The sequence below is a fragment of the Labrys sp. WJW genome, from assembly GCF_001676615.1.
Lineage (GTDB): Bacteria > Pseudomonadota > Alphaproteobacteria > Rhizobiales > Labraceae > Labrys > Labrys sedimenti.
Genome location: NZ_LYXZ01000018.1, coordinates 56,256 through 284,122 on the forward strand (window position 1 = coordinate 56,256; position 227,867 = coordinate 284,122).

The 227,867-nt window shown below is 63.9% G+C and carries 201 protein-coding genes, 4 tRNA genes and 1 riboswitch (2 of these 206 cut by a window edge); of the genes, 125 read left to right on the forward strand and 80 right to left on the reverse strand.

Features of this window, described 5'->3' with window-relative positions:
* The 7 genes from BA190_RS12290 to BA190_RS12320 form a co-directional block, all read left to right on the forward strand.
* Window positions 1-283, forward strand: partial view of an ADP-ribosylglycohydrolase family protein gene (locus BA190_RS12290; RefSeq protein WP_068287018.1) — the final stretch only. 764 nt of this gene lie to the left of the window's left edge; the window shows 283 of its 1,047 coding nt (coding positions 765-1,047); its start codon lies off the left edge, out of view; the stop codon is at window positions 281-283.
* A complete protein-coding gene (locus tag BA190_RS12295; RefSeq protein WP_068287021.1) occupies window positions 280-1,251 on the forward strand; it encodes a PfkB family carbohydrate kinase in 972 nt (323 codons plus the stop codon). The genes BA190_RS12290 and BA190_RS12295 overlap by 4 nt, the downstream gene beginning before the upstream one ends.
* Window positions 1,252-1,337: 86 nt before the next feature.
* Window positions 1,338-2,402 (forward strand): PotD/PotF family extracellular solute-binding protein, encoded by a 1,065-nt coding sequence (locus BA190_RS12300; RefSeq protein WP_068287025.1) that lies wholly within the window; start codon window positions 1,338-1,340, stop codon window positions 2,400-2,402.
* Between the two features lie 223 nt (window positions 2,403-2,625).
* Window positions 2,626-3,519, forward strand: coding sequence for an ABC transporter permease (locus BA190_RS12305; protein ID WP_371260315.1), 894 nt, complete (start codon window positions 2,626-2,628; stop codon window positions 3,517-3,519).
* Window positions 3,520-3,528: 9 nt separating this feature from the next.
* Window positions 3,529-4,308 carry an ABC transporter permease gene (locus BA190_RS12310; protein ID WP_068287027.1) on the forward strand — a complete coding sequence of 260 codons (780 nt, stop codon included), beginning with the start codon at window positions 3,529-3,531 and terminating at the stop codon, window positions 4,306-4,308.
* Window positions 4,295-5,350 carry an ABC transporter ATP-binding protein gene (locus BA190_RS12315; RefSeq protein WP_068287030.1) on the forward strand — a complete coding sequence of 352 codons (1,056 nt, stop codon included), beginning with the start codon at window positions 4,295-4,297 and terminating at the stop codon, window positions 5,348-5,350. Before BA190_RS12310 ends, BA190_RS12315 begins: the two co-directional genes overlap by 14 nt.
* A gap of 1 nt (window position 5,351) precedes the next feature.
* A complete protein-coding gene (locus tag BA190_RS12320) occupies window positions 5,352-7,589 on the forward strand; it encodes a trehalase family glycosidase (protein WP_068287032.1) in 2,238 nt (745 codons plus the stop codon).
* Window positions 7,590-7,752: 163 nt separating this feature from the next.
* On the opposite strand, the gene BA190_RS12325 is transcribed toward BA190_RS12320, so the two are convergent.
* The 3 genes from BA190_RS12325 to BA190_RS12335 all read right to left on the reverse strand — a co-directional run bounded on the left by BA190_RS12325 (window position 7,753) and on the right by BA190_RS12335 (window position 11,983).
* Window positions 7,753-9,612 (reverse strand): ABC transporter ATP-binding protein, encoded by a 1,860-nt coding sequence (locus tag BA190_RS12325; RefSeq protein ID WP_068287035.1) that lies wholly within the window; start codon window positions 9,610-9,612, stop codon window positions 7,753-7,755.
* Between the two features lie 262 nt (window positions 9,613-9,874).
* Window positions 9,875-11,164 (reverse strand): glycerate kinase, encoded by a 1,290-nt coding sequence (locus BA190_RS12330; protein ID WP_068287038.1) that lies wholly within the window; start codon window positions 11,162-11,164, stop codon window positions 9,875-9,877.
* 195 nt (window positions 11,165-11,359) lie between these two features.
* Window positions 11,360-11,983 carry an ABATE domain-containing protein gene (locus BA190_RS12335; protein WP_068287041.1) on the reverse strand — a complete coding sequence of 208 codons (624 nt, stop codon included), beginning with the start codon at window positions 11,981-11,983 and terminating at the stop codon, window positions 11,360-11,362.
* 97 nt (window positions 11,984-12,080) lie between these two features.
* Between BA190_RS12335 and BA190_RS12340 the strand changes: the two genes are divergently transcribed.
* Window positions 12,081-13,013: a DMT family transporter gene (locus tag BA190_RS12340; protein ID WP_068287044.1), complete on the forward strand. Its 933-nt coding sequence runs from the start codon at window positions 12,081-12,083 to the stop codon at window positions 13,011-13,013.
* A gap of 121 nt (window positions 13,014-13,134) precedes the next feature.
* Here the strand turns inward: BA190_RS12340 and BA190_RS35900 are convergent, their stop codons facing one another.
* From BA190_RS35900 to BA190_RS12350, 3 genes are all read right to left on the reverse strand, one after another.
* On the reverse strand, window positions 13,135-13,410 hold the full coding sequence (locus BA190_RS35900; protein ID WP_156771493.1) for a hypothetical protein: 276 nt from the start codon (window positions 13,408-13,410) through the stop codon (window positions 13,135-13,137).
* 194 nt (window positions 13,411-13,604) lie between these two features.
* Window positions 13,605-13,679: transfer RNA gene (locus BA190_RS12345), tRNA-Val, on the reverse strand.
* 14 nt (window positions 13,680-13,693) lie between these two features.
* Entirely contained in the window at window positions 13,694-14,392 is a 699-nt protein-coding gene (locus tag BA190_RS12350) for an HAD family hydrolase (RefSeq protein WP_068287049.1), read from the reverse strand.
* Window positions 14,393-14,584: 192 nt separating this feature from the next.
* On the opposite strand from BA190_RS12350, the gene BA190_RS12355 reads away from it, so the two are divergent.
* From BA190_RS12355 to BA190_RS12455, 21 genes are all read left to right on the forward strand, one after another.
* Window positions 14,585-14,938 (forward strand): hypothetical protein, encoded by a 354-nt coding sequence (locus tag BA190_RS12355; RefSeq protein ID WP_068287053.1) that lies wholly within the window; start codon window positions 14,585-14,587, stop codon window positions 14,936-14,938.
* Between the two features lie 179 nt (window positions 14,939-15,117).
* Window positions 15,118-15,816: a ribose-5-phosphate isomerase RpiA gene (rpiA, locus tag BA190_RS12360; protein ID WP_068287057.1), complete on the forward strand. Its 699-nt coding sequence runs from the start codon at window positions 15,118-15,120 to the stop codon at window positions 15,814-15,816.
* Between the two features lie 17 nt (window positions 15,817-15,833).
* Window positions 15,834-16,478 (forward strand): DUF2059 domain-containing protein, encoded by a 645-nt coding sequence (locus tag BA190_RS12365; RefSeq protein WP_082979684.1) that lies wholly within the window; start codon window positions 15,834-15,836, stop codon window positions 16,476-16,478.
* Window positions 16,479-16,706: 228 nt separating this feature from the next.
* A complete protein-coding gene (gene gor / locus BA190_RS12370) occupies window positions 16,707-18,068 on the forward strand; it encodes a glutathione-disulfide reductase (RefSeq protein WP_068287063.1) in 1,362 nt (453 codons plus the stop codon).
* A gap of 117 nt (window positions 18,069-18,185) precedes the next feature.
* A complete protein-coding gene (locus BA190_RS12375; RefSeq protein ID WP_068287066.1) occupies window positions 18,186-19,388 on the forward strand; it encodes a tetratricopeptide repeat protein in 1,203 nt (400 codons plus the stop codon).
* A gap of 330 nt (window positions 19,389-19,718) precedes the next feature.
* Entirely contained in the window at window positions 19,719-21,104 is a 1,386-nt protein-coding gene (locus tag BA190_RS12380) for a class II 3-deoxy-7-phosphoheptulonate synthase (RefSeq protein ID WP_068287068.1), read from the forward strand.
* 198 nt (window positions 21,105-21,302) lie between these two features.
* A complete protein-coding gene (locus BA190_RS12385; protein WP_068287071.1) occupies window positions 21,303-22,187 on the forward strand; it encodes a metallophosphoesterase in 885 nt (294 codons plus the stop codon).
* 88 nt (window positions 22,188-22,275) lie between these two features.
* Window positions 22,276-22,830 carry a hypothetical protein gene (locus BA190_RS12390; protein WP_156771494.1) on the forward strand — a complete coding sequence of 185 codons (555 nt, stop codon included), beginning with the start codon at window positions 22,276-22,278 and terminating at the stop codon, window positions 22,828-22,830.
* Between the two features lie 127 nt (window positions 22,831-22,957).
* Window positions 22,958-23,818, forward strand: coding sequence for a metallophosphoesterase (locus BA190_RS12395; RefSeq protein WP_068287077.1), 861 nt, complete (start codon window positions 22,958-22,960; stop codon window positions 23,816-23,818).
* A gap of 66 nt (window positions 23,819-23,884) precedes the next feature.
* Window positions 23,885-25,489, forward strand: a complete 1,605-nt coding sequence (locus tag BA190_RS12400) for a GMC family oxidoreductase (protein ID WP_068287079.1) — start codon at window positions 23,885-23,887, stop codon at window positions 25,487-25,489.
* Window positions 25,490-25,628: 139 nt separating this feature from the next.
* Window positions 25,629-26,549 carry a polyphosphate kinase 2 gene (ppk2, locus tag BA190_RS12405; RefSeq protein ID WP_068287082.1) on the forward strand — a complete coding sequence of 307 codons (921 nt, stop codon included), beginning with the start codon at window positions 25,629-25,631 and terminating at the stop codon, window positions 26,547-26,549.
* Window positions 26,550-26,733: 184 nt separating this feature from the next.
* A complete protein-coding gene (locus tag BA190_RS12410) occupies window positions 26,734-27,930 on the forward strand; it encodes a glycine C-acetyltransferase (RefSeq protein ID WP_068287086.1) in 1,197 nt (398 codons plus the stop codon).
* Window positions 27,931-27,994: 64 nt separating this feature from the next.
* Window positions 27,995-28,249, forward strand: a complete 255-nt coding sequence (locus BA190_RS12415) for a type II toxin-antitoxin system Phd/YefM family antitoxin (RefSeq protein ID WP_068287089.1) — start codon at window positions 27,995-27,997, stop codon at window positions 28,247-28,249.
* Complete coding sequence (locus BA190_RS12420) at window positions 28,249-28,662, forward strand: type II toxin-antitoxin system VapC family toxin (RefSeq protein ID WP_068287092.1); 414 nt, start codon at window positions 28,249-28,251, stop codon at window positions 28,660-28,662. Before BA190_RS12415 ends, BA190_RS12420 begins: the two co-directional genes overlap by 1 nt.
* Before the next feature lie 25 nt (window positions 28,663-28,687).
* On the forward strand, window positions 28,688-29,719 hold the full coding sequence (gene tdh, locus BA190_RS12425) for an L-threonine 3-dehydrogenase (protein ID WP_068287095.1): 1,032 nt from the start codon (window positions 28,688-28,690) through the stop codon (window positions 29,717-29,719).
* A 169-nt stretch (window positions 29,720-29,888) separates the two neighbouring features.
* Window positions 29,889-30,953, forward strand: a complete 1,065-nt coding sequence (gene chvE, locus BA190_RS12430; RefSeq protein ID WP_068287098.1) for a multiple monosaccharide ABC transporter substrate-binding protein — start codon at window positions 29,889-29,891, stop codon at window positions 30,951-30,953.
* 345 nt (window positions 30,954-31,298) lie between these two features.
* Entirely contained in the window at window positions 31,299-32,363 is a 1,065-nt protein-coding gene (chvE, locus tag BA190_RS12435) for a multiple monosaccharide ABC transporter substrate-binding protein (RefSeq protein WP_068287101.1), read from the forward strand.
* 79 nt (window positions 32,364-32,442) lie between these two features.
* The gene (mmsA, locus tag BA190_RS12440) at window positions 32,443-33,972 is read left to right on the forward strand and encodes a multiple monosaccharide ABC transporter ATP-binding protein (RefSeq protein ID WP_068287104.1); all 1,530 of its coding nucleotides are present in this window, start codon (window positions 32,443-32,445) and stop codon (window positions 33,970-33,972) included.
* Window positions 33,973-33,974: 2 nt separating this feature from the next.
* On the forward strand, window positions 33,975-35,177 hold the full coding sequence (mmsB, locus tag BA190_RS12445; RefSeq protein ID WP_068287107.1) for a multiple monosaccharide ABC transporter permease: 1,203 nt from the start codon (window positions 33,975-33,977) through the stop codon (window positions 35,175-35,177).
* 136 nt (window positions 35,178-35,313) lie between these two features.
* Complete coding sequence (locus tag BA190_RS12450) at window positions 35,314-35,661, forward strand: diacylglycerol kinase (RefSeq protein ID WP_068287111.1); 348 nt, start codon at window positions 35,314-35,316, stop codon at window positions 35,659-35,661.
* A 34-nt stretch (window positions 35,662-35,695) separates the two neighbouring features.
* Window positions 35,696-37,432, forward strand: a complete 1,737-nt coding sequence (locus BA190_RS12455) for an NAD+ synthase (protein ID WP_068287114.1) — start codon at window positions 35,696-35,698, stop codon at window positions 37,430-37,432.
* Here BA190_RS12455 and gcvA read toward each other — a convergent pair.
* Window positions 37,429-38,346 (reverse strand): transcriptional regulator GcvA, encoded by a 918-nt coding sequence (gcvA, locus tag BA190_RS12460; protein ID WP_068287117.1) that lies wholly within the window; start codon window positions 38,344-38,346, stop codon window positions 37,429-37,431. The two genes, BA190_RS12455 and gcvA, sit on opposite strands and share 4 nt — an antisense overlap.
* Before the next feature lie 128 nt (window positions 38,347-38,474).
* Between gcvA and BA190_RS12465 the strand changes: the two genes are divergently transcribed.
* Window positions 38,475-39,179, forward strand: a complete 705-nt coding sequence (locus BA190_RS12465) for an SDR family oxidoreductase (protein ID WP_068287120.1) — start codon at window positions 38,475-38,477, stop codon at window positions 39,177-39,179.
* Window positions 39,180-39,252: 73 nt separating this feature from the next.
* Here the strand turns inward: BA190_RS12465 and BA190_RS12470 are convergent, their stop codons facing one another.
* Window positions 39,253-41,214, reverse strand: a complete 1,962-nt coding sequence (locus BA190_RS12470; protein WP_068287123.1) for an FAD-dependent oxidoreductase — start codon at window positions 41,212-41,214, stop codon at window positions 39,253-39,255.
* A gap of 174 nt (window positions 41,215-41,388) precedes the next feature.
* Window positions 41,389-42,222, reverse strand: coding sequence for a MipA/OmpV family protein (locus BA190_RS12475; protein WP_068287126.1), 834 nt, complete (start codon window positions 42,220-42,222; stop codon window positions 41,389-41,391).
* A gap of 361 nt (window positions 42,223-42,583) precedes the next feature.
* Between BA190_RS12475 and gltX the strand changes: the two genes are divergently transcribed.
* Both gltX and BA190_RS12485 read left to right on the forward strand, forming a co-directional pair.
* Window positions 42,584-43,912, forward strand: coding sequence for a glutamate--tRNA ligase (gene gltX, locus BA190_RS12480; protein WP_068287129.1), 1,329 nt, complete (start codon window positions 42,584-42,586; stop codon window positions 43,910-43,912).
* A gap of 119 nt (window positions 43,913-44,031) precedes the next feature.
* Window positions 44,032-44,547, forward strand: coding sequence for a CreA family protein (locus BA190_RS12485; protein ID WP_068287132.1), 516 nt, complete (start codon window positions 44,032-44,034; stop codon window positions 44,545-44,547).
* Window positions 44,548-44,598: 51 nt separating this feature from the next.
* On the opposite strand, the gene BA190_RS12490 is transcribed toward BA190_RS12485, so the two are convergent.
* Window positions 44,599-44,901 (reverse strand): hypothetical protein, encoded by a 303-nt coding sequence (locus BA190_RS12490; RefSeq protein WP_068287134.1) that lies wholly within the window; start codon window positions 44,899-44,901, stop codon window positions 44,599-44,601.
* Window positions 44,902-45,233: 332 nt separating this feature from the next.
* Here BA190_RS12490 and cysS point away from each other — a divergent pair, with 332 nt between their 5' ends.
* Genes cysS through cimA form a run of 3 tightly spaced genes read left to right on the forward strand, consistent with a single transcriptional unit; the run spans window position 45,234 to window position 48,777 of the window.
* Entirely contained in the window at window positions 45,234-46,676 is a 1,443-nt protein-coding gene (gene cysS, locus BA190_RS12495) for a cysteine--tRNA ligase (protein WP_068287137.1), read from the forward strand.
* Window positions 46,676-47,185: a GNAT family N-acetyltransferase gene (locus tag BA190_RS12500; protein WP_068287141.1), complete on the forward strand. Its 510-nt coding sequence runs from the start codon at window positions 46,676-46,678 to the stop codon at window positions 47,183-47,185. Before cysS ends, BA190_RS12500 begins: the two co-directional genes overlap by 1 nt.
* Window positions 47,182-48,777: a citramalate synthase gene (cimA, locus tag BA190_RS12505; protein WP_068287144.1), complete on the forward strand. Its 1,596-nt coding sequence runs from the start codon at window positions 47,182-47,184 to the stop codon at window positions 48,775-48,777. The genes BA190_RS12500 and cimA overlap by 4 nt, the downstream gene beginning before the upstream one ends.
* A gap of 69 nt (window positions 48,778-48,846) precedes the next feature.
* Here cimA and BA190_RS12510 read toward each other — a convergent pair whose 3' ends face one another.
* The 3 genes from BA190_RS12510 to BA190_RS12520 all read right to left on the reverse strand — a co-directional run bounded on the left by BA190_RS12510 (window position 48,847) and on the right by BA190_RS12520 (window position 51,443).
* On the reverse strand, window positions 48,847-49,431 hold the full coding sequence (locus BA190_RS12510; RefSeq protein ID WP_162275099.1) for a YceI family protein: 585 nt from the start codon (window positions 49,429-49,431) through the stop codon (window positions 48,847-48,849).
* Window positions 49,432-49,520: 89 nt separating this feature from the next.
* Complete coding sequence (locus BA190_RS12515; RefSeq protein ID WP_068287149.1) at window positions 49,521-50,123, reverse strand: TIGR00730 family Rossman fold protein; 603 nt, start codon at window positions 50,121-50,123, stop codon at window positions 49,521-49,523.
* Window positions 50,124-50,195: 72 nt separating this feature from the next.
* Window positions 50,196-51,443 (reverse strand): hypothetical protein, encoded by a 1,248-nt coding sequence (locus BA190_RS12520; protein WP_156771495.1) that lies wholly within the window; start codon window positions 51,441-51,443, stop codon window positions 50,196-50,198.
* Window positions 51,444-51,690: 247 nt separating this feature from the next.
* On the opposite strand from BA190_RS12520, the gene BA190_RS12525 reads away from it, so the two are divergent.
* The 6 genes from BA190_RS12525 (at window position 51,691) to BA190_RS12550 (ending at window position 64,521) form a co-directional block, all read left to right on the forward strand.
* Complete coding sequence (locus tag BA190_RS12525; RefSeq protein WP_082979688.1) at window positions 51,691-53,436, forward strand: LysM peptidoglycan-binding domain-containing protein; 1,746 nt, start codon at window positions 51,691-51,693, stop codon at window positions 53,434-53,436.
* A 252-nt stretch (window positions 53,437-53,688) separates the two neighbouring features.
* Entirely contained in the window at window positions 53,689-55,605 is a 1,917-nt protein-coding gene (locus BA190_RS12530; RefSeq protein ID WP_068287159.1) for an ABC transporter ATP-binding protein/permease, read from the forward strand.
* Between the two features lie 60 nt (window positions 55,606-55,665).
* Window positions 55,666-56,562, forward strand: a complete 897-nt coding sequence (locus BA190_RS12535) for a glycosyltransferase (protein WP_068287162.1) — start codon at window positions 55,666-55,668, stop codon at window positions 56,560-56,562.
* 98 nt (window positions 56,563-56,660) lie between these two features.
* Window positions 56,661-57,758, forward strand: a complete 1,098-nt coding sequence (locus tag BA190_RS12540) for a TRAP transporter substrate-binding protein (RefSeq protein ID WP_068287165.1) — start codon at window positions 56,661-56,663, stop codon at window positions 57,756-57,758.
* 473 nt (window positions 57,759-58,231) lie between these two features.
* Window positions 58,232-60,217, forward strand: a complete 1,986-nt coding sequence (locus BA190_RS12545) for an autotransporter assembly complex family protein (protein WP_162275101.1) — start codon at window positions 58,232-58,234, stop codon at window positions 60,215-60,217.
* The gene (locus tag BA190_RS12550; RefSeq protein ID WP_068287168.1) at window positions 60,217-64,521 is read left to right on the forward strand and encodes a translocation/assembly module TamB domain-containing protein; all 4,305 of its coding nucleotides are present in this window, start codon (window positions 60,217-60,219) and stop codon (window positions 64,519-64,521) included. The genes BA190_RS12545 and BA190_RS12550 overlap by 1 nt, the downstream gene beginning before the upstream one ends.
* A 182-nt stretch (window positions 64,522-64,703) precedes the next feature.
* Here the strand turns inward: BA190_RS12550 and BA190_RS12555 are convergent, their stop codons facing one another.
* The 3 genes from BA190_RS12555 to BA190_RS12565 form a co-directional block, all read right to left on the reverse strand.
* Entirely contained in the window at window positions 64,704-65,456 is a 753-nt protein-coding gene (locus tag BA190_RS12555) for an SDR family oxidoreductase (protein WP_068287171.1), read from the reverse strand.
* A 62-nt stretch (window positions 65,457-65,518) separates the two neighbouring features.
* Window positions 65,519-66,037 carry a molybdopterin-guanine dinucleotide biosynthesis protein B gene (mobB, locus tag BA190_RS12560; RefSeq protein ID WP_068287692.1) on the reverse strand — a complete coding sequence of 173 codons (519 nt, stop codon included), beginning with the start codon at window positions 66,035-66,037 and terminating at the stop codon, window positions 65,519-65,521.
* Window positions 66,037-66,303, reverse strand: a complete 267-nt coding sequence (locus BA190_RS12565) for a sulfurtransferase TusA family protein (protein WP_068287174.1) — start codon at window positions 66,301-66,303, stop codon at window positions 66,037-66,039. Before BA190_RS12565 ends, mobB begins: the two co-directional genes overlap by 1 nt.
* A 232-nt stretch (window positions 66,304-66,535) precedes the next feature.
* On the opposite strand from BA190_RS12565, the gene mobA reads away from it, so the two are divergent.
* The 20 genes from mobA to gmk all read left to right on the forward strand — a co-directional run bounded on the left by mobA (window position 66,536) and on the right by gmk (window position 91,217).
* On the forward strand, window positions 66,536-67,132 hold the full coding sequence (gene mobA / locus BA190_RS12570) for a molybdenum cofactor guanylyltransferase MobA (RefSeq protein WP_068287697.1): 597 nt from the start codon (window positions 66,536-66,538) through the stop codon (window positions 67,130-67,132).
* Window positions 67,133-67,357: 225 nt separating this feature from the next.
* Complete coding sequence (locus BA190_RS12575; RefSeq protein ID WP_068287177.1) at window positions 67,358-69,103, forward strand: ABC transporter ATP-binding protein; 1,746 nt, start codon at window positions 67,358-67,360, stop codon at window positions 69,101-69,103.
* Between the two features lie 14 nt (window positions 69,104-69,117).
* A complete protein-coding gene (locus tag BA190_RS12580) occupies window positions 69,118-69,780 on the forward strand; it encodes an HAD family phosphatase (protein ID WP_068287180.1) in 663 nt (220 codons plus the stop codon).
* 98 nt (window positions 69,781-69,878) lie between these two features.
* Window positions 69,879-71,291 (forward strand): SWIM zinc finger family protein, encoded by a 1,413-nt coding sequence (locus BA190_RS12585; protein WP_068287182.1) that lies wholly within the window; start codon window positions 69,879-69,881, stop codon window positions 71,289-71,291.
* A 4-nt stretch (window positions 71,292-71,295) separates the two neighbouring features.
* Window positions 71,296-72,738: a DUF5691 domain-containing protein gene (locus BA190_RS12590; RefSeq protein WP_068287189.1), complete on the forward strand. Its 1,443-nt coding sequence runs from the start codon at window positions 71,296-71,298 to the stop codon at window positions 72,736-72,738.
* 19 nt (window positions 72,739-72,757) lie between these two features.
* A complete protein-coding gene (locus BA190_RS12595) occupies window positions 72,758-73,837 on the forward strand; it encodes an AAA family ATPase (RefSeq protein ID WP_068287192.1) in 1,080 nt (359 codons plus the stop codon).
* A gap of 9 nt (window positions 73,838-73,846) precedes the next feature.
* On the forward strand, window positions 73,847-76,150 hold the full coding sequence (locus BA190_RS12600; protein ID WP_068287703.1) for a DUF5682 family protein: 2,304 nt from the start codon (window positions 73,847-73,849) through the stop codon (window positions 76,148-76,150).
* Window positions 76,151-76,169: 19 nt separating this feature from the next.
* Window positions 76,170-77,354 (forward strand): VWA domain-containing protein, encoded by a 1,185-nt coding sequence (locus BA190_RS12605; RefSeq protein ID WP_068287702.1) that lies wholly within the window; start codon window positions 76,170-76,172, stop codon window positions 77,352-77,354.
* Between the two features lie 104 nt (window positions 77,355-77,458).
* A riboswitch (TPP riboswitch) is annotated at window positions 77,459-77,571 on the forward strand.
* A 53-nt stretch (window positions 77,572-77,624) separates the two neighbouring features.
* Window positions 77,625-78,638 (forward strand): thiamine ABC transporter substrate binding subunit, encoded by a 1,014-nt coding sequence (gene thiB / locus BA190_RS12610; protein ID WP_156771496.1) that lies wholly within the window; start codon window positions 77,625-77,627, stop codon window positions 78,636-78,638.
* Between the two features lie 37 nt (window positions 78,639-78,675).
* On the forward strand, window positions 78,676-80,232 hold the full coding sequence (locus BA190_RS12615) for an ABC transporter permease subunit (protein ID WP_068287199.1): 1,557 nt from the start codon (window positions 78,676-78,678) through the stop codon (window positions 80,230-80,232).
* Complete coding sequence (locus BA190_RS12620; protein ID WP_082979690.1) at window positions 80,216-80,848, forward strand: ATP-binding cassette domain-containing protein; 633 nt, start codon at window positions 80,216-80,218, stop codon at window positions 80,846-80,848. Before BA190_RS12615 ends, BA190_RS12620 begins: the two co-directional genes overlap by 17 nt.
* 162 nt (window positions 80,849-81,010) lie before the next feature.
* Entirely contained in the window at window positions 81,011-82,714 is a 1,704-nt protein-coding gene (ade, locus tag BA190_RS12625; RefSeq protein WP_068287203.1) for an adenine deaminase, read from the forward strand.
* 187 nt (window positions 82,715-82,901) lie between these two features.
* Complete coding sequence (locus tag BA190_RS12630) at window positions 82,902-83,498, forward strand: NAD(P)H-dependent oxidoreductase (protein WP_068287205.1); 597 nt, start codon at window positions 82,902-82,904, stop codon at window positions 83,496-83,498.
* Between the two features lie 237 nt (window positions 83,499-83,735).
* Window positions 83,736-84,680, forward strand: coding sequence for an ACP S-malonyltransferase (gene fabD / locus BA190_RS12635; RefSeq protein ID WP_068287209.1), 945 nt, complete (start codon window positions 83,736-83,738; stop codon window positions 84,678-84,680).
* 104 nt (window positions 84,681-84,784) lie between these two features.
* Window positions 84,785-85,522, forward strand: a complete 738-nt coding sequence (gene fabG, locus BA190_RS12640) for a 3-oxoacyl-[acyl-carrier-protein] reductase (RefSeq protein ID WP_068287706.1) — start codon at window positions 84,785-84,787, stop codon at window positions 85,520-85,522.
* Window positions 85,523-85,766: 244 nt separating this feature from the next.
* On the forward strand, window positions 85,767-86,003 hold the full coding sequence (locus BA190_RS12645; RefSeq protein WP_068287214.1) for an acyl carrier protein: 237 nt from the start codon (window positions 85,767-85,769) through the stop codon (window positions 86,001-86,003).
* Window positions 86,004-86,258: 255 nt separating this feature from the next.
* A complete protein-coding gene (fabF, locus tag BA190_RS12650; RefSeq protein ID WP_068287217.1) occupies window positions 86,259-87,518 on the forward strand; it encodes a beta-ketoacyl-ACP synthase II in 1,260 nt (419 codons plus the stop codon).
* Between the two features lie 563 nt (window positions 87,519-88,081).
* Window positions 88,082-89,506 carry an endolytic transglycosylase MltG gene (gene mltG, locus BA190_RS12655; protein ID WP_068287220.1) on the forward strand — a complete coding sequence of 475 codons (1,425 nt, stop codon included), beginning with the start codon at window positions 88,082-88,084 and terminating at the stop codon, window positions 89,504-89,506.
* Window positions 89,507-89,667: 161 nt separating this feature from the next.
* A complete protein-coding gene (locus BA190_RS12660; protein ID WP_068287717.1) occupies window positions 89,668-90,555 on the forward strand; it encodes a YicC/YloC family endoribonuclease in 888 nt (295 codons plus the stop codon).
* On the forward strand, window positions 90,552-91,217 hold the full coding sequence (gene gmk / locus BA190_RS12665; RefSeq protein WP_068287223.1) for a guanylate kinase: 666 nt from the start codon (window positions 90,552-90,554) through the stop codon (window positions 91,215-91,217). The genes BA190_RS12660 and gmk overlap by 4 nt, the downstream gene beginning before the upstream one ends.
* Before the next feature lie 2 nt (window positions 91,218-91,219).
* On the opposite strand, the gene rsmA is transcribed toward gmk, so the two are convergent.
* From rsmA to lptF, 5 genes are all read right to left on the reverse strand, one after another.
* On the reverse strand, window positions 91,220-92,062 hold the full coding sequence (rsmA, locus tag BA190_RS12670; protein ID WP_068287225.1) for a 16S rRNA (adenine(1518)-N(6)/adenine(1519)-N(6))-dimethyltransferase RsmA: 843 nt from the start codon (window positions 92,060-92,062) through the stop codon (window positions 91,220-91,222).
* Between the two features lie 2 nt (window positions 92,063-92,064).
* Window positions 92,065-93,069: a 4-hydroxythreonine-4-phosphate dehydrogenase PdxA gene (gene pdxA / locus BA190_RS12675; RefSeq protein WP_068287229.1), complete on the reverse strand. Its 1,005-nt coding sequence runs from the start codon at window positions 93,067-93,069 to the stop codon at window positions 92,065-92,067.
* Window positions 93,070-93,139: 70 nt separating this feature from the next.
* The gene (locus BA190_RS12680) at window positions 93,140-95,584 is read right to left on the reverse strand and encodes an LPS-assembly protein LptD (protein ID WP_068287232.1); all 2,445 of its coding nucleotides are present in this window, start codon (window positions 95,582-95,584) and stop codon (window positions 93,140-93,142) included.
* Window positions 95,584-96,663, reverse strand: a complete 1,080-nt coding sequence (gene lptG / locus BA190_RS12685) for an LPS export ABC transporter permease LptG (RefSeq protein WP_068287235.1) — start codon at window positions 96,661-96,663, stop codon at window positions 95,584-95,586. The genes BA190_RS12680 and lptG overlap by 1 nt, the downstream gene beginning before the upstream one ends.
* Window positions 96,660-97,826, reverse strand: coding sequence for an LPS export ABC transporter permease LptF (gene lptF / locus BA190_RS12690; RefSeq protein WP_068287238.1), 1,167 nt, complete (start codon window positions 97,824-97,826; stop codon window positions 96,660-96,662). The genes lptG and lptF overlap by 4 nt, the downstream gene beginning before the upstream one ends.
* Window positions 97,827-98,002: 176 nt before the next feature.
* Here lptF and BA190_RS12695 point away from each other — a divergent pair, with 176 nt between their 5' ends.
* A complete protein-coding gene (locus BA190_RS12695; RefSeq protein ID WP_068287241.1) occupies window positions 98,003-99,499 on the forward strand; it encodes a leucyl aminopeptidase in 1,497 nt (498 codons plus the stop codon).
* 175 nt (window positions 99,500-99,674) lie between these two features.
* The gene (locus BA190_RS12700; RefSeq protein WP_068287244.1) at window positions 99,675-100,121 is read left to right on the forward strand and encodes a DNA polymerase III subunit chi; all 447 of its coding nucleotides are present in this window, start codon (window positions 99,675-99,677) and stop codon (window positions 100,119-100,121) included.
* A 28-nt stretch (window positions 100,122-100,149) separates the two neighbouring features.
* Here BA190_RS12700 and BA190_RS12705 read toward each other — a convergent pair whose 3' ends face one another.
* On the reverse strand, window positions 100,150-101,079 hold the full coding sequence (locus BA190_RS12705; protein ID WP_068287247.1) for a LysR family transcriptional regulator: 930 nt from the start codon (window positions 101,077-101,079) through the stop codon (window positions 100,150-100,152).
* 90 nt (window positions 101,080-101,169) lie between these two features.
* On the opposite strand from BA190_RS12705, the gene BA190_RS12710 reads away from it, so the two are divergent.
* The 6 genes from BA190_RS12710 (at window position 101,170) to BA190_RS12735 (ending at window position 106,743) form a co-directional block, all read left to right on the forward strand.
* The gene (locus BA190_RS12710; protein ID WP_068287250.1) at window positions 101,170-102,318 is read left to right on the forward strand and encodes a CaiB/BaiF CoA-transferase family protein; all 1,149 of its coding nucleotides are present in this window, start codon (window positions 101,170-101,172) and stop codon (window positions 102,316-102,318) included.
* Window positions 102,315-103,448, forward strand: coding sequence for an acyl-CoA dehydrogenase family protein (locus BA190_RS12715; protein ID WP_068287253.1), 1,134 nt, complete (start codon window positions 102,315-102,317; stop codon window positions 103,446-103,448). Before BA190_RS12710 ends, BA190_RS12715 begins: the two co-directional genes overlap by 4 nt.
* Before the next feature lie 237 nt (window positions 103,449-103,685).
* Window positions 103,686-104,507, forward strand: coding sequence for a transporter substrate-binding domain-containing protein (locus tag BA190_RS12720; protein ID WP_068287256.1), 822 nt, complete (start codon window positions 103,686-103,688; stop codon window positions 104,505-104,507).
* Between the two features lie 154 nt (window positions 104,508-104,661).
* Window positions 104,662-105,309, forward strand: a complete 648-nt coding sequence (locus tag BA190_RS12725) for an amino acid ABC transporter permease (protein WP_068287259.1) — start codon at window positions 104,662-104,664, stop codon at window positions 105,307-105,309.
* Window positions 105,309-105,965 carry an amino acid ABC transporter permease gene (locus tag BA190_RS12730; protein WP_068287262.1) on the forward strand — a complete coding sequence of 219 codons (657 nt, stop codon included), beginning with the start codon at window positions 105,309-105,311 and terminating at the stop codon, window positions 105,963-105,965. The genes BA190_RS12725 and BA190_RS12730 overlap by 1 nt, the downstream gene beginning before the upstream one ends.
* Window position 105,966: 1 nt before the next feature.
* Window positions 105,967-106,743 carry an amino acid ABC transporter ATP-binding protein gene (locus tag BA190_RS12735; protein WP_068287265.1) on the forward strand — a complete coding sequence of 259 codons (777 nt, stop codon included), beginning with the start codon at window positions 105,967-105,969 and terminating at the stop codon, window positions 106,741-106,743.
* Between the two features lie 32 nt (window positions 106,744-106,775).
* On the opposite strand, the gene BA190_RS12740 is transcribed toward BA190_RS12735, so the two are convergent.
* A complete protein-coding gene (locus BA190_RS12740) occupies window positions 106,776-107,258 on the reverse strand; it encodes an ester cyclase (RefSeq protein WP_068287269.1) in 483 nt (160 codons plus the stop codon).
* A gap of 124 nt (window positions 107,259-107,382) precedes the next feature.
* Entirely contained in the window at window positions 107,383-109,242 is a 1,860-nt protein-coding gene (locus BA190_RS12745) for an ABC-F family ATP-binding cassette domain-containing protein (protein WP_068287270.1), read from the reverse strand.
* A 252-nt stretch (window positions 109,243-109,494) separates the two neighbouring features.
* Here BA190_RS12745 and BA190_RS12750 point away from each other — a divergent pair, with 252 nt between their 5' ends.
* The 6 genes from BA190_RS12750 (at window position 109,495) to BA190_RS12775 (ending at window position 114,865) form a co-directional block, all read left to right on the forward strand.
* A complete protein-coding gene (locus BA190_RS12750) occupies window positions 109,495-109,917 on the forward strand; it encodes a VOC family protein (RefSeq protein WP_068287273.1) in 423 nt (140 codons plus the stop codon).
* Between the two features lie 366 nt (window positions 109,918-110,283).
* Window positions 110,284-110,976 (forward strand): aquaporin Z, encoded by a 693-nt coding sequence (gene aqpZ / locus BA190_RS12755; RefSeq protein ID WP_068287276.1) that lies wholly within the window; start codon window positions 110,284-110,286, stop codon window positions 110,974-110,976.
* A 152-nt stretch (window positions 110,977-111,128) separates the two neighbouring features.
* Complete coding sequence (ndk, locus tag BA190_RS12760) at window positions 111,129-111,551, forward strand: nucleoside-diphosphate kinase (RefSeq protein ID WP_068287279.1); 423 nt, start codon at window positions 111,129-111,131, stop codon at window positions 111,549-111,551.
* Window positions 111,552-112,044: 493 nt separating this feature from the next.
* On the forward strand, window positions 112,045-113,058 hold the full coding sequence (tauA, locus tag BA190_RS12765) for a taurine ABC transporter substrate-binding protein (RefSeq protein WP_068287282.1): 1,014 nt from the start codon (window positions 112,045-112,047) through the stop codon (window positions 113,056-113,058).
* A gap of 152 nt (window positions 113,059-113,210) precedes the next feature.
* The gene (locus BA190_RS12770) at window positions 113,211-114,023 is read left to right on the forward strand and encodes an ATP-binding cassette domain-containing protein (protein ID WP_202908461.1); all 813 of its coding nucleotides are present in this window, start codon (window positions 113,211-113,213) and stop codon (window positions 114,021-114,023) included.
* A complete protein-coding gene (locus tag BA190_RS12775; RefSeq protein WP_068287285.1) occupies window positions 114,020-114,865 on the forward strand; it encodes an ABC transporter permease subunit in 846 nt (281 codons plus the stop codon). Before BA190_RS12770 ends, BA190_RS12775 begins: the two co-directional genes overlap by 4 nt.
* 80 nt (window positions 114,866-114,945) lie before the next feature.
* Here BA190_RS12775 and BA190_RS12780 read toward each other — a convergent pair whose 3' ends face one another.
* The 17 genes from BA190_RS12780 to BA190_RS12860 all read right to left on the reverse strand — a co-directional run bounded on the left by BA190_RS12780 (window position 114,946) and on the right by BA190_RS12860 (window position 132,207).
* Window positions 114,946-115,329: a DUF427 domain-containing protein gene (locus BA190_RS12780; RefSeq protein WP_068287288.1), complete on the reverse strand. Its 384-nt coding sequence runs from the start codon at window positions 115,327-115,329 to the stop codon at window positions 114,946-114,948.
* Between the two features lie 14 nt (window positions 115,330-115,343).
* Complete coding sequence (locus BA190_RS12785) at window positions 115,344-116,828, reverse strand: MFS transporter (protein ID WP_068287291.1); 1,485 nt, start codon at window positions 116,826-116,828, stop codon at window positions 115,344-115,346.
* An 81-nt stretch (window positions 116,829-116,909) separates the two neighbouring features.
* Complete coding sequence (locus tag BA190_RS12790) at window positions 116,910-117,491, reverse strand: TetR/AcrR family transcriptional regulator (RefSeq protein WP_068287293.1); 582 nt, start codon at window positions 117,489-117,491, stop codon at window positions 116,910-116,912.
* Between the two features lie 607 nt (window positions 117,492-118,098).
* Window positions 118,099-119,199 (reverse strand): amino acid ABC transporter permease, encoded by a 1,101-nt coding sequence (locus BA190_RS12795; RefSeq protein ID WP_068287295.1) that lies wholly within the window; start codon window positions 119,197-119,199, stop codon window positions 118,099-118,101.
* Entirely contained in the window at window positions 119,196-120,386 is a 1,191-nt protein-coding gene (locus tag BA190_RS12800) for an amino acid ABC transporter permease (protein ID WP_245314695.1), read from the reverse strand. The genes BA190_RS12795 and BA190_RS12800 overlap by 4 nt, the downstream gene beginning before the upstream one ends.
* A 47-nt stretch (window positions 120,387-120,433) precedes the next feature.
* The gene (locus tag BA190_RS12805) at window positions 120,434-121,477 is read right to left on the reverse strand and encodes an amino acid ABC transporter substrate-binding protein (protein ID WP_068287298.1); all 1,044 of its coding nucleotides are present in this window, start codon (window positions 121,475-121,477) and stop codon (window positions 120,434-120,436) included.
* A gap of 292 nt (window positions 121,478-121,769) precedes the next feature.
* Window positions 121,770-122,609 (reverse strand): serine O-acetyltransferase, encoded by an 840-nt coding sequence (cysE, locus tag BA190_RS12810; RefSeq protein WP_068287300.1) that lies wholly within the window; start codon window positions 122,607-122,609, stop codon window positions 121,770-121,772.
* A 14-nt stretch (window positions 122,610-122,623) separates the two neighbouring features.
* Window positions 122,624-123,388 (reverse strand): ABC transporter permease, encoded by a 765-nt coding sequence (locus BA190_RS12815; protein WP_068287303.1) that lies wholly within the window; start codon window positions 123,386-123,388, stop codon window positions 122,624-122,626.
* Window positions 123,385-124,347 carry an ABC transporter ATP-binding protein gene (locus tag BA190_RS12820; RefSeq protein ID WP_068287306.1) on the reverse strand — a complete coding sequence of 321 codons (963 nt, stop codon included), beginning with the start codon at window positions 124,345-124,347 and terminating at the stop codon, window positions 123,385-123,387. Before BA190_RS12820 ends, BA190_RS12815 begins: the two co-directional genes overlap by 4 nt.
* The gene (locus BA190_RS12825) at window positions 124,344-125,570 is read right to left on the reverse strand and encodes an ABC transporter permease (protein ID WP_371260316.1); all 1,227 of its coding nucleotides are present in this window, start codon (window positions 125,568-125,570) and stop codon (window positions 124,344-124,346) included. Before BA190_RS12825 ends, BA190_RS12820 begins: the two co-directional genes overlap by 4 nt.
* Window positions 125,567-126,520, reverse strand: coding sequence for an ABC transporter substrate-binding protein (locus tag BA190_RS12830; RefSeq protein ID WP_068287309.1), 954 nt, complete (start codon window positions 126,518-126,520; stop codon window positions 125,567-125,569). The genes BA190_RS12825 and BA190_RS12830 overlap by 4 nt, the downstream gene beginning before the upstream one ends.
* A 139-nt stretch (window positions 126,521-126,659) precedes the next feature.
* Complete coding sequence (locus BA190_RS12835; protein WP_068287312.1) at window positions 126,660-126,953, reverse strand: hypothetical protein; 294 nt, start codon at window positions 126,951-126,953, stop codon at window positions 126,660-126,662.
* The gene (locus BA190_RS12840) at window positions 126,950-127,717 is read right to left on the reverse strand and encodes an ABC transporter ATP-binding protein (protein ID WP_068287315.1); all 768 of its coding nucleotides are present in this window, start codon (window positions 127,715-127,717) and stop codon (window positions 126,950-126,952) included. The genes BA190_RS12835 and BA190_RS12840 overlap by 4 nt, the downstream gene beginning before the upstream one ends.
* Window positions 127,717-128,736, reverse strand: coding sequence for an ABC transporter permease (locus BA190_RS12845; protein ID WP_082979692.1), 1,020 nt, complete (start codon window positions 128,734-128,736; stop codon window positions 127,717-127,719). Before BA190_RS12845 ends, BA190_RS12840 begins: the two co-directional genes overlap by 1 nt.
* Window positions 128,737-128,745: 9 nt before the next feature.
* On the reverse strand, window positions 128,746-129,765 hold the full coding sequence (locus BA190_RS12850) for an ABC transporter substrate-binding protein (RefSeq protein WP_245314696.1): 1,020 nt from the start codon (window positions 129,763-129,765) through the stop codon (window positions 128,746-128,748).
* A 23-nt stretch (window positions 129,766-129,788) separates the two neighbouring features.
* The gene (locus tag BA190_RS12855; RefSeq protein ID WP_068287322.1) at window positions 129,789-131,120 is read right to left on the reverse strand and encodes an O-acetylhomoserine aminocarboxypropyltransferase/cysteine synthase family protein; all 1,332 of its coding nucleotides are present in this window, start codon (window positions 131,118-131,120) and stop codon (window positions 129,789-129,791) included.
* A gap of 43 nt (window positions 131,121-131,163) precedes the next feature.
* The gene (locus tag BA190_RS12860) at window positions 131,164-132,207 is read right to left on the reverse strand and encodes an isopenicillin N synthase family oxygenase (protein ID WP_068287340.1); all 1,044 of its coding nucleotides are present in this window, start codon (window positions 132,205-132,207) and stop codon (window positions 131,164-131,166) included.
* A 283-nt stretch (window positions 132,208-132,490) separates the two neighbouring features.
* Between BA190_RS12860 and BA190_RS12865 the strand changes: the two genes are divergently transcribed.
* The 3 genes from BA190_RS12865 to BA190_RS12875 are packed head-to-tail and all read left to right on the forward strand — an operon-like array spanning window position 132,491 to window position 135,062.
* The gene (locus BA190_RS12865; RefSeq protein WP_068287732.1) at window positions 132,491-133,447 is read left to right on the forward strand and encodes a sulfonate ABC transporter substrate-binding protein; all 957 of its coding nucleotides are present in this window, start codon (window positions 132,491-132,493) and stop codon (window positions 133,445-133,447) included.
* 14 nt (window positions 133,448-133,461) lie between these two features.
* Entirely contained in the window at window positions 133,462-134,262 is an 801-nt protein-coding gene (locus BA190_RS12870; RefSeq protein WP_068287342.1) for an ABC transporter permease subunit, read from the forward strand.
* The gene (locus BA190_RS12875; protein WP_082979693.1) at window positions 134,259-135,062 is read left to right on the forward strand and encodes an ATP-binding cassette domain-containing protein; all 804 of its coding nucleotides are present in this window, start codon (window positions 134,259-134,261) and stop codon (window positions 135,060-135,062) included. The genes BA190_RS12870 and BA190_RS12875 overlap by 4 nt, the downstream gene beginning before the upstream one ends.
* Before the next feature lie 81 nt (window positions 135,063-135,143).
* Here the strand turns inward: BA190_RS12875 and BA190_RS12880 are convergent, their stop codons facing one another.
* On the reverse strand, window positions 135,144-136,439 hold the full coding sequence (locus tag BA190_RS12880; RefSeq protein WP_068287350.1) for an NCS2 family permease: 1,296 nt from the start codon (window positions 136,437-136,439) through the stop codon (window positions 135,144-135,146).
* Window positions 136,440-137,436: 997 nt separating this feature from the next.
* Here BA190_RS12880 and BA190_RS12885 point away from each other — a divergent pair.
* The 11 genes from BA190_RS12885 (at window position 137,437) to BA190_RS12935 (ending at window position 148,762) form a co-directional block, all read left to right on the forward strand.
* On the forward strand, window positions 137,437-137,664 hold the full coding sequence (locus BA190_RS12885) for a hypothetical protein (protein WP_068287353.1): 228 nt from the start codon (window positions 137,437-137,439) through the stop codon (window positions 137,662-137,664).
* The gene (locus BA190_RS12890) at window positions 137,661-138,764 is read left to right on the forward strand and encodes a methionine ABC transporter ATP-binding protein (protein WP_082979694.1); all 1,104 of its coding nucleotides are present in this window, start codon (window positions 137,661-137,663) and stop codon (window positions 138,762-138,764) included. The genes BA190_RS12885 and BA190_RS12890 overlap by 4 nt, the downstream gene beginning before the upstream one ends.
* Window positions 138,754-139,419 (forward strand): methionine ABC transporter permease, encoded by a 666-nt coding sequence (locus BA190_RS12895; RefSeq protein WP_068287355.1) that lies wholly within the window; start codon window positions 138,754-138,756, stop codon window positions 139,417-139,419. The genes BA190_RS12890 and BA190_RS12895 overlap by 11 nt, the downstream gene beginning before the upstream one ends.
* A gap of 151 nt (window positions 139,420-139,570) precedes the next feature.
* Complete coding sequence (locus BA190_RS12900; RefSeq protein ID WP_068287357.1) at window positions 139,571-140,383, forward strand: MetQ/NlpA family ABC transporter substrate-binding protein; 813 nt, start codon at window positions 139,571-139,573, stop codon at window positions 140,381-140,383.
* A gap of 380 nt (window positions 140,384-140,763) precedes the next feature.
* Window positions 140,764-141,273: a flavin reductase family protein gene (locus tag BA190_RS12905; protein WP_082979713.1), complete on the forward strand. Its 510-nt coding sequence runs from the start codon at window positions 140,764-140,766 to the stop codon at window positions 141,271-141,273.
* A 21-nt stretch (window positions 141,274-141,294) separates the two neighbouring features.
* A complete protein-coding gene (locus BA190_RS12910) occupies window positions 141,295-142,533 on the forward strand; it encodes an SfnB family sulfur acquisition oxidoreductase (protein WP_068287363.1) in 1,239 nt (412 codons plus the stop codon).
* A gap of 103 nt (window positions 142,534-142,636) precedes the next feature.
* Window positions 142,637-143,896: an SfnB family sulfur acquisition oxidoreductase gene (locus BA190_RS12915; protein ID WP_068287366.1), complete on the forward strand. Its 1,260-nt coding sequence runs from the start codon at window positions 142,637-142,639 to the stop codon at window positions 143,894-143,896.
* Window positions 143,897-143,922: 26 nt separating this feature from the next.
* A complete protein-coding gene (gene ssuD / locus BA190_RS12920) occupies window positions 143,923-145,116 on the forward strand; it encodes an FMNH2-dependent alkanesulfonate monooxygenase (protein WP_068287369.1) in 1,194 nt (397 codons plus the stop codon).
* Between the two features lie 165 nt (window positions 145,117-145,281).
* Window positions 145,282-146,724: an LLM class flavin-dependent oxidoreductase gene (locus tag BA190_RS12925; protein ID WP_082979696.1), complete on the forward strand. Its 1,443-nt coding sequence runs from the start codon at window positions 145,282-145,284 to the stop codon at window positions 146,722-146,724.
* A 113-nt stretch (window positions 146,725-146,837) separates the two neighbouring features.
* Window positions 146,838-147,287, forward strand: coding sequence for an Rrf2 family transcriptional regulator (locus tag BA190_RS12930; protein WP_068287374.1), 450 nt, complete (start codon window positions 146,838-146,840; stop codon window positions 147,285-147,287).
* A gap of 107 nt (window positions 147,288-147,394) precedes the next feature.
* Window positions 147,395-148,762, forward strand: a complete 1,368-nt coding sequence (locus BA190_RS12935; RefSeq protein WP_068287377.1) for an FAD/NAD(P)-binding protein — start codon at window positions 147,395-147,397, stop codon at window positions 148,760-148,762.
* 72 nt (window positions 148,763-148,834) lie between these two features.
* Here BA190_RS12935 and BA190_RS12940 read toward each other — a convergent pair whose 3' ends face one another.
* The 3 genes from BA190_RS12940 to BA190_RS12950 are packed head-to-tail and all read right to left on the reverse strand — an operon-like array spanning window position 148,835 to window position 152,041.
* A complete protein-coding gene (locus BA190_RS12940; protein ID WP_068287379.1) occupies window positions 148,835-149,845 on the reverse strand; it encodes a zinc-binding alcohol dehydrogenase family protein in 1,011 nt (336 codons plus the stop codon).
* Window positions 149,842-151,311 (reverse strand): mannitol dehydrogenase family protein, encoded by a 1,470-nt coding sequence (locus tag BA190_RS12945; RefSeq protein ID WP_068287381.1) that lies wholly within the window; start codon window positions 151,309-151,311, stop codon window positions 149,842-149,844. Before BA190_RS12945 ends, BA190_RS12940 begins: the two co-directional genes overlap by 4 nt.
* A 4-nt stretch (window positions 151,312-151,315) precedes the next feature.
* Complete coding sequence (locus BA190_RS12950) at window positions 151,316-152,041, reverse strand: GntR family transcriptional regulator (RefSeq protein ID WP_068287384.1); 726 nt, start codon at window positions 152,039-152,041, stop codon at window positions 151,316-151,318.
* 211 nt (window positions 152,042-152,252) lie between these two features.
* Here BA190_RS12950 and BA190_RS12955 point away from each other — a divergent pair, with 211 nt between their 5' ends.
* The 5 genes from BA190_RS12955 to BA190_RS12975 all read left to right on the forward strand — a co-directional run bounded on the left by BA190_RS12955 (window position 152,253) and on the right by BA190_RS12975 (window position 158,106).
* Window positions 152,253-153,278 carry a sugar ABC transporter substrate-binding protein gene (locus tag BA190_RS12955; RefSeq protein WP_082979697.1) on the forward strand — a complete coding sequence of 342 codons (1,026 nt, stop codon included), beginning with the start codon at window positions 152,253-152,255 and terminating at the stop codon, window positions 153,276-153,278.
* Between the two features lie 94 nt (window positions 153,279-153,372).
* Complete coding sequence (locus tag BA190_RS12960; protein WP_082979698.1) at window positions 153,373-154,407, forward strand: ABC transporter permease; 1,035 nt, start codon at window positions 153,373-153,375, stop codon at window positions 154,405-154,407.
* A complete protein-coding gene (locus BA190_RS12965; protein WP_068287392.1) occupies window positions 154,407-155,366 on the forward strand; it encodes an ABC transporter permease in 960 nt (319 codons plus the stop codon). The genes BA190_RS12960 and BA190_RS12965 overlap by 1 nt, the downstream gene beginning before the upstream one ends.
* 2 nt (window positions 155,367-155,368) lie before the next feature.
* Window positions 155,369-156,898 (forward strand): sugar ABC transporter ATP-binding protein, encoded by a 1,530-nt coding sequence (locus BA190_RS12970; RefSeq protein WP_068287394.1) that lies wholly within the window; start codon window positions 155,369-155,371, stop codon window positions 156,896-156,898.
* A gap of 170 nt (window positions 156,899-157,068) precedes the next feature.
* A complete protein-coding gene (locus BA190_RS12975; protein WP_068287743.1) occupies window positions 157,069-158,106 on the forward strand; it encodes an NAD(P)-dependent alcohol dehydrogenase in 1,038 nt (345 codons plus the stop codon).
* Between the two features lie 342 nt (window positions 158,107-158,448).
* Here BA190_RS12975 and BA190_RS12980 read toward each other — a convergent pair whose 3' ends face one another.
* The 6 genes from BA190_RS12980 to BA190_RS13010 all read right to left on the reverse strand — a co-directional run bounded on the left by BA190_RS12980 (window position 158,449) and on the right by BA190_RS13010 (window position 164,439).
* A complete protein-coding gene (locus BA190_RS12980; protein ID WP_068287397.1) occupies window positions 158,449-158,733 on the reverse strand; it encodes a copper-binding protein in 285 nt (94 codons plus the stop codon).
* Complete coding sequence (locus BA190_RS12985) at window positions 158,733-159,215, reverse strand: plastocyanin/azurin family copper-binding protein (RefSeq protein ID WP_068287400.1); 483 nt, start codon at window positions 159,213-159,215, stop codon at window positions 158,733-158,735. Before BA190_RS12985 ends, BA190_RS12980 begins: the two co-directional genes overlap by 1 nt.
* 22 nt (window positions 159,216-159,237) lie before the next feature.
* Window positions 159,238-160,626 carry a multicopper oxidase family protein gene (locus BA190_RS12990; protein ID WP_068287402.1) on the reverse strand — a complete coding sequence of 463 codons (1,389 nt, stop codon included), beginning with the start codon at window positions 160,624-160,626 and terminating at the stop codon, window positions 159,238-159,240.
* A 17-nt stretch (window positions 160,627-160,643) separates the two neighbouring features.
* The gene (locus BA190_RS12995; protein WP_371260317.1) at window positions 160,644-162,101 is read right to left on the reverse strand and encodes a TolC family protein; all 1,458 of its coding nucleotides are present in this window, start codon (window positions 162,099-162,101) and stop codon (window positions 160,644-160,646) included.
* 399 nt (window positions 162,102-162,500) lie between these two features.
* A complete protein-coding gene (locus tag BA190_RS13005) occupies window positions 162,501-162,905 on the reverse strand; it encodes a hypothetical protein (protein WP_068287410.1) in 405 nt (134 codons plus the stop codon).
* A 100-nt stretch (window positions 162,906-163,005) separates the two neighbouring features.
* Window positions 163,006-164,439: an MFS transporter gene (locus tag BA190_RS13010; protein WP_068287416.1), complete on the reverse strand. Its 1,434-nt coding sequence runs from the start codon at window positions 164,437-164,439 to the stop codon at window positions 163,006-163,008.
* A gap of 153 nt (window positions 164,440-164,592) precedes the next feature.
* Here BA190_RS13010 and soxR point away from each other — a divergent pair, with 153 nt between their 5' ends.
* A complete protein-coding gene (gene soxR, locus BA190_RS13015) occupies window positions 164,593-165,036 on the forward strand; it encodes a redox-sensitive transcriptional activator SoxR (RefSeq protein WP_068287422.1) in 444 nt (147 codons plus the stop codon).
* A gap of 6 nt (window positions 165,037-165,042) precedes the next feature.
* On the opposite strand, the gene BA190_RS13020 is transcribed toward soxR, so the two are convergent.
* Entirely contained in the window at window positions 165,043-165,459 is a 417-nt protein-coding gene (locus BA190_RS13020) for a VOC family protein (RefSeq protein ID WP_068287423.1), read from the reverse strand.
* A gap of 203 nt (window positions 165,460-165,662) precedes the next feature.
* Between BA190_RS13020 and BA190_RS13025 the strand changes: the two genes are divergently transcribed.
* Entirely contained in the window at window positions 165,663-166,130 is a 468-nt protein-coding gene (locus BA190_RS13025) for a GNAT family N-acetyltransferase (protein ID WP_068287751.1), read from the forward strand.
* Here BA190_RS13025 and BA190_RS13030 read toward each other — a convergent pair.
* The 4 genes from BA190_RS13030 to BA190_RS13045 are packed head-to-tail and all read right to left on the reverse strand — an operon-like array spanning window position 166,120 to window position 168,639.
* A complete protein-coding gene (locus BA190_RS13030; protein ID WP_068287424.1) occupies window positions 166,120-166,806 on the reverse strand; it encodes an amino acid ABC transporter permease in 687 nt (228 codons plus the stop codon). The genes BA190_RS13025 and BA190_RS13030 overlap by 11 nt on opposite strands.
* A 20-nt stretch (window positions 166,807-166,826) precedes the next feature.
* Window positions 166,827-167,636, reverse strand: coding sequence for a transporter substrate-binding domain-containing protein (locus BA190_RS13035; RefSeq protein ID WP_068287429.1), 810 nt, complete (start codon window positions 167,634-167,636; stop codon window positions 166,827-166,829).
* Between the two features lie 2 nt (window positions 167,637-167,638).
* Window positions 167,639-167,968 (reverse strand): GYD domain-containing protein, encoded by a 330-nt coding sequence (locus BA190_RS13040; RefSeq protein WP_245314697.1) that lies wholly within the window; start codon window positions 167,966-167,968, stop codon window positions 167,639-167,641.
* Window positions 167,965-168,639 (reverse strand): cysteine hydrolase family protein, encoded by a 675-nt coding sequence (locus BA190_RS13045; protein WP_068287431.1) that lies wholly within the window; start codon window positions 168,637-168,639, stop codon window positions 167,965-167,967. Before BA190_RS13045 ends, BA190_RS13040 begins: the two co-directional genes overlap by 4 nt.
* Before the next feature lie 110 nt (window positions 168,640-168,749).
* Between BA190_RS13045 and BA190_RS13050 the strand changes: the two genes are divergently transcribed.
* Window positions 168,750-169,640 carry a LysR family transcriptional regulator gene (locus BA190_RS13050; RefSeq protein WP_068287435.1) on the forward strand — a complete coding sequence of 297 codons (891 nt, stop codon included), beginning with the start codon at window positions 168,750-168,752 and terminating at the stop codon, window positions 169,638-169,640.
* 10 nt (window positions 169,641-169,650) lie between these two features.
* On the opposite strand, the gene BA190_RS13055 is transcribed toward BA190_RS13050, so the two are convergent.
* The 5 genes from BA190_RS13055 to BA190_RS37205 all read right to left on the reverse strand — a co-directional run bounded on the left by BA190_RS13055 (window position 169,651) and on the right by BA190_RS37205 (window position 173,777).
* On the reverse strand, window positions 169,651-170,409 hold the full coding sequence (locus BA190_RS13055; protein WP_068287437.1) for a YbaY family lipoprotein: 759 nt from the start codon (window positions 170,407-170,409) through the stop codon (window positions 169,651-169,653).
* Window positions 170,410-170,686: 277 nt separating this feature from the next.
* On the reverse strand, window positions 170,687-172,309 hold the full coding sequence (locus BA190_RS13060; RefSeq protein WP_068287439.1) for an ABC-F family ATP-binding cassette domain-containing protein: 1,623 nt from the start codon (window positions 172,307-172,309) through the stop codon (window positions 170,687-170,689).
* An 81-nt stretch (window positions 172,310-172,390) separates the two neighbouring features.
* Complete coding sequence (locus BA190_RS13065) at window positions 172,391-173,101, reverse strand: phytanoyl-CoA dioxygenase family protein (protein ID WP_245314698.1); 711 nt, start codon at window positions 173,099-173,101, stop codon at window positions 172,391-172,393.
* A gap of 69 nt (window positions 173,102-173,170) precedes the next feature.
* Window positions 173,171-173,247 (reverse strand) — tRNA-Arg (locus BA190_RS13070).
* Window positions 173,248-173,333: 86 nt separating this feature from the next.
* Window positions 173,334-173,777: an HlyU family transcriptional regulator gene (locus tag BA190_RS37205; RefSeq protein WP_322431343.1), complete on the reverse strand. Its 444-nt coding sequence runs from the start codon at window positions 173,775-173,777 to the stop codon at window positions 173,334-173,336.
* A gap of 51 nt (window positions 173,778-173,828) precedes the next feature.
* On the opposite strand from BA190_RS37205, the gene BA190_RS36825 reads away from it, so the two are divergent.
* From BA190_RS36825 to BA190_RS13090, 3 genes are all read left to right on the forward strand, one after another.
* Window positions 173,829-174,071 (forward strand): hypothetical protein, encoded by a 243-nt coding sequence (locus tag BA190_RS36825; RefSeq protein ID WP_068287442.1) that lies wholly within the window; start codon window positions 173,829-173,831, stop codon window positions 174,069-174,071.
* 364 nt (window positions 174,072-174,435) lie between these two features.
* Window positions 174,436-175,587, forward strand: a complete 1,152-nt coding sequence (locus tag BA190_RS13085) for an efflux RND transporter periplasmic adaptor subunit (RefSeq protein WP_082979701.1) — start codon at window positions 174,436-174,438, stop codon at window positions 175,585-175,587.
* A gap of 11 nt (window positions 175,588-175,598) precedes the next feature.
* Window positions 175,599-178,772 (forward strand): efflux RND transporter permease subunit, encoded by a 3,174-nt coding sequence (locus BA190_RS13090; RefSeq protein ID WP_068287449.1) that lies wholly within the window; start codon window positions 175,599-175,601, stop codon window positions 178,770-178,772.
* A gap of 291 nt (window positions 178,773-179,063) precedes the next feature.
* On the opposite strand, the gene rpoD is transcribed toward BA190_RS13090, so the two are convergent.
* The gene (rpoD, locus tag BA190_RS13095) at window positions 179,064-181,067 is read right to left on the reverse strand and encodes an RNA polymerase sigma factor RpoD (protein ID WP_068287452.1); all 2,004 of its coding nucleotides are present in this window, start codon (window positions 181,065-181,067) and stop codon (window positions 179,064-179,066) included.
* 513 nt (window positions 181,068-181,580) lie between these two features.
* The gene (dnaG, locus tag BA190_RS13100) at window positions 181,581-183,488 is read right to left on the reverse strand and encodes a DNA primase (protein ID WP_068287455.1); all 1,908 of its coding nucleotides are present in this window, start codon (window positions 183,486-183,488) and stop codon (window positions 181,581-181,583) included.
* 213 nt (window positions 183,489-183,701) lie between these two features.
* Here dnaG and BA190_RS13105 point away from each other — a divergent pair, with 213 nt between their 5' ends.
* On the forward strand, window positions 183,702-183,848 hold the full coding sequence (locus tag BA190_RS13105; protein WP_156771497.1) for a hypothetical protein: 147 nt from the start codon (window positions 183,702-183,704) through the stop codon (window positions 183,846-183,848).
* 27 nt (window positions 183,849-183,875) lie between these two features.
* Here the strand turns inward: BA190_RS13105 and BA190_RS13110 are convergent, their stop codons facing one another.
* From BA190_RS13110 to BA190_RS13120, 3 genes are all read right to left on the reverse strand, one after another.
* Window positions 183,876-184,598, reverse strand: coding sequence for a hypothetical protein (locus BA190_RS13110; RefSeq protein WP_156771498.1), 723 nt, complete (start codon window positions 184,596-184,598; stop codon window positions 183,876-183,878).
* A gap of 195 nt (window positions 184,599-184,793) precedes the next feature.
* A complete protein-coding gene (locus BA190_RS13115) occupies window positions 184,794-186,110 on the reverse strand; it encodes a porin (protein WP_068287463.1) in 1,317 nt (438 codons plus the stop codon).
* 501 nt (window positions 186,111-186,611) lie between these two features.
* Window positions 186,612-187,523 (reverse strand): LysR family transcriptional regulator, encoded by a 912-nt coding sequence (locus BA190_RS13120; RefSeq protein WP_245314699.1) that lies wholly within the window; start codon window positions 187,521-187,523, stop codon window positions 186,612-186,614.
* Between the two features lie 83 nt (window positions 187,524-187,606).
* Here BA190_RS13120 and BA190_RS13125 point away from each other — a divergent pair, with 83 nt between their 5' ends.
* Entirely contained in the window at window positions 187,607-188,533 is a 927-nt protein-coding gene (locus BA190_RS13125; protein ID WP_068287466.1) for an NAD-dependent epimerase/dehydratase family protein, read from the forward strand.
* Window positions 188,534-188,536: 3 nt separating this feature from the next.
* Here BA190_RS13125 and BA190_RS13130 read toward each other — a convergent pair whose 3' ends face one another.
* Both BA190_RS13130 and BA190_RS13135 read right to left on the reverse strand, forming a co-directional pair.
* Entirely contained in the window at window positions 188,537-189,676 is a 1,140-nt protein-coding gene (locus BA190_RS13130) for an alpha/beta hydrolase (RefSeq protein WP_068287469.1), read from the reverse strand.
* A 75-nt stretch (window positions 189,677-189,751) separates the two neighbouring features.
* Window positions 189,752-190,213 (reverse strand): GatB/YqeY domain-containing protein, encoded by a 462-nt coding sequence (locus BA190_RS13135; protein WP_068287472.1) that lies wholly within the window; start codon window positions 190,211-190,213, stop codon window positions 189,752-189,754.
* Between the two features lie 245 nt (window positions 190,214-190,458).
* On the opposite strand from BA190_RS13135, the gene carA reads away from it, so the two are divergent.
* Both carA and BA190_RS13145 read left to right on the forward strand, forming a co-directional pair.
* A complete protein-coding gene (gene carA / locus BA190_RS13140) occupies window positions 190,459-191,658 on the forward strand; it encodes a glutamine-hydrolyzing carbamoyl-phosphate synthase small subunit (RefSeq protein WP_068287477.1) in 1,200 nt (399 codons plus the stop codon).
* Window positions 191,659-191,678: 20 nt separating this feature from the next.
* Window positions 191,679-192,743 (forward strand): extensin family protein, encoded by a 1,065-nt coding sequence (locus BA190_RS13145; RefSeq protein ID WP_068287479.1) that lies wholly within the window; start codon window positions 191,679-191,681, stop codon window positions 192,741-192,743.
* Window positions 192,744-192,798: 55 nt separating this feature from the next.
* On the opposite strand, the gene BA190_RS13150 is transcribed toward BA190_RS13145, so the two are convergent.
* A complete protein-coding gene (locus tag BA190_RS13150; RefSeq protein WP_068287481.1) occupies window positions 192,799-193,098 on the reverse strand; it encodes a hypothetical protein in 300 nt (99 codons plus the stop codon).
* 64 nt (window positions 193,099-193,162) lie between these two features.
* On the opposite strand from BA190_RS13150, the gene BA190_RS13155 reads away from it, so the two are divergent.
* Window positions 193,163-194,032 (forward strand): LysR substrate-binding domain-containing protein, encoded by an 870-nt coding sequence (locus BA190_RS13155; RefSeq protein WP_068287483.1) that lies wholly within the window; start codon window positions 193,163-193,165, stop codon window positions 194,030-194,032.
* A gap of 85 nt (window positions 194,033-194,117) precedes the next feature.
* Here BA190_RS13155 and BA190_RS35905 read toward each other — a convergent pair whose 3' ends face one another.
* Entirely contained in the window at window positions 194,118-194,564 is a 447-nt protein-coding gene (locus BA190_RS35905; protein WP_156771499.1) for a carboxypeptidase-like regulatory domain-containing protein, read from the reverse strand.
* Between the two features lie 137 nt (window positions 194,565-194,701).
* Between BA190_RS35905 and BA190_RS13165 the strand changes: the two genes are divergently transcribed.
* The 4 genes from BA190_RS13165 to BA190_RS13180 all read left to right on the forward strand — a co-directional run bounded on the left by BA190_RS13165 (window position 194,702) and on the right by BA190_RS13180 (window position 199,710).
* Window positions 194,702-194,920: a hypothetical protein gene (locus tag BA190_RS13165; protein ID WP_068287487.1), complete on the forward strand. Its 219-nt coding sequence runs from the start codon at window positions 194,702-194,704 to the stop codon at window positions 194,918-194,920.
* Window positions 194,921-195,154: 234 nt separating this feature from the next.
* On the forward strand, window positions 195,155-198,460 hold the full coding sequence (gene carB, locus BA190_RS13170; RefSeq protein WP_068287488.1) for a carbamoyl-phosphate synthase large subunit: 3,306 nt from the start codon (window positions 195,155-195,157) through the stop codon (window positions 198,458-198,460).
* Between the two features lie 122 nt (window positions 198,461-198,582).
* Window positions 198,583-199,056, forward strand: coding sequence for a transcription elongation factor GreA (gene greA, locus BA190_RS13175; RefSeq protein WP_068287490.1), 474 nt, complete (start codon window positions 198,583-198,585; stop codon window positions 199,054-199,056).
* A gap of 171 nt (window positions 199,057-199,227) precedes the next feature.
* Window positions 199,228-199,710, forward strand: coding sequence for a hypothetical protein (locus BA190_RS13180; protein WP_068287493.1), 483 nt, complete (start codon window positions 199,228-199,230; stop codon window positions 199,708-199,710).
* Window positions 199,711-199,809: 99 nt separating this feature from the next.
* Here BA190_RS13180 and BA190_RS13185 read toward each other — a convergent pair whose 3' ends face one another.
* Both BA190_RS13185 and BA190_RS13190 read right to left on the reverse strand, forming a co-directional pair.
* The gene (locus tag BA190_RS13185) at window positions 199,810-200,295 is read right to left on the reverse strand and encodes an Lrp/AsnC family transcriptional regulator (RefSeq protein ID WP_082979703.1); all 486 of its coding nucleotides are present in this window, start codon (window positions 200,293-200,295) and stop codon (window positions 199,810-199,812) included.
* Between the two features lie 193 nt (window positions 200,296-200,488).
* A complete protein-coding gene (locus BA190_RS13190) occupies window positions 200,489-201,202 on the reverse strand; it encodes an SIMPL domain-containing protein (RefSeq protein WP_068287499.1) in 714 nt (237 codons plus the stop codon).
* Between the two features lie 147 nt (window positions 201,203-201,349).
* Here BA190_RS13190 and BA190_RS13195 point away from each other — a divergent pair.
* Window positions 201,350-201,425 (forward strand) — tRNA-Ile (locus BA190_RS13195).
* A gap of 38 nt (window positions 201,426-201,463) precedes the next feature.
* Here BA190_RS13195 and BA190_RS13200 read toward each other — a convergent pair.
* Complete coding sequence (locus BA190_RS13200; protein WP_068287502.1) at window positions 201,464-202,024, reverse strand: tyrosine-protein phosphatase; 561 nt, start codon at window positions 202,022-202,024, stop codon at window positions 201,464-201,466.
* 769 nt (window positions 202,025-202,793) lie between these two features.
* Here BA190_RS13200 and BA190_RS13205 point away from each other — a divergent pair.
* Both BA190_RS13205 and BA190_RS13210 read left to right on the forward strand, forming a co-directional pair.
* Window positions 202,794-203,441, forward strand: coding sequence for a cyclic nucleotide-binding domain-containing protein (locus BA190_RS13205; protein ID WP_068287504.1), 648 nt, complete (start codon window positions 202,794-202,796; stop codon window positions 203,439-203,441).
* A gap of 250 nt (window positions 203,442-203,691) precedes the next feature.
* Complete coding sequence (locus BA190_RS13210) at window positions 203,692-204,585, forward strand: DMT family transporter (protein WP_068287507.1); 894 nt, start codon at window positions 203,692-203,694, stop codon at window positions 204,583-204,585.
* Here BA190_RS13210 and BA190_RS13215 read toward each other — a convergent pair whose 3' ends face one another.
* Window positions 204,586-205,602 (reverse strand): substrate-binding domain-containing protein, encoded by a 1,017-nt coding sequence (locus tag BA190_RS13215; protein WP_068287510.1) that lies wholly within the window; start codon window positions 205,600-205,602, stop codon window positions 204,586-204,588. It lies immediately after the preceding gene.
* 563 nt (window positions 205,603-206,165) lie between these two features.
* Here BA190_RS13215 and BA190_RS13220 point away from each other — a divergent pair.
* From BA190_RS13220 to BA190_RS13245, 6 genes are all read left to right on the forward strand, one after another.
* Entirely contained in the window at window positions 206,166-207,425 is a 1,260-nt protein-coding gene (locus BA190_RS13220; RefSeq protein WP_202908462.1) for an ABC transporter substrate-binding protein, read from the forward strand.
* Between the two features lie 332 nt (window positions 207,426-207,757).
* Window positions 207,758-208,684, forward strand: a complete 927-nt coding sequence (locus BA190_RS13225) for a carbohydrate ABC transporter permease (protein ID WP_068287514.1) — start codon at window positions 207,758-207,760, stop codon at window positions 208,682-208,684.
* A complete protein-coding gene (locus BA190_RS13230) occupies window positions 208,681-209,502 on the forward strand; it encodes a carbohydrate ABC transporter permease (RefSeq protein ID WP_068287516.1) in 822 nt (273 codons plus the stop codon). Before BA190_RS13225 ends, BA190_RS13230 begins: the two co-directional genes overlap by 4 nt.
* Before the next feature lie 269 nt (window positions 209,503-209,771).
* Window positions 209,772-210,863 carry an ABC transporter ATP-binding protein gene (locus BA190_RS13235; protein ID WP_068287518.1) on the forward strand — a complete coding sequence of 364 codons (1,092 nt, stop codon included), beginning with the start codon at window positions 209,772-209,774 and terminating at the stop codon, window positions 210,861-210,863.
* 202 nt (window positions 210,864-211,065) lie between these two features.
* Window positions 211,066-211,851: a ThuA domain-containing protein gene (locus BA190_RS13240; RefSeq protein ID WP_068287521.1), complete on the forward strand. Its 786-nt coding sequence runs from the start codon at window positions 211,066-211,068 to the stop codon at window positions 211,849-211,851.
* A gap of 92 nt (window positions 211,852-211,943) precedes the next feature.
* Window positions 211,944-212,993, forward strand: coding sequence for a Gfo/Idh/MocA family oxidoreductase (locus BA190_RS13245; RefSeq protein WP_322435168.1), 1,050 nt, complete (start codon window positions 211,944-211,946; stop codon window positions 212,991-212,993).
* Window positions 212,994-213,086: 93 nt separating this feature from the next.
* On the opposite strand, the gene BA190_RS13250 is transcribed toward BA190_RS13245, so the two are convergent.
* The 4 genes from BA190_RS13250 to BA190_RS13265 form a co-directional block, all read right to left on the reverse strand.
* Complete coding sequence (locus BA190_RS13250; RefSeq protein WP_068287526.1) at window positions 213,087-213,887, reverse strand: 3-methyl-2-oxobutanoate hydroxymethyltransferase; 801 nt, start codon at window positions 213,885-213,887, stop codon at window positions 213,087-213,089.
* A 146-nt stretch (window positions 213,888-214,033) separates the two neighbouring features.
* Window positions 214,034-215,269: an NAD(P)/FAD-dependent oxidoreductase gene (locus BA190_RS13255; RefSeq protein WP_068287529.1), complete on the reverse strand. Its 1,236-nt coding sequence runs from the start codon at window positions 215,267-215,269 to the stop codon at window positions 214,034-214,036.
* A 4-nt stretch (window positions 215,270-215,273) separates the two neighbouring features.
* Window positions 215,274-215,588 (reverse strand): MocE family 2Fe-2S type ferredoxin, encoded by a 315-nt coding sequence (locus tag BA190_RS13260; protein WP_068287531.1) that lies wholly within the window; start codon window positions 215,586-215,588, stop codon window positions 215,274-215,276.
* Between the two features lie 36 nt (window positions 215,589-215,624).
* Window positions 215,625-216,740 (reverse strand): fatty acid desaturase family protein, encoded by a 1,116-nt coding sequence (locus tag BA190_RS13265; RefSeq protein ID WP_068287535.1) that lies wholly within the window; start codon window positions 216,738-216,740, stop codon window positions 215,625-215,627.
* Between the two features lie 150 nt (window positions 216,741-216,890).
* Between BA190_RS13265 and BA190_RS13270 the strand changes: the two genes are divergently transcribed.
* From BA190_RS13270 to BA190_RS13295, 6 genes are all read left to right on the forward strand, one after another.
* Complete coding sequence (locus tag BA190_RS13270; protein ID WP_156771500.1) at window positions 216,891-217,919, forward strand: LacI family DNA-binding transcriptional regulator; 1,029 nt, start codon at window positions 216,891-216,893, stop codon at window positions 217,917-217,919.
* A gap of 283 nt (window positions 217,920-218,202) precedes the next feature.
* Complete coding sequence (locus BA190_RS13275) at window positions 218,203-219,033, forward strand: TIM barrel protein (protein WP_068287540.1); 831 nt, start codon at window positions 218,203-218,205, stop codon at window positions 219,031-219,033.
* A 176-nt stretch (window positions 219,034-219,209) separates the two neighbouring features.
* Window positions 219,210-220,136 (forward strand): sugar ABC transporter substrate-binding protein, encoded by a 927-nt coding sequence (locus BA190_RS13280; RefSeq protein WP_068287544.1) that lies wholly within the window; start codon window positions 219,210-219,212, stop codon window positions 220,134-220,136.
* Window positions 220,137-220,275: 139 nt separating this feature from the next.
* Window positions 220,276-221,805: a sugar ABC transporter ATP-binding protein gene (locus tag BA190_RS13285; RefSeq protein WP_068287547.1), complete on the forward strand. Its 1,530-nt coding sequence runs from the start codon at window positions 220,276-220,278 to the stop codon at window positions 221,803-221,805.
* A 76-nt stretch (window positions 221,806-221,881) separates the two neighbouring features.
* Entirely contained in the window at window positions 221,882-222,928 is a 1,047-nt protein-coding gene (locus tag BA190_RS13290; protein ID WP_068287550.1) for an ABC transporter permease, read from the forward strand.
* Window positions 222,929-223,265: 337 nt separating this feature from the next.
* The gene (locus BA190_RS13295; protein WP_068287554.1) at window positions 223,266-224,024 is read left to right on the forward strand and encodes a hypothetical protein; all 759 of its coding nucleotides are present in this window, start codon (window positions 223,266-223,268) and stop codon (window positions 224,022-224,024) included.
* Window positions 224,025-224,591: 567 nt separating this feature from the next.
* On the opposite strand, the gene BA190_RS13305 is transcribed toward BA190_RS13295, so the two are convergent.
* Together BA190_RS13305 and BA190_RS13310 are read right to left on the reverse strand one after the other, a co-directional pair.
* On the reverse strand, window positions 224,592-224,804 hold the full coding sequence (locus tag BA190_RS13305) for a hypothetical protein (RefSeq protein ID WP_068287560.1): 213 nt from the start codon (window positions 224,802-224,804) through the stop codon (window positions 224,592-224,594).
* Between the two features lie 263 nt (window positions 224,805-225,067).
* Window positions 225,068-225,143: transfer RNA gene (locus BA190_RS13310), tRNA-Phe, on the reverse strand.
* 356 nt (window positions 225,144-225,499) lie between these two features.
* Here BA190_RS13310 and BA190_RS13315 point away from each other — a divergent pair.
* A protein-coding gene (locus tag BA190_RS13315) for an alpha-2-macroglobulin (protein ID WP_068287563.1) crosses the window boundary here: on the forward strand, window positions 225,500-227,867 show its 5' end (the start). 2,858 nt of this gene lie beyond the right edge of the window; 2,368 of the gene's 5,226 nt are visible here — the first part of the coding sequence; it begins with the start codon at window positions 225,500-225,502; its stop codon lies beyond the right edge, outside the window.

The following is a 227,867-nucleotide window of genomic DNA, read 5'->3' on the forward strand; positions in this document are numbered from 1 at the left end:
CGTGCCCGCCGCGATGGCCATCATCTCGCTGGCGCCCGACGATCCCTGGCGCATCTGCCGCCTGTCGGCGAGCCTGGGGGGCGATTGTGATACCGTTGCCGCCATTGCCGGCGCGGTGGCGGGTGCCTGCCATGGCGTCGAAGCTTTTCCCGCGCCGGTGATCGCAGCCCTCGAGGCCGCCAATCCGGGCCTCGATCTTATCGGCCTGGCTGATCGCCTGCTGGCGCTGCGGGGCAGGGCGTCGATCCTGCCTCCCGCCGCGAAGGGAACTTCCTCGGCATGAGCAAGAGGCCGCCTCCCACCCGGCTCCTGTCCGTCGGCAGCGTCCTGGCCGATGTCCGCCTCGACGTGCCCTGTCTGCCGCAGCGCGGCGGCGACGTACTGGGGTCCGAGGCGACGATCAGTGCGGGAGGCGGCTTCAACATTCTCACGGCGGCTGCCCGCAACGGCCTCAAGGCCGCCTTTGCCGGCCAGCACGGCAAGGGGCCTTATGGCGAGCGTATCCGCGCCGAACTGGCGGCCGAAGGCATCGAAGCGCTGATGCCGGCGAGCACGGACGGCGACAGCGGCTTTTGTATCGTGATGGTCGAGCCGGACGGCGAGCGCACCTTCGTCACCAGCCCGGGCGTCGAGGCGCGGCCGGGGCAAGAACCGCTCTCCGCCCTGCAACTGGGGCCGGCGGATGCGCTGTTCGCCTCGGGCTATGACCTTTGCTACCCGCAGCTTGGTCCAGCGATTGCCGCTTGGATCACCGGCCTGCCGGCGAGCGTCACCGTGATGATCGATCCCGGTCCCCTGGTCGCCGATATCCCAGCCGACATCATGGCCGCGGTGCTGGAACGGGCCGACATCTTGACCCTGAACCGGCGCGAGGCCGGCCTGCTCACCGGAGCCGACGACAGGACGGAGGCGGCGAGGCGGGTGCGCGATCGCCTGTCGCCGGGCGCACTGGCGATCCTGAGGGATGGCCCCGCCGGGTGTTTCCTGCTCGGCGGCGACATCGGGGAGACCGGCCTGCAGGTTCCGGCGCCTCCCGTGCGCATGGTCGACGCCACCGGAGCGGGAGATGCCCATACGGGCGTGTTCCTGGCCGCGCTCGCCGCCGGTTATCCCGCGGCCGAGGCTGCGAAGCGGGCCAACGCCGCCGCCGCCCTTGCCGTCACCCGCAAGGGACCGGCGACCGCGCCCGGCACGGAGGAACTCAACGCCTTCCTTGCTGATCAGGAGGCCGGCAGGACAACAAAAGGATAGGGTGGAGGCTCAAAAGGCACGAACGCCCAGCCAATGATAAGAAAATCGAGAGCAGAATGTCGCCATCGACGAAGGGAATTGGAAAGATGACATATCGGATCACGCGCCGCCATTTCACCGCCTTGGGAGCCGCGGCCGTCGCCGGGCTGTGGGCACGCCCGGGCTCTGCCCAGGCCAAGGAAATCACCGTGCTCAACTGGAAGGGCTACGGCACCGACGAGGCCTTCGCGCTCAAGGCCTTCGCCGAGCAGACCGGCATCACGGTCAAGCACGACTATTTCAACTCCGAACCGGAGATGCTGACCAAGCTGCGCACCAATCCGGGTGCCTATGACGTGGTGCTGATCAACAGCGCCCGCACCCAGCAGGCCCAGGCCGAGGGCCTGATCGACCCGGTCGACCTTGCCACCATCGCCAATGCCAAGGATCTGGCTCCGGCCCTGAAGGACCACGCCAACCTCAAGGCCGACGGCAAGACCTATGGCCTTGCGTGGCTCTGGGGCATGAATTCCCTCGCCGTGCGCCAGGGCATCAGCGCCGACAGCTGGACGATTTTCTCCGACCCCAAATATGCGGGCAAGCTGGCCCTGTTCGACGACGCCGTGACCTCTGTCGGTATTGGCGCTTTGCTCACGGGCCAGGATGCCAACGATCCCAAGGACCTCGCCAAGATCACCGAGGTGCTGAAGGCGATGAAGCCGAACGTCAAGCTGATGTGGTCGAGCGAAGACGAATGGAACAAGGCGTTTGCCGCCAATTCCTTCGACATCTCCGTCTACTGGTCGGGCGCGGCGGTGCGCTCCATCCGCCAGCACAAGCTGCCGGTGGAGTTCATCGTGCCCAAGGAAGGCGCCATCGGCTGGCTCGACAGCCTGGCGGTGCCGACCTCCAGCACCAAGAAGGAGGATGCGCTCAAATTCCTCAACTACATGATCGATCCCACCTTCTACCTCACCTGGGCCAAGGAGGCAGGCGCCCCGGCCTCCGCCAATGAGGGAGCGATGAACAAGCTGCCGGCCGACGATCTCAACCGGCAGATCCACAAGGCCGACTACCTGCCGAAGCTGACCTTCATGGCCGCCTTGCCGGATGATCGCCGCCAGTCCTTCAACGATCTGTGGGAAGAAGTGAAGGCCTTCTACGCCAAGTGAGGTTGGTAACGCCGAGCTTTGTCATGCCCGGGCTTGACCCGGGCATCCAGCTCTTCGGTCCTTCCACCCTGGGAAGGCAGGCTGGATTGCCGGGTCAAGCCCGGCAATGACAAGGGTCGTGCTGAAACAAGCATCAATCTGCTCGCGATCCCGGATCTGCGCCACGGCACTGCGTGCTGTAGCGCGTCCTGGATGACCGAAAGGGAAAGCACAGGTGGAGATCGTGTCGAAAGCCGATGGCGGCAAGTCAGGCCCCCGCAGGCGCCTGGGGCAAGGCTGGACCACGGCGGCCTTGTTGACGCCGGCCTATGGCTGGCTGCTGCTGGCCGTCTTCCTGCCGCTCTGCGCCATGCTGTTCTTCAGCTTCCTGAAGAGCTCGCCGGTTCCGGGGCGGGCTCTGGTCTACACCGTCGACAACTACCTCGCCTTCATCAAGCGGCCCTATCTGTTCAACGTCGCCTGGACCTCGATCCAGATCGGGCTGTGGACCACGGGCCTGTGCGCGCTGATCGGCCTTCCCGCCGCGCTCGCTTTGGCGCGGGCGACGGCCGGGCGCTCCAGGCACATCCTGTTTCTCCTCATCATCCTGCCGTTCTGGACCAACGGGCTGGTGCGCGTGTTCTCCTGGACCATGGTGCTGAGGGAAGGGGGCATTCTCGACTATGCCCTGCACTGGCTCGTGCCGGCGGCGCCCTCGGTGTCGCTGCTCTACAGCTTTCCGGCCATCATCATCGGCTTGGTCCATGCCTATCTGCCCTATATGATCCTGACCTGCTACCTCTCAGCCACGGCGATCGAGGACTCGACCATCGAGGCCGCCCGCAGTCTCGGCGCCCGCACCCCGGTGGTGTTCTGGAAGATCCTGCTGCCGCTCTGCATGCCCGGCCTGATTTCCGGATCGATCCTGATCTTCGTGCCGGTGATCGGCAGCTTCATGGAGCCTCGTATCCTGGGGGGGCGCATCGGCGTCACCATGGGCACCGTGATCGAGGACCAGTTCACCGCGGCTTTCAACTGGCCGCTGGGCGCGGCCCTCTCCTTCACCATGCTGGCGGTGGTGCTACTGATCTTCGCCGTCTCCTCGCGCGTGCTGTCCGGCCGCGCTGCGACACCGTAGGAGGGGATCATGATCGCACTCGGGCGCACCTTCCTCGCCGCCACCCTGGTCTTCCTCTATCTGCCCATCGCGGTGATGGTGGCGATGGCTTTCAACGCGTCACCCCTCTACACCCTGCCGATCGAACCGACCTTCCACTGGTTCGGCGTCCTCGCGGAGAACGGGCCTCTGCTGTCGGCCACCTACAACAGCCTGATGATCGCCCTGGCGACCTCGATCATCGCGACATCAGTGGGTACGCTGGCCTCGCTCGCCCTCAACCGCCGCACCTTCCGGGGACAATCGCTGCTCAAGGTGCTGCTGCTGCCGCCGATCGCCATTCCCTGGCTGATCACCGGCACGGCCATGCTGGTGTTCTTCTTCTGGACGGGCATCGGGCGCGGCCTGCATGCCATGCTGATCGGCCATGTCGCCCTGGCCATCCCCTATGTCGTCCTGATCGTCGGCACCGGCATGCAGACATTGCGGGCCGATCTCGAGGAGGCGGCGATGAGCCTGGGATCGACGCCGATCCACGCCTTCTTTGCGGTGACGCTGCCTTTGCTGGCGCCGAGCATCATCGCGGCGCTGCTCTTTGCCTTCGCGGTTTCGCTCGACCAGTTCGTGGTCTCCTACTTCCTGGCGACGCCGGGCGTCTCCACCCTGCCGGTCGAGATCTACACCTCGATCCGCAAGGGCTTCACGCCGGAGATCAATGCGATCTCCGCCATCTTCCTCGGCGTCTCGGCCGTTCTCGTGCTGATCTTCGCCCAATTGTCCAATCTGGGAGGCAGTCGTGATCGGCGTTGAAGTCGCTTCGATCAGCAAGGGCTACGGATCCTTGCGGGTGCTCGACAAGGTGAGCACCGCCTTCAAGGCGGGCGAGTTCACCAGCCTGCTCGGCCCTTCGGGCTCCGGCAAGACCACGTTGCTGCGCATCATCGGCGGTTTCGTCGATCCGGACGAGGGACGCATCCTGTTCGGGGGAGAGGACGTCACCGGGGTTGCGCTGTGGCAGCGCAAGGTCGGCATGGTGTTCCAGTCCTATGCGCTGTTTCCACATATGAGCGTGTTCGACAACGTCATCTTCGGGCTCAACCGCCAGGGCATCCGGGGCGAGGCCGCGCGCAAGGAAGTGGCGCGGGTGCTGGAGATGGTTCATCTCACCGGCTTCGAGCAGCGCAAGCCAAAGCAGCTTTCGGGCGGCCAGCAGCAGCGCGTGGCACTCGCCCGTGCCATCGTCACAAAGCCCAGGGTTCTCCTGCTGGACGAGCCCCTGTCCGCGCTCGACCGGCGCCTGCGCCAGGACATGCAGATCGAACTGCGCCGCATCCAGCGCGAGAGCGGGCTCACCACCATCTTCGTCACCCATGACCAGGAGGAGGCGCTGACACTATCGGACACGGTCGCCATCCTCGACGGTGGGCGCATCGTGCAGGAGGGCGCGCCGCTCGACATCTATGAGCGCCCGCGCACCCGTTTTGCCGCCTCCTTCCTGGGAGACGCCAATTTCTTCGAGGGCACGGTAACGGGCGCGGGGATCGAGATCGGGGGCGGCGTCATCCGCACCGCCGATGGGCTTCGCAGCCCCGGCGGCAAGGTCACGGCGGCGGTGCGGCCCGAGAAAATGCGGCTTCTGGCACCGGGAGAAAGCCCCGGGGACGACAATGTCTTCGCCACGAGGATACGCGAGATCATCTATGCCGGCGCAGTCTCGACCTTCATCGCCGAAGGGCCCGGAGGCGGCGACATCAAGGTGCTGTCGCAGAACCGGGAGATCTCGTCGGCCACGCCCGGGCAGGCCGTCACGCTGGCCTGGTCGCCCGCCAACACCGTCCTGTTGCAGGCCTGATATGCCGGTCAGCGTCAATATTCCGCTCGAAAGCGCTTGGAACAGCTGGTCGTCGCGGCCGGCGGAAATGGTGTTCCTGCCGCTTGGCCTCAGGCTTACCCCGCTTGCCTTCGCGGCCAGTACCGGCAAGGCCTGCCTGTTCGAGCCGGGCGATGCCGTCACGCTGGGGCGGCACGCCCTCGACGGCTCGCTGGTGGAGCTTCAGCTTTCCCACGCTGGCACCACCCTCGATTGGCGCTATACCAAGGCCGATCCCTTCAGCCTCATCGGCAGTTGGCAGATGGCCAAGGCCGGCGAATGGGGTTTGCGTTTCTGGGTCAATCTCTGCCTTTCGGCGGACGGTGGCGAGGAGGTTCGTTTCGAGGAGGCCGACGGAGCTCTGATCATCCGTGTCGGGCATCGCTTCGCTGTGCTCGCCAGCGAGGAACCCCCCGTGCAGGTGACCGGACATGCCTCGCTCGACGATGCGGTGCAGGATTACGAGACCCACGGCTATTTCCATACCGGTTCCCGGGCCGAGGCCGCGCCCGTTCTCGTGCTGCGCTTCAACCTGGAAATGATGCGCGACAATCGCTTTGCGCTCGCGATTGCCGACCGGCAGGACCTTGCCGTCGCCCAGGCGCGGGCCCTGCTGGCGCGGCGTGAGACGATGCCGCCCCAACCGGATGGCGAGCCCGCCATTGCCCTGGCGGCGCTGCGCGACGTCGTCGCCTGGAACACGGTATGGGACGGCATCAACCAGCGGCCTTACACCGCCATCAGCCGCAACTGGGACCTTGGGAAATTCGGCGGCTACGGCGTCTGGCTGAACGACCAGTTCTATGCCGCCCTGATGGCCGGCGAGCTCGACGCGGGCCTCGCCCGCGACAATCTTTCCGCCGTGTTTTCGGGGGCGACGCCACAGGGCAATCTGCCCTGCCTGCTCACCGCCAGCGATGCCTGGGTCGACCGCAGCCAGAGCCCCATCGGCGGTTTCGTGGTCTGGCAGCTTTATCTGCGCCATCGCGCCCGCGACCTGATCGAAAATGCCTATGCCGCACTGGCGCGCAACCATGCCTGGTGGTGGCGGGAGCGCGATCCGGGCGGGACGGGGCTCGCCTCCTTCGGCACTTCCGACGTGGGCGACGGGCTCTACAAGGGCACCCATTTCGGCGCACGCAATGAGTCGGCGATGGACAATTCGCCGGTTCACGACGAGGCGCGCTACGACAAGGCCACACGCACGCTCGATCTTTGGGATGTCGGGCTCAACAGCCTGCTGGCGCTCGACGCCGAAATGCTCGCCTTGATGGCGGCGGAGCTGGGGCGCGAGGAGGAGGCAGCCGCCCATGCCGCCCGAGCCGAAGCCACGAAAGCCCTTATTCGCGAGACTTTATGGGACGGCGAGCGTGGCATCTTCGCCAATCGCCGGCGCGGCGGCGGCTTCGTGAAGAGCCTCGCACCGACCAGTTTCTATCCGCTGCTGGCTGGTGCCGCGACGCCCGAGCAGGCCGACCGGCTCTGCGAGCATCTCGACGATCCCTCGACCTTCGGCGGCGATCCGGTCATTCCCGGTGTCAGCCGTGCGGATCCCGCCTTCGGCGACAATTCCTATTGGCGCGGCCGGATCTGGCCACCCTTCAACTATCTCGTCTATCACGGCCTGCGCCGCTACGGACTGGACAAGAGGGCTTTGGTCTTGGCCCAGCGCAGCTTTGCGCTGTTTCGTTCCGCCTGGGAGAGCCGGCGTATCTGCCCGGAAAACTACAATGCCGAGACGGGCGAACCGCTCGACCAGCCCGACACCGAGCGCTTCTACAGCTGGGGCGCGCTGATGGCCAAGCTCGGCATTGCTGCCTTGACCGATGTCACGCCCTGGCATGGCTGGGAAATTGCCAATCCGGGTGGGGAGGGCGAGCTGGGACCCTTCGCAAGCCCGCTGGGGCAGGTTCGCCTCGCCATTTCACAGGGCCGCCTGAGCTTGATCCGGGGCGAGCGCACTTTGCTGGACACCGATATCGCCGGCCGGATCTCCCAGCTTTCGATGGCGGACGGCATGCTGTCATTGCGGCTGCCTCCGATCGAGCGAGCATGCTTCCTGCGCTTCCCGCACCTCCATGCCGGCATGAAGCCCCAGGCGAGCCTCGACGGCGAGGTGGTCGCAACCACGGAGGAGGGCGGTATCCTGGTTCGCCTTCCCGCGAGCGCCAAGGCGGCCGATTTCGAGCTGCGGTGGCGTGCGCCAATCACCGGCCATTGAAACGAACGGATTGTCATCCCCGGCTGAGCCACTCGCGAGCGTAGCGAAAGAGGGCGAAGGGAAGGGGATCCAGGGGCTGAGGGGAACAGCTTTTCGCCCCTGGATCCCCTTCCCGGGGTCTCCGACCCCGCCGGGGATGACGGTGCATGTATCTCGGTGCGCCTCAAGCAGCCGAACTGTCCTCCAAAGCCAGGAAGCCGCCGGACTGGCGGCGCCACAGCCTGGCATAGAGGCCGTCGCGTGCGATCAGGTCCTCGTGCCGCCCCTGCTCGACGATGCGGCCGCCGTCAAGCACGATGAGGCGGTCGAGTTCGGCGATCGTCGAGAGGCGGTGGGCAATGGCCAGCACCGTCTTGTCGTGCATCAGGCGGCGGAGCTGGCCCTGGATCGTCGCCTCCACTTCTGAATCGAGGGCGGAGGTCGCTTCGTCGAGCACCAGGATCGGGGCGTTCTTGAGCAACACGCGGGCGATGGTGATGCGCTGGCGCTGTCCGCCGGAGAGTTTCACGCCGCGTTCGCCCACACGCGATTCGTAGCCGGCGCGGCCGTCCTGATCGCCCAGCGTGACGATGAAGTCGTGCGCGGCGGCCTGCCTCGCCGCATCCTCGACGGCATCCTTGTCCGCTTCCGTACGGCCATAGGCGATGTTGTCCTGGATGGAGCGGTGCAGCAGGGAATTGTCCTGCGTCACCACGCCGATCTGCCGGCGCAGGCTGTCCTGGCTGACGCCGGCAATGTCCTGCCCATCGATCAGGATCCGGCCCGACTGGATCGCGTAGAGGCGGAGCAGCAGATTGACCAGCGTCGACTTGCCGGCGCCGGACGGACCGACGATGCCGACCTTTTCGCCGGGGCGGATGGTGAGCGAGAGATCCGAAAAGACCGGATGCGTTCCGCCATAGCCGAAACGGACATGCTCGAAGACGATTTCTCCACGCGGCACCGAGAGCGTGGCGGCATCGGGAGCGTCGACGAGGTCATGCGGCTTGGCGATGGTCAGCATGCTCTCCTGCACGGCGCCGATATTCTCGAAGACGTCGCGGATCAGATACATCAGCCAGCCCGAGAGCTGGATCAACCGCAGCACCAGGGTGAGGGCTGCCGCACCGGCGCCGGCCGTCATGTTGCCCTGGCTCCACAGCACCAGGATCATGCCGGCGATCACCACCAGCAGCAGGCTGTTCAGCACCTGCAGGGCGAAGCTGGCGCCGAGGATCAGGCGCATCAGGTCGAGGAAGCTCTCGTTCCAGCGCTTGAGCGCGTCCCTGACCGCCGAGCGTTCGAGATCGGAGCGCGCGAACAGCTTCACGGTGAGGATGTTGGTGTAGGAATCGACGATGCGCCCTGTCGTGGTGGAACGGCCGAGGGAATTGGCTTCCGAGCGCTTCAGGGCTCGCGGCACGAAAAAGGAGAGCAGCGCGGCATAGGCCGCCAGCCAGAGGAGGACGGGCAGCACCAGCCAGATGTCGACCGAGCCGAAGAAGCCGATGGTGACCCCGGCGAAGACCAGCGCATACCAGAGGTCGCCGATGACAGCGATGATGGCCGAGCGGATCGACTGCCCGGCCTGGATCACGCGCGCCGACAGGCGCCCGGCGAAGTCGTTCTGGAAATAGGTGAGCGAATGGCCGAGCGTATAGATGTGGTTGCGCCAGCGGATCTGGTTGGTGAGCGGCGGTACCACGATCAGATTGGTGACGGCCTGGGTCACGAAGAACAGGACCGGCCGCAGGAACAGCACCACGAACAGGGCGCCGGCGAGAAGCAGGCCGTGGTCGCGCAAGAGGGTCTGCGGCGAGCCCTTGTTGAGCAGGTCCACGAACCAGCCGACCATCAGATAGATGCCGGCCTCCACGCCGCTGAAGGCCAGCTCGATCGCCATGATGGCGGCGAGCCAGCCCTTCACGGGCTTGAGGTGGTGCCACATGAAACGCCATACCCCGGTGGGCGGCGTGTCGTGCTCGTCGAAAGCGGCGAATATGTCTATGCGGCTTTCGAGAAATCGGAATAAGCGCGCAAACATCGAAAATATGACCTTGAAACAATGCCGGAATCGCTTGTGGCGACACCAAAGCAGGAGTTTCGGGTCAAATTACGAGTCGCGCCAGCCTTCTTGCCGGCCGGCAGGTGTTTCAAAAATGCGGACGAGACGTCCGCGATCCCAGCCGTAGCGTTTCCCGCGTGACTTGGGCAAGGCTTGCATCGGAGCCGCTGCGGTTGAGACCGCGGACATCAGCGACATGCCTGCATGTCGCGATGTCCGCATCTTCCTGTCCGTATGCGCCTCAGTCCACCAGGATGACCCGGAGGTCGTTGACATTGGTGAAGGTCGGGCCGGGCGCGACGAGATCGCCGATGGCCTCGAAGAAGCCGGTCGAGTCGTTGTCGGCGAGATAGGCGGCCGGATCGATCCCCGCCGCACGAGCCCTTGCAAGCGTGGTCTCGTCGACGATGGCGCCGGCCGGATCGGTGGCGAGGCCGCCGCCGCCATCGGTGCCATCCGTATCGGCGGCAAGCGCGCTGATGCCCGTCTCGCCATCAAGGGCGAGGGCCAAGGCAAGGCTGAATTCCTGGTTGGGACCACCGCGTCCCTTGCCGGTGATGGTCACCGTCAGTTCTCCGCCGGAGATCAGGGCGGCGCGGCGGCCGGCGGCCTTCAGCGCGCGGGCCTGCCTGGCCTGGTCGGCGGCGACTTGTCGGGCCTCGCCCTCGACATTGGCGCCGAGCACGACCGGTTCATAACCATGCTGCTCGGCGAGGCGGGTGGCTGCGGCGATCATGTCGGAGGGGGTGACAACGATGCGGAACTCGCTGTTGGCAAAGACCGCATCGCCCGGCTTTGGCGTCTCGTTGCCAGCATCCTCGAAGAGGGCCTTGGCTGCACCGAGAGGCGTGTTGAAGCGTTCGGCAATGGCAAGAGCCTGGGCATTGTCGACGGGGTCGGGCACGGTGGGGCCGGAACCGATCACGGCGGGATCATCGCCCGGCACGTCCGAAACGGCGAGAGTGAGCAGACGCGCGGGATAGGCGGCCTGGGCGAGGCGCCCGCCCTTGATGCGCGACAGGCGTTTGCGCAGGACATTGATCTCGCCGATGGCAGCACCCGAGCGCAGCAAGTGACGGGTGATAGCGCGCTTGTCGTCCAGGGTCAGCGCGCCGGCCGGCGCCACCCAATTGGCGGAAGCGCCGCCGGAGAGCAGGGCCAGGACGAGGTCGTCCTCGCCGGCCGCGGCCGCAAGCGCGAGCGCACGCTCGGCGCCATCGATACTGCCCTGGTCCGGCACCGGGTGTCCGGCCTCGATCATCGGCAGGGTCTTGAGCGGGCGGCCATAGCCGTGGCGGGCCACGGCGACGCCGTCGATGCGGTCGGCCGGGATACCGAGGGCGGTGTAGTGGGCTTCGGCGATCTCGGCCATGCTGCCGGCCGCCTTGCCGGCGGCAAGCAGGATCAGCCGTCCCGAGGCAGGGGGAGGCGGCAGATGCTGCGGCAGGAAGGTTGCCGGATGGGACGCGGCGACCGCCCCCGTGAAAATGGCGTCGAGAGTCTGGCGGCGGGCATCGACACGGTCAGGCATTGCGTCTTCGGGCTCCCTCGCGGCAGGACGCGGATGAGAAAAACGCGTCGTGCTCCATGCTTGTTCTTTGCACCGGCCCCTGCGGTGCCTGGCGGTAAGGCCAGACGGCAGGCAGCGATGGCTTGCCATGTCCCTTAACCCATGGAGGCGCAGTGAGGCCAGCCCATTGGCGGTAATTTTGGAAAGCGCCGGCGGTCAGGTGCCCGGGCTACCTTTCTCGCGGAAGCGGCGCACACGCATATGGATGCCGCAGGCCTCTTCCGAGCACCATTGGCGGCGTCCCCCGCGCGAGGTGTCGAGGAACAGCCAGCCGCAATTGATGCCATGGCATTCCCGTACATCCCGGCGCTCGTTGCGGCTGGTGAGCAGCTCGGCCGCTGCGAAGGCAATGCGATGAAGGACGGTGTCGAGATCGTTGTCGTCGCGCCAGCCCCATTCGAAAGTGCCGGCGATGAGGCGCAGCTCGCGCCGGCGGTTGGCGTCCTGCAATACGGCATCGAGGCGAGCGGCATTTTCTTCGCTGCCCGTTTCGCCCATGGTTTCTGCCAGGAAGAGATCTCTCAATGTCGTACGCAGGGATCGGGCTCGCAACAGGGCCGCTTCCGCCTCGGCCGGTTCGGTGTCGGCCCGGTGCAGCAGGCGGACCGAAAGGGCCGAATCGATCAGATCCACGCGCAGGGCCCAGGTGACGAGATCGCCATAGGAGACGAGCAGGTCCGGCCCCCAACGATCACGCCAGGCATCGACCGTGTTGACGAAATCCAAGGCCGGATGTCCGCCGACGAGGCGGGCGGCAGCAATGGTCTTGACCTGGTTCATCCCGGTACTTTCCAGCGCTGGCGTTCGAAACTCAAGCGTGCAATGTAACGATTATAATGATATATAACCGTTACACAAGGTTTGCCGAGGTCCCGATATGCCCAGCCGCACCACTTTGCTGTTCCTGGCTCTCTGCGTGATCTGGGGAACCACTTGGATCGGCATCAAGGTCGGCGTGGAGGCGGTGCCGCCCCTTCTGTTCGCCGGCACGCGCTTTACCGCGGCGGGCGTACTGCTGCTCGGGTTCGCCGCTTGGCGCGAGGGGCTGCCGCGGCTGGCATGGCGGGACCTGCCGCGTCTCGCGGCCACCAGCCTGCTGATGATCACGCTATGCTACGCGGCGCTGTTCTGGGGTGTGGCGCATGTCGATTCGGGCACGGCCGCCGTGCTCGAGATGTCACTGACGCCGATAGCCCTGATGGCTTTTGCGCTCTGGCTGCGGGAAGAGAGTTTCGACCGGCGGCGTTTCGGTGCCCTGCTTCTCGGCATGGCAGGGCTAGCCATCCTGTTCGGGCCGGCTGCGGTTCGAAACTGGTCTGTAGCGGCGGGCGAGGGCGCGGCATTGCGCCTGGCGGGAGCGGCTGCCGTGTCCTGGGCGGCCGTGGCCTATGGCTGGGGCTCCGTGGTCGCCCGTCCCTTGCTGCGGCTCTACTCGTCGACCGTCGTGGCCGGCACGACCACTCTCTTGGGTGGCGTGCTGCTGCTGGCCCTGTCGCTTGCCGGTGAGCCCGGGGCAATTCCCGCCTTGGCAGGCCAATGGGGTTCGGCAGCCTGGGCGGGATGGCTGTTCCTCGTGCTGTTCGGCTCGCTGATCGGCTACACCATCTATATGAGGCTTCTCCGGGAGATCGGCGCCACCCGTGCCGGGACCTATGCTTTCGTGTCTCCCATCATCGCCGTGCTGCTCGGCATGGTCTGCTTCGGCGAACGGGTCCACCTGCTCGACCTGCTGGGCATGGCGGTGATGCTGGCCGGAGCCGGCCTGGCGATGGCAGAGCCCAAGCCGCGGTTGAAGCCCGCCACCAATTGAGGGCGGAGGCGTCGGTCCCGAGGAAAGAAACGCCTCAAAAACAAGACGTCGGGGCAAGGTGCGATTCGGACCAATCGCACCTTGCCCCGATCAAAAGCCTCGCCGGCATTCTCAGGAAAAATCAGGTGCGCCGATGGTGGCGATAGTGCCTGCGGTGATGATGGCGATGCCGGTAGCCTTCACCACCGTGTTGACGCAGCCAGCGCGGCCCGCGGTGGACGCCGGGCATACCATACCATTTGCAGCGGGCGGTCCGGGACGGTGCGTTGCAGGTCCGGTCCCTCACGGTCTGTACGAGCGAGGGATTGTCCGGCTGAGACACCGGCATGGCCGATGAGGGGGCGGCGAGGGCGAAGGTGGCGCCCAAGGCGATAGCGGCGGCAATAAGAAATCTCATGGGCCTCTCCTGTCGAAATGAAACGAAAACACGCATTTGATCGAAAACGCTCGATCAAACGCATGGGCAGGGAGAAAGTTCCGTATGGGATGACGATGTATATCGCGGCGGGTCCGCAAATTGATCCATCCGTACCGCGTCTCAACACTGAGCGACGAATACGGTCATCAGAAGATGAATTTGCGGAATATGAATGGTGGGCGCGACAGGGATTGAACCTGTGACCCCTCCCGTGTGAAGGGAGTGCTCTCCCGCTGAGCTACGCGCCCCCGAAGGGAAGCGCCTATTTGGATAAAGCCGGCTGCGCTGTCAAGCCGGTAATCGCATCGATCGCAGAAATCAGTTGATCGAAATGTGAAATGACGCGCGTCGCTCCCAACTGGGTGGCCGGAATGTCGGTGTAGCCGAAATCCACGCAGACCGACGGCAGCCCGGCGCGCAGGGCCGTATCGATATCGGTCTTGCTGTCACCCACCATGATGGCGTGGGCGGGATCGCCGCCGGCGGCCTCGATGGAAAGGGTGAGGTGACGGGGGTCCGGCTTGAACCAGGCGAAGGCGTCGCGCCCGCAGATCGCGTTGAAATAGGGGGTCAGTTTCAGGGCTTCGATCAGGCGCACCGAATGTTCGGTCACCTTGTTGGTGCACACGCCGAGTACCCAGCCCCGCGCCTTCAGCGTCTTCAAGGCCTCTTCGACACCGTCGAAGGCGACCGTCTCATCGGCCAGATGCTCGCCGTAATAATCGAGGAAATCGCGATAGAGCACGTCCATGCGGGCCGGTTCCACCGTCTGGCCGCATTCGGCAAAACCGCGCTCCAGCAGTGCGCGGGCACCGGCGCCCAGCAGGCTCTGCGCTCTCTCGACGGGCAGGGCGGGCAGCCCTTCGCGAGCCAGGATGAAGTTCAGCGTCCCCATCAGATCGCGGGCACTGTCCACCAGCGTTCCGTCAAGGTCGAAGATCGCTGTCCGCGGCTGCATCATGCTGTTCTTTCCGGCTTGGTCTGGAAAATGCCATGTCTGGGTGGCAAGCGGAGATTCGAAAATTCACGATTCGAGCTAGGATCGTATCGTCCACGCGAATGTAACCGGGTTCGATCACGCCAGGGCGTGTGACACGACGCCCCAGGCATTCGGGACAATGCGCTCCGCCGAGGAAACGACGAGCCAGTCATCATGAAGCGTTCGCTAAGCCTTGCAGCCCTCCTTCTTATCGCCGGTCCGGCGCTTGCCGCCGACTATGTCTTCGTGGCGGCCCCGCAAAAGGACCTCAACCGGATCTATCGGGTCGACAGGCTGACCGGCGAGGTGGGGGCCTGCCAATATGGCGTCAAGGAGGACAATACCGGCGTCACCCTTTGTTTTCCGGCCGGTGAAGGGGCTGGTAAGCAGGAGCCCGGAGACTACACGCTGATCGCCTCCAGCCACGAGCGCGAGAGTTCGGTGTTCCGGGTGGAACAGCGTACCGGTACGATGAGCGTGTGCTATGTCTGGAAGGATCAGGTCATCTGCACGCCGCCGGGGAAATAAGCAGAATTCGCAATGAGCGCATGGGCAGGCCCACCGGGCAAAAGGGGGAGGCCGATTTTCCTTGTGTCTAGCCCCTTGCTTCTCAAACTTAACTGATGCAATCGGCAGCAAAGCCGTTATAACCGCCGCACTCCGCTTGGGACGCATCGTCCGAATAACCCGAACAGCATAAGGTTGCCATGACCCCTGACGACATGAAGCGCGAAGCAGCCCGAGCCGCGCTCGCCCATGTCGAAAGTGGCATGAGGCTGGGCCTGGGCCATGGCTCGACGGCCAAGCACTTCGTCGACCTGCTGGGCGAGAAGGTGCGTAGCGGGCTCGATGTCATTTGCGTGCCGGCCTCCGAATTCACCCACGACCAGGCCAAGGATCTCGGCATTCCCCTGACCACCCTCGACGAGACCCCCGAACTCGATCTGGCCGTTGACGGCGCCGACGAGATCGGCCCGGCTCTCGGGTTGATCAAGGGTGGCGGCGGTGCGTTGCTGCGCGAGAAGATCGTCGCAGCGGCGGCGGCTTCGATGCTGGTGATCGCCGACGAATCCAAGGTCGTGCCGATGCTCGGTCGCTTCCCGTTGCCGGTGGAAGTCATCCCCTTCGGCTTCGGTGCGACCCGGGCAGCGGTGGAACATATTGCCGCGAAACTCGGACTTTCCGGTGAATTGCGCCTGCGTCATCAGCCTGACGGCCTTGTTTTCGTCACGGATGGCGGGCACCACATCCTTGATTGCCACTTTCAACAGATCCCCGATCCCGCTGCCCTGGCGGCGGGCCTGTCCACCATTCCCGGTGTCGTCGAACACGGACTGTTTCTCGGATATGCCAAGGGCGCTTACGTCGCCGGCTCTTCGGGAGTCCGCTTCATCGGGCCAGCCTGATTTGTGATGGGAGTTCCATGATGCTTCGTCAACGCCATGTTTGTGGGCAGGTTCGCGTCTTGGCCGCCGCCATGGTCGCCGGACTGCTCGCAAGCGCCGCAGCGCTGCCGGCTTCGGCGCAGAATGCCACGCCGGCGCCAACGGCCGAGGTGCCGACGGGCAATGCCGCCCAGCCTACGCCCGAGCAGCTGGCGACGGCCGTGCAGTTCCTCAAGGCTTCCGGCCTCACCGTCGGTTTCGACGACATCATTCCGCAATATCTGCAGCAGGCCACCACCATCTATACGGGCCAGCGTCCCGAGCTCAGCCAGTTGATCAACGAGGCCGCGATCTCGCTGGTACCCGAATTCATGAAGAAGCGGGTCGAGCTCGATAACAGCCTCGCCAAGTTCTACACCACGCGTTTCAGCGAGGATGAACTCAAGCAGCTGATCACCTTCTACGAGAGCCCGGTCGGCAAGAAGCTGGCCACCCAGCAGCAGATCATCCTGCGCGATTCGATGCCGGTGGTGCAGGGCTGGACGCGCGAGCTGCAGGACGGTGTGATGAAGCGGGTACGCGAAGAGGTGGAGAAGAAGGGCGGCAAGCTCGGTCCCTCGCCGACCGACGCCCCCGGGGATGCGCCGGCCGCAGCAGACAAGCCCGCTGCACCGGCCCAATAAAATCGAATATCAGCCTTGTTCGGAAGCGGGATTGATCACATCAGTCCCGCTTCTTACGTTCAGACGGGCCGAAGCAAGGTGCATTCGAGCATGAACGCTTCTTTGCTCCGGCTCTTCATTTCGACATATCTTTGCGATTCCAGATGTGTCCGTCTCGTCGCAAGATGCTTTCGCAATCCTCCCGGGTGAACGCTTCCGCAGGCCGGGCAATGGCAGTCAGGCTGTACCATGTCGCAATTCGACTATGATCTGTTCGTGATCGGCGCGGGATCTGGCGGGGTGCGCGCCGCCCGTATCGCAGCTTCCCATGGCGCGCGGGTAGCCATCGCCGAGGAATTCCGGGTCGGCGGCACCTGCGTCATTCGTGGCTGCGTGCCCAAGAAGCTCTATGTGCTGGCCAGCCGCTTCGCCGATGAGTTCCGTGAGGCGGCCGGCTTCGGTTGGACGGTACCCGAGGCCGAATTTTCCTGGCCCAAACTCGTGGCCGCGAAAGAGGCCGAGATTAGCCGGCTGGAACGGGCTTATTCGGCCAATCTGGAAAAATCATCGGTAGCGACTTTTCCGAGCCGGGCTGTGATCACCGCTCCGCACACCGTGCAACTCGATGGCGGTCGCAGCTTCACCGCCGGCCGGATCCTGATCGCGACCGGGGGAGCGCCGGTCAAGCCGAACGTGCCGGGCGCCGAGCATGCCATCACCTCCAACGAGGTCTTCGACCTGCCGGCCCTGCCGGAGACGATGATCATCGTCGGCGGGGGCTACATCGCAGTCGAGTTCGCCTGCCTCCTGCAAAGACTCGGCGTGAAGGTGACCCTGGTCTATCGCGGCGAGGCGATCCTGCGCGGTTTCGACGACGACGTCCGCCGGGTGTTGACGGAGGCGATGGGCGCGGCCGGCATCGAGATCCTGATCCGCACGGATCTCAAGCGCATCGAGGCGGACAAGGCCGGCGGGCGGCAAGTGACCCTCACCAACGGCCAGACGCGCCATGTCGGCGAGATCATGGTGGCGACCGGGCGCAAGCCCAATACGGCGGGTCTCGGTCTGGAAACGGTCGGGGTGGAGACCAACACTGCCGGTGCTATCGCGGTCGACGACCAGTCGCGCACCACGGCGCCCGGGATCTGGGCGGTGGGCGATGTCACCAATCGCATCAATCTCACTCCCGTTGCCATTCGCGAAGGCCATGCCTTTGCCGATACCGTTTTCGGCAACAAGCCTTGGCTCGCCGATCATCGCCTCGTGCCGACGGCCGTGTTCTCGACCCCGGAGATCGGCACCGTCGGATTGAGCGAGGAAGAAGCGCGCGCCAAATGCGGCGGCGGCGTCACCATCTTCCAGACCTCGTTCCGCGCCATGAAGGCCACTCTGTCGGGCAGCGGCGATCGTGTGTTCATGAAGCTGGTCGTCGACAAGGTGACCGACAAGATTCTCGGCGTGCATATCATCGGCGAAGGGGCGGCCGAAATGGCGCAATTGCTGGCGATCAGCGTCAAGATGGGCGCGACAAAGGCCGATTTCGATGCCACCATGCCGTTGCATCCAAGCGCGGCCGAGGAATTGGTGACGATGCGCACCCCCGTCCGCTAAGCCGGCCTTTACCAACCCGGTTGCAGAGTGCGCGCCGTGCGATAGCGGCGATTCCCCCGCTTGGATTTTCAGCCGCTACGCATCAGAGGGCGGCAGGGCAGGCGGTTCGGGGAGGGCATGATGCGGGCTCCTGTGGTGATTTTCGGCGCGATGGCCGCCGGCATGATCGTGCTGGCGAACGCGGCTTGGGCGCTCAATCTCACCCCGCCGCATGGGCGGCATGTCCCCCCCTTGCGGGCTGTGCCGGCCCAGCCCCAGGCGGAGGAGGCCGTCACCGATTGCGATCGCCTGGCGGCCAGTCCCGAGGACAGTCAGAAAGTCGTGGATGGCGTTGCCATGGAGGCGCTCGACGGCACACTGGCTCTGGCACGCTGCCAGGAAGCCGCCGGCCGCTATCCTGCCGTTGCTCGCTTTCAGTTCCAGCTCGGGCGGGCCGAGGAAAAGCTCGGCAATGACGTGGCTGCGCTCGATGCCTATCGCAAGGCAGCCGATCTCGGCAGCCTGATCGCGGCCTTCTCGGCCGGGGTGCGGGAACGCGACGGTGTCGGCATTCCGAGCAATGACGCTGAGGCGAATCGCCTGTTCAAGCTATGCGCGGACAAGGGTGACGCCGATTGCCTCAACTCCCTGGCCTATCAATATCAAGTCGGGCGCGGCGTAAAGGTCGATCCGGCCGAGGCGCTGGCGCTCTACAAGAAGGCGGCGGAGGCGGGGCTGGCCGCCGCCAACGTCAATCTCGGCTTTCTCTATCGGGATGGCGAGGGCGTTACCCAGGATTTCGCGGAAGCAGCCCGGCAGTTTCAGGAGGCGGCCGACAAGGGCGATCCGGCGGGAGCCCGCAACCTCGCTTTGGCCTATCAGAGCGGGCAGGGTGTACCGAAAGATGGCGCCAAGGCGGTCGCCCTGTTCCAGGCTGCCGCCGACCAGGGCGACGACGATGCGCTGGTGAAGATCGCCTATGCTTATCTCAGCGGCGACGGCGTGCCCAAGGATGAAGCGAAGTCGGTCACCTATTATCGCCTGGCTGCCGATCGCGGCAACACCGACGGCATGGCGGGGCTCGCCTTTGCCTATGCCAATGGCACCGGCATTCCGGCCGACGGCAAGGCGGCGGCCCTGTGGCTGATGCGGGCGCTCGCGGCCGGCAACGAATACAGCTTCAACCAGCTCACCGACCATTGGGGGGCCTGGAGCCTGGATACCCGCATGGAGGTACAGTCGATCCTGGTCGACCGTGGCCTCTACAGCGGCAAGACCAAGGGTACCCTCAATCGGGAGACCTTGAAGGCACTCAAGATCCTCGCCGGACGGGAGAATTGAGGGCGCGGCTGTCGGGGGAGAGCCGGGATTCCGCCGACCCTTCCTTTCTGTTCGCTGGCGCGTATCCAAGTACAGTGGAAAGCCAGCTCTCGCGGGAAAAGTCGATCTCGACGCGGCCTCCTGTCGGACTCGCCCAGCGATTCGATGGGAACTGCCTGAATTTGCCCGAAGATTTCGCAAATGGGACTGAAAACCGCGGCTTTACGCTGGTTTTCTATTTGCCGGGCGCGTATAGAACCGGCCTTCGCCGGAAAACGCCGGCCTCGTGAAAGTATCGTAGTCGTGCAGGGCGGCTATAGCCGGTTCGCCCTGAGAACAGGAAGTATACTCATGTCCGAGCGTTGGACACCGCAGAGCTGGCGTTCCAGACCGATCCAGCAGTCGCCCGTCTATCCCGACGAAAAGGCTCTCAACGACGTCGAGGCGGCGCTCGCGACTTTCCCCCCGCTCGTTTTTGCCGGCGAAGCACGCAAGCTCAAGCGCCAGCTCGCCAAGGTGGCGGCCGGTGAAGCCTTCCTGCTCCAGGGCGGCGACTGTGCCGAGAGCTTCGCCGAGCACGGCGCCGACAACATCCGTGACTTCTTCCGCGTCTTCCTGCAGATGGCCGTGGTGCTCACCTTCGCCGGCTCCTCGCCTGTGGTGAAGGTGGGCCGCATCGCCGGCCAGTTCGCCAAGCCGCGTTCGGCGCCCACCGAGAAGGTCGGCGAGATCGAGCTGCCGGTCTATCGCGGCGACATCGTCAACGGCACTGAGTTCACTGCAGACGCCCGCATTCCCGATCCGCGCCGCCAGCTCGAAGCCTATCGCCAATCGGCGGCGACGCTGAACCTGCTGCGCGCCTTCGCCACCGGCGGCTATGCCAATCTGGCCCATGTGCACCAGTGGATGCTCGGCTTCGTCAAGGACTCGCCGCAGAGCTCGAAGTACCAGGCGCTGGCCGAGCGTATCACCGAGACGCTCGACTTCATGCGGGCCTGCGGCATCGATCCGGAGCTGCATCCGGAGATGCGCATCACCGATTTCTACACCAGCCACGAAGCCCTGCTGCTCGGCTATGAGCAGGCGATGACCCGCATCGACTCCACCTCGGGCGATCCCTATGCCACCTCGGGCCACTTCGTCTGGATCGGTGACCGCACGCGCCAGCTCGACCATGCCCATGTCGAGTTCTTCCGCGGCGTCAAGAACCCGATCGGCCTGAAATGCGGCCCCTCGCTCAAGCCCGACGAACTGATCAAGCTGATCGACATCCTCAACCCCGAGAACGAGCCGGGCCGCCTCACCCTGATCGCACGCTTCGGCCATGACAAGGTCGAGCAGCATCTGCCCGAACTCATCCGCGCCGTGAAGCGTGAGGGTCGTTCGGTGGTGTGGTCGTGCGATCCCATGCACGGCAACACCGTGAAGGCGACGAACGGCTACAAGACCCGGCCGTTCGACCAGATCACCGGCGAGATCAAGAGCTTCTTCGCCGTGCACCAGGCCGAGGGCACCTATGCCGGCGGCCTGCATCTGGAGATGACCGGCAAGAACGTCACCGAATGCACGGGTGGCGCCCGCGCCGTGAGCGAGGCCGATCTCGCCGACCGCTACCACACCCATTGCGATCCGCGCCTCAATGCCGAGCAGGCCATCGAGGTCGCCTTCATGGTAGCGGATCTGGTCAAGAAGGAACGCTCCGGCCAAGTCAGGCCGAGTATCATCGCGGCGGAGTGACGCGCGCACCGTCATTCCATCCCGACCGGAAGATCAAGATGTGAAGAGGCGGGTCCGTTGGCCCGCCTCTTGGCTTTTCTGCCCTTCACAGCCGAGATTGCGCCGACTTTCCTTCGATCCTGCATCCATCGCCGATTTGCGCATCACATCCACGCGGCAGGGTTGCTTTGCCAAGCAACGCCAGCCCCGTGGATCCCGATGCTATCCAGACGCCGTTTCCTGCTCAAAGCCGGCCTCGCCACGCCTTTCCTGTCCGGCGGCTACGCCTTCGGCGTCGAGCCGCAGCGTCTTGTGACGACACGCTACCGAATCTCGTCCGGCACTTGGCCTTCCGGACTGGTCCTCAGGATCGCCGTGCTCGCCGACATCCACGCCATCAATCCTTGGATGAGCCCTGCCCACATCGAGCGGATTGCGCGCGCCACCAACGCCCTCGACCCCGACGTCGTGCTGCTGGCCGGCGACTACGAGGCCAGCATGCCGCTCTATGGTGTTGGCTCCTATGTCTCGATGGAGGATTGCGCCAGAGCGCTCTCGCTGCTTCGCGCCCCCCTGGGCGTGCATGCCGTGCTCGGCAATCACGATCTGGGACGGCGTGGCAAGGGTGGCGACAACGTCCGGCGCGCCTTCGCCGCGCATGGCATTCCCGTCATGGAGAATGTGGCGGTCCGGCTGGAGAAGGCAGGGAGAGGCCTCTGGTTGCTCGGCTTGGGAGATCAGTGGGGAGGGATCCATCGCAGAAGGCTCGACGACCTGCCGGGCACGCTAGCCCAAATGAGTGATGGCTCGCCAGCGATCCTGCTCGCCCATGAACCGGACATCTTTGCCGAGCTGCCGCATCTGGATCGCGAACGCCGCATTGCCCTGACGGTGTGCGGACACACGCATGGCGGGCAGGTCAGTTTCCCGTTCTATGGCCCGAGAGGCGTGCCCTCCCGCTATGGCAGGCGTTTCGCCTATGGCCACATCGTCGAAGACAACCGCCACCTTGTCGTCTCCGGTGGCCTCGGCATGACCGGTCTTCCGGTACGCTTTGGCGTGCCGCCGGAGATCGTGATGATCACGTTGGGAGGGGCGACCTAGTCTCGAGCAAATGGCTATGGATTCCCGAGCGATGATGAAAACGCGAAAAACGAGAGCCAAAACAAGACTGTCTCTAAAGGCGAGGATCATGATCGTTGTCATGCTGTGCTGCGGTGGTGTCTATATGTGTCGCGATCCAACGCCCGCCGACGTACGCGCACTGGTTCCGGCCATGTTCAAATTAGGTCGCCCAATAACCTTCATCGCCGGCACCGGGTGCTTCTTCGCCGAGTTCGAGGTTCTGGAGGAGCCGTCCGTTAATCCCGATGACAGACGCAAAACTGAGGACAGGATAAGCAGGCTCGTGCCCTTCAGGCAGCGATCTCCAGACTATCAAGGGCTACGTCCGCGACAGGGAGAAAACCTGATTTTCACTCAAGCATCCTTGTTCGATGTAATGGACAGGTTGAACGATCTCGACGTGATGTCGGAGGTCCTAGTCGAAATGTTTTGGAGTGTGAAGAGCTGCCTGTCACGATACGACGATCGAAATAGGACAAATAAAGCCAGTGAATTCAGAGATTTGTTTCAGGATGACGACGTTATACTTTTGCTCCTCCGCCCTCGCAGTTGGCGTGGCTGGTATGTCGCGCCCGCCCTCTACAAGGATCACAGATTGATGGTGTTCGGATCCGGCGTTTAGCGATTTATGTCTGGCTCGCGCATGGCGATTGCGACTTCTTTCCATGGCTTCTGCATATCACTGCTGCCGCAGCGCCACAAAGAGGCGTCAATATGTGCCCATTCGTTGAAATACCCCACGGTTCCGCATGCTCTCCAGACGCAATTTCCTTCTCAAGGCCGGCCTTGCCACGCCCCTCCTGTTCGGCGGCTACGCCTTCGGGGTGGAGCCACGACGGTTGCTGGCGACGCAGTACCAAGTCACACCGCCCCAATGGAGAAGCGGCCCGACGCTGCGCATCGCCGTGCTTGCCGACATCCATGCCATCAATCCCTGGATGACGCCTGCCCATATCGAGCAGATCGCCCACACCACCAATGCCCTCAAACCCGACATCGTGCTGCTGGCGGGCGACTATGAGGCCGGCATGGGACGTTTCGGCGTCGGTTCCTATGTGCCGATGTCGGAATGCGGCAGGGCACTTTCCATCCTGCGCGCGCCGCTCGGCGTGCATGCCGTGCTCGGCAATCACGATATCGGCTGGCATGACGGCGACAATGTCCGCCGTGCCTTCAAGGCCCATGGCATCCATGTGATGGAGAATGCGGCACTGCGGCTCGAGAAGGACGGTCGACCCTTCTGGCTGCTAGGCCTCGGCGACGGCAATTACGGCCTCGACGACCTGCCGGGCACGCTCGCCAAGGTGGGCGACACCGCTCCGGCGATCCTGCTGGCGCATGAGCCGGACATCTTCGTCGACGTGCCCGATCGGATCGCCCTGACGGTCTGCGGCCATACGCATGGCGGGCAGGTGGTGCTGCCCGGCATCGGGGTGATTCATGTGCCCTCGCGTTACGGCAACCGCTTTGCCTATGGCCATATCGTCGAGGGAGATCGCCACCTCGTCGTCTCGGGCGGCCTTGGCATGACGGGGCTGCCGGTGCGCTTCGGTGTGCCGCCCGAGATCGTGCTGATCACCCTGGGGGCAGGGGCGCCGCCGACGGTCTAATCCGTTTGCACTTCGGTGAAAGTTGTGAAACACAACGAACTCGTCAGACAAATGGGACGGGTTCGAATGGCCATGACTTACGACACCATCATCGTTGGCGGCGGCTCGTCGGGCTGTGTCACCGCCATGCGGCTCGTGCGCGACCTCGGCCAGCGCGTATTGATGCTGGAAGCCGGCCCGGCGCGCATGAATCCGATCATGCATATGCCGGCCGGCTACATGAAATATCTGGCCAAGGACACCTATCTCACCATGCACAGGATGGAGCGCCAGCCCCAGCTCGACGGGCGCGCGACCATCGTGCCGCAAGGACGGGTGCTCGGGGGCGGTTCCTCGGTCAACGCCATGGTCTATATGCGCGGCCAGCCGGCCGACTACGACAATTGGGCGGAGAACTACGGGGCGGAGGGCTGGCGCTATGCCGATATCCTCCCGCATTTCATCGCGATGGAAGGCAATGCCGACCTCGACACCCCGGTGCATGGCACCACCGGCCCGCTCAAGGTCACGAGGCCGCTCCATACCTGCGAGATGACGAGAGCCTTCCTTCAGGCGCTGCCGTCCCTGGGTGAGCCGCTCAATCCCGACTTCAATTCCGGACGCCAGCGCGGCGTCGGCCTGATGCAGGGCACCATGGATCCGGTGACGAAGCGCCGCTGCTCGGCCGTGGATGCCTTTCTGCCGCTGGTGCGCGACGACGAACGCTTGACCATCACCACCGAAGCGATCGTGACGCGCCTCGTCATCGAAGGTATCCGCTGCACGGGTGTCGAGTATGTGGAAGGCGGCCGGACCCACAGGGCATCCGCCGCAACGGTGATCCTCGCCGCCGGGACCTACGTCACGCCCAAGCTCCTGATGCTGTCGGGCATCGGCCCGGCCGACCATCTCCTGCGCCATGGCATCAAGCCCCGGGTGGATCTGCCGGGTGTGGGCGAGAACCTGCAGGATCATTGCGAGGTGCCCGTGATTGCCGCCTCCAACGGTCGCTATGGCTATTTCGGCCAGGACAAGGGCTGGAACATGATCCGCAATGGGCTCGATTATCTCCTGCGCAAGCAGGGGCCGGTCACCACCACGGGTGTGGAAGCCTGCGTCTTCACCAATCCCGACGACCGCGAGGCCGACGCCTCGCTGAAGATCTATTGTGTACCGACCGTCTATCTCGACCGCGACATCACAGACGTCACCGCCTGTGACGGCGTCACCTTCACCACCTGCCTGCTCCGGCCGAAATCGCGGGGAACGGTCAGGCTCCGCTCGGCCGATCCGCTCGAGCCGCCGGTTGTCGATGGCGGCTTCCTCAAGCATTCCGAGGATATCAGGCTGATGATTGCGGGCCTGCGTTTTGCCCGTTCCTTCCTTGACGCCTCGCCGATCAGGGAGAAGATCTCCCACGAGATGCTGCCGGGTGCCGACAAAGTTTCCGATGCCGATCTGCACGCCCATTGCAAGCGCATGGTCAAGACCAACTATCACCCGGTCGGTACGGCGCGCATGGGACGGGACGATGATCCGATGGCGGTGCTCGATTCCCAGCTGCGCGTGCGCGGCATCGAGGGCCTGCGCGTGTTCGACTGTTCGGTGATGCCCGAGATCGTCAGCGCCAACACCAATGCCCCGGTGATGGCCATAGCCCATCGCGCCGTGGAGTGGCTGAAGATGGGCTGAGCAACTCGGCAAGGGGTGCTTGCCGGGGCTGTCACATAACTGAAATATTCCTGCACTACGGGCTTCATCAAAGCATGGGCCTATGGCGCCCGAAACGGGTTCGGTTGATCGAGCCACCCTTCGCGCAAGGAGTATTCGCATGACCACGCCAGCCGATAGCAGGCCCAATCTCGACCGCATCCGGCAGGAGATCGCCGATGGCTATGACGAGGAACTGGAACTGGAGCTGGAGGAGGCGCGCCTCGACCGCATCCTCGGGGACGCGCCCGAGCTGGAGGAGCGCGACACGCTCGATCGCAAGATCTATTTCCGCGAGCTCTTCCGCCTGCAGCACGAACTGGTCGAGCTGCAGGACTGGATCCAGCATCACAAGCTGCGGGTCGTCGTGCTGTTCGAGGGGCGCGATTCCGCCGGCAAGGGTGGCGTGATCAAGCGCATCACTCAGCGCCTCAACCCGCGCATCTGCCGTGTCGCCGCCTTGCCGGCGCCCAATGAGCGCGAGCGCACGCAATGGTATTTCCAGCGCTATGTCGCCCATCTGCCGGCCGGCGGCGAAATGGTGCTGTTCGACCGCAGCTGGTACAACCGGGCAGGCGTCGAGCATGTCATGGGCTTCTGCAACGATGCCGAATATGAGGAGTTCTTCCGCTCCGCGCCCGAATTCGAGCGCATGCTGGTGCGCTCGGGCATCATCCTGTTGAAATACTGGTTCTCGATCACCGATGAGGAGCAGGAATTCCGCTTCAACATGCGTATCCAGGATCCGCTCAAGCAGTGGAAGCTGAGCCCGATGGACGTCGAATCCCGGCGGCGCTGGGAAGACTATACAAGGGCCAAGGAAGTGATGCTTGAGCGCACCCACATTCCCGAAGCGCCCTGGTGGGTGGTCGAGGCGGTGGACAAGAAGCGCGCGCGCCTCAACTGCATCAGCCATCTGCTCGGCCAGATCCCCTATGGCCAGGTCGAGCATCCGTCGGTGATCCTGCCCGATCGCGAGCGCCACGAGGACTATGTGCGCCATCCCGTGCCGTCGGAAATGTATGTGCCGAAAACGTACTGAGAAGTCGGGAGGCGGGTCTTCGGACCCGCTTTTTCCTTTCGCCGAGGATGCCTGCTTTCCTGACCTGTCTGGAGATCGGTGCGCTCGCCTGTTCTCATCTCTTTTCGGCATGATCTCATCATTTGAAGCGCGGCTGGTTTTGGCTTAGGCCTGTGAACCCAAACAGGTGCAAGGGAGCCGCCCGATGTCGCTCGTCGATCATGTCAAATCCACCCTGACGGAAATCGCCAAGGACGGTTTGTGGAAGAGCGAACGCGAGATCGCCGGCCCGCAACGTGCCCGCATCGAAGTCGCTGATAAGGCCGGACGGCGGCCGATGCTCAATCTGTGTGCCAACAATTATCTGGGCCTGGCCGATAACCCCGAGATCATCGCCACCGCCAAGCAGGCCATGGATGGCTATGGCTTCGGCATGGCTTCGGTACGTTTCATCTGCGGCACGCAGACCCTGCATCGCGAACTCGAGCGCACCATCGCCCGCTACCTCAACAAGGACGACGCGATTCTCTTCGCCGCCTGCTTCGACGCCAATGGCGGGGTGTTCGAGCCCTTGCTCGGTGCCGAGGATGCCATCGTTTCCGACAGCCTGAACCATGCCTCGATCATCGACGGCGTGCGCCTGTGCAAGGCCAAGCGCTATCGCTTCGCCAATGGCGACATGAACGATCTCGAAGTGCAGTTGCAGGCGGCCAAGGCCGACAATGCCCGCCACATCGTCATCGCCACCGATGGCGTGTTTTCCATGGACGGCTATCTCGCCGACCTGAAGACGCTTACGGACCTTGCCGGGCGCTACGGCGCCAATGTGATGGTGGATGATTGCCACGCCACCGGCTTCATCGGGCCGGAGGGGCGCGGCACGCCCGCTCGCGCCGGGGTGGAGGACAAGGTCGATATCCTCACCGGCACGCTGGGCAAGGCCTTGGGTGGCGCCATGGGTGGCTATGTCGCCGCCAGCCAGCCGATCATCGATCTTCTGCGTCAGCGTGCACGTCCCTATCTTTTCTCCAATTCTTTGGCCCCGCCGGTCGCGGCCGGCTCGATGAAGGCGATCGAGTTGGCTCAGGCGGGCGATGGACTGCGCGAAAAACTGTTCGCCAACACCAGGCGTTTCCGCGCCGGGCTGGAGAAGGCCGGCTTCGAGCTCCTGCAGGGCGAGACGCCGATCATCCCGGTGATGCTGCATGATGCCCGCCGCGCGCAGGACATGGCTCGTGCCCTCGACGAACGCGGCGTCTATGTCGCCGGCTTCTTCTTCCCGGTGGTGCCGAAGGGCAGGGCACGCATCCGCACCCAGATGTCGGCCGGTCTGACGGAGGCCGATATCGATTTTGCCATCGATGCCTTCACCGACGCAGGCAAAGCTTTGGGCGTGATCTGATCTTTTTGCGTGATTGGCTTTGCAGGATGTAGTATCGTAACTACATACCCTGCGGAGGTCTCCGATGAAGCACATGAGCAGCCGGGAGTTCAATCACGATATCGGCAAAGCCAAGCGCGCCGCAGAGGAAGGCCCGCTCGTGATCACCGATCGCGGCAAGCCGGCCTTCGTGTTGCTGAAGCATGAGGAATATCAGCGCCTTGTCGGGGAAGAGCCAAGCATCGTGGATTTGCTCCGCCAGGACGAACCGGAAGCGGATTTCGATTTCGAGCCGCCGCGCTTGCGTGAGATCGTGCGCAGGGAGACGGTATTCGACTGATGTTCCTGCTGGATACCAATGTCCTCTCCGAGCTGCGTCGTCCTCGTCTTGCCGCGCCAAAGCTTCTCGAATGGGCTTACGCCACCGCCAGATCGAGACAATTCATCTCTGCAGTCACCTTGATGGAACTCGAAATTGGCGTGTTGTCGATCGAGCGGCGTGATCCCACGCAAGGCGGAATTCTTCGTAACTGGTTGGTTGGCAAAGTCGAGCCCAGTTATGATGGCCGGATTTTACAGTTTGGATCTCGGACCGCGCAGATATGTGCGCGGCTGCATGTCCCGGACCGGCGGCCCGAACGGGATGCGATGATTGCGGCTACGGCCTTGGAGCATGGCCTGACCATGGTCACCCGAAATGTCGCCGATTTTAGCCCCCTCGGCGTTCCTGTCTTCAACCCCTGGCAAGCCTGAAGGCCTCCCAAGAAAGCCCTGACAGATGAAAGCCCTCGTCAAATCCAAGCCCGAACCCGGCCTTTGGTTTTCGGACAATGAGCCGATGCCTGAACTCGGTCCCAACGATGTCCTGGTGAAGGTGCGGAAAACCGGCATCTGCGGCACCGACATCCACATCTACAAATGGGACGCCTGGGCCCAGAAGACGGTGCCGGTGCCGATGATCGTCGGCCATGAATATGCCGGTGAGATCGTCGAGATCGGCTCGGCCGTGCACAGCCTCAAGATCGGCGAGCGCGTGTCGGGCGAGGGGCACGTCATCGGCATGAAGAGCCGGGCGACGCGGGCAGGGCGCTTCCATCTCGATCCCGACACGCGCGGCATTGGCGTCAACATGCCCGGCGCCTTCGCCGAATATGTGAAGGTGCCGGCCTTCAACATCGTGCCGCTGCCCGAGGAGGTGGACGACGAGCTCGGCGCCATCCTCGATCCGCTCGGCAATGCGGTGCACACGGCGCTGTCCTTCGATCTCGTCGGCGAGGACGTGCTGATCACCGGCGCCGGCCCGATCGGCATCATGGCCGGGGCCGTGGCCCGCCATGCCGGTGCCCGCCATGTCGTGATCACCGACATCAATCCGGTCCGCCTCGATCTCGCCGCCAAGGTGGCCGACGTCGTGCCGGTCAACGTCGCCAAGGAAGATCTGCGCGATGTGATGACCCGCCTGAAGATGAAGGAAGGCTTCGATGTCGGCCTGGAGATGAGCGGTGCGCCGGCGGCCTTCCAGCAGATGCTCGACGTCATGCTGATGGGCTCCAAGATCGCTATGCTGGGCATTCCTGCCACGCCCTTCGCCGTCGACTGGAACAAGATCGTCTTCAAGATGCTGACCATCAAGGGCATCTACGGTCGTGAGATGTTCGAGACCTGGCACAAGATGCTGGCCATGTTGCAGAGCGGGCTCAACATCCGTCCTGTGATCACCCATCGGCTGGCCGTCGCCGACTATCTCGAGGGCTTCGAGACGATGGCGCGCGGCGAATGCGGGAAGATCGTGCTCGACTGGAATGCCTGAAGGGCAGGGGCCGATTGCGTCTCGGCGAGGACGATCCATGAGGTCCGTGCATCATGGGTCGTTGACAGGTTGAGGCACTAATCTATCATTCGTCGTACCATTGCAGCGAAAGATCGGCCGCTGCAGTGACGAAAATTGAGGTACGTAACTCATGAAATCGGGAGGCACTATGGGATTGTTTCAAAAACTGTGTCTGGCGAGCGCCTTGGTCGCGGGTGTTCTGGTGACGCCGGCCTTGGCGCAGGACAAGGGGACCGTCGGCATCGCCATGCCGGACAAGACGGTCGAGCGCTGGATCGACGACGGCAAGAATGTCGTCAAGCAGCTTGAGGCCAAGGGCTATGGCGCCGATCTGCAATATGCCAATGGCGATATTCCCGGCCAGCTCGCGCAGATTGAGAACATGCTCACCAAGGGCGACAAGGTGCTGGTGATCGCGGCAATCGACGGCACCACGCTGGCCGATGCTCTCAAGGCCGCCGCCGCCAAGGGCGTGAAGGTCATCGCCTATGACCGCCTGATCCGCAATTCGGAGAATGTCGACTATTACGCGACCTTCGACAATTTCCAGGTCGGTGTGCTGCAGGCCCAGTCTCTGGAGACGGCTCTCGGTCTCAAGGAGGGCAAGGGCCCATTCAACATCGAGCTGTTCGGCGGTTCGCCGGACGATAACAACGCCTTCTTCTTCTACAACGGCGCCCTGTCCGTCCTGCAACCTTATCTCGACAGCGGCAAGCTGGTGGTGCAGTCCAAGCAGATGGGCATGGACAAGGTCGGCACGCTGAACTGGGACGGCTCGCTCGCCCAGTCGCGCATGGACAACCTTCTCTCCGCCTTCTACACCGACAAGAAGGTCGACGCGGTGCTGTCGCCGAACGACACCCTCGCCCACGGCATCGTCGCCTCGCTGAAGGCGGCCGGTTATGGCTCGGGCGACAAGCCGATCCCCTTCATCTCCGGCCAGGACGCCGAAGTCGCGTCCGTCAAGGCGATCATCGCCGGTGACCAATATTCCACCGTCTTCAAGGATACCCGCGAACTGGCCAAGGTGTCGGTCGGTATGGTCGATGCCGTGCTCTCCGGCGGCAAGCCCGAGATCAACGACACCAAGAGCTACGACAACGGCAAGAAGGTGGTGCCCACCTATCTGCTCAAGCCCGTCCTGGTCACCAAGGACAACTGGAAGCAGGTGCTCGTCGACAGCGGCTACTATAAGGAAGATCAGTTGAAATAGGGGCTCGGGACATCGAACGGTAACCCGCGACCGCAACGCCGGCCGTTCCCCCTGACCGATTGACATGCGATGACGAGAAGCGCCACCGTCGCTCTTGGGGGACGGTGGCGCATCATCTGTTTGCTAATTGTAATACCAATTGACAAGCATCGGAAAGCTCTTATGAATTCTGAGCCTCGCTGGAAGAAACACCCCTTGGCGGCACGGTTCTGGACGCATTCGGCTGTGCTCCGGGGGTGAGAAGAGGCTCCATTGGGGCCGCTTCGATTCCCGATGTCGGCTGAGGGGCAATTTTCTAGACCCGGTTCGTCCCGGACCGGGAAAACGTCAACTTGGGAGAGAGACGTGAAACTATTCAAATCCTTGCTTTTGGCTGCTGCCTTCGGCGCGATCACGCTCGCATCGCCGGCCCTTGCCCAGGATAAGGGGCCTGTCGGCATCGCCATGCCGACCAAGACTTCGGAGCGCTGGATCGACGACGGCAACAATGTCGTCAAGCAGCTCCAGGCCAAGGGCTATGCCACCGATCTGCAATATGCCGACGACGACATCCCCAACCAGCTCGCCCAGATCGAGAACATGCTCACCAAGGGCGACAAGGTCCTGGTGATCGCCTCGATCGACGGCACCACGCTGGCCGACGTGCTCAAGGAGGCTGCGGCCAAGGGCGTGAAGGTCATCGCCTATGACCGCCTGATCCGCAATTCGGAGAATGTCGACTATTACGCGACCTTCGACAATTTCCAGGTCGGCGTGCTGCAGGCCCAGTCGCTGGAAGCCGGCCTCGGCCTCAAGGACGGCAAGGGACCCTTCAACATCGAGCTGTTCGGCGGCTCGCCCGACGACAACAACGCCTTCTTCTTCTACAACGGCGCCATGTCGGTGTTGCAGCCCTACATCGACAGCGGCAAGCTGGTGGTGCAGTCCAAGCAGGCAGGCATGGACAAGGTCGGTACGCTGCGCTGGGACGGTTCGCTCGCCCAGTCGCGCATGGATAACCTCCTCTCCGCTTTCTACACCGACAAGAAGGTCGACGCGGTACTGTCGCCCTATGACGGCCTGTCGCGTGGTATCATCGCTTCGCTGAAGGCCGCCGGCTACGGCTCGGGCGACAAGCCCATGCCCTTCATCTCCGGCCAGGACGCGGAAGTTGCGTCCGTCAAGGCGATCATCGCCGGCGACCAGTACTCGACGATCTACAAGGATACGCGCCAGCTCGCCAAGGTCTCGGTCGACATGGTCGACGCCGTGCTCTCCGGCGGCAAGCCTGAGATCAACGACACCAAGAGCTACGACAACGGCAAGAAGGTGGTGCCGACCTATCTGCTCAAGCCCGTCCTGGTCACCAAGGATAATTGGAAGCAGGTGCTGGTCGATGGCGGTTACTACAAGGAAGACCAGCTGAAATAAGTGGTCGTCCTCAAACCATGTTAGGGTATCGGGCGGCTGGCACCACGGTGCCGGCCGCCCTTTTCACAGGTCATCCACTATGACAGCCATCCTGGAAATGCGGGGCATCACCAAGACCTTTCCGGGGGTCAAGGCGCTCAGCAACGTCAACCTCACGGTCAACGAGGGCGAAATTCACGGCGTGGTCGGCGAGAATGGCGCCGGCAAATCAACCCTGATGAAGGTGCTGAGCGGGGTCTATCCCCACGGCTCCTACGAAGGGGAGATTCGCTTCCGCGGCAAGGAATGCCACTTCAAGGATATCCGCCAGTCTGAAGAGCTCGGCATCATCATCATCCACCAGGAACTTGCCCTGGTGCCGCTGCTCTCCATCGCCGAGAACATCTTCCTCGGCAACGAGCAGGCCACCGGTGGCCTGATCGATTGGCCCCTGACCTATGGCAAGACTCGCAAGGTGCTGGATAAGGTCGGGTTGAGGGAATCGCCGGACACGCTCATCACCAATATCGGCGTCGGCAAGCAGCAACTCGTCGAAATCGCCAAGGCCTTGTCGAAGGACGTCAAGCTGCTGATCCTCGACGAGCCGACGGCCAGTCTCAACGAAAGCGACAGCGATGCCCTGCTCGACCTCCTTCTGGAGTTCAAGCGACAGGGCATTTCCTCGATCCTGATCTCGCACAAGCTCAACGAGATTTCCAAGGTCTGCGACGAGATCACGGTGATCCGCGACGGTGCCTCGATCGAGACCCTCGACTGCCGTAACGAGGCGATCAGCGAAGACCGCATCATCAAGGGCATGGTCGGGCGCGAAATGGCGGATCGTTATCCCAGCCGCGAGCCCAAGATCGGCGAGCCTGTCCTGGAGATCAAGGACTGGGTGGTGCACCACCACGAGCATTCCGATCGCCAGGTGGTCAAGGGCGTGAACTTCACCGTGCGCAAGGGCGAGGTCGTCGGCATCTCCGGCCTGATGGGCGCTGGGCGGACGGAGCTTGCCATGAGCATCTTCGGCCAGTCCTACGGCCAGCGCATCAGCGGCCAGGCCCTGATGCACGGCAAGCCGGTCGATCTCACGACCATCCACAAGGCGCTGGCCAACGGCCTCGCTTACGTTACGGAGGACCGCAAGCAACTCGGCCTCGTCCTCGAAGAGGACATCATCAAGAACATCACGCTCAGCAACCTGGAAGGTGTGTCGAAGAATTCCGTCATCGACGACATCAAGGAATTGCGGGTGGCCAACGACTACAGGCGCAAGCTGAATATCCGCTCTCCCAACGTTTTTCAGAAGACGGTGAACCTGTCGGGCGGCAATCAGCAGAAGGTGGTGCTCTCCAAATGGCTGTTCTCCAATCCTGAACTGCTGATGCTCGACGAGCCGACGCGCGGTATCGATGTCGGTGCGAAGTACGAAATCTACAGCATCATCAACGAGATGGTGAATGAAGGTAAAGCCGTGCTGATGATTTCCTCCGAGATGCCGGAACTGCTCGGCATGTGCGATCGCATCTATGTGATGAATGCGGGCCGCTTCGTAGGCGAATTCCCCGGTGCCGAGGCCACCCAAGAAAAGATCATGCGCGCCATCATGCGTGCGGAAGGACATTGACGATGACGACAAACACCGTGGAAGCTCAAGGCTCTTCGCCCAAGAAATCGATCCTTGAATATATCAGCGGCAACATCCGCGACTATGGCCTGCTGATCTCTCTGATCGTCATCGTCGGCTTCTTCCAATACATGACGGAAGGGCGGATGCTGGCACCGTCCAACATCAACAACATTCCCAACCAGAACGGCTATGTCATCGTCATGGCACTCGGCATGCTGCTGGTGATCGTGGCCGGCCATATCGACCTGTCGGTCGGCTCGGTCTGCGCCTTCACCGGCGCCGTCGCCGCGACGCTGATGGTGAAGCTCGGCTGGCATTGGGCACCGGCGGCGGTCGCCACCCTGGTGGTCGGGGCGCTGATCGGCGGCATCCAGGGCTATTTCATCGCCTATCTGCGCATTCCCTCCTTCATCGTCACCCTGGCGGGCATGCTGGTGTTTCGAGGGCTGACCTATCGCCTGCTCGGCAATACCAATGTCGGCCCGCTGCCGGCCGAGTTCAACCAGCTCAGCGCCGGCTGGATTCCCGATCCCTTCGCCGCTCAGAACTTCTTCACCACCACCTTCGCCCTTGGCCTGATCGCCGCGGCGCTGTTCATCCTGGTGAACATCAAGGGCCGGATGACGCGGCTCAAGCACGGCGTGGAGGAAGAGCCGATGGCGATCTTCATCGGCCGCAACATCCTGATGGCGGTCGCCACCGTCTATGTCAGCTATCTCCTCGCCATGTATCGTGGCCTGCCGATGGTGCTGATCATCCTGCTGGCGCTGACGCTGCTCTATGTCTTCGTCACCACCCGCACCGTGGTCGGCCGGCGCATCTATGCCCTCGGCGGCAACGAGAAGGCGGCCAAGCTCTCCGGCATCAACACTGACCGCCTCATCCTGTTGACCTTCGTCAATATGGGCGCGCTGGCAGCCTTGGCCGGGCTGATCGTCACCTCGCGCTTCGGCGGCATGGCGACCCCGAAAGCGGGCGACGGCTATGAACTCGACGTCATCGCGGCTTGCTTCATCGGCGGCGCTTCGGCCTCGGGCGGCGTCGGCAAGATCACCGGCGCGGTGATCGGCGCCTTGCTGATGGGCGTGATGAATGTCGGCATGTCGATTCTCGGCCTCGGCATCGACGACCAGAAATGGATCAAGGGCCTGGTGCTGCTCTTCGCCGTCTGTCTCGACGTCTACTACAAGAAGAAGCGCTGAGAGAGACCATAACGATGGCAGTATGCCGGCCTTCGGGCCGGCATTTGCTTGATACCGTCTCGATTGCAATGCCCCGATTCTACTTGGCGATTGCCGCGGCGTGGCCTTAAAACGCCTGCCGTTCTCGGGAGTGGTCATGGAGCGAATCGTCAAGGCATTCTTCAACTCGGCAGCGGGCCTTGCCCATGCCGTCCGCTACGAACTGGCGGTACGCCAGGAGGTCGTCGTGCTGCTCGTCGCGGTGCCGGCGAGCTTCTTCGTGACCGAAAGCTGGTGGAAGCGCCTTGCCCTGATCGGCGTCATCCTGCTGGTGCTGATGGTGGAGTTGCTCAACACCGCCATCGAGGCGCTGTCGGACCATGTTACGCCCGACCGCCACCCCCATATCCGCATCGTCAAGGATCTCGGATCGGCAGCGGTGTTCACGGCGCTTACCTTGGCGGGCCTGACCTGGATTCTCGCGCTGGCCGAAAGGCTGGTGTAAGGATGGCGGATCCTTATCCGCCTTTGAAGAGACCATGAGCACCGATATTCTGCGCATTGCCATCGCCCAGCTCAAGCCGACGCTCGGCGATATCGTCGGCAACCTCGCCAAGGCGCGCGCTGCCAGGGCGAGTGCGCGCGAGCAGGGCGCCGATCTCGTGCTGTTCACCGAACTCTTCCTCTGCGGCTACCTGCCCGAGGATCTGGTGCTCAAGCCCGCTTTTCAGGACGCCTGCCGTGCCGCGCTGGAGGATTTCGCCCGCGATACGGCCGACGGCGGGCCGGCTGCCCTGGTGGGTCTGCCCTGGCGAGAGAAAGACAAGCTGCACAATGCGGTAGCGCTGGTGGACAAGGGGATCGTCGCCGCCGTCCGCTTCAAGAACGATCTGCCCAATTACGGCGTGTTCGACGAGAAGCGCGTGTTCCAGCCGGGGCCCCTGCCGGGTCCGATCGCCTTTCGCGGCGTGCGTCTGGGCGTACCGATCTGCGAGGATATCTGGGGCCATGACGTAGTCGAGTGCCTCGCCGAGACGGGCGCCGAAATCCTGCTGGTGCCCAATGGTTCACCCTATCATCGCGACAAGTCCGACATCCGGCTCAACGTGGCGGTGGCGCGCGTCACCGAATCCGGTCTTCCGCTGCTCTATGCCAATGAGGTTGGCGGCCAGGACGAGGTGATTTTCGACGGCGCCTCCTTCGCCCTCAATGCCGATCATCGCCTGGCGGTGCAATTGCCGGCTTTCCGGGAAGCCGTTGTTACCACCATTTGGCGGCGCGGGGCACAAGGCTGGGCGTGCGAGCCGGGCATGGTCGAACTGGTGGAGGAGGGCGAGGAAGCCGATTACCAGGCCTGTGTCCTGGGTCTGCGCGACTATGTCGACAAGAACGGCTTTCCAGGTGTGGTGCTCGGCCTGTCCGGCGGTGTCGATTCCGCCCTGGTAGCGGCCATGGCGGTGGACGCGCTCGGGCCGGAGCGGGTGCATTGCGTGATGCTGCCCTATCGTTACACCTCGCCCGAATCCCTGAAGGATGCCTTCGAATGCGCCGCGGCGCTGGGCGTGCGCTATGACGTCGTGCCGATCGAAGCGCCGGTGAGCGGGCTGGAGAGCGTGCTCGAACCGTTGTTCAAGGGCCAGCCACGTGGCATTGCCGAGGAGAACATGCAGAGCCGCGCCCGTGGCACCATCCTGATGTCGATCTCCAACAAGTTCGGCGCCATGGTGGTGACCACCGGCAACAAGTCGGAGATGTCGGTCGGCTATTGCACGCTCTATGGCGACATGAATGGCGGCTTCAACCCGATCAAGGACCTCTACAAGACCGAGGTCTATCGCCTGTGCGAGCTGCGCAATCGCTGGAAACCGGTGGATGCCAAGGGGCCGGCGGGCGTGGTGATTCCGCGAAACATCCTGACCAAGGCGCCATCCGCCGAATTGCGCGAGAACCAGAAGGACCAGGATTCGCTGCCGCCCTATGACGTGCTCGACGACATCCTGCGCTGCCTGGTCGAAAGCGAGATGCGGGTCAGCGAGATCGTGGCGCGCGGCTATGACGAGGAGACCGTGCGCAAGGTCGAGCGCCTGCTCTATCTGGCCGAATACAAGCGCCGCCAGGCCGCGCCCGGCGTGAAGGTGACGGAGAAGAATTTCGGCCGTGATCGCCGTTATCCGATCACCAACCGGTTCCGGGACGGCAACAAGGCCGCCTTCGTGCCGGATGCCGCACTCTATCGGGTCTCCACCACCGCGAGCGCGGATGCGGTGGATTTCTAAGCTTCGGGGTCGTCTGCTCGCGCTTCCGCCTGGGCCGTCGCGATGAGCCAGCGCCGGACCGCGTCCGTCGGTTCGGGATGGCGCTGCCGGCGTGGCAGCACGACGTAAAAATCATGGCTGCCGGACAGTTCGGCAGCCACCGGCTGGACCAGCCTGCCGCTGGCGAGGTCGCCGGCGACAAGGAAGCGGCTGGCGAGCGCGATGCCCTGGCCGGCGGCGGCCGCCTCGATCGCCAGTCCCGTCTGGTTGAAGCGCATCCGCCGCGGCTCGACGAGCGGCTTCAGCCCCAGCGCCTGTTCGAGAAACTCGGGCCACAGATTGTGGGTATCGTGCAGGAGGGTATGGCTCGGAATCTCGGCTGGTTCGAGGCCGTTGGTGCCGGCCGGCAGCAGGCCGGGCGCGCAGACGGCGATCACCTGCTGCGCAAACAGGCGCTCGACCACCAGTCCCGGCCCGAAGGGCAACCGCCCTTGCCGCACCGCGATGTCGACGCCGTCGCTCTGGAAATTCGACAGGCTCTCATTGGCCAGAATGCGCAACTCGACGAGCGGATGCTCGGCCACGAATTGCGGCAGCCTGGGGATCAGCCATTTGGTCGCGAAGCTCGGCGTGACGCTGATCGTCAGCCTGGCAGGCTCGGGGCGCAGTCCCTGCGTCGCATCGGCGATGAGTTCGAAAGCCCGGCGGATATTGGGCAGATAGCCCTGCCCGGCATGGGTAAGGGTAAGCCCACGAGGCAGCCGTTCGAACAGTTTCACGCCGAGATCGGCCTCCAGCCCTCGGATATGCTGGGCGACGGCGCCCTGGGTTACGTTCAGCTCCTCGGCGGCAAGGCGGAAGTTCAGATGGCGTGCGGCAGCTTCGAAGGCGCGCAGGGCCTTGAGCGGAGGAAGGTGAGGCAGGACATCCGGCATGCAGTAGTTTTTCTACAGGATCGGAATAGCTATTCTGGCTCGAATGAAGCCTGATTTGGCAGTATATCAGGAAGACAGGCGCTTTGTCGCGGCCTTGCGCCGCTCCGGAATATGGAAGGATGACTTCAATGGCAGCAGAAAAAGTAGCGATCGTTACGGCCGGCGGCAGTGGCATGGGAGCAGCTGCCGCAAGGCGCCTGGCCAAGGATGGCTACAAGGTTGCCATTCTCTCCTCCTCCGGCAAGGGGGAAGCCATCGCGCAGGAATTGGGCGGTCTCGGTGTCACCGGCTCCAACCAGTCCAACGAGGATTTGCAGCGCCTCACCGATCGCACGCTCGAGCGTTGGGGACGTGTCGACGTGCTGGTCAACAGCGCTGGCCATGGTCCGCGTGCGCCGCTTCTGGAGATCACCGATGAGCAATGGCACACGGGGCTCGACGTCTATCTGATGAACGTGATCCGAGCGACCCGCCTGGTGGCCCCCACGATGATTCGCCAGAAGAGCGGCGCCATCATCAACATCTCGACGGCCTGGGCCTTCGAGCCGACGGCGATGTTCCCGACCTCGGCCGTGTTCCGCGCTGGGCTTGCCGCCTACACCAAGCTCTTCGCCGATCAGCATGCCGCCGACAATGTGCGCATGAACAATGTGCTGCCGGGCTGGATCGACAGCCTGCCGGCCACCGAGGAACGCCGCGACAGCGTGCCGATGGGCCGCTACGGCACCAGCGAGGAGATCGCGGCTACGGTCGCCTTTCTCGCCTCGGAGGGCGCCGGCTACATCACTGGCCAGAATATCCGCGTCGATGGCGGGCTGATGCGCTCGCTCTGAAGGAACGCGTTTGGAGCGCCATTTCCCGGATGCGCGGGTGTCTCGTCCGCGCACCCGGAAAGATGTCGCGTTCTCAGATGGCCCAGCCGGCCTTCAGGCCTTCCAGCACCGCTTCCTCGGCCGTGCGGGGCGTCAGGCAATCACCGATGAGATGGATCTCGGCGGGAAGGCCTTCCAGCTCGGCTTCCAGGGCATTGGCGGCCTCATGGCCGAGCGACGTCACCAGCGTGTCGATGCCGTCGACGATGATCGGCTCGCGCCCGGTGACATGGGCGAGATAGACGGTCTGCCCGTCGACGCCGTAGAGATCGGCATAGGGGATGACTTCGATGCCGAGATCGTGCAGCACGCCGGCCCAGTGGTCGCGGACATAGGCCTGGATGCGCTGGCCTGGCATGTAGCCATTGACGGCAAGGCGGACCTTGCAGCCGGCCCGCGCCAGCTTCTCGGCGACGCCCATGCCGATCCAGTCGCAGCGCCAGTCCGCCACCAGTACGGAGCTGCCGACATTGGCCTCGTCGCGCAGCACCTGCCAGGCGTCGACGACATGGGCGGTTTCCGCACCGGGCAGTTCGGGATGGCGCGGCGTGGCGCCGGTGGCGATGATGACCACGTCGGGGCGCTCGTGCTCGACCAAGGCGCGGTCGACTCTGGTGTTCTTCACCATGGTGACGCCGGCAAGCTCGGCTTCGCGGGTGAGATTGGTGACGATGCCGCCAAACTCCATGCGCCGTGGCAGCAATTGCGCCAGCAGGGCCTGGCCACCGAGCCGGCCCGACGCCTCGTAGAGCGTGACGTCATGGCCGCGCGAGGCGGCGATGCTGGCGGCTTTCATGCCGGCCGGACCGCCGCCGGCGACCAGTACCTTCTTCACGGCGCCGGCACGCAGTACCTTGCCGTAGCGCAATTCGCGCCCGGTCTCCGGATGCTGGATGCAGGAAATCGGCACGCCGAGCTGGAAATGGCCGATGCAGGCCTGGTTGCAGGCGATGCAGGCGCGAATGTCGTCGAAGCGGCCCTGCTCGGCCTTGGCGGGCATGTCGGGGTCGCAGATCAGCGCCCGCGTCATGCCGACCATGTCGGCCGAGCCGTTGGCGATCAGCTGCTCGGCATCCTGGGGCTGGTTCACCCGTCCGGCATAGAAGACCGGCGTCTTCACCTTGCGCTTCACCGCCGCTGCCGACGGTGCACCATAGCCGCTGGCGAAGGCCATGGCGGGGGCGATATGCACGGCACCACCGAAGCTGGCCGAGGAACCGACCGTCAGGTTGAAATAGTCGAAGCTGCCGTCGAGGGCGGTGAGCACTTCCGCCACTTCCTCGGCGGTGAGGCCGTTGAGATCGCTGTCCTCGGATGAAAAGCGCAGCCCGACCACGAAGTCCGGTCCTGTCCTGGCGCGGATGGCGGCCAGGCTCTCGCGGATGAAGCGCAGGCGATTGTCGAGAGAACCGCCATAGGCGTCCTCGCGCAGATTGACGCGCGGATTGACGAATTGGGAGGGCAGGTAGCCATGGCTGCCGACGATCTCCACGCCGTCGATCCCGGCCTGTTCGAGCCGGCGTGCGGCCTCGCCATAGCCCTCGACGATTTCGCCGATCATTGCCGTGCTCATGGCCCGCGGCATGACATGGAAGCGCTGGTTGGGCACGGCAGAGGGCGCGTAGGCGACGGGGGCGGTGCCTTCGGCCGTCTCCATGATCTCGCGCCCGGGATGGAAGAGCTGGCCGAATACCGCGGCTCCCTCGGCATGGCAGACTTCCGCGAGGCGCCGGTAGCCGGGAATGCAGTCGTCGCTGGTCGCCATCAAGAGATGGGAGGTATAGCGCGCCGTCTCATGCACGCCGGCGACCTGCAGCACGATCAGCCCGACGCCGCCCTGGGCACGCGCCTGCTGATAGGCGATCAGCGCGTCATTGGGCACGAAGGCCGTGGGCAGGGTGGTGTCATGCCCGGTGGACATGATGCGGTTCTTGATGCGCAGATTGCGGATCGTGAACGGCGAGTAGAGGTGGGGAAGGGCGGCGGACTGGCTCACGGGGCCTCGCAGAAACTGGACCCGTACTGGGTGCACGGGAGCGATCGTGCAATCAACATGGCCGATTGTCGCGACAGGCGAGCAAGTATTCGGCTCGTGCCTCGTGTTCCGCAAGTCAGACATTTACAGGCGCGGGCGGGATGCCCGCGCCTGTGAGAAGGGGGCTCGAACGTCTCAGAGATTGAAGTCGAAGCGATAGCTTGCCGAAACGCCGATCAGGAACTGGTTGGGGGAGCCGCGCTCCTTGACCAGGCTCGATTTGGAGGCGGGGCCGGTGAGGCGGCTATATTCTGCAAAGGCGCTGGTGGTGATCTTGTCGGTGGTCTTCCAGGTAAGCGCGCCGCCGACGCCGACCGATTTCAGGCCACCGCCGGGCGAATAGGGGCTGAGGCCGGAAGCGAGCGATTCCTGCAGGTTCACGCCGTAATAGGCATCGAAATAGCTGCGCGTGGCCAAGGAGAGGCGGGGGCCGCCGGAAATCCGCCAATCCGGCGCGATGTCATAGAAGGCATCAGCGGCGAGATCGGCGACGAGGCCGTGATGCGAACGGATGCCGTGCCGCAATTCGGCGCGCAAACGCAGCCATTCGGTCGGATAGATATCGGCGAAGATACCGAGTTCACCGCCCCAGCGTACCGGCTTGAGGCCCTTGAGATCATCGTCGGTGGAGCCGTCGCGCTCGAACAGGATCTTGCCGACCGGGCCGATGCGCAGGAAGCCGTTGTCGAGGAGGCCCAGACCCGGATTGTCGTTGCGCGAGGTGAAGGCCGGGCCCTTGCCCTGGCGGGACAGCGAGACGATCGGCGAGGGCAGGAAGCTGAAATCCTTGGCGCCTTCATATTTGGGGCCCATGGCGGCGGTGGCGCCGAGCTCCAGCGACCAGCCACCGGCGATGTAGTTGTCCCAGAATCCCGTTGGCGTGTAGGAAGAGGACTGGGCCAGCGCCGGCGTTGCCAGAACGGCAAGAACTCCTGCCGCAGCGGCAGTCTTCAGGGAGGTACGCAACATCACTCTATTCCCATTTCCGGTCGCGGCAGGAACGGCCGCCAACCTGGCCGCACAATGCCTTCGAGGTGACAACAAACAATGAAGGATGCCATGAATAATCAACGAATTCCCTAACGTCATGTTTTGGATGCCGAGGGCATCGTCAGTTTCGTGATGCCTATTTTGGCGGCATTCACTGAGTGGCGATGATCAGCCGGGAAAGGAGTCTATGAGCCGGCTGCAATTGATTATCGTGTCCCTTATAAACACGATGGCGATTTTGTGGCCAGCAAAAATGGCATGAGCCTGTTCATAATCTCTCCTTCAAAAGGGAGGGTTCGCGGTATAGGACAGGCCATATTTCTAATTTTGAAAGCCCATCATGCCGCCCGTCGTCCGTTTTGCGCCATCTCCCACCGGCTATATCCATATCGGCAATATCCGTACCGCCTTGCTGAACTGGTGTGTGGCCAAGCGCGATGGTGGGCGCTTCATCCTGCGCTATGACGATACCGACACCGCCCGTTCGCGCCAGGAATATGCCGACGCCATTGCGGTGGACCTTGCCTGGCTTGGCATGGTGCCGGACGTGCAGGCCCGCCAGTCGGAACGCATGGCCCTCTATGATGCCGCGGCCGCCAGCCTGCGCGGGGCCGGCCGGCTCTATCCCTGCTACGAGACCGAGGAGGAGCTGGAGCGCCGGCGCACCTTGCAGAAGGCTCGCGGCCTGCCGCCGGTCTATGACCGGGCGGCCCTGCGCCTGACGGCCGAGCAGAGGGTGGCAATGGAGGCCGAGGGGCGCCGGCCGCATTGGCGCTTCCTGCTCAACCACCGCATCGTCGAATGGCAGGATGGCGTGCGTGGCCACGCCCATGTCGATACCGCCTCGCTCTCCGATCCGGTGCTGATCCGCGCCGATGGCGGCTATCTCTACACGCTCCCCTCGGTGGTCGACGACATCGATCTCGGCGTCACCCATATCATCCGCGGCGAGGACCATGTCACCAACACCGCCGTGCAGATTGAGATCTTCGAGGCGCTGGGAGGCACCGTGCCGGCTTTTGCGCACCACAACCTGCTCACTACGGTGAGCGGCGAGGGGCTATCCAAGCGCAGTGGCGCGCTGTCGATCGGTTCGCTGCGCGAGGACGGCTTGGAGCCGATGGCGGTGGCGAGCCTGGCGGTGCTGACCGGCACGGCCGAGGCTGTCAGGCCGATCGCAACTTTGCCGGAACTGGCGGCGCTGGTCGACCTCTCGCGCATCTCGCGGGCGCCGGCACGGTTCGATCCGGCCGAGATCGAGACTCTCAACGCCAAGCTGCTGCACGAGACGGATTATGCGGATGTCTCGCAGCGACTCGCGGCTCTCGGTATCGAAGGCGGCGAGGCATTCTGGCTTGCCGTGCGCAGCAATCTCGTCAGGCTGGCGGATGCGAAGACCTGGTGGGACGTAGTCACCGGACCTGTCGCCGCCGGCGAACGGGATCGGGAGTTCCTCGGCCGCGCCGCCGCACTGCTGCCGAGCGAACCCTGGGACGAGAACACCTGGAGCGCCTGGACACAGGCCGTGAAAGACGCCACCGGTGCCAAGGGCAAGGCCTTGTTCATGCCGCTGCGCCAAGCGCTGACCGGGCTCGATCATGGTCCCGAACTCAAGGCGCTGTTGCCCTTGATCGGCCGCGAACAGGCGTTGGCACGGCTGGCAGGCTGAGGCTGGAGTGCCGACATCCTGACATTGGATTTATGAGGGATCTCGACCGGGAGGTCGACACTCCACTCTAGCGCCCGGCCAGGGGCCTTCCCATATGGGGCCCGATAAGGAGACCCCGCATGTTGCGTAGAATATGCTTCGGCCTTGCCGTAATCGGACTTGCCCTGGCGGCTCCCGCCGCTGCCCAGGCGCAGGAGCCGGACCTGATCTTCCGCAAGTCGACGGTATGGAAATTCCTGACCCCCGATGACAAGCTTGCGGTCTACGGCATCGACGATCCCGATGTCGAAGGGGTTGCCTGCCACTTCACCGTGCCGGAGAAGGGCGGTCTCAAGGGCATGTTCGGGGTGGCCGAGGAGGTGTCGGACGTCTCCCTGGCCTGCCGCCAGGTCGGGCCGATCAAGTTCAAGGAAAAATTCGAGCAGGGCGCCCTGGTCTACCGCCAGTCCCGCTCGCTGTTCTTCAAGAAGATGCAGGTGGTGCGCGGCTGCGACGCCAAGCGCAATGTGCTGGTCTATCTGGTCTACACCGACAAGCTGATCGAGGGATCTCCGAAGAACTCGACCTCGTCGGTACCGGTGATGCCCTGGGCTGGCGAGCCGCCGCAGAAATGCGGCGATTTCGTCACCGACTGAGGGCGGAGCCCGGCAGAGCTGCCGCCCGCATTCCCACTTCCCGTGAAGTTTTTACTTCTCGCAGGTGATCACGACGGCGTGCGGCTGCGCGGCAGCGGCCACCTGCGTGGGCGCGTTGATGGCGCCGGTGATGTCGGTTTCAGTCTGGCGGCGGAAGGCGACGGCCTTGGCATAACCATTGGCGACGCACCATTCGCTGGCAATCGGCTGGCCGCAAGGCGAGCCGCTTTCCAGGCAGGTGTCGACGCCGTAGCCGTCATCGCTGCTGACGACGAAGGAAGCCACGTTCTGGGCGGAGGCGGGGCTGGCGAAGGCCAGGCAAGCCGCGATGAAGGAGAGGGTACGCAGGTTCATCGAAATCACACATGTGAACGGGGTCTGCCCCGTTCGGATAGCGGAGCTTGCCTATCATCGCTGTGCGTTTTTAAACATACGTAAATCTGCGTGTTTAATTTTTGGCGAAACTCTGTTGCCTGGGTGCATCACTCTGGCACTGGAGAAAGCGGATGCCGTCCTTGTCTCGTGTGGCTTGACAACGTCGCCCGCATGGCACATTGCTCCCGGCCATGACAAAGACGGCCATCCTTTCGCGGATTATTTGCAGCTAGCAGCAACGCTGGCTGGCGCCGTCATTCGCCCAAAATCTTGAGCGCAGGACGCCCCCGGCCAGCCGAGGTGGGGAACTCATGGTTTTACGGCTCTACGATACCCGTACGCGCGCCAAGGTCGATTTCACGCCGATCGATCCCGATCGGGTGCGTATGTATGTCTGCGGCCCGACCGTCTACGACTTTGCCCATATCGGCAATGCACGGCCGATCATCGTCTTCGACCTGCTGTTCCGCCTGCTGCGCCATGTCTACGGCGCCGCGCATGTCTCTTACGCGCGCAACATCACCGACGTCGACGACAAGATCAACGAGCGCGCGGCCGAGCGCGGCATCACCATCCGCGAACTGACCAATGGTACCCTGGCCCAGTTCCACCAGGACATAAGGGAACTCGGCGTGCTGATGCCCGATCAGGTTAATCAGCCCGGCCAGCCGCCGCAGATGGTCGAGCCGCGCGCGACCGATCATATCGAGGAGATGAAGGCCATCATCGAGCGCCTGGTGGCGCGCGGGGTCGCCTATGTCGCCGAGGAGCATGTGCTGTTCTCCGTGCATGCCATGGAGAAGCTCGCGACAGTACCGCGCTATGGAGCGCTCGCCCGCCGCTCGCTCGACGAGATGCTGGCTGGTGCCCGTGTCGATGTTGCGCCCTATAAACGCGACGCCATGGATTTCGTGCTGTGGAAGCCCTCGCATGGCAATCAGCCCGGCTGGCCGAGCCCCTTGGGCATCGCCACGCCCGGCCGTCCGGGCTGGCATATCGAGTGCTCGGCCATGTCGATGGCGACGCTGCTCACCCCTTATGGCGGTGGCATTGCCTGCGACGATCCGGCCCGCAACGTCTTCGATATCCATGGCGGTGGCATCGATCTCGTCTTCCCGCACCACGAGAACGAGATCGCCCAGAGCTGCTGCGCCTTCGACACGCCGGTGATGGCCAATGTCTGGATGCATAATGGCTTCCTGCAGGTCGAGAGCGAGAAGATGTCGAAGAGCCTCGGCAACTTCATCACCATTCGCGAGCTGCTCGGCAGCGACAGGTTCGGCGGGCGCGCCTGGCATGGCGACGTGCTGAGGCTCGCCATGTTGCGCACCCATTATCGCCAGCCGATCGACTGGACCTTGCAGGCCTTGAACGAGGCCCAGCAGACCCTGCTGCGCTGGTATGAGGAGTTGCCTGCGGGCGGAAATGTCGATGCCGGCGTGATCGAGGCTCTGTCGGACGATCTCAACACTCCAGCCATGCTGGCGCGCCTGCACCAGATCGCCGATCCGGCCGACCGGGCGGCGACGCTCGCCTTTCTGGGCTTCAGCAACGATGCGGCAGCCCTGAAGGGCGACACGCATGTCAGCGATGGCCTGAGGCAGGAGGTCGAGGCGCTTCTGGCGGCCCGCAAGGTGGCACGTGCCGAGAAGAACTGGCCGGAGTCCGATCGCATCCGCGACGAGCTCACCCGGCTGAACATCGCCGTCAAGGACAACAAGGACGGCACCACCAGCTGGGAGGTCAAGCTCTGATGGCCCAATCCATGCCCAAGCCGGGGCTACGCCCCTTCCTGCCCGCCGATGCGCCGATCCTGGCCGAGATCTTCAGGGCCAGTATCCACGAATTGACGGGCGAGGACTATTCCGAAACCCAGCAGGAAGCCTGGGCCGAAGCCGCCGAGGACGAGGAAGCCTGGGGCAAGCGCCTTGCCGGCTGTCTCACCTTGGTTGCGACGGTCGGGGGCTCGCCGGTCGGCTTCATCGCCTTGAAGGGCAAGGAACTGGTCGACCTGCTCTACGTCCATCCCGCGGTTGCCAGGCAGGGCGTGGCCTCGACGCTCTATGGCGCCATCGAGCAACTCGCCAAGGCGCGCGGCGCCACCCAGCTCACCGTCGATGCCAGCGACACTGCCCGTGACTTTTTCCAAAGGCAGGGTTTCGTGCCCCAGCAGCGCAACACCGTGTCGCTCGGCGACGAATGGCTCGGTAACACCACCATGAAGAAGGCGCTCGTGGCCCCGCCCGATGCGAGCCGGCAATGACGCGCGATCGTCTCTATCTGTTCGACACCACCCTGCGCGACGGCGCCCAGACCACGGGCGTCGACTTCTCGCTCGCCGACAAGCAGGCGATCGCGCGCCTGCTCGACGATCTCGGCGTCGACTATGTCGAGGGTGGCTATCCCGGCGCCAATCCGCTCGACACGCAGTTCTTCAGCCAGCGGAGCGGTCTCAAGGCGAAGTTCACCGCCTTCGGCATGACCAAGCGGGCCGGGCGCTCGGCCGCCAACGACCCTGGCGTCGCCGGCCTCCTGGATGCGCAGGCCGACGCGATCTGCTTCGTGGCCAAGAGCTGGGACCACCAGGTGCGCATGGCCCTCGGCATCAGCCTGGAAGAGAATCTCGATTCGATCCGCGACAGCGTCGCCACCGCCAAGGCGCGCGGGCGCGAGGTGCTGCTCGACTGCGAGCATTTCTTCGATGGCTACAAGGCCAATCCCGACTATGCGCTCGCCTGCGCCCGCACGGCCCATGAAGCCGGTGCGCGCTGGGTGGTGCTATGCGATACCAATGGCGGCACCCTGCCGCATGAGGTCGAGCGCATCGTCGGCGAGGTGACCAAGGCGATTCCGGGCAGCCATCTCGGTATCCATGCCCACAACGATACCGAGCAGGCCGTCGCCAATTCGCTGGCGGCTGTCCGGGCGGGGGTGCGCCAGATCCAGGGTACGCTGAACGGGCTTGGCGAGCGCTGCGGCAACGCCAATCTCACCTCGCTGATCCCGACGCTGCTGCTCAAGCCCGCTTATGCCGAGCGCTTCGAGATCGGCGTGGATGCGGCCAGGCTCGAAAGCCTCACGCGCGTCTCGCGCAAGCTCGACGAACTGCTCAACCGCATGCCCGACCATCATGCGCCCTATGTCGGTTCCTCGGCCTTCGCCACCAAGGCCGGCATCCATGCCTCGGCCGTGATGAAGGATCCTTCGACCTATGAGCACGTGCCGCCCGAGAGCGTGGGCAACCGGCGCAAGCTGCTGGTTTCGGACCAGGCCGGCAAGTCGAACATCCTGGCCGAACTGGAGCGCCTGGGCCTCGCGATCGACAAGGACGATCCGCGCCTCTCGCGCCTGCTCGGCGCGCTGAAGGACAAGGAAGCGCAGGGCTATGCCTATGAGGGCGCCGATGCTTCCTTCTTCCTCCTGGCCAAGCGCATTCTCGGCAGCGTGCCGGAGTTCTTCTTCGTCGAGCGTTTCAGCGTCAATGTCGAGCGGCGCTGGAACGAGCGCGGGGAGCTCGGCGTGTTCTCCGAGGCCATCGTCAAGGTCAGGGTCGGTGCCGAGGAACTGATCTCCGCGGCCGAGGGACATGGCCCGGTGAACGCCCTCGACACGGCGCTCCGCAAGGATTTGGGCAAATACCAGTCGGTCATCGAGGACCTGAAGCTGATCGACTACAAGGTCCGCGTCTTCCAGGGCGGTACGGATGCCGTGACGCGGGTGCTGATCGAATTCCAGGACGCCGCCGGCGACCGCTGGGCCACCGTAGGCGTCTCCGACAACATCATCGACGCTTCCTTCCAGGCCCTGGTGGATTCGATGACCTACAAGCTGCTCAAGGCCGGCGCGGAGGTGTGAAAAGGGAGTGTCGACCTCCAGGTCGACATCTTCAGGCACATGTCGACCTGGAGGTCGACACTCCATCGCTCAGCGCCGGATCGCTTCGGCGTTGATATCGATGCGCACGACGTCGCCGATCAGGGGGATGAAGGCCTTCATGCCGAAATCCGAACGCCGGATCGTCGTGGTGGCCGTGAAGCCGGCGACCATGCGGTTGCCGCGCAATGGATCCGGTGCGACGCGGTTGAAGGTGGTTCGCAGCGTCACGGGCCTGGAGATCCCCAGCAGTGTCAGGTCACCGCTGAGATCGGCGCTGCGCGGGCCACGGCGCTTCACCTTCGTGGTCCGGAAGGTGATCGTCTGATGGCGAGCGACGTCGAAGAACTCGCTCGACGTCAGATCTCCGTCGCGCGCAGCTACTCCCGTATCGACGCTGGACGCCTCGATCGCCACCTCGACCAGGCTTTGCTCGGGATGTACCTCGTCGAGTGTCAGCACGCCCTTCAATTGGCGGAAGCTGCCGGAGACGGTGGAATAGCCGAGATGGTCGATGTGGAAGATCGTCTGGGTATGCTCGGGATCGAGATCGTAGAGATCGCCTGCCAGGACAGGGGACGTAAGGCAGGTACTGAAAAACAGCGCCGCCGCGCTCGCCTGGAAAAACTGCCTCATCGCATTGTCCATGCCGCCCGATCGCAAAACACCGTGGCATGAACACCCGAGGCCGCGATCCTATTCGACCGCAACCCCTGGAGGCGGCTTCAGAGCGTCTCGGGTGCGACGCTCATTGCCATTTCGGCGCGCGAGATCTTTTCGATCGCTGCCGTGACCATCGGCACGACCTCTTCGGGTGTGTTGGCCACCAGCACGTCCACGGCGGTTTCGGGCCGAATGAAGCCCTCCTCGCGCATATGGTCGAGAATGTCGAGGAACCGTGTCCAGAAGCCGTCGATATTGACCAGCACGATCGGCTTCTTGTGCTGGCCGAGCTGGGCCCAGGTGAGCTGCTCGACCAGTTCCTCCAGGGTGCCGACGCCACCGGGAAGGGCGACAAAGGCATCGGCCCGCTCGAACATCAGGCGCTTGCGCTCATGCATGTCCTTGGTGACGATGAGTTCCTCGACCTCGGTGAGCATGCGCTCGCGCCGCTGCAGGAAGGTCGGGATGATGCCGGTGACCTGGCCGCCATTCTCGATGACGGCGCGGGCGACCGTGCCCATCAGGCCGACATTGCCGCCGCCATAGACGAGGCGGATGCCGCCGGCCGCCATGTCCCGGCCGAGGCGCTCGGCGCCGGCGACATAGTCGGGACGGGTGCCATTGCTGGAGCCGCAATAGACGCAAATCGAACGAAGCTTTGTCATGCCCCCGGTTTCGCATCGCAGCAGGGGCGGGGTCAAGCCGCTTTGCCGGAAGCATGTGCCGTGGGCGGCGCGCTATTTGCGGCAGACCCTGTCGAGGAGGGCATCCAGATCGCGGAAGCGGCCCGTCGAGACCATGACGGTTTCGGGCGTGGCGGAACTGCCTGCTTTCGGGCCGATGGTAAAGCGCAGGGAGCGACTCGAGCCGAGCGAGCAGAAGGCGGTGGGGGCAAGGGCGATTGTCAGGGCCGGGGCAGGTGGCAGGATATTCCCGGGCGTATCCGAGAGAGCAAGCGTATCGTCGATCTGGAAGATTGCGACGAGGTCGGCGACGGGCAAGGCGACGTCGCCGATCGACGGCGTTATGCTGGCCTGTACGCCGTTGCCCTCTGCGGCCTGCCGCAGCTCGATATGCGAGATCATGGCCTTGCCCTCGAACAGTCCCGCCGGCACATCGGCGGTAGATGTGGCGGAGGCGATGACGGGCGGGGGTGTCTTCGGAACCTCCAGTGCCGCCTGGAGCTTGAGAATCTGCCCTCTCGCATCCTGGCCGTCCGTGATGATCTTCGTCGCCAGGAGTTCACTGCGGTCCATGACGTGGATGTCGTTGTTGCCCGCAAGCTGAACCAGCTCGTTGATACCGGGATCGATGCCCATTTCGTCGAAAAATCGGGCAGCCTGGTCATATTGCGCCTGTGTCGTCTTTACCTTGATCCGGCTGACCGACACAATGTCCCGCCGGATGACGCGTCCGTTGAGCGTGGTCTGGCGCCAGCGTGTCAGAGTCCGGGAAGTGGCGAATTGATGCACACCGACCGGGCTGACCCAAAAGACGTGGCGCGCGACGCCGCCGGCCAGCACGAACACACAGGCCGAATTGCAAAAGGCTCCCACATTGTTGGCGAAGCCGCGACGGCCCTTCATCAGGGTGTCGGTGCATTTCGTCTCCCCTGGCGCGCAGGGAGCCAACACTGTCCGACCGACAGTGACCTCCAGGCCCGCCCGGCGAATCAGGCGTCCCATGGCGTAGCCTGCGGCGACGTCTCCGCCGGGTGAGGTGAGGATGAAGGGCAGCTTCCTGCCCCCGGTGGCTTTGAGGACCTTGCGCAGCAGCGCCGGCGTCGCGGCGGTGATGTCACCCTCTGCGGAAATCCATTCGGCGCAGCTGGGTTCGCAATCCGCTGCTGCACTGCGCACGATGAGAATGCGCATCGCCGCGCTTTTCGAACGTGTTCCAGCCGCTGTTTGGCCAGCTTGCGATGATAGGATTCCAAAAAGAATTGTCAGGCAAAGAGCAGATACAAACAGCGCCGTTCGTTTCATGGAACCTTCCGATCAAGCCCATGCGATGAAGAATATCGTGCGTTCCTCGAATTTCATCACAATTCTGCGGCAATGGCGCTGCAGTCGGTCGATACCGGCACGCGCCGGATATGATACGGTTGCAGGTGAAGTAAACCGGCGCGATACTTTGTTTGCCCGACATCTCGGCGGCGTGGCCTTTCGTCTTGCAGGCGGAGCGGGTAAGTAGAATTCGATGAAACGATGCGCGTTCTTGCATCGGGAGTAGATGATGGCAGTGGGCTGGAAGAGTCTGGCTGGAATAGTGGGAGCAGCGAGCGTTGTCAGCGTCGGTACGCTTTATAGCGTGCTGGTGCGCGAGCCTGCACGGTCGCCGTCGCCGCTTGGCGGCGATACCAAGCCGGCGGTCACCGCCAATCCTCCTGCCGGCACGGCACAAAAGCCGATGCCGACCGACGGCCAGGTAGCCGGCAAGCCGGGATCGAGCGCTTCGGAGGCCGCCAAGACTGCCGGAGGCAATGTCGAGGCGGCCAAGACCGACGCCGCGAAAGCTCCGACGGCCGCTGCCGAAGCGCCCAAGCCCGATTCCGGAAAGCCCGACACTGGCAAGACACAGGCGGCTCCGTCGAACATTGCCAAAACTGAAGCAGCCCAACCCCAGCCTCCCAAGCCCGAGACGCCGAAGCCGGATGCGGCCAAGGGGCAGATTGCCCCGACCTTCGACATTGCCCGCATCGAGCCGGCCGGCAGCGCGGTGATCGCCGGGCGGGCCGCTTCCGGCGCCACGGTGGAATTGCTGCGCAACGGCAATCCCTATGCCCGCGTGGTCGCCGACATCAATGGAACCTGGGCGATCACGCCGCCGGCCTTGCCGAAAGGCCCCTGCGAGCTGACCCTGCGCACCACCTCGCCGGACGGCAAGGTGACCTTGTCCGAACAGACCCTCTCCGTGCGCGTTCCCGAAAAGCCGGGCGAAGAGGTGGTGGTCGTCCTCAACACGCCCGACCAGCCCTCCAAGGTCCTGACCGATGCGGCGCAGCCGGCAGGCAAGGCACCCGAGCAGCCGGCAACGCCGGCTCCGGCAAGCGTATCTGCCAATGCGGACAAGGCATCTTCGCGGGCCAATGTCTCGATCCGGACCGTCGAAGCGGACGAGATGGGCCGCTTCTTCGTGACGGGCCGGGCCGAACCGGGGGCTGCCCTGCGCATCTATCTCAACGATACGCTGGTAACGGGCGTGACCGCGGCCAAGGACGGCACCTTCGGCATGACCATCGAGAAGGGCATGCAGCCGGGTAATTATCGGGTGCGTGTCGACGATGTCGCCGCTGCCAACGGGCAGGTGATGACACGGGCCGAGGTACCCTTCACCATGGTCGACAAGGCACCTACGGCCTCGGCTCCGGCCGTGGTGGCGGCGATCGCCACACCGTCGCGTTCGGGGGCGAGCCGCAGCGGAGAGCCGGCTGCAACACCGTCCCAGCCGGCGACCAGGCCGTCGACCGCCATGCCCGGCGCTGCCACCCCGATACCAGGTAAACCGCTTCCTGGCGAAACGGCTCCTGGCAGCAAGACGCAGCCGGCCGCGGCTTCCGTACCGGCCCAGGGGGCCTCTCCGGCAACGGAGTCCGGCAGCCCGGGAGCAGGCGCTACGGGAGCTGCCTTGTCTCCGACTCAGGCGGAAGCCGCACCGCCGGCCTCCGGCAATGCCGTGGTGCCGAAGTCTGCTACGACGCCATCCGCCTCCAACCCTGCGACGCCCGCCACGGAGCCGGTGCAGACGAGCGAGGCCAAACCGGCCCAGCCTTCGCCGCCGCCCTCGGTAGCGGTCATCCCGGAGATCCGCACCACGACGATCGTGCAGGGCGACAATCTTTGGCGGATTTCACGTAAGGTCTATGGCCAGGGCATCCGCTATACCTGGATTTACGACGCCAATACCGATCAGATCCGCAACCCCAACCTGATCTATCCAGGGCAGATCTTCGTCATGCCGGATAAGAAAGCCCCCTGAGTCGAACGGGCTGCGGGCCTGGCCCAAGGCCCGGCATAACGAGATTTCGTCGCAAGACGCTTGCGGTCACGGCGTTCCAGACCTAACTACGCAGCGTCATCGAGAGCAAAGCGCATTCATGCCTGAACGCTTTTTGCTCCGATTCTTTGTTTCGACGCGTCTTTGCGATTCGAGGCGATTCAGTCAAATCGCAAAACGCTTTGGAAAACTCCTGATGCCGGCGCTCTCCGCTCTCCGGCCGAAAGATCGTTGATGCCGTCCGCCGACCCTTCCGCCGCTCCCAAGCGCGTCAGCGCAGACCAGGGTGCCTTTCTCCAGACCATGAAGCATTTGTGGCCCTATATGTGGCCACAGGACCGTGCGGACCTGCGCATGCGGGTGGTATGGGCCTTCGTGCTCCTGCTGCTGACCAAGCTCATCACCCTGGTCGTGCCCTACACGCTCAAATGGGCGACCGACGGCCTGGCAGCCGTCGGCGGCGGGCGCGAGCTCACGGGCCATACGCTCGCGGTGATGCTGGCCGGTGTGCCCCTCACCATGCTGGTGGCCTATGGCGCAGCACGCATCCTGATGACGGCAATCTCGCAATGGAAGGACGGGCTGTTCGCCGCCGTGTTCATGTATGCCGTGCGGCGGCTGGCGATCGAGACGTTCGAGCATATCCATAATCTCAGCCTGCGCTATCATCTCGAGCGCAAGACCGGTGGCCTGTCGCGGGTGATCGATCGCGGGCGCACCGGCATCGAGAACATCGTCCGCTTCGCCACCATCAACATCCTGCCGACCATCGTGGAGCTGGCGCTCTATCTGGTCATGCTGGTGCTGCAATTCGACTGGCGCTATGCGCTGATCGTGCTCGTCACCACGGCGGTCTATGTCTGGTTCACCGTCAAGGCGACGGAATGGCGGATCAGCATCCGCCGCGAGATGAACGATTCCGACACCGACGCCAACCAGAAGGCGATCGACAGCCTGCTCAACTACGAGACTGTCAAGTATTTCTCCAACGAGGACCGCGAGCTCGCCCGCTACGACCGCGCCATGGCGTCCTACGAGAAGTCGGCGATCCGGACCTATATCACCCTGACCTGGCTCAATATCGGCCAGGGCATCATCTTCATGGCGGGCATGCTGGCTTCGCTGCTGCTGGCGGGCCTGGGCGTCTATCACGGCGTCAACACCGTCGGCGACATCGCCTTGCTCAACGTGATGTGGCTGCAGCTCTCCACGCCCTTGAACTTCCTCGGCTTTGCCTATCGCGAGATCAAGCAGGGCATCACCGATATCGAGACCATGTTCGAACTGCTCGACAAGGACGCCGAGGTGAAGGACCGGCCGGGCGCCCAGCCGCTCGAGGTGCGCGAGGGCCGCGTAACCTTCGAGAACGTGGTGTTCAATTACGACCCCGACCGGCCGATCCTGCAGGGGCTTTCCTTCGACGTGCCGGCGGGCCGCACGGTGGCGATCGTCGGCCCCTCGGGTGCCGGCAAATCGACCATCTCGCGCCTGCTCTTCCGCTTCTACGACGTCAATGGCGGGCGCGTCATGATTGATGGGCAGGATGTGCGCGAGGTCACCCAGAAATCACTGCGCGCCGCCATCGGCATGGTGCCGCAGGATACGGTGCTGTTCAACGACACCATCCGCTACAACATCCGCTATGGCCGGTGGGATGCCACCGACGCGGAAGTGGAGGAGGCGGCTCGCCTCGCCCAGATCGACACCTTCATCCGCCGCATGCCCAAGGGCTATGAAACGGAAGTCGGCGAGCGTGGCCTTAAATTGTCGGGCGGCGAGAAGCAGCGTGTCGCCATCGCACGCACCATCCTCAAGGGGCCTCCGGTGCTGGTGCTGGACGAGGCGACCTCCGCGCTCGACAGCTACACCGAGATGGAGATCCAGGCGGCGCTCGAGCGCATTTCGGAAAACCGCACCACGCTGGTGATTGCCCACCGACTCTCGACGGTGGTGAATGCCGACGAGATCATCGTGCTCGACAAGGGGGTGATCGTCGAGCGGGGCAATCATGAGGAATTGCTGGCTTTCGGCGGCGTCTATGCCGGCATGTGGAACCGCCAGCGCGAGGCCGACGAGGCTCGCGAGAAGCTCCAGCGCACCCAGGACGATGCCTCGCCGGCAGCCGATTATCGCGACGCACTGGCCGGATAGGCGGTACGGAAGTCCCGTTTTCGTGCTAAGGGCGAACGGCTTGGTCGGTGCGGAGGCTCCATGACGGGCTGGAAGCTTCAGCCACCTTTTCCGCAGTCTGCCCGTCGGCATTCCTTCCTGACGTCCGGGGCCATGGCGCCGACCTTGGGCGCGCACCCCCTGGTCAGCATCGTCATGCCGGTCCACAACCGGGTGCGCTACTGCGCCGAGGCGATCGACAGCATATTGAGCCAGACGCTGGCCGATTTCGAGCTCGTCATCGTCGATGACGGCTCCACGGACGGCACCTCCGCCTTCCTCGAATGGTATCGCGGCCTGGATGCGCGCATCCGGCTATTCCGCAACGAGGTCAATCGGGGTGTCTCCACCAGCCTGAACCACGGTATCGCGCAGGCACGCTGCGATCTCGTCGCCCGCATGGATTCCGACGATATCGCCCTGCCCGAAAGGCTCGAGCGCCAGGTCGCGTTCATGGCCGATCATCCCAAGATTTTGGCGGCTGGCACTGCTCTTAGGATGATCGATGCGGGAGGAAACATCGTCGGTCCGCCGTCGGAGGTCGAAACCGATCCGCAGATCCTGCACTCCCGTCCGAGCCTGGCCCATCCGACCACCATATTGCGGCGCGAGGCCGTGCTGAGCGTCGGGGGCTATCGACCTGCCTTCGATCATGCGGAGGATGTCGATTTGTGGTTCCGTATCGGCGAGATCGGCATGCTGGGCAACCACCCCGAGGTTCTGCTGCACTATCGCGCTCACGCCGGCAACGTCCATCAGACCCAGCGCCGTCGCCAGTCATTCCTGGCTGAAATGGCGGCGTTGGCCGCCTATCGGCGGCGGAATGGCTGGGGTGATCCGGTGGATGCCGAAACCCGCTATGAGGAGGCCGAATTGGCAGAACTTCTGGGTTGGAGCGAGAAGGCGCGACAGGCCTTCCTTCGGCGCATGGAGGCGTAGGGGAGGGCGATCCCGGCCTCAGTTCAGCCCCGGTTCATCTTGTAGGCTGCTTATTCACCCGGCTGGGTGCATAGTCTTGCGTTACAGGATCCCTCTTCATGTCGACCCGACGTCGTTTTCTCGCTGGAGCTGCCGCCGCCGGCGCCACCATGCTTGCCGCTCCTGCACTGGCGCAGAACCTGATCGAATGGCGGATGGCGACGGCCTGGCCGAAAGGCCTGCCGGGAGCGGGCACCGGCGCTCAGCGCCTGGCCGATCGGATCGGCGTGCTCACCCAGGGCCAACTCACCATCAAGCTCTATGCGGCCGGCGAACTGGTGCCGGGAGACCAGAACATGGCCGCCGTGATGTCGGGCGAGGTGGAGATGTCGCATGACATGTCGGCCTATTATCTTGCCAAATCGCCGGCCTTCGCCTTCTTTTCAGCCATTCCCTTCGGCCTGATCGCCCAGGAGTTCGATGCCTGGATCTATGCCGGCGGGGGCAGGGCGCTATGGGACGAACTGGGCGGACAGTTCGGCATCAAGGCCTTTGCGGCCGGCAATACCGGGGCGCGCCTGGGTGGCTGGTTCCGTCGGGAAATCAACAATGTCGCCGATCTCAAGGGCCTGCGTTTCCGCATCGGCGGCCTGGCCGGCCAGGCCCTCGCCAGGCTCGGCGTTCAGCAGGTGCTGATGCCTGGTTCCCAGATCCTTCCCAAACTCCAGGCCGAGGAACTGGATGCGGCGGAGTTCATGGGACCGGTCAACGATCTCAGCTTCGGTTTCCAGAATGCCGCCAAGTTCTGCTACTGGCCCGGATTCCAGGAACCTTGCGCGGCGCTGCAGCTCCAGGTCAACCGTGCCAAGTTCGACGACTTGCCGGCCACCCACAAAGTGGCGATCGAGGTCGCCTGCGCCGAGGAAAATGCCCGCTCCCTGGCCGAATACGGCGCCCGGGCGCCCGCGGCGATCGCCCAGGCGGTGACTCAGCAGGGCGTTGTTCTCAAGCAGTTCCCCGACGAGGTGTTTCAGGCCTTCGGTACGGCCAGCGGGCAGGTTCTGAGCGAAATCATCGAAAATGGCGACGAGTTCATGCGTCGCCTCGCTGCCTCTTATTTCGGCTTCCGCCAGCAGACCCTGCTGTGGACCCGTATTGGTGACCAGGGTTACGCCAATATGCGCCTGCTCTCCTATGACTATCCCAAAGGCAGCTGATTGCTTCCTTGGCCTGCCGGCGGGTGCCGATCCTGCCAATTCTTGTCTGTGTTTTGGGTCCGAGCTTGGCGCTCGAGAGGCAGGGTTACCGTGTAGCGTTGTTTTTACCATTTGTATACGATTGGTATGACGTAAAGTTATTTTCTTATCTCTTGGCAAGACAACTTCGAAGTTTTCGATCGTTTGCCTGTAGAAAACCATCTATCGATTACCTTTGAATGCAAATATGCGTCGCTTCATGGGAATTCCCTATCTAAGCATACGAGGAATGTTCAAACTTTATCGAATGTTTCGGTGGATCAGTTTATTGAGGTGGTGGGATTGATTACGTGGTTAACCGTTTATTCATGATGATATACGGTGATGGGTTGATTGGCGGAGGTTGTTTGGCGTAAGGTTCGGCTCCGGGGCGGCGCCCTCGTATAGGGGTTCAGTGGGGGCGCTGGTCTATGGCGTGGGGCGATCGACAAGCGATGAGGGGGCTCAGCAGGCTGGAACGCCTGATGCCGGCGCGGCGGCGCCTGGCCAGGGGGCTCGCCCTGTCGGTGGCTGTCGCGGCGCTCATTGCCGGAGCCAAGCCTCAGCCTGCCGCAGCCTTCAAGCTCTTCGGCTATAATTTCTTCGGATCGGACGAGAAGCCGGTCTCACCCGACGCCCAGACCTACAAGATCGAAGTGGTGATCGCAGGCGGGGACAAGACGATCAAGTCGGCGGTCGAGGGTGCATCCTCCCTCTATAGCGGCAAGGACGAGACGCCGCCGCCGAGCACGCCCGCCTTCCTCTCCAAGGCGCGAACCGAATATGATCGCATTCTCGGCACGCTCTATGCCAATGCGCGCTATGGCGCCTCCATCTCGATCATGGTCAATGGGCGCAAGCTCGAGGATATTCCCATCGACGCCACCTTGCCGCATCCGGTTCCGGTGGTGATCAACGTCAATCCCGGTCCCGTCTTCACCTTCGGCCGGATCAGGATGGAGAACCGGGCGCCGCATAGCCCGATCGACGACATTCCCAAGACCAAGACGCCCGAGCGTCTCGGCCTGGAACCGGGGCATCAGGCCAATTCGGACATCGTCCTGTCGGCGGAACAGGCGATGATCGATGCCTGGCGGCGCCAGGGCTATCCCAAGGCCAAGGCCCTGCCGCGCGTCATCACAGCCGACCACGTCAACAACAGGCTCGATGTCACGCTGGCGGTCGAGCCGGGGCGCCTAGCCCATTATGGGCGCATGACCGTCGACGGCACCAAGGACATGAATCCGGCTTTCGTGGCGCGCCAGACCGGGCTCCGGCCCGGCGATCAGTACGATCCGGCCGAGATCGAACTCGCCAAGCGGCGCCTGCAGCGCCTGCAGGTGTTCTCCACCACCAGCATCGTGGAGGGCGATGCGATTGCAGCTGACAGCACCATGCCGCTGATGGTCACCGTGTCTGAACGCCCACTGCATGTTTTCGGTGCGGGCGCCGAATATTCCACCACCGACGGCATCGGCCTCAATGGGTATTGGGAGCACCGCAACCTGTTCGGCGAGGCCGAGCGCCTGCGTTTCGATGCAACGGTCGCGGGGGTCGATTCGGCCGATCCGACCAAGTTCACCTATTCCGGCGGCGTTACCTTCGTGAAGCCGGGGATCTTCGACCCCTTCACCGACCTCACTGCGCAGTTGCTGGCCAAGCGCGAGGTCTATGATCCCTATTCCCAGAATACGTTCCGCGCCCGCGTTGGGCTTGCCCACGAGTTCTCCGAACGGTTGACCGGCAAGATTGCCATCAATGGCGAATACGACCAGGTCGAGGATTTCTACGGCAAGCGCAATCTCGTACTGTTCAGCCTGCCCGGCGAGCTCGCCTATGACACCACCGACGACAAGCTGGAGCCGACGCGCGGCTATCGCCTGAAGGGCACGCTCGAGCCATTCTACGAGGCCAAGTTCGGCAATTTCGGCGCGGTGACGCGTATCGACGGTTCGGCCTATTTCTCCTTCGATGCGATGGGGCGCTACGTCTTGGCCGGCCGGGTTGCGGTCGGCTCCATCGTCGGTGCGCCTGCCAGCGAATTGCCCGGTGATCGCATGTTCTATGCGGGCGGCGGCGGCTCGGTGCGCGGCTATGATTTCCGCAGCCTCGGTCCCAAGCTCGACAGTGGCTTCGTCGTGGGCGGCCGCTCCTTGCTGGAGGGCTCGCTCGAAATGCGCATCAAGGTCACCGACAGCATCGGCATCGTGCCCTTCGTCGATGCTGGCAGCGCCTTCTCCAGCGCCTATCCCTCCTTCGACGAGGACATGAAGATCGGTGCCGGTATTGGTTTGCGCTATTATACCAGCCTCGGGGCGATCCGCGTGGACATCGCCAGGGGCCTCACGCCCGTCAAGGGCTTCGTCATCGAGGATGGCAAGGTCAAGAAGAAGAATACACCGCCTTTCGCCCTTTATATCGGATTGGGAGAAAGCTTCTGATGCGGCGCCGGATCGTTCTCTTCACTGCCGTCGCGGTGGTGGCTGTTCCCCTCGGACTCAAGGCGCTCGCGCCGGCGCGCGCCGATGACGCCAGCGAGAAGTCCTGGTTCATCACTTATGTCGAGGACACCATCTCGACACCGGACCAGAAGATTTCGCTCGGCCAGATCGATGGCGCCCTTTCGTCTGATGTGAAGATCTCTTCCATCACCATCGCCGACCGGCAAGGCGTGTGGCTGACCATCAAGGACGCCCATCTGGTCTGGAGCCGGCTTGCCCTGATGAGCAAGAAGCTCGATGTCGACCTCCTGGAAGCCGGTTCGATCGAGATCACGCGCAAGCCCAATCCGCCCCAGGGCGTGCAGCCGGCCGCCAGCGAGGGCGGCTTCTCCCTGCCCGAACTGCCGGTTTCGGTGAAACTCGGCAAGCTTGCCGTGCCTGTGGTCAAGCTCTCTGCGGCACTGGCCGGAGAGGATACGGTGTTCGACGTCGGCGGCAATGCCCTGCTGGCGGACGGCAAGCTGCATTCGGAATTGCTGATCAAGCGTACGCAACCGGCCGGCGGCGATCTCACCTTCACCGCTGATTTCGACAATGCTACCAAGCAATTGGGCCTCAATCTTTCGCTGCAGGAACCGCATGGCGGCTTCCTGAGCAGCATGCTGAAGGTGCCCGGCTCGCCGCCGCTCGGCTTCACCATCGTCGGTTCCGGGCCCCTCGACAATTTCGCCGCCGATATCGCCCTTTCGGCCGATGGCAACAAGCTGTTCGGCGGCAAGACGACGCTTGCCCAGGGCGCCAATGGCGTCACCTTCAAGGCCGATCTCGGGGGCAATCTGGAACGGCTGGTCGATCCGGCCTATGCCGATTTCGTCCGGGGCCAGTCGGCCCTCTCGATCGAGGGCGGCCAGGTTGCGGGCGGTGGCTATGAACTCAAGCATGCGACCGTTAAATCCGGCGTGCTGGACCTGGCCCTCGCGGGTACGCTATCGCCCGATGCCTTTCCGACCAAGCTCAAGCTGGACGGCAAATTCGGAGCCGAGGATGGCCACGACATCCTGTTGCCGGGAGGCAATGCCCGCATCAGGGGAATGACCCTGGCCGCCCAGTTCGGCGATGGTGGCTGGACCGCGAATTTCGATCTGCAGAAGCTGGTTGCCGGGACTGTCGCCGCCGAGAGCGCCACCATCAAGGCCGGCGGTGATGCCCAGAACCTCGCCGATCCGCAAAAACGCAGTCTCACCTTCAAGGTGGACGGGCGGGGCGACAAGCTCAGTTCGTCCGATGCCGGGCTTGCCAAGGCGCTCGGCAGCAGCCTCGGCCTCACCGCAGCCGGCAAGTGGCAGGCGGGGCAGCCTGTGGTCGTCGACGGCGTGCGTCTCGCGGCAAACGCCTTCCAGGCCGGCTTCACCGGTATCGTTGGTACCAAGATGAGCGGCATCTACTCGCTGGCCACGCCCGATATCTCGGTATTCTCCGGCCTTGCGGGACGCGAATTGCGCGGCAAGGCCGATCTGACCGCCAAGGGCGACGTCGCCCTGGCCGGCGGCGGTCTCGCTTTGACCTTCGAAGGCAAGGCCAGCGACATCGTGCTCGGCGATCCGCGCCTCGATGCCGTCCTCAAGGGAGCGACCGATCTCAAGGGCGGTGTCCGGCGTGATGCCGAGGGCCTGCATTTCGACAAGATCACCCTGGGCAACCAGCAGTTCAATGCCTCGGCCGATGGCCTCTATGGCGCCAAGGCGATGGATTTCAAGGCGACTGCCAGCCTCGCCGACATCAAGCTGGTGACGGGTAACGCTTCCGGCGCCGTTGAGGTCAATGCCAGCCTGAAGGGGAGTGCCGAAAAGCCCGACGTCGTCGCCGATCTCGTCGCGCCCAAGCTGATGCTGCAGGGCAAGCCGTTCACCGACGGCAAGGCCAATTTCACCGGCAGTGTCGCCGGCCCCGCCGTCAACGGCGTATTTTCGCTGTCCGGCCAGCTCGACCGCATGCCGGTGAAGGCGGGCGCGACCATCGCCACGCTGGCAGATGGTACCCACCAGATCAACGGCCTCAATGCCAGCGCGGGAGCCGCCCAGCTTGCCGGCGACCTTGCCGTCAACCCGAACGGGCGTGCCAGTGGCCAGCTCAATGCGGCGATCCCGGACATGGCCGCGATTGCGCCGCTGCTGCTGATGAAGGCTTCCGGTTCGCTGACCGCCAATATCGGCCTGTCCGTCGAGGGTAACAAGCAGAACGCCGCGATCAAGGCGCAGGCCAAGGCGCTCAAGATCGAGGCCAACAGCATCGGCTCCGCCACCATCGATCTGACCGGGCGGGATCTCACGGGTGTTCCGGCACTCGCCGGCACAGCCAATGCCGCCAATGTCCAGGCCGGCTCCTTCATCCTCAGCCAGCTGCAGGCCAGCGCCAGGCCGGAGGGCGAGAACGCCACCGCCTTCCAGCTTCAGGGCACCATGCCGAAGGGCAGGCTCGCGCTCGCAGGCGCGGTGAAGCCGGCGGGCGATGGGCTCGACGCCCGGCTCGACAAGCTCGACGTTTCGCAGCAGGGCATCTCCGCCTCCCTTCAGTCACCCGTCACCATCGCCAGCCGCAAGAGCGGGGTCACCATCCCCAAGGCCGTGCTCAGGATCGGGCAGGGCGGCGTCGTGTCCGTCGACGGTAAGGTCGGCGAGACGCTGGCGATGAATATCGTCGTCGGCCAGCTGCCACTGTCTCTGGCCAATATCGCTTCGCCCGGCCTCGGCGCCACGGGCACGCTGTCGGCCAATGTGAAGCTTTCCGGCAAGCCCGCCGATCCGGTGGCGGAGTTCGACGTGAAGGGCAGCGGCCTCGGTGTCGCCGCCGCGAAGGGCTTCGGCATTCCGGCCCTGCAGCTCGCCGCCAATGGCCGCTATGCGGGCAAGGCCGTCACCATCGGCAGCGCCAGCCTGACGGGAGCGGGGGGCCTGTCGGTCACCGCGCGCGGTCACGTGCCCTTGCAGGGGGCGGGCCTTTCCGTCGACGTGCAGGCGTCGGCGCCGCTCGCTCTGGCCAATGGCGCCCTGCGTGATCGCGGCGGCCGCGCCACCGGCACGCTCACCCTCAACGCCAAGGCCGGCGGCTCGATCGCCGCGCCGGCCGTATCCGGCCAGGCCGTGATATCAGGCGGCACGGTGACCGATCCCGAAACGGGCATGAAGCTGACGGGGATCGGCAGCACCATCCGCTTCGATCGCGACCGGGCAACCATTACCCAGTTCAGCGCGACCACCCAGGGCGGCGGTTCGATCGGTGTCAGCGGTTCGGTCGGCTTGAAGCCCGATTTCGCTGCCGACCTGAAGATCACCACGCGCAACGCCAAGCTCACAGACGGCAATCTGGCGACGGCGATCGTCTCCAGCGACATCACGATACGCGGCCCGCTGATGGTCAAGCCGGTCATCGGTGGTCGTATCGAGATCCAGCGTGCCGAGATCACCATTCCCGAGCGCTTTGCCGCCAATGCCGCCATGCTCGGCGTCAAGCATCTCAAGCCGCCGCGTGAGGTGAGCCGGACCCTGGCAAAGGCGAAGGATACCGCCGCGGCCGGCAAGCCCAAGAAGGGCAAGGCCAGTTCCGGCCCCAATGTGGTGCTCGACCTGACCATCGATGCGCCCGCCCGCATCTTCGTGCGTGGCCGTGGCATCGATGCCGAACTCGGCGGCCAGATGGCCCTGAAGGGGTCGGTCGCCAACATATCCCCGGTGGGCTTCCTGGAGATGCGGCGCGGCTCGCTCGACGTCATCGGCCAGCACATCGTGTTCGACTCGGGCAAGGTGACCCTGGTCGGCGATCTCGATCCCAACATCGATTTCGTCGCCTCTACCCGCAACAGCTCGATCACGGTGACGGTGCGCGTGACGGGGCGGGCCTCCGATCCGCAGATCGTGCTCTCCTCGGTGCCCCAGTTGCCGCAGGACGAGGTGATGGCGCGCTTCCTGTTCGGTCGCAGCATCCAGGACCTGTCGCCGCTGCAGCTCGCCCAGCTTGCCACGGCCGTGGCCCAGCTCGCCGGCGGTCCCTCCGGTCCCGGCCTGCTCGACAGTATCCGCAAGTCGACAGGCCTCGACAATCTCGGCGTGGTCACCGATTCCAGCGGCAATGCCGCCGTGCAGGCCGGCACCTATATCGGCGACAAGATCTATCTGGGCGTGACCTCCGGCGTCGGCGGCCAGACCGACGCCACCATCAATCTCGACGTCACCAGGAACCTCAAGCTGCGCGGCCAGGCCGGCACCGACGGCTCGAAGGGCGGCATCTACTACGAACGCGAATATTGAGGAGCGGCGTTCGCGTCAGGATTCGTCAGCAAACGAATCGAACTGGCTCGACCTTTGTCGTTGCCGGGCTCGACCCGGCAATCCAGTTCCCCTTCGCAGATGTCCAAAAACAGGAACGCTGGGTGCCCGGATCAAGCCCGGGCATGACAAAGGCGGCGTTCCAGTTGTTGCCAGCCCATGTCTTAGCGGCCGCCTGCAACGCGCAGGATCGAGCCGGTGACGTAGCTCGCAGCCTCCGACAACAGATAGAGCGTTGCATCGGCAATTTCATCGGCGGCGCCGATACGCTGCATCGGAATGCTCGGCCTGATGCGTTCCACGCGTCCGGCGTCGCCTGTGCTGCGGGCATGGATCTCGGTGTCGACCATGCCGGGCTGGATGGCATTGACACGCACGCCCTCGGTGGCGAGCTCGCGGGCGAGGCCGTAGGTCAATCCGTCGATTGCGGCCTTGGATGCGGCATACCAGACATATTCGCCCGGCGAGCCCAAGGTCGCCGCGGCGGACGACATGTTGACGATCGCCCCGCCCAGGCCGCCCAGCCGGGTCGAAAGCCGTTTGACCGCTTCGCGAGCCACCAGGATGGCGCCGGTGACGTTGACGTCGATCGTCTCGCGTATGACGGCGGGATCGGTGTCGGCGAGCCGTCCGGACTTGCCGGTGATGCCGGCATTGTTGACCAGATGCGTCAGCCTGCCGAAATCGTCGACGGCCGCGAACAGGGCCGCGATGTCGTCTTCCTTGGCCATGTCGCCGGCACGGAGCAGTACCCGCGCACCCGCATGCCGGGCAGCTTCCGCCACGGCCTCGGCCGCGGCATGGTCGCTGCGGTAGTTGATGACGAGGTCGTAGCCGGCTTGGGCAGCCTTGAGCGAGACGGCGGCTCCGATGCCGCGGCTTCCGCCGGTAACGAGAAGGAGAGGGCGCTGCGACATGGAAAACTCCCGGCTTGTGATCGGCCTTGGCTGGCTCAAGGGGATGGACGTGATCTGATCGTTCAGAGAGGGGAGACATCTCCCGGTTCGATGGGAACTGCCTCGCGGATCACCCATTCGGCAATCCCGTCGATGTCGTCGAGCTCGAAGCGCGGCATCGGGAAGGGGCCGGGTGCGTCCGTGGCGATGGCGCGAATATAGGGATCGCCGGGATAGATGTAATCCTTGTCGGTCGCGGTGCGATGCACCTCGATCTTGGGATGCGGATCGCTCTTGAACCCTTCGACGATGACGAGGTCGACCGGCGACAATCGCCGGAGGAGCTCGGTAAGAGGCGGCTCGGGAGCGCCGCGCAGCTCATGCATCAGCGCGAAACGATGGGCCGAGGCGACCAGCACTTCCCGGGCGCCCGATTCACGGTGGATGTAGGAGTCCTTGCCCGGCTTGTCGACATCGAAGGCGTGATGGGCGTGCTTGATGGTCGACACCGTCAGGCCGCGCTGGAGCAAAGCCGGAATCAACGCGGCAATCAGGGTTGTCTTGCCGGCGCCGCTCCAGCCCGACAGGCCCATAAGCCGCATCATGGCGTCGGCCCCTTGCGGATGTGATGCGCCGTGAAGCCCTGCTCCTCGCTGCGTCCTTCGTAGATGTCGCCGGTTTCGCGCGCCAGGTTGGGCAGGTCGATCGCGGCCATCGGATCGGTGCATTCGAGGATGAGGCGATCGCCGGGCGAAAGACGGGCCAGCTCCTTTTGTGCGCGCAGCACGGGCAGCGGGCATTTGAGGCCGCGCAGATCGATGCGCAGGGCCGGGGCGGTCGCCGACGGGGAGGACGGATGAGCGGACATATCACCGCTCTAGCGAGCCGGAGGCCGCCATACAACCATTGTGCGTCGTCGCGACGCATCTCCGCCCTGTCGGGGTTGAAGAAATCCCGGAAAAGTCCCTCTGGGCTTGCTCGACATGCCGTTGGCATGGAACATCTCGAGCGGCGGCAAGGCGACCTTCAGCCGCCATCGATCTCGGAAAGGCGAGGCAGTGTCGTTGAACCAGGACGAGCGGAAGACAGGCAGCGCCATCATGGGCGTGATCCTCGCGGGCGGCTTGTCGCGCCGCATGGGTGGCGGCGATAAGGGACTGTCCCTGCTGGGCGGGCGGACGATACTCGAACGCATCGCCGCGCGCCTGCGTCCGCAGGTCCGCGCACTCTTTCTCAACGCCAATGGGGATTCCGCGCGCTTCGAGACACTGTCTCTTCCGATCCTGCCGGACGGCGTGCCGGATTTTCCGGGACCGCTGGCCGGTGTGCTCGCCGGTCTCGATCATGCGGCGCAGGCCGGTTTTGACGAGGTCGCCGTGGTGCCTTGTGACGCTCCCTTCCTGCCGGCGGATCTGGTGGCAAGGTTGCGGGCGGGGACACAGGCGGGAAGGGGTGCCGTCGCAGTCTCGGCCGGCCGGCGCCATCCGACGGCGTCGCTCTGGCCCGTCGATCTGCGCACCGCTCTGCGCAAGGCCTTGGTCGAGGAGGATCAGCGCCGGGTCGAGACCATCCTGCGGCAGCACGATTTCGCGGAAGTGGCGTGGGTGGCCGAACCCTTCGATCCCTTTGTCAACGTCAACGATCCCGACGGCATGGCGGAGGCGGAGGCGCTTCTCGCCCGTTTCCCCGCGGCCTGACCGCGGAAGCTGTCTCATCGCGCAGCAGTGCGGCCATCTGGCCTTAATTCCGCGCCGGTGATAGAAGCGCGGCGATTGCTAGAGCTTTTTGCGATCTACGGGGCTTCCCGGTAAACGCAGAGGCGCGTTGAAACCAAAGTCGGAGTGCAGCGGGATTTGGCAAAAACCTGCGCTGCTCCAGGAGTTGCCACCATTTCCACAGAGGCTCAGAACACAGTCCGCGCCATGCCGTTGCTGCGGCGCCTGTTCTCCGACGAAGGAAGCAAGCATACCCGCTCCTATGGCGTGGCGATTGCTGCCGGCGCCATCGAAGCATCCATGGGTGGTCTGGTGGCTTGGCTGATCGGCCCGGTCATTGGTGCCATGGCAGAAAAGCAGAACATGGGGCAGATTGTTGGCCTTGCGCTGATAGTCGTCGCGGTCTTCCTGGTTCGTGGCGCGGCTGCCTACACCAAGGACACCGTGCTCGCCCGTATCGGTAACTCCATCATCGCCAGCGTGCAGCAACGGTTGTTCAACCACGTCGTCCAGCAGGACATGGCCTATTTCAGCGCGCGCCATTCCACGGAAATGGTTGCCTCGAATACGTTTGTGGCCAATTCCTCGCGCATCGCTTCCAATCTTCTGGTCACCTCGATTTCCAACGTCCTGCAGGTTGGAGCGTTGATCGCCGTGATGATCATGCGCGATCCACTGCTGGCCCTATCAGCCATTATCGTGATGCCGCCGGCGGTACTCGGTATCCGCTACATCACCAAGCGGATCCGGCGCGTGGTGAAGCGGCAATATCAGAGCACTGCGCAGATCACCGGCATCATCCAGGAAACCTCGCAGGGGATCCGGGTGGTCAAGTCCTTCGGCATGGAAGAAGCGATGCGAGGGCGCATGGCGGGTGGCGTTGCCGAAGCGCAGTCGGCCGCCAACAAGATGGCCGGGCTCGGCAACCGGACCGGCCCGATCATGGAGACCATGGCCGGCTTTGCCATCGCGGCCGTGATCATCTATGGCGGCTGGCGCATCACCGAGGGCCAGCTCACCGTCGGGCAGTTGACTTCTTTCCTAGCCGCTTTCCTGATCGCTTATGCTCCGTCCAAGGCCTTGGCTCGTGTGAATGTCGATCTGAATGCGGCCGTCACCGGGGTGAGCATGTTCTATGACGTCCTCGACGAGCCGGCGCGCGAAGGGCCGATCGAGGAGGCCAAGCCAGCTTTCGTCAACAAGGGCGGCCATATCGTCTTCGACCATGTGAATTTCGGCTATAAGCCGGACGAACCGGTCCTGCAGGACCTCTCCCTGATCGCTGAAGTTGGCAAGACCACGGCTCTGGTCGGTCCGTCAGGCAGCGGCAAGTCGACCGTGCTCAACCTGATCCTGCGCTTTTATGAGCCAGGCTCCGGCGCAATCCGCATCGACGGGCAGGACATCGCGTCGGTTTCCGTCGCCAGCCTGCGCAGTGCCATGGCCTATGTCGGCCAGGACGTCTTCCTGTTCGCCGGCACCATCCGGGAGAATATCGCCTTCGGCCGGCCGGGTGCCTCGCAAGAGGCGATCGAGGCGGCGGCCAAGGCCGCCTATGCCCATGATTTCATCGTGGATTTCGACCGGGAATACGACACCGAGGTCGGAGAGCGCGGCCTGCAGCTTTCCGGCGGGCAGCGTGCCCGCATCGCGATCGCGCGTGCCATCCTGCGCGATGCCGCAATCATCCTCCTCGACGAGGCTACGGCCGCTCTCGACTCGCAATCCGAACAGGCCGTCCAGAATGCCCTCGACGATCTCTGTGCTGGCCGCACCGTCGTGGTGATCGCCCACCGGTTGCAGACCATCCAGGAAGCCGACAAGATCTGCGTGATCGACGGCGGCCGGCTGGTCGAGGAGGGTAGCCATGAGGAACTGCTCGCCAGGGCAGGGCGCTATGCCGCCCTCCACGCGGTGCAGTTCCGCGACGAGCCCCAACTCCTGACTCTCTGAAAAGGTTTTGTTTCGTGAAATCCGTTGCTCTCTTCGATCTCGATGGCACTTTGGTCGATGCCGATCACCTGCATTACGAGGCCTGGCGCGAGATGGTGGCGCCGCACGGGATCGAGCTCTCCCTCGACACCTATGTCTCCGAGATCATGGGCCAGCCCAACAGCCTGCTCGCCAGGAACTTCCTGAAGGATCTCGACGAGGACGTCGCCCTCAAGCTCGTCGACGACAAGGAGGCGATGTTCCGCAGCCTCTTTGTCGGGCTGAAGCCGGCGAAGGGGCTGACGGATTTTCTCGACTGGCTGGAACGGAACGGCGTGCCGATCGGTGTGGTCACCAACGCGCCCCGGGACAATGCGGAGCATCAGCTGGTCAATCTGGGCCTGGTGGAACGCTTTCCGACCGTGGTGATCGGCGCCGAGGTTGCCCATCCCAAGCCCCATCCCGATCCCTACCTCGTCGGCCTGGAACGCCTGCAGGGGCGCGCCGCTTCCAGCCTGGCTTTCGAGGATTCGCGCTCCGGCATCACGGCCGGCAAGGCGGCGGGCCTTGCCGTGATCGGTCTTGCCACCAGCATGACTGAGGAAGCGCTGCTGGCGGCAGGCGTGGAACTGGCAATCCCCGACTACACCGACCCACGGCTCAGGCCCTTCGCGGCGACCCGGCTCGGCATCGCCTGATGGCACCGGTGACCTGGATTCCACTTGCCTGCCCGATTCCTCTGCGTAAGCTTTTCTCGATTCGAGAGCGTTGATCGCGGTGCTGAAGCGGAAGCTGCATGACTCTGACACTGGCAAAAGTTGAGGAGCTTGCACCCGATCAAGGCTCGATCGACGCTGCCCGCAAATTGCTGAAACCCTCGCTCTGGCCGACCATCGCCCAGGACGAACAGGGTTTGATCTGGGGGGAGTGCCAGGGGTCGGGCTCGCTGCCCTATCGCGTCGTCGTCGCGGAAGCCGACCTCGGCTACAAATGCAGCTGTCCCAGCCGCAAATTTCCTTGCAAGCACACGCTTGCCTTGATGTGGATGCGAGCCGACGGCAAGTCCTTCGGCCCGGCCGAGCGGCCTGACTGGGTCGCGGAATGGCTGTCGCGTCGTCGTCCATCCAGCGGTGCTCGCCCGGCGGCTACGGCTGGAGACGACAAGCCCAGGGCGTCCCTCGATGCCGCGCCTGTTGAGGAGGAGGCTGCGCCCGATCCCAAGGCGTTGGCCCGCGCCGCCGCTCAGCGCGAGCGCGTGCGCCAGGAGCGTGAAGCCTCGGTCCTGGCCGGGCTCGATGACCTCGATCGCTGGCTGCAGGACCAGATCGAGCGCGGTCTTGCCGGCTTTCAGGCGATGGCCGTCGATCAATGCCGCATGTTGGCGCGGCGCCTCGTCGACGCCAAGGCTCATGGCCTCGCCGCCCGCGTCGAACAATTGCCGGCGGCGCTTTTCGCCATGCCGGACGAAGAACGCGGCGACTTTCTGGTGCAGCGCCTCGGCGAGCTCTTCCTCATCGCCGAGGGCTACCGCCGGCAGGCCAGCCTGCCGGCGGCGCTCGCCGCCGATGTCCGCCTCGCGGTCGGCTGGACGATGACCAAGGAGGCCCTGTTCGCCGATCCCGACGCGCTCCGACAACGCGGCCGCTGGATGGTGCTGGCAAGCGTGAATGAAGTGCAGCCCGACAAGCTCCGGCGCCTGGAGACCTGGCTTGGCCGGCTCGATGGCGGGGAGGGCCCGCGCTTTGCCCAGATGATCGACTTCATTCCCGTCTCGGTCGGCAATGCCGGTACCCTCTACGCGCCCGGTGAGTGCCTGGACGCGGAGATGCTGTTCTATCCTTCCTCCGTTCCCCTGCGCGCCATCATCGCCGAGCAGGTGGGCGGCATGGAAAGGATCGAGGCCTGGCAGCCTCCGGCCGAAGACCTGCCGGCTGCGATCGAGGATTATGAAGCCCGTCTGGCCGGCAAACCCTGGCTCGGCGATTGGCCGATCGCGGCGCGCGACGCCATCGTCGTGCAGACGCCGCAGGGCGCGGTGCTTGCCGCGCAGCAGGGCGAGATCGCTCTCCCGCTTCGGGCCAGGCCCGGCGACGACAGCCTCGAGGCCCTGGCCGGTATCGCCTGCAATGCTGTCTTCGGCATCTGGGATGGGCATCGTCTCGAACTGAAGCTCGCCGAGACGCCGCTCGGACGCTGGATCGCAGGGTAGGACGATGCTCGACGCCACCTCAGCCGAAGCCTTGATGCGCGGTTTCCTGCTCGGCACCGGGCGGCAGGCCGTGCCCATTGCCAGGGCGTTCGATGGCATCCTCGACGCGAAGGCAGAGAAAGTACAGTTGCAGGCACTCGCTTTGTTGGGACAGCACCAGCGCTTCCTCCGGCGCTGGTCGCGGCGGGTGGAAGCAAAAAGACCCGCCTTCGAAGACAGCCGAGCCCTGCCGCCGCCCGCTGCCCGGCCGCTCATGGTCTCGCTCCTGTCGGGCAAGAATGGCAGCGCCGATGATGGCCTCGCTTATGCCATTGCCGATACGCTCGATCGCCGCAGGATGAAGATCCATCCCTTCGATCTGCCCCGCCTCGAAGGTTTCGCGCGTCTTCATGCCGAACGCCTCGGCACCAGCGCCCTGGCCTGGGTCAACCGGAATGCGGTTCCCGAAGAGGGGGACGAGGAAAATCCCTATTTCTTCGTCGAAAGGATTGATGCTTCGAATTGGCAGCAAGGCTGGCCGAGCCAGAAGGCGGGCTTCATCCGCGAGCAGCGGCGCGTCGACGCTGCCAGGGCACGGGACCTGGTCGCCGCCGCCTTGGCCTCCGAACGGGCGCCGGTGCGCGCCACCCTGGTCAAGGCCCTGGCGGTTGGCCTTTCGACGGCGGATGCGCCATTCCTGGAATCGCTCGCCACCGACAGGGCACCCAGCGTACGGGATGTGGCGGAGGTCCTGCTCGGCCGGTTACCGGGATCGGTCGCCTCCACCAGGAAGCTGCAGGAATGCATCGGCCGCATCAAGGTCGCCAAGACCGGCCTTCTGCGCCGAGGCCGTACGCTGTCGCTCGATTATCCCGCCACGATCCGGCCCTATCAGCAGCAGCAATGGGCGTTCCAGGCTTTTGCCGGCGTCGGGCTCGATCAATTGGCGCAAGGGCTCGCCATGTCGGTCGAGGAGATTGGCAAGGCCGCGGCCGATGCAATCCTCGGTCTCGTCCTTGCCGCGCTGGCGGTGCGAGAAGGCCGCTGGTCCCTGCTTGCCGGGCTTAGCGAGGGGCGCAGCGATCTGTGGCCCATTCTTGATCAGGTCGAGGAAGCTGATCTCGGCGAGGCGGCTGTGCCGGCCTTGCAGGCGGCGCTGGTTCGGCCGGCGCTTTGGAGCGAATTGCCCACAGCCGAGCAATGGACGAAGCTCTACATGGTGCTGCGCTCGCCGCTCAGCTCCACCATGTTCAAGTCCATCGTGGCCTCGAAGGCCTGGCGCAGCCTTCCCGCCGGGACGGACGATACGCCCACCGCCTCCACCGCCGCGATTCTTTCGGCCATTGCCGCCCTGTCTCCCGCCGCAGAACGAGGCGGGTTGCGGGCCGAACTGCGCTCATTCGGCCCGGCGCTCACCAGCCGCGCCAGCCAGGGCCTGAACCTTCTCGATTTGCTTGATTCCGCTTGATTCCAGGGAGAATTCGTCCATGTCCGATATGCTGCGCCGTTCGGCCGAGGAGATTTTTGCCGAGGAGCTTGCGGCTCTCACCAAGGGTGACGATCGCGTCAGGCCCGCCAATTGGAAGATGTCTCCGCAGGCCGTCGTGACCTATCTGCTCGGCGGCAAGGCCACCGACGGCACGCCGATCCAGCCCAAATATGTCGGCAATCGCCGGCTGATCGAAACGGCCGTTGCGACGCTGGCGACCGACAGGGCCTTGCTGCTGCTCGGCGTGCCCGGTACCGCGAAATCTTGGGTGTCGGAACACCTTGCCGCGGCGATCTCGGGCTCGTCGAAACGCCTGATCCAGTGCACGGCCGGCACGGACGAGAACCAGGTCCGCTATGGCTGGAACTACGCCCAGCTCCTGGCCAAGGGACCGTCCCGGGATGCATTGGTGCCGACTCCTCTGATGCGAGCCATGGAGGAGGGCACCATTGTGCGCCTGGAGGAACTCACCCGCATGGGTTCCGATGTCCAGGACACGCTGATCACCGTGCTGTCGGAAAAGACCCTGCCGATTCCCGAACTCGACACGGCTGTCGACGCGCAGCGCGGTTTCAACGTCATCGCGACTGCCAATAATCGCGACAAGGGTGTCAACGAACTGTCCTCGGCGCTCAAGCGGCGCTTCAACGTGGTGGTGCTACCGCTGCCGACCTCGCTCGACGAGGAGGCGGGGATCGTGGTCAAGCGCGTGCGCGACATCGGAACCAGCCTGGCCTTGCCGCCCATCGAGCCGGCCGACAAGGAAATCGCCCGCATCGTCACCCTCTTCCGCGAATTGCGTGATGGCCAGACCCTGAACGGCAAGATGAAGCTCAAGACGGTGACCGGTTCGCTATCGACGGCGGAAGCGATCTCGGTGGGCGTCAGCGCCTGGGCCGAAGCCGGCCATTTCGGCAATGGCATCATCGACGCCAACGCCATGGCGGCCAATATCGTGGGGGCGGTGGTGAAGGACCCGGTGCAGGATACCGTTGCGCTGCAGGAATATCTCGAAAACGTCGTGCGCACGCGGGAAGGCTGGTCGGATCTCTACGTCGCCATCCGCGACGTGCTGTAGGTGTCGGCCATGGACGAGCGCGTCCATCTCTTCGGTATTCGCCATCACGGCCCGGGCTCGACCGCCAGCCTGCTAGTAGCACTCGAGGCTCTGCAGCCCGCCGTCGTGCTGATCGAGGGGCCGCCGGAGGCGGACGGTCTCATCACCTATGCCAGCCTTCCCGGCATGAAACCGCCCGTGGCGCTGCTCGCCTATGCGGCCGAGGATCCGGCACAGTCGAGTTTCTTTCCCTTCGCATCCTTCTCGCCGGAATGGCAGGCCATGCGCTGGGCTGGACGCCACGACCGGCCTGTGCGCTTCATCGATCTGCCGATCGGCGCCTCCTTGGCCGGGCGTATGCAGCCGGAGTCACCGGACACGTCTGACGATGGCGAGGCGGAGGCAACCGAGGACGGCTTGCTCCAGGAGAGCCTGTTTCAGGGCGATCCGCTCGACCGTCTCGCCGAGATTTCAGGCCATGCCGATGGCGAGGCCTTCTGGAATGCGCTGGTCGAAAGCCGCGGGGCAGCCAGGGAGGTCTTCGCCGTCATCGCGGAGGCCATGACGGCGCTGCGTGCCGGCTTTCCCGAGGATCCCGCCCGCTCGCCGGCGGCTCTGCGCGAGGCCCGACGCGAAGCCCATATGCGCCTTCGCATCCGTGACGCTCTCAAGGAGATCGAAGGACCCATCGCGGTGGTCTGCGGTGCCTGGCACGTGCCGGCCCTCGCCCGCAAGATCGCGATCTCCGACGACAAGGCACTGTTGAAGGATCTGCCGAAAACAAAAGTCGAGGTGACCTGGATCCCCTGGACCGAGACCCGTCTCGCTGCTGCCTCCGGTTATGGCGCCGGCGTGTCCTCGCCGGGGTGGTATGCCCATCTGTGGAGCCTCTACGAGGACCAGGCGGCCGTCATGGAGCCGGATGTGTTCGCCTCGACCTGGCAGACCCGCGTTGCTACTTTGCTGCGCGAGGAGGGCCTCGGCGCCTCCACTGCTTCGGTGATCGAGGCTTCGCGCCTGGCCACCGGGCTTGCGGCCTTGCGCGATCTTGCCGTGCCGGGCCTTGCGGAAATGCGGGACGCTACGCTGGCCGCGCTTTGCCATGGCGATGAAGCGCCGTTCCGTGTGGTGGAAAGGCGCCTGATCATTGGCGAAGCTGTCGGCGAGCTCGACGAGAACGTGCCGCAAATGCCGCTCGCCGCGGATCTCGCCCTCTGGCAGAAACGTCTTCGCCTGAAGCCCGAAGCCGTGGCGCAGGAGGTTTCGCTCGATCTGCGCAGCGAGGCCGGCCTTGCCAAGTCGACCCTGCTGCATCGTCTCGACCTCCTCGGCGTCACCTGGGGGCGGCTCAGCGGTAGCGGCAGCGGGCGCGGTACCTTCCGGGAAATCTGGGTGCTGGCCTGGACCCCGGAGCTGTCGGTGAAGCTTGCCGAGGCGCTGATCCACGGCGTGACCGTCGAGCAGGCTGCCGGCGGGGCGGCCGTGGCGCGTGCCTCCACGACAAGGGATGTTCGGCTGCTTGCCGATCTGGTGCGATTGTGCCTGATGTCCGATCTGCCCCAGGCAGCCGAGCGTTGCATCGGCTTGCTGCAGGCGGCGGCGGTGGATGCGGCCGATGTGGTCAGCCTGATGCAGGCCGTGCCGCCTCTGGTCGCCGTTCTGCGTTATGGCACGGCCCGCAAGATGCCGACCGAGGCGCTTGCTTCGCTCGCCAAGGCGATGGCCGTCGAGGTCAATGCCGGCCTGGGACTGGCGGCGGCCAACCTCGATGACGATGCCGCGGCGGCCATGCGCAAGGCAATGGTGGAGTTCGACGACGCCCTCAATCTGCTGGATGACTCCTATCTCAGCCAGGAATGGCTGCGGCGCCTGCGCCATCTCAGCGGTGACGCATCCGTTACCCCTCTTATCGCAGGCCTTGGCCTGAGGCGGCTTTACGATCGATCCGCGCTGGGAGAGGGCGAGGCTGCGGTCGCCTTCTCGCGGGCGTTGTCGCCGGGCAATGCCCCCAAGGCGGCCGGGCAATGGCTGGAGGGTTTTCTCGGCCATAGCGCGGAGGTCATCCTGCAGGATCCGGCCTTGTTCGCACTCGTCGACGGTTGGCTCAACGAGCAGGAACCCACCGACTTCACCGAAGTGCTGCCGATGCTGCGCCGGGCCTTTTCCGGATTCGGCATTAGCGAGCGCCGGCGCCTGATGGCGGAGGTGGCGAAAGTGACTTCAGGACGGCAGGCACTGCCGAAACACTCCGGCGACGATCTCGCCGCTCCGGGTTTTGCCGCCGCCTTGCCGCTACTCACCACGATTCTGGGGCTCGACGCGCATGTCCGATGAGACAAACGACGACATCGGCATGGAAGCGGCAGGGACTGCAGGCTCTCCGGGCGAGCGGCGCCGGCGCTGGCGCCTGGCTCTGGGCGGGGACGACGATACCGATCTGTCGCCGGACGATGTCCGCATGGATCGCGCGCTTTCGGCGCTTTATGGCGATGGCGAGGGCGGCAAGGGAGCTCCAGGCCGGCGCGGCGGCCTGGGCGGCTCGGCGCCGCGCGTGGCGCGCTGGCTCGGCGATATCCGCGAGTTCTTTCCCACGCCCGTGGTGCAGGTGATCCAGCGCGACGCCTTCGAGCGCCTCAACCTCAAGGCGATGATGCTGGAGCCCGAATTTCTAGCCAGCCTCGAGGCCGACGTTCATCTGATCGCAGATCTCATCAGCCTGCGCTCGGCCATGCCGGACAAGACCAAGGACACTGCCCGCATGGTGGTGAAGAAGGTGGTCGACGAATTGATGAAGCGTCTTGCCCAGGCCACGGCCGAAACCATTCGGGGCGCGGTGTTGCGCGGCAGGCGGACCAGCCGGCCGCGTTACAACGACATCGACTGGCCGCGCACCATCACGGCCAATCTGCGCCATTGGCAGGAGCAGTACCGGACCGTGGTGCCCGAAAGGCTGGTCGGCCATGCCCGGCAGACGCGGACGAAGGCCGAGCTCGATCAGGTCATTCTCTGCGTGGACCAGTCGGGCTCGATGGCGACGTCCGTGGTCTACTCCTCGATCTTTGCGGCGGTGATGGCATCCCTGCCGGTGATCGAGACCAAGCTCGTCTGTTTCGATACCCAGATCATCGATCTGTCAGAGGAACTCGCCGACCCTGTCGAGGTGCTGTTCGGCGTGCAACTCGGCGGCGGTACGGACATCAATGCGGCGCTGGCCTATTGCCAGGGTCTGGTCTCCCAACCGGCCAAGACTCATCTCGTGCTGATTACCGATCTCTACGAAGGCGGCAATGCCGCGGAGATGCTCGGGCGGGCCGCGGCACTGGTGGCCAGTGGCGTCAATCTCATCGTCCTGCTCGCCTTGTCCGATGATGGACGACCGGGCTTCGATGCCAATCACGCCCAGAAATTCGCGGCGCTGGGCTGCCCGGTCTTCGCCTGCACGCCCGACCAGTTCCCGGACATGATGGCGCATGCGCTCAAGCGCTCCGACCTGCAGGAATGGGCAGCCGGGCAGGATATCGCGACGGTCCGGGCCTGAGGGAACCGCCGGTCGGATCGGCACATCTTTAGCGTGCGCTCTTTGGGAGCAGCCGGCTCCCGCAAAACAGGCTTTCCCTCGTCCCGGGAAAACGCTAACACGGGAATCGTCTCATGGGGTGCCCGCAAGGGCTGAGAAGACGGCGGCCGCAAGCGACGTCTAACCCATCGAACCTGATCCGGGTTGTGCCGGCGGAGGGATGAGCTTCGAAGCTTTCAGCTTCACCTCGATTTTCTTCACCGCCGTCATCCGTATCGAACCGTTTTCGACATGGAGGACGCTATGCTGAGGAAATTGCTCGCCGCTCTTGCACTGGCCACCGTCGCCACGACGGCCTCGGCGCAGGACAAGCCGGTGCTCACCGTCTACACCTATGAGAGCTTCTCCGGCGAATATGGCCCCGGCAAGCCGCTGCAGACCGCCTTCGAGGCCAAGTGCAACTGCAAGCTGACCTATGTCACTGCAGATGATGGTGGCGCCCTCTTTGCCAAGCTCAAGCTCGAAGGGGCCTCGACCAAAGCCGACGTCGTGGTCGGGCTCGACGACAATCTGATGGGGGAAGCTGAGAAGTCCGGCCTGTTCGCGCCGCATGGGGTGGCGGCCGAGAAGCTCTCTCTGCCCGAGCCTTGGACCAACAAGACCTTCATTCCCTATGATTGGGGTTATTTCGCCTTCGTCTATGACAGCGACAAGCTCAAGAACCCGCCGGCCAGCCTGAAGGATCTGGTCGACGACAAGAACGGCCCCAAGCTGGTGATCGAGGATCCGCGCACCTCGACGCCGGGTCTCGGCCTGCTCGCCTGGATGAAGGCCGTCTATGGCGACAAGGCCTCCGATGCCTGGAAATCGCTGAAGCCCCGCATCGTCACGGTCACCTCGGGTTGGTCGGAAGCCTATGGCCTCTTCCTGAAGGGCGAGGCCGACATGGTGCTCTCCTATTCGACCTCGCCCGCCTATCATATCGGTGCCGAGAAGAAGACCAACTACAAGGCCGCGATGTTCCCCGAGGGGCACCAGACCCAGGTCGAGGTCGCCGGATTGATCCAGACCTCCAAGCAGCAGGATCTCGGGCGGCAATTCCTTACCTTCCTCATCTCCGATGAGGCCCAGGCCGTCCTGCCTGAGACCAACTGGATGTATCCGGCGAGGACGCCGGCTGCCGGCCTGCCGGAGAGCTTCAAGGCCGTTGCCGTTCCGGCCAAGGCCCTGATGGCGGATCCGGCCAAGCTCGCCGAGAACCGCAAGGCCTGGATCGACGAATGGCTGGCCGCCATGGCGAAGTGAGCAGGGATGTGAGAAGGCGCTTGCTGCCTCATCCTCTATGCCCGGCCTGATCCTCCTTGGCGGCCTCGCCGCACTCGTGCTCACCGCGCTCGCCAGCCTGTTTCTCGCGGCCGGCGGCGACGCCTGGCAGGGTAATGTCGGCTATCTCGTCTCGATTGCCGGGTTCACCGTCTATCAGGCGCTGCTGTCCACCTTGCTGTCGCTCTCGTTCGGGGCGTGCGTCGCCCTGGCGTTGGCGCGGCGGCAATTTCCGGGACGCCGGCTGCTGCTGGCCCTGTTCGGGGTCGCGGCGGCGTTGCCCTCGATCGTGGCCGTGTTCGCTTTTGCCGGCATCTATGGCCGGGCGGGCATTGCCAACACCGTGCTGGGCGCCATCGGCCTGCCGGCCATCTCGCTCTATGGGCTGACCGGCATCCTGCTGGTACATGTCTTCTTCAACGGCGCCTTTGCCAGCCGGGTGTTCCTCGCGGCGCTGGAGACCGTGCCTGGAGAGCATTGGCGGCTGGCAACCTCACTCGGCATGCCCCCTGCCACGATCTTTCGCCGCATAGATTGGCCGGTGCTGAAGCGAGACCTGCCGGCGCTGGGGCTCCTGATCTTCATCGCCTGTGCGACGTCCTTCGCCATCCCCCTTACGCTCGGAGGCGGGCCGGGCAGCGCCACGTTCGAGGTCGCGATCTACCAGGCCATCCATTCCGATGCCGACTTCGCCAGGGCCGCAGTGCTGGCCCTGTTGCAGATCGCCGCCATGGCGCTGCTGGTGACGCTCGCCGCGCCCTTGCTGGTGCGCCCTCCGGAGGCAGCGAGCGTGGGACGCAGGCTGGAGAGGCCCGATCGGGAAACTGGCTGGCTGCGCCTGGTGGACGCGCTGGTCATCGGCCTTGCCCTGCTTCTCCTGCTGCCGCCCTTGCTCGCGGTCATTCATGCCGGCCGCACGCTGGCGGCTGGCGTCGATCCACAGGTGCCCCGGGCCCTCGCGACCAGTCTGGTGGTTGCATTGGCGGCCGCCTTGCTGGCGCTGGCCGCCGCCCTCCTGCTGTCGCGTTCGCGCTTGTCGCTGGCAGGGCAGGGCTGGCCGCGCCTTGCGCGGCTGATGGCTGCAGCCCCTTTGCTCACCCTGGCCGCTCCGCCATTGGCCTTCGCCGCGGGCCTCTACGTGATCGCCCGGGCGCTGGGCGTGACCGATTTCGTGGCGATGCCGGCCCTCATCCTGGTCAACGCCATGATGGCGCTGCCCTTCGTGCACCGGCTCGTCGATCCGCCCATGGCACTGGCGCAGGAGCGCTATGGCCGGCTCGCCGACAATCTCGGCCTGACCGGTTGGACCCGGCTGCGTCTGGTCGAATGGCCCTTGCTGGCTCCCTCGGCCACGGCGGGTTTCGCCCTCGCCATGGCGCTGTCACTCGGGGATCTCGGAGTGGTGGCCCTGTTCGGCTCGCAGAGCCTGGTGACACTGCCGGCGTTGCTCTATGCCAAGCTCGGCTCCTATCGTGTCGCCGAGGCGGACGGTATCGCCGCGCTGCTTGCCGGTCTGGTGCTCGTGCTGTTCCTGGTGGCTGGGCGGTTTGGAGGCCGGCATGCTCGTCGTGGATAATCTCACCATCACCATCGACGACTGGACCGGACGCTACGGCCTCGCCGTTCCGCGCGGTGCGCTGGCGGCCATGGTCGGCCCCTCCGGCGGCGGTAAATCTACCTTGCTGCATGCCATTGCCGGTTTCGAAAAGCCGGAGAGCGGCAGGCTCAGCTTCGACGGGATCGATCTCCTGCCGCTGAAACCGGCCGACAGGCCGGTGGCCATCGTCTTCCAGGACCACAATCTCCTGCCCAATCTCACGGCTCTGCAGAACGCCGGTCTCGCCTTGTCGCCCTCTCTGCGGCTCTCGACCGCCGATCGCCAGGCCATTTCGGCGATGCTCGAGCATGTCGATCTAGCCGGCATGGAAACGCGCCTGCCTTCAGAGCTCTCCGGTGGCCAGCGCCAGCGGGTCGCGCTCGCGCGCGCCATGTTGACCACGCGCCCTCTGTTGCTGCTCGACGAGCCGCTGACGGGACTCGATCCCATCATGCGTGCCGACATGATCGACCTCATCGATACGCTGCGTCGTGAGAAGAACCTGACCGTGCTGATGACCACGCATACGCCCGAGGATGTCGAGGGCAGGGCCGATCAGGTCATCACGGTTGCAGATGGGCGGGTGGTCGCCTGACAAGGCTTCGAACTCGGGGTAAAAGCTATTGAGTCGCTCGCTGTGGCGTCTTTTATCTGGGAGCGCGGACGTCCTCGTCCGCTCTTGGAAGCACTACGCTTGCGGATAGGAAGAGCGGACGAGGACGTCCGCGCTCCCAGGACATTGGAAGGAATCGCCCGGATGGACGCCCGTGAACTCGCCCGATTGATCGCCCAGGGGCGGGGCACCGAGCCGGCGGATCTGGTGATCAAGAATGTGCGCCTGCTCGACCTTGTCAGCGGCGATCTCACCGAGACCGATATCGCCGTCGGCGGGGACCGTATCGTGGGGACCTATGCCAGCTATCGCGGCCGGCGCGAGATCGACGGGCGCGGGCTCGTGGCGGTGCCCGGTTTCATCGACACGCATCTTCACGTCGAATCCTCGTTGGTCACCCCTCCCGAATTCGACCGCTGCGTCCTCCGGCATGGCGTGACTACGGCCATCTGCGATCCACACGAGATTTCCAACGTGGTGGGCGCTGATGGCATCCGCTATTTTCTGGAAGCGGCCGGTGAGACGGCACTGGACCTGCGCGTCCAGCTCTCGAGCTGCGTGCCCTCGACCCATCTGGAGACTGCCGGCGCGAGGCTCGAGGCTGCGGATCTCGCACCCTTCAAGAACCATCCCCGCGTGATCGGCCTTGCGGAGTTCATGAATTTTCCGGGCGTGATCAATGCCGATCCTGCCTGCCTCGCCAAGCTTCTGCCGTTCCAGGACGGCCATATCGACGGCCATGCCCCGCTACTCATCGGCACGGATCTGAATGCCTATCTCACCGCCCGCATCCGTACCGACCATGAGACGACGACGGCCAAAGAGGGCCGGGAAAAGCTTGCCAAGGGCATGACGCTGCTGATCCGGGAAGGCTCCGTTTCCAAGGACCTGCACGCCCTTGCCGAACTGATCACGGTGAGGAACTCGCCCTATCTCGCCTTCTGCACCGACGACCGCAATCCCCTCGACATTGCCGAGGAGGGGCATCTCGATTTCATGATCCGCACCGCCATCGCCCTCGGTGCCGAGCCGCTGGCGGCCTATCGCACCGCGACTCTGTCGGCGGCCATGGCCTTCGGGCTCAGGGATCGCGGCGTGATCGCGCCCGGCAAGCGGGCCGACATCGTGCTCATCGAGGATCTCGACCATTGCGCCGTGCGCCAGGTGATCAGCGCTGGCCGGCTGGTGGAGGACGGCTTGTTCGAGGGGCGGACCCGCATTGCGCCGGTGGGGCTTGGCTCGATGAAAGCTTCTCGCGTTGCGGCGGCCGATTTCCGCGTGACGGCAGGCGGGCCGACCGGGCCGGTGATGGGCGTGGTGCCTGGCAAGATCATCACCGAGCATCTGCGGTTGAGCCTGCCCTACGAGACTGGTTATCGGAATATCGATCTCGACCAGGATGTCGTGAAGGTGGCCGTGGTCGAACGGCACGGTGTCAACGGCAATATCGGGCGGGGCTTCGTCAAGGGCTTCGGGTTGAAGCGGGGGGCGATCGCCTCCTCGGTAGGGCATGATTCGCACAATATCTGCGTGGTCGGCGCCGATGACGCCGACATGGCGCTGGCGGTCAACCGCCTCGGCGAGATCGGCGGTGGCTTCGTGGTGGCCCGAGATGGCGTCATCCTGGCCGAATTGGCACTGCCGGTGGCGGGGCTGATGAGCCTGCTGACTTTTGAGGAAGTGCGAGACCGCCTGATTCCGCTGCGCGCGGCAGCCAAATCCCTTGGTGTCACCCTGGCCGAACCCTTCCTGCAGGTCGCATTCCTGCCCTTGCCGGTCATCCCCCATCTCAAGATCACCGACAGGGGCATGGTCGACGTCGATCGCTTCGAATTGATAACCGCTTGAGTCATGGTCTCGACGGTGCTGCATCTGCGTTCTACACCTGTCGCTCATGCAGTATTCCGGAATCAGTTTCCGGCTAAAAACTTTTGTGATTTGAATAGAAGAATTCAACGCACAACGGTGCACCAAGCCAATTTTAGAATAAAAGTGCATTTCTAATCGAAACGCACTTCGCTTTAGAGTACCCGCGATGAAAATCCTCGTCGTTTATTGCCATCCTTGTTCGGAGAGCTTTGGCGCCTCGATCCGGGATACCGCCCTGCGCGCTCTCGGCAAGGCGGGGCATGAGGTCCGCCTGATCGACCTCTATGCGCAAGGTTTCAATCCGGTGATGAGCGCAGAGGAAAGGCGCGGCTATCATGAGCCGGGCAGCAATGAGGCGCCCGTGGCCGAGCATCTGGCGCAGCTGCGCTGGTGCGAGGGACTCATCTTCATTCATCCCACCTGGTGGTATGGACCGCCGGCCATGCTCAAGGGCTGGCTCGAACGGGTCTGGGTGCCGCACGCCACCTTCACCATGCCTGAAAACGGCAAGGCGATCGGCCCGGTGCTGACACAGATCCGCCTGCTGGGCGTCATCTCCACATTGGGATCGCCCTGGTGGTGGTGGACCTTGTTCATGAAGGCGCCTGGACGCAATATTCTTCTGCGTGGCCTGAAAAGCCTTTGCGCTCCGCGTTGCCGCACGATGTGGCTGGCACTGCACCGTCTCGACGAAACCACCGAAAAGCAGCGCCGCTATTTTCTTTCGAAGGTCGAGAAGAGGCTGGCATCTCTCAAGAATTGAGAAGGGCCGGAAGGTGGTTTCGCAGAATGCTGGGAGGATATTTGAGCAATTCTAAACACGGGGTCGGTTGACGCAGATGCGACCCGGGCGGTGGAATTGCCCGCGAGCTCTGCTGAAAGATCCGCAAAGACCGGGTTTTGCCAAGTTTTTATAAGATGAACGGGTATTCTCACCCTTCGGACTTGACTCAGGCAGCAGCCTATTGTCTCAACGCGCCGTCTCAAACGGGGTTCTTGCATGAGTATCGCCTTCACGTTTCCCGGCCAGGGAAGCCAAAGCGTGGGTATGGGCAAGGCGCTTGCCGATGCCTTTCCCGTGGCCCGCGCCGTCTTCGACGAGATCGATGCTGCGCTTGGCCAGAAGCTGACGGCCGTGATCTGGGAGGGCCCGGAGAACGACCTCACGCTCACGGAGAACGCCCAGCCGGCGCTGATGGCCGTCTCCCTGGCAGCCTTCCGCGTGCTGCAGGACGAGGCTGGCCTCGATCTCAAGAAACATGCCAGCTTCGTCGCCGGCCATTCGCTCGGCGAATATTCGGCCCTGGCCGCTTCCGGCGCGTTGACGATTGCCGACACGGCTCGCCTGCTGCGCATCCGCGGCCGGGCCATGCAGGCGGCGACGCCGGTGGGCACCGGCGCTATGGCGGCGCTTCTTGGCCTCGATTACCAGCAGGCGGTGGCCGTGGCCGCCGAGGCTGCGCAGGGCGAGGTTTGCCAGGCCGCCAACGACAATGCCCCGGGGCAGGTCGTCATTTCCGGCACCAAGGCGGCTGTCGAACGGGCGGTGGAGATTGCCAAGGGCAAGGGAGCCAAGCGCGCCATCCTCCTGCCGGTTTCCGCTCCCTTCCATTGCGCCCTGATGCAACCGGCTGCCGAGGCCATGGCCGAGGCGCTCGAGAAAGTCGCCATCGCGGCGCCGGTCGTGCCTCTGGTTGCCAATGTCCTTGCCCAGCCGATCTCGGATCCTTCCGAGATCCGCCGCCGCCTCGTCGAGCAGGTGACGGGAACCGTTCGCTGGCGTGAAAGCGTCGAATATCTTGCCGGGGCCGGTGTCACCAAGCTGGTGGAAGTCGGCTCCGGAAAGGTTCTGAGCGGGCTGGTCAGGCGCATAGCCTCCGGCGTAGAAGCGGTAAGCATTGGCACACCGGACGACGTAGCGGCATTCGCGCCAACCCTGCGATGAAAGGACCCACGGCCACCCGCCCGACAGCGGATGGTCATTTCGGGTGAGGATAAACAATAAAGGGTGCGCCCGCAGCGGCCGGCAGCACTCGATTGGGGATGACGATGTTCGACCTTACTGGCAAGATAGCCCTGGTGACCGGAGCCACGGGTGGAATTGGAGCGGCCATCGCCGCATCGCTGCATCGCCAGGGCGCCACGGTGGCGCTCTCCGGTACCCGCAAGGCGGTGTTGGAGGAACTGGCGGCCAAGCTCGGTGACCGTGCCCATGTCTTTGCCTGCGACCTGACCGACAAGGAGCAGCTCGGCGCACTGGTCCCGAGTGTCGAGGCGGCTCTCGGCCAACTGGACATCCTGGTCAACAATGCCGGCTTCACCCGCGACAATCTGATGCTGCGCATGAAGGACGAGGACTGGGACAGCGTCATCGCCGTCAACCTCTCGGCTGCCTTCCATCTGTCGCGTGCCGCCGTGAAGGGGATGCTGAAGCGCCGGACCGGCCGCATCATCAATATCGCCTCCCTGTCCGGCGTCATCGGCAATCCCGGCCAGACCAACTATGCCGCCTCCAAAGCCGGCCTTGTCGGCATGTCCAAGTCGCTGGCGCACGAGGTCGCGAGCCGCGGAATCACCGTCAATTGCATCGCGCCGGGCTTCATTGAAACGGCGATGACGGACGCCCTCAACGAGAAGCAAATGGAACCGATCCTTGCCGCGATCCCCGTGCATCGGCTCGGCCATGTCGACGAGATTGCGGCGGCAGCCGTTTACCTTGCCTCTTCGGAGGCTGCCTATACCACCGGGCAAACTTTGAATATTAACGGCGGAATGGCAATGATTTGAACGAGTTATGCGTCAATTCCACAGTGATTTCCACTGACGGGATGCCCGCTGGCAATGGCATTTGAAGTGTGTTAATCACCGCCGAGGGACATTCCGGTGGCCCCTACGAATGTGATTGTCCGGGATAACTGGAGGTCAATCGAAGGATTGGCCCCGGCTCAAGGAACTATCCAAACACCGACCGCCTTACCGGCGGCGGAATAAAGTGCCGGCAGGCAGTCTTGGTTTATCAAAGGAACGAAAAATGAGCGATATCGCAGACCGCGTGAAGAAGATCGTGGTTGAACACCTCGGCGTCGATCCGGACAAGGTCACCGAGAATGCGAGCTTCATCGACGATCTGGGCGCTGACTCGCTCGACACGGTTGAGCTGGTCATGGCTTTCGAGGAAGAGTTCAACTGCGAAATCCCCGACGACGCCGCAGAGACGATTCTGACCGTCGGCGATGCCGTCAAGTTCCTGACCAAGGCTACGGCCTGAGACGATCGGGGAGCGAAAGCTCCCCGATATCCATCCATCGACCGGCCGGGGGACGAGATTGCATCATTGCCGGGAACCCTGGAGTGACAGCAGGCATAGCGGCTGCCAGTTCAGCGTAAAGGCAATGCGTTCGAGGCATTGGAAGGGCAGCTCCCACGGCGCCTGCATTTCAATGCCCGCCTTGCGCCAGGCAATTTTGCGATCAAACGGGTTTGAGTAGCCGGGGAGGGCGATTCCCCGGCCTTTGGAGGTTCTATGAGGCGCGTTGTCGTAACTGGTCTCGGCATGGTCAACCCGATGGGTGGCGATGTCGAAACATCGTGGTCCAATCTCCTTGCGAGCAAGAGCGGCATCGTCAAGATCGACCGTTTCGAGACAGAGGATCTCAAGGCGCGGATTGCCGGCCTCATTCCGCATGGCGATGGCAGCAACGGCACCTATAATCCTGATCAGTGGATGGAGCCCAAGGAGCAGCGCAAGGTTGACGACTTCATCGTCTTCGCCATGGCCGCGGCTACCCAGGCGCTCGACGATGCCGGCTGGCATCCCGCCTCGCAGAAGGACCAGGAAGAAACCGGCGTCCTGATCGGTTCGGGCATCGGCGGCCTGCAGGGCATCGAGGATGCCGCGATCACGCTTCGCGATCGCGGTCCCGGCCGCATCTCGCCCTTCTTCATTCCCGGTCGCCTGATCAACCTGGCCGGCGGCCAGGTCTCGATCCGCCACGGCCTGAAAGGGCCGAACCACGCGGTGGTCACGGCCTGCTCGACCGGTGCGCATGCCATTGGCGATGCCGCCCGCCTGATTGCGCTCGGCGATGCCGAGGTGATGGTGGCCGGCGGTACCGAATCCCCGGTCTGCCGTCTCGCCCTTGCGGGTTTTGCCGCCTGCCGCGCGTTGTCGACCGGCTTCAACGACGAGCCCACCCGCGCCTCGCGTCCCTATGACCGTGATCGCGACGGTTTCGTCATGGGCGAGGGCGCCGGCTGCGTGGTGCTCGAAGAATATGGTCACGCCAAGGCGCGTGGCGCCAAGATCTATGCCGAAGTCATCGGCTATGGCCTTTCGGGGGATGCCTATCACATCACAGCGCCATCCGAGGACGGCGATGGCGCCTTCCGCAGCATGCAGATGGCGGTGAAGCGGGCAGGCATCTCCGTCGGCGAGATCGACTATATCAACGCCCACGGCACCTCGACCATGGCGGATACGATCGAACTCGGCGCCGTCCAGCGCCTGCTCGGCAATGCGTCCGCGACGGCCTCGATGTCGTCGACCAAATCGGCGACCGGCCATCTGCTCGGCGCTGCCGGTGCGATCGAAGCGATCTTCTCGATCCTCGCCCTTCGCGACCAGATCGTGCCGCCCACCATCAATCTGGAGAATCCCGAAGTGGAGACACCGATCGATCTGGTGCCGTTGCAGGCGCGCAAGCGCGAGGTGAATGTGGTGCTCTCCAATTCCTTTGGCTTCGGCGGCACCAACGCGTCCTTGATCCTGCGCAAGGCCGACTGATCCTCCGCCCGAGCAAGGCGCGTTCAGGCATGAACGCGCCTTGCTCGGGTTCCTTGTTTCCGAGCCCATCCAACGGGATTGGCTCGAGCGTCCTTGCGGTTCCTGGTGCTTCCAAGAAATCGCAAGACGCCTAGCCCATGGCAGGCATGGGGAACCGGCCGGCATTTCTGCCATATTCGCAGGGCATGTCCGCTGGGATAGAGGTGTACGGCCTCCGGTTTCGGCAATCGGAGGTCGCCTTATTGTTCGTATTTTGATGCATTTTCGCCGAAACACATTGGTATTTGTGCGGCAAAGCGCGTTTTGGCAAAGGCAGTCTTTTGCTCTAACTCTCTGTTTCGACGCGTTTTTGTGATTCTTGGCGATTCTGTGGGAACACAGGGCGCCTCAGGCATGGCACAATAGATCCGCCAGTTGCCAGGTTCTGCGGCCAGTGGCCGAGGCGGGCAAATATGTAGGCGTACGAGGTTTCTATGGTCGATGATCGGGATGATTCGGGACTAGCGAACGAACGCTCGCGCTCCTTTGGGAAAGGTGCTGCCGGCTCGCGCGGATCCCGCAACATGATCCAGCCCGATGCCGTCGCCAAGCCGCCGACACGTTCGAGCACGGTGCGAAATCCCTTCGTGGTTGCAGGCAATGCTGTCTTCGTCCTGTTGATGCTGATCGCCATCGGTGGCTATTTCGGTCTGCGCCAGTTCACCTCGCCCGGGCCGCTCTCGGAAGCCAAGACGGTCTATGTGCCCAAGGGCAGTGGCCGCGACGAGATTGCCGATTCCCTCGAGCGCCAGGGCGTCATCGACAGTGCCACCATCTTCACCACCGGTGCATTGATACTTGGACATAGCAATCTCAAGGCCGGCGAATACGCCTTCAAGCCCGGCGCCTCGATGTATGACGTCATGAACATCCTGGTGGACGGCAAGGTGATCCAGCATTCGATCACCATACCCGAAGGCCTCACCAGCCAGATGATCATCGACCGGCTGAACCAGGACGACCTGCTCACGGGCGATGCCCCGCCGGTGCCGCCGGAAGGTGCACTGCTGCCCGATACCTACAAATATGAGCGCGGCACCACCCGGTCGGCCATGGTACGCAAGATGCAGGAAGAGCAGAAGGCGCTGGTCGACCAGATCTGGAAGCAGCGCGCCGCCAATCTGCCGCTGAAGAGCCCGGCGGAAATGGTGACGCTCGCCTCGATCGTCGAGAAGGAGACGGGCCAGGCGGATGAGCGCCCCCATGTCGCCAGCGTCTTTATCAACAGGCTGCAGAAGAACATGCGCCTGCAGTCCGATCCGACCGTGATCTACGGCATGGTCGGCGGCAAGGGTAAGCTCGACAGGGCGCTGACCAGCGCCGATCTTTCGCAGCCGACGCGCTTCAACACCTACACCATCACCGGCCTGCCGCCGTCTCCCATTGCCAATCCCGGCAAGGCCGCCATGCAGGCCGTGGCGACACCCTTGGCGACCAAGGATCTCTATTTCGTCGCCGATGGCACGGGCGGGCACGCCTTTGCCCCGACTCTGGACGAGCACAACAAGAATGTCGCCAAATGGCGGCAGTTCCAGCAGCAGGGCGGCAATGCCCCCGTTGCGCCGTCCCAGCCGACACCTGCGCCGGCACCGGACAATGCCACCGCGGCGCCGGCGCCGGTCGAGGCCCCGGCAGCCAAGCCTCCGGCTAAGCCCTGCAAGAAGGGCAGCAAGGCCTGCAAGCAGCAGACGGAGGCCGAGGCTCCGGCTGCCCCCACGCCGCCGGCACCAACACCGCCACCCGCAGCTGTTCAGTCGCCCTCAGCCGATATCCCGCTGCCCGCTCCCTCGGTGCCCCCGGCTGCAGAGGCGCCGCCGGCGCCCAATGCTGACCCGGCCCAGGCTGGCAAGCCCAAGAAGGGCGGCTTCGACGATCCTGTCGCCAATACCAACCATGACCCGCTGCTCGACAAGACCTTCGATCTGAACTCGCCGCAGTCGGTGCAATAGGCTGGCTGCGTGCGAGCCGCTTGAGCGCGGGGCCGCGGGGCTCTATCTTCTGTCAGGCTTATTCGACGCGCCCGCGGCGCATCGGGAGCGAGCGCTCAGTTCCGGTTGCCGGTGAAATCCATCCGGTCGGATGCTGAAATCACCGTATGGAACGTTGGAAGATGTCCGTTGTCAGTATGACCGGCTTTGCCCGGGTGGAAGGACAGACCGGCGCGAACCGCTGGGCCTGGGAAATCAAGACCGTCAATGGCAAGAGCCTCGACGTCCGCTTCCGGTTGCCGCCTGGATTCGATGCGCTGGAGGCATCGGCGCGCTCCGCCTTGGGCGCCGCTTTTGCCCGTGGCTCGTGCCAGATCGGCCTGTCGCTGAAGCGCGACGCCGTGGCGCCGGTGGTGCGTATCAACCAGGCGGTGCTCGACGCCATCGTCTCGGCGATGGCCGAGGCCTCGCACAAGGTGGATGCTGCGGCTCCACGCCTTGATGGCCTTTTTGCCATCAAGGGGGTGCTCGAGGTCGAGGAGCAGGAGGAAGACGAGGCCGGACGCGCCATGCTGCAGGAGGTCCTGCTGGAGGGGTTCGCCAGGGCTGTAGCCCAATGCGCCGAGATGAGGCGGCGGGAAGGCCAGGCGCTCGCACGCGTCCTGTTCGGCCGTATCGACGAGATCGAAGCCCTCACCCGCGAGGCGGACACCAATCCGGCACGCCAGCCCGCAGCGGTGCGGGAGCGGCTTGCTGCCCAGATAGCTGCGCTGCTCGACGCCTCGTCGTCGCTCGATCCCGACAGGCTGCATCAGGAGGCGATCCTGATGGCAGCCAAGGCCGACATACGCGAGGAACTCGATCGGCTGCATGCACATGTTGCCGCTGCGCGCGATCTTTTGGCCAAGGGCGGCCCTGTGGGACGCCGCCTCGACTTCCTCGCGCAGGAGTTCAACCGGGAAGTCAACACCCTTTGCTCCAAGGCGAATGATGTCAGCTTGACCGCGACCGGCCTTTCTCTCAAAGCAGTGGTCGAGCAATTCCGCGAACAGGTTCAGAATATCGAATGAGTAGCACTGCGTCCGTTCCCCAGCGCCGGGGCCTCCTGCTGATCGTTTCCTCGCCTTCCGGTGCCGGCAAGACCACGCTGACGCGCCTTCTTCTGGCCGAGGACAAATCGATGCATCTGTCGATCTCGGTCACCACCCGCCCGCGCCGGGGCAGCGAGATTGACGGCGTTCATTACCGTTTCATCGATGCCGGCACCTTCGAGACCATGCGTGAGAGGGGCGAATTGCTGGAATCGGCCAAGGTGCATGGCAATTACTACGGCACGCCGTCCGGCCCGGTGGAAGAGGCCCTGGCCGCCGGGCGAGATGTCCTGTTCGACATCGACTGGCAGGGCACCATGCAGATCTACAACAAGATGAGGCCGGATATCGTCTCCGTCTTCGTCCTGCCGCCGTCCGTGGCCGAGCTCAAGGCACGGCTGGAGCGGCGAGCCGAGGATAGCGCCGACATCATCCTGCAGCGCCTGCAGAATGCCCGCGTCGAGATCAGTCACTGGACGAAATATGACTATGTGCTGGTCAACACCGACCTGCAGACCACCTATGCCAAGCTCAAGGAAATCCTCGACGTCGAACGCATGAAGCGTCAGGACAAATCGCAGGTCGGCCAGCTGGTTGATACCCTGAAGGCCGATCTCGACGCCCTCACGCGCGGCCGCTGACGCTATTTCAAGGCATTCGCCAGCGCGACGAAGGCGGCGATCGGGACCTCCTCGGCGCGCATCTCCGGGCGCAGGCCCGCATCGGCCAGTGCGGCCGCCAAGTCGCCGCCAAGCCCTTTGAGGCTCTGGCGCAGCATCTTGCGCCGCTGGCCGAAGGCCGCCTGCGTGATCCGCTCCAGGGCCGCCGGTGTACAGGGCAGCGGCGTCGGGCGCGGGCGCAGATGCACTACCGAGGAGGTGACCTTGGGCGCCGGGACGAAGGCACTCGGCGGCACGTCGAAGACGATCTCGGCTTCCGTCCGCCATCCGGCGAGGACCCCGAGGCGGCCATAGGCCTCGTCCGCTTCGGTAGCCACGATGCGCTCGGCAACCTCCTTCTGGAACATCAGCGTCATCGACTGGAACCAGGGCGGCCAGGGCTCGGTCTTCAGCCAGCCGATCAGCAGCGGGGTCGCCACGTTGTAGGGCAGGTTGGCGGCGATGCGCACCGGCCCCTCCAGCCCCGCGATCAGGCCCGGCCAATTGGCTTCGAGGGCGTCGCCCGCATGCACCGTCAGCCGGCCGGGATAGTGGGCCGCGATTTCGGCAAGGGCGGCCAGGCAGCGTTCGTCGCGCTCCACGGCGACCACGTGCCGAGCTCCGCAGGCCAGGAGCGCCCGGGTGAGGCCGCCGGGCCCCGGGCCGACTTCCACCACGTTCACGCCCTCCAGCGAGCCGCCCGCCCGCGCGATCTTGGCGGTGAGGTTGAGGTCGAGCAGGAAGTTCTGGCCTAGCGATTTCTTGGCCATCAGCTCGTGCTGGCGAATAACATCGCGCAGCGGAGGAAGGGTATCGATCTGTGCCATGATCAGCGGGACATTCTATCGGCCAGCGCCAGGCTGGCGAGGAAACTGGAAGGATTGGCCTTGCCGGTACCGGCGAGATCGAAGGCCGTGCCGTGATCGGGCGAGGTACGCACGAAGGGCAGGCCGAGGGTCACGTTGACGGCTTCGTCGAAGGCCAGGGCCTTGGCTGGCGCCAGGGCCTGGTCGTGATACATGCACAGGGCTGCATCATAGGTCTGGCGCGCCCGGGCATGAAACATCGTATCGGCGGGCAGGGGACCCCGGGCATCGATGCCGGTAGCCCTGAGCCTGGCGATGGCGGGCGCGACGACGGCGTTGTCCTCGCCGCCCAATGTGCCGTTCTCGCCGGCATGCGGATTGAGGCCGGCAACCGCGAGCCGCGGTGCAGCGATGTCGAAGCGGTCCTTGAGGTCCCCCGCGGTGATCAGGCCAGTCTCGTAGATCAGCTCTTCGCTGAGGGCTGTGGGCACCTCGGCCAAAGGAATGTGAATGGTGACCGGCACCACGGCCACCATTTCGGACCAGATCATCATCACCGGCCTGCCGTCATGGCCCCAATGGCGGCGCGCCAATTCGCCTAGGAATTCGGTATGGCCGGGGTGGCCGAAGCCGGCACGGTAGAGCACTTCCTTCATGATCGGTGGCGTGACCACCGCCCGGGCCTGCCCGCGGTGAACAGACAGCACGGCGCGTTCGATCGACTCGATGACCGCGGCGGCACCGGCGACATCAGGCTTGCCGGGCTGGTCAGGGGTGGGATTGGCCAGGGGAACGACAGGAAGGCCATGTGCGAAGGCTGCGATTGGGCCGGTTTCGTCGGTCTCGACGATGGCCAGATCGAGGCCGATGCGCCGGGCGCGATCCGACAACAGGCCGGGATCGCCATAGACGAAGAAAGGCGCGGCTTCGCGGCGGGCTGAGGCTGCCATCACGATCAGCTCAGGCCCGATGCCCGCCGGTTCCCCCATGGTCAAGGCGATCGGCAGAAGGGGCTGTTCGGTCGGCATGATCGGGTCAGATGAGCTCGCTTGCAGGAACGGGCCAGCCCCCAGGCGGGGCAGGCCGGCTCGCTTCGTCTCAGAAGGTCTTCAGATTGCCGTAGCGGTCGGTGTAGCTGCTCGGCTTGGTGACATTGAGATTGTCGAAGTCGTTGTTCCAGATCTTGTCGGTGAATTCCTTCGGGCTGCCGCTGACACCAAGGCCACGCAGCTGCAGCTGGAACTGCACCGTGGTGTCGTATTTCAACGACGTGGTGTCATAGGAGCGCGAGACGCTCATGCCGAGCGCGATGCAGGCGTCGACATAGGTCAACCCGGCATAGCTCGACGAGAATTTCTTGGTCCTCATGTCGTAGAGAGCGCCGGCGCTGGCAATCCAGTTCTCGCTCAGCTTGAAGGCGGCCTTGCCATTGATGCCTTCGCGATCGTCGAGCCCCAGCAGCGGCTGGGCATCGTAGCGCGCATAGATGATGTCGGCCTTCAGGCGCCCGATCGTGCCGAGGGCGCCGACCTCGAACTGCCGCATGTCCCAGTTCTTCTGGTCGAAGCGGGCGCCCGACAGAATCGCGAAATTGTTCACCGGCTGCAGATAAACACGCGCGACATAGTCGGAAATGTTGCGATCCAGGCCCGATTGCAGGCCCGTATTGGCCATGTCGCCCCTGGTGAAGGAATTGGTGCCACCGAAGGAGTAGGACTGGCCGAACATGGCGTTGTAGTAGCCGCCGCCATTGGTGGTCAGCGAATATTGCAGGCCGGCATTGACGCGAGAACCATCCTCGGCTCGATCATAGCCGGAATACTTATCCCAATCGAACAGGTTGGTGTCGTCGAAGATCAGGCTCTGGGCGTCTTCGTTCGGGAAGACGCCGCTCTGCATCGCCTTGGGGCGCAGGATGACCTGGGCGATCGGTTCGATGATCTGCGTGCCCCAATCGGATTGAGAGATGAAGGGGTAGCGATAGTCGAGGCCGATGGCCGGGACCAGGCGCGCCGCAGTGTCGTTCTTCTTGTTGCTGACGAACTGGTCGGCAGGGTTGCCGTCGAGCTGGGTGAAGCCAAGATCGCCGCGAACATAGGCGAAGGGCGTCCACTGCTGCCCATAGGTATCGGTGAAGGTCTTCTTCCAATAGGCGTTGATCGAGGCGCGCGTATAGGTACCGTCGATGCCGCGCTGCAGGCAGTTCGTCCGCGTCTTCGGCGTGAGATTGTCGCAGTTGTAGCCCAGGATGTTGTCGAAGGCGGCCTGCTGGCGGGTCAGGCTGGTCAGATTGAGGTTCCAGCCGAGTTCGCCGCCGAAGACCGGGCGGTCGACGATGTAGTCATAGTCGAGCACCGGCGCGACGACGGGCAGCTGCTTCTGCACGTCGGCCGTGGTCAGGCCCTGGAAATAATAGGCGCGCAGATCGAACCAGGATTTGGTGCCGACGCCCGTCAGATAGACGGTGGAGGTTGCCTCCGTCTTGCCCCTGAGATTGTCGAGGCGGTAGTCGCGCCAGTAATATTTGTCGCTCAGCAGCGAGCCGTCCCAGCCGAAACGCCATTTGTCGTTCAGCCAGAATTCGCCTTTCGACGAAATCGAGCCGCGCCAGTTCGGCCTGCCGATATCCTCATTGGCGAACTTGTCGGGGTCGCTGATGAAGGCGCCCGACGCCATCACCGAATAGGCACCATTGAGTGTACGATGGCGCCATTCGATCTGGCCCGTCGGACCCTGGCTGCTGGCATAGCCGGGGGTCAGGGTCAGATCGTAATTGGGAGCGAGGTCGATGAAATAGGGCAGCTCGAGGCCGTAGCCGATCCGCGAGGAGTGGAAATAGCGCGGCGTGATGAAGCCGCTCTTGCGGGTGACGGACGGGTCGGGGGTCGACATATAGGGCAGATAGGCGATCGGCAGGCCGAAGAACTCGAAGCGAGCATCTTCGAAATAGATCATCTTTTCCTGCTGGTTGTGGATGACCTTGACAGCCTTGATCTGCCACAGAGGCGGCTTCTGCGGATTGTCGGCACAGGGCGAGCAGGCCGAATAGACGCCGTTCTGGAACACGGTGACATTGCCGCCGGTGCGCTCGGCGCGGTTGGAGGCGATATAGAGCTCGTCGGCCGTCACCATCTTCAGCGAATTGACGAAACCGTCCCTGAAATCGTCGGTCAGGTCGAAATTATTGGCATAGGTCTTGGTGCCGTCGGCTTCGGTGATGACGACATTGCCGTTCGCCCGCACGCGCTTGGCCTTGCGGTCATAGACCACGCGGTCAGCCTGCAGGGCGCGGCCGTTGTAATAGATCTGCACCGTGCCGATAGCGGTTACGACCTCGTTGTCCTGGTCATACTGCATCTCCCTGGCCTTGAGGACCATGTTGGAGCTGCCCTGACCTCCGGCACCATCGGAACGCGCACCCAAGGGCCCGAGCAGATTTTCCTGGGCATGGGCTTTCGACGGCAACAACGCAAACGACAGCGCTGCAACCGCGACGGTGGTGCACAGCATGGTCGTAAGGAAGTGGCGAGCTGATACGCGCATCAGCCATCCTCCTGGTTAAGCAACACGGTAAATCCGATCAGGGCCGCAATGGCAGCCGGAGTCCAAGCGGCGACGGCCGGCGCAACCAGCCCCGCAATGCCCAGATCCTTGGCCATTTTGGTTACGACATACAGCAAGAAACCCGCCCCGATTCCACTCAAGATCATCACACCAATACCGCCAAGGCGTGCAAACCGCAGCGATACCGTCGCGGCGATCAGCACCATCGCCACGAGCAGCAGGGGACGAGCTAGAAGCGTCTGATATTGCAACCGGTAGTCATTTGCATCAAGTCCCGCGGCGCCTTGTTGTGCGATTGATGACGGGAGTCTCCAGAAAGACACGCTGTCCGCGGACACCGCAAATTTCTGATCAACCTGGGACTTGGTCAAATTGCTAGGAAAATCAATGCTTTCCGAGGTTTTGACCGGTTGGTTGGGGATGAATTCCTGGACGTTGGATAGATGCCAGACGCCCTTGTCAAGTTTTGCGGTATCGGCTTCCAGGCGCCTGACAAAACGGCCGTCGGCGTCGAGCGCATAGATGGTAACGCCCGTCAGCGCGCCGTCGTCGCTATTCTCCGCCGAAGTATGAATGACGGCCTGGCCGTCGCGGATCCAGCGGCTCTTGTCGTCGTCGCGGATCTGGCGGGCGCCGAAGACGCGCGTGTCGAGCAGGTCGCTCCTGGTCTTCAGCGCAGCCGAGAGCGGGTTGAAGGCAATTGCCGCGAGAATGCCGAGGAGGATGGCGCAGATGATCGGTGGGGCCAGGAATTGCCAGACCGACAGGCCGGCGGCACGCATCACCACCAGTTCGAGCCGCAGGCTGAGATTGACGAAACAGATGATGGCCCCGAACAGGAAAACGAAGGGCAGGGTCTGCTCGATGATGGACGGCGTTCGCAGCAGGGAGAGGGCGGCGATCGAGCCCACGGAAACCCGCGGCAGGTCGCTGGCACGCCGGCTGGTCTCGGCAAAATCCAGCAGGAAGATCATGACGAACAGGAAGGCAAGCACGCCGAAAATGGCGATCAGGAAGCGCTTGCTGAGATAGCGGCCGAGAGTGGAGGTCAGGATCATGCGCGCGCCGTCCTGTTGGCGAGGCGCGAAGTCAGCTCATTGTACCAATTCGTCAATCCGCGCGGCAGCGACAGGCGCAGATGGCCGGTGATGACGGCAAGGCAGACCAGCGAGGTCAGGATCGGCACGCCGAATGCAATATAGACGCCGCCGGCCGAATGCACGCTCAGGCTCTGCGTGGCGATGAAGCCGAGAATGCGCACCACCAACACACTCAGAATGGCAAAGCCGATCGCGCTGGCCCGACCCTGGCGGGTGGTGCGCGCCTGGCCGAGGAAGGCGAGGGCGACCAGCATGAAGGCGATCGGATAGAGGGGCGCCGTGAACCGGTCCACCAGTTCGCCGCGAATGCGGCCGCGTTCGGCCTGTCCCTTCATCTCCGAGGGCTGGGTGTTCCACAGTTCGCTGGTGTAACGGTCGCGCGGCTTATAGTTGATGGCGTCGTTGTCGTCGCGGGCGAGCTGCGAGAGGTCGAACTGATACTGCTCGAAGGTGACGATCGAGGCGTCGGAGGAAGCGCCGCCTTCCTGCTGCTGCAGCGAGCCGTTGTTGAGGACCAGCACCAGCCCCGTCGGCGTATCGACGATCTTGCCGGTTCCGGCGATATAGGTCTTGGTCTTGCCCTTGTCGCGGGCGTCCTGCACGAAAATGCCGAGCAGCGTACCGTCGGGCTGGCGCTCGCGGATATGGAAGGTGAAGCCGCGCAGGGCGGTGAACTGGCCTTCCTTGAGGAAGTGCTGCACCACGTCGGCTGCCGCCGCGACGCGCCAGGCGGTCAGTTCATGCTGGCTGGCGGGCTGGATATAGAGGGTGACGGCGGCAATTCCCGCAGCGACCAGACCGGTAATGCCGGCAAAGGGCGTGATCAGCCGGGAGGGGGAATAGCCCGCAGCATTGAGGACGACGAGTTCAGAGCCGGCATTGAGCCGCTGCAGAAGCCACACGGCCGCCAGGAAGACCGCCAGCGGTGCGACCACCACCACCAGCGCCGGCAAGGCAAGCGAGCTGATGGCCAGGAAGACCAGCACGGACTGGCCTTGTGCCGTCATGACGTTGAATTCGCGCAGGGCCCCGACCATCCAGGCCAGAAGCGTCAGCACGACGAGGCAGACCAGGAAGGCAAAGCCAAACTGTCTGGCAATATATCGGCTGACGAGGTTCATTGCCTTTTCGGGTCTCCTACCCGTTGCTTGTAGCCTCGTGCTAGGCAGGAGGCGAGACGTTTGTATGGCAGGACCGAGGCTGCGAGCGGATTGTTGTAGACATGGTTACGGATTGACATGCAAAAGTCCCAACAAGCCGTCAATCGCGCGGCAGCTTCCTAGAATGGGCATTAATTATGGTTTCCGAATTGAAACTGTCTTTTTCAAAAGTCGAGAAAATTGCCGACGGCATCGCCGTCATATTCACAAATATCGATTTGGCGGTATCGCCTGAAACGGAAGCTGCTCTACCGGGTATCGGCAGTCTGGTCAAACGTGCGGCTTCCGCCGACAATTTCAAGGGGAAGGCGCTGACCTCCCTCGACATTCTTGCACCCTTGGGCCTGACGGCAGACCGGGTGATCGTGATTTCGCTCGGCAAGGCCGAGGACAGCGCCCGCACCGATTGGGTCAAGGCCGGGGGCAATGTGATCGGCAAGCTGCCGGCCTCGGCGAAGTCGGCGACGGTGGTGCTAGACCTGCCGGACGCTGCCATCACCGCCGATCAGGTGGCGGACTTCACCCTCGGTGCCCGTTTGAGAGCCTATAAGTTCGAACGCTACAAGACGCGCAAACAGGACGATGCGGCGAGCAAGGTGCTCGAATTGACGATCGCCAGCAGCGTTGACGGCGCAGCCAAGAAAGCCGGCAAGTCGCGCGAGGCGATCGCCGACGGCGTGAGGCTCGCCCGCGATCTCGTCAACGAGCCGCCGAACGTGCTCTATCCGGAAGCCTTCGCCAAGCGAGCGACTGAGTTGGAGGAACTCGGCGTCGAAATCGAGATCCTCGACGTCAAGGCCATGAAGAAGCTCGGCATGGGGGCGCTGCTCGGCGTCGGCCAGGGCTCCGAACATGACAGCCGGCTGGTGGTGATGCGCTGGAACGGCGCCAAGAATCGCGAAGCCAAGCCGGTTGCCTTCATCGGCAAGGGCGTGACCTTCGACACCGGCGGCATTTCCATCAAGCCTGCATCGGGCATGGAGGATATGAAGGGCGACATGGGTGGCGCGGCCTGCGTGGTCGGCCTGATGCATGCGCTTGCCGCTCGCAAGGCCAAGGCCAACGTGATCGGAGCGATCGGCATCGTCGAGAACATGCCTGACGGCAAGGCCCAGCGTCCGGGCGACATCGTCACCTCGATGTCGGGCCAGACCATCGAGATCATCAATACCGACGCCGAGGGGCGGCTCGTGCTGGCGGATGTGCTCTGGTACATCCAGGACAAGTACAAGCCGCAATTCATGGTCGATCTCGCCACCCTCACCGGTGCCATCATGGTGGCGCTCGGCCAGGAATATGCCGGCCTCTTCTCCAACAACGACGAATTGGCCGGGCGCCTGTTCGTGGCCGGGCAGACGACGGGGGAGCGGGTCTGGCGCATGCCGCTCGGCCCGGAATACGACAAGCTGATCGATTCCAAATTCGCCGACGTGAAGAACACCGGCGGCCGCAATGGCGGCTCGATCACCGCTGCCCAGTTCCTGCAGCGCTTCGTCAACGAAACACCCTGGGCCCATCTCGACATCGCCGGCACCGCCATGGGCTCGCCCGCCAGCGACGTCAACCGCAGCTGGGGCTCGGGCTGGGGCGTGCGCCTGCTCGATCGGCTGGTGGCGGAGCACTACGAGGGGTGAGGATCACGCTGTTCGGCACGCCTGACAGCGTCTATACGCGGATCATCCGGCTTATTCTAAATTTCAAGAATATCGGCCATGACATTGTCATGGCTGACATTTTTGGAGATTTCGGCATGCGGCTGATCAAGAACGTATGCTTACCGGAGAGGCGTTGCTGAAAAGGGGGGAGGCGATGACGGAATTGCTCTTCTATCATCTGCAGAGAGCCCCGCTCGAACGGGTTCTGCCGGGCCTTCTGGAAAAGTCCCTGCAGCGCGGCTGGCGCTGCGCGGTGCAAGGGCCGCAGGAGCGCTTGCGTTCGCTCGATGATGTGCTCTGGACCTATAATGACGAAGCCTTCCTGCCGCATGGGCTGGAGAGCGACGATGGTCCCGCCCAGCCGATCGTGCTGGTGACGCATGAGGGCAATCCCAACGGCGCTGCGATCCGTTTCCTCGTCGATGGCGCCCCCTTGCCGGCGGATGCTCCGAGCTATGAGCGCATCGTGCTGATGTTCGACGGTAATGACGCCGACGCCGTGCAAGGCGCGCGGGATCAGTGGAAGCAGGCCAAGGAACTGGGATTTGCCGCGACCTATTGGCAGCAGAGCGACGAGGGGCGCTGGGAAAAGAAGGCGTAAGCCAGATCCGATCGGATCGGCAGTCGATCTAGGCGCACTGCTGCCCCTCGGCCAAGGAATCTTCCTGCCTCTGCCCGAAATGCGCGCGGACATGGTCGATGAAGGCACTCGCCATCCAGGTGATGGGAAATTGGCGCGGCGTGATGATCGCCGCCTTCTGCGGGGGCAGCGCATCCTCGAGCTCCACGATCGCCAGCGGGAGGCCATCCTCACTGACACCGGAACGGGAGCGTGTGGTCAGCAGCGCGATGCCGAGACCATTGGCAACCAGGCCGCGTACCATGTCGATCGTGCGCGCTTCCATGCCGAGGGCCGGCACCACCCCGGCCTGGCGGAACAGCGCCAGGAAATAGTCGCGGCTGTGCGGCAGGTTGATCAGGATCAGGGGCCAGGCCGCGACGTCCCGCAGCCGGGCACGGCGCTTGCCGGCAAGCGGGTGACCGGCCGGAACCAGCACATAGGGCTGGAATTCCGCGACTGTTTCGGTCGCGCCAGCGCGGCCGAGATCGAGATCGTAGAGTAGCGCAACTTCGATCAGCCCGTTATCGACCAGGCGGTGCAGTTCCTCGATGTCGCCCTCCCGCATCCGCACTTCGACATGCGGGTGGGACTGGCGGAAGGCACGGATGATCGGCGGCATGTGCAACGGGCCCAGCGTGGCCAGACAGCCGACGTCGAGGAAGGTCTGCCGCCCGGACGAAACGCCCGGCGAAGCTGACCAGGCATTGATCTGGGAGAGGATGGAGCGAGCCTCGGCAAGCTTGTCGCGTCCGGCCTGGGTCAGGACAAGGCCTTGGGCATGGCGGCGCACGAACAGGGGCTGGCCGATCCTTTCTTCCAATTGGCGGATGGCCACTGAGATTGCCGGCTGGGAGACATGGAGCGCGCGCGCCGCCTGTGCCGTACCCTCATGCTCGGCGGCAGCCACGAAATAGCTCAGTTGACGGACCGTGATCATGAATAGGAAAAACTTATTTTCTTGATGCAATAAGAATATTTGCCTTTATCCACGGGCTGTCAAATCCTGCGCAGACATCAAGGAACAGCCATGACTGGATTTGACCTGCCGCTCGAGGGCCTCGTCGTCCTGGACTTCTCGCGCGTGCTCGCGGGGCCTTTCGCCACCGCCCTTCTCGCCGACGCCGGCGCCGATATCATCAAGGTGGAGGGCAGTGCCGGCGACGACTATCGCCATGTCGGCCCGTTCGTCGGGGATGACAGTGCCATGTTCGAATTTGCCAATCGTGGCAAGCGCAGCATCGTGCTCGACCTCAAGACCGAGGCCGACCGTATCACGGCGCGGCGGCTTGCCGCCCAGGCCGATGTGGTGGTCGAGAATTTCCGGCCCGGCGTCGCATCGCGGCTCGGCATCGCCTATGCCGACCTCGTCGGCGAGAATCCCGATCTCGTCTATCTCAGCATTTCTGGTTTCGGGCAGAACGGCGCCGGGCGTGATCGGCCGGCCTATGACATCATCGTGCAGGCCGAGAGCGGGCTGATGGCAATGACGGGCATGCCGGACGGGCCACCGACCCTGATCGGGGAGGCCATCGGGGACATCGGCGCCGGCCTGTATGGTGCCTGGGCCGTTACCGCCGCGCTATGGCAGCGCGAGCGTACCGGGCGTGGCTGCCATATCGATCTCGCCATGTTCGATGCCTTGCTTTCGCTGTTGCCGACCGGAGCGTGCCGCTATCTGGCGACGGGGGCCGTGCCGATGCGCGTCGGCAATCGCCACCCGCTCTCGGCGCCCTTCGGAGCCTATCGGACCATCGACGGCCACGCGGTGATCGCGGTCCTCAACGAGAAGCTGTTTGCCGATCTTGCCGCGACCATCGGCCAGCCCGGACTGGCGAGTGATCCGCGCTATCGCAGCGATTCCCTGCGCGCGGAAAACGAGCCATCCTTGCGCGCCTGCGTGGAGCTGTGGACGGGAACCCGGACGACCACCGAAGTGGTGAGGGTTTTGGCCGGCGCCGGCATCCCCGTGGGGCCGATCAGCACCGTGGCGCAGGCGATCGATTCCGAGCAGGCGCATGAGCGCGGCCTTTTCCGGCAAGGAAGTATCGTTCCCCTGCCGGAACAGCCAGCCCATTTCTCGGGCTCCCGGCGTGGCCGGCCCGTGCGTGCGCCGCGGCTCGGAGAGCACACGCACGACATTCTCGCCGGCCTTGCCGCGCAGGAGGAACAGCAATGAATTTCGAACCGGATGCCGACACCCTCGCAGTGGTCGAGCAGATCCGCCGCTTCTCACAGGACGTGCTCAAGCCGAATGCCCGTGAGATCGATGCGAGCGGTACCTTCGCGTCGCGGCACATTCCGGCTCTGGCTCAACTGGGAGCCATGGGCATGAACCTGCCGCCAATATGGGGCGGCCCCGGCCTGTCGCCCGTGGCGCTCTACCTTGCCGTCGAGGCGCTGGCGGCCGGTTGCGGCTCGACCGTCTCGATGATGACCGCGCATTTCCTGGCCACCGATGCGATCCTGATCGGCGGCGACGACGCGCAGCGCGGCCGCTATCTACCGAATGCGGCGGCCGGCAGGACATTGGGTGCATTCGGCCTGACCGAGCCGGGCGCCGGCTCCAATCCGGCCGACATGACGACCCGAGCCGTTCGGGACGGCGCATCGTATCACCTGCGCGGCGTCAAGCATTTCATCTCCAACGCGGCGCATGCCGATTTCGTCGTCGTCTTCGCCAAGACCGATACGACGGCCGGCGCCCGGGGCATCAGCGCCTTCGTGGTCGAGCCCGCCAAAGGAGGCGTGAGAATCGGTCCCCCCGAAAAGACGATGGGCCTGCGCGGCGGGCATGTGTTCGAGGTCGAGTTCGACTGCCGAATCGAGGAGGAGGCAAGGCTCGGACCGGAAGGAAGCGGCTTCAGGACAGCCCTGAAGACGCTCGACAACGGCCGCACCGAAGTTGCCGCCATGTGCACCGGAATGGCTGGAGAGGCCCTGGCCATGGCGGTGGAATGGGCCAAGACCCGCCACGTCGGCGGCCATGCGATCGCCGAGTTCCAGGGACTGCAATGGATGCTGGCCGATATGGCGACCGAACTCGATGCGGCGCGCCTGATGGGACTAAGGGCCGCCTCCCTGCGCGAGAGAGGCGAACGCTTTTCGAAGGAAGCCTCCATGGCCAAGCTATTTACCTCGGAAAAGGCCGGGTCGATCATCGACCGCGCCCTGCAGATCCATGGCGGCTATGGCTATTCCCAGGAATTGCCCCTGGAACGAATGGCGCGCGATGTCCGCATCATGCGGATTTACGAGGGCTCATCGGAGATCCAGCGTAACATCATAGCACGCATGCTGCTCGCCTGAGTGTTCGCGACTTGATGGTGGCTTCAAATCGTAGAGGCCCTCCGCAACGAAGGGGAACAAGGATGTGGTTTTGCCGATACGTATCTTGTGCTCCAACGTCCTGATGGTGATACCACCCCATAATTTAACGCGAGGCCGTCACCTCTGAGAAACTGTCGCGGTGCGATTGCGAAATCCACTCTCGACGGTGCCAAGAAAAGCGGGTTCAATCCAAAACCTATCCAGGTGGAGAACATAATGAAAATCGGAACCTTATTGCGTGGCGCGCTGCTCGGTCTTGCCCTTGTCGGGGGCACGGGGCTGGCGGCGTCGGCCGATCAGCTGGCCAACGTCAAGAGTGCCGGTAAGATCGTGACGGCAACGGACATGCACTATGCCCCGTTCGACATGGTTGTCGACGGCACCTATCAGGGCATGACCAAGGACCTGTTCGATAATGTCGCCAAGGAGATCGGCGTCGAACCCGTCTATCAGGACCTGCCCTGGACCTCCCAGCTTCCGGGCCTCGAAGTGTCGAAATTCGACATCGTCATCGCGCCGGTGACGATCACGCCCGAACGGCTCGAGCGCTACACCTTCACCCTGCCGATCGCCGATGCGACAGTCGGCATCGTCAAGGCCGCCGCCAACAAGGACATCAACAAGCCCGAGGACATCGCTGGCAAGACCGTCGGCGTGCAGCAGGGCACGGCTCAGTTCAAGCAGTTGCAGGAATTCGGCACCAAGGTCGGCAATGTAACCATCAAGGAATATGGCACCACCGACGAGGCCTATGCCGATCTGGCCGCCGGCCGTCTCGATGCCGTGGCGGGCTCGGCCCCCAATCTCGCCTATCTCGTCAAGCAGCGTGGCGACGTGTTCGCCCTGCCTGAGGTTTCGACCTTCGGCAAGCCGACCTATTTTGCCTGGGTGCTGCGCAAGGGTGACGACAGCGCCAGCTTTGCCGGCGCCATCAAGGATGCCATCGTCAAGATGACCAAGGATGGACGCGTCAAGGCGATCCAGGAAAAGTGGCTCGGCAAATATACCGAACTGCCGCTGGAGGTGCCGGCCAAGTGACCTGAAGCGTCCCGCGATCCGGCGCAACTCGTCGGATCGCGAGGGCGCATCACAATGAAGAGCCGGAGCAAAGCGCGATTCGCCGCAGTCGCGCCTCGCTCCGGGAACGCAGGGCGCCCCGGTGGCGCCGTGCTCTGGTCGCCGGTCCTCCCGCATGTTCTCGCTGAATGCCTTCATCAAGAGCTTCCACGCATTGGCGCTGGGAGTTCCGAGCACCCTGATCGTCTCGCTGCTGGGGATCGCGATCGGGCTCCTCGTCGGTGCACTGATCTGCGCCGGTGCCCTGTCGCTCTCGCATGTATTGCGGAGGGGTGCTGCGGTCTGGATCAGCTTCTTTCGCGGCGTGCCGCTGATGGTACAGCTGCTTTTGATGTTCTACCTCCTGCCGGTGATCGGCATCAACGTGCCGCCGATGGTGGCGGCAGTGCTGGCCGTCGGCCTGTGCTCCAGTGCCTATGTCGCCGAAATCTGGCGTGGGGCCATCAATGCGCTGCCGCGCGGGCAGACCGAGGCGGCCGTCGCCATCGGCATGCTGCCGCGTTCGATCTGGACACGGATCATCCTGCCGCAGGCGGTCCGGCTGTCGCTGCCGGCGCTGGTCAACGAACTCATCCTGCTCGTGAAGGCCTCCTCGCTGGTCTCCCTGGTCGGCATCTGGGAGATCACGCGGGCCAGCCAGGCCGAGGCTGGTGCAAGCTATCGCCCGCTCGAGACCTATGTCGCGGCGGGGTGCCTCTATCTCGTGATCAATCTGTGCCTGGCCACGCTCGGCCGGTACCTGGAACGAAGGACGGCTGCGTGATGGAGCTGATCGTTCACTATGGACCGGCGCTGCTGCGTGGTTTCGGCATGACGGTGCTGTGCTGGCTGGTCGGCACCGCCTGTTCCGTGGTCCTAGGCCTCGTCATCGCGCTGGCGCAGCGCTATGGGCCGGCGCCACTGCGCTGGCTGCTCGTCGGTTATGTCGAGGCTATCCGTGGCACGCCCTTCCTGGTCCAGCTCTATGTGCTCTATTATGGCGGCCCTGCCTTCGGCTTGAGGCTCGATGCCCTGCCGGCAGGACTGATCGGGCTGTCGATCTATGGCAGTCCCTATTTCGCGGAGATTTTCCGCTCGGGCTTCAACGCGGTCCCGCTGGGGCAGATCGAGGCGGCGCGCACCATCGGCATGAGCGAGTTCGCCATTGTCAGGCGCATCCTGCTGCCTCTCGCTTTGGTGTCGTCTCTGCCGGCACTGGTGAATTTCGCCATCATCCTGACCAAGGAGACGGTGGTGCTCTCGACCATCACGGTGCCGGAGCTGCGCTACCAGGTGGACCGGATGATCACTGAGACCTTCCGCTATTTCGAGGCGACTTTGGCGTTGGCTTTGTTCTTCTGGGGCCTGGTGGAATTCGTTTCCCGGCTCGGCCGCTGGCTGGAAGGCCGCGTGACCCACTACATGATCGAAAGACGCTGAGATGGAACAGGCTTCCTCCGTCGAGATCCGCAAGGTCGACAAGTTCTACGGGCCGTTCCAGGCGCTGAAGCAGATCTCTGCCTCGATCCCTCCCGGCAGGGTCACCTGTCTGATCGGCCCGTCCGGATCGGGCAAGTCGACCCTGCTGCGCTGCATCAACTTCCTCGAGGAATATGATGCCGGCGAGATCCGCATCGATGGCCGGCTGATCGGCTACGAGACGCCGGGCGGCAAGCGCATGGCTTCGGGCAAGCTGCGCGAGATGCGCCGGCGCATCGGCATGGTGTTCCAGCAGTTCAATCTCTGGCCGCATATGACCGCGTTGCAGAATGTCGCAGAAGGCCTCGTCCAGGTGCGCGGCTTCTCCAGGTCCGAAGCCCAGGCACGTGCGGCGGAGGCGCTGCGCAAGGTCGGCCTTGCCGACAAGATGGCGAGCCATCCCGGCCGGCTTTCGGGCGGGCAGCAGCAACGCGTTGCCATCGCCCGGGCTATCGCCATGGAGCCCAAGCTGATGCTGTTCGACGAGCCGACCTCGGCGCTCGATCCCGAACTGGTCGGCGAGGTGCTGAACGTCATGAAGCAGCTGGCCGCCGAGGGCATGACCATGGTGGTCGTCACCCACGAAATGGGCTTTGCCGCCCATGTCGGCGATCAGGTGGCCTTCATGGAAGCGGGTGAACTGGTCGCCGTCGATACGCCGGCGGCAATCTTCCACAACCCGGCCGACAAGCGCATCCAGTCCTTCCTGCGGACTTATAACGAACGGAACAGCTTCTAGGCCGTAATCCCATGCTGCCGTGCGGCGGCAAGCTACCCCTTCAACTGCGCCATGACGCCGGCGATGTCGCCCATGCCCCAATGCTCGGCGATCAGGCCGGCCTTGACGCGGAAGATGTCGCAGGAGGTGAAGCGCAGGTGCCTGCCGGTGGGAGCGATGCCGAAATAGGGGCCCTTGTGCGTGCCGTTATAGACGAAGCTGGCCGCAACCTTGTCGCCCTGGCTCACCTGCGTCTCGATCCCCACCTGCAGATCCGGCATGGCGGCGAGGCGGGCCTGGAAGAAGGCTACGGTCGCCTGCTTGGCACTCAGCTCTTTGCGAGCCGGAGCGGCGGCGCTGGCCTGGTTGTTGATGTAATCATCGGCAAACAGCGCAGCGAAGCCCGCGATGTCATGGGCGTTCAGCCGGGCCGCAAAACGTTCCGCCATATTGGGCTCCTGCGCCAGCGCCGGCAGGCTGGTGCCACCTGCCAGGGCAAGTCCGCCGAGGATCATCAGTCTGCGCCGATCGTCCATGTCAGGCCTCCGGTCTGGTGTCGTTGCCGCAGCGCGGGATTGGAGTGTCAGCCTCCGGCTGACATCCTGGAACGAAATGCCTCTGGCCGGAAGAATGTCAGCCGGAGGCTGACACTCCGTGACGTCAGGAAGATGCTTCCTCCAGGGCAGCGCTGGCTTCGAGCCAGGCTTCCTCAGCCAGAAGCAGCCTTTCCTCGGCGGTTGCGCGCGCTTTGGCCATCTCGGCCGCCTTGTCGGGCGAGCGTTCGAACAGGCCGGGACGCGACAGCCTCTCGTCGAGATCCACGATGATGGCCTGCAGCTTTTCCATGGCGGCCTCGATCTGCCGGACTCTTTCGCGGTCGGCTGCGGTTTGTGCCCGCCGCGCGGCATTGGCCTGACGCTGCGTCGGCTCGCCGGCGCGCTCGTTTTTCTCCACGGCCGGCTTGGCCAGCACCAGGCGGCGATAATCCTCCATGTCGCCGTCGAAGCCCTTGACGGTGCCATCCGCCACCAGCCAGAGCCGGTCGACGCAGGCTTCGAGCAGATAGCGATCATGGCTGATCAGGATCACCGCGCCGGGATAATCGTTGAGCGCCTGGATCAAGGCCTGGCGGCTGTCGATATCGAGGTGGTTGGTCGGTTCGTCCAGGATGAGCAGATGGGGCCCACCAAAGGTCGCGAGGCCCATCAGCAGGCGTGCCTTCTCGCCACCGGAAATATTGGACACCGGCGTATCGGCCTTGTCGGCGCCGAAGCCGATCTGGGCGGTGCGGGCGCGGATCTGTGCCTCGGTGGCGCCGACCATCATCTCGGCGACATGATCGCGGGCCGAGGCCTGGGGATTGAGCTCGTCGAGCTGGTGCTGGGCGAAATAGGCCACCTTAAGCGCCGAGGAGCGGCGCATGCGGCCGGCCATGGCCGTCAGGCGCCCGGCCAGCAGCTTGGCGAAGGTCGACTTGCCGTTGCCGTTGGAGCCGAGCAGGCCGATGCGATCCTCGCTGTCGACGGACAGGTCGAGCCGCGACAGCACGGTGCGCTCGCCATAGCCGACACTGGCGCCTTCCAGCGCGATGATCGGCGGCGACAATTCCTTGGCGGGCGGGGGAAAGTCGAAGGGCCTGACTTCCTCGTCGACGATCGCGGCCACCGGCTCCATGCGCGCCAGCATCTTCATGCGCGACTGGGCCTGGGCCGCCTTGGTGGCCTTGGCCTTGAAACGGTCGATGAAGGACTGGATGTGACGGCGCTGGTCTTCCTGCTTCTTCCTGAGCTTCTGGCTGAGCGCCTGCTTTTCCCGGCGCTGCTTTTCGAAGCCGTCATAACCGCCGCGATAAAGTTCGAGCCGGCCCTCGGTCAGGTGCAGGATGTAGTCGACCGAGGCGTTGAGCAGGTCGCGGTCATGGCTGATCACCACCACGGTGTGCGGGTAGGAGGCAAGATAATCCTGGAGCCACAGCGTGCCTTCGAGGTCGAGATAGTTGGTCGGCTCGTCGAGCAGCAGCAGGTCCGGCTCGGTGAAGAGCAGGGCGGCCAATGCCACGCGCATGCGCCAGCCGCCGGAGAATTCCGAGCAGGCGCGGCTCTGCGCGGCATGGTCGAAGCCCAGACCCGCCAGGATGGTGGCGGCGCGGGCCGGCGCAGCATGGGAATTCTTGTCGGCGAGCCGGGTCTGGATCTCGGCGATGCGATGGGGATCGCTCGCCGTCTCCGCCTCGGCCAGCAGGGCGGTGCGTTCCTCATCGGCCGCCAGCACCACCTCGATCAGGGTTTCCGGCCCACCCGGCGCCTCCTGGGCGACACGGCCGATGCGCATGCCGCGCGGCACCGAGACGCTGCCAAGGTCGGGCGAGGCCTCGCCCATGATCATCCGGAACAGGGTGGTCTTGCCGGTACCGTTGCGCCCGAGGAAGCCGACGCGCGCATCCGGCGGCAGCGCCACCGTGGCGTTGTCGAACAGGACGCGAGATCCCAGGCGATAAGTCAGGCCGTTCACATGCAACATGGCCGGGCTTTTGGCATGAGCCGGGCGGCAGGGCAATCATGCAATATCGGCGGTGTCGCCTCGCTCCTCTGATTTGGCTATTTTGATCTCATCTCCGCCACAGCTGACGGCCGGCCAGGAAGAAGGGAATCTCCCGGCAATGGCGGAAGCCTTCAAGGCGGATGCGCGACATGCTGCCATGCCGGGAAGGATCCCCGGGCTACAAGGGGCTATCGGACGTTCCCGCTGGGCATCGAACAAGGAGTTTTCACGATGAAACCCTATATCAGTGTCTTGAGCATCGGTGTCGATGATCTGGAAGCAGCCCTGCGCTTCTACCGTGACGGTCTCGGCCTGCCGACCGAAGGCATCATCGGCCGCGAATTCGAGCATGGCTCAGTGGCTTTCCTCGACCTGCAGAACGGTCTGAAACTCGCGCTATTTCCGCGCGCCAACATCGCCCACGATGCCGGCATCGCGCAGTCGGCGCGCAGTCCGACGGAATTCACCCTCGGCCACAATGTCGGCAGCGAGGCTGATGTCGATGCCGTGATGCGGCAGGCGATCGCAGCAGGTGCGCGCCTTGTCAAGCCGGCCCAGAAGACCTTCTGGGGCGGTTATGCCGGCTATTTCCAGGATCCGGACGACCATTTGTGGGAGGTCGTTTTCAATCCGGCCTTCCTACAGCCGGTGTGAGGACGTGGTGCCGAAGCCGCGGAGCGTGGGAGTGTGGGGCTTCCTCTTTTAGTAGTCCGCGAGGAGAACTGTTCCGGCCTTCCGCTCCGTGAGGTTGCGGTTTGGTCTTGTGGAATCTGGCCATGCACGAGCGCCAATTTTAACCAACTGCTGGAGTTTCACTCACGAATCCAGCATTTGATTCATGGTGTTGCGCCAGAATCATGATACTTCATCTATCTGTGGCGATTGGGGAGGTAGAATATTAGTGCATTCCCTAACGTCAATTTTGAATGCCGGGCGACAGCAAAATTTGGTCCATGAAGATGAGTCATTCACGGCGTGAACCAAGCAACCTCTTGTTAGACAAGCCCAAATGGATGAGACATGATTAAAAAACTCGCGGCAGAGTTCTTCGGAACGTTCTGGTTGGTTTTCGGCGGTTGCGGTGCCGCCGTACTTTCGGCCGCCTTCCCGGAACTGGGCATCGGCTTTGCAGGTGTGGCGCTGGCTTTCGGCCTGACCGTCCTGACCATGGCTTTCGCGGTCGGCGGCATTTCCGGTGGCCACTTCAATCCGGCCGTCTCGCTTGGCTTGGCCGTCGGTGGCCGGTTCAGCTGGGCTGAGCTGGTGCCCTACTGGATCGCGCAAGTCGTCGGCGGCCTCGTCGGCGCGGCGGTGCTCTATGCCATCGCCACCGGCAAGCAGGGCTTCGAGGTCGGGGGCTTTGCGTCCAACGGCTTCGGCGATCTTTCCCCCGGCAAGTACAGCATGATCGCCTGCCTGATCGCAGAGATCGTGCTCACGGCAGCCTTCCTCATCATCATCCTCGGTTCGACCTCCAAGGTGGCGCCGGCCGGCTTTGCGCCGATCGCCATCGGTCTTGGCCTGACCCTGATCCACCTGATCTCGATCCCGGTCACCAACACCTCGGTCAATCCGGCTCGCTCGACGGCTGTCGCCTTCTTCGCGCAAACCGGTGCCGTGAACCAGCTCTGGTTGTTCTGGGTTGCGCCCCTAGTGGGCGCCGTGGTCGGCGGCCTGATCTGGAAGGTGCTGCTGGAGCCCGAGCAGGCCTGAGGCTCGCCTGCAAGCAGGACAAGCAAGCGGCGATCGGTCCTCCGGTCGCCGCTTTTGCTTGGCTGTAGGGAAACTGAGCATCACCGGGGTTGAAGCCGGGCAGGGGCATGGCTATAAGCCGCTCACCTCAACCCAAAGAAACCAGGACGATCATGGCTCTCGAGCGCACCTTTTCGATCATCAAGCCCGACGCGACCAACCGCAACCTCACCGGCGCCATCAATGCCGTGTTCGAGAAGGCCGGTCTGCGTATCGTCGCCCAGAAGCGCGTCCGCATGACCCGCGAGCAGGCCGAGACCTTCTACGGCGTGCACAAGGAGCGTCCCTTCTTCGGTGAGCTCGTCGAGTTCATGATCTCCGCTCCTGTCGTCGTGCAGGTGCTGGAAGGCGAGAACGCCGTTGCCAAGCACCGCGAAGTGATGGGCGCCACCAATCCGGCCAATGCCGCCGAAGGCACCGTCCGCAAGCTCTTCGCGCTCTCCGTCGGTGAGAACTCGGTGCACGGCTCGGACTCGCTGGAGAATGCCCAGATCGAGATCGGCCAGTTCTTCTCGGGCAACGAGATCGTCGGCTGATAGCGCTGACAGGCTGTCGGCCTGATTTGCGCAAAGAAGCATTCAACCTGAATGCACCTTGCGCCGGGCCGGACAGGCATTCTTCCAGGCGGACCCCATTGGGTCCGCTTTTCTTTGGCTTTAATTTTCTACTAATTCTATAGAAATTAATTGACACAAGCTCGCTGCCGTCGCAACCTTCGATCATGACGAGCGGGCAGCCCTGATTTCCCCGCAAGCCGAACCTGTTGAGGGGATCGCCATGATCGAAGCAAAATGCGTTCGAGCTGAAACATTCTTCCCGTCTACCGCACCGGCAGACGGAGCATTTTGCGATTCCTGGCAGACCGGTGCGAGAGTGAAGCACGCCAGTTGTTGTCGCTGCTGAGTCCTCTGCATTCGGACGCCGAACCGGCGTTGCATCACACATTGCCTCCATTATCGCATCGACGTTGCCGGGCGTTTTTCAATGCTCTGGGCAGCGCATGACGCACCGTGTCTTCAAGGATCTCACATGACATTCCTCAATCGCCGCCTGTTCCTGGCCGCTGGCCTGGCGTTCGGCACCGCCCTGGGCGGCGTGGCCCATGCGGCCGACAACAAGGTGACCATCGGCTTCCAGACCGGCGTGGACCCGGCCAAGGCGGCGCAGGCCGCGGGGGCCTACGAAAAGGCGACCGGCTGGCAGATCGCCTGGCGCAAATTCGATTCCGGCGCCGATGTGATCGCTGCCATCGCCTCGGGCGACGTGCAGATCGGCTATGTCGGCTCGAGCCCGCTTGCCGCGGCCGCCAGCCGCAAATTGCCGATCGAGACGATTTTCGTCGCGGCCCTGCTGGGCGATTCCGAGGAACTGGTGGTGCGCGATACCATCAAGGATCCCAAGGATCTCGCTGGCAAGAAGATCGGCGTGCCTTTCGTCTCCACCTCGCATTACAGCCTGCTGGCTGCCCTCAAGCATTGGAATATCGAGCCGAAATCGGTCCAGATCCTCAATCTGCGCCCGCCTGAACTGGCGGCAGCCTTCGAGCGCGGCGATATCGATGGCGGTTATGTCTGGGATCCGGCCCTCGGCAAGCTCAAGGAAAAGGGCAAGGTGCTGGTATCCTCGGCCGACGTCGCCAAATGGGGCGCGCCGACCTTCGATGCCTGGATCGCTTCGAAGGATTTCGCCAAGGCTCATCCCGACGTGGTGACCTCCTTCGTCAAGGTCACCGGCGAGGCCTACAAGACCTATCGGGACAACCCGGAGGCCTGGAGCGCGAACTCTGACCAGGCCAAGGCGATTGCCCGGCTCACCGGTTCCAAGCCCGAGGACGTGCCAGGTCTCTTGAAGGCCAATGTCTGGCCGCTTCTGGCCGAGCAGTCTTCGCCCGATCTTCTCGGCGGTGCCACGGTCAAGGCCATCGCCGACACGGCCGGCTTCCTTGCCGAGCAGAAAAAGATCCCGGCCGTGCTGCCTGACTATTCCGCCTATGTGAACAAGGCCTTCGCCGCACAGGCCCTGACGAAACTCTCCTCCCAATAGGCTTTCGTCGGCTTGCCCGCCCCGGGATCTCCTCCCTCCCTGGGCGGGCCTTATTCAATGAATTGAAACGGTGGCCCCATCGTCATTGCGAGCGCAGCGAAGCAATCCGGTCTTGCCTCGCGCAGGGAGCGGATTGCTTCGCTGCGCTCGCAATGACGTTCCAGGGGCTGAAAGAGGTTCCCGTGTCCGCCTTGTCCGCCCGTGACGTCAACGTGGTCTATTCCGGCCGAGGAGGGCGTTCCATCACCGCCCTCAGCAATGTCTCCCTCACCATCGAATCCGGCGAGTTCGTCGTGGCGGTCGGGGCTTCCGGCTGCGGCAAGACGACCTTGCTCAAGCTGTTTGCCGGGTTTCTGCCGCCGAGCTCGGGCGCGATCACCCTCGGGGGCAAGCCGGTGAAGGGGCCTGGCGGCGAGCGCGGCGTGGTCTTCCAGGACGATGCCCTGTTTCCCTGGCTTTCGGTGCGCGGCAATATCGAGTTTGGCCCCAGGCTCGCCGGGCTCGATATGGCCGAACGCAAGCAGCGCTGCGGCCGCATCATCGACCTGGTGGGGCTTGCCGAATTTGCCGATCACCGAATCTGGGAATTGTCCGGCGGCATGCGCCAGCGCGTCGGCATGGCGCGCGCGCTCGCCAACGAGCCGGAGATCTTGCTGATGGACGAGCCATTGGGCGCTCTCGATGCGCTCACGCGGGAGAAGATGCAGGAATTGCTGATCCGCCTGTGGGATCGCACGCGACGCAGCGTCTTCCTGATTACGCATAGTGTGGAAGAAGCGATCTTCCTTGCCACCCGCATCGTGGTGCTCTCGCCCCGCCCGGGGCGCATCAGCCGAGAGTTCCATACCGATTTCTCCCGGCGGGTGCTGGCCGGGGAGAGCAGCCGGTCGATCAAGTCGGACCCGGCCTTCATCGCCCTGCGCGAGCAGGTGCTCGCCGCCGTCTTGCAGGGAGCGGATGCATGAGCGATCTGGCCAACTCCGCAAGCCTGGACGATATCGAGGGAAAAAGCGGAAAGGGACGAACCGGCAAGCGTGCCTCGCCGCTCGGAGCGGCGCCGGTGCGCGTCCTCACCATTCTCGCTTTGCTGCTGATCTGGTCGCTGGCCACCTATTTCGAATGGCTGCCGGCCTTTTATTTGCCGTCACCGCGCGCGGTGATCGAGCAACTCTTCACGGTCGCAACGGAGGGCTATGCCGATGCGACCTTGCTGCAGCATTTCGACGCCAGCCTGTGGCGCATCCTCGCCGCTCTGCTGATCGCGCTGGTGACGGCCGTGCCGGCCGGCATCGCCATCGGCCTCAGCCCGATCGCCCGCGGCATTCTCGACCCGATCATCGAATTCCTGCGGCCGGTGCCGCCGCTCGCTTATCTGCCGTTGATGGTGATCTGGTGCGGCATCGGCGAAACCACCAAGGTGCTGATCATCTTGATCGCGATCTTCGCGCCGGTGGCCATCACCACTGCCGCCGGCGTTGCCACCGTGCCGCCCGACCGGATTGACGCGGCCCGTGCGCTCGGCGCCCGGCGCTGGCAGGTGCTCTGGCATGTCATCCTGCCCAATGCCTTGCCGTCGATCCTGACGGGAATACGCATCGGGCTTGGCGTCGGCTGGTCGACGCTGATTGCGGCGGAATTGGTTGCCGCCTCCCAAGGGCTCGGCATCATGATCAAGACGGCCTCGGACTTCCTGCAGACCGATATCGTCGTCCTCGGCATCTTCGTGATCGCCCTGGTGGCGATCGGCTTCGAATGGCTGGTGAGGCTCGCCGAGAGGCTGCTGGTGCCCTGGAATGGCAAGGCTTGAGGCCGGCTCGCCGGTTCGGATTTTCTTCTTGTCGGGTTTGCGCTGCCCCTCAAGCAAAGTGAGTGGCTAACGAAACGCTTCTATCCGATCGGCGATCTCTCGATCGTGTCCACCCGATCGGGGTAGAAGGCGAGGTGGTCCTTGATGGCAGCCACCGCTGGGTAGGGGGCCTCATAGCTCCACACCGCGTTGAGCCCGCGCTCACCGGCCGTCGGAAGGCTGAAATAGGAGCATTCGCCCTTGTAGGGGCAGTAGGTGGCATGCTCGCTGCGGGCGAGCGCGCCCATGTCGACGTCGCTGCGCGGAATGTAGAAGACGGCGGGATAGGAAGCCTCCTGCAAGCGCAGCGCCTGCCGGCTGTCGGCGATCACCCGGCCGGCGAGGCTGACGACGATGCGCTCGCCGCTCGGCTCGACGGTGATGGGGTGATCGGGTCCTGGAATTTTCATGGCCTTGTTCGTCATGACGTCTGCTTTCCTCAATCCGCGACGGAGGGGGCGACCTGGATGGCCATGGCCTTGCGCCGGCCCAGGCCCGCGGCAAGATAGGTGCCGACGCTGTGGCAGGCCGCGATGGCCAGCAGGGTCCAGGCGAAGGCGTGACCGATAGCGGCAGCGTCGGTCCTCGCACCCAGGATGGTATAGAACAGCCCGCCCAGCACCGCCACGCTGATCGCAGCGCTGACCTGCAGCGTGGAGTTGACGATGCCGCCGACCAGGCCGGCATGGTGCGGCCCGACCCGTTCGACGATCGCCCGCATCATGGTGGGCATGGAAGTGCCCATGCCGAGGCCGATGAGGCCGAGGGCAGGCGCCATCAGCGGCAGCGGTGGCATGGCCCCGGCCGGAAAGGCCAGCACGAGGAGCGCTGTGGCTGCGGTGCCGAGGGCCGAACTGGCGAAGCCGAAGGCGGGGGCGAAACCGCCGGCAAACCGGCTGATCGTGGGACTGGACGTCGAGCCGATGAGGAAACCCGCCGAGAAGGGCAGGATGGCGAGTCCCGCCTGCCAGGCGGTGTAGCCCAGCGAGCCCTGGAGATAGAGCGAATAGGTCAGGAAGAAGGTCGCCATGGCATAGAGCGACAGGATGGCGCTGATGCCGCGAACCAGGCCCGGCAGGCGGAAGATGCCGAGGTCGATGAGGGGATCGCCGCCGGCCCGCGCGAGGCGCTGCTCGTAGCGGCGGAACAGTTCCACGAAGATCGGGGTTGCCAGCAGCATGAGGATCGACCACCAGGGCCAGCCGCGCTCGCGGCCCTCGACCAGCGGCACCACCAGGCTGCTCAGCGCCAGGCTCGAAAGCACCACGCCGCCGAGGTCGAGGCGGGGCCTGGTCTCGCCGCGTGTCTCGCGCAGCAGGGGGATCGCCGCCAGGAAGGCGACAAGGGCGATGGGCAGGTTGATCAGGAAGATCAGCCGCCAGCCGAAGCCGTCGAGATCGGCGCCGACGAGCGCGCCGCCGAGCAACTGGCCGATGATGGAGGAGACGCCGAGCACGATGCCGTAGATGCTGAGGGCCCGCCCGCGCTCATGCGCCGGAAAGAGCGCGTGGACCGAGGCCAGGGCCTGGGGCGCCATGGCGGCGGCGGCGAGGCCCTGCAGCATCCGCGCGGCGATCAGCACGGTGGGGGACCAAGCCAGGCCGCACAGGGCGGAGGCGGCGGCGAAACCGGCGAGGCCGGTCATGAAGATCGCCTTGCGGCCGAAGATGTCGCCGAGCCTTCCGCCGGTGATCAGGAAGACGGCATAGACGACCGCGTAGCCGGAAATCACCATCTGCACGTCGGCGGCCGTGCTGTGGAGGCCGGTGGTGATGGCCGGCATGGCGACGTTGACGATGAAGAAGTCGAGAGGGGCCAGGAAAGCGCCTGTCAGCAGGATGGTCAGGGCCGACCAACGGCGCGGGTCGGGCGCTGGGCCGGCCTGCCGGGCAATATCGGAGGGGCAGAGTGCCGAGTCTGGCATTGTGGGGCCTCGTTCTGAAAAGGATTAAATACGTACGAACGTATTATTTCATGATGGAATAGGATGCCTGAAGCCAAGGCCTCAGCGCAGGATGGCAGCGAACAGGAATTTCTTGAAGCGTTCGACCGGCGCCGCACCACGCTCGGTCTTGGCAGTCAGGAAGGCTCCCTGGAGCGAGGAGAGGATAAGGGCGGCCGCCTCGTCGCAGTCGAACGCCGGCGGCAGGTCGCCAGCCCTCACGGCGGCCTCCAGGCAATAGCTCATGGCACGCCGGCTTTCGGCGAAGATGTCAAGCAGTTCGAGACGGATCGCCTCGCTTTCGCTGCTGGATTCAGCCGCGAAATTGCCGAACATGCAGCCGCAGCGCATGCCGTTCTGCTTGAACCGTTCTGTCCTGACGTCGATATAGGCACGGATGCGCTGCAGCGGCGGCTGGTTGTCGTCAAGCAGGGTCTTGTGGGCATCCTCCCGCTTCTCGCTGCGGTAGAGACCCAGCACTTCCAGGCCGAAGGCTTCCTTGGAAGTGAAATGGTTGGTGAAGCAGCCCTGCGGTACACCCGCCGCGCGCACGACGTCGCGTACGCTGGTGGCGTTGTAGCCATGCTCATGGATCAGGCCGAGCCCAGCGACGAGAAGCTTTTCACGGTTGGATGCGCGTGCCATGTCTCCAATATGTACGACCGTATTATTTTGTCAAGTTATTACAGGAGGCAAGTCTTCAGAGACTGACTCAAAAACCTGCGACAGAATCTAGATGATACCCAGTTGCGCAAAGACCGACCTATCGCCCCTGACGCCGACTGTGGTGGGCGGGTCCCCCGACCCGCCAGGAAACGCAACGCCTGCGGGCGGGTCGGGGGATCCGCCCACCAAAATGCCACTCGTGGCCATGACGCTGCGTGAGTCGGCATTTCCGTAGGCTGGTATAATACCAGCCTACATAAAGTTTGATGCGCCAGCTTGGTCATTGCGAGCGAAGCGAAGCAATCCAGAGCCTTGAAGGCACTGTGTTCGTAGCCCCCGGATTGCTTCGCTTCGCTCGCAATGACGGGTTAGCCTTTATGGTCCCTGGTATAAGCTCTACCTTTGTCATGCCCGGGCTTGTCCCGGGCATCCAGCTCAGCAATCCGTGGTGATTGGGACCCCAGGATCACCGGGACAAGCCCGGTGATGACAAAGGTCGAGGTTCCCGCGATTTTTCGGTCACTCGCTTTTATCCGGCACGCGCTGTGGTTCCTGACGGGTCTGAAGACCCGCCCCCCCGAACTCCCTAGCCATTCTTCGCCTGATGGCTGGTGGAGGCCTTCAGGCGCCGCTCGAGCCACAGGCTGTAGCGCGAGGCCGGGAAGCAGATCAGGAAATAGACCAGGGCGGCGAAGGCATAGGCTTCCGGATAGGAGTGCGGCCAGATCTGCTCACTGGTGGCTGCCGTGTTCCTGACGGCGGTCAGGAAGTCGATCATGCCGATGAAGCCGATCAGCGGGGTGCTGAGTAGGACGCCGATGCCCAGATTGACCAGAGGCGGGATGATGGCCCGCAGGGCCTGCGGCAGGATGACGAGGCCGGTGGTCTGCCAGTAGCTGAGGCCCAGGGCTCGGGCCGCCTCGCTCTGGCCCGCGGGCAGGGCCTGCATACCGGCCCGGATCACCTCCGCCAGATAGCAGGCGATGAAGAGGGTCAGCGCGACCTCGACGCTGAAGAACAGGTTCACGTCGAAATAGGGCAGGGCCATCGGCACGATGAGGCTGGAGACATAGAGCACCACCAGCATCGGCATGCCGCGCACGATCTCGATGAAGCTGGTGCTGACCAGCCGCACGCCGCCCATGCTCGAACGGCGCCCCAGGGCGAGGGGAATGGCGATCAGGAAGGACGAGGCATAGGCGATCGTCCAGATCAGCATGGTCAGCGGCAGGCCGCCCCAATCATTGGTGGAAACGATGATGCCGGAGAAATAGCCACGCAGCAGCAGGCAGGTGACCAGGGGCACCGCGATCCAGGCCAGGATCAGGCCGCGCCCCCAGAAGCGTGGAATGGTGCTGAGGCCGGCCAGGCCGAACATCAGGACCAGGCCGAGAATCGGGCGCCAGAGGAGGTCGGACGGGTAGGTCCAGAACAGCATCAGCTTGAGATTGACGCCGACGAAGGCCCAGCAGGCACCGCCATTGGCCTGGCAATCCTGAGCGGTGCCCGACCACGTCGCCCGGATGAGAGCCCAGTCGATCAGATGCGAACCGACCCAGGCGATCAGGGCCAGTACGACGAGCGTGATCGCCGTGTTGAGAGGGGAGGAAAACAGGCCGGCCTTGAGTTTCTGCCAACGCCGGTTTGAGCGGATCCGCGCTGCATCGGGAAGGGACACCGAACTCATTTGGCGATGATCCCGCGTTTGGCCAGGCTGCGATTATAGAGATTGATCAGGTAGGAGGTCGGCATGCTCACGGCCAGGAAGACGGCGACGAGCACGATGATGGTCTCGACGGCGTTGCCCGTATTGTTGGCGCTGGTCTTGATGATGGCGGTCACCTCGGTAAAGCCTATCAGGATGCCGAGCGTGGTGTCCTTGGTGAGGTCGAGATAGCTCGAGGTCATCAGAGGCGTGATCACGCGCATCGCCTGTGGCATCACGATGAGGCGCATGATGCGCCCGCGTGGCAGGCCGATCGCCCGCCCGGCTTCCCACTGGCCGACATTGACGGATTCGATGCCGCTACGCACGCTTTCGGAGATGCTGGCGGAATAGTAGATCGTCAGCCCGACGAGCATGGCGGCGAATTCCGGCGTCAAAGTAATGCCGCCTCGGATGTTGAAGCCTTGCAGCACCGGCAGATCGGGCGTGAAGGTGACACCGGCGAGCCAGATCCAGGCGAGGGCGATGGCCGGAAAGAGGGCAAGCACGCCGAGGAAACCGAGAGCCGACGGGGGATGCTGCAGGCGGCGGATGAAGGCCCTGGCGGCGAAAGCGAGCAGCACCAGCACGATGGCCAGCAGCCACAGGCTCTCGCCATTGCCGATCTCGACCCAGGGCAGGAAGATGCCGCGCACCGACAGGAAGGTCGACGAGAAGGGCTGCAAGGCCTGCCTGGTGGGTGGCAGGGCCTGGGTCAGGGCGATCCAGAAGAAAAGCTGCAAGGGCAGGGGCGTGTTGCGGATCAACTCGACATAGGCCTGCACGAGGCGGGAGAGCAGCAGATTGCCGGACAGGCGGGCGATGCCGAGTGTCGTGCCGAGGATGGTAGCAAACAGGCAGCCGAGCACGGAGAGCTTGAGGGTGTTGAGCAGGCCGACCGCGATGGCGCGCGCATAGCTGTCGCCGGCCTGATAGACGAGCAGGCTTTCGGTGATGTCGAAATTGGCCGGCTGCCAGAGATAGTCGAGCCCGGGTGCCATGCCCAGGCGATGCATGCTGGCCAGGATGTTGTGGCAGAGGAGGCCGAGGAACAAGGCCAGCACGGCGATCAGCAGGAGCTGGCCATAGGGATGGGCGCCCCACCAGCGGCGGATCTTGCCGACGGGGCCGGGCGCGTCGGGGGAGACTATGCTGATCGTATCGGCCATCAAGCGATCCGAGGTTCGGAGCGGGCCCGAAGGCCCGCTCCCTGATCTCAACGGAAGGGCGGCGAATAGATCAGGCCGCCCTGGGTCCACAGATTGTTGAGGCCACGCTCAAAGCCGATCTTCGTGCTCTTGCCGAGATTGCGCTCGAAGATCTCGCCGTAGTTGCCGACCTTCTTGATGATGTTGTAGGCGAATTTCGGATCGAGCCCGATGGCCTGGCCGAGCGAGGGATCGACGCCGAGAAAGCGCTTGATGGCCGGGTCGTCGCTGGTCAGGAAAGTGTCGACATTCTGGCTGGTGATGCCGAATTCCTCGGCCTGGATGGTGGCGTAGACCGTCCAGTTCACGATTTCCAGCCAGCGATCGTCACCGCCCAGCACCGCCGGCGCCAGGGGTTCCTTGGACAGGCGCTCGGGCAGCAGCACATATTCGTCCGGATTGGGCAGGGCGGCGCGGCGCAGGCCGAGATCGGTGCCGTCCTGCGTCAGCGCGTCGACGCGGCCGGAGGTCAAAGCCTGGGTGAAGGTCGCCGTATCCTCGATCACCACGGATTTGTAGGTCTTGCCGGTCTTCTTGAAGAAATCGGCGATGTTCTGCTCACCCGTAGTGCCGCTCTGCACGCCGATGGTGGCGCCGTCGAGCTCGGCGGCCTTGGTCACGCCCAGCGACTTCTTCACCAAGATGCCCTGGCCGTCATAGAAGACCACCGGCCCGAAGTGGAAATTGAGCTTGAAGGCGCGCGTGATGGTCTGGGTCACAGCCGAAAGCAGGATGTCGAACTGGCCGGCCTGCAGGGCGGGCAGACGCTGCTGGGGCGAGGAATTGGTGAACTCGACCTTGTCGGGATCGTTGAACACGGTGATGGCGAGAGCCCGGCCGAAGTCGACGAAGAAGCCCTGCCAGCGGCCATTGGCGTCAGGCGCAAAGAACCCGGCCTGGCTGCCGACGCCGACCTTGATGACGCCGCGTTCCTTGATCTTGTCGAGCGTGGGGCCGGCCTGGGCCGGTGCCGCTGCGATGAAGCCGGCTGCCAGCGCCGCGATGGCGATGCCGGCGCTGCGCGTGAAGCCGCGTTTGACTGAGTTCAGCATGAAAGTCCCTTTCATTCCCTGCGCGGTCGATATCCACGGCAAGGCGCCCCGTTGTTCTCTTGTTTTACCGGCCTGGCGGTCCGTGCCGAGGCCGGTGGTTTTCGGAAGGATGTCGTTGCTTCGAGGCATGATCGGGCGATTGTACCGCGATGGCAAGATCGGCCGGCGCCACTCCAATCCCTGTCAGCTGTTTCATCCATTCAGCAGAATATGATCGTAGAATGATTTATTACACACTGTCTACTGGTTTTATAAACTAATAAACAACACGAAATTGGGTTTGTGTCCTGACTCAGAGGCCGACATCGAAGAAGATCTGGTCCATGGTCCGCCCCGGCTCGGCACCCGGCGTATCGCCGATGATGCGGGCCGGCACGCCCGCCACGGTCTTGTGCGGCGGTACCGGAGCAGTCACCACCGAGCCGGCGCCGATGCGGGCGCCTTCGCCGATCTCGATATTGCCGATCAATTTGGCGCCCGAGCCGATCAGCACGCCCTTGCGGATCCTGGGATGGCGCTGGCCGGAGCGTATGCCGCTGCCGCCCAGCGTCACCGATTGCAGGATCGAGACGTCATCCTCGATCACCGCCGTCTCGCCGATGACGATGCCGGTGGCGTGGTCGAAGAAGATGCCACGCCCGATCGGAACGGCGGGATGGATATCGACCTGCAGCACCTCGGAGACGCGGCTTTGCAGATAGAGCGCGAAATTGCGCTGGTCCTGCTGCCAGAGCCAATGGGCAAGACGATGCAGTTGCAGAGCATGGAAGCCCTTGAAATAGAGCAGGGGCTCCAGATAGCGCTTGCAGGCGGGGTCGCGCTCGAGCACGGCCTGGATGTCGGCACGGATGCCGAGGCAGATGCCGGGATCGGCCGCGATGGCCGAGCGGAAGGCATGGCGCAGCACCGAGGCCGGCATGTCCGGATGCTCGATGCGCTGGACCAGGCGCTGGATCAGGGCGTCCTCGAAGGAGGCGTGATCGAGCACGCTGGCATAGAATTGGGTGGCGAGCTGCGGCTCGGCGGCGATGGCGTCCTGTGCCTCGTCCACCAGCCGGTCCCAGATCAGGTCGGATACAGCGCCCGGCCTTCCGGTCCGGCGCGAGAGCTTGCTTCGATGCGAGGCATTCATGGCGGCCCCTCCGATCAGCTTCTGCCGGCCGTGCCGGTGCGCTTGGCAAGAGTGCGCTCGAGGCTGCCGAGCGCATCGTAGATGAGCACGGCCAGGAGCGCGACGATGACGCCGCCCTGCAGGATATAGGCGGTGTTGGTGGTGGTGATGCCGGCCATGATCACCTCGCCGAGGCTCTTGGCGCCGACGGTGGAACCGATGGTGGCCGTACCGAGATTGACCACGAAGGAGAGTCTTATGCCGGTGAGGATCACCGGGAGGGCGAGCGGCAGCTCGACCTTGATCAGGCGTTGCCAGCCGGTCATGCCCATGCCGCGAGCTGCATCCAGGGCGGTCGTTGGAACGCTCCTCAGGCCCGCCATGGTGTTTTCGAAGATCGGCAGCAGCCCGTAGAGCGTGAGAGCTAGCAAGGTGGGCTCCGCCCCGAAGCCAAGGGAAGGCACGGCGATGGCGAGCACGGCGATCGGCGGGAAGGTCTGCCCGATATTCACGATCGTTCGCGACAGCGGCAGGAATTCGGCGCCGGCCGGCCGTGTCACGAAGATGCCGGCGAGCAGAGCAAGCGCCCCGCCGATGAGGGTGGAGACGGCGACCAGGCCGAGATGGCTGAGGGAGAGGAACAGCAGGCTGCCCTGGCGATAGACCACCGGCGCCCCATTGTCGTTCAGCGGCGCCAGGACCGGCACGAACAAATCCGTGTCGAACAGCAGGAGCAGCAGCAGGAGGAGGGCGAGCGCCCTGGCGCCCAGTCCGATCAACTTCAGGCCGAGCCATGTCATGCCGGTGTATCCTCGGCGCGATGCGCATCGGCTCCGGCCAGGTCGAGGATGGCAGGCAAGGTGATACGCCCCCGCGGCGTGCCGTCCGCCGCCGTGACGGGCAGGGCTTGCGCGCGGGCCCACAGCAATTCGGAGAGGGCGTCGCGCAGTGTCGCATTTTCCTGCACGGGCTTGCCCTCGGCAGAGCCCGGCTGCACGGAATCGGCGACCTTGAGCAAGGAGAGCAGGCGCAGCGAACGGTCGGGCCCGCCGATCAGGCGCTCGACGAAACCGGGCGCCGGATGGGTGAGGATCTCGGTCGGCGTGGCGTATTGCAGAAGCTTGCCGCCATCCATCACGGCGATGCGGTTGCCCAGCAGCATGGCCTCTTCCATGTCATGCGTAACCAGGACCACGGTAATGCCGAGTCGGCGCTGCAGGGCGAGCAGGTCCTCCTGCGCCTTGGCGCGGATGATCGGATCGAGCGCCCCGAAGGGTTCGTCCATCAGCAGGACCGCGGGCTCCGCCGCCAGGGCACGGGCGACGCCGACGCGCTGCTGCTGGCCACCGGACAATTGATGCGGCAGCTTTTCAGCATAGATGGCCGGGTCGAGATCGAACAGGCGGAGCAGTTCGTCGACCCGCTTGGCGATCCGCCCCTGGTCCCAGCCGAGCAGGCCTGGCACCGTGCCGATATTGCGGGCCACCGTCCAATGCGGGAACAGGCCGTGGCCCTGGATGGCATAGCCGATGCCGCGCCGCAGTTCCTCGCCCGACAGGGTGGAGGTGTCCTGGCCGTTGATCAGCACGGTGCCCGAGGTCGGCTCGATCAGCCGGTTGATGATGCGCAGCAAAGTGGACTTGCCGCTGCCTGAGGTGCCGACCAGTACGGTGATCGTACCGCGCTCGATGGTCAGCGAAACATTGTCAACGGCCAGCTGGGAGCCGAAACGGCGGCTGACTTGCCTGACTTCGATCATGCGTGCCGTCCTTTGAGTGTATCGACGATGGCATCGAGGATGATGGCCGCCGAAAAGGCGAGGGCGATGGTGGGGATGGCACCGAGCAGGACGAGATCGATGGCAGTGGCGCCCATGCCGTTCTGCACATAGACGCCGAAGCCGCCGCCTCCGATCCAGGCCGCGATGGTGGCGAGGCCGATATTCTGCACCAGAACGATACGCACGCCTGTCAGGATGACGGGGAAGGCCAGCGGCAGCTCGACCTGGAACAGGCGCTGCCACTGCGTCATGCCCATGCCGCGGGCGGCATCGACCACGTTGGGAGAGACCGAATCCAGGCCGATCGCCGTGTTGGAAACCACCGGCAGCAGGGCATAGAGGAACAGGGCGATCAAAGCTGGCGAGGAGCCGGTGCCATGCACGCCGAGAGCTTCGATGAGGGGATAGGTTTTGGCCAGGTAGGTCAGGGGCGCGATCATCAGCCCGAACAGCGCCAGGGATGGGATCGTCTGGATCATGTTGAGGGCCGGAAGCACCACGCCGCGCAGGCCCCGATGGCGTTGGCAGATGATGCCGAGCGGCAGGCCGACCACCAGGGCGCCGAAAAGCGAGGCCAAAGCGAGTGTGACATGCACCACGGCGTTTGCGGCAAAGCCCGAACCGTTGGTGGCATATTCCTTCATGATCGACAGCCCGTTCCAGTGGCCGGAGAGCAGGAAGGCAAGGAAGACCGCGAGCGCCAGCACCAGCGCCAGCACCCGCTGGGCCGGCCGCAGCGACAGCTTGACCAGGGCGTCGGTGAGCAGGATGGCGAAGGAGAAGGCGAGCAACCAGAAGCCGGCGGCGGGCCCTACACGCGGTCGGGCATTGCCGGGTGGAATCAGGACTTGGGGCACCAGGCCGATCAGGATGGCCAGGAGCACCAGCGCACCGACGGCCAAGACGAGCCTGACGCGCGGCGAACTCCGGCGAAGGAGCGCGACCAGGCAGAGAACGAGCAGCACCAGACTTCCCCAGGCCAGACCCGTGGGAAGCGCCTGGATGAAGTCGATGCCCTGAGCCTGGCCAATGCGGCTCGGCCGGAAATTGGCGAAAGGCAGCGCCAGCGCCGCGGCGGCGATCACCGCCATTACGACGCCGAGCTTGTCGAAGCCCGAGGCCAGGGCACGCGCGCCCGTGGCGGCGGGGGGCGCCGGGAAAGCGCTCTTGTCGGCGTGAACGTCCCCGGCGCTTGAACTCACTTCACCAGACCCTTCTTCTTCAGATAATCGGCGGCCACGTCCTTGGCTGCCTCGCCATCGACCTGAATGCGGCCGTTGAGCTCCTGCAGCGTGGTGAGATCGAGGCTGGCGAAGACCGGCTTCAGCCATTCGGCGATTTCGGGATGGGCCTTGAGCACGGCTTCGCGGATCACCGGCGTCGGGGCGTAGACGGGCTGGACGGACTTGTCGTCGTCGAGCACCACGAGGTTGCCGGCGGCGATGCCGCCATCCGTGCCATAGACCATGGCGGTGTTGACGCCGTCGGTCTGCTCTGCCGCCGCCTTGATGGTGGACGCGGTATCGCCGCCGGAAAGCACCACGAGCTGGTCGGAAGAGAGCTTGAAGCTGTAAGTCGTCTGGAAAGCGGGCAGGGCGCCGGCACTGTTGACGAATTCGGCCGAGGCGATCAGCTTCACCTTGCCGCCGCCCGTGACGAACTTGCCGAAATCGTCGAGCGATTTCAGCTTGTTGGCGTCAGCCACGTCCTTTCGGATGGCGATGGCCCAGGTGTTGTTGGCGGGCGCAGGATCGAGCCACACCAGCTTGTTGGCGTCGTAGTCGAGCTTCTTGGCCTCGGCATAACCCTTGGCGGCATCCTTCCACAGGCCGTCATCGGCCTTGTTGAAGAAGAAGCCGGCATTGCCGGTATATTCGGGATAGAGATCGATATCGCCGGCTACCAGCGCCTTGCGCACGATCGGCGTGGTGCCGAGCCCGACCCGGTTGTTGACCGACAGGCCATGGGACTCCAGAACCTGCACGATCAGGTTTCCAAGCAGATTGCCTTCGGTATCGATCTTGGAGGCGACGGTAACGTCGGCGGCCTGGGCCATGCCAACCGTCGCCATCATGGCGACGGCGGCCGCTGCGGCTGTCAGCCGCTGCGCCCTCTTGCCGATGAGGGAGCGGAGGGGAAGCGAGAATGGCATCTTGTGATCCTCTTGGTGTCCTTTGAACGACGCCGGAAGCGGAAGGGCTGTGCCGGCGGTCGATGATTCAGATTCTGAAGTTGAACGAGGTCCCGTATCTGGTTGATCCGACTCGGGAACTCAGGTCGGCAGTCTTTGTTCAGGCATCTCGCGCCGTCCCCGTCGCGAGGCTGGCGCAGAGCGCCGCGACACCGATCCACAGGCTGGCCGACCAATAGGTGACGATCGCCAGAGGATGGGTGCTGCGGCACAGCGACCTCGCAAGCTGGCAAATATCGCTGTTGCTGACAAGGCAGAGACTGGCATCGGGAAAAGACAGGTAGTTGTAGCCGATCACATCCTGATAGGTAATCCACCACCAGGCGAGCGACAGGGCGACGACAGCGGCCCCGAAGATCTGCAAGAGACGGGTGAATACGGGCAGCGCACTCATGAAAGGCTCAGTCCGAGCGCCTGCAGGATCTCTCGGCGCAGATGCACCAGTTCCGTATCGTCGCGATGGCGCGGATAGGACTTGTCGACGGCAAATTCCGCCTTGATCCGTGCGGGCCTGTCGGAAAACACGATCACGCGTGAAGCGAGCAGCAAGGCCTCCTCGACGTCATGGGTCACCAGCAGTGCCGTGAAGCCCGTGCGCTGCCACAGCGACACCAGTTCGTCCTGCAAAGCGAGGCGCGTCAGGGAATCGAGCTTGCCCAGCGGCTCGTCGAGCAGCAGCAAAGACGGGTCGTGCACCAGTGCCCGTGCCAGCGAGGCGCGCTGTGCCATGCCACCCGAAAGCTGGTGGGGATAAGCGTCTGCGAAACGCTCCAGGCCGACCAGCGACAGGGCCTGGCCGATACGGTGGCGTTCGCGGGCGAGCACGCCACGCGCCTCCAGTCCGGCCGCGACGTTCCTGCGCACGGTCAGCCAGGGAAACAAGGTCGGGTCCTGGAAGACGAGGATGCGGGAGGGATCGGGGGCTATGACCGGCTGGCCATCGGCCAGGATGGCGCCGGCGGCGGGTGGCTCCAGTCCGGCGATCAAACGCAGCAAGGTCGACTTGCCGCAGCCCGAGGGACCGAGCAGGGCGACGAATTCGCCAGGCTCGACCTTGAGGTCGACGCCATCGAGTACGGGCAGCTCCGCACCGGAGAGATCGAAATGATGGCTGACGCCATGCACGTCGATGCCGATGCTGTGGCTTGAGGCAGCCATCAGATGAAGCCCTTCTGCCAGGTGAGGAGGCTATCGCGTATGATGAAGAGCAGCTTCACGATGCCGGCGCAGATGACCGACATGATCAGCAGCGTGGCATAGACATTGGCATAGCCCGAATAGGCGGTCTGGAACTGGATGTACCAGCCGAGCCCATATTTGGCGCCGAGCATCTCGGCGACGACCAGCACCGCGAAGGAATAATAGAGGCCCATGAACAGGCCGACGAAGACGTGCGGCAGGGAGGCGGGGATGGCGATGTTGCGGATCAGGTACCAGCTCCCGGCGCCGAAGATGCGGCTGACGTCGTAATAGGCTCGGTTGACCGAGGCGACGCCGGAGGCGGTCAGGATGGCGACGGGAATGCCTGAGGCCAACGCCACGATGAACACGCTCGCATCGAAGGTATTGGGGAAGAAATAGAAGGTGCAGGGGATCCAGGCCGTGGCCGGGACCGGGCCGATCAGCTTGAGGACGGGCATGCCCCAATAGCTGAACCGCTTCGACCAGCCGAGCGCCACCCCGAGCGCATAGCCGACGGCAATGCCCGAAAGGAAGCCTGCCGCCCACAGGCGCAGCGAATAGGCGATGCAGATCAGGAGGCGCTGGCTCTCGGTGACATAGACGTGGAGCAGGCCGTGCGGCGGCGAGAAGAACGGCTTGGGCAGCCATCCGGTCTTGGCCGTCGAGAGTTCCCACAGCGCCAGCCAGAGGCCGATGGCGGCGAACCAGGGGCCGTAATGCCGGAGCGTGCGCCCCAATCCGCCGAGGCGGTGCACCGTGAAGGCCAGCACGAGGAAGGCCAACGAGGCCGCGCCGGCGATGGCGGCGAACAGCCCGGCGCTCCCCCACGGCACCACGTCGGGCAAGCCGACGGTGACCGCGGCCGTGGCCGCGAGCGTTGCCGATGCCAGGAGCCCATGCTTCCACACGCCGTTCCAGAGCGCTGGCAGGGCGGCTCGTGAAGGCGGGGCCGCCTTGAGGATTGCTGGATTGGGGGCGCGCAGGGTGTCGCTCATTGCAAGGCCTCAGGCGAGCAGGTTGATGGTGACCCGCTCGGCGAACTCCTTGGGATCGGTGGTGGGGTCGAGCACCTTGACCAGCTTGAGGTCCTCGGCGGCCAGGCGAATCTGGTCGACCAGGGGCTGGCCGATCGGATGGTTGTGATAGACCAGCGTTCCCAGGATTTCGGTGAGCTGGGCCGCCGTCAGGCCGGCCGGCTTGAGCGTGTCGAAATACCACTGCGCCACCTCGTCGGGATGGTTGGCGGTGTATTCGTGGATCTCGATATTGGCTTCGGCCAGACGGCGCAGGGCGTCCTTGTTGGCCTCCAGGAAGGGGCCGTTGGCGCCGAGGACGCAGCAGGTGTGGCCCTCGTAGAAGCCGGTCTGGGTGTCGGCGATCTTGGTGAAGCCGAACTGCTTTTCGATGGCCCAGGCCCAGGGGTCGAGATGGGCGGCGAGATCGACGTCGCCCCGGTTCAGCGTCTCGCCGACGAGATCGAAGGGCACGGCCTTCCAGGTGACGTCGGCTTCCGGATCGAGCCCGGCCTTGGCGAAGCTGACCTGGAAGGCGACTTGGGGCGGGGCACCGATGCCATAGGTGGCGATGGTCTTGCCCTTGGCGTCCGCCAGCGTCTTGATGCCGGAATCCTTGCGCGCCAGCAGGCGCTGGCAGCCGCCATGCGAGCCGACGAACAGCTTGACGTCGAAGCCCTGCTCGAGCGGCTTCAGCCAGTCGCCGATCAGGCCGGCGCCGGCATCTGCCTTGCCGGTGGCAAGCGCCTGGATCAGCGTCTGGCCGCTGGCGCCCTGGTAGAACAGCTCGACGTCGAGATTGTGCTTGGCATAGATGCCCTTGGCGATGCCGAAACCGAGCGGCGAATGGCAGGCGGCCACCTCCGTCCAGGCCAGGCGGATCTTGGGCGCGGGTGCCGCGATGGCCGGTGAGAGGATGCGGCTGCCGACAGCGCCGAGAGAGGCGAGGGCGCTGGCCGCTCCGGCCAGCTTGAGCGCCTTGCGGCGCGAGAAAGCGGGAAGTTTGGACATGGGTTCCATCCGTGGCCGACTGCTCAGGCCGCCTTGCGTTCCGCCGCGCCGTGCTCGCCTTCGGCAGCAGCCAGGGCTTGCGTCAGGTCGGCGATGATGTCGTCCGGGTGCTCGATGCCGATGGAGAGCCTCACATAGCCAGGCGTCACCCCGGTCGCGAGCTGGTCCTCGGGCGTCAGTTGTTGATGGGTGGTCGAGGCCGGGTGGATGGCGAGCGAGCGGGCATCGCCGATATTGGCGACGTGGTAGAGCAGTTTGAGCGCATCGATGAAGCGCTTGCCGGCCTCTATGCCGCCCTTGAGCTCGAAGCCGACAAGGGCGCCATAGCCGCCCTTGAGATAAGCCTCGGCACGGCGGCGGTTCTCGTCCGACTGCAGGCCGGGGAAGATGACATGGCTGACGCCGGCATGCCTGGCGAGGAAGTCGGCCACCTTGATGGCATTCTCATTGTGCTGGCGCAGGCGCAGCGGCAGGGTTTCCAGCCCCTGCAGCAACTGGAAGGCGTTGAAGGGCGACAGGGCTGCGCCGACGTCGCGCAGCAGCTTCACCCGCGCGCGCAGGATATAGGCGATCGGCCCGAGCGGCTTTGCGGCTTCGGTCCAGATCGCGCCGTGATAGGCCTCGTCCGGCTGGGTCAGCAGCGGGAAGCGGTCAGCATGGTCTTCCCAGGGGAAGTTGCCGCCATCGACGATCAGGCCGCCGATCGAGGTACCGTGGCCGCCGATATATTTGGTCGCCGAATAGACCACGACAGCGGCGCCATGTTCGAGCGGGCGGGCGATCAGTGGCGCGGCGGTGTTGTCGACGATGAGGGGAATGCCGAGCGAACGGCCGATATCGGCGATCTCGCGGATCGGCAGCACCTGAAGCTTGGGATTGGGCAGCGTCTCGGCATAGAAGGCGCGGGTCTTGTCGTCGCTCGCCCGGCGGAAATTCTCAGGATCGGAAGGATCGACGAAGCGGACCTCGACGCCGAATTGCTTGAGCGTCGAGGCGAACAGGGTCCAGGTGCCGCCATAGAGGTCGGTCGACGAGACGATGTTGTCGCCGGCCTGGGCCAGGTTGAGGATCGAATAGGCCGAAGCCGTCTGACCCGACGAGACGGCCAGTGCGGCCGCGCCACCTTCAAGGGCAGCTATGCGCTGCTCCAGCGCGTCGGTCGTCGGGTTCTGCACGCGGGTGTAGATGTTGCCGAGTTCCTCCAGCGCGAAGAGGCGTGCGGCATGGCCGGTATCCTGAAACTGGTAGGAGGTGGTCTGGTAGATCGGCACCGCCACGGCACCGGTCGCCGGGTCGGCACGATAGCTGCCGCCATGCAGGGCAAGGGTCTCGAAATGTCGGGAATCGGTGGTCATGCCAATGGCTCCTGAAGCGTGGCTTTGAAGATCGAACCGAAGATCAGTAGGCGGAAGCGACCTGCACCGGCTTGCTGGTGTCGATCAGGTCGGGATGGTGGCGGCGGGCGACGTCGGGGTGGGAGCGCAGGCGGCTCTTGAGATAATTGCGTCCGGCCTCGCGGAAGAGCGGGTTGAGCGGATCCTGCGTCAGGCCGCGTGCTTCGGCGGCCAGTTCCGGTGCCAGCGTCAGCAGCGGCACTTCGGCTTCGAGATTGGCACCGAGAAAGAAGGGCACCGACAGTCGGTCGGTACCCGCCGGCGGCGACACGACCCGATGGACGTTGGCGCGCAGATAGCCGTTCGAGGCCAGTTCCAGGATCTCGCCGATATTGACGACGAAAGTACCGGGGATGGGCGGAGCCTCGATCCAGCCCTGCTCGCCTTCGACCTGCAGGCCGCCTTGGACATCCTGCAGCAGCAGCGTGAGGAAGCCCGAATCCTTGTGGGCGCCGACGCCCTGGTCGCCCTCGCCGGTCTCACGGCCGGGATAGCGCACGATCTTGAGGAGCTGGTTGGGCTCGGGCGTATAGATCGGCTCGAAGGCATCGGCCTTCTGGCCCAGGGCCAGCGCGAAGGCACTGAGAACCCGGATGCCGAGCTGGGTGACCTCCTGGAGATAGCGCAGCGTGATGAGCTGCAATTCGGGCAGCGCTTCCGGCCATTGATTGGGCCCTTGCAGGCGATGCCAGGCCGGCGCGGTTGGATCGAGGGGGCGGGCTCGCTTCTCGGCGCCGATGTCGACCTGCTCGCGCCAGTCGGGCTTGCCGCGCGTATGCTCGAAGCCCGCCCGGTTGTAGCCGCGAAAATGCGGCGAGTTGATCATTTCGATCGCCAGCTTGTCCTGCTCGGGCAGGTCGAAGAAGCGGCGTGACAGGCGCAGTACATCGTCGATCAGCTGCTGGGGAATGCCATGCCCGGCCAGGTAGAAGAAACCTGGACCACGGGCTGCCTCGCGCAGGCTTTGGAGAAAGGCCGTGCGCTCTGCCGTTCCGGCCTCGAACCAGCGGAAGTCGAGGATGGGCAGGCTTTCGGCTGAAGTCGTCATGGCATTGAACCGTCTGGTTGAATCTCTGCGTGAAATCGACCATGGTGATATTTATAAGTCAACTGATTTTATAGACTATATAGAATTATGATGGTGAAGCGAAGGAATAACACTGTCTCGACAAGGAGTTAGGTGCTGGATCGGAATCACTTCGCGAAAAGGCATGCGGGGAGGAGCGGCTCGGATCGTGGCCGAAACCATGCGCCGAAATGGGCAAATTAATTGTTGACTAAATCTATCAACTATTGGGATTATGGGTGCCGATACCCTCAAGGATGACCTGATGACTGCGCTCTGGACCCGCCGCTCCCTGCTTGCTGCCGCGCCCGCTTTCGCTGTGACTGCTGCCCTCGGGCCCGCACACGCGGCGGCGAAGACGATCCGTGTCGGCTATCAGAAATACGGCACCTTCCTGTTGCTGAAGGCGCGCGGCAATCTGGAACGCAAGCTCGAGCCTCTCGGCTTTGGCGTGACCTGGACGGAGTTTCCCGGCGGCCCGCAATTGCTGGAAGCCCTGAATGTCGGCGCCCTGGATTTCGGCATTACCGGCGAGGCCCCGCCGATCTTCGCTCAGGCGGCCGGTGCGCCCCTGGTCTATGTCGCCAACGAGCCGGCGGCTCCGCTCAGCGAGGCCATTCTGGTGCGCAAGGACAGCCCGCTGCAATCGGTGGCGGAACTGAAGGGCAAGAAGGTCGGGCTCAACAAGGGATCGAACGTTCACTACCTCCTGGTCAAGGCGCTGGAGAAGGCAGGGCTGGCCTATGGCGACATCCAGACGGTGTTCCTGACGCCGTCCGACGCCCGCGCCGCCTTCGAGCATGGCGACATCGATGCCTGGGTGATCTGGGACCCCTTCCAGGCGGCGGCCGAGATCGCCGTCGAGGCGCGCCAGCTCGCCAATGGCGAGGGCCTGGTCGCCAACCGGCAGTTCTATCTGGGCGAGCGTTCCTTCACCGAAGCCAATCCGGCGGCCATCGATGCTGTCCTCGCCGCCATCAACGAGATCGACCAATGGGCCAAGGACCATGTCGACGAGGCGGCAAAGGAGCTCGCTCCCGCTGTCGGCATTCCCGCGCCGGTGCTCAAGCTGGCGCTCGGCCGGCAGTCGTGGAACGTGCAGCCGATCACTGCCGAGACGGTGGCGGCTCAGCAGCAGATCGCCGACACCTTCCACAAGCTCGGCCTCATCCCCAAGGCGATCAAGATTTCTGACGCCTTGCGGCCCGGCGTGACGCTCTGACCGGGGAGGGGACGATGGCATCGCGACGCGTGAATGGGCTTGCCCAGCGCCTGGCCCCTTGGTTGCTGCCCGTGTTGCTGCTGGCGGGCTGGGAGATCGCTGCCGATCTCGGCTGGCTGCAGGCCAGGGTGCTGTCGGCGCCGAGCGCGGTGGCGCTCGCCTTCTGGCAGACCCTCCAGGATGGCACCCTCCTGCACAATGTCGGCGTCAGCGCCGGGCGCGCCCTGCAGGGCCTGGCCATTGGCGGCCTGATCGGCTTCGCGCTCGGTGTTGCCAACGGGGTGTGGCGTCCGGCCGAATTGCTGCTCGATTCCACCCTGCAGATGCTGCGCAACGTGCCGCATCTGGCCATCATTCCATTGGTGATCCTGTGGTTCGGCATCGGTGAGAGCGCCAAGATCTTCCTGGTCGTTCTCGGCGTGCTGTTTCCCGTCTACATCAATACCTATCATGGCATCCGCACCATCGATCCGCATCTCACCGAGATGGCCCGTGTCTATGGGTTGGGACCGGTGGCGAGGTTCTGGCGGGTGATCCTGCCGGGCGCCCTGCCGTCGGTCTTCGTGGGATTGCGTTACGGCCTCGGTATCATGTGGCTGACGCTGATCGTGGCCGAGACCATCTCGGCTTCGTCAGGCATCGGCTACATGACCATGAATGCCCGCGAGTTCCTGCAGACCGATGTCATCCTGCTCGGCGTGATCATCTATGCGGTGCTCGGCAAGCTTTCCGACACGCTGGTGAAGCTGCTCGAACAGGCCGCCCTGCAATGGCATCCCACCTATGCACGACCTCGCCGGGAGGCTCTGGCATGACCAACGCTCTGCTCCATGTCGAAGATGGCTATTTCGTCCCCGAACTGACCCGCAACAGCCTGGCACCTTCGGAACTTCCTGTATCGTCGCCGCGGCCCAAGGGACTGTCGATCGAGCTGAAGGGCGCGTCCAAGGCCTTCGATCACCGGGTCGTGCTCGACAGGCTCAATCTCACCGTCGAGCCCGGCGAATTTGTTGCCGTCGTCGGGCGCTCGGGCGGCGGCAAATCCACGCTTCTGCGCCTGATTGCCGGCCTCGACCGTCCCAGCGCCGGCGAGGTCGCGGTGGGCGGAGCCGCCGCGCAAGGGGCCCATCCCGCCGCCCGCCTGATGTTCCAGGATGCGCGGCTGCTGCCCTGGCAGCGGGTGATCGGCAATGTCGGCATCGCCCGTGGCCCGAACTGGCGCGGCCTGGCCCAGGCCGCGCTCGACGAGGTGGGACTGGGTGACCGGGCCAATGAATGGCCGAGCGTGCTGTCCGGCGGACAGAGGCAGCGTGTCGCCCTGGCGCGCGCCTTGGTCAGCCGACCCGACATTCTGCTGCTCGACGAGCCCTTCGGCGCCCTCGATGCCATGACGCGGGTCGAGATGCATCAATTGCTGTCGCGTATCTGGCGCGAGCATGGCTTTACCGCCATCCTGATCACCCATGATGTGTCGGAGGCGGTGGCGCTGGCCGACCGGGTGATCGTGCTGCGCGAAGGCGCGGTCGCGCTCGATCTGGCCGTCGACCTGCCGCGGCCGCGCCGCGACGAGGAGCGCAATTCGCAATTGGCGAACCGTATTCTCTCCTACGTCTGATCGTGCCGTTGATGCGAACAAGGCCCGGGCAGCGATGCTGCCCGGGCCTTTTCATTTGTGTCGGATTCTATGGCCGAAGGCTCAGCCGCCGGAGAAGAAGGCGAAGCGGACCACGAACAGGACGGCGACCAGCCAGGTGGCCAGGTGCACCTGCTGCGGGCGGCCTGTGAGGGTCTTGAGGGCGCAATAGCTGATGAAGCCGAAGGCGAGGCCGTTGGCGATCGAATAGGTGAAGGGCATCATCAGCGCGGTCAGCGCGGCCGGAGCGGCCTCGGTGATGTCGTCCCACTCCACCTCGAGCAGTTCACGCATCATCAAGCAGGCCACATAGAGCAGGGCCGGCGCGGTGGCGTAGACCGGCACGGAGCCGGCGAGCGGCGAGAAGAACAGAGCGGCCAGGAACAGGATGGCGATGACGATGGCGGTGAGGCCGGTACGCCCGCCGGCCTGCACGCCGGACACGCTTTCGACATAGGCGGTTGTCGAGGAGGTGCCGAGCAGCGAGCCGGCGAGAATGGCCGAGCTGTCGGCGAGCAAAGCGCGGCCGAGGCGGTTGGGCTTGTCGGGCTGGATCAGGCCGGCGCGCTTGGCAACGCCGATCAGCGTACCGGTGGCATCGAATACCTCGACCAGCACGAACACCAGGATGACATGCACCAGGCCCGCATGCATGGCGCCGACGAGGTCGAGCTGCAGGAAGGTCGGCAGGATGGAGGGCGGCATGGAAATGACGCCGCCGAACTTGCTGACGCCGAGCGCGATCGAAAGCGCGGTGATGACGAGAATGCCGATCAGGATGGCGCCGCGCACCTTGAGCACGTCGAGGGCAGCGATGATGAAGAAGCCGAGGATCGCCAGCAGCGTGCCGGTCTCCTTGAGCGAGCCCAGGGTCACCAGCGTGGCGGGGCTGGCGACCACGATGCCCGAGCTCTTGAGCGCGATGATGCCGAGGAACAGGCCGATGCCGGCTGCGATGGCCGAGCGCATCGAGTGCGGAATGCCGGCAATCAGCCAGCTGCGCACGCCGGTCACGGTCAGGAGCAGGAAGATACAGCCGGAGATGAACACCGCGCCCAGCGCCTGCTGCCAGCTGAAGCCCATGGTGGCGACGACGGTGAAGGCAAAGAAGGCGTTCAGGCCCATGCCCGGCGCCATGCCGATCGGCCAGCGGGCGACCAGGCCCATGATCAGCGAGCCGAGGGCGGCTGCCAGGCAGGTCGCGACGAAGACCGCGTTGCGGTCCATGCCGGTGGTCGACAGGATCTCCGGATTGACGAAGATGATATAGGCCATGGTGAGGAAGGTGGTGATGCCGGCGATCACCTCCGTCCGCACCGAGGTGCCCTGTTCCTTCAGTTTGAAAAACGCGTCCAGCACGTCTCGCTTCCTCTCTTGCGGCACCCGCACGACCAAAGTCGCGCGCCTGACCCTTCCCGGTGAAGCGATTGCGGTCGCTACCCCGGGCTTGGCCTCTGCCGAGCGTTATGACTCCCCTTGCAGCACCTCCGGTTTCATCGCTCGGACGAAGCCAGGACGTACTGCATTTTCTCAATATTCAAGCAGATGATTGTGGGCAGGAAACACGTCCCAACCTCAAGGCATCTGCTCCAGCGGCCATATTTTGTCATCCCGGAAGGAATGACGGCCGCCGATCGTCTGACGCGGCAGGGTGCCAGCCTCAAACCATTCCAATCTCTGCTGCTTTGGCTCGTGGCACAAGGGGCCCGACGGCAGGCAGGGCTGGAAGGTCTTTCGCAAATATCTGTAAGAGGAAGAAGCCGCCGGATGGCGGAATGCTGGCCGTGCGGGACAGAAATTCCGGCACAAATACCGTCATCGACCTGCCGGTGGAAGGGCAAGGGCAGGCCGATATGGGGGTCTTTCGCCGTGTCTCGTCGACGAAAAACACGTAATTATGCCCTGTATACGGCGAACGTGCAGTTTCGACTAGTGACCCGAAGCATTGCCGGCCTGCTTTGTCCTTATTGTCCGATCATTACGGCAGGTTGAGTTCCGCCTGACAGCGGTTTATGTAAAGGCGCAACGCTGTTCGGGATGCTCGGTTGTGGACATCGAAAAAAACGCCGAACAACAGTTGACTAATTTTGTGGACTATTTATTTTTGTGTCATCGGCTTCCCAGGGAGTCGGTCGCGGGGATTTGAGCGAGCAGCTTGCGCCGCGTCATCAAACGCTAAAGCGCCACGGCTGATGTCGTGGGCTCCAGATAGGAAGTGACCCATGATCGTTATCAGCGGAATGGATATCGGAAAGCCAGACGGAAAGATGTGTTGCGGCTGCTGTTGTTGCTGAAGCCGGTCTGAACACATGCATTCCCTATCTTTCTGGAGCGCCACAGAGTGGCGGCTTTATCCATGTCCCATCCCTCCAATTCCGAATCCTATGTTATTGAGATCTCCGGTGCCGCGGTCGGCATCGTGGTGCGCGAACCGCAGGCGCGCCGTTTTGCGTTTCATGCCGCGAGCCGGCGCTTCAGCCGGTTCGACGGCATGACCTTCGTGGGTCCGCGTGATGCCGAACGTTATCTCTCAGGCCAGGTTGCCAGGCGCTTGCACTCCCTGCTGGAGGAGCTGGTCGCGTGAACGCACCCGTGAGAGTGGAAAGCCTGACCTTGCCTAACGAGGCCGAGGCGGGCGAGCCGATCGTACGCTTCGAGCGCGTGTCGCGTTCCTTTGCTGCGCGCAAGGGCAGTGCGGCCGTGTTCGCGCTCGACGATCTCAGCCTGGAGATTCCGCGCGGCGAGATCTTCGGCGTGATCGGGCGCAGCGGTGCCGGCAAGTCGACGCTGCTGCGGCTGATCAACGGGCTGGAGCGCCCGACCAATGGTCGCGTCGTCGTCGACGGCATCGAGGTCGATGCCCTCAGCGAAAGCGAGTTGCGGCCGGTGCGCCGTTCCATCGGCATGGTGTTCCAGCATTTCAACCTGCTGTCCTCGCGCACGGTCTTCGAGAATGTGGCGCTTCCCCTGGAAGTGGCCGGCATCGGCGCCGCCGAGATCCGGGACCGCGTCGAGCCGCTGCTCGACCTCGTCGGGCTTGCCGACAAGCGTAACCGCTATCCGGCTGAGCTGTCCGGCGGGCAGAAACAGCGCGTCGGTATCGCCCGCGCCTTGGCGACCCGGCCCAAGATCCTGCTCGGCGACGAGGTGACCTCGGCGCTCGACCCGGAGACGACGGCCTCCATCCTGGCCCTGCTGGCCGATATCAACCAGCGCCTCGGCGTCACCATCGTGCTGATCACCCACGAGATGTCGGTGATCAAGGAAATCTGCCACCGGGTTGCGGTGCTGGAGGCCGGCAAGCTGATCGAGACGGGGCGAGCCTTCGAGGTGCTGACCCAGCCGCGCCACGCCACGACCGCCAGCTTCGTGCGCGGCGTTACCGGCGTCGAACTGCCGGCCGATCTCGCCCGGCGCCTCTCTGAGCAGCCGAGCCCAGGCAGCCAGGCGGTGCTACGCATCACCTTTACCGGCTCGCATGCCACCGCGCCGGTGGTCAGCCGTCTCACCACCATTCTCGGCATCGACATCAACATCCTGGCCGGCCGCATCGACACGATCGGCGGCGAGCCTTTCGGGGCACTGCTGGTCTCCGTGCCCGGCGACGAGGCGACCCGGCTTGCCGTGGTCTCGGCGGTGGAACGGCTCAATCTGCAAGGGGAGGTGATCGGTTATGTCGCCTGAGATCCTCAAGGTCATTTGGGCCGCCACCGGCGATTCCCTGATCATGGTCGGCGTCTCCATCCTGTTCGGGACGATTTTAGGGCTGCCTCTCGGCATTTTCCTCGCCACCAGCCGGCGCGGCGAATTGCTGGCCGCTCCCAAGGTCAATGCGGTGCTCGGTGCGATCGTCAATGCCGTGCGCTCCGTGCCCTTCATCATCCTCATCGTCGCGATCATTCCGTTCACGCGGCTGCTGGTCGGCAGCTCGATCGGCCTGAAAGGCGTGATCGTGCCCTTGACCATTGCGGTGGCGCCCTTCATCGCCCGTATCGTCGAGAGCGCCATCCGTGAGGTCGACGCCGGGTTGATCGAGGCCGCGCGCTCCTTCGGCGCCACGCCGTTCCAGATCATCCGCAAGGTGCTGTTTCCCGAGGCACTGCCGGGGCTCGTGCTCGGTCTCACCCTCACCACGGTCAGCCTGATCGGCTATTCGGCCATGGCCGGCGTGGTCGGCGGCGGCGGGTTGGGCGACGTCGCCATCCGCTATGGCTATCAGCGCTTCATGCCCGAAGTGATGGGCGCTGTGGTCGTGATTCTCATCCTGCTCGTGCAGGGCGTGCAGTCGGCGGGCGATCTTGCCGCGCGGAAGCTCAACAAGCGCGTGCGACAGGACTGACACTATGACGTCTCGATGATGCCGAGGCATCGGGGACCTGAATACCTCGCAATTTATTAAGTGAACGCAATAAGTTGCGAGACGGAATCGGGAGTCATTGGCAATGCCTCCCGGCAGGATTCAATGTCTATCTAAAACAGGAAAGACTCTCATGTCCGCCTATACACTGACGCGCCGCCGCCTTGCCGGCGCTGCCCTTGCCCTGGTCTTCGCCCTGGCTCCCGCCGGCGCGGCCTTTGCCGCCGAGAAGCTCAAGCTCGGCGTGATGGGGGGCGACGAGGAGCGCATCTGGGAAGTGGCCAAGAAGGTCGCCGCCAAGGATGGCCTCGATATCGAGCTGGTTTCTTTCTCCGACTACGCCATTCCCAACGAGGCGCTGGAGAAGGGTGACCTCGACGCCAACGCCTTCCAGCACAAGCCGTATCTCGACAGCCAGATCGCCGCCCGCGGCTACAAGATCGTGCCGATCGGCTACACGCTGGTGCAGCCGATCGCCCTCTATTCGAAGAAGCTGAAGGCCTTTGCCGATCTGAAGGAAGGCGCCGTCATCGGCATTCCCAACGATCCGTCCAATGGCGGCCGGGCCCTCAAGCTCCTGGAAGCCAATGGTCTGATCAAGCTGAAGACCGCCGAAGGCCAGGTGCCGAGCGTGCTCGACGTCACCGACAATCCCAAGAAGGTCGAGTTCAAGGAAATCGAGGCCTCGCAGCTCGCCAACCTGCTGCCCGATCTCGATGCCGCGGTGATCAACACCAATTATGCGCTCGGCGCCGGCCTGACCCCGGCCAAGGATGCGCTGATCCAGGAAAGCCGCACCAACAATCCCTATGGCAATTTCATCGCCGTGCGCGAGGCCGACAAGGACAAGCCGATCTTCAAGAAGCTGGTCGCCTCCTACCAGAATCAGGAAGTGGCGGATTTCATCAACGCCAATTTCAAGGGCGCGATCCAGCCGGCCTGGTAGGGTGCGATTGGTCGAATGCATGTCGCTGCCCAGTGCAGCGGCGTGCCTGACCAAGAACGATGAATGCGCTGGCCTTTGTCATGCCCGGGCTTGACCCGGGCATCCACGAGGCCGGCGGTAGAAGAACTGCGCTAAAGCCTGGGTTGCCGGGGCAGGCCGGCGATGACAAAGCGCGGCCCCTGCTGACCGTGTCGGCTGTCGGAGCGTTGCCCTGATCATCGCGAAGGGAAGCCCTTCGCAATTTTTTTGCCTCTAAATTCTATAAAATCTATAGACATAAGATTTTTGCTGTTGCACCATCCACCCACAACGCGCCGCTGGGTGCACCAAGAAAGGGGAGGCGAGGCCTCCGCTGCTTCTTTCAGATGACGGATACGAACATGAATATCGCTGTGAAGCTGCCGCCGGTTACGGGGCCGAATCTGCGCGACGCCATGCGGTTGGTTGCCGGTGGCGTCAGCGTGATCACCGCGGGTGAGGGGGACGAGCGTACCGGCCTCACGGCAACCTCGGCCGTGTCGCTGTCGGTCGATCCGCCGACCATGATCATCTGCGTCAATCGCGACGCTTCGGCTTGGCCGGTCATCCGCCGCTACGGGCACTATTGCGTGAACATCCTGGCCGACCATCAGCGCCATGTCGCCGATCGCTTTGCGGGGCGGGGCGGCATCAAGGGGGTGGCCCGCTACGAGAACGCCGACTGGAACCGCCTGTTCACTGGCGCCCTGGCACTGGAGGGAGCGCTCGCCTCCGTCGATTGTGAGGTCGAGGAATTCGTCGACCGTCATAGCCATTCCATCATCATCGGCGCTGTTCGCGGCATCCGCACCGCCGATGGCAGGCCGCTCGTCTACGCCCAGGGCGGCTACGGCGGCTTCCACCCTGCCTGATTGAAAAAGACCGGGATCATCATGACCATTTCCGTTGCGCCGCCGCTGACTTCCGCGCCGCCCCAGTTCGACCTCGAGCCCCAGGCCCATGTCATCGCCTCCGATGCCGAGGCGATCGAAATTGCCAAGACCCTGGCGGCGGAATTCGCAGCCGAGGCGGCGTTGCGCGATCGCGAACGGCTCCTGCCGGCCGCCGAACTCGACCGTTTCTCCAAGAGCGGCCTCTGGGGCATAACCATTCCCAAGGCCTATGGCGGCGCCGGCGTCTCCTGGGTGACGCTGACGGAGGTGATCAAGCTGATCTCGGCCGCCGATCCTTCCATCGGCCAGATCCCCCAGAACCACCTTGCCGCCGTCGACGTGATCAGGGCCACCGCTTCGGAGGAGCAGAAGAAATTGTGGTTCGGCCGCGTGCTCTCGGGCTACCGGCTCGGCAACGCCTTCTCCGAGGCCAAGTCCAGGCATGTCGGCGCCTTCGAAACCACGCTGACTCCCGATGGTGATGGCTACCGCGTCAAGGGCGAGAAGTTCTATGCGACCGGGGCGCTGTTCGCCCATTACATCCATATCGGCGCCGTCGATCCGGCCGGCAAGGTGAACCTCGCCATCGTGCCACGCGACGCCGAGGGGCTTGAAATCATCGACAACTGGTCGAGCTTCGGCCAGCGCACCACGGCGAGCGGCAATGTCCGCATCGAAAATGTGCGGGTCGGGCCCGAGGGTGTGATCCCGGCCTATCTCGGCGGCGAGAACCCTTCGACCAACGGAGCGGTCTCCCAGATCATCCAGGCGGCCGTTGATGCCGGTATCGCGCGTGGTACCATCGAGGAGACCATCAAGTTCGTGCGCAACAATGTCCGGCCGTGGATCGATAGCGGCCAGGAGCACGGCTATGAGGATGTCTTCACCATCGCCCAGATCGGCGATCTCAAGATCAAGCTGCATGCCGCCGAGGCCCTGCTCGAGAAGGCCGCGCGGGCCGTTGATGCGATCGTGGAGCATCCGACCGATGAGGGCGTGACGGCGGCCGCCGTCGCGGTTGCCGAGGCCAAGGTGCTGACCACGGAGATCGCCATCCTGGCCACCAACAAGCTGCATGAACTGGGCGGCACGCGTTCGACCCTCGGCCAGTACAATCTGGACCGGCATTGGCGCAATGCCCGCACCCACACGCTGCATGATCCGGTGCGCTGGAAATTCTTCCATGTCGGCAATCACGCCCTGAACGGGGTGAGCCCGCCGCGCCATCCCTGGAGTTGATTTCTCCGGGTGCGCGGGCGTCTCGCCCGCTCTTCCTTGCCGCCAATGTTGAGTTTCCAAGTTGCGGGCGAGACGCCCGCGCACCCGGAATTAGGACTAAATCATGCCCACCGCCGTCGCCCTGACCGCCGATACCCCGCCTGAGCGCCTGGTTGCGTTCAAGGCACCACCCCTGCGGGCCGGCAAGGCCCATATCATCAAGGATGACGCCGAGGCGCTTGCCGCCGCACGCAAGGTCGCTGCCCGCATCGCCGAGACCGCGATCGAGCGCGACCGCGAGCGACGCCTGCCCTATGAGGAACTCGACTGGCTGTCTGATGCCGGCCTGCTCGCCATCACCGTGCCCAGGGCCTATGGCGGGGCCGAGGTCTCGTCGGGCACGCTGGCCGAGGTGATTGCGCTGCTCTCGGCGGCGGATGGCTCGATCGGGCAGATTCCGCAGAACCATTTCTTCATCTTGCACGCCCTGGGCCTGGAAGGCAGCGAGGAGCAGAAGCGCTTCTTCTACGGCCGCATCCTGGCTGGAGAGCGCATCGGCAACGCCCTGTCCGAGATCGGCACCAAGACCGCTCAGGACCATAACACCCGCCTCAGCAAGGACGGGCCGGTGCTGCGCCTCAACGGCCGCAAATTCTATTGCACCGGTGCCCTGTTCGCCCATTGGGTGGCCGTGGTCGCCAATGACGACGAGGCCCGATCGACCATCTCCTTCGTGCCGCGGCAGACGCCGGGGCTCGAGGTCATCGACGACTGGGCCGGTTTCGGCCAGCGGGTCACCGGCTCGGGCACGACCACGCTCGACAATGTCGAGGTGCATCCCTTCTCGGTGATCTCGCTGAAGGCCGTGTTCGATCGGCCGACCTCGATGGGACCGGTGGCGCAGATCATGCATGCGGCCGTCGAAGCCGGCATCGCGCGGGCCGCGCTAGCCGAGACGCTGAGCTTCGTCAAGAAGCATGCCCGTCCCTGGAAGGACAGCGGCCTCGATCACGGCTATGAGGATCCCTATACGATCGCCGGCATCGGCGAGGTGAAGATCCGCGTGGCTGCCTCCGATGCACTGCTGGAGCGGGCAGGGCGCTTTTCCGACATCGCCGTCGCCGATCCCACGGTGGAGACGGTCGCGGCTGCTTCGGTGGCCGTTGCCGAGGCCAAGGTTGCCTCCACCGAGGCTTCGCTGCTCGCCGGCAGCAAGCTGATCGAATTCGCCGGTTCGCGCGCCACCCAGGCCCAGTTCGGTTTCGACCGCTTCTGGCGCAACGCCCGTACCCACACCGTGCACGATCCCGTGCGCTGGAAATATCGCGCCATCGGCGACTACTGGCTCAACGGCATCAATCCGCCGCGCCACGGTGCCATCTAAACAAGTATACGACCAGAGACTTTACCATGCCCTATGATCTCGACCTGCCCCCGCCCGCCCAGGAAACCGATGTGCTCTGGTTCCTGCCGACCCATGGCGACGGGCGCTATCTCGGCAGCGAGCAGGGGGCCCGGCATGTCTCGCTCGGCTACCTCTCGCAGATTGCCAAGGCCGCCGACGACCTCGGCTATTTCGGGGTTCTGCTGCCTACCGGCCGTTCCTGCGAGGATAGCTGGGTCATCGCCTCGGCCATGGTGCCGCTGACCAAGCGCTTGCGTTTCCTCGTCGCGATCCGTCCCGGGCTGACCACGCCGGCCTTCGCGGCACGCTCGGCGGCGACCCTCGACCGGCTGTCGGACGGGCGGCTGCTCATCAATGTCGTTACCGGTGGCGATCCCGTCGAGCTGAAGGGCGATGGCGTCTTCCTCGACCACAAGGAGCGCTACGAGGTCACCGACGAATTCCTCGATATCTGGCGCGACCTCCTGCAGGGCGGCAAGATCACCCGCGAGGGCAAGCATCTGCGCATCGAGGACGGCGTGCTGCTCTATCCTCCCGTAAGCCAGCCCTATCCGCCGCTTTATTTCGGCGGCTCGTCGGAGGCGGGCAATGAGGTCGCCGGCAAGCATGTCGACGTCTACCTGACCTGGGGCGAACCGCCCCAGCAGGTCGCCGAGAAGATCGCCAATGCCAAGGCGGTCGCCGCCAAATACGGCCGCACGCTCTCCTTCGGCATTCGCCTGCACGTGATCGTGCGAGAGACTTCGGCCGAAGCCTGGCAGGCGGCGGATGCCTTGATCTCCAAGCTCGACGACGAAACCATCGCCACGGCCCAGAAGGTGTTCGCGCGCATGGATTCGGTGGGACAGAGCCGCATGCGGGCCTTGCATGGCGGTTCGCGCGACAAGCTCGAGATCAGCCCCAATCTGTGGGCTGGCGTCGGCCTGGTGCGCGGCGGGGCGGGCACCGCCCTGGTCGGTAACCCGGACGAGGTGGCCGAGCGCATGAAGGAATATATGGCGCTCGGCATCGACCGCTTCATCCTCTCCGGCTATCCGCATCTGGAGGAGTGCTATCGCTTCGCCGAACTGGTCTTCCCCAAGCTCCCCCTGAAGAAGACCACCGGCAATGATCTGGGGCCTGCCCGCAATGCCGGCCCCTTCGGCGAGGTCATCGCCAATGTCGTGGCGCCGTCCCATCGCAAGACGGCGGCGGGGTGAGGTTTTTTACCCTCCCCTGGGGGGGAAGGTCGACACGCAGTGTCGGGGTGGGGTGAGAACTCTACCCGTGCTAGGTTTCCACCCCACCCCGGCCTTTCAGGCCGACCCCAGACCATTCCAAGGGGAATGGTCGACCCCTCCAGGGGAGGGTAAAGAAGCTGAGTGATGTCCAAACCCATCCGCTTCAACGCCTTCGAGATGAATTGCGTGGCGCACCAGTCCCCGGGACTGTGGCGCCATCCCCGGGATCGTTCGCGATCCTATAACCGGCTCGATTATTGGCTCGATCTCGCCCGGATCCTGGAGCGAGGCCTGTTCGACGGGCTGTTCCTGGCCGATGTCCTGGGCGTCTATGACGTCTATGGCGGCAATGGCGAGGCGGCCCTGCAGCATGCCACGCAGGTCCCGGTGAACGATCCCCTGCTGCTCGTGCCGGCCATGGCTGCGGTGACGCGGCACCTTGGTTTCGGCGTCACCGTCAATCTGAGCTACGAGCCGCCCTATGGCTTCGCGCGCCGCATGTCGACGCTGGACCATTTGACGGAAGGGCGTATCGGCTGGAACATCGTCACTGGCTATCTCGACAGCGCGGCCCGCGGGGCCGGCAAGGACAAGCAGACGGCGCATGACGATCGCTATGCCATCGCCGAGGACTATATGGCGGCAGTCTACAAGCTCTGGGAGGGAAGTTGGGCCGATGATGCCGTGGTCGCCGATGCTGAGGCCGGCGTCTTTACCGTTCCCGAGCGGGTCCGTAAGATCCAGCATGACGGCCCGCATTTCCGCATCGACGCCGTGCATCTGAGCGAACCCTCGCCGCAGCGCACGCCGGTGCTCTACCAGGCCGGGACTTCGCCGGCGGGGCTCGGCTTCGCAGCGCGGCATGCCGAATGCGTCTTCATATCCGGGCCGAGCCGCAAGGTGATTGCCGGCCGGGTGGCGGCGATCCGGCAGGCGGCTGCGCGCGTTGGACGCAACCCTGCGGATATCCTGATCTTCACACTGCTGACGGTGATCGTGGCACCCACGGATGAGGAAGCGGCGGCCAAGCTCGCCGATTATCGCAACTATGCCGATCATGAAGGGGCCTTGACCTTGATGTCCGGCTGGACGGGCGTGGATTTCTCCCGGCTCGATCCCGATGCGATCGTGGAGCATGTCGAGAACGAGGCCGGGCGCTCGGCGCTCGAGAACATCACCCGAGCCGACCCCGATCGCCGCTGGACGGTGCGCGAAGTCGCCGAACATGTGGCGATCGGCGGCATCGGCCCGGTCGTGGTGGGTTCACCCGCCAGGGTTGCCGATGAGCTGGAGGCCTGGGTCGATGAAACGGGGATCGACGGCTTCAACCTCGCCTTCGCGGTGCGCCCGGAGACCTTCGGCGATGTCGCCGATCTGCTGGTCCCGGAACTGCAACGGCGGGGGCGCTACAAGACAGCCTATGCCGAAGGAACCTTGCGCGAGAAGTTGTTCGGCGCGTCGCCACGTCTGCCCCACAAGCATGCCGCATCGAATTATCGCCATAGCGTTTTGGGATTGGGCGAGGGCATGCCAAGTCGCAAAGACGCGTCCAAAGAGGGAAGCGGAGCAAAGAAGGTTCCCGCTTGAACACGCTTTGCTCAAGTTTCGGCAGGCTTTGGAGACGGCATGAGTAGCAAATCAGCCCTTTTACGATTACCAGAGGGCTGAAGGGGAATTCCGAATCGCAGTCCGGGGGCCGCATGCTGACGAAAAAGGGCAAATATGGCCTCAAGGCAATGGTGCATCTGGCCGGCGCCGAGCCGGGCAAACCGTGCCTGGTTTCCGATATCGCCGAACAGAACGGCATTCCCAAGAAGTTCCTGGATACGATCCTTGGCGAGCTGAAGAATGCCGGCTTCCTGCATTCGAAGAAAGGCAAGGGCGGTGGCTATGTCCTCGGACGGCCGGCGAGCGAGATCCGTGTCGGCCATATCGTGCGCGTGCTCGACGGACCGCTCGCGCCCATTCCTTGCGCCAGCCGTACCGCCTATCAGCGCTGTGATGATTGTTCCGACGAGAACCAGTGCGCCGTGCGCCTGATGATGCTGGAAGTGCGCCAGGCGATTTCCACCGTGCTCGACAACCGCACCCTTGCCGAGATGCGGGCGCTGGCCGATCTCGACGACCTGACCCTGATGTATCACATCTGACTGCCGGCATCGGCAACAGGCGAGTTCGCGCGATTGAATGATCGGGACAGCTTGTCGGCTGCACGTGTTTGATCTATCAAATTGGTAGATTAATTGAAGCGTGCAGCATGTCGACCAGCCCTTCCGTCTCCTCCAGGCATATCGTCGTCATCGGAGGCGGAGCGAGCGGGGTTTTGATGACGGCCCATCTCCTGCGTCATCACCATCCCGAACTTCGCGTGACGTTGGTGGAGAAGAGCCGGGAGCTTGGCGCCGGCATCGCCTATGGCACGAGCCATCCCGATCATCTCCTGAACGTACGCGCTGCCAATATGAGCGCCTATCCTGACGATCCCGACCATTTCTGGCGCTGGGTCGGCGAGCATAGCAGCAGCCATTGTCCGGATGCGCAGTCCTTCGCGCCGCGGCGCCTCTATCGCGACTATCTTGCAGATCTGCTGTCGCCGCATCTCGTGCAGCGGCCGGGCAGCCGGCGCCTGGCCATCGTGCAGGACGAGGCGGTCGGCATCGCGGAAGTAGATAGGGGCGTCATTGTTGACCTCAGCAGCGGCGGTCGAGTGAAGGCCGACATCGCCATTCTCGCGACTGGCAATGAAGGCCCCAAGCTGCCGCCCGCCTCCTGGCGGTTCGATGGCTGGTTCGACGCAGGGCCGGCCGCCTTTTCCCCCGATGCCGATGTCGTCATCGTCGGAACCGGCCTCACCATGGCCGACCGGGTCCTGTCGCTGCTGCATGCCGGACACCGTGGCCGGATCACCGCCATTTCCAGGCGCGGCCTCAGCCCGCAAGCCCATCGGCCGGTCCAGCCACTACGCCTCGATGCCGCCGACATTCCCTATGGCACTGGGATCGTCTACCTCACGCGCTGGCTGCGCCGGCTCGTGGCCGAGCACCGGCGATCAGGCGGGGATTGGCGTGCCATTGTCGATGGTTTGCGGCCCTATACGCAGCCTCTATGGCGCAGCCTGTCCCAGGAGGCACGCCGGCGCTTCCTGCGCCATGCCCGGGCCTGGTGGGACATCCATCGCCACCGCATGGCCCCGGATGCTGCTGCGCGCATCGAGGCGGCGCGCCGGACGGGCCAACTTGCCATCGTGGCGGGCCGGGTTATCGGGTTCGATCCGCAGGGGAGCCGCGTGGCCGTACGCTACATCGCCCGCACCGGTGCGACCGAGAGACGGATCGATGCCGATGCCGTCTTCGAATGCCGCGGCCGCGCTGCCGACGTCACCGCCACCGAAAATCCGGTTCTGCGCCAGTTGCTGGCTGATGGCAGGGTGCGGCCCGACAGTCTCGGCCTCGGGCTGGATGTCGGATTGGATTGTCGTGTCCTGCGCGCGGATGGCGCGCCGTCGGATCGACTTTATGCCGTCGGCCCGATCACCTCGGGCACGTTCTGGGAGATCGTGGCCGTGCCTGATATCCGCCAGCAGGTCGCCAAGCTGGCGGGCAATCTGCTGGGGGCAGCTGCTTAAAAATCGAAGGCTTATCGCGCCTTCTTCGGCGGGGAAGTAAGGCAACCGCGTGGTTTGAGACACGCAGGCTGCCTAGACGGTCAGGATCGCCTTGATCACGCCGGCCTCCGGCCTGGACCATTCCGGTATCAGGCCCGGCGCATCGTCCAGGCTACCTTCATGGCTCGCGAGCGCGCGCAAGGGCACCTTGCCGTCCCGCATCGCCTGCAGCACGGTCTCGAAATCCTGCCGGACGGCATTGCGGCTGGCATAGAGCGTGGTCTCGCGCTTGTGGAATTCGGGATCGTTGAAGGCGATGTCCGCGCGCACCAGCGACAGCAGCACATAGGCGCCGCCATGGCCGACGAGGTCGAAGCCCTTCTGCATGGCGCCGGGGCTGCCGGTGGCATCGACGACGCAGTCGAAGAAGTCGCCACCCGTCGCTTGGCCCAGGCGCTCCCGGATGTCGGCCGAAGCCTCGAAGACGGCATCCGCCCCCAACTCGTCCGCGCAGAAGGCGAGGCGGCGGGGATTCATGTCGACGACGCTGACATGGGCGCCCGCCACCCTGGAGAAGACGGCGGCCGCGATGCCGATGGGACCGGCGCCGACGATGGCCACCCGCTGTCCCGGCCCGATGCCGCCGCGCGCCACGCCATGGGCGCCGATGGCCAGGAATTCGACCATGGCGGCCTGTCCAGCCGTCAGGCCGTCGGCCGGAATGACGTTGGCTTCGGGCACCGCGATATAGTCGCAGGCGCCGCCGTCGCGATGCACGCCGAGGACTTCCAGCTGCTGGCAGCAATTCGTCTTGCCCATCCGGCAGGCGCGGCAATGGCCGCAATAGATCGTCGGCATGATCGAGACGATCTGGCCGGCGCGCAGGGACGACCCCGTCGGCACACTGACGATCTCGGCGCCAAGCTCATGCCCGATGACTCGGGGATAGCTCAGATAAGGCTGGTTGCCGTGGAAGATGTGATAGTCGGTGCCGCAGACGCCGACATGGCGAATGCGCACCAGCACCTCGTTCCCGGCGGCGTGCGGCTCGTCGCGCTGGATGATGCTCAGCTTGCCGGGTTCGTCGCAGCTCAGGGCTCTCATTTCTGCCTCCAGGATTGGGCGGCATTCAGGACGCCTTGGGTGGCGATCGCCCGATAGGCCGCCTGCAGATCGTCGACAAAGGCCGCATTGCGCGGCAGGTCCTCGCCGAAAACGGCGGAAAGGCCGAGAAAAGCCTCGACCACCGCCTGTGGCGCGGCGTTGTGCTGGTCGGGCTGGCCGGTCCAGGCTTCGAAGGTCGGGTCGTTGAGGGGAAGGGCACGGCCCTGGTCGTCGCTGCCGCCGCAGGACCGGATCCAGGCGGCGACGGCGAAGACGAGCGGGCCGCAAGGCAGCCCCTTGGCGAGGCAATCGCGCAGGGGCGACAGAATGCGCTGCGGCAGCTTCTGCGAAGCGTCGGAGGCGATCTGTGCGGTGCGGTGATGCAGCGAGGTGTTCTCGTAGCGGCCGAGAAGCTGCCTCGTATAGGCGAAGGCGCGGTCGGCGGGGATGGCCAGCGTCGGGATCGCGCATTGCCAATAGCGCTCGATCAGGCCGCGGATGACAGGATCGGCGATCGCCTGGGCCACGAAGTCATGGCCGGCCAGCCGTCCAACCGCGGCGATGGTGGAATGGGTGCCGTTGAGCAGGCGCAGCTTCATATGTTCGAAGGGCTCGACGTCGCCGGTGAACTCGACCCCGCTTTCCTCCAGCCGCGGCCGTCCGGCGGCGAAGCGATCCTCGATGACCCATTGGCTGAACGGCTCGCCCAGCACTGGCCAGGCATCTTCGAGGCCGAGCGAAGACGAAATGGCCGCGCGGTCGGTGTCGGTCGTCGCCGGCACGATACGGTCGACCATGGAGGACGGGCAGGGGATCTCGCCGGCGATATAGGCGGCCAGGTCCTTGTCCCGCAGCGCGGCGAATTCACCGAGCACGCGCTTCAGCGTGCGCCCGTTTTGCGGAAGGTTGTCGCAGGACAGGACGGTGAAGGGGCGGCTGCCATCGCGGCGGCGACGCGCGATCGCCTCAACCAGGAAACCGAGGGCCGAGCGGGGCACCTGCGGATTGGCGAGGTCATGCACGATGTCGGGATGGTCCGGCCTCAGCCCGCCGCTGCCGAGATCGACCGCATAGCCCTTTTCGGTGATCGTCAGCGTGACGATCCGGATGGCCGGATCTGTAAGCTGGTCCAAGAGAAAGCCGGGATTTTCCGGCGCGACGGCGACTCCGAGCACCGAGCCGATCACGCGCAACTCCTCGCGGCCGCTGTCGCGGATGGCAAGCGTATACAGGCCGTCCTGGGGGGCGAGGGCATCGCGCGTCTCTCTGCCGCGCAGCGAACTGCCGAGGATGGCCCAATCCGTCTCGCCGCGTGCCAGGCAGTCGTCGATGGCGACGGCCTGGTGCGCCCGATGGAAGGCGCCCGTGCCCAGATGCACGATGCCGGGCCGGATGGCCGCCCGATCATAACGCGGCGTGGCGATGCCCGGCTGGAGATGGGCGAGGGTGCTGGTACCGAGACGCATCGGGCTACTCCGTTACATAGGGGCCATACTCATCCGGCAATTGGGCGAGCATGGTGAAGATCATGTCGAGATGCCGTTCGAGCCGGTCTGCGGCTTCATTCGTCCTGCCGTCGTCGAGGGCATCGAGAACGGCCAGATGTTCCTCCAGCACCAGGGGGAGGCGGGACGGCGTGCCGAACAGCCGCACGAAGCGGGCGAGGCGGGCACGGACCTGAAGGATGGTCGGCCACACGCCCTCGCGCTCGGCAAAACCGGCAAAGGCATAGTGGAAGCGCTCGTCCTGTTCGAAGAAGCGATCCTTGTCGTCACCGAGCATGGCCTGGCGCTGTGTCTCCACGATGGCGCGCGCTTCGGCGCTCTTGGCGGAGGTCCAGCGGGCCGCAGCCTCGCGCAGCAGGGCCAGTTCCAGATGCTTGCGGATGAAATGGCTGTCGCGCACTTCGGCCAGGCGGATGGGAGAGACGAAGCTGCCCTGCTGGGGATAGACGTCGATCAGGCCGTCCTCGCTCAGCCGCACCACTGCCGAACGCACAGGCGTGCGCGAGACGCCGAAATGGCGGCAGATGCGATTCTCACTGATCGAGGTGCCCGGCAACAGCCTGACCGTGATGATGGCCTGCTTCAAGGCTTCATAGATCTGGTCGCCCACCGGGTGCTTGCGATTGATGTCGACGGCAAAGCCCAGCCCGTCCTCGTCCGGCCCGGGCTGTTTGTTGGGCAAGGCAGACATCGGCCGACTCCTTCAAAACCGCAATGATCGCAATGATATGGCGCTCCATCCTGAATCGGAATGGTAGGGGAGGGAAGCCAGGCTCGCTATCATCATCTCGCAAACACTGTTGCATATGTCGAGCTTGGATCCTAGTATCCATACCTGTCAAGCGGGGCCGAACGATGTGAGGAGCGCCCGCAGCACGTCATGCCCAGAGGGAGGGAATTTCATGTTCGTTCGACGTCAGCTTTTTGCTTGCGCGGCTATGGCTGCCTTGCTCGCCGGTGCCTTGCCCGCCCTGGCCGCCGACGATACCAAGGTGGCGCTGGTGCCCGGCGGCCCGCACCCCTATTTCTCGGCCTGGGACCAGGCCGGCAAGGACGCAGCCAAGGATTTCGGGCTCGGCGCGGCCGACTACAAGGTTCCGCAGAAATGGGAGCTCAGCCAGCAGAATGAGCTGCTCGAAAGCCTGGTCACGCAGGGCTACAATGCCTTCCTGATCTTCCCGGGCGATCCGGTCGGTTCGGTCGCCACCGCCAATGAGCTCGCCGATACCGGTGCGCCGGTGATGGCCCTGGCCGGCTGCCTGAAGGATCCCTCCAAGGCCGCCTTCTGCCTTGGCACCGATACGGGCAATTCGGCCTATCTCGGCACCAAGGAACTGTTCAAGGCGATGGGCGGCAAGAAGCGCATCGCTCATTTCACCGGCTTCCTGGTCGATCCCAACACCCAGCTTCGCATCGACGCGGTGAAGAAGGCTGCCGAGGAAGAGGGCGGGCAGGTGGTGCAGGTCATTGCCGACATCGACGCCCCCGAGCCGGCGGAAGAAAAGATCAACGCCTACCTTGCCGCCCATGCCGGCGAGATCGACGGCATCGTCACCACCGCCTGGGTGCCGGCGGTGGTCGCCTCCAACGCCTTGCGCAAGATCGGCGACAAGCGCATCAAGATGGTCGGCATCGACCACGACGAGGTGGTGCTCAAGGCGATCAAGGACGGTTTCGTCAGCGGCACCATGCTGCAGAACCCTTATGGCCAGGGCTATATCGGTTCCTTTGCGGCCGACAAGCTGCGCAATGGCTGCACCGTGAAGGCCGACGCGCCGTGGAAGTCCAATGCACTGACCAGCCACTTCATCGATTCGGGCACGGTCTTCGTCGATGCCTCTGGCGTCGACAATTACATCTCGGCCATGCAGGGCATCACCAAGACGCTGCTGGCGAGCTTCGAGAAGACCTATCTGACCTGCAAGTAACGGTATTGGGCCGAGGCCTGCATCCCGTCCCGTGCAGCGGGAATGGTGTCTCGGCCCGTTCCAACCAGTATTCCTACGGAGCTCGAGACCGTCGATGGCCGGTGACGAATCCCCAACCGCAACGCTCGCCCCGGCGACCGGCAAGCCGATGCAGAGCGGCACGGTGCGCTTCTACCTGACCAACGAGTTCGGGCTTTTGGTCCTGATGGTGGCTTTCGCCTGCCTGTTCGGCCTCGCTACCAAGGGCTTCTTCTCCCCCTTCAACCAGTTCACGCTGGGGCGCGTCGCCGCCGTCAACATCATGGTCGGCCTGTCCATGATGGTGGTGATCGTCACCGGCGGCCTGAACCTGGCTGTCGGTGCCATCGGTGTCTGCGCGGCCATGGCTTTCGGCGCCCTGGTGGAACTGGCGGGATTGCCCTGGCCGGTTGCCGCCCTTGGCGCCATCGCCCTGGCGGCGGCGCTCGGCTGGATCAACGGCTTCGTCGTGGTGCGTTCCGGCCTGCACAGCTTCATCATCACCCTGGCCAGCATGAGCATCTTCTTCGGAATGATGATCTACTTGACCAAGGCGCAATCCTTCCGCGGCATTCCGGCCGATTTCTCCAATTTCGGGCGGCTGCGCCTGTTCGGCCTGGTCTCGCCGCTTCTCGTCGTCGCCCTGGTCGTGGCCGTGGTGCTCGGCGTGCTCTATCGCTTCACCGTTCTCGGCCGCGAGATGCTGGCGGCGGGCGCCCGTCCCGAGGCTGCAGAGCTTTCCGGCGTGCGTGTCGGGCGGACATTCATCCTCTGCCACATGTTGTCGGGGGCTCTTGCCGCCATCACGGCCATGCTCGTGGTGGCACGCACCGGCGCTGCCATTCCCTCGATGGCCGGACAGCTCGGGCAGGATTGGCTTTTGCCGGCCTTTCTCGGTCCGGTGCTCGGCGGCACGCTGCTCAGCGGCGGCCGGGTCTCGGTCAGCGGCACGGTGCTCGGCGCCATCCTGGTGACCATGCTCACCAACGGCCTGCTGCTGCTGCAGATCGGTGAGTTCTGGGTGCAGGCCTGTCTCGGCTGCCTGTTGCTCACCGCCGTGCTGATCGACAAGGCACGCCGTTCCTATCTCGCCCATCGGAGGATGGTGTGATGCCCCGTTTCATGCAGACAGACTGGTTCGGACCCCTGGCGATCGCGGTGGTGGCCATCGCCCTTATCGGCAGCTTCAACCCGTCCTTCCTGTCGCCGCTCAACATCCAGGTGCTGCTGCTCGCCATCACCGTAAATATGCTGATCGCCTTCTCGCAGATGATCATCATCGCCATCGGGCAGATGAACCTGGCGGTTGGCGCCATTGGCGGGCTCGCCGCGATCTCCTTTGCCGGCATGATGCAGGTCTGGGGTTTGCCGGCGCCGCTGGCCGCGCTGCTGGCGGCGGGGATCGGCCTCCTGGCCGGCGTCGTCAACGGTGCCTTCATCGCCGGCACCGGCATCTCGGCCTTCGTGATCACCCTGGCCACCCTGTCGGTGTTCAAGGGCATCAACCTCGCCATCACCAAGGCGCAGCCCTTTTACGGCGTGCCGCAAAGCGTCAAGGATTTCGGCAACACCACCTTCCTCGGGCCGCTGCCCTGGCTGGTGATCCCCGCGGCCATCGTGTTCGTGGCGATGTGGTATCTGCTCAACCGCCTGCCGCTGGGACGCTTCATCCTGGCCGTGGGCGGCAATTCCCACTCGGCCGAACTGTCGGGCATTTCGGTGTCGCGGACGGTGATATCGGCCCATGCCATATCGGGGCTTCTGGCGGGCCTGGCCGGTATCGCGCTGGTGGCGCGGCTGGAGATCGGCCAGCCGACCATCGGTGACGACTGGCTGATCCTCTCCTTCGCCGCGCCGGTGATCGGTGGCGCCGTACTCGCCGGCGGTCATGTCTCCAGCTTCGCCACGCTGCTCGGCGTGATCATCGTTGCCATCATCACCCAGGCGCTCGTGCTCTTCCATATCGACCCCTTCCTGGTGCAGGTCGTTCTCGGCGCGCTGATCCTGTGGGCTGTCGGCATGAACCGCTGGCGCGAGATCCGCGTCAACCGCGGTTTGAAGAGGATCTGAACATGGCGGCTCAGACTTCGGCTCCGGTTTTCCAGGCGCGCGGCGTCAGCAAGTTCTTCCCCGGCGTGAAGGCCCTGGAAGGCGTCTCGATCTCGCTGCGCCCGGGCTCGATCCATGCCCTGCTGGGCGAGAACGGCGCCGGCAAATCCACGCTGATCAAGCTGATCACCGGCGTGCTCAGGCCCGACGAGGGCGAACTGGTGGTGGATGGGCAGCCCGCCCATTTCGCCTCGACACGTGACGCCATCGCCAGGGGCATCGGCGTCGTGCATCAGGAGCGCAACCTCATCCCGCGCTTCTCGGTGGGCGAGAACATCATGCTGGAGCGCCTGAGCGCCAGCCTGTTCAAGCCGATCGACTATGCCGCGGTGAATGCCGAGGCGCGGCGCTGGCTCGACGTGCTCGGGCTCGATCTCGACCCGGCCACGCCGGTCTCTCAGCTCAGCGTCGCCAAGATGCAGCTCGTCGAGATCGCCAAGGCGCTGTCCCTGCGCTCGCGCGTGCTGCTGCTCGACGAGCCGACCGCCTCGCTCACGCCTCATGAGACCGTCGCCCTGTTCGCGTTGCTCAAGAAGCTCAGGGACGAGGGCGTCAGCATGCTCTTCGTCAGCCACAAGCTGGAGGAGGTGCAGGAGATCTGCGACCAGGTCACCGTGCTCCGGGACGGACACAATGCCTGTGACAGCCGCTCGATGGAGGGGCTCGGCCGCCAGGACCTCGTGCGCCTGATGATCGGGCGCAGCGAGCAGATCCCGGACTGGAAGCCGCGCGACCATGCTGGGGCACCGCCCGTTCTGCAGCTCGAAAAGGTGGCTACGCCCTTCGGCCATCGCGACATCGATCTCAACGTGCGCCGCGGCGAGATCGTCGGGCTCTATGGCCTGGTCGGGGCAGGGCGCACCGAGCTCGCCAAGTCGATCATGGGGCTGCAGCCGGCGACGTCGGGCACCATCCGGCTCGACGGCAAGGAGGTGGCCATCACCAGTGTCGGTGATGCCATCCACACCCATCGGCTCGGCTATGTCAGCGAGGACCGCAAGCAGGAGGGGCTCATCCTCCTGCATTCAGTGCTGGACAATGCCGGCATCGCCATCTGGCGCAAGCTCGCCGGTTTCGGCGGCCTGCTCACCGATCGCGCCGTGCGCAAGGCGACCGAACCCTATATCCGCAAGCTGGAGGTGCGAACGCCTTCCCTGGGGCAGCTCGTCGGCAATCTCTCCGGCGGCAACCAGCAGAAGATCAGCGTGGCCAAGTGGCTGGCGGCCGGTGTGAAGCTCCTGATCATCGACGAGCCTTCGGTTGGAATCGACATCAAGACCAAGGCCTATCTGCATGAATTGATTCGCGAACTGTCGGATGCCGGCACTTCGATCCTGCTCATCACCTCCGACATGCCGGAGATGATCGCCCTGGCCGACCGCATCGTGGTGATGAACGGCTACCGTGTGGCCGGAGACCTGCACAACAGCCGCGACTACGGCGCCATGAGCGAAGGCATCATGAACCTGATCCATAAGATCGATGCGGCGTGAAGGCCGGTTTGGCGTCGATGCCACCGGTCGGCACCGATAGCTGGTAATATGTCCGCCGGCTTGCCGTCGCCGCTTGCCCGACTTGGTTGATTGCCGCAACAAACTGGCGATAATGTCGGATGAATACGCGCCGGCTCTTCGGCGACGTCAGCCCGAACCCGGAGGAACCCATGCGCGCCCTTGTCCTTGAACGCCAGCACGAATTGTCGCTGCGCGAGATCGATCTCCCGCTCGAAGTCGGCCCGACCGATGTGAAGATCGCGCTGCACACCGTCGGCGTCTGCGGCAGCGACGTGCACTATTACACCCATGGCCGCATCGGTAATTTCATCGTCAATGCGCCGATGGTGCTGGGCCATGAAGCAGCCGGCACCGTGGTGGAGGTCGGCTCGAAGGTGACGAACCTCAAGGCGGGGGACCGCGTCTGCATGGAGCCCGGCGTCCCGGACCTGAGCTCGCGCGCTTCCAAGCTCGGCATCTACAATGTCGATCCGTCCGTAACCTTCTGGGCCACCCCGCCGGTGCATGGCGTGCTCACGCCCTTCACGGTGCATCCGGCGGCCTTCACCTACAAGCTGCCCGACAATGTCTCCTTCGCCGAAGGCGCGATGGTGGAGCCCTTCGCCGTCGGCATGCAGGCGGCCGCGCGGGCTCGCATCGCGCCCGGCGATGTCGGGGCGGTGATCGGCGCCGGCCCGATCGGCATCATGGTTGCGCTCGCCGCCCTGGCCGGCGGCTGCAGCAAGGTGCTGATTTCCGATTTCAGCAAGGAAAAGCTTGAGATTGCCGGCCGCTATGACGGCATCATTCCTGTCGACCTCACGAAGGAAACCTTTGCCACCGCCATCGCGCGGGAGACCGACGAATGGGGCGCCGACGTGGTGTTCGAGGCGAGCGGCAGCGCCAAGGCCTATAACGGCATCTTCGACCTGGTGCGGCCCGGCGGCGCGCTTGTGCTTGTCGGCTTGCCAGTGGAGCCGGTCAATTTCGACGTCCCCGGCGCCATCGCCAAGGAAGTGCGCATCGAGACGGTGTTCCGCTATGCCAACATCTACGACCGTGCGATTGCGCTGATCGGTTCGGGCAAGGTGGATCTCAAGCCGCTGATCACCGGCACCTATGCCTTCAAGGATTCCATCGCAGCCTTCGAGCGGGCCGCCAGGGCCCTGCCCACGGACGTGAAACTGCAGATCCTGATGGAAGACTGACGGGGCGAAGGACGGGACTATTCGGTCTCGCCATACGCATCTTCCCGAGGCACGAGGCGGCATCCTGCGGTGCCGCATTCCACGTCGAGGATGCGGTGGGAGGTCCCACCGCAATTGGCCTGGAATACCGATGTAGAGTCGCTGTGATAGATCGAAGTGATCTTCGCACCGAGGCAGCCATTGCGTGTCAATACGCCTGCAAGATCACCGTCGCCCGCATTCGCTTGCTTCGAAGCGAGGCCGGCTAGAATACCGGCTATCAAGAGAGTTCTGTGCATTCCAAAAATCCTGCCGTGGTTTCAACGGCCCCCTTCTGGCAAAGGGGGCCGCTCGAATCCGGCGTTATTTCGCCTTTTCGATCTTGGTTACGGTCAGGCGCCCGTTGACGCGGTCGGCCTCGAAGGAAACCTTGTCACCGGACTTGACCGTCTTGAGCATGGCCGGATCGGCCACGGCGAACACCATCGTCATCCCATCCATGTCGAGGTTCTTGATCGGGCCATGCTTGAGGGTGATCTTGCCCTGGGCCTCGTTGATCTTGGTGACCTCGCCACTGACAGGTGCTGTTTGTGCCAGAGCCGAGGTCGCCAAGGCGGAAAAGGCGAGGGTGAAGAGGAATTTGCGCATCAGAGAGCTCCTGTCTTGGTGGTGACGATGATGGTGCCGGTCATGCCGGCTTCGCGATGGCCCGGGATCAGGCAGGAAAAGTCGAACTCGCCGACCTTGGTGAATTTCCAGACCATTTCTCCGGCCTTTTTGGGCTGCAGGCGCCGGGCATTGGGATCGTCATGCTCCATGTCCGGGTTCTTCTGCATTTCCGCGCCGTGCTTGAGGTTTTCGGCCAGCGTGGCCAGCACGATCTCATGGTCGATCTCGCCATTGTTGCGCAGGACGAACTTGATCTGCTCGCCCTGGCGGACCTCGATCCTGCTGGGGATGAACATCATCTTGCCGTCGGCCTCGCGCATGGTGATGGCGATGGTGCGTGCCGGCTTCCTGGCATCGCCCGGCTCGCCATAGGCGCGCGCGCCGCTGTGGCCGGCATCGGCCAAGGCCGGCCCGGCCGCCAAGGCCAGTGCGGCGGCCACAAACAGAGTTCTCGGGAACATCCATGCTCCTTTCATTGGGGGGTCAGTGCTGATCGTGGGTGGAGCGCCGGCCGGGCTTGACCACCCGGACTTCGGCTGTGCTGCCACGGTTCTCGGGAATGGCGGGCGCGTGGAAGGCATTCTTCGACGCGCCGGTCCATTCGTAGGAGACCGTGCCTTCCGGGTGCTTGAACCAGCCCGGATCCTTGTAGTCCCCGGCGGCCAGGCCTTGGCGGACCTTGACCACCGAGAACATGCCGCCCATCTCCACCGCGCCAAACTGGGCAAAACCCGTCATCATTGGCAGGGTGTTATCGGGCAGCGGCATTTCCATCTCGCCCATGTCAGCCATGCCGGCGGAACCCATGGGCATGTAGTCGGGCACGAGCTTGCGGATCTTGGCCGCGATAGCCTTTTTGTCGACGCCGATATAATTGCGGACGTCGTGCCCCATCGGGTTCATGGTGTGGTGCGACTTGTGGCAGTGGATGGCCCAGTCGCCTTCTGCGTCGGCGGTGAAGTCGAAGGCGCGCATCTGCCCGACGGCGCAATCGATGGTCACCTCCGGCCAGGCGGACGCTTCCGGTACCCAGCCGCCATCCGTGCACGAGACCTTGAAGTCGTAGCCATGCATATGGATGGGGTGGTTGGTCATGGTGAGATTGCCGAAGCGCACCCTGACCTTGTCGCCCTTGCCGCAGACCAGCGGGTCGATGCCCGGAAAAGCCCGGCTGTTCCAGGTCCACAGATTGAAGTCCGTCATCTCCGCCACCTTGGGCACATAGGAGCCCGGCTCGATGTCGTAGGCGTTGATGAGGAAGACGAAATCGCGGTCGACGCGCCGGAAGGCAGGATCGCGCGGGTGCACGACGAAGAAGCCCATCATGCCCATCGCCATCTGCACCATCTCGTCGGCATGCGGGTGGTACATGAAGGTGCCGCTCTTGCGCAGCTCGAATTCGTAGACGAAGGTCTTGCCGGGCTTGATGTGCGGCTGGGTCAGCCCTCCGACCCCATCCATGCCGTTGGGCAGCAACTGTCCGTGCCAATGGATGGTGGTATGCTCCGGCAGCTTGTTGGTGACGAAGATGCGCACCTTGTCGCCCTCGACCGCCTCGATGGTGGGGCCGGGGGACTGGCCATTATAGCCCCACAGATGGGCGACCATGCCGGGGGCGATCTCGCGCACTACCGGCTCGGCGACCAGATGGAATTCCTTCCAGTCGCCGTTCTGGCGCCAGGGCAGTGTCCAGCCATTGAGCGTGACCACGGGGTTGTAGTCCACGCCTGTGGCCGGCACGAGCGGGGGCTGCATGCCGGCTTCCTTCATGGTGGGCGCTTCGGGGATGGCGGCCGCCTGGGCGCGGCCGGAGATGGCGCCGGCGCCGATCAGGGCCGCGGCGCCGAGGAGGGAACGGCGGGATACCGTCATGATGTCAGCTCCTGTGATCAATGCGCGGCGCCGGCCGCGGGGGCGGCGGCCATGGCGGTTTCCCCGCCCGATGACGGGGCCGAGCCGCCGCCGATGAGGGCAGCCTGGAAATCCACGCCGGCGATGAGGAAGTCGCGCTGGGCGCCGATCGCCGCCACGCTGACGTCGAGGCTTTCGCGCGTGGTGGTGAGCAGGTCGAAGACGTCGATCAGCATGCCGCTATATTCGAGCACGGCCTGTTCGTTGATGGTCTTGCGCAAGGGCAGGATGCGGGCGCGATATTGGCGCCAGATCTCGTGCCGGCCGCGATAGGTGAGGAAAGCGGCCCTCGCCTCGGAGCGCACGGTGACGGCCTTGTCCACCAGGCGGTTGACCGACTGCATATAGGTCTCTCGCGCACGCCTTACGCCGGTTTCGCCGAGATCGAAGAGCGGGATCTGCACTTCGAGCTCGAAGCCGCGCGGATAGTCGCGCTTCTTCACGCCGTCCTCGCTGGCGCGGGTGTAGTTGGCCAGGCCCGTGAGATCGAGCAGGGAGACATAGCGGCTCGCCTGGGTCAGGCCGAGCTCGGCAGTCATGGCGTCGAGATCGAGCCGGGCGGCGATCAGGTCGACGCGCTTGCGAACGGCCTGCGCCTCGATTTCGGTCGAGGAGGGCAGCTTTCCGGGCGTGGCCGGCAGAGTGCCCGGCAATTTAGTGTCGGTCTCGTTGCCCCACAGGCCGAGCTGGCGGATCAGGGCCTCGCGCTCGGTGCCGGCCTGGAGCCTGGCTTCGGCGAGGCGGTTCGACACTTCGGCGTAGAAGGAGGCCGACCGCGCCTGGTCGAGCTTGGTGGCGGCGCCGGTCTCGCCGAGCTTGCGTGAAAGATCGCCGGCGGCTTCGGCCGAAAGCCGGGCCTTCTGCAGCAGGCCGACGGTCTGGCGGGCCGCCACTGCGCGGTAATAGGCCTTTCGCGTATCGGCGGCGAGGCGGAAGGTCGCCTCGATGGCCCGGTAGCGCGCCGCCTCGAACTGGGTCTTGGCGATGTCGCGGCGTGCCGGCAGGGTCAGCAAGGAGAGGACGCTCGCCACCAGCCGGCGCTCGATGTCGAGCTCGCCGCCGGCCACCACGCGCTCGAGCTGGAAGGTCGGGCTCGGCGGCAGGCTCGCCGCGACATAGGCTGCCTCGGAAATGCCGAGCGTGTTGTATTCGGCCTGCAGGCCGCGATTGTTGAGGAGCGCGATCTGCACGGCGCGATCTGATGTCAGCGGCCTAGCGAGCAGGGCTGATACACGTGCCTTGGCCTGCGCGGCCTCGGCCGGCGAGGTGATCTTGACGGCATCCTTGCGGAGTTCGGTCGCGATGCGTCCCTTGACCGGCGTCATGCCGCCATCGGGCGTGAAGCTGGCGCAGCCCGCCAGGGTGAGGGCGAGGGAAGTCAGCATCGCCAGCCGCCGTGGTCGCGTGACGGGATGGCGTAAAAACCGGGACATCATGGCTCCTTCCGCCGGGGGGCAACGCCGTCGTTCCGTTCCACCCAGGGTTTGGGATCGACCGGGCGGAAATCCACGATCCCCGCGGTGACGGGCGTGTATCGCAGGTGCGGGACCGGTGCAGTGGGATTGGTCGGGTCAGGACCGACGGCGAGCCTGGGGGGCGCCGCGCAAGCGGACAGGACGACGGCGAGAACCGTCGGGATGGCGATTTTCATGAAATTTCTCGGACAGCGGCGTCGGGCCGCCTTCAGGGCAGCCGCGGGCGCAGCGATTTGGGGGACAAGGCGAAATGCGGCGCGTCAAACGCTCCGCACGGCGACCTCTCGGCTGTGTCCAGTCAGTCCTGGCCCAGCTCCCTCCCCGTGGCGCTTGGCGCCTGCCTGAGGATGGAAGGGGAAATCAGCCGACGGTCGCGTCGACCTGCCTGGGAGGGCGGTCGAGCAAGGACAGCATCGACATCGGCAATCCCGGCGCCACGATCGTGCGCCTGATGGCAATGATGAAGGTGCGCGCATTCAACGAGGAAACGCCAGTCTCCATGGCGACATGGCAGGCCAAGGCGCAACAGGTGGAAGCAGCTTCCCCTTCATGAGTCTCACCGCCGCATGGCGGAGCCTGGTGGCAGGACATTCCTTCCAAGGCTACGTCCCCGCCATGATCAGGCGCATCTGCGTTCTTGCCCGCATGATGGCTCATGGCCTGATCGCCGGCCATCCGTGTGCTCGCCATGGCCCAGCCGACACTGGTCACCGCGAACAGCAGCGCGAGCAGCAGGCACAGGACGGGGCGAACATTTCGAATCATGCTGGATTTGTATGAAGCTTGCCACGTGGGAAGGACAAGTCCCATTTCGAGAGCCGGGGCAACGCCGACTGCCTTCCGAGCCTTTGCAGCATGGATGGCCTCATGCCGGGCATTCGCGCGGTTTTTCCGCGTCCTTGAACAAATGTGGAGCCAGCTTCAGGGCGGCGAAGACGCCGGGCAGGGCGATCAGGATGGCCAAGATGAAAACAGCCAGCATGGCCTGCTGCAATTGCGGACCTGTAGTTGCCGAGCCGGCGCCATTGGCGTTGGCGACGAAGCCGAGCACGGCGGCCCCGATGGCATAGGCGGCCGACTGGAGAGTGGGCAGCAGCGCGGAGGTGCGGTTGCGCTCCTCCGCCGGTGAGGCCTCCATCAGGCCCTGGCTGAGATAGCCCCAGCTTGCGCCGAAACCCGCCCCAATCAAGACCTGGCCGCCGATGAGCAGTACGATGTCGGTGCGCCAGAGCGCGAAAATGATGGCGATGAGGCCCAGCACCAGGAACAACGGTCCCAGACAGATCAGCCGGCGGCGGGTCTGCTGCGAGGCCACGCTGGCCACCGCGATGGCGACGAGGCTCCAGCACACGGCCATTACCGCGTTGAGCGCGCCCGCCAGGGTGGCGCCATAGCCCCATAGATGCTGGATCAGGTAGACGAGATAGACCGAGGCGGCGGAATGCGCCATCGGCATCAGGAAGACGATCCACAGGCCGAGGCCGATCGGCTTGCCGAGCCGAAAGGCGTCCTTCGGGAACAGACGCGCCGGCGAGCGCCTGTCGCTGTAGACGGCGCCGACATAGAGCAGCGCTGCGAGGATGAGCAGCAGGACTGCGGCACCGGTGCCGCCGGCAACGTCGGCGATCATGACTGCTGCCATGCCGGCTCCAATGGCACCGAGCTGGACGAGAGGAAGCGCGGCCGCGTCCTGCCGGGCTGTATGCGGTACCACTTTGAGGACCAGGGCGATGAAGATCAGCGACAGCGGCACATTGACCAGGAAGGCGGCCCGCCAGGACACGGTCTCGCTGATGATGCCGGCGACGGCCGGGCCGCCGAAGGCCGCTGCTGCCCAGACCATCGCCTCGGCGCCGAACACCTTGGGTACCAGGCGCGAGGGAAAGATTTCCGGGATCAGGGCATAGCAGACCGCGGCGATCAGGCCTTCGCCGAAGCCCTGCAAGGCACGGCCGACCAGCAGCACGGCCATGGCGGGGGCCAGGCCCGCGATCAGGGTGCCGGCCGTAAACAGCAGGGCTGCTCCGATCAGCGCGGCCCGGGCCCCATGGCGCGCCTTGACCAACGCCGCGATCGAGCCGCCGAGGATGGCGAAGATCAGATAGAGGCTGACGGACCAGGCGATCAGCGAAGCGCCGCCGAGCTCATCGATCGCCGAGGGCAGGGCGGTCGAGACCAGGAAGCTGTTGAAGGCGAACAGGGCCACGCCAAGGCAGAGCGTGGCTGTCGCACCGGCATAGCGGCCGACGGCAATCTCGCGCCAATGGGCTTGGGTTTCCGTGCTGATTTGCGCGTCCATCTTCGGCTCCAACTCGCGACATCCAGTTCGTACGATGTCCGGTGCCATTCCGGCATCCGACATTGTTTGGCCTACAACCTCTACTTAAGTTAAGGTCAAGCGGTTTCGCGATGGTCGCGAGTTTTCCTCGATAGGCTTTGATGGAGGCGGTCCATGGCTGAACTGAGCGTCGGCGATCTCGCTCATCGCAGCGGCGTGTCGGTAACGGCGCTGCATTTCTACGAGCGCAAGGGACTGATCCGCAGCCGGCGCAGCCAGGGCAATCAGCGGCGCTACGATCGGGCCGTGCTGCGCCGCGTCGCCCTGATCAAGGTGGCACAGGAGCTCGGCTTCTCGCTGGCGGAGATCGGGACACGCCTCGCCGAGCTTCCGGACGATCGTCCGCCCTCCCGCGGCGATTGGGAAATGCTCGCCACGCATTGGGCCGACGAACTCGACCACCGCATCGCCCTGATGCAGAACCTGCGCAACGAGCTGACCGGTTGCATCGGCTGCGGCTGCCTGTCGATGGAGCGCTGCACCCTGCTCAATACCGATGACCGGCTTGCCGGCGCAGGAAACGGCCCTGTGAGGCTGATGCAGGAGGCTGAGGCGTAGCCGGTCTCAGCTCGCCGCCTCGAACGGCAGGTTGATCTGCCAGGAGACGCCGAACCGGTCGGCGGCCCAGCCGAACCGGCGGCTGAATCCATAATCGTCGAGGGCCATGAAGACGGTGCCGTCCTGGGACAGGGCCGTGAAGAGGCGATCGAGCTCCTCATTCGTTTCGCAATCAATGAAGAACGAAAAGGACGGCGTGAAGGTGAAGTTGTGCTGCACGGGGCTGTCGATGCACATCACGCTCTGGCCGGCGATGCTGAAGCGTGCCTTCTTGATCGAGCCCGGCAGCCCCATCTCGCCGGCGCCATAACGCTCGACGTCGAGGATCTCGCCGTCGGGAAACAGTGAAACATAGAGGTTCATGGCGGCATCCGCTTGGCCTTTTCCCTGGAACATCAGGAAAGGCTGGACCGTCAGTTTCATCGGCATTTCCTCCAAAAGGAGCGATCCTCGTCATTTCAGCGCCTGTTTGGCGCCAGCTGGTACTTCCTTCCACGGTGACGTGGCGAGAATGTGGGCCGATCAGCTCTCCGCGTACAGGGCGCAGGAACCGCGGCGAATCACGCTAAGGCGGTGTGAAGCGCATGGGCCCGCACCGGGCAGGCGTGCAATCGGGACGGATGGCAATGGATGTCGTTGTGATCAGGCAGGGCGGCGAGGCGGACAAGCCGGCGCTGAAGGCGATCCTCAAGGATACGTTCGACAGCACCTGGCGGCCCAACATCACGCCGGCAGCCGTCGAGCGCTATCTGATCTCCGGCGTTGCCGACCGCTTCATCGACGAGCACGGGCTGGAATGCCTGGTTGCCGAGATCGATGGCGAGGTGGCGGGCTTCATTCGCTGGGAAGGCGATTTCATCGATGCCCTGCATGTCCATTCCCGTCATGCCCGCAAGGGACTCGGACAGCGGCTGATGGAAGGAGCGGAGGCCGCGATCGTGGCGGCCGGGTTTGCACAGGTGCGCCTAGAAACCGATACTTTCAACCAAACGAGCCAGGCCTTTTACCACTCGTGCGGTTATCGCGAGGCCGGGCGCTATCCCGATGAGGAATGGCAGAGCGGTCTGACCACCATTCTCTTCGTCAAGCCTTGAGGCCCTGCTGCATGCGGCGGGCGATGAGCGATTGTGCCAGCATGAACAGCGAGACGATGACGAGGTAGTAGATCAGGGCGGCGCAATACCATTCCACGAAGCGGAAGGAGGCGGCGATGGCGTCATTGACCACCGCCATGATCTCGCGCAGCGAAATGACATAGGCAAGCGAGGTCACCTTCAGGAGGTTGATGAATTCGTTGACCAGGGCGGGCAGGGAGACACGCAGGGCCTGCGGTAGGATCACCAGCCTGAAGGCCTGCAGCCGCGAGAGACCGAGAGCGGTTGCGGCCTCCCCCTGTCCGGCGCCGATCGAGCGCAGGGCTCCCTTCATGATCTCGGCCATATAGGCTGATGTGACCAGGGTGAAGGAGATCGCTGCTGCGACGAAGGGCGTGAACCAGCCTGCCTTCAGGAGAAAGGGCATCAGCTGCGGCGAGCCGTTCCACACCAGCAACAGCACCAGGATCAGCGGCGCGGCACGGAACACCCAGACATAGAACTGGGCCGAACCGTTGCGCAAAGGTTTGCGGGAGTTCAGGCAGAGGGCCAGCGGCAAGCAGAGGAAAAAGGAGACAGCGAAGACCATCACCGACAGGATCAGGGCGATGGCGGCGCCCTGCAGCATGGCCGCATTGGTCAGTGCCGTCAGAAGGAGGGCCGGATCGAAGGACATGTCGACGCTGCCGCTCCCGGCTACTTGTCGTAGTCGACGTCGAAGACGGCGGCCTTGAGGCCGTATTTCTGGGCGAGAGCGGTGAAGAAGCCGTCATCGCGCAGCTTCCTCAGGGCGTCGCGCACCACTGCCTGGTCGCCATCCTTGCGACGCATATAGATGCCGTAGGTGAAGTCGGACTGCCAAGTATAGGCGATCTGGAGCGTGTCCCTGGCATCGGCGACGCGGAAGGCACCCTCGGCCTCCTCGGTCAGCGTCGCATCGACCCGTCCCACCATCACCTGCTGATAGGCAGCCTGCTGGGTCGGATAATTGTGGATGGCGACGGGCGGCTTGCCGGTCGTCGCCAGGATCTTGTTCAGCGGATCGAGGCGCTCTTCCTTGTAGTAGGTGCCCGCTTCGAGCGCGACATTCTTGCCGCTGAGGTCGTCAGGCTTGCCGATCTCGCCATTGCCGGCCTTGGTCACCAGCACGGTGGCCGATTTCATGTAGCGCACGCCGTCATAGGTCTTGCGGCGCTCGTCATTGATGTAGATGCCGCTGATGATCATGCCGCAGCGCCCCGAGCCGAGCGTCGGCAGGAGACCCGAGAAATCGGTGACGGTGTAGGTCGTGCTGGCGCCCCAGGCCTTGGCCAGCGCTTCGGCGATCTCGATGTCGATGCCGACGGGTGTCAGGTCACCGGGCAAGCGCTTGTAGCTCAAAGGCGGAAACGCCGCGGTGGTGCAGACATTGATCGATCCGTCCGAAACGAAGCTCGGCTGCTGCGCGAGGGCCGTGGTGCTGACGAGCGTCGCCAGTGCGACCGGAATCAGGAATTTCGCCGCCATGATCAGTTCCCCTGCATGTTCTGGATGCGTCCGACGATCCCGCCATAGGTTTCCGTATCGAAGGCGGGGAGGATGAGCGGATCGACATGCCCGTCACGGCGTGCGGTGAGCACATATTGCATCATCGCTTCGTTACTGGGCATCTCGAAGATCTGCACGAAGTCATAGGCGCCGAGCACGGCGTAGAAATCGATGGAGCGGCCACCGAGTGCGGCGACCCGCTCTTCGCTGACCCGCCGTCGTGCAGCGCTGTCGGCGAGTTCCGCCAGTCCCTTGGCTGTCAGGCGCATCAGCGAGACATAGCGCTGGGGAGCGCCGCGATCCTGCTTCACACGCCGGCCCTCGGCAGCTTGGCAAGGCCGGCGAGCACGGCAGCTGCATCGCTCAAGGCGCCGAAGATGCCGTTCTCCACGGTCACCATGTGCAGCGCGGCTTCATGGGCGCGCTGGTCGCCGCTGGCGCAGGCATCCGAGATGGTCAGGCACTGGAAATTGCGGTCGCAGGCCTCGCGAAGGGTGGTGTGGACGCACACGTCGGTGGTGCAGCCCGAGAAGAGCAAATGGGTGATGCCTTGGGCCCTCAGCACATGCTCGAAATCGGTGTAGGTGAAGGCGCCGTTGCAGGTCTTGTCGACGACGATGTCCTCGGGGCGTACCTCGATATCGGAGACGATCGCGAAGCCAGGGCTCGATCGCAGCAGTACTTGCGTGCCGTCGAGGCCGGCGCGCGTGCGACGCCATTTCTCGTAGGGCGTCATGTCGGCCATGTCGCCGCGATAGCCCTGGCGGGTGTGGATGATGCGGATGCCGACGGCGCGTGCGGCGTCGATCAGCCGGTTGACCGTCGGCAGGATCGCCCGGAGCGGGCCGGGGTCGTAGCCCTGCTTGGCGAAATAGCCGGTCGGCGAGAGGAAGTCCTCCTGCAGGTCGATGACAACAAGCGCCGTGCAACGCGGGTCGAGCCTGCCGTCATAGGGATAATCGAATGGTGTCGCCTGGATCATCGGGATGCTTCCTTTCGTCGTCCTGGATAGCACTTGAAATCGTTCTAAAATAACGATTTGTTTTAACCAAAACTGTTCTAATAATCTCACCGATTATCATGTGAGGCGCGATGGCCCGTCCCCTGGTCTATCTGCAATATCTGCCGGCCTTCGAGGCGACGGCCCGGCTGGCCAGCCTTCGCCGCGCGGCGGAAGAGCTCAATCTCAGCCCAAGTGCCGTCTCGCTGCAGCTCAAGAAGCTCGGCGAGGCGACCGGGATCACACTGTTCGAAAAAGCGGGACGCAATATCGCGCTGACGCCGGCCGGCCGAGACTTTGCCCAGGCGGTCGCCGTCAGCCTCGGCCAGCTCGATACGGCAGCGCGCGACTGCCGAAGCCTGGGCACCCCGGCGCAGCAGCAGAATCTGTCATTGTCCCTGCCGACGGCACTCGGAGTTGCCTGGCTGAGCGCGGTGGCGGTAGAATTCGCGGAAAGCCACAACATCGCCAACCTGACCATCAACGAGGCCATCACTGCCGCCGAGGTGGATTGGCAGGCCAGCGACATCGCCATCGTCTACGACAATCCGCCTTTCCCGGGACGACATTGGCGCCTGCTCAGTGAAGTGCGGCTGCGGACGGTATGCTCGCCGATCCTGTTCCCGCGGCTCGACCTGCAGCATCGCGAGCGCAAGCTCAACGGCATCACGCTGCTGCACGAGGATCGCGGCGAGGAATGGGCGCGTTGGGGCGTGGCGGCGCGGGTCAATCTGCAGGGCAGCGCCAGTGTGCGCGTGGCCTCTGTGGCGCAGGCGGTTGCCTCGGCCGTGCAAGGGCAGGGGCTGGCGCTGGTCTCGGACGTGCTCACGCGCAACCTGCTGCGCGAGGGGCGGCTCATCCAGCCCTTCGCCACCTCGATCAACGCGGCGGCGGCCTATTACATCCTTTGTCCGGTCGACCGGGCGGAAGAGCCGCTCCTGCAGGCGCTGATGGAGCGGCTTGTCGAACGCGTCGGGTCATGACACCCCGGGGCTACATGCGGGCGAGCAGCAGGATCCGGCGGCCCCTTGCATCGAGGAGAAGCAGCTTGTTGCGGGCGGCATCGATGCGCCAGCTGCGGGCGGCCTGAAGGGTTTTGAGGAACTTGCCTTCCTGATCCATGATGGCCGGCGGGCAGGCCATCTGGGTGCTGACGATCTGGCCGAAGCGGATGCGCGAGCCCTTGATCACCGCGCTGCCGCCCATGCCGTTGCAGCCGCCGCGGCCCGAGACTTTGCCGTCGGCAGCGATTTCGAGCACGCTCTGCGCATTGTCGACCACGCCGCGGCCGTTGATATCCTCGGCCAGCCAACGCCCGCTTGGTCCCGATGAGCCGGCCTCGGCTTCCTGCCCGACACGATCGACCCGGATGTCGCCATTGACCGGCTCGCCGGCGGTGACGGCGTGGTGGGTGGTGTTGAGGAACCACAGGCGGCCATTGACGCTGATGCGCGCCTCCAGGGCATAGCGGCCGGTCGGCCTCAGGGCCCTGTCGTCATAGCGCAGGCGATAGGGAATCGGCACCTGCCGGCCGGGCCGGAGCGATGTCCGTACGAGCGTCCTCGCCGGGGCATCCGCCAGGGAGACGTCGACGAGCTTGACCTCGACCACCGCCGAAGGAGGCAGGGCGATGCGTTCGCGATAGCTGACCGTGCCGTTCAAGGTGCGCTGCCTCGCTAGGGCTTCGCTCGCGGGAAGCAGCAGGCCGAGCAGGGCACAGGCTATGGCGAGGGGCCGCCAGCGATTGATCATCGGGTAACTCCTTCAGGGACGAGAGGCACGGCACGGGCCGTATCCAGGCTTCTTTAGCCAGCCTAACAGCTTGATGCGCCGTTCACATCCCTCGGCCTGCGTTCGAAACGGGGAAGCGCAAATGGCCGTGACTCTTCCGCAAAGCGCGATCTTGCAGGGCGCCATATTGGTGTGCCGATCTCCAGATCGGCATTTTTTCGGTGCAGCGTATCATCACCGACTGTGCCGATCAGGAGATCGGCACACCTTGTGTCGCGCCAACTCCTGCAGCCTTGCCTCAGCTATGCAGCCCCGGTGCCTCATGGCCGGTGCGGGCGACATATTCGGTGTAGCCGCCGCCATATTGGTGGATGCCTTCCGGCGTCAGTTCCAGCACGCGGTTGGAGAGCGCGGCGAGGAAGCGCCGGTCATGGGATACGAACAGCATCGAGCCCTCATATTGCGACAGGGCCGCGATGAGCATCTCCTTGGTGGCGAGGTCGAGATGGTTGGTGGGCTCGTCCAGCACCAGGAAGTTCGGCGGATCGTAGAGCATCTTGGCCATCACCAGCCGGGCCTTTTCACCGCCCGACAGGAAGCGGCATTTCTTCTCGATATCGTCGCCCGAAAAACCGAAGCAACCAGCCAGCGTCCGCAACGAGCCCTGGCCAGCCTGCGGAAAGGCATCCTCCAGTGTCTCATAGATGCTGCGATCGCCGTCGAGCACGTCCATGGCATGCTGGGCGAAATAGCCCATCTTGACGCTACCGCCCTGCACGACGGTGCCCTTGTCCGGCTCGGCAGTACCGGCGACGAGCTTGAGCAGGGTGGATTTGCCGGCGCCGTTGATGCCCATCACGCACCAGCGCTCCTTGCGACGGACCTGGAAGGTGAGGCCCTCATAGATGGTGCGATCACCATAGGCCTTGTGCACCTCCTTCAGGCTGACGACATCGTCGCCCGAACGCGGTGCGGGCTGGAATTCGAAGGCGATGCTCTGGCGGCGGCGAGGGGGCTCGATCTTGTCGATCTTCTCCAGCTTCTTCACGCGGCTCTGCACCTGTGCCGCGTGGGAAGCGCGAGCCTTGAAGCGCTCGATGAACTTGATCTCCTTGGCGAGCATTGCCTGCTGGCGCTCGAATTGTGCCTGCTGCTGCTTTTCGTTCAGGGCGCGCTGCTGCTCGTAGAACTCGTAGTCGCCCGAATAGCTGGTCAGCGTGCCGCCATCGATCTCGACCACCTTGGAGACGATCCGGTTCATGAATTCGCGATCATGCGAGGTCATCAGGAGGGCGCCTTCATAGCCCTTGAGGAACTCCTCCAGCCAGATCAGGCTTTCGATGTCGAGATGGTTGCTCGGCTCGTCCAGCAGCATCGCATCGGGCCGCATCAAGAGGATGCGAGCCAGCGCCACGCGCATCTTCCAGCCGCCGGAAAGAGAGCCGACATCGCCGTCCATCATGGTCTCGCTGAAGCTCAGCCCCGCCAGGACCTCGCGGGCGCGGCCTTCCAGCGCGTAGCCGCCCAGTTCCTCGAATCGGCCCTGCACCTCGCCATAGCGCTCGATGATCGCATCCATGTTGTCGGCCTGGTCGGGATCGGCCATGGCGGCCTCGAGTTCCTTCAACTCGGCCGCGACCTCGCTGACCGGACCGGCGCCGTTCATGACCTCGGCGACGGCACTGTGGCCGGCCATCTCGCCGACATCCTGGTTGAAATAGCCGATGGTGACGCCGCGATCGACCGAGACCCGGCCTTCATCGGGCTCCTCCTCGCTGGTCATCATGCGAAACAGCGTAGTCTTGCCGGCGCCGTTCGGGCCGACGAGCCCGACTTTCTCCCCCTTCTGCAGGGTGGCGGAGGCTTCGATGAACAGAATCTGGTTGCCGTTCTGCTTGGAGATGTTTTCGAGGCGGATCATGGTGCGGTCTTTACGAAAGGAACCGGGCTCTTACGCGATATCCTCGGTCGGGGAAAGGCACCTATCGACAGGGCGACAACTCTATACCCCCAACCACTCCAAGCCCCCCGGAAGAAAGCCTGTGGCAAAGTCGACCTGCAGCACGCGACGACGACGTGGTTCGGCAGTTGCTTCGGAAGCGTGTAGAATAGGGGTCGCATAGAGCCAGACATCGCCACGTTCGGCCAAGCAGGCGGCTATACCGCATCGAGCTACCATATCGGCGATATCTGATTCCGCGATTCGTCCGAAACGATGCGAGCCGGGCGCGACAAGCAAGGGCGCGTTGCTGATGGGAACGGCATCGAGATGGATTCGCGCCGTCACCATACCAGCAAGAATCTCGATCGGCGGCGCAACGTGAATGAGGCCGTCCTTAACAGTCCAAGGTCCGAAACCTTGAACCTCGCGGCGTGCGGTCACGACTATGGTGCGATCCTGATGCCAGGGGAGCGACCAATTGGTCATTGCTGTCTTGTCGAACAGCAGCGCACGCACCGGCCTGCAGGTGGCGCCGAGCATCGAGGCGGCTATGCGTCCGATGCTACCGGCGGGCGATAGGATGGAATGCAAGGCCTCGATACCGCGGAGGCGAATTCCAGCTTGCTCGTTGGGGAGTGCCGCGAACGCTTCCTCCAGACAATCAAGGTCGACCTGTGTCGTCGCGCCCACGAACTGCTGGGCACCATCAGGCTCGAAACGCAGCATGCCCGCCTCGACAATAGCACACACACGATCACCAGTACGCATCATGCCGCTATCGCGCCCCGGCGCGTTAAAGACAACCGTTAAGTAACTGACAATGTGAAGGAAAGGAGAGAATGGCGCGCCCGAAAGGATTCGAACCTCTGACCCTCAGATTCGTAGTCTGATGCTCTATCCAGCTGAGCTACGGGCGCGCTGGGAAGCGACCAGCGCTTCCATGGGCGGTCTGATAACCAAGCCAAGCGGGGGATGCAAGCCCCCCCTCGCGCTTTTTTTCACATTAACGAAACAAACCCTCGCCCTGCTCGTCGATCAACTGCTTGCCCTTGGTCAGGGAAAACTGCACGGCATCGTCCAAACTGGCGAAACGATCGGCCCGAATGAACTTGTGGCTCTTGAGTTCGCCGCCGATCTCTTTTTCCACATAGCCGCAGGTCTGATACTGGCCTCCCTCCTTGTAGGGGGCCGGACGCACGGTGAATCCGTTGTATTCCTCGCCGTCGCCCTTGGGGGCGGGCTCACCATCCGATTCGCGTTTGCCTCCGAACAGAGAGGAGAGGGATTTAAGGAAGGAGGCCACGGCAAAGTCCCAGTCTGATTGATCAAGGCCCGCACGATAGCTGCATTGACGCTTGTCGCCAATGGGCGCATGTTCCGCCCGGTTGTGGGAGGACGAGCTTTCGCGCAGGGGCTGCGGGGATTTGCTCCAGCCGGCGTGCTTCACTAGAATTTGCCGGCCGCTACGAGATGCGGCAGCGATTCCTGGGACACAGACATGAACAAGCTCATTCTCGCCGGCATGATCGTGATGGGTGGGTTCTATGCTGGGACAGGTACGGGACAGGCGGCCTCCCGCCCGCAAGGCGAACGCTACGCGGACAATGCCAGGCTCGAATGCATCCTGCCCTGGTACCGCTTCTTTGGTGCCTGCGACGAGGCGATCCAGGATCCGCCCGATGGCAAGAACGGGCATGCCTGGGAGTATCGCAGCCACCGACATCGCGGCTGGCGCCGCTAAAGCGTTACGCCGTAGGCAGGATTTCGGTTTTCAGCAACGACGACCCGCCGGTTGGAATCCTCGAATCTGGCCTCGGTGCCAAGTCCGGGGGCGCCTCTTCGGAGCGCGGGACCGCATTTTTTTCGGCATCGATCTTCATCCGGTGGCCTTGAAATTGCCGCGGGAAGACCAAAATCTAGGAACCCCACAAGACGGCGGGGAGCTGCGGGGATTTCATTTTCAGTTTTGCCGGACAAGGGAGCCGGCATCGGGATTGTCGACGAACCCGGCAGACGGGCGCGTCGGCATGCCTGGTGCCGGCTTTCGCTAACTTATTGATTTTTCACCAGGGTCCATAAAAGGGGCAGCGATGCGTGAAGGTAAGATGATACTAGATAATTTGCGTGGCCGCGATGCCTTCATCGGCACCCTGCTGGCCCTGGGGCTTTCAACGACGGCGCTCGCCCAGAATGCACCGCCTCCCCCGGTTTCCGTCGCCAAGCCGGTAGTGAAGGACGTCGTCGAATATGACGATTTCATCGGCCGTTTCGAAGCGGTAGACCGCGTGGATGTCCGGGCCCGGGTCTCGGGCTATGTCGACAAGATCCATTTCGTCGACGGTGCCATTGTCAAGGCGGGAGACCCGCTCTTCACCATCGACCAGCGCCCCTATCAGGCCGCCCTCGAGGAGGCGCAGGCTGGCGTCGAGGCAGCCAAGGCGCGGGTGGATTTCGCCGCGGGCGACGTCAGCCGGGCCGAGAACCTGCGCAAGTCCGGCAACATCACCGGCCAGATCTATGACGAGCGTACGCAGACCCTGGCGACAGCCAAGGCCGACCTCAATCGTGCTCAGGCAACCCTGAACCGTGCCAAGCTCGACCTGCAATTCACCGAGATCAAGGCGCCGATCGGCGGCCGCATGTCGCGCCGGCTGGTCTCGCTCGGCAATCTCGTCAATGCGAACGAGACGGTCCTCACCAATGTGGTGTCGATGGATCCGATCAATTTCTATTTCGACGTCGACGAGCGCTCCTATCTCGCCTACCAGAAGCTCTCGACCGGGTCGCTGCGTGTTTCCAGCGATGGCAATCTCAACGAGGTTCTGGTCGCCACCTCGAACGAGCGCGAGCCCATCCACAAGGGCCATATGGACTTCACAGACAACCGCCTGGATGCCGCCAGCGGTACCATGCGGGCCCGCGCCGTGTTCGAGAACAAGGACCTGGCCTTGGTGCCCGGCCTGTTCGGCCGCATCCGCATTCTCGGTTCCGACAAATACAAGGGCGTGCTGGTGCCTGAGGACGCGCTCGGTTCCGACCAGGACCGGCGTGTCGTCTATGTCGTCGGTGCCGACAACACGATCGCGCTGAAGCCAGTGCGGGTGGGCTCCCGCGTGGACGGCTACCGCGTCATCCGCGAAGGGCTGAAGGGTGACGAGACCATCGTCGTCAATGGGCTGATGCGGGTGAGACCGGGCATCAAGGTCGATCCCAAGCTGACGACCCTGCCGGCGACCGCCGTCGCAGTCGCCAACTGAGAGATTGGTCCATGCGGTTTGCCCATTTCTTCGTCGACCGGCCGATCTTTGCTTCGGTTCTGGCGGTCGTAATCACCCTTGTCGGCGCCATTGCCTTCATCGGCCTGCCGGTGGCGCAATATCCCGAGATCGCACCGCCCACCATCGTGGTGCGCGCCAGCTATCCCGGCGCCAATGCCCAGACCGTCGCCGCCACCGTGGCCACGCCGCTGGAGCAGCAGATCAACGGCGTGGAGAACATGCTCTACATGTCCTCCTATGCCTCCAATGACGGCGCGATGTCGCTGACCATCACCTTCAAGCTCGGCACCGATCTCGATACCGCGCAGGTGCTGGTGCAGAACCGGGTGGCCATTGCGACGCCCCGTCTGCCCGACGATGTCAGGCGCCTCGGCGTCACTACGCTGAAATCATCGCCCGACCTGATGATGGTCATCCACATGTTTTCGCCGGATGACCGCTACGATCAGCTCTACGTCTCCAACTATGCCCGCAACAATGTGCGCGACGACCTCCTGCGTCTAGACGGCGTCGGCGATCTCACCATCTTCGGCGAGCGCCAATACAGCCTGCGTGTCTGGCTCGATCCGGACAAGCTGGCCAGCTATGGCCTGACCTCGTCCGACGTGGTCAAGGCGATCCAGGCCCAGAACGTGCAGGTTTCCAGCGGCGCCATCGGCCAGGAGCCGACCAGTTCGGGCGGCGCCTTCCAGGTTACCATCAACACGCAGGGGCGCTTCCAGGACGTCGCCCAGTTCCGGCGCGTGATCGTGCGCTCGACCTCCGACGGGCAGCTCGTCCGGGTGCAGGACGTGGCGCGCGTGGAACTCGGCGCCCAGGATTACGTCACCAATTCCTACCTCAACGGCAAGCCGGCGGTGGCGCTGGCGATCTTCCAGCGCCCGAACACCAACGCGCTGCAGGCCGCCGACGAAATCATCAAGAAGATGGAGGAGCTCAAGCAGTCCTTCCCGCCCGGCATAGCCTATTCGATCGTCTACAATCCCACCCAGTTCATCGCGGAATCGGTCAATGCCGTCTACCACACCCTCGGCGAGGCCGTGGTGCTGGTGGTGGTGGTGATCATCATCTTCCTGCAGAGCTGGCGCACGGCGCTGATCCCGGTGATCGCCATCCCGATCTCGCTGATCGGCACCTGTGCGATCATGGCCGTCTTCGGCTTTTCGCTCAACACGCTGACCCTGTTCGGCATGGTGCTGGCGATCGGCATCGTGGTCGACGACGCCATCGTGGTGGTGGAGAATGTCGAGCGCAATATCAGCCTGGGCATGTCGCCGCGTGATGCGGCACATGAAACCATGGACGAGGTCGGTACGGCGGTGATCGCCATCGCCCTGGTGCTGGGCGCGGTCTTCATTCCCACCGCCTTCATTCCCGGCATATCGGGCCAGTTCTATCGGCAGTTCGCGCTGACGATTGCGGTCTCGACTTTCCTTTCCGCCTTCGTCTCACTCACTCTGTCGCCGGCGCTCGCCGCGATCCTGCTCAAGCCGCACAGCCATGAGCCGCCGCGCAATCCCCTGACGAGGCTCGGCAAGAGCCTTGCCGGTGGCTTCAACCGCGGCTTCGACGGCCTGTCCAACGGCTACGCCTCCAGCGTCAACCGTGTCGTCAGGCGCAAGATCATCATGCTGCCGCTTTATGCGGGGTTGCTGGCCGGCACGGTCTGGGCGGTGCAGAAGGTGCCGCAGGGCTTCATACCGACGCTCGACCAGGGTTATGCCATCGTGGTGGTACAGCTGCCGGATGGCGCTGCCCTGTCGCGCACCGACGCCGTCACCCGCCGGGTTTCGGAAATCGCGCGGGCAACGCCTGGTGCGCAGGATGCCGTTGCCTTTGCCGGCTTCTCCGGCGCGACCTTCACCAACGCCACCAATGCGGCCGCGATCTTCGTGCCGTTCAAGCCTTTCGAGGAGCGTCTGAAGGAAGGGCTGACGGCGGACAAGATCATCAAGGACCTGTTCGGCCGCATGCAGGTGATCGAGGAGGCCTTCATCATCGCCATCCCGCCGCCCCCGGTGCGTGGTATCGGCAATGCCGGCGGTTTCAAGCTGCAGGTGCAGGAAAGGCTGGGCTCGGACATCCAGCGCATCCTTGCTTCGACCTACGAGATGATGGGCAAGGCCCGCCAGAATCCGAAATTGTCGGGCGTGTTCACCACCTTCTCGGCCAATTCGCCGCAGCTCTTCCTCAATATCGACCGGCAGAAGGCCGAGATCCTGAACGTGCCGATCACCAACATCTTCGACACGCTGCAGCAGAATCTCGGCACGGCCTATGTCAATGACTTCAATGCGTTTGGGCGCGTCTACCAGGTCCAGGCCCAGGCTGACCAGCGTTTCCGCAACGATCCCGAACAGATCGGAGGCCTGCGCGTGCGCTCGGCATCGGGGGCCCTGGTGCCGCTCGGCACGCTGGTGGAGGTGAAGGAGGTCTCCGGCCCGCAGCTGATCCAGCGCTACAACATGTATCCGTCCGTGCCGCTGCAGGGCAATGCCGGCCCGGGCGTCTCCACGGCCCAGGCCCTGGACGAGATGGAGGCTCTGGCCAAGGCAACCCTGCCGCAGGGCACCAGCTTCCAATGGACGGATCTGGCCTTCCAGGAACGGGCAACCGGCAACACCGCGATCTTCATCTTCGCCCTGTCGGTGCTGTTCGTCTTCCTGGTGCTGGCGGCCCAATATGAAAGCTGGTCTCTGCCGCTCGCCATCATCCTGATCGTGCCGATGGCCGTGCTCTCGGCGCTGCTCGGCGTGATGGCCCGCGGCATGGACAACAACATCCTCACCCAGATCGGCCTGATCGTGCTGGTGGGCCTGGCCGCCAAGAACGCCATCCTGATCGTGGAGTTCGCGCGTGAGGCCGAGGCGCGGGATGGCAAGAGCCCGATCGAGGCGGTGGTGGAGGCCTGTCGCCTGCGCCTGCGCCCGATCCTGATGACGGCCTTCGCCTTCATCCTGGGCGTGGTGCCGCTTCTGATCGCCACCGGTCCCGGCGCTGAAATGCGACAGGCTCTCGGCACCGCCGTGTTCTTCGGCATGCTGGGCGTCACGTTCTTCGGCCTGTTCCTGACGCCGGTGTTCTACGTCACCATGCGGCTGATCGCGCCGGGCAGGAAGAAGAAGGAAGCCAAGCCCGCAGAGGTCGTTCCCGCCGCGGAGTAGCGCCTGTAGCCTTTGGCTTTCGCAGGAAAGAGGGCTTCCCGACCATGGTTGGGAAGCCCTTTTCATTGTCAGACCATGTCGCGTAGGAGGCGCCGAGGCTGGGACCGCGGACGTCCCGTCCGCCCCTTCCTATCCCCAAGCGGGGCGTTTCCAAGAGCGGACGGGACGTCCGCGGTCCCAGCCGCCTGCCGCGCTGGCCGGTCCTCGCAGGCAACCATCGCTCACAAACAAAAAGCCCCCCGTGCCAGGCACGGGGGGCTTTTTGTTTAGAGCCGGCGATCCTGGGAAGGATCAATTGTCGAGGAAGCTCCGCAGCTTGCGCGAGCGGCTCGGATGCTTGAGCTTGCGCAGGGCCTTGGCCTCGATCTGGCGGATGCGTTCGCGCGTCACCGAAAACTGCTGGCCGACTTCCTCTAGCGTGTGGTCGGTGTTCATGCCGATGCCGAAGCGCATGCGCAGCACGCGCTCCTCACGGGCGGTCAGCGAAGCCAGCACGCGTGTGGTGGTTTCGCGCAGATTGGACTGGATCGCCGCGTCGATCGGCAGGATGGCGTTCTTGTCCTCGATGAAGTCGCCGAGATGCGAATCCTCTTCGTCGCCGATCGGGGTTTCCAGGGAGATCGGCTCCTTGGCGATTTTGAGCACCTTGCGCACTTTTTCGAGCGGCATGGCGAGCTTCTCGGCCAGTTCCTCCGGGGTCGGCTCGCGACCGATCTCGTGCAGCATCTGCCTCGACGTGCGCACGATCTTGTTGATCGTCTCGATCATATGCACGGGGATGCGGATAGTGCGGGCCTGGTCGGCGATCGAGCGGGTGATCGCCTGCCGGATCCACCAGGTGGCGTAGGTCGAGAACTTGTAGCCGCGGCGGTACTCGAACTTGTCGACCGCCTTCATCAGGCCGATATTGCCTTCCTGGATCAGGTCGAGGAACTGCAGGCCGCGATTGGTATATTTCTTGGCGATGGAGATGACGAGGCGCAGATTGGCCTCCACCATTTCCTTCTTCGCCTGGCGGGCTTCGCGCTCGCCCTTCTGCACCATATGCACGATCTTGCGGAACTCGGTGATCTCGAGCCCGGTCTCGGTCGCGAGGTTATGGATATCCTCGCGCATCGTCTTGATGGTCTCGAGCTCGTGGGCCACGAACTCCTTCCAGCCCTTGGAACCGAGCTTGGAGACACGCAGGATCCACTTCGGGTCGAGCTCCGAACCCTGGTAGGTCTTCAGGAAGTCCGTCCGGTCGACGCGATAGCTCTCGGCCAGGCGCATCAGGCGGCCTTCATAGCTGATCAGGCGCTTGTTGATGTCGTAGAGCTGCTCGACCAGGGCATCGATGCGGGCCTGGTTGAGCGAGAGGCTCTTGACGTTGACGACGATCTCTTCCTTCAGCTTCTTGTACTTGCGGTCCTGCGAGGGCGAGAGCGAGCGGTTCTGCAACCGGCTCTCGACATTCACGTCCTGCAGGCGGCGCAGCTTCTTGTAGTCGTCGGCGATGCGGTCGAAGGTCTCGAGCACCTTGGGCTTGAGCTCGGCTTCCATGGCCGAGAGCGACACGTTGTTTTCCATGTCGTCTTCGTCCATCTCGCTGTCCATCGGCGGCAAGGCGTCGTCGTCCATCTGCTGCTGTTCGGACTCGCCGCCTTCGGCTTCACCGTCGCCCGCCACCGCTGGCGGGTTCTTGCCGTCCGGGCCGGCATAGGTCGCCTCGAGATCGATGATGTCGCGCAAGAGGATCTTGCCGTCATTGAGCTCGTCGCGCCAGATGATGATGGCCTGGAAGGTGAGGGGGCTTTCGCAGAGCCCCGCGATCATCGCCTCACGGCCGGCCTCGATGCGCTTGGCGATGGCGATTTCGCCTTCGCGCGACAACAACTCCACCGTTCCCATCTCGCGCAGATACATGCGCACGGGATCATCGGTGCGGTCGGTCGGCTCCTTGGCCGTGGTGGTGGAAGCGATCGCGCGCGAAGAGGTAGTGGCCTCGACGAGGTCGCCGCCTTCGGCTTCCTCCTCCTCGGCCTGGGCAGCCTCCTCGTTCTCCTCGTTCTCTTCGTTCTCGACCACATTGATCCCCATTTCGGAGAACATGGCGAGCACGTCCTCGATCTGGTCACCGTCGACCTGATCGGAAGGCAGGACGTTGTTGATCTCTTCATGCGTGACGTAGCCACGCTTCTTGGCGCGCTTGATCAAGGCGCGAACCGCGGCATCCGACAGGTCGAGCAAGGGGCTGTCCTGGCTCGGCGCTTCGGTGTCCGGCGTTTCTTCCTTGTCAGCTTCCTTTTTCGCCATCGTTGCTTTCCCTCACTCGCTCAAGCAGGATTTCGCAGCTCGCCCGCCGGGTAGAGCTCCGAAATCCCGCACCACGTCCCTGCCGGGCCGAACCCGGCGACTGCCAATTCTCCCGGACCACAGATTTCGGCCCGCAAGCACTGGCGCATCCGTGCACCCTGTGCCAAACCCGATACGGAAATTCTCAGATTCGCCCGCTGGCTCGCCCGAGTAATTCCGAACAACTTCAAGGCCTTGGTGCATGGTCTTGGCCTCGAGTGGAAGCTCCAGCCCAAAACCCTGCACCCAGCGGGGGATTCCCGCCAATGGCAACCGTTTGCCAACACCAAAAAGGGCAGCATCCGGTACCCGGAGCCACCCGACTTGTCGCAGCCTTGCTCCAGCGCCCCGGAAAAGACCTTCGATTCGCCCATGCAACGCCTTGCAGCAACTGCCAGAATCGAAATCCAGTTCCAGGAACTGGCGCTATCACTACCGGGGCAATGGCTAATCCGCCGTTAACCCTGATAGCTCCTACACGGCCCGCGAAGTCCGCCCGGACGAAGCTCCAAACCCCTCGATCGTCGCCTCGGTTCCTTCCATCGCGGCGATCTGTGCCTTGATATCGGTGAGCCGAGCCCAATTCTCTTCGGTGAAGTCCTGATCCATGGCCGCCTGAGCAAGCCGGAGTTCCTTATGTAGCGTACGATTCTTATGATGCAAGGCCACTGCATGCACGAATCCGTCCCGAACGTCGGGAAACGCGGCGTCCCGTCGCACCCAAAAGTGGGTTGGGCCGCTCAAAGCGACGATATGGGCGAGCAAACGCTCAAATCCCTGCATCATTAGTTCGGCCTCGACCGCAACTGATTCGCGCAGGCCATGCGCCACGCAGTCGACCAGCGCCTGGCGCAGCCGGCTCGCCTCGACATTCTCGAATTCGAGCCCTGCCAGCATCTCGCAATGATCGTCGAGCAAATAGGGATGGGCCACCACGACGGCCAGGATGAGGGCCTCGCGGGCAGGAATGCTGCCATGGCCGCCGCGCATGCGCGCGCTTTCCCTCACTGCGGGAGTCACCAGATGCGTGGACTGCGATGTTTCGCGCCGGCCGCCACCCTGGCGCCAGGCCCGTTGCGGGCCGCCTGCAAAGCCAGGCTGGGCCGCCCGGGCCGGGGCAAAGAAGTTGCGCAGGCGGTTGTCCATGTCCGCGCGATAATGCTTGCGCACCGTCTCGTCGCGGATCGGCGCTAGCGCATCCATCAGCTTGCGCTCGAGCGCGGCCCGCCGTTCCGGCGTCGAAAAGTCAGCGCTCTGGGTCTCCCTCTCCCAGAGAATGTCGGACAGGGGGAGGGCACCTTGCAGGACTTCCGAAACGGCCGTGGCACCGGAACTGCGCACCAGTTCGTCCGGATCCTGCCCGCCCGGCAGCAGCGCGAATTTCAAGGTCTTGCCGGGTCCGATCTGCGGCAACGCCACGTCGACGGCTCGATAGGCGGCGCGCCTTCCGGCCTTGTCGCCGTCGAAGCACAGCACCGGCTCCTCGCTCATGCGCCAGAGCAGGTTGAGCTGGTCTTCGGTGAGGGCCGTGCCGAGCGGGGCGACCGTATGCCCGAAACCCGCCACGCTCATCATGATGACGTCGACATAGCCTTCCACCGCGATGACGCCACCCTTCTCATGGGCGGCCTTGCGAGCGCGGTGATGGTTGTAGAGGCAGGCGCCCTTGTGGAAGAGGGAGGTCTCGGGCGAATTGAGATATTTGGCGGATGCCTCCTTGTCCATGGCGCGGCCGCCGAAGGCGATCACCTTGCCCCGCACGTCATGGATCGGGAACATGATGCGGTCGCGGAAGCGATCATAGGGGACCTGGATGTCCTCGCCATGGATGAGAAGGCCCGCTTCGATCATGGCGTCGCGGTCGACGCCCTTGCCGGCGAGATGGTCGCGCAGCGCGAATTTCTCGTTCGGCGAATAGCCGATGCCGAATTCGGCCTGGATCGCCGGCGTCAGCCCGCGATCGGCGAGATAGCCACGGGCGGCTGCGCCTTCCCGCGCCTGCAGGCGAGACTGGAAGAAGGTGGCGGCCAGATCCATCACCTCGTGCAGCGAGGCGCGCTGTTCCTCGCGGCGGACATCCTCCACCGTCATCTTGGGCAGGGTGACGCCGGCATCGTTGGCGCAACGCTCCACCGCTTCGGGAAAGGAAATGCCCTCGACCTCGCTCAGGAAGCGGAAAATGTCGCCATGCTTGCCCGAGGAGAAGCAGTGATAGAAGCCCTTCTGGTCGTTGACATAGAAGGAGGGCGTCTTCTCGGCATTGAAGGGCGAGAGGCCGCGCCATTCTCGGCCCTGCTTCTTGAGCTTGACGCGTCTGCCCACCACCTCGGACACGGGTAGCCGGGCGCGGATCTCGTCGAGCAGGGAAGGCGGGTATTTCATGGGCTCTTATGTGAGGACGATGGCTATCGACGCAAGAGCCCCCAGTCTAGCACGGAGGAGTGAGTCGAATCTTTCCCCGTTGTCCTCTGGCTAGCCTTGCGGGAGGTCGCGGGAGTTGCTTATTGCCGCCGCTGGTCCGGACGACGCTGGCCCCGCTCACAAAAGCAGCCATTTTCTGTGATGCCATACTTTTCACACCTGCCGGGGGCAGCATTGACCGCAGTGACGAACTTTATCGAAGGGATCGGTGCCATTGGGCAGATCATCGGCGCCATCGTCTTCCTGGGCGTGCTGTTCCGCGGAGGGATCTCCTTCATTCGTAATCGGTGTGGCTTCTGTCATCCTACGGACTTTCTCTGATGCCACCCGGCAGGCCAGAACCACTGTTCAGCTCATGGCCTTTCCGGACGTCCTGGGCACGAGGATGCGTTCGCGCGGTGCCACCATCAGGAAGTCCTTGGCCTTCTGGTAGTTGGTCGTCTCCGTCCTGAACCAGCTCTGGGCATAGGATGGGGCGCCGGGGATATTGGCCTGCTGCAGCACCAGGCGGGTTTCGGGCTGAGGGGTCTGCAGATTGACGGCGGCGCGATGCACGCAGTCGGTGGCGCGGCCCGCGCCTGGATGCCAGCGATAGAGATTCTGGCACCAGACGTCGACGAGCAGGACGCGGGTGCCGTTGCGGGCTTCCTCACCCATGCATTGCCACTGAACATTGAGGGCACCGGTGGCGTATTGCCAGTCGATGTTCTGGAAATAGAACTGCTTGACGGCAACGGAGCCCGTCAGGCCCACGCTGCCCTGTTTCCGGGTCTCGGCGGTCGTGATGCTGGCATTGACTTCGCGAAAGATGCAGCCGCGCACGCCCGGATCTTCGTCCAGCAAAGTCCGGACGGAGAATTGTATCGGGGTACCCGAGCCCTGCAGGTAGTGGTCGAGATATTGCTGTGCCCGGCCACCGGGGCGCATCTTCTGTTCTTTCGCCAAGGTCATGATCTTGAGGTCAGACCAGGTTTCATTATGGCCGGTCAGCTTGCCGCGGAGACGAACGCTGCTGCAGGCCATGTCTATCGCGGTTTTGGAGTTCGAGGTCTCTGAGGAGGTTTCGGACATCAAGCTGACTCTTTTAAGCTGACGTTGAGATCGAATTCAGCCGGGAATTTTACAATTGCAGCAATGAAGCAATCCCTTGCGGCATCTGCAAGTAGGATGATGTCCTAGTCTAACAGCCGCTGTCCAGAGTCAGCAAAGTAAAAGGACCCAGCTCGCGCCGGGCCCTCCTTACAAAGTCGAACGTGAGAGGCTGGATCAGAAGGTACGCTTGATGCGTACGCCGCCGGTCCAGAAATTGGACTTGGCGTCGGCCACTCGCGAAACGGTGTTAGGGGCGGTTCCCGTCGTCCACACCGTATTGTCGATGTCCTGATGGGTATAGGTGACTTCACCCGTGACCGTCAGGCCCTTGACGATGGTGTAGGTCAGGTTGCCCGTCAGCGAATATTCCTTGGCGCCGAGGTCGCCGCCAAGAGCGCTGAACTTGTCATAGGTCGTATCGATGTAGCCGCCGACGAGGTTGAAACCCCATTGCGGCGTGAAGTTGCCGCCGAGTTCGGCCGTCACCGACCAGCCCTTGCCGCCGTCGAAGCCACCATTCGAATTGATGAAGTAGTCCTGGCCCTTGAGCTTGGTCGAGGAGATGCCGAGATAATCCAGCGCACCGTCGGCATACTGGCCTTCGATCACCAGGTGCCCCTTGTCGAGGGCCGGGATATTAAGCAGCAAGCTGGCGCCAACCGCATAGCCCCACTTGTTCTCGCGCGGGATGTAGTTGGCATTCGTGGGGAGGACCGGCACGCCATTCGCGTCGAGAGCCGTCGCCGAGCGATATTGATGTGCGGCAGCCTGGACGGCGATCGAACCCCAATCCTGCTTGAAGCGAACCTGGCCGACCACGTCGGGAACCTGCTGCCCGCCCTGCATGGCCCGGAACGCATTTTGGCGATGGTCACGGCCGTCTTCGATCGACAGCGTAGCCGAGAAACCACCACCGAAATCGGCGGTATAAGCCAGCAAATTTACGACGTTCGACTGGGCATAATAGGCGCCCCAGACCGTGTTGCCGTATTCGAAATCATAAAAGCCGAAGTAGGAATGAGCGTAACCGGCTGTCAGACCGCCAAACTGCAGATAGGCGTATTTGATCGAGAAGGTGTTGCCGGAGGTGTCGCTGTTGACGTTCCAGTTGCTCGGGATCGGACGACTGTTCGCGCGGAGCTGGAAGAAGGAACGAAGCAGGCCGTACTCAGTCTGTGTGCGCGCATCGAAGGAGATACGAGCCTCGGTGTTGAAGGCACTGCTGTGATTGTTGCGAGTCTGCTTGTAGCCGTTCTCCGCGGTCCGGCTATCGCCGCTCTGATTGTACCCGCGATAGTCGGCGCGGATTTCGCCGGCGATCTTGAGGCAGGTATCGCTGCCGGGAATGTAGAAGAAGCCGGGGCCGAAGGCGGAGCAGACCTTCACATATTCGACGGCTTCCCCCTTGGTCATGGGGAGGTCGGCGGCCTGGGCGGTGGCAAGGGCGGCAAGACTGGCCGCGGCGCCGAGGAGGAGAGATTTCATCGTCATCTGAAGGCTCACTGAGCAAATTGGATTGAGTGCATCGGGCTGGTTCGTTCCGGCACAGGGCTCGACCAATTCGCTTGAAAGGCGAAATCATGGCCGGGCACCCGCCGAACGGGAACCGAGGTGTCTTTGCGAAATGTTCGATGGATTCACAATTGAAAATACAACTTTTGATTGATGTGACGTATTTATAACCAGGCCGTGTCTCTAAAAAGCCACATATAGATTTATGACAATTTTATGAAATACTTATAATTTAGAATATATATTTGTAATATACAGATATATTCATATTTAATATTGATTTCATTAGAGATAATTCTAGGTAATCACGTAAAAATCTGAGGATTGGAGAGCCGTTCTGCCCTGATCTGCAGCGGTCCGGCATTCTTCTAGACAGGATGCGTTCTTGACATGCACGCATCCGTGGCGTCGCGATGCTGAAAATCGTCCATGGGTTGTATTTCGCAGCCCCTGGTTGGCGGCGCTGGCCTTCAGCATGGTCTATCCCACCATTTCGGCGGCAACCTCTTTGAAAATTCCCCGTAGCCAGGCGAGCAGGCGATCATGCTTGCGGGATGCGTGCCAGACCATGGTGACCCTCAGATCGGCTGGCTCGATCGGGGGCTCGAGCAGAACAAGATCGAAAGCTTCTGCAAATTGCCGGGCGAAGGCGCGGGAGAGCATGGTCACCATGTCGGTACGGGCAACAGCCAGGAGCGCCGAGGTGAAATGCGGCGTCGTCAGGCCGATACGCCGGTCCAGCCCCGCCGCTGCCAGCGCCGCATCCGCCTCCGTGCTGCCGTCGCCGAAGACCGAAACGGTGACATGGGTGAGGGCAGCATAAGCGGTTAGGCTGAGCGGCCCGTTCCGAGTTGCCGGATGATCGCGCCGCATGATCAGGGCGAGGCGATCATCCATCAGCATCTCGCTGTGGGTTCCGGCCGCGAGCGGGTAATTGGCCAAGGCGAAGGTCATATCGATGTCACCGCTTTGCAGGCGATGGGCGATATCCGTTCCGATCGGCACAGTCCGCAGGTCGATATAAGGAGCTTCCTGGAGCAACCGGGCCATCACACCGGGAAAGAGCAGGGTCGTCAGCGAATCGACCGCCGCGATTCGAAGCGTGCGGCGCTCGATGGAAGGATCGAAAAGCGGTTCGGCGACGAGGGCGCGGATATCGGCCAGGACCTCCTGTACTTGCGGCGCCAAGGCTTCGGCACGTGCCGTCAGCACCATGCCCGAGCCTGAGCGCAGCATCAGTTCATCGTCGAACAGATGGCGCAGGCGATCGAGCGCTCGGCTCATCGCCGGCTGGCTGAGCCCGATCTCGCGCGCCGCACGGCTGACGCTGCGCTGGGAGAGCAGGGCGCCGAGTGCCGTCAGCAGGTTGAGATCGATCGCTTTCAAATGCATGTCACGCATATATTGGATATAAAGCATGCATTGGAATTATGGTATGGCCATTGCTAGCGTTTTCTCATCAAGGAGAACGCACCATGTCTGCCAAGATCATGATCCTGGGTTACGGGCCCATCGGCCGCGCCATCGCACGGCAGCTTTCGGATGCAGGCCGAGAGGTGCTTGTCGCCCAGCGACGCGAACCAGCCAACCTGCCGTCCGGCACGCGGTTCCGTGCCTGCGATGCTCTCGATCGAGCCGGCCTGACGGCTGCGCTGCAGGGGCACGACGTGCTGATCTGCACCATCGGCCTCGCCTATGACGCGGCTATCTGGGAAAGGGACTGGCCCCGGCTGATGACCAATATGCTGGCAGCCTGCGAGGCGAACGGGGCGCGTCTGGTGTTTGTCGACGACCTCTATATGCACGGTCCGCAACGTGGGCCGCTTCACGAGAACACGCCCCTCGATGCGCCCGGTCGCAAGGGCAGGGTACGGGCTGCCATCACGCGCCAATGGCAGGCTGCGAGTGCGGTGAAGACCACAGCCTTGCGCGTGCCGGATTTCTACGGTCCCGGTGTGACGTTGTCGGTGCTCGGCCAGGAGGTCCTCGGCCGTCTGGCCGCCGGCCGCATTGCGCAACTGGGCATCGCGCCGGACGAGCCGCACGCCTTCGCCTATGCGCCGGATGTCGCCAAGGCTGCGATCCTGCTCGCGGATGCCCGGGAGGACGCCTATGGCCGCACCTGGATCATGCCTTGCGCCCCGGAGCGCACCCCGCGCGAGGTGATCGGCATGGCCGCCGCCGCGCTCGGCGTGAAGCCGCGCTTGCTGGCGCTTCCAGGCTGGCTGCAGAAATTGATGGGTTCGTTCGTGCCCTTTCTAAGGGAGTGGAACGAAACATCCTATCAGCACGACCGTCCGTTCCTGGTCGATGGCAGCAGTTTCGAGCGCTATTTCGGCTTCCGGCCGATGCCGCTCGAGCAGGGCATCGCAGCCACCGCTGCCAGCTTTCTCAATTCGTGAAAATCACTGCCCGACGATGGCCTCGCCCAACCGCAGGGGGGTCTGCAGCAGCGTGCCGGCCGTGTTGACCACAAACAGCCCGGTTCGTGAGATCGGGTTGCCGCGTGCGGCCGCCGCGTCGCTCTTGGCCATCTGGTTCAGCGAAGGCAGCAGGCCGACGAACTTGCTGTGATTCATCGAATCCAGGCTCTTGGCGTCCGACATGTCGATGACCCGCAGGCCGTAATGGGCAATGGCTTCCTGCGCCTTCTTGTTGTCGATCAGGACATTGCCGACACGCGGCACGTCGCCCGCCAGCCGTTGCGAGAAGCCGAGAGCCCGGTCATCGCGCGAAATCGCGACGGTAATGGGTTGGTTCAGCTTGCCGATGGTGTCGAGTTGGGTGCGGAAGACGTCGATGTCGATATCCGGCGACATCAGGAAGACTTCGCCGAGCTTGGGCAGGAAGGCCGAGTTGCCGCGGATCCTGGCTTGGCGGAGGGTTTCCACCGCCAGCCAGTTGCCCATGGAATGCGCGATGATGTGGATGCGCTTGACGCCCGGCGTACGGGCAAGGCCGTTCAGCGTGTTCTCCAGATAATCGCGCGAATAGGTGGTGCTCTCGCGGTCGGCGACATAGCCGGTCAAGGTCCCGAGCGAGGGCCAGGCGAAGGCGACGACTGCGCCGGGGAAGCCGCTGTCTTTTTCGAGCTGGGCAACCCGATAGACGGCCTCCTGATAATTGGTGTTGTAGCCGTGCACGAAGACGATGACTTCACCGGTGCCCTTGGTATCCTTCACCACCGCCGCATCGAAGCGAGCCTGGTCGAGGGGGGCCGAATTCGTCACCACGAAATTGACGGCCGGATTGCCGGGAGGCTTCTTCGGCCATTCGATATTGCCGACAACATGGTTCGGTGGCACCGAGATCGTGTAGGCTTCGTAGCTCAGGCCGAAATTGCGCTTGGCGGTGAAGTCGCGCTTGTCGGTTTCGGAACGCTGGCGGGTGGTGGCGACCAGGATGTTGACCGGTGTGCCGATACCTGCCGACGCCGAGACCGGATGCAGCATCAACGCACCCGGCCGGTCGGCGCAGGACGCCAAGCCGGCCAGAGCGAGCAGAACCACCGAAAACCGAACCAGGAAGCGTGGTGAAGGCGCCATGCCGGCCTCATCGTTGCAGCGGCCGGCAATCTAGCGGGCGCATCGGTCTCAGAAAAGCCTGGAGTTTCGACGTCCTTAACCGCCGAGCGCTTCCTTGACCAGCGGGCTGGTCTTGCCGAAATCCATCTTGCCGGCGAAGCGCTCCTTGAGCACGGCCATGACCTTGCCCATGTCCTTGACGCCGGCGGCGCCGATTTCGGTCACGACGGCCGCGATGGCGGCCTTGGTCTCGGCCACGTCCATCTGCTTGGGCAGGAAGGAGGAGAGGGTCTCGATCTCGGCCTTGCTGGCTGCGGCCATTTCGTCGCGGCCGGCCTTGAGGGCGGTCTCCAGCGTTTCCTGGGCCTGCTTGATCATTTTCTGCAGCATGGACAGGATCTCGCTTTCCGGGATCTTGCCGTCATGCTCGCCGCCGCGGGCGGCGATGTCACGATCCTTCAGCCCGGCCTGGATCATACGCACGACTGACAGGCGGGCCTTGTCGCCGCCCTTCATGGCGTCCTTGACGGCAGTGGTGAAATCGTCGCGCAGAGACATGATGCCCTACCTTTCTTGGAATCAAAACTGTTCACCGAGCGGCACGTGGCGGCGAAATATTTGGTGGCATCACCTCAAATCATTGAAAATGCTGATGATTTCGAGTGTGTCCAAGGGTTGACGGCAAGCCGTCCGCCCCCTACTTTCCGCCGCGACTGCCGGGCGGAGCCGAGTATGCTGCCGCCATTCATCCGGCACTTAAGATGAAAATGACCGTCACACAAGCGAGCGCGAGGACTAGACAGATGGAAAATGGCTGGGCGGAACCCAAGGCAACCGCGCTCCTGGTCCTCGCAGACGGCACCGTGATCGAAGGCGCCGGGCTCGGCGCCGTGACGAAAGCGGCGGGCGAACTGTGCTTCAACACGGCGATGACGGGTTATGAGGAAATCCTCACCGACCCGTCCTATGCCGGGCAGATCATCACCTTCACCTTCCCCCATATCGGCAATGTCGGCGTCAACGATGAGGACATCGAGACTGTCAACATGGCCTCCTCCTCCGGGGTGAGGGGCGTGGTGCTGCATGCGCCGATCACCGAGCCTGCCAATTACCGCGCCAGCCGCCACCTCGACGCCTGGCTCAAGGCCCGCAACATCGCCGGCATTGCCGGCATCGATACCAGGGCGCTGACGGCCCGTATCCGCGAGGGCGGCATGCCCAACGCGGTGCTCGCCTTCGATCCCGACGGCAATTTCGACGTCGAGGCCCTGAAGCGCGAGGCTGCCGGTCTTCCCACGATGAACGGCCTCGACCTCGTGCCGCCGGTGACCACGGCCCAGCGTTTCGATTGGGACCAGACCACCTGGGAATGGTCGCAGGGCTTCGGCAAGCAGGAGGCGCCGCAATATAAGGTGGTCGCCATCGACTATGGCGTGAAGCGCAACATCCTGCGCCTGCTGGCTGCGGCCGGCTGTGCCGTCACCGTGGTGCCTGCCACCACATCGGCCGAGGAGATTGTCGCTCTGCAGCCGGATGGTATTTTCCTCTCCAACGGCCCGGGCGACCCGGCCGCCACCGGCGAATATGCCGTGCCGGCGATCAAGACCCTGCTCGAAAAAGACATTCCGATTTTCGGCATCTGCCTCGGCCACCAGATGCTCGGCCTCGCCCTTGGCGCCCGCACGGCCAAGATGAAGCAGGGCCATCATGGTGCCAATCACCCGGTCAAGGATTTCACGACCGGCAAGGTCGAGATCGTCTCGATGAACCATGGCTTTGCGCTGGATCGCGACAGCCTGCCGGCTGGCGTGGTCGAAACCCATGCTTCGCTGTTCGATGGTTCCAATTGCGGCATCGCCGTCACCGGCAAGCCGGTGTTCTCGGTGCAGCACCATCCCGAAGCCTCGCCCGGTCCACAGGATAGCCATTACCTCTTTAAGCGGTTTGTCGAAAACATGGCATCTCGCCATGGTGTTGCCGCAGTTGCGCAACACAACGCCTGATCGCAACCGGAGCAGTGTGCATGCGAGCAAGCGTCGCCTGTCTCTTCCTGACGGTTTCATGCGCCGCTGCGTCGGCACAATCGGCAGACGGGGCGCTGGTTCCCCTGCCGGATTACTTTCAGAAGAGCATTGCCGCGGCGAACGCCAAGCCGTTGCCGCCCCTCAGGCCCAAGCCCAATCAGATGCGGGCCATCCGGGCTTCGACCGGGCTGGAGGGCCTGCCGGACCTCATCGTGCATGGCGGCGTACCCACTCCGCCGGAGCGTCCGCGCCCGAATGACTCTCCCGTGGTGTCGGCCTATGCCGCCGACACGCCCTTGCCGCCGGAGCGTCCGGATACCGATATCGACATGGCAGGGCCGGAGCCCGATGGAGCATCCACTCAGGCTGACGCCACGCCGAATGCCAAGCCCGACGCAGCCTTGCCGCCAGGGACCTTGTCACATGCCTTCGTGCCGCTGCCCGTACGCCGGCCCGGTGGTATCGATGACCGCATGACCACCAATCCAGGCGTCAATGCGCCGCCGCCGGAGACCAAAGTCGCCATGCTCGGCGGAATGCCGGGGGCGGGCATCGCCATCAGCAACTTGGCGCGCGCCGTGCCGGAAGCGGCAATTGTGAAGGGGGCCTGCAGTGTTGCACAGCCCTATCGCCTGATGGCGCTGGGGCCGAGCAGCCGCACCACATTGGTGCCGGCCGCGACCGTCGACTACGCCATGGTCAATGGGCTGGTGCGCTGGGAAGCGGGCATGCAGGCCGCCGCCAAGCAATATCTCGGCGAGAATGTCGTCGCCATCAAGGTTGCTGCGTCCTATGTCTGCCGTGGCATGAACAATATTCGTGGCGCCAAGCTCTCCGAGCACGCCAAGGGCAATGCCATCGATATTTCCGGCTATATCACGGCCAGTGGCAAGGAAATCACCGTCCGCCATGATTTCAAGGGCGGGGGCGCCAAGGCTGCCTTCCTGAAGCAGGTGCATGGCGTGACTTGCGGTGTGTTCCAGGTTGTGCTGGGTCCCGGCTCGGATGGCTATCACGAGGACCATTTCCACATGGATCTCGGCCGCTGGAAGAGTTGCCGGTAAGACCCTCTCCACTGCTCTTGGCCGCTCCAGGTCCGCCATTGTCGACGACCGACGTTCAGCCGTGAATGCTGGCGGCCTTCGTGGTGTGCGGGCATGACGGCAGCGGTTCGGTGCGGGCCAGGCGAATGAATCGGGCGAGGCGTGCCAGGAGCGAGGCTTTCGTTCGGCTGGGTGGCTCGCTTGCTTCTCGACAGGTCGGTCGCTCTTCACCATGCAGGGCTGCCTGCGGCGACAGAGCAAGGCTAAGGCCTCTGGTCAGGCCTGCGGCGAGATAAGAATCAATCATGATGAGCACCTCCTCGCCGATTGCGGCAATCCGACGGAATGCTGCATATTGTCCGGAAAAATCGGACATTCGACAAACGAGTTCAGCTTGAATATAGTACCTTATTCATAAGTTCTGCTTGTGAGTGAAATGCATGGAGACGTTGCCGTCCCTTCCGGCTTTGCGCGTGTTTGCCGTGGCGGGCAGGGCGCTCAGCTTCACGCGTGCGGCGCAGATGCTCAACGTCACCCAGGCCGCCGTGTCGCATCAGATCCGGGTGCTGGAAGACCAACTCGGCGCGAAGCTGTTCCAGCGCACCACGCGCAGCCTGCAGCTCACCGCCGCCGGGCAGCAATTGCTACCGGCCGCCGTCGCGGCCTTCGGTGAACTCGAGCGGGCGGTTGCCGGCATCAGGCGGGCGCAGAGCCTGCTCTCGATCACCACCACGCCCTCCTTCGGCGCCCGCTGGCTGGCGCCGCGCCTGCCTCGCTTTGCCGAGCTCCACCCGGAGATCGAGATTTCTGTGCGCCATACCGAGACGCCGCTGGATATCGTGGCCGAGGGGATCGATCTTGCCATCCGGGGCGGCCTCGGCAAATGGCCTGGCCTGACGGCTGATTTGATCGGCCCGTCCGTCACGCTACCGGTGGCTGCACCGGACTATGTCGAGCGCTTGCGCCTCGCCGAACCGGCGGACCTTGCCCGTGCGCGATTGTTGCATGACCAGGACCGCAGCGACTGGCGGGAATGGCTGGCCGTCGCCCATCTCGATCCGGCTTTGGCACACTCCGGACCGACCTTCGACGATGAGAACGTGCTGATAGAGCTGGCGCTTGCAGGGCAGGGGGTGGGCCTGGTCGTCGGCAGCGTGGTCGAAGGCCTGATCCGGCAGGGACGCCTGGTGGCGCTGTTCGATCGGCAGGTCACCCTCGGCTACGGCTATTATCTCGCCTACCCACCAGGAGCCTTGGCGTTGCCCAAGGTGGCGGCCTTCCGGCGTTTCGTGCTGGCGCAAGCACGCTGAACCTTATAGCGCGGACATCTGTCCGCTCTTGGAAATGTCGCGCATGCAGGAAGGAGCGGACAGGATGTCCGCGCTCCAGGGAAGCTCATTCCGGCCGGCAGCTCAGCGCCTTGACCGGCCGGCCCGGCTTCCACTCGATGTCGTTGCCGCTCCAGAAGCGCTCCTGCCTGTCCGGTGCATAGGTCCCGCTCGCATCGATCTGACAGGTGATAGCGGCGGAATCGGCCGGGACCACCCCGACGGCGTGGTAGTCTTCGCCGCTCGCTTCGATGCGCAACGTGTCTCCGCCGGGAGAGGCAGTCCCGGCTTCACCGCTGCTGAGCGAAAAGCGTCCCCGCTGGTCCGTACTGGTGAGCGTCGAGCGGCTTGGTCGATGCGAGTTAGTCACGCGGATCTGTGCTCCAGCGACAGGGCGGCCTTCGTCGAGAAGCACGCCTGTCACGCTGGGCCGATCCAAAGCGGATAATCCGGCGGGGCGGCAGGCCGCCAAGGCAAGGCAGGCGGCAAGCGCGGCAAATCGCGGCCCGATCATCCAAAGTCTCCGCAGCTGCAACGTGGCAATAACCGGTGTGAAGGGCGATGATGGCGAAACGTGGCCGTTTTTTTGGGCGATGCGGCATCATCATCTCTTATGGTCCCGAGCAAGACACCATCTCGAAAGGAAGGCCGATGGCCTGGATCCTGATTCGCCTATTCCTGACAGCTGTGGTGCTGGCAGCGCCTCTGGCGGCACAGGCGGGAGAATCCTGCCGCTCTCAGATCCAGCGCGGGGCCACGGTGATCGATAGCTATGTCATGGACTTCGGTCCGCGCGACAAGCTCTACGTCTACATCCTGCGCTTGCCCGACGGACAGACCGCGAAATGCACCACGCGCAAGGCGCTTTGAACGATCCCTCGACCCACAATTTCCGCGAGGATCGCCACTTTCCTCAGTCGACCGCATTCGGCCCCTTTCGCAAGACGCCAAAATGGTTTAGTCGGTCCGCTCGATCCGCCGCAGCCGAACTGTGTCGGCCCGAACCGCGTTCGGGCCGACACAGTTCGGCTGGAGCCATGAATCCTTGGCCGTGGAGTCCCCTCCGCGGCTTTTTCATGCCGGCCCTCCCAAATCGGACGAGCGATGCCAAAACGTAGCGACATTTCCTCCATCCTGATCATCGGCGCTGGCCCGATCGTCATCGGCCAAGCCTGCGAATTCGACTATTCGGGCACGCAGGCCGTCAAGGCCCTGCGCGAGGAAGGGTATCGCGTCATCCTGGTCAATTCCAATCCGGCCACGATCATGACCGACCCGGATCTGGCGGATGCGACCTATGTCGAGCCGATCACGCCCGAGATCGTCGCCAAGATCATCGAGAAGGAGCGCCCCGACGCGCTGCTGCCGACCATGGGCGGCCAGACCGCGCTCAACACCGCTCTCAAGCTCGCCGAGATGGGCGTGCTGGAGAAGTTCGGCGTCGAGATGATCGGTGCCGATGCCGACGCCATCGACAAGGCCGAGGACCGCGAGCGCTTCCGCGAGGCAATGACCAAGATCGGCCTGGAGACACCGCGCTCGCGCCTGGCCCACAGCCTCTCCGAGGCGTTGGAGGCGCTGGATTATATCGGTCTGCCGGCAATCATCCGTCCCTCCTTCACCCTGGGCGGTACAGGCGGCGGTATCGCCTACAACAAGGCAGAGTTCATCGACATCATCGAACGCGGCCTCGACGCCTCGCCGACCACCCAGGTCCTGGTCGAGGAGAGCGTGCTCGGCTGGAAGGAGTTCGAGATGGAGGTCGTCCGCGACAAGGCGGACAATGCCATCATCGTCTGCTCGATCGAGAACATCGATCCGATGGGCGTGCATACCGGCGATTCCATCACCGTCGCGCCGGCGCTGACGCTGACGGACAAGGAATACCAGATCATGCGCAACGCCTCGATCGCGGTGCTGCGCGAGATCGGGGTGGAGACGGGCGGCTCCAACGTGCAGTTCGCCGTCGATCCGGCCACCGGCCGCCTTGTCGTCATCGAGATGAATCCGCGCGTGTCGCGCTCCTCGGCGCTGGCTTCCAAGGCTACGGGCTTCCCGATCGCCAAGGTCGCCGCCAAGCTCGCAGTCGGCTATACGCTGGATGAGATCGAGAACGACATCACCGGCGGCGCGACTCCGGCCTCTTTCGAGCCGACGATCGACTACGTCGTCACCAAGATCCCGCGCTTCGCCTTCGAGAAGTTTCCGGGCGCCGAGCCGATCCTCTCCACCGCGATGAAGTCGGTCGGCGAGGCGATGGCTATCGGCCGCACCTTCCAGGAAAGCCTGCAGAAGGCCTTGCGTTCGCTCGAGACCGGCCTCAACGGCCTCGACGAGATCGAGATCGACGGGCTCGGCCAGGGCGACGACAAGAATGCCATCCGCGCCGCGCTCGGCAAGCCGACGCCGGACCGCCTGCTCAACATCGCCCAGGCCATGCGCCTCGGCTTGTCGGACGCAGAGATCCACGGCGTATGCAAGGTCGACCCCTGGTTCCTGGCTCAGATCCGCGGCATCGTCGAGACCGAGCAGAAGGTGCGCGAGATCGGCCTGCCCAGGACGCCGGGCGCCCTGCGCTCCCTCAAGGCGATGGGCTTTGCCGATCGTCGCCTCGATGCGCTGGCGGGTATTCCGGAAGGAACGGTCAAGAATCTGCGGACCGAGCTCGCGGTGCATCCCGTCTTCAAGCGCATCGACACCTGCGCCGCCGAATTCGCCTCGCCCACCGCCTATATGTATTCGACCTATGCGCCGCCCTTCGTCGGCGCGCCGGCCGACGAGGCCGATCCGTCCGATCGCAAGAAGGTCGTCATCCTCGGCGGCGGTCCCAACCGCATTGGCCAGGGCATCGAGTTCGACTATTGCTGCTGCCATGCCTGCTTCGCACTTTCGGACGCGGGGTACGAGACCATCATGGTCAACTGCAATCCCGAGACGGTGTCGACCGACTACGACACCTCGGACCGCCTCTATTTCGAACCGCTGACGGCCGAGGACGTGCTGGAGATCCTTGAGGTCGAAAAGTCCAAGGGAACGCTGCACGGTGTCATCGTGCAGTTCGGCGGGCAGACGCCGCTGAAGCTGGCGGCTGCTCTGGAGGAGGCCGGCATTCCCATCCTCGGTACCACGCCCGATGCGATCGATCTTGCCGAGGACCGCGACCGCTTCAAGCGGCTGCTCGACAAGCTCGGTCTGCGCCAGCCCAAGAACGGCATCGCCTACTCGGTCGAGCAGGCACGCTTGGTCGTGGCCGATCTCGGCCTGCCGCTGGTGGTACGCCCGTCTTACGTGCTCGGCGGACGCGCCATGGCGATCATCCGCGACGAGGTCGCCTTCGACGACTATCTGCTCGGCACCCTTCCGCAAATGGTGCCGCCGGAGATCAAGACGCGTTATCCCAACGACAAGACAGGCCAGATCAACACGCTGCTGGGCAAGAACCCGTTGCTGTTCGATCGCTATCTCTCCGACGCGGTCGAGGTCGATGTCGATGTGCTGGCCGATGGCAAGGACGTCTTCGTCGCCGGCATCATGGAGCATATCGAGGAAGCGGGCATCCATTCCGGCGATTCGGCCTGTTCGCTGCCGCCGCGTTCATTGAGCCCGGAAATCCTGGCCGAACTGGAACGCCAGTCCAAGGCGATGGCCCTCGCCCTCGATGTCGGCGGCCTGATGAATGTGCAATACGCCATCAAGGACGGCCTGATCTACGTGCTTGAGGTCAATCCGCGCGCTTCGCGCACGGTGCCCTTCGTGGCGAAGGTGATCGGGGAGCCGATCGCCAAGATCGCCTCTCGGGTGATGGCTGGCGAAAGCCTGGCCTCCTTCGACCTGAAGGCCAAGAAGCTCGATCACATCGCCGTCAAGGAAGTTGTGCATCCCTTCGCGCGCTTCCCGGGTGTCGATACGGTGCTGGGCCCCGAGATGCGCTCGACTGGCGAAGTCATCGGACTCGATCGTGACTATGCCGTCGCCTTCGCCAAGAGCCAGCTCGGTGCCGGTGTCACCGTTCCCTCCAGTGGCACTGTGTTCGTGTCGGTGAAGGAAAGCGACAAGCCGCGTATCCTCGATTCGATGCGGCTGCTTGCCGGACTGGGTTTCGCGATCGTCGCCACCGATGGTACGCAGCAGTTCCTCGCCGGCCACGGCGTCGAGGCCACGCGTATCAACAAGGTGTTGGAAGGCCGCCCGCACATCGTGGATGCCATCAAGAATGGCAGCGTCCAGCTGGTGTTCAACACCACGGAGGGAGCGCAGGCCCTGGCGGATTCGCGTTCGTTGCGGCGTGCCGCCCTCTTGCATAAAGTCCCATATTACACCACTCTCTTCGGAGCGGTGGCGGCTGCGCAGGGGATCAAGGCCAATAAGGGCGGTGATCTGGAAGTGCGGGCGCTGCAGTCCTATTTCTGAAGGAGGCGCCTTCGCCCATTGGGGCGAGGGTACCGTTGTATTGCAAATCCGATATGTCAGCCGCGCCGGGAAAGTCCGTCCGGCGCGTATCTTTTTTGCGTTTGGAAAGAGAAGACGAAGCAATGGACAAGATCCCGATGACGCCGGCAGGCCATGCCGCGCTCGAGGCAGAATTGAGGGAACGGCAACAGATCGAACGGCCGCGTATCATCGCGGCGATTTCCGAAGCACGTTCCCATGGCGACCTTTCCGAGAACGCCGAATACCATGCGGCCAAGGAAGCGCAGGGCCACAATGAAGGCCGCGTCGCCGAGCTCGAAGATATTCTGTCGCGCGCCGAAGTGATCGATATTTCGAAGCTGTCTGGCGACACCGTCAAATTCGGGGCCCATGTCACGCTGATCGACGAGGACACGGAAGAAGAGAAGACTTATCAGATCGTTGGCGAGAGCGAAGCCGATGTGCGCTCCGGCAAGATCTCGATCGGCTCGCCGCTTGCCCGCGCGCTGGTGGGCAAGAAGATCGGGGTTTCCGTCGAGGTCAACACCCCCAAGGGCCCCAAGGCCTATGAGATCGCCAACGTCGCCTGGCGCTGAGCCGCCCGCCGACCCCAGACCCTTCTGACGAAACGCCGCATCCTATCGGATGCGGCGTTTTGCTGTGCATGCGTTGCTGTCGAAGACATAGCGACATGGTCGCGCGAATTTGCTTCGATTGGTGGCGCAACGCGTTCTATAGAAAGCGAATATCGTGATCAGGAGGCTATCATGACTTCAGGACGTGTCGGGCGCAGAAGCTTCCTGGCCATGGGTGCCGGTCTGCTGCTCACCGGGTGCGCCACTTCCTATGCCGACAATCCGGCCATTCCAGTCATCCGTCGGGTGCAGGTCAGCGGGAGCGGCAATCTCTGGCTCCAGCGCATGCCGCCTTTTCTCCAGCGCAATCTCGTCCGGCAGCTCGGCTCGCGTTACCAGCCAAGCGCGAAGGGTGGCGCGACATTGTCGGTAGTGCTCACCGACATCAGTTTTCCCGTGGATTCGGATGGAGGCCTGATCAGCTTCGACAGCGTCGACACGCTCGATGGCCGGGTCACGCTCTTGTCGTCTTCAGGCGGCGTGATCAAGAGCTTCCCGCTCTTTGCCACTACGAGCTCGGTGGATGCCGCTCCTGAAGTGCCCGACCCGACGCCGCGCCGCTACGATTGGCTGGCGTCCAGCTACGCACATTGGCTGCTGAGTAAGCTGGTTTAGAGCGGTTTCCAGAAAAGTTGATAGACTTTTCGATTAAGAGATCGCGTCAAAGCAAAGAGTTAGAGAGCAAAGTGCGATTTAGGCAAATCGTACCTTGCTCTAGGCCCCTTCGCTCACGTCGAGCTCGAGGGGAACGATCGGATCATCCTTGATGGAACGCAGCGTCAGCGCGGTCTTGACGTTGCGCACGGCTGGCCCGGCCGTCAGTTCGGCCACGAAGGCCTGGAAGGAACGCAGGTCCTTCGCCACGCATTTCAGCACGAAGTCGACGTCGCCGGACAGCATCCAGCATTCGCGTACCAAGGGCTGATTCTTCACATAGGTTTCGAAGGACTGCAGATCCGCCCCTGCCTGTGAGGTCAGGTTGACCATGGCGAAGATGGTGATCTCGTAGCCCAGCGAAGCCTCGTCGAGCAGGGTGCGGTAGCCCTTGATCACACCGGCATCTTCGAGGGCCCGCACACGCCGCAGGCAGGGGGGCGCTGAAATGCCGACGCGCTTGGCCAGTTCCACATTGGTCATGCGGCCATCGGCCTGTAGTTCCTGCAGGATTTTCCAGTCAACAGCATCAAGGCGTGCGCGCACGATAAGCTTTCCGATTAACAGCGGTTACGCCGTCCTAAACCGGGGAGAACAGGCAAGCAAGCATCTTTGTTACCCAATCGGCCTTGCTGCGTGAAACAAACTTGCGTGTGCGGAAAATCTGCCGGGCCGGCATTGCAGCGGATGCGCTGCCGGCCCGTGGAGTCTTGCCCGATACTGGGAAAGGTGCGGAGGATCAGTCTTCCAGCTCGAAACGCGCGGACACGGTGACGTTCAGCGTGCTCTCCCCGGACTCGATCGGCACCGAATCCTGCACCGCCTTGGCACGATAGAGACCGCCGCCGATCGGGCCGGTGTTCTCGCTCAGATCCACCAGCTTGCCCAAGCGCAGGCCGGAAGCCTTGGCGTAGATCTCGGCCTTGCGCCTAGCATCGTCCAGGGCGGTCTTGCGGGCGGCATCCAGCAGCACCGACTGGTTGGAAACGATGAACTGGATGCCCTCGATGCTGTTGGCACCGGCGGTGACGGCCTTGTCGAGGATGTCGCCGAGCTTAGGCAGGTCGCGCAGCGTCACGTTCACGGTGTTGGAGACGGTGTAGCCTGCAATGGTCGGGCCATCCTCGGAGCTCGACGAGAACTTGCTGTTCTCAGGGCTCGCCGGCTGCACGCTGAAGCCTGAGGTCTGCAGGTCCTTGGCATCGATGCCGGCCGCCTTGAGTGCAGCGAGGACCTCACCGGTCGACTTGGAATTGGCGGTCAGCACGTCGCGCGCCACCTTCCCCGCGCTCTGCACGCCGATGCTGACATAGGCCAGGTCCGGCTTGGCACCGACCGTCGCTTCGCCGTTGATGGCGACCACGCGCTTGAAATCCTCGGCTTGAGCGGCGCCGAGCGCTCCGGCCAGCAACAGGGCGGCGAGGGCGGGGCGGGCGACGAAAGACGGTAGCATCAGTGAACTCCAATGAAGAAAATTGCCGTCGGAACCTTGCAATCGAAGGCGGCGGGATGATGACGGGCTTGCGGCCGAGATCGCAATTGCGGATGCCGATTGAACCTGGGCGAGACTCTGCCTATAGATGCGGCGTCTGGCACAGCCGGGCCTGTAGCTCAATGGTTAGAGCCGGCCGCTCATAACGGTCTGGTTGGGGGTTCAAGTCCCTCCGGGCCCACCAGACCTCTCCGCATGAATTCGCCGGCCTCGTGCCGCCGGTTAACGTCGGTCTGTAGTGCTGCCGCTCGCGGTGGCCAGCGCTGGGCGTGGCTCGTGCCTGGCCTGGTTCAGCCATTGGGCGAGTTCCTCCCAGGTTCTGTCCATGGCGTAGCCGGGCAGGAAGGGCAGGGACAGGTGTCCGAAGAAGGGCGACAGCTGGGCCTGCGCCTTCTCGCGGCCTGCCTTGGCGATCGCAGCGACATAGAGTGCGGCGGCAAGGCCGGTGCGGTCGGCACCGGACGCGCAGTGGATCAGCAGTGGCTTGGGCGCCTGCGTCATCAGGGCGATGAGCTGCTCGGCCTGTTCCCGGCTCAGGGCACGCTTGGCCGACATCCGGAAATCGATGTGGTGAATGCCGAGCGCCTTCGCATCGGCGACTTCTCGGTCGTACCAGTCCTGGCCGGGATTGCTGCCGCGCAGGTTGATGATGGCCCTGATGCCGTAACGCTGGACATTGAATGACATCGTGGCGCTGCCGAGCTGGGCAGAGCGATAGACCTGTCCGCGAATCACCGTGCCAAAATTGCCCCAATAGAGCAGCACCGCGACATAGATCGTCATGGCGGAAATGCTCCAAAGCAGGGTTCTAGCAAACCATGTGCTGGTCCGGCTGCCCCCTTTTGCCTGGGCAACCAGGAAGCGCGGAAGCAGATATCGCAGGGAGGATCCTGGGTTGTGCCGGATATGGTCCCTCAATCGATAATAGCACAGCAGCAGCGCGGACAGGATCGACAGCGATGCAAGGGTGATGGAGCGATCCGTACTAATCTTTTCATAAATTGATGCCAAAAATGCCGTAATTATCATCAGAATTATTAGGATAAGTGATATAATATTGTCAATATTTCTAAATATATCTTTTATAATCTCCCTTGCTATCACAAAAAATGTCAACATTATGTGCTTCCTGGGGGCGAGTTGGCGAGATTTATATGCCGCTTGATCGGAGTATGAAACGAGAAGCGCAGCCGGCAATGAATCTATACTGCTGATTATTATTGCAGGGACATTGCGTTCTTGTGTCGATGATGCACGCGAAAGGGGATGGAATCGTCACGGACGGATGCTCGGCGATGCAGGGCGGAGTGCCGTAGGTCGGCATCTCCTGTGGGAAAGGTCGGGCGGTCCGCTGCGAGGGGGCGCCGGCCAACGCGGCTGGGCAGTCAGATCCCGGGCCTGGCATGCACTGCCCGGGCGCGGTTGGTGCCGGATCCAGGCCATATCGGTTGCCTCGTGCGAGGTCGCACAGCATTGGGACCGCGAACGCACCATGTCGGTGCCGTGGCTGGCGGCGTGAAGCCCCAACCGACCTTCCCGTCCTGGTGCTGAAATGTTGTTCGAAATCGTCCGGCTCGGCTTGATCCATGCCGCCGCCCTCATTGCCGTCGCGGCGCTGACCTGTCGTGACCAGCTCGTCTTGCGCGCCCTCCTGGTGGTCTCGACCCTGCTTTACATCCTCTATTATCTGGTCGTGCCCGAGATCATGCTGTGGGATGCGCTGTTCTGGACGGTGGTCAATCTGGGCGTGAATCTTCTGATGATGGCCAGGCTGGTCTTCGCTCGCACGCAGTTTCGGCTGAGTGCCGAAGAGCGCAGGCTGTTCGCCGCCCTCGGCGGCCTGTCGCCGGGCGAGTTCCGCTCCTTGATGAAGATCGGTCATTGGCGGCGCAGCGAGGGCAACCACACTCTCTTGCGCGAGGGGGAGGCGGTCGAGACCGTCTATTATGTGCTCGACGGCAGGTCCCATGTGAAGAAGGCTGGACGCAGCCTGGTTGTCGGGCCGCAATCGTTTATCGGCGAGGCCGGCTTCCTGCGCCGCCAGCCGGCCTCGGCCACCGTGATGGTCGAAGCGGGCGCCTGCTATATCGAATGGCCGGTCGCAGCCCTCAACGCCCTGCGGGTGCGCCGCCCGCTGATCAAGGTTGCGCTCGACGGCCTGCTCGCCTCGGACATGGCGGCGAAGATGGCTGCGGCCTGATGTCCCAACGGGCTGTGCAAGATTGCCTCTTTCCGCCGCCCGCAGATATTGGTACGACAAATGGCGATCCGCTGGGTGGGGGCGATGCCCGGCGGACGCCCGGACCGTTTCAGACACCATGCCACGCGCCTGGAACGCTTTGCGAATTGACGGACTCGGCAAGACCCGCAAAGACGCCTTGGACCAAGGAGTTGGAGCACCACGCGTTCATGGCTGAACGCGGGGCGCTCCGGCAGGAAACGAGACCGAAATGACTACCCTCCGCCAAGCCGGCATCGGGACCGCAAGTGTCGGCATGGGCATCGCGCTCTATCTCATCGGCGTGTTCCTCTTCGCCCTGAACGATGCCCTCGGCAAATGGCTGGTCGCCGACTATTCCGTCGGCCAGTTGTTGCTGCTGCGCTCCGTCGGCGCCGCCATCGTCCTGGTGCCGATGGTCTGGCACTTGAAGGTCGATCTCTTTGATTTCGGCCAGTGGCGGCTGCAGATCGTGCGGATCCTGTGCATGGCAGGCGATACCTACTGCTTCTATTTCGCCACGCGCAGCATGCCGCTTGCCGATGTCATGACGTTCTACATGGCGGCCCCCCTGATCATCACCGCCTTGTCGGTTCCGCTGCTCGGCGAAAGGGTTGAGCCATTCCGTTGGGGCGCGGTGATCGTGGGCTTCATCGGCGTTCTCGTGGCGCTGCAGCCTTCGGCGGAATTGTTTTCCTCGGCCTCGCCCATTGCTCTCGTCGGCGCCATCATGTTCGGCTTGGCGGTTACCGTGACGCGGCGCTTGCGGCGCACGCATTGGCTTCCCCTCGTGGTCTGGCAGTTCGCCGGCGCCGGTGTCATCGGCGCGGCGACGATACCCTTTGCCTGGGCCACGCCGGGCTGGTTCGATCTGGCGCTGATGTTCCTCGTCGGCATCGTTGCGATGGTGTGCTTCATATGCATCACGCGCGCTTTGGCCATGGCGCCGGCGGCGATGCTCGCTCCGTTCCAATATTCGGCCATGGTGTGGGCGACGCTGATGGGCTGGATCGTCTGGCGCGACGTGCCGACGCTGCCGATCGTCATCGGCAATTGCATCATCATCGGCAGCGGGTTGTTCGTCTTCTATCGCGATCGCGCCGCCGTGTCGGCGCCAGCCGGGTAATCAGGGCGCCGGCGGTACGGTGGAGCCGCGGAAGACGAGATCGACCGGCCAGATCTCCGCGGTAGCGGCGGGATCGGCACCATTCGCCAGGGCCATGGCGATCTCGGCCACCCGGACGCCGGCGGCATGGATGGAAGAGAAGGTGGTGGTGAGAGCCGGCGTCAGCGTTTCCGGACGGATGGCGTCGAGGCCGTCGTCATGGGCGATCAGCGACAGGTCCTTCCCGACGATCCGGCCGGTTTCCCGCGCGGCCCGCATGGCCCCGAGAGCAAGGAAGATTGACGAGCAGAGCAGGGCGGTCGGCGGGTCGGGCAGGTCGAACAGGCCTCGCGCCATGCGATAGCCGTTCTCTTCCGTCATGCGGGCGCCGCCTTCGAGTTCCGGAGGGGCGGCGAGACCCCGCTCGGTCAAGGCCCGGCGCCAGCCCTGCGAGCGGTGCGTGGCGAAGGTGAAACGCAGATTTTCGTTGAGAAGCCCGATCCGGCGGTGGCCCAGATCGATCAGCAAGGTGGTGGCCTTGTGGAAGGCTCCTTCATTGTCGATGTCGAGATAGGGATAATTGAGGCCGGTCTGCGTGCGCCCATGCACGACCAGGGGCATGTCCAACCGCTGCAGCATCGCGATGCGCGCATCGTCGATCGTCGGTGAGGACAGCAACAAGGCGTCCACCGAGCGCACGCGGGCGAGGCGTCGATAAGTGCCTGCCTCGTCGCCTTGAGCGGAGGAGACCAGCACGTCATTGTCGGATCGCGAGCATTGGCTGGCAACGCCCGCGAGAAAATCGGTGAAGATCGGATCAAGCAGCATGTTGCGGTCGGACGAGAACACGATGCCGATCGCTCCCGCACGGCCGGTGGCAAGTTTGCGGGCGCTGGCATTGGGGCGGTATTGGAAGGTCTCGGCGGCCTCCAGCACGCGCTTGCGGGTCGCCTCGCCAACTTCCGGAAAGCCGTTGAGCGCGCGGCTGACAGTCGTCTGGGACAAGCCCAGATGCTGTGACAGTTCCTTCAAGTTCACCGCAACGTCCCTTCCAGGCCTTCTCGTTTCTTTCGCTGAACAGAGGCCAGCCTGTCATGCCATGGATTCGGGAGAAACGCTTGCCGGGCACAGCGAATATCTCACGATACTGCGTACCCTTCCTGGTAGTCTCCCGATCGCAAGCAGCGACCAGACTGCATCTGTTCATTAAAGCGCTTTGGACTGGCGCTTTCTATTATTTTTTCTGAGTCAGCTTAATTCTTTTCCGTCAAATAGGTAGCGCAACCACCATAATTGCTGGGAAATTCACAAGTTTCTCACGCAATCGCTCAAAAGGCATCAACCGCTCTGATTTTCAATCAAATTATTTCAATGAAAGATGCTACTTTTGGGGGAACTGTTCCTGCGTCTTAGTTGTTACGCAGTTTTGCCATGAGCTCGCCTTGACAAAGGCAAACTTTTGTCGGAATTAGAATTCAAAGCGCTTTGAAGTAGATTATAGAAGCTCTGCCAAAAGGGACTTCGAACGAGGAAATGTCGGTTGCCTATGCTGACCTGCCATAGAGGAGGCAGCTGCGGCACATAAAAGGGAGGAAGACCGCATGTTCATGCGTTGGGCCTTGGCCGCGACTGCCTCTATCGCTCTCACGAGTTTTGCCAGCGCTACCGAGGTTGCGATTTCCTGCGGTGCGGTCGGCCAGGAATTGGCGCTGTGCAAGAGCGGCGCGGAAGCCTGGGCCAAGAAGACCGGCAATACCGTCAAGATCGTCTCGACACCCAACGATACCAACGAAAGGCTGGCGCTCTATCAGCAGCTGCTGTCGGCTGGCGCGAGCGACATCGACGTCTTCCAGATCGACGTGATCTGGCCCGGCATTCTCGCCAATCACTTCATCGATCTGGCGCCCTACACCAAGGGGGCCGAGAAGGAGCATTTCCCGGCGATCATCGACAACAATACCGTGGGCGGCAAGCTCGTCGCCATGCCGTGGTTCACCGATGCCGGCGTGCTCTATTATCGCAAGGATCTTCTGGAGAAGAACGGGCTGAAGCCGCCGACGACCTGGCAGGAAATGACGGAGGCCGCGGCCAAGGTCCAGGAAGGCGAGCGCAAGGGCGGCAACGACAAGTTTTGGGGCTTCGTGTTCCAGGGCAAGGCCTATGAGGGCCTGACCTGCGACGCGCTGGAGTGGATCGACTCCTTCGGCGGCGGCACCATCGTCGATGCCGAGGGCAAGATCACCATCAACAATCCCAAGGCGGCCGAGGCGGTGACGCTGGCGTCTTCCTGGATCGGCAAGATCTCGCCGGACGGCGTGCTCAACTACGGCGAGGAGGAAGCGCGCGGCGTGTTCCAGTCCGGCAATGCCGCCTTCATGCGCAACTGGCCCTATGCCTGGTCGCTCGGTAATGGCGCCGACAGCCCGGTCAAGGGCAAGATCGGCGTCGTCGCCCTGCCCAAGGGCGGTGCCGACGGCAAGAACACCGGCACACTCGGCGGCTGGCAGCTCGCCGTTTCAAAATATTCCAAGAAGCAGGATCTCGCTGCGGATCTTGCCGTCTATCTGACTTCGAAGGAAGAGCAGAAGCGCCGGGCCATCGAGGGCAGCTACAATCCCACTATCGCCAGCCTCTATGAGGACCCGGACGTGCTCAAGGCCGTGCCCTTCTTCGGCGATTTGAAGGCCACCTTCACCAGTGCGGTGGCCCGTCCCTCCAAGATCACCGGTGCCAACTACAACGAAGTTTCGAACGCCTTCTGGAACGCGATCGCCAGCGTGTTGTCCGGCAAGGCGAAGGCGGAACAGGCCCTTGAGGACCTTGACGGCGAACTCGCCAACATCAAGGGCTCGGGCTGGTAGGATCCTCCCCGACTGCGCCGCGAACCCTGGGGTTCGCGGCGCTCTTTCCACCGTTTTCTCGTCCTTCGCGACTTGATCGACCGAAGCCTGGTTCCTGATCCCTGGAGCACAGCGCGTTCATGGCTGGACGGCTGTTTGCTCGAGCTCCTTGTCTCCAAGCCAATCCCACGGATTGGGGAGAGCGTCTTTGCGATGCGGGGGTGACCCGCTCAAATCGCCAAGCGCTTTGGGGCCTCGCCGGCGACCGGTCGCGTACGGATTTCCCGCATTTCGACTGGGCGTGGCGGCTGAGATGCCGGCCAACTCTTCCTGCCTCCTTCTGGGAGTCCCCGATGGCAAGTCAATCAGAACTGACAAGGACCAGGGTTCGGTCGGCATGGCTGTTCCTGCTACCCATGCTGGTCGTGCTGGCGATCGTCGCCGGATGGCCGCTGCTGCGCACCATCTGGTTCGGCTTTACCGATGCCAAGCTCTCCAACCCCGGCAATTACAAGCTCGTCGGCTTCTCGAACTATCTCGCCAATGTCGACGGCCGCTGGATCGGCCTGCTCGCCAACAAGGTGTGGTGGCTTTCGGTCTGGAATACGGTGTGGTTCTCGCTGGTGTCCGTGGCTCTGGAGACGGTGCTCGGAACCATCGTCGCCCTGGTGTTGAACGCCAATTTCAAGGGGCGTGCCATCGTGCGCGCCGCCGTACTGATCCCCTGGGCCATCCCCACCATCGTCTCGGCCAAGATGTGGCTGTGGATGCTCAACGACCAGTTCGGCATCCTCAACCACATCCTGCTCAGCCTGCATATCATCTCCTCGCCCGTCGCCTGGACCGCCAATTCGCAGACGGCGATGTGGGCGGTAATCATGGTCGACGTCTGGAAGACCACGCCCTTCATGGCGCTGCTGATTCTGGCCGCGTTGCAGATGATGCCGTCGGATTGCTACGAGGCGGCCAAGGTCGATGGCATTCACCCCGTCAAGGTGTTCTTCAAGGTCACGCTGCCTCTGATCCGCCCGGCCCTGATGGTGGCGGTGGTCTTCCGTGCCCTCGATGCCCTGCGCATCTTCGACCTGATCTATGTGCTGACCTCGGGCAGCCGGGACACCATCTCGATGTCGGGCTTTGCCCGGCTGCAACTGGTCGACTTCGCCAAGACAGGCCTCGGCTCGGCGGCGGCGACGCTGCTGTTCCTGGTGATCGGCCTCATCACCGTGCTGGCCATGACCGTGGGCAAGGTACGTGTTTCGGAGGATGGAACGAGATGACCAAGATCCTCAAACCCGTCGGATTCTGGGCGCTGGTCGTCGTCATCGTCCTCTATGCCGTCTTCCCGTTCTACTACGCCATCCTCACCTCGATGCGGACGGGCCAGGCACTGTTCTCGACCTCGCTGCTGCCCGACAGCCTGGATTTCTCCAATTATGTCGGCGTGTTCGAGCAGCAGCCCTTTGCCTGGAACATCTGGAACTCGATCGTCGTCGCCGTCACGGTGGTGCTGATCTCGCTCTTTCTGGGCGTAACGGCCGCCTATGCGCTGGGGCGAGTGCACTTCAAGGGCAGGGGGCTCCTGCTCATGACCATTCTCGCCGTGTCGATGTTCCCGCAGGTTGCGGTGCTGTCAGGCATGTATGAGGTGGTGCGTGCCTTCGGCCTCTACAACACCATGCCGGCCCTTGTGCTCTCCAACCTGATCCTGACGCTGCCCTTTACCGTGTGGGTGCTCACCACCTTCATGAAGGAACTGCCGCGGGAGCTGGAGGAGGCCGCCTTCGTCGACGGCGCCAGCCCTTGGACGGTGGTGCGCCGCGTCTTCATGCCGTTGATGTGGCCAGCCATGGTGACGACGGGCCTGCTCGCCTTCATCGCGGCCTGGAACGAGTTCCTGTTCGCGCTGACCTTCTCACCCGACAACCGCACCGTGCCGGTGGCGATCGCCTCGATGAGCGGCGCCAGCCAGCAGGAGCTGCCCTGGGGCAACATCATGGCCGGTTCGGTCATCGTGACGCTGCCTCTCATCGTTCTCGTCCTCATCTTCCAACGCAAGATCGTCGCGGGTCTCACCGCTGGCGCCGTCAAGGGATAGGGCCTTTCGTCAGCCATGGTACGGGATTTGATGAGGTCAAAAATCGTCGATTGCAAGGAGCGAGCGCCGCCAAGACTTTCGTCTTGGCAAGCGAAGCGACGCGGCAGGCGACGATTTTTCACCTCACCGCTTTGCGGCGGGGCGCTTTTGGCCGATGAGCGCGTCGGATTTCGTAGCAAGCCGGAAGGCTTGCGTCCTCATCCTCCTTCTCCTCGGCCAAAATCGCTCCCGTCAAACCCGAACCATAGCTGACGAAAGGCCCTCCGCAAATGGCGAGCGTGACACTCAAGAATATCCGCAAGGCCTTCGGCCGGATCGAGACCCTGCATGGCGTCAACCTGGACATCGCAGACCGGGACTTCGTCGTCTTCGTCGGCCCGTCGGGTTGCGGCAAGTCAACCCTGCTGCGCCTGATCGCAGGCCTCGAGGACATCACCTCCGGCGATCTCATGATCGATGGCCAGCGCGTCAACGAGAAGACGCCCAAGGACCGCGGCATCTCGATGGTGTTCCAGTCCTACGCCCTCTATCCGCATATGAACGTCTATCAGAACATGGCGTTCGGCCTGGAACTGGCGAAGACGGACACCCAGACCATCGACCAGAAGGTCCGCGAGGCTGCCAAGATCTTGGAACTGACGCCGCTGCTCGAGCGCCTGCCCAAGCAGCTTTCCGGCGGCCAGCGCCAGCGTGTCGCCATCGGCCGGGCCATCGTGCGCAATCCCAAGGTCTTCCTGTTCGACGAGCCCTTGTCGAATCTCGATGCGGCGCTGCGCGTGCAGATGCGGATTTCCATCGCCAAGCTGCACAAGCAGATGGGCGCCACCATGATCTACGTCACCCACGACCAGGTCGAGGCCATGACGTTGGCCGACAAGATCGTGGTGCTCAACGCCGGCAATGTGGAACAGGTCGGGGCGCCTCTGGAACTCTATCACAACCCGCGCAACCTGTTCGTGGCCGGTTTCATCGGCTCGCCCCAGATGAACTTCATCGATACAGAGGTGCAGGCCGCCGACGCTTCCGGCGTCAAGGTCGCTCTGCCGGGAGGGGGCAGCGTGACCGCCAGGGTCGATGGCAATGGTGTGAGCGCGGGTGACAAGGTGAAGCTCGGCATCCGGCCCGAGCATCTGCAGGAGACCGGCGGGGAGGCTTCCTTCGCCGGCGATGTCGAGGTCGTCGAGGAACTGGGCGAAAGCCATTTCCTCTATGTGCGGACAGCGGACGGCCGGTTGGTGACGCTGCGCCATGCCGGGGATGCGCCCGTGGTCGCCGCGACCAAGGTGAGTATCGGCGTGCCGGGAGATCTCTCTCACGTCTTCAAGGCCGATGGCACGGCCCTGCGGCGGCTGCCGGCCTGAAGAGGGCCGTGCCGGGCGGCCCTGGGGGAGCGGCTGGGAGGCCTTCGTCAGAGGGCGCCAAAGGCGCCGCGAGGATCGGGACCCGGCGGTTTCCGCCGGACCAAAAAATAGGTCCACAACCCGCTTCAATAGCCCCGCTGGATGTGGCAGAGATTTTTGTTAAAGCGCTTTGAATCGCCGTCGACGGCAAAGGAAATCCGAGATGACTATCCGCGCACTCGTCTGGAACGAGAACCGGCATGAGCAGACCAACGCCCTGGTGCGCCAGCTCTATCCCAAGGGCATCCATGGCGAGGTCGCGGCGGCGCTCGAGGAGGCCGGCGGCATCAGTGTTGGTACCGCGACGCTCGATGAACCCGAGCACGGCCTGACCGTCGAGAAGCTTGCCAACACCGATGTGCTGCTGTGGTGGGGCCACACCGCCCATGGCGAGGTCAAGGACGAGATCGTCCAGCGCGTGCAGGAGCGCGTCTGGGAGGGCATGGGCCTGATCGTCCTGCATTCGGGCCATTTCTCCAAGATCTTCAAGCGCCTGATGGGCACGCCCTGCGCGCTGTCCTGGCGCGAGGCTGGCGAGGTCGAGCGGCTGTGGGTGCTCAACAAGAACCATCCGATCGCCGAGGGCCTGCCCGAATATTTCGAGATCGAGCATGAAGAGATGTATGGCGAGCCCTTCACCGTGCCCGAGCCGATGGAGACGCTGTTCATCTCCTGGTTCGAGGGCGGCGAGGTTTTCCGTTCGGGGCTGACCTATCAGCGCGGCGCCGGCAAGATCTTCTATTTCCGCCCGGGCCACGAAGCCTACCCGACCTACCACAATGCCACCGTGCGCAAGGTGCTCGGCAATGCGGTGAAGTGGGCCTTCAATCCCGCGACCGCCTGGAAGCGGGTCAACGAGGCGCCCAACACGCCACATGACAAAGCCCCGGTGCCCCTGGAAGTGAAGGGGCCGCGCCTCCACGAGGATGGCGAAGAGGGCTACCGGTAATCCTGGGAGCGCGGACATCCTGTCCGCTCTTCTTACTGCAAGCGTTACGTTTCCAAGAGCGGACAGGATGTCCGCGCTCCCAGGATCACTTCATGTCCAAGATCCGCATCCTTGTGCTCGGCACCGGCAATATGGCGGCCAACCACGCCCGGCACTTCCAGGCTTCTCCCGACGCCGAAGTGGTGGCGGGCGTCGACATCGACGAGGCGAGAGCCAGTCAGTTCAGCGACGAGCATGGCATTCCCCATTCCTTCGGCGACCTCGACGAGGCCATCGCCTGGGGTGGTTTCGATGCCGTCGCCAATGTCACGCCGGACAGGTTTCACCATCCCACCACGATGAAGCTGATCCTCGCCGGCAAGCATGTCCTGTGCGAGAAGCCGCTGGCCGAGACCTTCCCACAGGCCGACGAGATGGCCACGGCTGCCGAGGCAGCCGGACTGATCGCCATGGTCAACCTGTCCTATCGCGACGTGCCGGCCCTGCAGGCCGCCCATGGCATCATTGCCCGCGGCGAGATCGGTGAGGTCCGCCACGTCGAGGCTTCCTATCGCCAGAGTTGGCTGGTGGGCAATCATTGGGGCGATTGGTCGACCGAGCCGCGCTGGCTCTGGCGCCTGTCCGAGGAGCATGGCTCGAAGGGCGTGCTGGGCGATGTCGGCATCCACATCCTGGATTTCGCCAGCTATGCGGTGAGCATGACGCCGGTCGCGCTGCAGGCGCAGCTCGCGACCTTCCACAAGGCCCCCGGCGACCGCATCGGCGACTATCCGCTCGATGCCAATGACAGCGCGGTGATGTCGGTGCGCTTCGAGAACGGGGCGCTGGGTGTCATCCACACCAGCCGTTTCATGACGGGCTATGCCAACACCCTGAAACTCAGCGTCTTCGGCACCAAGGGCGCGATCGAGATCAATCACGGCCCCTATACGAGCCTGCGCATCTGCACCGGAGACGGGATCCACAGCCAGGCCTGGCGCGACCTCCACGCCGATCCGGTGAAGACCAACTACCAGCGCTTCATCGCGGCCGTGCAGAGCGGCGAGAATGCCGAACCCAGCTTCCGCCACGCCGCCAACCTCCAGCGCGTGATCGACCGCTGCTTCGACAAGGATATTGCTTCGGCGCCGCCGATCGCCTGATCATATCGGGTGCGCGGGCGTCTCGCCCGCCTCTTGCCATTCGATGCTATGTTTGCAAAAGCGAGCGAGACGCCCGCGCAGCCGGAATGACGATCAGGCAGCGTCGAGCGCATTCAGGAAGCGCTCGAGTTCGTCGCCGGCAATGCCGACCACCTGGTTCGGGGCCGGGAAGGCGCCATTGGCAACGTCGGCATTGTATTCGGAGAAGGCCGCGATGCGTTCCTTCTGCAGGCGGTCATACTCGCCGTGGAAATTGCGATAGACCTTGGCATGACGCGGGTAATGCCCGTCATGGCTACCCAGCACGTCGTCGGCGAACAGATATTGCGCGTCGCACCCCCCGCCGGCGCCCATGGAAATCATGAACAGGCTGGTGCGCCGGCTGATCGCGGTGGCGACCTCCACGGGCACTACCTCGATCTCCGCCGCGAAGGCGCCCGCCTCCTCGAGGGCCTTCACCTGCTGCCAGACTCGCCAGGCTGTTTCGAACGTCTTGCCGACGGCTTTGAAACCGCCGGTCCAGGTCCGGTGCGAGGGGATCAGGCCGACATGGCTCACCACGGGGATACCCTCGTCGCGAAGCCGCCGGATGGTGGCCAGGCTGGCGGCGCAATAGACGGCGTCCGAACTTTGCTGCCGGGTGAGGAAGGCCGTCCGCAGGTAGTCCTCCACCGTGACATAGTGGCCATATTCCAGCCCGGTGACCACGAAGGCTGTCGGCGCCGCGTCGCGGAAAGCGGGCTCGGCGATCAGCGCGGGCGGAACCGAAAGCATGCCGATGCCGGCGCGTTCGGCCGCTTCGGCTTCCTCTAGCGTGGTGACTCTCAGTTTGGCAATCTGCTTCTTGCCGCGAAGGGCAAGCAAATCGGCAACGGTCGGGCGTAGGCGGGCCATGACGGTCTCCATGCTGTCCCGCGGCTCGAGTGCATCGTCGAGACGCAGGGCGCGTTAAGGCGTCTTGCGATTTGACGGCATTGCCGGAAACCGCAAAGCAGCGTTGAAACAAAGAGGAGGGCAAAGGGGCTGGTAGTCGCTTTGCCCTAGGCGGCGAGAAGGGATTTGAGGCGGGTATTGGGATCGCCAAGCCTGTCCCTGTCAGGATGGGCGCGCTTGGCGATCAGCATTTCGCACAGCCTGATATCGCGGGCGATCGCATTGCCGGGACCGATGCCACTGGCAGCGACCAGGCGCCCGTCATCGTCGAGATGACAGAGGATGAAGGAGCCCTCCGCACCGTCGCGGCGAATGGTGTGACGCCCTTCGTCGACCAGCCCGGCGACCTGCAGGGAGAGGTCATACTGATCCGACCAGAACCAGGGCACGGCGTCGAAGGCGGCTTCCTCGCCCAGCATGGCGCGGGCGGCGTGGGTACCCTGTTCCTGGGCATTGCGCCAGGATTCCAGGCGCACGCGCCGTCCACCATAGACGGGCAGGGGAAAGGAACAGCAATCACCGGCGGCGAAGATGGCTTGGTCGCTGGTACACAGCCTGGAGTCGACGGCGACGCCATTGTCGATCACAAGGCCTGCAGCCTCCGCCAGCGCCGTGCTGGGCGAGGCGCCGACGCCGAGAACGACGAGATCGGCGAGCACCAACTTGCCGCTGGTGAGGCGGACAGCGAGGCCGTCGGGCTCCTCCTCGATGGCTGTGATGCCTTCACCGCACAGCAAGGTGCAGCCCGCGGCGCGATGGCGCTCTTGCACAACCTCCGCGATAGCGGCCGGCACCCCCCGGCTGAGCAGGCGCGGAAGGGCCTCGATGATGGTCACCGCCGCACCGCGCTGGCGGGCGCTGGCCGCAAGTTCCAGGCCAATGAACCCGCCGCCGATGATGGCGATCTCCGCCCCCGGGCGAAAGCGTTCTCGTAGATGCAAGGCATCCTCGAAACGCCGCAGCGTCACGCATCCAGGCCTGTTCGCGCCTGCCAGTGGCAGCCGTCGCGGTGCGGCACCGGTGGCAAGAAGCAGTTTCTCATAGGCTAGGGCATTGCCGTCATCGAACCGAACCAGCCGCCGCTCCGGTTCGATCGCCACCACGCTTCGCTTGGCCAGATGGGTGATGGCTTCGGCCTCGAAACGCTCCTCGGCCACGATATAGCGCGGGGAGGGGCCGGTCTCGTCGAGCAGCGCCGCCTTCGACAAGGGCGGTCGCTCATAGGGGGCGTGAACTTCGTCCCCGACCAGGGTGATGGAGCCGGCCCAGCCGTTCTCGCGAAGGGCGAAGGCTGCCCTGGCGCCTGCCTCGCCGGCGCCGACGATGACCATGCCCGGCTGCATCGGATCAACCCAGCTGGATCTGAAGCTTGCCGTCGGCGAGCCGGACGGCATAGGTCTTCAAATTGATGCAGACCGGCGCGCCCTTGGCTTCGCCGGTCTTGTAGTTGAACCGGCCATTGTGCTTGGGGCATTCGATGATGTCGTCCATCACCAAGCCGTCGGCCAGGTGGATCTGCTCGTGGGTGCACAGCCCGTCGGTGGCAAAATATTCGTCGTCCGGACTGCGGTAGAGCGCATAGGTGCGGCCGCCGTGATCGAAGCGCAGGACGTCTTCCTGCTCGATATCGTCGGCATCGCAGGCGTCGATCCAGTTGCTCATCTTCTCCTCCCGATATGGTTTTGTGTCTTGTGTCTGTCAGTGGTGCTGGCCGGCAAAGCGGGCACGCGGGTCGTCGGGCATCACCACTTCACCATGTAGATCAGGGCGATAGGGGCGAGCGCTGGACGGCAGCATACGGCGCACGAAATATTCCGGATCCTTCATCTGGCGGCGCAGGGCCGGGATGATCTCGCGATAGGCCTGGATCGTGCTGCGATAGGGCGTCGGCGTGTCGGCCAGCATGGCCTTATGCAGTTCCGGCAGCGCGTGATAGGGCACCATCGGGAACATGTGATGCTCGACATGATAGTTCATGTTCCAATACACGAAGCGGAAGAACGGGTTCATGTAGACGGTGCGGGAGTTCAGGCGGTGGTCGAGCACGTTCTCGGCCAAGCCGGCATGCTGCGTCAGCCCGAAATAGAGGGTCAGCCAGCCGCCATACATGGTGGGCAGGACACCGACGAACATCATCGGCAGCCAGGAATGCAGTGCCAGCGAAAGCGCGACGGTGGCGAGGTGAATGACGAGCCAGATGCGTGCGACCAGATAGACCTTGCCGCGTTCCATCTCCGGCACGAAAGTCTCTTCCTCCTCGCTGAGCCGGCCTGTGGCGTGCAGGACCAGGCCCTTGAGGGCAGCCCAGGTCGAGGCGATCGCGAAGATATTGGAGAGGAGGCGCAGGATTGCCGGTGGGCGCATGGCGGCGATCTCGGGGTCGCGGCCGACGATGATGGTGTCGGTGTGGTGACGTGTATGGCTCCAGCGCCAGATCGTCGGCTCGCGCATGATCATGAAGCAGGCGATATGATAGACGACGTCGTTCATCCAGCGCGTGCGGAAGGCAGTGCCATGCCCGCATTCGTGCCAGCGCGAGTCCGAAGCCGAGCCATAGAGAATGCCGTAGAGCGCGAAGAACGGCACGCACCACCAGCTTCCCCATAGCAGCCCGGCGGCGAGGCCGCTCAGCAGCAGGCCGGCAAGCCATAGGGCGGTGTCGCGGATCGCCGGCGCGTCCTTGCGCTGCATGAGTTCCTTCATGCGCTTACGGGGAATGTCGCACCGATACCACTCGGCGGCGGCAAGGCCGCTCTCGACGGCGGCCTGGGCATCGCGTCCGATCAGACTGTAGTCGCGCCGGGTCGGCCTCATCGCATGCTCCCTTGTCCAGCCTGGTTTCGACCAGGCCTCATCCCTGGTTCCGATGCTATGTCGCACCGGTTCGGGGCTCAATGGGGTGTTGACAGTTTCTATCAAAGTGCATCAGAACGACTATCATCATGATGTAATTTCATCAGAGCTATCATGGCCAGGCCGACGATCCAGGATGTCGCGAGGGAGGCGGGCGTCAGCCCCGCGACGGTCGACCGTGTTCTGAATGGCCGGCTTCCGGTCCGGCCGGAAACGGCCCGACGCGTGGCCGAGGCGGCCAAGACGCTGGGCTATTACGCCGCCGGGCTGATCCAGCAGCGGCTCGACCGCGACATGCCGCATCTGCGCCTGGGATTCCTGCTGCTCAAATCCGCCTCGCCCTTCTACAGCCTGCTGGCTCAATCCATTGCGGAGGCCGCAGCTTCGGCACCCGGCTTCCGCATCTCCGCCGTGATCGAGCACCATGGCGATACCTCGCCGGTGGCCGTGGCCGAGCGGATGCATCGTCTTGGCGAGAGGTGCCAGGCTCTGGCTGTCGTGTCCGTAGACCATCCCCTGATTACCGTGGCGGTTGCGGAACTGAAGGCCCGCAATGTGCCCGTCTTTGCGCTGCTGTCCGATTTTGCCGCCGAACACCGCGCCGGTTATGTGGGCCTAGACAATCGCAAGGCCGGGCGCACGGCGGGCTGGCTCATCGCCCGCACCGCTCGCCAGCCCGGCAAGATCGGCATCATTCTCGGCAGTCACCGTTTCCATGGCCATGAACTGCGCGAGATCGGGTTGCGCAGCTATTTCCGCGAGCATGCCCCGGATTTCGAAGTGCTGGACAGCCGCGTCAATCTGGAAGAGTCGAGCATAGCCTATGAAGCGACCTTCGGGCTGATCAGGCGCTATCCGGACCTGGCCGGTCTCTATGTGGCCGGAGGCGGCATGGAAGGGGTGATAGCCGCCCTGCGGGAGGAGAAAGCGAAGGGACTGGTGGCCGTTTGCCCGGAACTGACGCCGGATTCGCGCCTTGCCTTGAGCGAAGAGGTGATTTCCTTCGTCATCGCGACACCGCTGCCGCAACTGCCCGTGGAACTCGTCCGCGTCATGGCACAGGCCTGCCTTACCGGCAGCGTGGAAGGAACCGGACAGACTTTCCTGCCCTTCAATCTCTATCTTCCCGAAAATATCTGAAAAGGCTGAGGCTTTGCTTGATCTTGCATGGCGCAGCCCAGGAGATCGCCGGGTTCTGCCACCAGCAAGGCGCATTGTCGGGTCCGATGGCGGCTGCGCGCGAGCGAGCGCGCGACTGAAATGCGCACTTGACAGGGCAGTGCAAAAATAGAATATTAATTCCAATTAAGTTCAAAAACGGTCCAATCATTCTATTTTTGATGACCGGTACAAGAGCACATGGCGCTACAAACGGCGCCGGCGTGGTTGGAAATAGGGCGCTTGCGCCTGCAAGGAGTGTTTCATGACAAGCGGAGCCGAACCCTTCGCTCTCAACCATATGGCCGCGCCGAAGCTACGGCCTGCCGAATTCTTCGCACTTGCCCGCAATCTTGGAATCGCCAGGGTCGAGATCCGCAACGATCTTGCCGGCAACGCCATCCTCGACGGGACGCCAGCAGCCTCGGTAAGGGAGGAGGCGCAGCGCGCCGGTGTCGAAATCCTGTCGATCAATGCCTTGCAGCGCTTCAACGATTGGAGCGAGGCACGCGCATCGGAAGCCGAAGAGCTTGCCGATTATGCGGCCGGTGCGGGCGCCAGGGCCCTGGTGCTCGTGCCCCGCAATGATGGCGAAGGGCGCGGCGACGAGGAGCGCCTTCCCCGCCTGATCGAGGCCCTGGCAGCGCTGAAGCCGATCCTGTTGGAGCGCGGGCTGACCGGCTTCGTCGAACCCCTCGGTTTCGAGATCTGTTCCCTGCGCTTGAAGTCCGAAGCCGTCGCCGCCATCGATGCCGTCGATGGTGCACAGACCTTCAAACTGGTGCATGATACGTTCCATCATCATCTCGCGGGCGAGGCGGCGTTGTTCCCGGACCGCACAGGGCTGGTTCATATCTCCGGCGTGGACGATGCGTCCGTGGCAGTGGGGGAGATGCGCGACAGCCATCGCGGTCTCGTGGGAGCGGATGATCGTCTGGGCAATGTCGCTCAGATCGAGGCGCTGCGTGCCGGCGGTTATGCCGGTGCGCTCTCCTTCGAGCCTTTCGCCGAAAGCATCCAGCAAATGGACGCCAAACAGGTCCAGGCTCGTCTTGCCGCGAGCATGGCACTGATTACGGCGGGCTTGGTTTCCTAGGGCAAAGCGCGTTCATCCGTCGACGCGTTTTCCAATTCTTTGTTTCTACGCGTCTTTGCGATGCCGGGGCTATCCCGGCGAACCGCAAACGCTCCAACGATCCACCAATTCCCCGCAAGGGGATTATCCGGAAAATGACGGGTGCTGCCGGACATCCGACCCAGGGAGGAGACACGATGAAACGGACCCTTTTCGCGCTTGCCGCAACGGCCTTGTTGTGTGGCACGGCCTATGCCGAGAATATCGGTGTCAGCATGGCCAAGTTCGACGACAATTTCCTCACCGTGCTGCGCAACGGCATGACCGACTATGCCAAGACCAAGTCCGGCGTGAACCTCCAGATCGAGGACGGTCAGAACGACGTCAACAAGCAGCTCAGCCAGATCCAGAACTTCATCGCCCAGAAGGTCGACGCCATCATCGTCAACCCGGTCGACACCGACGCCACCCCGCAGATGACCAAGCTCGCCACCGAAGCCGGCATCCCGCTCGTCTATGTCAACCGCATGCCCTCCGAAGAGAAGCTGCCCGAGAAGGTCGCCTTCGTCGGTTCGAACGAGGTTGATTCCGGTACCCTCGAAACCAAGGAGATCTGCAAGCTCCTCGGCGGCAAGGGCGATATCGTGGTGATCATGGGCGAATTGTCGAACCAGGCCGCCCGCCAGCGCACGCAGGACGTCGAGGACGTGATCGCCAAGGAGCCCTGCACGGGCATGAAGATCCTGCAGAAGCAGACGGCCAACTGGGACCGCACCCAGGCGATCGACCTGATGACCAACTGGCTGACCTCGGGCATCAAGCCGGCTGCCGTGATCTCCAACAATGACGAAATGGCGATCGGCGCCATCCAGGCGCTCAAGCAGGCCGGCCTCGCCGGCGGCAAGACGCTCGTCGGCGGCGTGGACGCCACGCAGGACGGCCTCGGCGCCATGAAGGATGGCGACCTGCAGGTCACCGTGTTCCAGAACGCCGCCGGCCAGGGCCAGGGCGCCGTCGATACGGCTCTGAAGCTTGCCAAGGGCGAGAAGGTCGACGCCATGGTCTGGGTGCCTTTCGAGCTGGTGACCCCGGCCAATATCGACAACTACCTCAAGAAGAACTGATCGAACTGCATAAGGGCCCTCCGGCCCAAGGCCGGGGGGAGCTCACGATCTTCTCGCCAGACGCGGCAATGACCGGACCCTGGTTCCGGGCCGATGAAACACGTCGCCAGCTCGGGCGCCGGCATGAGGGAGAACAAGGATGGCTGTAGTGCAATCGGCGGCGCCGAGCCGCGGTACCTCGGACTCCGCCTATCTCATCGAGGTGGAGGGCGTACGCAAGGGCTTTCCCGGCGTGCTCGCACTCGACAATGTCTCCTTCAAACTGCGTCCCGGCACGGTGCATGCCCTGATGGGCGAGAACGGCGCCGGCAAGTCGACGCTGATGAAGATCATCGCCGGCGTCTATCAGCGCGACGGCGGCGTGATGAAGCTGCGTGGGCAGGAGGTGCAGTTCTCCGGGCCTCTCGATGCGCTCCAGCAAGGCGTCGCCATGATCCATCAGGAGCTGAACCTGATGCAGTACATGACGGTGGCGGAAAACGTCTGGATCCGGCGCGAGCCTTTGACCCGGCTGGGTTTCGTCGACCATGGCGAGCTCAACCGCCGCACGGCCAAGCTGTTCGAGCAGCTCAAGATCAGGATCGACCCCACCGTGCCCGTCGGCTCGCTGTCGGTGGCCAATCGCCAGATGGTCGAGATCGCCAAGGCGATTTCCTACAATTCCGACGTGTTGATCATGGACGAGCCGACCTCGGCCCTGACCGAGACGGAAGTCGCGCATCTGTTCGAGATCATCCACGACCTCAAGGCCCAAGGTAAGGGCATCGTCTACATCACGCACAAGATGAACGAGCTCTTCGAGATTGCCGACGAGGTCTCGATCTTCCGCGACGGCAAATATATCGGCACGGACCTTGCTGCCAATCTCACGCGCGACGAGATCATCCGCCGCATGGTCGGCCGCGAGATCACCCAGATGTTCCCCAAGGAGACGGTGCCGATCGGCGACGTGGTCCTGTCGGTGAAGAACCTGACGCTCGACGGCGTCTTCCACGATGTCTCCTTCGACCTGCGTGCCGGCGAGATCCTCGGTTTCGCCGGGCTGGTCGGGGCAGGGCGCTCCAATGTGGCGGAGGCCCTGTTCGGCGTGACGCCGGCCTCCTCCGGCACGATCGAGATCTTCGGCAAGCCCGTCTCCATCTCCTCGCCTGCGGTCGCCATGCGCCAGGGCATGGCGTTCCTCACCGAGGACCGCAAGGATACCGGCTGCTTTCTCATCCTCGATATCCTCGAGAACATGCAGATGGCGGTGCTGACGCAGCGCTACGTCAAGGCTGGCTTCGTCGCCTCGGGCGAGGTGACGCCGGCCTGTACCGAGATGAGCGCGGCGCTGCGCGTCAAGACGCCGAACTTGCATGAGCGCATCGAGAACCTGTCCGGCGGCAACCAGCAGAAGGTGCTGATCGGCCGCTGGCTCCTGACCAAGCCGAAGATACTCATCCTCGACGAGCCGACGCGCGGCATCGATGTCGGCGCCAAGGCCGAGATCCACCGCCTGATCAGCAAGCTGGCGGGCGAGGGCGTGGCGGTGATCATGATCTCTTCGGAACTGCCCGAGGTGCTGGGCATGAGCGACCGCATCCTCGTCATGCATGCCGGCCATGCCACCGGCATCCTCGATCGCTCCGAGGCGGACCAGGTCAAGATCATGGAACTGGCCGCGCGCTGAGGCGCGAGGCCCTGGAATTGGAAGAACCCCGATACGATGCGCCGTGAGGCGCTTAGCGATAGAATTGGAGGATCCCATGTCCGCGAATGAGGCTGCCGGCAAATCGCCGCAGATATCCAGCGCCAAACCGCATCGCCGGCTGCCGCAGGAACTGAGCATCCTGGCGGTTCTCGCCGTCATCGTGGCGATATTCGAGCTCATCGGCTGGCCGCTGAAGAGCCAGAGCTTCTTCTTCAATGCGGGGCGCCTGAGCATCATCTTCCTGCAGGTGGCGGTGATCGGCATCATCGCGGTGGGCGTGGCGCAGACCATCATCACCAGCGGCGTCGACCTGTCCTCCGGCTCCGTGGTGGGCGCCACCGCCATGATCGCCGCCTCGCTCGCGCAGGTGAGCACGGCCCGCTCCGTGGTCTATCCCCACCTCACCGACCTGCCCTTCATCATTCCCGTGCTGGCGGGCCTGGCGACGGGGCTGCTTGCCGGTGTCATCAACGGCGCGCTGATCGCCTACGCCAATGTGCCGCCCTTCATCGCCACGCTGGGCATGATGGTCTCGGCGCGCGGTTTCGCCACCTGGTACACCAATGGCCAGCCCGTCAGCACCTTCACGCCCTCCTTCCGCATCATTGGTTCGCCGGTGGAGCTCTTCGGCTTCTCCGTCGACGTGCCGACGGTGATCTTCCTGGTGGTGGCGCTGATCTTCCACATCGCCATGTGCTACACGCGCTACGGCAAGTTCACCTATGCCATCGGCTCGAACATGCAGGCCGCCCGTGTTTCGGGCATCGATGTGAAGTGGCACCTGGTCAAGGTCTACGGCTTCGCCGGCCTGCTTTCGGGCCTGGCCGGTGTGGTGCAGATCGCCCGGGCCGGCTCGGGCCAGGCCGGTGCAGGCCTCGGCTACGAGCTGCAGGCCATCGCGGCGGTGGTGATCGGCGGCACCTCGCTCTCCGGCGGCGTGGGACGTATCACCTCCACGGTGATAGGCCTCCTCATCCTCTCGGTGGTGACCTCGGGCTTCACCTTCCTCGGCGTTCCCGCCTCCCTGCAGCAGATCGTGCTCGGCGCCATCATCGTGGGCGCCGTGGTGATCGACCAGTATCGCCGGCGCCGGAAGGTCTGAGGCGAGCGGCACGACGATCGAACGGCCCGTCCGTGAGGACGGGCCGTTCTCATTTGTCCAGCCCTGTCGTCCCCGAGGAGGCATACACGATTGGTTGCAGTCAAGCGTGCCCTCGCGAACAGGCTCGTTGCCTCGTCGCCGACTTACTATATGTAGTCGATCCTTGTAGTGACTGCCGATGGCCCATCGGTCTAGAATTGTCCGGCTGGGGCGGCACAGAAGATCGAATGACACCATGGTCAATGCGGCACGAAAGTTCCCCTGGCCAAGAAATGAGGGGTGAGAGGGTCAACTCTTCCGGCCGGTGCCGGGAAAGGGCTGAGCCTGGCGAGACTTGATGAGCAGCAACACCACCGTCTATCTCTTTCCGCATATCCTGAAATGCGCCGGCCTGAGCGTGAGGGACTATCTCCTGCACGATGTTCCGCCGCGCGGTTCCGCCGTGATCTATTCCAAGCCCGAGCAACGGCCTTGGCTCGATCCTGCGAACCGCGTGCCCCAAGCCGATCGCGACGAGATCCGTATCCTGTTCGGCCACAGATTGCCGCGCACGGCCGCCCGAGGTTTCGAAGGCCGCATCATCCGGGAGGTCGGCCTGCTGCGGGAACCGGTGTCCTTCTATGTCTCGCTCTACAATTTCCTGCAGAAGACGCCCGAGAGGCATCGGATCGTGGGCATGTCCTTCGAGCAATGGTATCCGACCAACAAGCACAACCGCATCAGCCGCTTCTATTTCAGGCATTATTTCGGCCTGTCCTCCCTGGGCATCCGCAAGATGAGCCAGCGCCAGAGGTTCGAATTCCTGTCCAGGCAATTCGAGACGTTCTGGTTCGTCGGTGACTATCGCAATTGCGATGCGGTGATGGAGCAGATGACCCAGGATATCGGCTGGAAGTTCGAGAAACTGCCCCATGAGAATGCTGCGCCCACCAATGCGCTGCGCAGTCAGGATATTGGCGAGGCACTGCGCCGGAAGATCCTGCAGGACAATGCGCTCGATCTGGCCCTTTACGAAACCTGGGCCGAGCGCAAATGGGGGGACAATCCAACGCTGGAGCGCGGGCAGGGGCTGAACAATCGTTGGACCTGGCAATAGCTGCGACGGGGCTGCATCCATCGGGTGCTCCGTGCGTTTCAAACTCTTGCCCTGATCCCGTGCTAAACAGGTGACAGGCTGGCGTCCGCGGGGCCTGCGAAGAGCAATCCTCGGCTTTTATCAGATTGCCGGCCAGGCCTGAGCGCACGGATCCGCCCATGGCCGAGGCGCCCGGGCCGATGACCCCTAATCAAACTTCGCTCCCCGATCAGAAGGGCTGAGTTCTTTCTGACCGGGGCTTTGTTCGCCTCTCCCATGATGTAAATGCCTGCGAGCGTGGCGGTCCGGAATTGCGTTGTGCAGCACGGGCTGAAAACGGGTCCGGCGATATCGTGCCGATACAGGCGTATCACCTCCCACTCGCCTCCGATGGACCTCTTCGCCACTCGATCAGTCGAGCAGGCAGCGGAGGGCTCGATGCTTTTCCGCATGACGCGGCCCATTCCCAACAGGATGTACGGTCTGGACTGGTGCATAGCAGACGGAGCGGGCGCTCGCGGAATGACGGGCATCGTGCAGGTCAATTCGCATTGCTCACGGCTATCGGTGCATCTGGCGTGTGACCAGCTAGATTTGTTGCGACCGGGGCGGTGCGATCGTTTCAACGCTTGATTGGCTCGCAGCGGCCTTGGCTTGACGGTAGGCGGACAGATCTGCCGGCGGCGAGCCGCCCGAGGTTGGCGCAGCATATCCTGGCGGGAGGCGGCAGATGAAATCGAACTCGGCATCGAGAAACGCCTGGCGCGCATCAATCACGTTCGCCGCGTTGCGTAAGTCCATGTCAGCCCCCACCGTTACGCTTTCCGGTACAGTGTTCGGGCGTGGGGTTAATGTTCGGTTGTGGGCGCGCACTTTGCCGGGCCTTGCCGGCAGGCTGCCCGTTTCGCGTTGAGGATCACCGCGTCCCTGTGGAGGGTCGCAATGCGTAGACCATTGCAGACTTTCGCATCTGCGAGCGGATGGGTTGGGTACGCAAGAACGCGCGCTTTGGCGTTGAAGCGTTTTCAGGGATTTCGATGATTTTGGATGTCTGCGGAGAGAGATGGTGCCTAGGGGCGGAATCGAACCACCGACACTGCGATTTTCAGTCGCATGCTCTACCAACTGAGCTACCTAGGCATCCGGCGAGTCAGCCGAGGCCGCCGCGAGACCGCGGGTGTATAGCCAGCGCCTCCGTGGTTGTCCAGCCCTCTTGCACGGAAAAAATAAGCCGGCTGCAAAAACACCGGTACGCACGCTGTTTCCACCGGTACAGATGGTAAAAACTCTCTGAATCATGATTGCCGCCGACCCAGGGCGCCCTTAGTCTTGCGGGCTCGGTGGCCCGTTCCCTGTGCATGTCGCGTGATCCGGGCGTGTCGTCAGTTATGGATGGGACCCAATCGATAACTGGCGACACGCCCCGGTCACGCCGACTCGCTAGCGTGGACAGGACCGCCGCAACAAGCCCAGGGGCGGGTAAGAGGACAGGCAACATGGTCAGGCAGGCAGCGCGCCAAGGCGTCTTCGTGCGGTTTTTCTCGGCTTTCGTGCTCATGCTCGCCCTGCTGGGCTGGGTGGCCGCCGGCCCGGTGCAGGCGGCGCCGCTGTTCCAGGCCGACAGCTATTCCTATGCGGCTGACAGCTACAAGGACAGCATCGCCAAGCTGACCAAGACCATGAAGAAGAGCGCGCCGCAGCTCCAGGAAGAGCTGAAAGCGGCTATCAGCTCCGACAATGCGCGCAACACCGCCGTGGTGGTGGAGCAGTTCATTGCCCTGTCTCCCAATGACGGAGCAATGTGGAAGCGCCTCGCCGATTTGCTGCTGGTGGCCGAGCCCTTTAACAGCCAGGACGGCTACGAACTGCCCTACAAGGCGCTCGGCGCCTCGATTCGCGCCTATCAGCTTGCCAAGACGCCGCAGGAACAGGCCGATGCGCTCAACGATGTCGCCCAGGCGCTGGTCAAGCGCGAGGATTGGCGGCCGGCCCTCAACGCCTATCGCGCCAGCCTCGACCTGGTCGACAATGCCGAGATTCGCGAAGCCTATGAGGAAGTGCGCAAGGATCATGGCTTCCGCATCACCGACTATACGGTGGAGAGCGACGCGCCGCAGCCGCGCCTGTGCTTCCAGTTTTCCGACCCGCTGAGCAATGCGGTCGCCGATTACGCGCCCTATTTCACCCAGGAGCCCGGACCCGTCTCGGCCGTCACGGTCGACGGCACCAAGCTTTGCGTCGAGGGCCTGAAGCATGGCGGGCGCTACAAGGTCACCGTGCGCCAGGGCCTGCCTTCGGCCGTGGACGAGAGCCTGCTCAAGAACGCCGACTATGAGATCTATGTGCGCGACCGCCTGCCATCCGTGCAGTTCGTCGGCAAGAGCTATGTCCTGCCGCGCACCGGCCAGAACGGCATCCCACTGGTCTCGGTCAATTCCACCCAGGCCAAGCTCGCGCTCTACCGGGTCGGCGATCGCAGCCTGATTTCGGCGGTGATCGATTCCAATTTCCTCGACCAGATCTACGGTTCCCAGGCCAGCGAGATCGCCCGCACCAAGGGCAAGAAGGTCTGGGAAGGCACGATGGACCTCACCAGCACGCCGAACCAGGACGTCACCACCGCCTTTCCGGTCGACGAGGCGCTCGGCAAGATCGAACCCGGCCTTTATGTGATGACGGCCCAGCCCGGGGAAGTGAAGGAAGACGAGGACAATCAGCTCGCGACGCAATGGTTCGTGGTTTCCGATCTCGGCCTGTCGACGCTGAAGGGCAAGGACGGCCTGCACGTCTTCCTGCGCTCGATCGCCTCGGCCGAGCCGCTTGCCAATGTCACGGTCCGACTGCTTGCCCGCAACAACGAGATTCTCGGCTCGGTGAAGACGGGGTCCGACGGCGCCGCCTTCTTCGATGCCGGCCTCACCAAGGGCAATGAGGGCCAGGAGCCCGCCCTCGTGGTCGCGTCCGACGACAAGAGCGACTACGCCTTCATCGATCTGACCCAGCAGGCCTTCGACCTCACCGACCGTGGCGTCACCGGCCGTGACCCGCCGGGGCCGGCCGATGCCTTCGTTTATGTCGAGCGCGGCGTCTACCGCCGCGGCGAGACGGTGCATGCCGCCATCCTGCTGCGCGACGGCAATGCCAATGCCCTGGCCGACGTACCCGTCACCATGGTGGTGCAGCGCCCCGACGGCGTCGAATATTCGCGCACAGTGCTGAAGGACCAGGGCGCCGGCGGCCGCACGGCCGACATCGCCATCATTCCCTCCGCGGCCAGCGGCACCTGGCGCGTCGTCGCCTATACCGATCCCAAGGCTGCTCCGGTCGGCGAGACCACCTTCCTGGTCGAGGACTATGTGCCCGATCGCATCGAGTTCGACCTCGCCACTTCGGGCACCCGCATCGACCGCACCAGTGGTGCCAACCTCAAGGTGGACGGGCGCTATCTCTTCGGCGCCCCGGCCGCCGGCCTCGACATCGAGGGTGACGTCTCCGTTTCCACCGACAGCCAGCCTTTCTCGCAGTGGAAGAACTACGCCTTCGGCCTGTCGGACGAGAGCGTCGATACGGTGCAGAACACTGTCGACGATCTCGCGCAGACCGACGACAAGGGCCATGCCGAATTCACGGTGCCGCTGCCGCAATTGCCGACGACCACCCGTCCGCTCAAGGCCAGTTTCGTCATCCGCATGAAGGAAGGCGGCGGCCGCGGCGTCGTGCGTAGCGCCTCCCTGCCGATCGCCTCCACCGGCCCGATGCTGGCCTTGAAGCCCGGCTTCGCCGAGGGCACGGTGCCCGAGGGCCAGCAGGCCTTGTTCGACGCAATTGCCGTCGATCCCCAGGGCAACCAGGTAGCGGCCAAAG

Excerpts from the sequence above, each read along its gene's own strand:
- BA190_RS12295 (WP_068287021.1), top strand. The coding sequence starts at position 280 with ATGAGCAAGAGGCCGCCTCCCACCCGGCTCCTGTCCGTCGGCAGCGTC.
- BA190_RS12300 (WP_068287025.1), top strand. The coding sequence starts at position 1,338 with ATGACATATCGGATCACGCGCCGCCATTTCACCGCCTTGGGAGCCGCG.
- BA190_RS12310 (WP_068287027.1), top strand. The coding sequence starts at position 3,529 with ATGATCGCACTCGGGCGCACCTTCCTCGCCGCCACCCTGGTCTTCCTC.
- BA190_RS12320 (WP_068287032.1), top strand. The coding sequence starts at position 5,352 with ATGCCGGTCAGCGTCAATATTCCGCTCGAAAGCGCTTGGAACAGCTGG.
- BA190_RS12325 (WP_068287035.1), bottom strand. The coding sequence starts at position 9,612 with ATGTTTGCGCGCTTATTCCGATTTCTCGAAAGCCGCATAGACATATTC.
- BA190_RS12330 (WP_068287038.1), bottom strand. The coding sequence starts at position 11,164 with ATGCCTGACCGTGTCGATGCCCGCCGCCAGACTCTCGACGCCATTTTC.
- BA190_RS12335 (WP_068287041.1), bottom strand. The coding sequence starts at position 11,983 with ATGAACCAGGTCAAGACCATTGCTGCCGCCCGCCTCGTCGGCGGACAT.
- BA190_RS12340 (WP_068287044.1), top strand. The coding sequence starts at position 12,081 with ATGCCCAGCCGCACCACTTTGCTGTTCCTGGCTCTCTGCGTGATCTGG.
- BA190_RS35900 (WP_156771493.1), bottom strand. The coding sequence starts at position 13,410 with ATGAGATTTCTTATTGCCGCCGCTATCGCCTTGGGCGCCACCTTCGCC.
- BA190_RS12350 (WP_068287049.1), bottom strand. The coding sequence starts at position 14,392 with ATGATGCAGCCGCGGACAGCGATCTTCGACCTTGACGGAACGCTGGTG.
- BA190_RS12355 (WP_068287053.1), top strand. The coding sequence starts at position 14,585 with ATGAAGCGTTCGCTAAGCCTTGCAGCCCTCCTTCTTATCGCCGGTCCG.
- rpiA (WP_068287057.1), top strand. The coding sequence starts at position 15,118 with ATGACCCCTGACGACATGAAGCGCGAAGCAGCCCGAGCCGCGCTCGCC.
- BA190_RS12365 (WP_082979684.1), top strand. The coding sequence starts at position 15,834 with ATGATGCTTCGTCAACGCCATGTTTGTGGGCAGGTTCGCGTCTTGGCC.
- gor (WP_068287063.1), top strand. The coding sequence starts at position 16,707 with ATGTCGCAATTCGACTATGATCTGTTCGTGATCGGCGCGGGATCTGGC.
- BA190_RS12375 (WP_068287066.1), top strand. The coding sequence starts at position 18,186 with ATGATGCGGGCTCCTGTGGTGATTTTCGGCGCGATGGCCGCCGGCATG.
- BA190_RS12380 (WP_068287068.1), top strand. The coding sequence starts at position 19,719 with ATGTCCGAGCGTTGGACACCGCAGAGCTGGCGTTCCAGACCGATCCAG.
- BA190_RS12385 (WP_068287071.1), top strand. The coding sequence starts at position 21,303 with ATGCTATCCAGACGCCGTTTCCTGCTCAAAGCCGGCCTCGCCACGCCT.
- BA190_RS12390 (WP_156771494.1), top strand. The coding sequence starts at position 22,276 with ATGATCGTTGTCATGCTGTGCTGCGGTGGTGTCTATATGTGTCGCGAT.
- BA190_RS12395 (WP_068287077.1), top strand. The coding sequence starts at position 22,958 with ATGCTCTCCAGACGCAATTTCCTTCTCAAGGCCGGCCTTGCCACGCCC.
- BA190_RS12400 (WP_068287079.1), top strand. The coding sequence starts at position 23,885 with ATGGCCATGACTTACGACACCATCATCGTTGGCGGCGGCTCGTCGGGC.
- ppk2 (WP_068287082.1), top strand. The coding sequence starts at position 25,629 with ATGACCACGCCAGCCGATAGCAGGCCCAATCTCGACCGCATCCGGCAG.
- BA190_RS12410 (WP_068287086.1), top strand. The coding sequence starts at position 26,734 with ATGTCGCTCGTCGATCATGTCAAATCCACCCTGACGGAAATCGCCAAG.
- BA190_RS12415 (WP_068287089.1), top strand. The coding sequence starts at position 27,995 with ATGAAGCACATGAGCAGCCGGGAGTTCAATCACGATATCGGCAAAGCC.
- BA190_RS12420 (WP_068287092.1), top strand. The coding sequence starts at position 28,249 with ATGTTCCTGCTGGATACCAATGTCCTCTCCGAGCTGCGTCGTCCTCGT.
- tdh (WP_068287095.1), top strand. The coding sequence starts at position 28,688 with ATGAAAGCCCTCGTCAAATCCAAGCCCGAACCCGGCCTTTGGTTTTCG.
- chvE (WP_068287098.1), top strand. The coding sequence starts at position 29,889 with ATGGGATTGTTTCAAAAACTGTGTCTGGCGAGCGCCTTGGTCGCGGGT.
- mmsA (WP_068287104.1), top strand. The coding sequence starts at position 32,443 with ATGACAGCCATCCTGGAAATGCGGGGCATCACCAAGACCTTTCCGGGG.
- mmsB (WP_068287107.1), top strand. The coding sequence starts at position 33,975 with ATGACGACAAACACCGTGGAAGCTCAAGGCTCTTCGCCCAAGAAATCG.
- BA190_RS12450 (WP_068287111.1), top strand. The coding sequence starts at position 35,314 with ATGGAGCGAATCGTCAAGGCATTCTTCAACTCGGCAGCGGGCCTTGCC.
- BA190_RS12455 (WP_068287114.1), top strand. The coding sequence starts at position 35,696 with ATGAGCACCGATATTCTGCGCATTGCCATCGCCCAGCTCAAGCCGACG.
- gcvA (WP_068287117.1), bottom strand. The coding sequence starts at position 38,346 with ATGCCGGATGTCCTGCCTCACCTTCCTCCGCTCAAGGCCCTGCGCGCC.
- BA190_RS12465 (WP_068287120.1), top strand. The coding sequence starts at position 38,475 with ATGGCAGCAGAAAAAGTAGCGATCGTTACGGCCGGCGGCAGTGGCATG.
- BA190_RS12475 (WP_068287126.1), bottom strand. The coding sequence starts at position 42,222 with ATGTTGCGTACCTCCCTGAAGACTGCCGCTGCGGCAGGAGTTCTTGCC.
- gltX (WP_068287129.1), top strand. The coding sequence starts at position 42,584 with ATGCCGCCCGTCGTCCGTTTTGCGCCATCTCCCACCGGCTATATCCAT.
- BA190_RS12485 (WP_068287132.1), top strand. The coding sequence starts at position 44,032 with ATGTTGCGTAGAATATGCTTCGGCCTTGCCGTAATCGGACTTGCCCTG.
- BA190_RS12490 (WP_068287134.1), bottom strand. The coding sequence starts at position 44,901 with ATGAACCTGCGTACCCTCTCCTTCATCGCGGCTTGCCTGGCCTTCGCC.
- cysS (WP_068287137.1), top strand. The coding sequence starts at position 45,234 with ATGGTTTTACGGCTCTACGATACCCGTACGCGCGCCAAGGTCGATTTC.
- BA190_RS12500 (WP_068287141.1), top strand. The coding sequence starts at position 46,676 with ATGGCCCAATCCATGCCCAAGCCGGGGCTACGCCCCTTCCTGCCCGCC.
- cimA (WP_068287144.1), top strand. The coding sequence starts at position 47,182 with ATGACGCGCGATCGTCTCTATCTGTTCGACACCACCCTGCGCGACGGC.
- BA190_RS12510 (WP_162275099.1), bottom strand. The coding sequence starts at position 49,431 with ATGAGGCAGTTTTTCCAGGCGAGCGCGGCGGCGCTGTTTTTCAGTACC.
- BA190_RS12515 (WP_068287149.1), bottom strand. The coding sequence starts at position 50,123 with ATGACAAAGCTTCGTTCGATTTGCGTCTATTGCGGCTCCAGCAATGGC.
- BA190_RS12520 (WP_156771495.1), bottom strand. The coding sequence starts at position 51,443 with ATGAAACGAACGGCGCTGTTTGTATCTGCTCTTTGCCTGACAATTCTT.
- BA190_RS12525 (WP_082979688.1), top strand. The coding sequence starts at position 51,691 with ATGATGGCAGTGGGCTGGAAGAGTCTGGCTGGAATAGTGGGAGCAGCG.
- BA190_RS12530 (WP_068287159.1), top strand. The coding sequence starts at position 53,689 with ATGCCGTCCGCCGACCCTTCCGCCGCTCCCAAGCGCGTCAGCGCAGAC.
- BA190_RS12535 (WP_068287162.1), top strand. The coding sequence starts at position 55,666 with ATGACGGGCTGGAAGCTTCAGCCACCTTTTCCGCAGTCTGCCCGTCGG.
- BA190_RS12540 (WP_068287165.1), top strand. The coding sequence starts at position 56,661 with ATGTCGACCCGACGTCGTTTTCTCGCTGGAGCTGCCGCCGCCGGCGCC.
- BA190_RS12545 (WP_162275101.1), top strand. The coding sequence starts at position 58,232 with ATGAGGGGGCTCAGCAGGCTGGAACGCCTGATGCCGGCGCGGCGGCGC.
- BA190_RS12550 (WP_068287168.1), top strand. The coding sequence starts at position 60,217 with ATGCGGCGCCGGATCGTTCTCTTCACTGCCGTCGCGGTGGTGGCTGTT.
- BA190_RS12555 (WP_068287171.1), bottom strand. The coding sequence starts at position 65,456 with ATGTCGCAGCGCCCTCTCCTTCTCGTTACCGGCGGAAGCCGCGGCATC.
- mobB (WP_068287692.1), bottom strand. The coding sequence starts at position 66,037 with ATGCGGCTTATGGGCCTGTCGGGCTGGAGCGGCGCCGGCAAGACAACC.
- BA190_RS12565 (WP_068287174.1), bottom strand. The coding sequence starts at position 66,303 with ATGTCCGCTCATCCGTCCTCCCCGTCGGCGACCGCCCCGGCCCTGCGC.
- mobA (WP_068287697.1), top strand. The coding sequence starts at position 66,536 with ATGGGCGTGATCCTCGCGGGCGGCTTGTCGCGCCGCATGGGTGGCGGC.
- BA190_RS12575 (WP_068287177.1), top strand. The coding sequence starts at position 67,358 with ATGCCGTTGCTGCGGCGCCTGTTCTCCGACGAAGGAAGCAAGCATACC.
- BA190_RS12585 (WP_068287182.1), top strand. The coding sequence starts at position 69,879 with ATGACTCTGACACTGGCAAAAGTTGAGGAGCTTGCACCCGATCAAGGC.
- BA190_RS12590 (WP_068287189.1), top strand. The coding sequence starts at position 71,296 with ATGCTCGACGCCACCTCAGCCGAAGCCTTGATGCGCGGTTTCCTGCTC.
- BA190_RS12595 (WP_068287192.1), top strand. The coding sequence starts at position 72,758 with ATGTCCGATATGCTGCGCCGTTCGGCCGAGGAGATTTTTGCCGAGGAG.
- BA190_RS12600 (WP_068287703.1), top strand. The coding sequence starts at position 73,847 with ATGGACGAGCGCGTCCATCTCTTCGGTATTCGCCATCACGGCCCGGGC.
- BA190_RS12605 (WP_068287702.1), top strand. The coding sequence starts at position 76,170 with ATGGAAGCGGCAGGGACTGCAGGCTCTCCGGGCGAGCGGCGCCGGCGC.
- thiB (WP_156771496.1), top strand. The coding sequence starts at position 77,625 with ATGGAGGACGCTATGCTGAGGAAATTGCTCGCCGCTCTTGCACTGGCC.
- BA190_RS12615 (WP_068287199.1), top strand. The coding sequence starts at position 78,676 with ATGCCCGGCCTGATCCTCCTTGGCGGCCTCGCCGCACTCGTGCTCACC.
- BA190_RS12620 (WP_082979690.1), top strand. The coding sequence starts at position 80,216 with ATGCTCGTCGTGGATAATCTCACCATCACCATCGACGACTGGACCGGA.
- ade (WP_068287203.1), top strand. The coding sequence starts at position 81,011 with ATGGACGCCCGTGAACTCGCCCGATTGATCGCCCAGGGGCGGGGCACC.
- BA190_RS12630 (WP_068287205.1), top strand. The coding sequence starts at position 82,902 with ATGAAAATCCTCGTCGTTTATTGCCATCCTTGTTCGGAGAGCTTTGGC.
- fabD (WP_068287209.1), top strand. The coding sequence starts at position 83,736 with ATGAGTATCGCCTTCACGTTTCCCGGCCAGGGAAGCCAAAGCGTGGGT.
- fabG (WP_068287706.1), top strand. The coding sequence starts at position 84,785 with ATGTTCGACCTTACTGGCAAGATAGCCCTGGTGACCGGAGCCACGGGT.
- BA190_RS12645 (WP_068287214.1), top strand. The coding sequence starts at position 85,767 with ATGAGCGATATCGCAGACCGCGTGAAGAAGATCGTGGTTGAACACCTC.
- fabF (WP_068287217.1), top strand. The coding sequence starts at position 86,259 with ATGAGGCGCGTTGTCGTAACTGGTCTCGGCATGGTCAACCCGATGGGT.
- mltG (WP_068287220.1), top strand. The coding sequence starts at position 88,082 with ATGATCCAGCCCGATGCCGTCGCCAAGCCGCCGACACGTTCGAGCACG.
- BA190_RS12660 (WP_068287717.1), top strand. The coding sequence starts at position 89,668 with ATGTCCGTTGTCAGTATGACCGGCTTTGCCCGGGTGGAAGGACAGACC.
- gmk (WP_068287223.1), top strand. The coding sequence starts at position 90,552 with ATGAGTAGCACTGCGTCCGTTCCCCAGCGCCGGGGCCTCCTGCTGATC.
- rsmA (WP_068287225.1), bottom strand. The coding sequence starts at position 92,062 with ATGGCACAGATCGATACCCTTCCTCCGCTGCGCGATGTTATTCGCCAG.
- pdxA (WP_068287229.1), bottom strand. The coding sequence starts at position 93,069 with ATGCCGACCGAACAGCCCCTTCTGCCGATCGCCTTGACCATGGGGGAA.
- BA190_RS12680 (WP_068287232.1), bottom strand. The coding sequence starts at position 95,584 with ATGCGCGTATCAGCTCGCCACTTCCTTACGACCATGCTGTGCACCACC.
- lptG (WP_068287235.1), bottom strand. The coding sequence starts at position 96,663 with ATGATCCTGACCTCCACTCTCGGCCGCTATCTCAGCAAGCGCTTCCTG.
- lptF (WP_068287238.1), bottom strand. The coding sequence starts at position 97,826 with ATGAACCTCGTCAGCCGATATATTGCCAGACAGTTTGGCTTTGCCTTC.
- BA190_RS12695 (WP_068287241.1), top strand. The coding sequence starts at position 98,003 with ATGGTTTCCGAATTGAAACTGTCTTTTTCAAAAGTCGAGAAAATTGCC.
- BA190_RS12700 (WP_068287244.1), top strand. The coding sequence starts at position 99,675 with ATGACGGAATTGCTCTTCTATCATCTGCAGAGAGCCCCGCTCGAACGG.
- BA190_RS12705 (WP_068287247.1), bottom strand. The coding sequence starts at position 101,079 with ATGATCACGGTCCGTCAACTGAGCTATTTCGTGGCTGCCGCCGAGCAT.
- BA190_RS12710 (WP_068287250.1), top strand. The coding sequence starts at position 101,170 with ATGACTGGATTTGACCTGCCGCTCGAGGGCCTCGTCGTCCTGGACTTC.
- BA190_RS12715 (WP_068287253.1), top strand. The coding sequence starts at position 102,315 with ATGAATTTCGAACCGGATGCCGACACCCTCGCAGTGGTCGAGCAGATC.
- BA190_RS12720 (WP_068287256.1), top strand. The coding sequence starts at position 103,686 with ATGAAAATCGGAACCTTATTGCGTGGCGCGCTGCTCGGTCTTGCCCTT.
- BA190_RS12725 (WP_068287259.1), top strand. The coding sequence starts at position 104,662 with ATGTTCTCGCTGAATGCCTTCATCAAGAGCTTCCACGCATTGGCGCTG.
- BA190_RS12730 (WP_068287262.1), top strand. The coding sequence starts at position 105,309 with ATGGAGCTGATCGTTCACTATGGACCGGCGCTGCTGCGTGGTTTCGGC.
- BA190_RS12735 (WP_068287265.1), top strand. The coding sequence starts at position 105,967 with ATGGAACAGGCTTCCTCCGTCGAGATCCGCAAGGTCGACAAGTTCTAC.
- BA190_RS12740 (WP_068287269.1), bottom strand. The coding sequence starts at position 107,258 with ATGGACGATCGGCGCAGACTGATGATCCTCGGCGGACTTGCCCTGGCA.
- BA190_RS12745 (WP_068287270.1), bottom strand. The coding sequence starts at position 109,242 with ATGTTGCATGTGAACGGCCTGACTTATCGCCTGGGATCTCGCGTCCTG.
- BA190_RS12750 (WP_068287273.1), top strand. The coding sequence starts at position 109,495 with ATGAAACCCTATATCAGTGTCTTGAGCATCGGTGTCGATGATCTGGAA.
- aqpZ (WP_068287276.1), top strand. The coding sequence starts at position 110,284 with ATGATTAAAAAACTCGCGGCAGAGTTCTTCGGAACGTTCTGGTTGGTT.
- ndk (WP_068287279.1), top strand. The coding sequence starts at position 111,129 with ATGGCTCTCGAGCGCACCTTTTCGATCATCAAGCCCGACGCGACCAAC.
- tauA (WP_068287282.1), top strand. The coding sequence starts at position 112,045 with ATGACATTCCTCAATCGCCGCCTGTTCCTGGCCGCTGGCCTGGCGTTC.
- BA190_RS12770 (WP_202908461.1), top strand. The coding sequence starts at position 113,211 with ATGACGTTCCAGGGGCTGAAAGAGGTTCCCGTGTCCGCCTTGTCCGCC.
- BA190_RS12775 (WP_068287285.1), top strand. The coding sequence starts at position 114,020 with ATGAGCGATCTGGCCAACTCCGCAAGCCTGGACGATATCGAGGGAAAA.
- BA190_RS12780 (WP_068287288.1), bottom strand. The coding sequence starts at position 115,329 with ATGACGAACAAGGCCATGAAAATTCCAGGACCCGATCACCCCATCACC.
- BA190_RS12785 (WP_068287291.1), bottom strand. The coding sequence starts at position 116,828 with ATGCCAGACTCGGCACTCTGCCCCTCCGATATTGCCCGGCAGGCCGGC.
- BA190_RS12790 (WP_068287293.1), bottom strand. The coding sequence starts at position 117,491 with ATGGCACGCGCATCCAACCGTGAAAAGCTTCTCGTCGCTGGGCTCGGC.
- BA190_RS12795 (WP_068287295.1), bottom strand. The coding sequence starts at position 119,199 with ATGAGTTCGGTGTCCCTTCCCGATGCAGCGCGGATCCGCTCAAACCGG.
- BA190_RS12800 (WP_245314695.1), bottom strand. The coding sequence starts at position 120,386 with ATGGCCGATACGATCAGCATAGTCTCCCCCGACGCGCCCGGCCCCGTC.
- BA190_RS12805 (WP_068287298.1), bottom strand. The coding sequence starts at position 121,477 with ATGCTGAACTCAGTCAAACGCGGCTTCACGCGCAGCGCCGGCATCGCC.
- cysE (WP_068287300.1), bottom strand. The coding sequence starts at position 122,609 with ATGAATGCCTCGCATCGAAGCAAGCTCTCGCGCCGGACCGGAAGGCCG.
- BA190_RS12815 (WP_068287303.1), bottom strand. The coding sequence starts at position 123,388 with ATGACATGGCTCGGCCTGAAGTTGATCGGACTGGGCGCCAGGGCGCTC.
- BA190_RS12820 (WP_068287306.1), bottom strand. The coding sequence starts at position 124,347 with ATGATCGAAGTCAGGCAAGTCAGCCGCCGTTTCGGCTCCCAGCTGGCC.
- BA190_RS12830 (WP_068287309.1), bottom strand. The coding sequence starts at position 126,520 with ATGCCATTCTCGCTTCCCCTCCGCTCCCTCATCGGCAAGAGGGCGCAG.
- BA190_RS12835 (WP_068287312.1), bottom strand. The coding sequence starts at position 126,953 with ATGAGTGCGCTGCCCGTATTCACCCGTCTCTTGCAGATCTTCGGGGCC.
- BA190_RS12840 (WP_068287315.1), bottom strand. The coding sequence starts at position 127,717 with ATGGCTGCCTCAAGCCACAGCATCGGCATCGACGTGCATGGCGTCAGC.
- BA190_RS12845 (WP_082979692.1), bottom strand. The coding sequence starts at position 128,736 with ATGAGCGACACCCTGCGCGCCCCCAATCCAGCAATCCTCAAGGCGGCC.
- BA190_RS12850 (WP_245314696.1), bottom strand. The coding sequence starts at position 129,765 with ATGTCCAAACTTCCCGCTTTCTCGCGCCGCAAGGCGCTCAAGCTGGCC.
- BA190_RS12855 (WP_068287322.1), bottom strand. The coding sequence starts at position 131,120 with ATGACCACCGATTCCCGACATTTCGAGACCCTTGCCCTGCATGGCGGC.
- BA190_RS12860 (WP_068287340.1), bottom strand. The coding sequence starts at position 132,207 with ATGACGACTTCAGCCGAAAGCCTGCCCATCCTCGACTTCCGCTGGTTC.
- BA190_RS12865 (WP_068287732.1), top strand. The coding sequence starts at position 132,491 with ATGACTGCGCTCTGGACCCGCCGCTCCCTGCTTGCTGCCGCGCCCGCT.
- BA190_RS12870 (WP_068287342.1), top strand. The coding sequence starts at position 133,462 with ATGGCATCGCGACGCGTGAATGGGCTTGCCCAGCGCCTGGCCCCTTGG.
- BA190_RS12875 (WP_082979693.1), top strand. The coding sequence starts at position 134,259 with ATGACCAACGCTCTGCTCCATGTCGAAGATGGCTATTTCGTCCCCGAA.
- BA190_RS12885 (WP_068287353.1), top strand. The coding sequence starts at position 137,437 with ATGTCCCATCCCTCCAATTCCGAATCCTATGTTATTGAGATCTCCGGT.
- BA190_RS12895 (WP_068287355.1), top strand. The coding sequence starts at position 138,754 with ATGTCGCCTGAGATCCTCAAGGTCATTTGGGCCGCCACCGGCGATTCC.
- BA190_RS12900 (WP_068287357.1), top strand. The coding sequence starts at position 139,571 with ATGTCCGCCTATACACTGACGCGCCGCCGCCTTGCCGGCGCTGCCCTT.
- BA190_RS12905 (WP_082979713.1), top strand. The coding sequence starts at position 140,764 with ATGAATATCGCTGTGAAGCTGCCGCCGGTTACGGGGCCGAATCTGCGC.
- BA190_RS12910 (WP_068287363.1), top strand. The coding sequence starts at position 141,295 with ATGACCATTTCCGTTGCGCCGCCGCTGACTTCCGCGCCGCCCCAGTTC.
- BA190_RS12915 (WP_068287366.1), top strand. The coding sequence starts at position 142,637 with ATGCCCACCGCCGTCGCCCTGACCGCCGATACCCCGCCTGAGCGCCTG.
- ssuD (WP_068287369.1), top strand. The coding sequence starts at position 143,923 with ATGCCCTATGATCTCGACCTGCCCCCGCCCGCCCAGGAAACCGATGTG.
- BA190_RS12925 (WP_082979696.1), top strand. The coding sequence starts at position 145,282 with ATGTCCAAACCCATCCGCTTCAACGCCTTCGAGATGAATTGCGTGGCG.
- BA190_RS12930 (WP_068287374.1), top strand. The coding sequence starts at position 146,838 with ATGCTGACGAAAAAGGGCAAATATGGCCTCAAGGCAATGGTGCATCTG.
- BA190_RS12935 (WP_068287377.1), top strand. The coding sequence starts at position 147,395 with ATGTCGACCAGCCCTTCCGTCTCCTCCAGGCATATCGTCGTCATCGGA.
- BA190_RS12940 (WP_068287379.1), bottom strand. The coding sequence starts at position 149,845 with ATGAGAGCCCTGAGCTGCGACGAACCCGGCAAGCTGAGCATCATCCAG.
- BA190_RS12945 (WP_068287381.1), bottom strand. The coding sequence starts at position 151,311 with ATGCGTCTCGGTACCAGCACCCTCGCCCATCTCCAGCCGGGCATCGCC.
- BA190_RS12950 (WP_068287384.1), bottom strand. The coding sequence starts at position 152,041 with ATGTCTGCCTTGCCCAACAAACAGCCCGGGCCGGACGAGGACGGGCTG.
- BA190_RS12955 (WP_082979697.1), top strand. The coding sequence starts at position 152,253 with ATGTTCGTTCGACGTCAGCTTTTTGCTTGCGCGGCTATGGCTGCCTTG.
- BA190_RS12960 (WP_082979698.1), top strand. The coding sequence starts at position 153,373 with ATGGCCGGTGACGAATCCCCAACCGCAACGCTCGCCCCGGCGACCGGC.
- BA190_RS12965 (WP_068287392.1), top strand. The coding sequence starts at position 154,407 with ATGCCCCGTTTCATGCAGACAGACTGGTTCGGACCCCTGGCGATCGCG.
- BA190_RS12970 (WP_068287394.1), top strand. The coding sequence starts at position 155,369 with ATGGCGGCTCAGACTTCGGCTCCGGTTTTCCAGGCGCGCGGCGTCAGC.
- BA190_RS12975 (WP_068287743.1), top strand. The coding sequence starts at position 157,069 with ATGCGCGCCCTTGTCCTTGAACGCCAGCACGAATTGTCGCTGCGCGAG.
- BA190_RS12980 (WP_068287397.1), bottom strand. The coding sequence starts at position 158,733 with ATGCGCAAATTCCTCTTCACCCTCGCCTTTTCCGCCTTGGCGACCTCG.
- BA190_RS12985 (WP_068287400.1), bottom strand. The coding sequence starts at position 159,215 with ATGTTCCCGAGAACTCTGTTTGTGGCCGCCGCACTGGCCTTGGCGGCC.
- BA190_RS12990 (WP_068287402.1), bottom strand. The coding sequence starts at position 160,626 with ATGACGGTATCCCGCCGTTCCCTCCTCGGCGCCGCGGCCCTGATCGGC.
- BA190_RS12995 (WP_371260317.1), bottom strand. The coding sequence starts at position 162,101 with ATGATGTCCCGGTTTTTACGCCATCCCGTCACGCGACCACGGCGGCTG.
- BA190_RS13005 (WP_068287410.1), bottom strand. The coding sequence starts at position 162,905 with ATGATTCGAAATGTTCGCCCCGTCCTGTGCCTGCTGCTCGCGCTGCTG.
- BA190_RS13010 (WP_068287416.1), bottom strand. The coding sequence starts at position 164,439 with ATGGACGCGCAAATCAGCACGGAAACCCAAGCCCATTGGCGCGAGATT.
- soxR (WP_068287422.1), top strand. The coding sequence starts at position 164,593 with ATGGCTGAACTGAGCGTCGGCGATCTCGCTCATCGCAGCGGCGTGTCG.
- BA190_RS13020 (WP_068287423.1), bottom strand. The coding sequence starts at position 165,459 with ATGAAACTGACGGTCCAGCCTTTCCTGATGTTCCAGGGAAAAGGCCAA.
- BA190_RS13025 (WP_068287751.1), top strand. The coding sequence starts at position 165,663 with ATGGATGTCGTTGTGATCAGGCAGGGCGGCGAGGCGGACAAGCCGGCG.
- BA190_RS13030 (WP_068287424.1), bottom strand. The coding sequence starts at position 166,806 with ATGTCCTTCGATCCGGCCCTCCTTCTGACGGCACTGACCAATGCGGCC.
- BA190_RS13035 (WP_068287429.1), bottom strand. The coding sequence starts at position 167,636 with ATGGCGGCGAAATTCCTGATTCCGGTCGCACTGGCGACGCTCGTCAGC.
- BA190_RS13045 (WP_068287431.1), bottom strand. The coding sequence starts at position 168,639 with ATGATCCAGGCGACACCATTCGATTATCCCTATGACGGCAGGCTCGAC.
- BA190_RS13050 (WP_068287435.1), top strand. The coding sequence starts at position 168,750 with ATGGCCCGTCCCCTGGTCTATCTGCAATATCTGCCGGCCTTCGAGGCG.
- BA190_RS13055 (WP_068287437.1), bottom strand. The coding sequence starts at position 170,409 with ATGATCAATCGCTGGCGGCCCCTCGCCATAGCCTGTGCCCTGCTCGGC.
- BA190_RS13060 (WP_068287439.1), bottom strand. The coding sequence starts at position 172,309 with ATGATCCGCCTCGAAAACATCTCCAAGCAGAACGGCAACCAGATTCTG.
- BA190_RS13065 (WP_245314698.1), bottom strand. The coding sequence starts at position 173,101 with ATGATGCGTACTGGTGATCGTGTGTGTGCTATTGTCGAGGCGGGCATG.
- BA190_RS36825 (WP_068287442.1), top strand. The coding sequence starts at position 173,829 with ATGAACAAGCTCATTCTCGCCGGCATGATCGTGATGGGTGGGTTCTAT.
- BA190_RS13085 (WP_082979701.1), top strand. The coding sequence starts at position 174,436 with ATGATACTAGATAATTTGCGTGGCCGCGATGCCTTCATCGGCACCCTG.
- BA190_RS13090 (WP_068287449.1), top strand. The coding sequence starts at position 175,599 with ATGCGGTTTGCCCATTTCTTCGTCGACCGGCCGATCTTTGCTTCGGTT.
- rpoD (WP_068287452.1), bottom strand. The coding sequence starts at position 181,067 with ATGGCGAAAAAGGAAGCTGACAAGGAAGAAACGCCGGACACCGAAGCG.
- dnaG (WP_068287455.1), bottom strand. The coding sequence starts at position 183,488 with ATGAAATACCCGCCTTCCCTGCTCGACGAGATCCGCGCCCGGCTACCC.
- BA190_RS13110 (WP_156771498.1), bottom strand. The coding sequence starts at position 184,598 with ATGTCCGAAACCTCCTCAGAGACCTCGAACTCCAAAACCGCGATAGAC.
- BA190_RS13115 (WP_068287463.1), bottom strand. The coding sequence starts at position 186,110 with ATGACGATGAAATCTCTCCTCCTCGGCGCCGCGGCCAGTCTTGCCGCC.
- BA190_RS13120 (WP_245314699.1), bottom strand. The coding sequence starts at position 187,523 with ATGCATTTGAAAGCGATCGATCTCAACCTGCTGACGGCACTCGGCGCC.
- BA190_RS13125 (WP_068287466.1), top strand. The coding sequence starts at position 187,607 with ATGTCTGCCAAGATCATGATCCTGGGTTACGGGCCCATCGGCCGCGCC.
- BA190_RS13130 (WP_068287469.1), bottom strand. The coding sequence starts at position 189,676 with ATGGCGCCTTCACCACGCTTCCTGGTTCGGTTTTCGGTGGTTCTGCTC.
- BA190_RS13135 (WP_068287472.1), bottom strand. The coding sequence starts at position 190,213 with ATGTCTCTGCGCGACGATTTCACCACTGCCGTCAAGGACGCCATGAAG.
- carA (WP_068287477.1), top strand. The coding sequence starts at position 190,459 with ATGGAAAATGGCTGGGCGGAACCCAAGGCAACCGCGCTCCTGGTCCTC.
- BA190_RS13145 (WP_068287479.1), top strand. The coding sequence starts at position 191,679 with ATGCGAGCAAGCGTCGCCTGTCTCTTCCTGACGGTTTCATGCGCCGCT.
- BA190_RS13150 (WP_068287481.1), bottom strand. The coding sequence starts at position 193,098 with ATGTCCGATTTTTCCGGACAATATGCAGCATTCCGTCGGATTGCCGCA.
- BA190_RS13155 (WP_068287483.1), top strand. The coding sequence starts at position 193,163 with ATGGAGACGTTGCCGTCCCTTCCGGCTTTGCGCGTGTTTGCCGTGGCG.
- BA190_RS35905 (WP_156771499.1), bottom strand. The coding sequence starts at position 194,564 with ATGATCGGGCCGCGATTTGCCGCGCTTGCCGCCTGCCTTGCCTTGGCG.
- BA190_RS13165 (WP_068287487.1), top strand. The coding sequence starts at position 194,702 with ATGGCCTGGATCCTGATTCGCCTATTCCTGACAGCTGTGGTGCTGGCA.
- carB (WP_068287488.1), top strand. The coding sequence starts at position 195,155 with ATGCCAAAACGTAGCGACATTTCCTCCATCCTGATCATCGGCGCTGGC.
- greA (WP_068287490.1), top strand. The coding sequence starts at position 198,583 with ATGGACAAGATCCCGATGACGCCGGCAGGCCATGCCGCGCTCGAGGCA.
- BA190_RS13180 (WP_068287493.1), top strand. The coding sequence starts at position 199,228 with ATGACTTCAGGACGTGTCGGGCGCAGAAGCTTCCTGGCCATGGGTGCC.
- BA190_RS13190 (WP_068287499.1), bottom strand. The coding sequence starts at position 201,202 with ATGCTACCGTCTTTCGTCGCCCGCCCCGCCCTCGCCGCCCTGTTGCTG.
- BA190_RS13200 (WP_068287502.1), bottom strand. The coding sequence starts at position 202,024 with ATGACGATCTATGTCGCGGTGCTGCTCTATTGGGGCAATTTTGGCACG.
- BA190_RS13205 (WP_068287504.1), top strand. The coding sequence starts at position 202,794 with ATGTTGTTCGAAATCGTCCGGCTCGGCTTGATCCATGCCGCCGCCCTC.
- BA190_RS13210 (WP_068287507.1), top strand. The coding sequence starts at position 203,692 with ATGACTACCCTCCGCCAAGCCGGCATCGGGACCGCAAGTGTCGGCATG.
- BA190_RS13220 (WP_202908462.1), top strand. The coding sequence starts at position 206,166 with ATGTTCATGCGTTGGGCCTTGGCCGCGACTGCCTCTATCGCTCTCACG.
- BA190_RS13225 (WP_068287514.1), top strand. The coding sequence starts at position 207,758 with ATGGCAAGTCAATCAGAACTGACAAGGACCAGGGTTCGGTCGGCATGG.
- BA190_RS13230 (WP_068287516.1), top strand. The coding sequence starts at position 208,681 with ATGACCAAGATCCTCAAACCCGTCGGATTCTGGGCGCTGGTCGTCGTC.
- BA190_RS13235 (WP_068287518.1), top strand. The coding sequence starts at position 209,772 with ATGGCGAGCGTGACACTCAAGAATATCCGCAAGGCCTTCGGCCGGATC.
- BA190_RS13240 (WP_068287521.1), top strand. The coding sequence starts at position 211,066 with ATGACTATCCGCGCACTCGTCTGGAACGAGAACCGGCATGAGCAGACC.
- BA190_RS13245 (WP_322435168.1), top strand. The coding sequence starts at position 211,944 with ATGTCCAAGATCCGCATCCTTGTGCTCGGCACCGGCAATATGGCGGCC.
- BA190_RS13250 (WP_068287526.1), bottom strand. The coding sequence starts at position 213,887 with ATGGCCCGCCTACGCCCGACCGTTGCCGATTTGCTTGCCCTTCGCGGC.
- BA190_RS13255 (WP_068287529.1), bottom strand. The coding sequence starts at position 215,269 with ATGCAGCCGGGCATGGTCATCGTCGGCGCCGGCGAGGCAGGCGCCAGG.
- BA190_RS13260 (WP_068287531.1), bottom strand. The coding sequence starts at position 215,588 with ATGAGCAACTGGATCGACGCCTGCGATGCCGACGATATCGAGCAGGAA.
- BA190_RS13265 (WP_068287535.1), bottom strand. The coding sequence starts at position 216,740 with ATGAGGCCGACCCGGCGCGACTACAGTCTGATCGGACGCGATGCCCAG.
- BA190_RS13275 (WP_068287540.1), top strand. The coding sequence starts at position 218,203 with ATGACAAGCGGAGCCGAACCCTTCGCTCTCAACCATATGGCCGCGCCG.
- BA190_RS13280 (WP_068287544.1), top strand. The coding sequence starts at position 219,210 with ATGAAACGGACCCTTTTCGCGCTTGCCGCAACGGCCTTGTTGTGTGGC.
- BA190_RS13285 (WP_068287547.1), top strand. The coding sequence starts at position 220,276 with ATGGCTGTAGTGCAATCGGCGGCGCCGAGCCGCGGTACCTCGGACTCC.
- BA190_RS13290 (WP_068287550.1), top strand. The coding sequence starts at position 221,882 with ATGTCCGCGAATGAGGCTGCCGGCAAATCGCCGCAGATATCCAGCGCC.
- BA190_RS13295 (WP_068287554.1), top strand. The coding sequence starts at position 223,266 with ATGAGCAGCAACACCACCGTCTATCTCTTTCCGCATATCCTGAAATGC.
- BA190_RS13305 (WP_068287560.1), bottom strand. The coding sequence starts at position 224,804 with ATGGACTTACGCAACGCGGCGAACGTGATTGATGCGCGCCAGGCGTTT.